The organism is Ancylobacter sp. TW_SC_1 (genome assembly GCF_056836805.1).
The window spans coordinates 4,428,806-4,654,654 of the sequence record NZ_CM166365.1; the positions used below are offsets into that span (position 1 = coordinate 4,428,806).

The 225,849-nt window shown below is 68.4% G+C and carries 201 protein-coding genes, 5 tRNA genes and 4 pseudogenes (2 of these 210 only partly in view); 107 read left to right on the forward strand and 103 right to left on the reverse strand.

Annotation, left to right across the window (positions count from 1 at the left end; translation table 11 throughout):
- From AC1PZ7_RS21035 to AC1PZ7_RS21050, 4 genes and pseudogenes are all read left to right on the forward strand, one after another.
- On the forward strand, window positions 1-595 hold the 3' portion of the coding sequence (locus AC1PZ7_RS21035; protein WP_482357135.1) for a branched-chain amino acid ABC transporter permease. Its footprint begins 428 nt before the window's first position; only the last 595 of its 1,023 coding nucleotides appear in the window; its start codon lies off the left edge, out of view; the stop codon is at window positions 593-595.
- The gene (locus AC1PZ7_RS21040; RefSeq protein ID WP_482357136.1) at window positions 589-1,428 is read left to right on the forward strand and encodes an ABC transporter ATP-binding protein; all 840 of its coding nucleotides are present in this window, start codon (window positions 589-591) and stop codon (window positions 1,426-1,428) included. Before AC1PZ7_RS21035 ends, AC1PZ7_RS21040 begins: the two co-directional genes overlap by 7 nt.
- Entirely contained in the window at window positions 1,400-2,080 is a 681-nt protein-coding gene (locus AC1PZ7_RS21045) for an ABC transporter ATP-binding protein (protein WP_482357137.1), read from the forward strand. Before AC1PZ7_RS21040 ends, AC1PZ7_RS21045 begins: the two co-directional genes overlap by 29 nt.
- 13 nt (window positions 2,081-2,093) lie before the next feature.
- A pseudogene (locus AC1PZ7_RS21050) lies at window positions 2,094-2,864 on the forward strand (SDR family NAD(P)-dependent oxidoreductase).
- A 12-nt stretch (window positions 2,865-2,876) separates the two neighbouring features.
- On the opposite strand, the gene AC1PZ7_RS21055 reads toward AC1PZ7_RS21050, so the two are convergent.
- Complete coding sequence (locus tag AC1PZ7_RS21055; RefSeq protein ID WP_482357138.1) at window positions 2,877-3,545, reverse strand: HAD family hydrolase; 669 nt, start codon at window positions 3,543-3,545, stop codon at window positions 2,877-2,879.
- Window positions 3,546-4,132: 587 nt separating this feature from the next.
- Here AC1PZ7_RS21055 and AC1PZ7_RS21060 point away from each other — a divergent pair.
- Both AC1PZ7_RS21060 and AC1PZ7_RS21065 read left to right on the forward strand, forming a co-directional pair.
- Window positions 4,133-6,310 (forward strand): TonB-dependent hemoglobin/transferrin/lactoferrin family receptor, encoded by a 2,178-nt coding sequence (locus tag AC1PZ7_RS21060; RefSeq protein ID WP_482357139.1) that lies wholly within the window; start codon window positions 4,133-4,135, stop codon window positions 6,308-6,310.
- Between the two features lie 39 nt (window positions 6,311-6,349).
- Complete coding sequence (locus AC1PZ7_RS21065) at window positions 6,350-6,931, forward strand: biliverdin-producing heme oxygenase (RefSeq protein ID WP_482357140.1); 582 nt, start codon at window positions 6,350-6,352, stop codon at window positions 6,929-6,931.
- 31 nt (window positions 6,932-6,962) lie between these two features.
- On the opposite strand, the gene AC1PZ7_RS21070 is transcribed toward AC1PZ7_RS21065, so the two are convergent.
- The 9 genes from AC1PZ7_RS21070 to AC1PZ7_RS21110 form a co-directional block, all read right to left on the reverse strand.
- Complete coding sequence (locus AC1PZ7_RS21070) at window positions 6,963-7,724, reverse strand: heme ABC transporter ATP-binding protein (RefSeq protein WP_482357141.1); 762 nt, start codon at window positions 7,722-7,724, stop codon at window positions 6,963-6,965.
- 3 nt (window positions 7,725-7,727) lie between these two features.
- Complete coding sequence (locus AC1PZ7_RS21075) at window positions 7,728-8,816, reverse strand: FecCD family ABC transporter permease (RefSeq protein ID WP_482357142.1); 1,089 nt, start codon at window positions 8,814-8,816, stop codon at window positions 7,728-7,730.
- Window positions 8,813-9,730, reverse strand: a complete 918-nt coding sequence (locus AC1PZ7_RS21080) for a heme/hemin ABC transporter substrate-binding protein (protein ID WP_482357143.1) — start codon at window positions 9,728-9,730, stop codon at window positions 8,813-8,815. The genes AC1PZ7_RS21075 and AC1PZ7_RS21080 overlap by 4 nt, the downstream gene beginning before the upstream one ends.
- A gap of 442 nt (window positions 9,731-10,172) precedes the next feature.
- A complete protein-coding gene (locus tag AC1PZ7_RS21085) occupies window positions 10,173-11,045 on the reverse strand; it encodes an IclR family transcriptional regulator (RefSeq protein ID WP_482357144.1) in 873 nt (290 codons plus the stop codon).
- A 63-nt stretch (window positions 11,046-11,108) separates the two neighbouring features.
- A complete protein-coding gene (locus tag AC1PZ7_RS21090) occupies window positions 11,109-11,498 on the reverse strand; it encodes a RidA family protein (RefSeq protein WP_482357145.1) in 390 nt (129 codons plus the stop codon).
- A 14-nt stretch (window positions 11,499-11,512) separates the two neighbouring features.
- Window positions 11,513-12,283 carry an amino acid ABC transporter ATP-binding protein gene (locus AC1PZ7_RS21095; protein ID WP_482357146.1) on the reverse strand — a complete coding sequence of 257 codons (771 nt, stop codon included), beginning with the start codon at window positions 12,281-12,283 and terminating at the stop codon, window positions 11,513-11,515.
- Window positions 12,284-12,295: 12 nt separating this feature from the next.
- A complete protein-coding gene (locus AC1PZ7_RS21100; protein ID WP_482357147.1) occupies window positions 12,296-12,961 on the reverse strand; it encodes an amino acid ABC transporter permease in 666 nt (221 codons plus the stop codon).
- Between the two features lie 10 nt (window positions 12,962-12,971).
- Complete coding sequence (locus AC1PZ7_RS21105; protein WP_482357148.1) at window positions 12,972-13,634, reverse strand: amino acid ABC transporter permease; 663 nt, start codon at window positions 13,632-13,634, stop codon at window positions 12,972-12,974.
- A gap of 69 nt (window positions 13,635-13,703) precedes the next feature.
- Window positions 13,704-14,549 (reverse strand): transporter substrate-binding domain-containing protein, encoded by an 846-nt coding sequence (locus AC1PZ7_RS21110; RefSeq protein WP_482357149.1) that lies wholly within the window; start codon window positions 14,547-14,549, stop codon window positions 13,704-13,706.
- A gap of 174 nt (window positions 14,550-14,723) precedes the next feature.
- On the opposite strand from AC1PZ7_RS21110, the gene AC1PZ7_RS21115 reads away from it, so the two are divergent.
- Window positions 14,724-15,809, forward strand: a complete 1,086-nt coding sequence (locus tag AC1PZ7_RS21115; RefSeq protein WP_482357150.1) for a D-TA family PLP-dependent enzyme — start codon at window positions 14,724-14,726, stop codon at window positions 15,807-15,809.
- A 51-nt stretch (window positions 15,810-15,860) separates the two neighbouring features.
- On the opposite strand, the gene AC1PZ7_RS21120 is transcribed toward AC1PZ7_RS21115, so the two are convergent.
- Window positions 15,861-16,763, reverse strand: a complete 903-nt coding sequence (locus tag AC1PZ7_RS21120; protein ID WP_482357151.1) for a proline iminopeptidase-family hydrolase — start codon at window positions 16,761-16,763, stop codon at window positions 15,861-15,863.
- A gap of 129 nt (window positions 16,764-16,892) precedes the next feature.
- A complete protein-coding gene (locus AC1PZ7_RS21125; protein WP_482357152.1) occupies window positions 16,893-17,654 on the reverse strand; it encodes a LuxR family transcriptional regulator in 762 nt (253 codons plus the stop codon).
- 121 nt (window positions 17,655-17,775) lie between these two features.
- Here AC1PZ7_RS21125 and AC1PZ7_RS21130 point away from each other — a divergent pair, with 121 nt between their 5' ends.
- From AC1PZ7_RS21130 to AC1PZ7_RS21150, 5 genes are read left to right on the forward strand one after another with little or no spacing between them, the layout of a single operon-like run.
- Window positions 17,776-18,663 (forward strand): proline iminopeptidase-family hydrolase, encoded by an 888-nt coding sequence (locus tag AC1PZ7_RS21130; RefSeq protein ID WP_482357153.1) that lies wholly within the window; start codon window positions 17,776-17,778, stop codon window positions 18,661-18,663.
- Window positions 18,664-18,665: 2 nt separating this feature from the next.
- Window positions 18,666-19,604: an ABC transporter permease gene (locus AC1PZ7_RS21135; protein WP_482357154.1), complete on the forward strand. Its 939-nt coding sequence runs from the start codon at window positions 18,666-18,668 to the stop codon at window positions 19,602-19,604.
- A 23-nt stretch (window positions 19,605-19,627) separates the two neighbouring features.
- Window positions 19,628-20,425, forward strand: coding sequence for an ABC transporter permease (locus tag AC1PZ7_RS21140; RefSeq protein ID WP_482359691.1), 798 nt, complete (start codon window positions 19,628-19,630; stop codon window positions 20,423-20,425).
- Complete coding sequence (locus AC1PZ7_RS21145) at window positions 20,422-22,101, forward strand: dipeptide ABC transporter ATP-binding protein (RefSeq protein WP_482357155.1); 1,680 nt, start codon at window positions 20,422-20,424, stop codon at window positions 22,099-22,101. The genes AC1PZ7_RS21140 and AC1PZ7_RS21145 overlap by 4 nt, the downstream gene beginning before the upstream one ends.
- A 19-nt stretch (window positions 22,102-22,120) precedes the next feature.
- Window positions 22,121-23,635, forward strand: coding sequence for an ABC transporter substrate-binding protein (locus tag AC1PZ7_RS21150; RefSeq protein WP_482357156.1), 1,515 nt, complete (start codon window positions 22,121-22,123; stop codon window positions 23,633-23,635).
- A gap of 81 nt (window positions 23,636-23,716) precedes the next feature.
- Here the strand turns inward: AC1PZ7_RS21150 and arsH are convergent, their stop codons facing one another.
- The 6 genes from arsH to AC1PZ7_RS21180 form a co-directional block, all read right to left on the reverse strand.
- Window positions 23,717-24,469, reverse strand: coding sequence for an arsenical resistance protein ArsH (gene arsH, locus AC1PZ7_RS21155; protein ID WP_482357157.1), 753 nt, complete (start codon window positions 24,467-24,469; stop codon window positions 23,717-23,719).
- A 17-nt stretch (window positions 24,470-24,486) separates the two neighbouring features.
- Window positions 24,487-25,566: an ACR3 family arsenite efflux transporter gene (gene arsB, locus AC1PZ7_RS21160; RefSeq protein ID WP_482357158.1), complete on the reverse strand. Its 1,080-nt coding sequence runs from the start codon at window positions 25,564-25,566 to the stop codon at window positions 24,487-24,489.
- Between the two features lie 18 nt (window positions 25,567-25,584).
- A complete protein-coding gene (gene arsC / locus AC1PZ7_RS21165) occupies window positions 25,585-26,007 on the reverse strand; it encodes an arsenate reductase (glutaredoxin) (protein WP_482357159.1) in 423 nt (140 codons plus the stop codon).
- A 10-nt stretch (window positions 26,008-26,017) separates the two neighbouring features.
- Window positions 26,018-26,572 carry an arsenate reductase ArsC gene (locus AC1PZ7_RS21170; protein ID WP_482357160.1) on the reverse strand — a complete coding sequence of 185 codons (555 nt, stop codon included), beginning with the start codon at window positions 26,570-26,572 and terminating at the stop codon, window positions 26,018-26,020.
- Window positions 26,565-26,966, reverse strand: a complete 402-nt coding sequence (locus tag AC1PZ7_RS21175; RefSeq protein ID WP_482357161.1) for an ArsR/SmtB family transcription factor — start codon at window positions 26,964-26,966, stop codon at window positions 26,565-26,567. Before AC1PZ7_RS21175 ends, AC1PZ7_RS21170 begins: the two co-directional genes overlap by 8 nt.
- 335 nt (window positions 26,967-27,301) lie before the next feature.
- Complete coding sequence (locus tag AC1PZ7_RS21180; RefSeq protein ID WP_482357162.1) at window positions 27,302-27,928, reverse strand: recombinase family protein; 627 nt, start codon at window positions 27,926-27,928, stop codon at window positions 27,302-27,304.
- A 538-nt stretch (window positions 27,929-28,466) separates the two neighbouring features.
- Here AC1PZ7_RS21180 and AC1PZ7_RS21185 point away from each other — a divergent pair.
- The 5 genes from AC1PZ7_RS21185 (at window position 28,467) to AC1PZ7_RS21205 (ending at window position 39,105) form a co-directional block, all read left to right on the forward strand.
- The gene (locus tag AC1PZ7_RS21185) at window positions 28,467-28,868 is read left to right on the forward strand and encodes a hypothetical protein (protein WP_482357163.1); all 402 of its coding nucleotides are present in this window, start codon (window positions 28,467-28,469) and stop codon (window positions 28,866-28,868) included.
- 22 nt (window positions 28,869-28,890) lie between these two features.
- On the forward strand, window positions 28,891-37,266 hold the full coding sequence (locus tag AC1PZ7_RS21190) for a hypothetical protein (protein WP_482357164.1): 8,376 nt from the start codon (window positions 28,891-28,893) through the stop codon (window positions 37,264-37,266).
- A gap of 7 nt (window positions 37,267-37,273) precedes the next feature.
- The gene (locus tag AC1PZ7_RS21195) at window positions 37,274-37,861 is read left to right on the forward strand and encodes an invasion associated locus B family protein (RefSeq protein ID WP_482357165.1); all 588 of its coding nucleotides are present in this window, start codon (window positions 37,274-37,276) and stop codon (window positions 37,859-37,861) included.
- Window positions 37,862-37,872: 11 nt separating this feature from the next.
- The gene (locus AC1PZ7_RS21200; RefSeq protein ID WP_482357166.1) at window positions 37,873-38,553 is read left to right on the forward strand and encodes a hypothetical protein; all 681 of its coding nucleotides are present in this window, start codon (window positions 37,873-37,875) and stop codon (window positions 38,551-38,553) included.
- Window positions 38,554-38,634: 81 nt separating this feature from the next.
- On the forward strand, window positions 38,635-39,105 hold the full coding sequence (locus AC1PZ7_RS21205) for a DUF4189 domain-containing protein (protein WP_482359692.1): 471 nt from the start codon (window positions 38,635-38,637) through the stop codon (window positions 39,103-39,105).
- A 132-nt stretch (window positions 39,106-39,237) separates the two neighbouring features.
- On the opposite strand, the gene AC1PZ7_RS21210 is transcribed toward AC1PZ7_RS21205, so the two are convergent.
- Window positions 39,238-40,842 (reverse strand): FAD-dependent oxidoreductase, encoded by a 1,605-nt coding sequence (locus tag AC1PZ7_RS21210; protein ID WP_482357167.1) that lies wholly within the window; start codon window positions 40,840-40,842, stop codon window positions 39,238-39,240.
- A 165-nt stretch (window positions 40,843-41,007) separates the two neighbouring features.
- Between AC1PZ7_RS21210 and AC1PZ7_RS21215 the strand changes: the two genes are divergently transcribed.
- The 10 genes from AC1PZ7_RS21215 (at window position 41,008) to AC1PZ7_RS21260 (ending at window position 49,866) form a co-directional block, all read left to right on the forward strand.
- Window positions 41,008-41,541: a cupin domain-containing protein gene (locus AC1PZ7_RS21215; protein ID WP_482357168.1), complete on the forward strand. Its 534-nt coding sequence runs from the start codon at window positions 41,008-41,010 to the stop codon at window positions 41,539-41,541.
- A 16-nt stretch (window positions 41,542-41,557) separates the two neighbouring features.
- A complete protein-coding gene (locus AC1PZ7_RS21220) occupies window positions 41,558-41,731 on the forward strand; it encodes a hypothetical protein (RefSeq protein WP_482357169.1) in 174 nt (57 codons plus the stop codon).
- The gene (locus tag AC1PZ7_RS21225; protein WP_482357170.1) at window positions 41,728-43,458 is read left to right on the forward strand and encodes a cobalamin-dependent protein; all 1,731 of its coding nucleotides are present in this window, start codon (window positions 41,728-41,730) and stop codon (window positions 43,456-43,458) included. The genes AC1PZ7_RS21220 and AC1PZ7_RS21225 overlap by 4 nt, the downstream gene beginning before the upstream one ends.
- A 223-nt stretch (window positions 43,459-43,681) precedes the next feature.
- A complete protein-coding gene (locus tag AC1PZ7_RS21230; protein ID WP_482357171.1) occupies window positions 43,682-44,656 on the forward strand; it encodes a thiamine pyrophosphate-dependent dehydrogenase E1 component subunit alpha in 975 nt (324 codons plus the stop codon).
- A 1-nt stretch (window position 44,657) separates the two neighbouring features.
- On the forward strand, window positions 44,658-45,632 hold the full coding sequence (locus AC1PZ7_RS21235; protein ID WP_482357172.1) for an alpha-ketoacid dehydrogenase subunit beta: 975 nt from the start codon (window positions 44,658-44,660) through the stop codon (window positions 45,630-45,632).
- A gap of 11 nt (window positions 45,633-45,643) precedes the next feature.
- Window positions 45,644-46,921, forward strand: a complete 1,278-nt coding sequence (locus AC1PZ7_RS21240; protein ID WP_482357173.1) for an acetoin dehydrogenase dihydrolipoyllysine-residue acetyltransferase subunit — start codon at window positions 45,644-45,646, stop codon at window positions 46,919-46,921.
- Between the two features lie 50 nt (window positions 46,922-46,971).
- Window positions 46,972-47,295, forward strand: coding sequence for an NIPSNAP family protein (locus AC1PZ7_RS21245; protein WP_482357174.1), 324 nt, complete (start codon window positions 46,972-46,974; stop codon window positions 47,293-47,295).
- A gap of 11 nt (window positions 47,296-47,306) precedes the next feature.
- Complete coding sequence (locus tag AC1PZ7_RS21250; RefSeq protein ID WP_482357175.1) at window positions 47,307-48,164, forward strand: hypothetical protein; 858 nt, start codon at window positions 47,307-47,309, stop codon at window positions 48,162-48,164.
- 8 nt (window positions 48,165-48,172) lie between these two features.
- On the forward strand, window positions 48,173-49,096 hold the full coding sequence (locus AC1PZ7_RS21255) for a 3-hydroxyacyl-CoA dehydrogenase NAD-binding domain-containing protein (RefSeq protein WP_482357176.1): 924 nt from the start codon (window positions 48,173-48,175) through the stop codon (window positions 49,094-49,096).
- Between the two features lie 20 nt (window positions 49,097-49,116).
- Window positions 49,117-49,866, forward strand: a complete 750-nt coding sequence (locus AC1PZ7_RS21260) for an SDR family oxidoreductase (protein WP_482357177.1) — start codon at window positions 49,117-49,119, stop codon at window positions 49,864-49,866.
- Between the two features lie 12 nt (window positions 49,867-49,878).
- Here the strand turns inward: AC1PZ7_RS21260 and AC1PZ7_RS21265 are convergent, their stop codons facing one another.
- Entirely contained in the window at window positions 49,879-50,640 is a 762-nt protein-coding gene (locus AC1PZ7_RS21265) for an NAD(P)-binding domain-containing protein (RefSeq protein WP_482357178.1), read from the reverse strand.
- A 95-nt stretch (window positions 50,641-50,735) separates the two neighbouring features.
- Here AC1PZ7_RS21265 and AC1PZ7_RS21270 point away from each other — a divergent pair, with 95 nt between their 5' ends.
- The 7 genes from AC1PZ7_RS21270 (at window position 50,736) to AC1PZ7_RS21300 (ending at window position 57,662) form a co-directional block, all read left to right on the forward strand.
- Window positions 50,736-51,527, forward strand: coding sequence for a GntR family transcriptional regulator (locus tag AC1PZ7_RS21270; RefSeq protein WP_482357179.1), 792 nt, complete (start codon window positions 50,736-50,738; stop codon window positions 51,525-51,527).
- A gap of 135 nt (window positions 51,528-51,662) precedes the next feature.
- Window positions 51,663-52,772, forward strand: a complete 1,110-nt coding sequence (locus AC1PZ7_RS21275) for a branched-chain amino acid ABC transporter substrate-binding protein (RefSeq protein ID WP_482357180.1) — start codon at window positions 51,663-51,665, stop codon at window positions 52,770-52,772.
- 162 nt (window positions 52,773-52,934) lie between these two features.
- Window positions 52,935-53,885, forward strand: coding sequence for a branched-chain amino acid ABC transporter permease (locus AC1PZ7_RS21280; RefSeq protein WP_482357181.1), 951 nt, complete (start codon window positions 52,935-52,937; stop codon window positions 53,883-53,885).
- Entirely contained in the window at window positions 53,885-54,880 is a 996-nt protein-coding gene (locus tag AC1PZ7_RS21285) for an ABC transporter permease subunit (protein ID WP_482357182.1), read from the forward strand. The genes AC1PZ7_RS21280 and AC1PZ7_RS21285 overlap by 1 nt, the downstream gene beginning before the upstream one ends.
- On the forward strand, window positions 54,877-55,707 hold the full coding sequence (locus tag AC1PZ7_RS21290; RefSeq protein WP_482357183.1) for an ABC transporter ATP-binding protein: 831 nt from the start codon (window positions 54,877-54,879) through the stop codon (window positions 55,705-55,707). The genes AC1PZ7_RS21285 and AC1PZ7_RS21290 overlap by 4 nt, the downstream gene beginning before the upstream one ends.
- Window positions 55,631-56,380: an ABC transporter ATP-binding protein gene (locus tag AC1PZ7_RS21295; RefSeq protein WP_482357184.1), complete on the forward strand. Its 750-nt coding sequence runs from the start codon at window positions 55,631-55,633 to the stop codon at window positions 56,378-56,380. Before AC1PZ7_RS21290 ends, AC1PZ7_RS21295 begins: the two co-directional genes overlap by 77 nt.
- A complete protein-coding gene (locus tag AC1PZ7_RS21300; protein ID WP_482357185.1) occupies window positions 56,373-57,662 on the forward strand; it encodes an NAD(P)/FAD-dependent oxidoreductase in 1,290 nt (429 codons plus the stop codon). Before AC1PZ7_RS21295 ends, AC1PZ7_RS21300 begins: the two co-directional genes overlap by 8 nt.
- A gap of 147 nt (window positions 57,663-57,809) precedes the next feature.
- On the opposite strand, the pseudogene AC1PZ7_RS21305 reads toward AC1PZ7_RS21300, so the two are convergent.
- The 7 genes and pseudogenes from AC1PZ7_RS21305 to AC1PZ7_RS21335 form a co-directional block, all read right to left on the reverse strand.
- A pseudogene (locus tag AC1PZ7_RS21305) lies at window positions 57,810-57,968 on the reverse strand (hypothetical protein); the annotation flags it as partial.
- Window positions 57,969-58,244: 276 nt separating this feature from the next.
- A complete protein-coding gene (locus tag AC1PZ7_RS21310; protein WP_482357186.1) occupies window positions 58,245-59,600 on the reverse strand; it encodes a glycosyltransferase family 4 protein in 1,356 nt (451 codons plus the stop codon).
- Window positions 59,601-59,646: 46 nt separating this feature from the next.
- Complete coding sequence (locus tag AC1PZ7_RS21315; protein ID WP_482357187.1) at window positions 59,647-60,720, reverse strand: polysaccharide pyruvyl transferase family protein; 1,074 nt, start codon at window positions 60,718-60,720, stop codon at window positions 59,647-59,649.
- 23 nt (window positions 60,721-60,743) lie between these two features.
- A complete protein-coding gene (locus AC1PZ7_RS21320) occupies window positions 60,744-62,192 on the reverse strand; it encodes a mannose-1-phosphate guanylyltransferase/mannose-6-phosphate isomerase (RefSeq protein ID WP_482357188.1) in 1,449 nt (482 codons plus the stop codon).
- Window positions 62,193-62,400: 208 nt separating this feature from the next.
- Complete coding sequence (locus AC1PZ7_RS21325) at window positions 62,401-63,234, reverse strand: SDR family NAD(P)-dependent oxidoreductase (RefSeq protein WP_482357189.1); 834 nt, start codon at window positions 63,232-63,234, stop codon at window positions 62,401-62,403.
- Window positions 63,231-64,457 carry a capsule biosynthesis protein gene (locus AC1PZ7_RS21330; RefSeq protein ID WP_482357190.1) on the reverse strand — a complete coding sequence of 409 codons (1,227 nt, stop codon included), beginning with the start codon at window positions 64,455-64,457 and terminating at the stop codon, window positions 63,231-63,233. The genes AC1PZ7_RS21325 and AC1PZ7_RS21330 overlap by 4 nt, the downstream gene beginning before the upstream one ends.
- A 110-nt stretch (window positions 64,458-64,567) precedes the next feature.
- Complete coding sequence (locus AC1PZ7_RS21335; protein ID WP_482357191.1) at window positions 64,568-66,760, reverse strand: polysaccharide pyruvyl transferase family protein; 2,193 nt, start codon at window positions 66,758-66,760, stop codon at window positions 64,568-64,570.
- An 821-nt stretch (window positions 66,761-67,581) separates the two neighbouring features.
- Between AC1PZ7_RS21335 and AC1PZ7_RS21340 the strand changes: the two genes are divergently transcribed.
- From AC1PZ7_RS21340 to AC1PZ7_RS21355, 4 genes are all read left to right on the forward strand, one after another.
- Window positions 67,582-69,954, forward strand: a complete 2,373-nt coding sequence (locus tag AC1PZ7_RS21340; RefSeq protein WP_482357192.1) for a glycosyltransferase — start codon at window positions 67,582-67,584, stop codon at window positions 69,952-69,954.
- Window positions 69,955-70,053: 99 nt separating this feature from the next.
- Window positions 70,054-77,355, forward strand: coding sequence for a type I polyketide synthase (locus tag AC1PZ7_RS21345; protein ID WP_482357193.1), 7,302 nt, complete (start codon window positions 70,054-70,056; stop codon window positions 77,353-77,355).
- Window positions 77,352-78,740 (forward strand): aminotransferase class I/II-fold pyridoxal phosphate-dependent enzyme, encoded by a 1,389-nt coding sequence (locus tag AC1PZ7_RS21350; protein WP_482357194.1) that lies wholly within the window; start codon window positions 77,352-77,354, stop codon window positions 78,738-78,740. Before AC1PZ7_RS21345 ends, AC1PZ7_RS21350 begins: the two co-directional genes overlap by 4 nt.
- Before the next feature lie 2 nt (window positions 78,741-78,742).
- Complete coding sequence (locus AC1PZ7_RS21355; RefSeq protein WP_482357195.1) at window positions 78,743-80,176, forward strand: glycosyltransferase family 4 protein; 1,434 nt, start codon at window positions 78,743-78,745, stop codon at window positions 80,174-80,176.
- Window positions 80,177-80,217: 41 nt separating this feature from the next.
- Here the strand turns inward: AC1PZ7_RS21355 and AC1PZ7_RS21360 are convergent.
- A pseudogene (locus AC1PZ7_RS21360) lies at window positions 80,218-81,582 on the reverse strand (LTA synthase family protein); the annotation flags it as partial.
- 242 nt (window positions 81,583-81,824) lie between these two features.
- Between AC1PZ7_RS21360 and AC1PZ7_RS21365 the strand changes: the two are divergent.
- From AC1PZ7_RS21365 to AC1PZ7_RS21395, 7 genes are all read left to right on the forward strand, one after another.
- Window positions 81,825-83,165, forward strand: a complete 1,341-nt coding sequence (locus tag AC1PZ7_RS21365) for a KpsE/RkpR family capsule polysaccharide export protein (protein WP_482357196.1) — start codon at window positions 81,825-81,827, stop codon at window positions 83,163-83,165.
- A 13-nt stretch (window positions 83,166-83,178) separates the two neighbouring features.
- On the forward strand, window positions 83,179-84,003 hold the full coding sequence (locus AC1PZ7_RS21370; RefSeq protein ID WP_482357197.1) for an ABC transporter permease: 825 nt from the start codon (window positions 83,179-83,181) through the stop codon (window positions 84,001-84,003).
- Window positions 84,000-84,743 carry an ABC transporter ATP-binding protein gene (locus AC1PZ7_RS21375; RefSeq protein ID WP_482357198.1) on the forward strand — a complete coding sequence of 248 codons (744 nt, stop codon included), beginning with the start codon at window positions 84,000-84,002 and terminating at the stop codon, window positions 84,741-84,743. Before AC1PZ7_RS21370 ends, AC1PZ7_RS21375 begins: the two co-directional genes overlap by 4 nt.
- Before the next feature lie 56 nt (window positions 84,744-84,799).
- Window positions 84,800-84,997 (forward strand): hypothetical protein, encoded by a 198-nt coding sequence (locus tag AC1PZ7_RS21380; protein WP_482357199.1) that lies wholly within the window; start codon window positions 84,800-84,802, stop codon window positions 84,995-84,997.
- Between the two features lie 330 nt (window positions 84,998-85,327).
- Window positions 85,328-86,386, forward strand: a complete 1,059-nt coding sequence (locus AC1PZ7_RS21385) for a polysaccharide biosynthesis/export family protein (protein WP_482357200.1) — start codon at window positions 85,328-85,330, stop codon at window positions 86,384-86,386.
- A 78-nt stretch (window positions 86,387-86,464) separates the two neighbouring features.
- Complete coding sequence (locus tag AC1PZ7_RS21390) at window positions 86,465-87,595, forward strand: hypothetical protein (protein WP_482357201.1); 1,131 nt, start codon at window positions 86,465-86,467, stop codon at window positions 87,593-87,595.
- Between the two features lie 50 nt (window positions 87,596-87,645).
- Complete coding sequence (locus AC1PZ7_RS21395; RefSeq protein ID WP_482357202.1) at window positions 87,646-89,145, forward strand: phosphomannomutase/phosphoglucomutase; 1,500 nt, start codon at window positions 87,646-87,648, stop codon at window positions 89,143-89,145.
- 186 nt (window positions 89,146-89,331) lie between these two features.
- On the opposite strand, the pseudogene AC1PZ7_RS21400 reads toward AC1PZ7_RS21395, so the two are convergent.
- From AC1PZ7_RS21400 to AC1PZ7_RS21415, 4 genes and pseudogenes are all read right to left on the reverse strand, one after another.
- Window positions 89,332-89,636: pseudogene (locus AC1PZ7_RS21400) on the reverse strand (integrase core domain-containing protein); the annotation flags it as partial.
- Window positions 89,637-89,798: 162 nt separating this feature from the next.
- Window positions 89,799-89,875 (reverse strand) — tRNA-Arg (locus tag AC1PZ7_RS21405).
- A gap of 150 nt (window positions 89,876-90,025) precedes the next feature.
- Window positions 90,026-91,309 carry a glycoside hydrolase 5 family protein gene (locus AC1PZ7_RS21410; protein WP_482357203.1) on the reverse strand — a complete coding sequence of 428 codons (1,284 nt, stop codon included), beginning with the start codon at window positions 91,307-91,309 and terminating at the stop codon, window positions 90,026-90,028.
- A complete protein-coding gene (locus tag AC1PZ7_RS21415; protein ID WP_482357204.1) occupies window positions 91,302-92,876 on the reverse strand; it encodes an ATP-binding protein in 1,575 nt (524 codons plus the stop codon). The genes AC1PZ7_RS21410 and AC1PZ7_RS21415 overlap by 8 nt, the downstream gene beginning before the upstream one ends.
- A 397-nt stretch (window positions 92,877-93,273) precedes the next feature.
- Here AC1PZ7_RS21415 and rpmH point away from each other — a divergent pair, with 397 nt between their 5' ends.
- The 5 genes from rpmH (at window position 93,274) to AC1PZ7_RS21440 (ending at window position 97,562) form a co-directional block, all read left to right on the forward strand.
- Entirely contained in the window at window positions 93,274-93,408 is a 135-nt protein-coding gene (gene rpmH / locus AC1PZ7_RS21420) for a 50S ribosomal protein L34 (RefSeq protein ID WP_482357205.1), read from the forward strand.
- 65 nt (window positions 93,409-93,473) lie between these two features.
- The gene (rnpA, locus tag AC1PZ7_RS21425; protein ID WP_482357206.1) at window positions 93,474-93,881 is read left to right on the forward strand and encodes a ribonuclease P protein component; all 408 of its coding nucleotides are present in this window, start codon (window positions 93,474-93,476) and stop codon (window positions 93,879-93,881) included.
- Entirely contained in the window at window positions 93,871-95,691 is a 1,821-nt protein-coding gene (yidC, locus tag AC1PZ7_RS21430; protein ID WP_482357207.1) for a membrane protein insertase YidC, read from the forward strand. The genes rnpA and yidC overlap by 11 nt, the downstream gene beginning before the upstream one ends.
- A 3-nt stretch (window positions 95,692-95,694) precedes the next feature.
- Window positions 95,695-96,375: a ribosome biogenesis GTP-binding protein YihA/YsxC gene (gene yihA, locus AC1PZ7_RS21435; RefSeq protein ID WP_482357208.1), complete on the forward strand. Its 681-nt coding sequence runs from the start codon at window positions 95,695-95,697 to the stop codon at window positions 96,373-96,375.
- Between the two features lie 113 nt (window positions 96,376-96,488).
- Window positions 96,489-97,562, forward strand: coding sequence for an NAD(P)-dependent alcohol dehydrogenase (locus tag AC1PZ7_RS21440; RefSeq protein WP_482357209.1), 1,074 nt, complete (start codon window positions 96,489-96,491; stop codon window positions 97,560-97,562).
- Between the two features lie 133 nt (window positions 97,563-97,695).
- On the opposite strand, the gene AC1PZ7_RS21445 is transcribed toward AC1PZ7_RS21440, so the two are convergent.
- The 10 genes from AC1PZ7_RS21445 to AC1PZ7_RS21490 all read right to left on the reverse strand — a co-directional run bounded on the left by AC1PZ7_RS21445 (window position 97,696) and on the right by AC1PZ7_RS21490 (window position 106,341).
- Window positions 97,696-98,022 (reverse strand): helix-turn-helix domain-containing protein, encoded by a 327-nt coding sequence (locus AC1PZ7_RS21445; RefSeq protein WP_482357210.1) that lies wholly within the window; start codon window positions 98,020-98,022, stop codon window positions 97,696-97,698.
- 108 nt (window positions 98,023-98,130) lie between these two features.
- A complete protein-coding gene (gene ptsN / locus AC1PZ7_RS21450) occupies window positions 98,131-98,595 on the reverse strand; it encodes a PTS IIA-like nitrogen regulatory protein PtsN (protein ID WP_482357211.1) in 465 nt (154 codons plus the stop codon).
- Between the two features lie 76 nt (window positions 98,596-98,671).
- On the reverse strand, window positions 98,672-99,265 hold the full coding sequence (hpf, locus tag AC1PZ7_RS21455) for a ribosome hibernation-promoting factor, HPF/YfiA family (RefSeq protein WP_482357212.1): 594 nt from the start codon (window positions 99,263-99,265) through the stop codon (window positions 98,672-98,674).
- 171 nt (window positions 99,266-99,436) lie between these two features.
- Entirely contained in the window at window positions 99,437-101,041 is a 1,605-nt protein-coding gene (rpoN, locus tag AC1PZ7_RS21460) for an RNA polymerase factor sigma-54 (protein ID WP_482357213.1), read from the reverse strand.
- Window positions 101,042-101,158: 117 nt separating this feature from the next.
- Window positions 101,159-102,145 (reverse strand): LPS export ABC transporter ATP-binding protein, encoded by a 987-nt coding sequence (lptB, locus tag AC1PZ7_RS21465; protein ID WP_482357214.1) that lies wholly within the window; start codon window positions 102,143-102,145, stop codon window positions 101,159-101,161.
- 184 nt (window positions 102,146-102,329) lie between these two features.
- Window positions 102,330-102,998 (reverse strand): LptA/OstA family protein, encoded by a 669-nt coding sequence (locus AC1PZ7_RS21470; RefSeq protein ID WP_482357215.1) that lies wholly within the window; start codon window positions 102,996-102,998, stop codon window positions 102,330-102,332.
- Window positions 102,999-103,043: 45 nt separating this feature from the next.
- Complete coding sequence (locus AC1PZ7_RS21475; RefSeq protein ID WP_482357216.1) at window positions 103,044-103,730, reverse strand: hypothetical protein; 687 nt, start codon at window positions 103,728-103,730, stop codon at window positions 103,044-103,046.
- Between the two features lie 295 nt (window positions 103,731-104,025).
- On the reverse strand, window positions 104,026-104,658 hold the full coding sequence (locus tag AC1PZ7_RS21480; RefSeq protein WP_482357217.1) for a ribonuclease D: 633 nt from the start codon (window positions 104,656-104,658) through the stop codon (window positions 104,026-104,028).
- A 66-nt stretch (window positions 104,659-104,724) separates the two neighbouring features.
- Window positions 104,725-105,666 carry a 4-hydroxybenzoate octaprenyltransferase gene (gene ubiA, locus AC1PZ7_RS21485; protein ID WP_482357218.1) on the reverse strand — a complete coding sequence of 314 codons (942 nt, stop codon included), beginning with the start codon at window positions 105,664-105,666 and terminating at the stop codon, window positions 104,725-104,727.
- Window positions 105,667-105,675: 9 nt separating this feature from the next.
- Window positions 105,676-106,341: a hypothetical protein gene (locus AC1PZ7_RS21490; protein WP_482357219.1), complete on the reverse strand. Its 666-nt coding sequence runs from the start codon at window positions 106,339-106,341 to the stop codon at window positions 105,676-105,678.
- A gap of 145 nt (window positions 106,342-106,486) precedes the next feature.
- On the opposite strand from AC1PZ7_RS21490, the gene AC1PZ7_RS21495 reads away from it, so the two are divergent.
- Both AC1PZ7_RS21495 and AC1PZ7_RS21500 read left to right on the forward strand, forming a co-directional pair.
- Window positions 106,487-107,254: a 16S rRNA (uracil(1498)-N(3))-methyltransferase gene (locus tag AC1PZ7_RS21495; RefSeq protein WP_482357220.1), complete on the forward strand. Its 768-nt coding sequence runs from the start codon at window positions 106,487-106,489 to the stop codon at window positions 107,252-107,254.
- Window positions 107,255-107,596: 342 nt separating this feature from the next.
- On the forward strand, window positions 107,597-108,718 hold the full coding sequence (locus AC1PZ7_RS21500; protein WP_482357221.1) for a carboxylate-amine ligase: 1,122 nt from the start codon (window positions 107,597-107,599) through the stop codon (window positions 108,716-108,718).
- Between the two features lie 71 nt (window positions 108,719-108,789).
- Here the strand turns inward: AC1PZ7_RS21500 and AC1PZ7_RS21505 are convergent, their stop codons facing one another.
- On the reverse strand, window positions 108,790-109,704 hold the full coding sequence (locus AC1PZ7_RS21505) for a LysR family transcriptional regulator (protein WP_482357222.1): 915 nt from the start codon (window positions 109,702-109,704) through the stop codon (window positions 108,790-108,792).
- 111 nt (window positions 109,705-109,815) lie between these two features.
- On the opposite strand from AC1PZ7_RS21505, the gene AC1PZ7_RS21510 reads away from it, so the two are divergent.
- On the forward strand, window positions 109,816-110,505 hold the full coding sequence (locus tag AC1PZ7_RS21510; protein WP_482357223.1) for a L,D-transpeptidase: 690 nt from the start codon (window positions 109,816-109,818) through the stop codon (window positions 110,503-110,505).
- A gap of 115 nt (window positions 110,506-110,620) precedes the next feature.
- The gene (locus AC1PZ7_RS21515; RefSeq protein ID WP_482357224.1) at window positions 110,621-111,991 is read left to right on the forward strand and encodes a glutamate--cysteine ligase; all 1,371 of its coding nucleotides are present in this window, start codon (window positions 110,621-110,623) and stop codon (window positions 111,989-111,991) included.
- Here AC1PZ7_RS21515 and AC1PZ7_RS21520 read toward each other — a convergent pair whose 3' ends face one another.
- Window positions 111,992-112,411, reverse strand: a complete 420-nt coding sequence (locus AC1PZ7_RS21520; protein WP_482357225.1) for a VOC family protein — start codon at window positions 112,409-112,411, stop codon at window positions 111,992-111,994.
- Between the two features lie 14 nt (window positions 112,412-112,425).
- Entirely contained in the window at window positions 112,426-113,310 is an 885-nt protein-coding gene (locus tag AC1PZ7_RS21525; RefSeq protein WP_482357226.1) for a LysR substrate-binding domain-containing protein, read from the reverse strand.
- 193 nt (window positions 113,311-113,503) lie between these two features.
- Here AC1PZ7_RS21525 and AC1PZ7_RS21530 point away from each other — a divergent pair, with 193 nt between their 5' ends.
- Together AC1PZ7_RS21530 and AC1PZ7_RS21535 are read left to right on the forward strand one after the other, a co-directional pair.
- The gene (locus AC1PZ7_RS21530) at window positions 113,504-113,875 is read left to right on the forward strand and encodes a DUF1127 domain-containing protein (RefSeq protein WP_482357227.1); all 372 of its coding nucleotides are present in this window, start codon (window positions 113,504-113,506) and stop codon (window positions 113,873-113,875) included.
- Between the two features lie 248 nt (window positions 113,876-114,123).
- Complete coding sequence (locus AC1PZ7_RS21535) at window positions 114,124-115,185, forward strand: LLM class flavin-dependent oxidoreductase (RefSeq protein WP_482357228.1); 1,062 nt, start codon at window positions 114,124-114,126, stop codon at window positions 115,183-115,185.
- Between the two features lie 245 nt (window positions 115,186-115,430).
- Here AC1PZ7_RS21535 and AC1PZ7_RS21540 read toward each other — a convergent pair whose 3' ends face one another.
- Window positions 115,431-116,831, reverse strand: a complete 1,401-nt coding sequence (locus tag AC1PZ7_RS21540) for a glutamine synthetase family protein (protein WP_482357229.1) — start codon at window positions 116,829-116,831, stop codon at window positions 115,431-115,433.
- A 191-nt stretch (window positions 116,832-117,022) separates the two neighbouring features.
- On the opposite strand from AC1PZ7_RS21540, the gene AC1PZ7_RS21545 reads away from it, so the two are divergent.
- The 7 genes from AC1PZ7_RS21545 (at window position 117,023) to AC1PZ7_RS21575 (ending at window position 124,408) form a co-directional block, all read left to right on the forward strand.
- Entirely contained in the window at window positions 117,023-118,198 is a 1,176-nt protein-coding gene (locus tag AC1PZ7_RS21545; protein WP_482357230.1) for an ABC transporter ATP-binding protein, read from the forward strand.
- 10 nt (window positions 118,199-118,208) lie between these two features.
- Entirely contained in the window at window positions 118,209-119,120 is a 912-nt protein-coding gene (locus AC1PZ7_RS21550) for an ABC transporter permease subunit (RefSeq protein WP_482357231.1), read from the forward strand.
- Window positions 119,121-119,939: an ABC transporter permease gene (locus tag AC1PZ7_RS21555; protein WP_482357232.1), complete on the forward strand. Its 819-nt coding sequence runs from the start codon at window positions 119,121-119,123 to the stop codon at window positions 119,937-119,939.
- A 155-nt stretch (window positions 119,940-120,094) separates the two neighbouring features.
- Window positions 120,095-121,960, forward strand: coding sequence for a DNA mismatch repair endonuclease MutL (mutL, locus tag AC1PZ7_RS21560; protein WP_482357233.1), 1,866 nt, complete (start codon window positions 120,095-120,097; stop codon window positions 121,958-121,960).
- Window positions 121,961-121,984: 24 nt separating this feature from the next.
- A complete protein-coding gene (locus AC1PZ7_RS21565) occupies window positions 121,985-123,265 on the forward strand; it encodes an NAD(P)/FAD-dependent oxidoreductase (protein ID WP_482357234.1) in 1,281 nt (426 codons plus the stop codon).
- A gap of 13 nt (window positions 123,266-123,278) precedes the next feature.
- The gene (locus AC1PZ7_RS21570) at window positions 123,279-123,800 is read left to right on the forward strand and encodes a DedA family protein (RefSeq protein WP_482357235.1); all 522 of its coding nucleotides are present in this window, start codon (window positions 123,279-123,281) and stop codon (window positions 123,798-123,800) included.
- Between the two features lie 86 nt (window positions 123,801-123,886).
- On the forward strand, window positions 123,887-124,408 hold the full coding sequence (locus AC1PZ7_RS21575; protein ID WP_482357236.1) for a macro domain-containing protein: 522 nt from the start codon (window positions 123,887-123,889) through the stop codon (window positions 124,406-124,408).
- Window positions 124,409-124,481: 73 nt separating this feature from the next.
- Here the strand turns inward: AC1PZ7_RS21575 and ilvC are convergent, their stop codons facing one another.
- Both ilvC and AC1PZ7_RS21585 read right to left on the reverse strand, forming a co-directional pair.
- Window positions 124,482-125,501 carry a ketol-acid reductoisomerase gene (gene ilvC, locus AC1PZ7_RS21580; protein WP_482357237.1) on the reverse strand — a complete coding sequence of 340 codons (1,020 nt, stop codon included), beginning with the start codon at window positions 125,499-125,501 and terminating at the stop codon, window positions 124,482-124,484.
- 14 nt (window positions 125,502-125,515) lie between these two features.
- Window positions 125,516-126,190, reverse strand: a complete 675-nt coding sequence (locus AC1PZ7_RS21585; RefSeq protein ID WP_482357238.1) for a TetR/AcrR family transcriptional regulator C-terminal domain-containing protein — start codon at window positions 126,188-126,190, stop codon at window positions 125,516-125,518.
- A 189-nt stretch (window positions 126,191-126,379) separates the two neighbouring features.
- On the opposite strand from AC1PZ7_RS21585, the gene AC1PZ7_RS21590 reads away from it, so the two are divergent.
- Entirely contained in the window at window positions 126,380-126,925 is a 546-nt protein-coding gene (locus AC1PZ7_RS21590; RefSeq protein WP_482357239.1) for a DUF924 family protein, read from the forward strand.
- 17 nt (window positions 126,926-126,942) lie between these two features.
- Here the strand turns inward: AC1PZ7_RS21590 and ilvN are convergent, their stop codons facing one another.
- Together ilvN and AC1PZ7_RS21600 are read right to left on the reverse strand one after the other, a co-directional pair.
- Window positions 126,943-127,458 carry an acetolactate synthase small subunit gene (gene ilvN, locus AC1PZ7_RS21595; RefSeq protein ID WP_482357240.1) on the reverse strand — a complete coding sequence of 172 codons (516 nt, stop codon included), beginning with the start codon at window positions 127,456-127,458 and terminating at the stop codon, window positions 126,943-126,945.
- Window positions 127,459-127,622: 164 nt separating this feature from the next.
- On the reverse strand, window positions 127,623-129,383 hold the full coding sequence (locus AC1PZ7_RS21600; RefSeq protein WP_482357241.1) for an acetolactate synthase 3 large subunit: 1,761 nt from the start codon (window positions 129,381-129,383) through the stop codon (window positions 127,623-127,625).
- Between the two features lie 348 nt (window positions 129,384-129,731).
- Here AC1PZ7_RS21600 and dapB point away from each other — a divergent pair, with 348 nt between their 5' ends.
- From dapB to AC1PZ7_RS21615, 3 genes are read left to right on the forward strand one after another with little or no spacing between them, the layout of a single operon-like run.
- Window positions 129,732-130,547 (forward strand): 4-hydroxy-tetrahydrodipicolinate reductase, encoded by an 816-nt coding sequence (gene dapB, locus AC1PZ7_RS21605; RefSeq protein ID WP_482357242.1) that lies wholly within the window; start codon window positions 129,732-129,734, stop codon window positions 130,545-130,547.
- A 20-nt stretch (window positions 130,548-130,567) separates the two neighbouring features.
- On the forward strand, window positions 130,568-131,191 hold the full coding sequence (locus AC1PZ7_RS21610; RefSeq protein WP_482357243.1) for a 2,3-bisphosphoglycerate-dependent phosphoglycerate mutase: 624 nt from the start codon (window positions 130,568-130,570) through the stop codon (window positions 131,189-131,191).
- Between the two features lie 8 nt (window positions 131,192-131,199).
- On the forward strand, window positions 131,200-131,541 hold the full coding sequence (locus tag AC1PZ7_RS21615; protein WP_482357244.1) for an SMR family transporter: 342 nt from the start codon (window positions 131,200-131,202) through the stop codon (window positions 131,539-131,541).
- Window positions 131,542-131,574: 33 nt separating this feature from the next.
- Here AC1PZ7_RS21615 and AC1PZ7_RS21620 read toward each other — a convergent pair whose 3' ends face one another.
- Both AC1PZ7_RS21620 and AC1PZ7_RS21625 read right to left on the reverse strand, forming a co-directional pair.
- Window positions 131,575-132,468, reverse strand: a complete 894-nt coding sequence (locus AC1PZ7_RS21620) for a methylated-DNA--[protein]-cysteine S-methyltransferase (protein ID WP_482357245.1) — start codon at window positions 132,466-132,468, stop codon at window positions 131,575-131,577.
- Between the two features lie 97 nt (window positions 132,469-132,565).
- Entirely contained in the window at window positions 132,566-133,096 is a 531-nt protein-coding gene (locus AC1PZ7_RS21625) for a DUF2244 domain-containing protein (protein WP_482357246.1), read from the reverse strand.
- 22 nt (window positions 133,097-133,118) lie between these two features.
- Between AC1PZ7_RS21625 and nth the strand changes: the two genes are divergently transcribed.
- On the forward strand, window positions 133,119-134,006 hold the full coding sequence (gene nth, locus AC1PZ7_RS21630; protein WP_482357247.1) for an endonuclease III: 888 nt from the start codon (window positions 133,119-133,121) through the stop codon (window positions 134,004-134,006).
- Between the two features lie 3 nt (window positions 134,007-134,009).
- On the opposite strand, the gene AC1PZ7_RS21635 is transcribed toward nth, so the two are convergent.
- Window positions 134,010-134,675: a sulfate transporter family protein gene (locus AC1PZ7_RS21635; RefSeq protein ID WP_482357248.1), complete on the reverse strand. Its 666-nt coding sequence runs from the start codon at window positions 134,673-134,675 to the stop codon at window positions 134,010-134,012.
- Window positions 134,676-134,935: 260 nt separating this feature from the next.
- Here AC1PZ7_RS21635 and AC1PZ7_RS21640 point away from each other — a divergent pair, with 260 nt between their 5' ends.
- Entirely contained in the window at window positions 134,936-136,291 is a 1,356-nt protein-coding gene (locus AC1PZ7_RS21640; RefSeq protein ID WP_482357249.1) for an FAD-dependent oxidoreductase, read from the forward strand.
- 108 nt (window positions 136,292-136,399) lie between these two features.
- Here the strand turns inward: AC1PZ7_RS21640 and pheT are convergent, their stop codons facing one another.
- The 6 genes from pheT to AC1PZ7_RS21670 form a co-directional block, all read right to left on the reverse strand.
- Complete coding sequence (gene pheT / locus AC1PZ7_RS21645) at window positions 136,400-138,805, reverse strand: phenylalanine--tRNA ligase subunit beta (RefSeq protein WP_482357250.1); 2,406 nt, start codon at window positions 138,803-138,805, stop codon at window positions 136,400-136,402.
- A 25-nt stretch (window positions 138,806-138,830) separates the two neighbouring features.
- Window positions 138,831-139,355 carry a hypothetical protein gene (locus AC1PZ7_RS21650; RefSeq protein ID WP_482357251.1) on the reverse strand — a complete coding sequence of 175 codons (525 nt, stop codon included), beginning with the start codon at window positions 139,353-139,355 and terminating at the stop codon, window positions 138,831-138,833.
- Complete coding sequence (gene pheS / locus AC1PZ7_RS21655; protein WP_482357252.1) at window positions 139,352-140,452, reverse strand: phenylalanine--tRNA ligase subunit alpha; 1,101 nt, start codon at window positions 140,450-140,452, stop codon at window positions 139,352-139,354. Before pheS ends, AC1PZ7_RS21650 begins: the two co-directional genes overlap by 4 nt.
- Window positions 140,453-140,743: 291 nt before the next feature.
- Window positions 140,744-141,112: a 50S ribosomal protein L20 gene (gene rplT, locus AC1PZ7_RS21660; RefSeq protein ID WP_013165152.1), complete on the reverse strand. Its 369-nt coding sequence runs from the start codon at window positions 141,110-141,112 to the stop codon at window positions 140,744-140,746.
- Window positions 141,113-141,145: 33 nt separating this feature from the next.
- Window positions 141,146-141,346, reverse strand: coding sequence for a 50S ribosomal protein L35 (rpmI, locus tag AC1PZ7_RS21665; protein ID WP_482357253.1), 201 nt, complete (start codon window positions 141,344-141,346; stop codon window positions 141,146-141,148).
- 201 nt (window positions 141,347-141,547) lie between these two features.
- The gene (locus AC1PZ7_RS21670; protein ID WP_482357254.1) at window positions 141,548-142,534 is read right to left on the reverse strand and encodes an SH3 domain-containing protein; all 987 of its coding nucleotides are present in this window, start codon (window positions 142,532-142,534) and stop codon (window positions 141,548-141,550) included.
- Window positions 142,535-142,769: 235 nt separating this feature from the next.
- On the opposite strand from AC1PZ7_RS21670, the gene AC1PZ7_RS21675 reads away from it, so the two are divergent.
- Window positions 142,770-143,576: an undecaprenyl-diphosphate phosphatase gene (locus AC1PZ7_RS21675; RefSeq protein WP_482357255.1), complete on the forward strand. Its 807-nt coding sequence runs from the start codon at window positions 142,770-142,772 to the stop codon at window positions 143,574-143,576.
- 77 nt (window positions 143,577-143,653) lie between these two features.
- Here AC1PZ7_RS21675 and AC1PZ7_RS21680 read toward each other — a convergent pair whose 3' ends face one another.
- The gene (locus AC1PZ7_RS21680; RefSeq protein WP_482357256.1) at window positions 143,654-144,682 is read right to left on the reverse strand and encodes a complex I NDUFA9 subunit family protein; all 1,029 of its coding nucleotides are present in this window, start codon (window positions 144,680-144,682) and stop codon (window positions 143,654-143,656) included.
- 339 nt (window positions 144,683-145,021) lie between these two features.
- Here AC1PZ7_RS21680 and AC1PZ7_RS21685 point away from each other — a divergent pair.
- Window positions 145,022-145,106: transfer RNA gene (locus AC1PZ7_RS21685), tRNA-Leu, on the forward strand.
- Window positions 145,107-145,423: 317 nt separating this feature from the next.
- Complete coding sequence (locus AC1PZ7_RS21690; RefSeq protein WP_482359693.1) at window positions 145,424-146,092, forward strand: hypothetical protein; 669 nt, start codon at window positions 145,424-145,426, stop codon at window positions 146,090-146,092.
- Between the two features lie 147 nt (window positions 146,093-146,239).
- On the opposite strand, the gene AC1PZ7_RS21695 is transcribed toward AC1PZ7_RS21690, so the two are convergent.
- From AC1PZ7_RS21695 to AC1PZ7_RS21765, 15 genes are all read right to left on the reverse strand, one after another.
- Window positions 146,240-146,746 carry a DUF1993 domain-containing protein gene (locus AC1PZ7_RS21695; protein ID WP_482357257.1) on the reverse strand — a complete coding sequence of 169 codons (507 nt, stop codon included), beginning with the start codon at window positions 146,744-146,746 and terminating at the stop codon, window positions 146,240-146,242.
- 153 nt (window positions 146,747-146,899) lie between these two features.
- Entirely contained in the window at window positions 146,900-147,220 is a 321-nt protein-coding gene (gene trxA, locus AC1PZ7_RS21700) for a thioredoxin (protein ID WP_482357258.1), read from the reverse strand.
- Window positions 147,221-147,301: 81 nt separating this feature from the next.
- Window positions 147,302-150,721: a double-strand break repair helicase AddA gene (addA, locus tag AC1PZ7_RS21705; protein WP_482357259.1), complete on the reverse strand. Its 3,420-nt coding sequence runs from the start codon at window positions 150,719-150,721 to the stop codon at window positions 147,302-147,304.
- The gene (gene addB, locus AC1PZ7_RS21710; RefSeq protein ID WP_482357260.1) at window positions 150,718-153,786 is read right to left on the reverse strand and encodes a double-strand break repair protein AddB; all 3,069 of its coding nucleotides are present in this window, start codon (window positions 153,784-153,786) and stop codon (window positions 150,718-150,720) included. The genes addA and addB overlap by 4 nt, the downstream gene beginning before the upstream one ends.
- A 51-nt stretch (window positions 153,787-153,837) precedes the next feature.
- Window positions 153,838-154,557 carry a nucleotidyltransferase family protein gene (locus AC1PZ7_RS21715; protein ID WP_482357261.1) on the reverse strand — a complete coding sequence of 240 codons (720 nt, stop codon included), beginning with the start codon at window positions 154,555-154,557 and terminating at the stop codon, window positions 153,838-153,840.
- The gene (gene tsaE / locus AC1PZ7_RS21720) at window positions 154,554-156,362 is read right to left on the reverse strand and encodes a tRNA (adenosine(37)-N6)-threonylcarbamoyltransferase complex ATPase subunit type 1 TsaE (RefSeq protein ID WP_482357262.1); all 1,809 of its coding nucleotides are present in this window, start codon (window positions 156,360-156,362) and stop codon (window positions 154,554-154,556) included. The genes AC1PZ7_RS21715 and tsaE overlap by 4 nt, the downstream gene beginning before the upstream one ends.
- A 4-nt stretch (window positions 156,363-156,366) precedes the next feature.
- Window positions 156,367-158,904: a PAS domain-containing sensor histidine kinase gene (locus AC1PZ7_RS21725; RefSeq protein ID WP_482357263.1), complete on the reverse strand. Its 2,538-nt coding sequence runs from the start codon at window positions 158,902-158,904 to the stop codon at window positions 156,367-156,369.
- 182 nt (window positions 158,905-159,086) lie between these two features.
- Window positions 159,087-160,070, reverse strand: coding sequence for a cysteine synthase A (gene cysK / locus AC1PZ7_RS21730; protein WP_482357264.1), 984 nt, complete (start codon window positions 160,068-160,070; stop codon window positions 159,087-159,089).
- A 120-nt stretch (window positions 160,071-160,190) separates the two neighbouring features.
- A complete protein-coding gene (locus AC1PZ7_RS21735; RefSeq protein WP_482357265.1) occupies window positions 160,191-160,634 on the reverse strand; it encodes an RrF2 family transcriptional regulator in 444 nt (147 codons plus the stop codon).
- Window positions 160,635-160,643: 9 nt separating this feature from the next.
- Window positions 160,644-161,117 carry a dUTP diphosphatase gene (gene dut / locus AC1PZ7_RS21740; protein ID WP_482357266.1) on the reverse strand — a complete coding sequence of 158 codons (474 nt, stop codon included), beginning with the start codon at window positions 161,115-161,117 and terminating at the stop codon, window positions 160,644-160,646.
- Entirely contained in the window at window positions 161,114-162,346 is a 1,233-nt protein-coding gene (gene coaBC, locus AC1PZ7_RS21745; RefSeq protein WP_482357267.1) for a bifunctional phosphopantothenoylcysteine decarboxylase/phosphopantothenate--cysteine ligase CoaBC, read from the reverse strand. Before coaBC ends, dut begins: the two co-directional genes overlap by 4 nt.
- A gap of 57 nt (window positions 162,347-162,403) precedes the next feature.
- Window positions 162,404-163,972, reverse strand: a complete 1,569-nt coding sequence (gene ubiB, locus AC1PZ7_RS21750) for a 2-polyprenylphenol 6-hydroxylase (RefSeq protein ID WP_482357268.1) — start codon at window positions 163,970-163,972, stop codon at window positions 162,404-162,406.
- 4 nt (window positions 163,973-163,976) lie between these two features.
- The gene (gene ubiE, locus AC1PZ7_RS21755) at window positions 163,977-164,756 is read right to left on the reverse strand and encodes a bifunctional demethylmenaquinone methyltransferase/2-methoxy-6-polyprenyl-1,4-benzoquinol methylase UbiE (protein WP_482357269.1); all 780 of its coding nucleotides are present in this window, start codon (window positions 164,754-164,756) and stop codon (window positions 163,977-163,979) included.
- Between the two features lie 138 nt (window positions 164,757-164,894).
- Complete coding sequence (locus AC1PZ7_RS21760) at window positions 164,895-165,887, reverse strand: L,D-transpeptidase (protein WP_482357270.1); 993 nt, start codon at window positions 165,885-165,887, stop codon at window positions 164,895-164,897.
- Window positions 165,888-165,986: 99 nt separating this feature from the next.
- Window positions 165,987-166,463 (reverse strand): hypothetical protein, encoded by a 477-nt coding sequence (locus AC1PZ7_RS21765; RefSeq protein WP_482357271.1) that lies wholly within the window; start codon window positions 166,461-166,463, stop codon window positions 165,987-165,989.
- A gap of 203 nt (window positions 166,464-166,666) precedes the next feature.
- On the opposite strand from AC1PZ7_RS21765, the gene AC1PZ7_RS21770 reads away from it, so the two are divergent.
- The 7 genes from AC1PZ7_RS21770 to AC1PZ7_RS21800 all read left to right on the forward strand — a co-directional run bounded on the left by AC1PZ7_RS21770 (window position 166,667) and on the right by AC1PZ7_RS21800 (window position 173,384).
- Window positions 166,667-167,185, forward strand: a complete 519-nt coding sequence (locus AC1PZ7_RS21770) for a GNAT family N-acetyltransferase (RefSeq protein ID WP_482357272.1) — start codon at window positions 166,667-166,669, stop codon at window positions 167,183-167,185.
- 6 nt (window positions 167,186-167,191) lie between these two features.
- Window positions 167,192-168,103, forward strand: a complete 912-nt coding sequence (locus AC1PZ7_RS21775) for a DMT family transporter (RefSeq protein WP_482357273.1) — start codon at window positions 167,192-167,194, stop codon at window positions 168,101-168,103.
- A 104-nt stretch (window positions 168,104-168,207) separates the two neighbouring features.
- Window positions 168,208-169,422 carry an ABC transporter substrate-binding protein gene (locus AC1PZ7_RS21780; protein ID WP_482357274.1) on the forward strand — a complete coding sequence of 405 codons (1,215 nt, stop codon included), beginning with the start codon at window positions 168,208-168,210 and terminating at the stop codon, window positions 169,420-169,422.
- Between the two features lie 30 nt (window positions 169,423-169,452).
- Window positions 169,453-171,339 (forward strand): ABC transporter permease, encoded by a 1,887-nt coding sequence (locus AC1PZ7_RS21785; RefSeq protein WP_482357275.1) that lies wholly within the window; start codon window positions 169,453-169,455, stop codon window positions 171,337-171,339.
- Window positions 171,336-172,115 carry an ABC transporter ATP-binding protein gene (locus AC1PZ7_RS21790; RefSeq protein WP_482357276.1) on the forward strand — a complete coding sequence of 260 codons (780 nt, stop codon included), beginning with the start codon at window positions 171,336-171,338 and terminating at the stop codon, window positions 172,113-172,115. The genes AC1PZ7_RS21785 and AC1PZ7_RS21790 overlap by 4 nt, the downstream gene beginning before the upstream one ends.
- A complete protein-coding gene (locus AC1PZ7_RS21795) occupies window positions 172,112-172,837 on the forward strand; it encodes an ABC transporter ATP-binding protein (RefSeq protein WP_482357277.1) in 726 nt (241 codons plus the stop codon). The genes AC1PZ7_RS21790 and AC1PZ7_RS21795 overlap by 4 nt, the downstream gene beginning before the upstream one ends.
- Before the next feature lie 85 nt (window positions 172,838-172,922).
- A complete protein-coding gene (locus tag AC1PZ7_RS21800; protein WP_482357278.1) occupies window positions 172,923-173,384 on the forward strand; it encodes a MarR family winged helix-turn-helix transcriptional regulator in 462 nt (153 codons plus the stop codon).
- Between the two features lie 88 nt (window positions 173,385-173,472).
- Here AC1PZ7_RS21800 and AC1PZ7_RS21805 read toward each other — a convergent pair whose 3' ends face one another.
- The gene (locus AC1PZ7_RS21805) at window positions 173,473-174,213 is read right to left on the reverse strand and encodes an aspartate/glutamate racemase family protein (RefSeq protein WP_482357279.1); all 741 of its coding nucleotides are present in this window, start codon (window positions 174,211-174,213) and stop codon (window positions 173,473-173,475) included.
- 52 nt (window positions 174,214-174,265) lie between these two features.
- Window positions 174,266-174,340: transfer RNA gene (locus AC1PZ7_RS21810), tRNA-Gln, on the reverse strand.
- Between the two features lie 176 nt (window positions 174,341-174,516).
- Between AC1PZ7_RS21810 and AC1PZ7_RS21815 the strand changes: the two genes are divergently transcribed.
- Window positions 174,517-174,593, forward strand: a tRNA-Pro gene (locus AC1PZ7_RS21815).
- A 270-nt stretch (window positions 174,594-174,863) separates the two neighbouring features.
- Here the strand turns inward: AC1PZ7_RS21815 and AC1PZ7_RS21820 are convergent.
- Window positions 174,864-175,478 carry a carbonic anhydrase gene (locus tag AC1PZ7_RS21820; protein ID WP_482357280.1) on the reverse strand — a complete coding sequence of 205 codons (615 nt, stop codon included), beginning with the start codon at window positions 175,476-175,478 and terminating at the stop codon, window positions 174,864-174,866.
- Between the two features lie 148 nt (window positions 175,479-175,626).
- On the opposite strand from AC1PZ7_RS21820, the gene AC1PZ7_RS21825 reads away from it, so the two are divergent.
- On the forward strand, window positions 175,627-176,538 hold the full coding sequence (locus tag AC1PZ7_RS21825) for an MBL fold metallo-hydrolase (RefSeq protein ID WP_482357281.1): 912 nt from the start codon (window positions 175,627-175,629) through the stop codon (window positions 176,536-176,538).
- 6 nt (window positions 176,539-176,544) lie between these two features.
- Here the strand turns inward: AC1PZ7_RS21825 and AC1PZ7_RS21830 are convergent, their stop codons facing one another.
- Together AC1PZ7_RS21830 and AC1PZ7_RS21835 are read right to left on the reverse strand one after the other, a co-directional pair.
- Window positions 176,545-177,330 (reverse strand): DUF1499 domain-containing protein, encoded by a 786-nt coding sequence (locus tag AC1PZ7_RS21830; RefSeq protein ID WP_482357282.1) that lies wholly within the window; start codon window positions 177,328-177,330, stop codon window positions 176,545-176,547.
- 25 nt (window positions 177,331-177,355) lie between these two features.
- The gene (locus AC1PZ7_RS21835) at window positions 177,356-178,087 is read right to left on the reverse strand and encodes an HAD family hydrolase (RefSeq protein ID WP_482357283.1); all 732 of its coding nucleotides are present in this window, start codon (window positions 178,085-178,087) and stop codon (window positions 177,356-177,358) included.
- 46 nt (window positions 178,088-178,133) lie between these two features.
- On the opposite strand from AC1PZ7_RS21835, the gene AC1PZ7_RS21840 reads away from it, so the two are divergent.
- A complete protein-coding gene (locus tag AC1PZ7_RS21840) occupies window positions 178,134-179,498 on the forward strand; it encodes an extensin-like domain-containing protein (RefSeq protein WP_482357284.1) in 1,365 nt (454 codons plus the stop codon).
- Between the two features lie 91 nt (window positions 179,499-179,589).
- Window positions 179,590-180,972 (forward strand): aminotransferase, encoded by a 1,383-nt coding sequence (locus tag AC1PZ7_RS21845; RefSeq protein WP_482357285.1) that lies wholly within the window; start codon window positions 179,590-179,592, stop codon window positions 180,970-180,972.
- A 270-nt stretch (window positions 180,973-181,242) separates the two neighbouring features.
- On the opposite strand, the gene AC1PZ7_RS21850 is transcribed toward AC1PZ7_RS21845, so the two are convergent.
- On the reverse strand, window positions 181,243-181,845 hold the full coding sequence (locus AC1PZ7_RS21850) for a L,D-transpeptidase (protein WP_482357286.1): 603 nt from the start codon (window positions 181,843-181,845) through the stop codon (window positions 181,243-181,245).
- Between the two features lie 292 nt (window positions 181,846-182,137).
- On the opposite strand from AC1PZ7_RS21850, the gene AC1PZ7_RS21855 reads away from it, so the two are divergent.
- On the forward strand, window positions 182,138-182,368 hold the full coding sequence (locus tag AC1PZ7_RS21855; protein ID WP_482357287.1) for a hypothetical protein: 231 nt from the start codon (window positions 182,138-182,140) through the stop codon (window positions 182,366-182,368).
- A gap of 233 nt (window positions 182,369-182,601) precedes the next feature.
- Window positions 182,602-183,579: a magnesium transporter CorA family protein gene (locus AC1PZ7_RS21860; RefSeq protein WP_482357288.1), complete on the forward strand. Its 978-nt coding sequence runs from the start codon at window positions 182,602-182,604 to the stop codon at window positions 183,577-183,579.
- Window positions 183,580-183,647: 68 nt separating this feature from the next.
- Here AC1PZ7_RS21860 and AC1PZ7_RS21865 read toward each other — a convergent pair whose 3' ends face one another.
- The gene (locus tag AC1PZ7_RS21865) at window positions 183,648-184,391 is read right to left on the reverse strand and encodes an SDR family NAD(P)-dependent oxidoreductase (RefSeq protein ID WP_482357289.1); all 744 of its coding nucleotides are present in this window, start codon (window positions 184,389-184,391) and stop codon (window positions 183,648-183,650) included.
- Window positions 184,392-184,439: 48 nt separating this feature from the next.
- On the reverse strand, window positions 184,440-185,066 hold the full coding sequence (gene pdxH, locus AC1PZ7_RS21870; RefSeq protein WP_482357290.1) for a pyridoxamine 5'-phosphate oxidase: 627 nt from the start codon (window positions 185,064-185,066) through the stop codon (window positions 184,440-184,442).
- Window positions 185,067-185,100: 34 nt separating this feature from the next.
- Here pdxH and AC1PZ7_RS21875 point away from each other — a divergent pair, with 34 nt between their 5' ends.
- The 8 genes from AC1PZ7_RS21875 (at window position 185,101) to AC1PZ7_RS21910 (ending at window position 191,546) form a co-directional block, all read left to right on the forward strand.
- The gene (locus tag AC1PZ7_RS21875; RefSeq protein ID WP_482357291.1) at window positions 185,101-185,601 is read left to right on the forward strand and encodes an RT0821/Lpp0805 family surface protein; all 501 of its coding nucleotides are present in this window, start codon (window positions 185,101-185,103) and stop codon (window positions 185,599-185,601) included.
- A 111-nt stretch (window positions 185,602-185,712) separates the two neighbouring features.
- Window positions 185,713-186,663 (forward strand): DnaJ C-terminal domain-containing protein, encoded by a 951-nt coding sequence (locus AC1PZ7_RS21880; RefSeq protein WP_482357292.1) that lies wholly within the window; start codon window positions 185,713-185,715, stop codon window positions 186,661-186,663.
- A gap of 111 nt (window positions 186,664-186,774) precedes the next feature.
- Entirely contained in the window at window positions 186,775-187,590 is an 816-nt protein-coding gene (gene fabI / locus AC1PZ7_RS21885; RefSeq protein ID WP_482359694.1) for an enoyl-ACP reductase FabI, read from the forward strand.
- 25 nt (window positions 187,591-187,615) lie between these two features.
- On the forward strand, window positions 187,616-188,233 hold the full coding sequence (locus AC1PZ7_RS21890; protein WP_482357293.1) for a hypothetical protein: 618 nt from the start codon (window positions 187,616-187,618) through the stop codon (window positions 188,231-188,233).
- Entirely contained in the window at window positions 188,230-188,817 is a 588-nt protein-coding gene (locus tag AC1PZ7_RS21895; RefSeq protein WP_482357294.1) for a histidine phosphatase family protein, read from the forward strand. Before AC1PZ7_RS21890 ends, AC1PZ7_RS21895 begins: the two co-directional genes overlap by 4 nt.
- Before the next feature lie 20 nt (window positions 188,818-188,837).
- Window positions 188,838-190,217 (forward strand): leucyl aminopeptidase family protein, encoded by a 1,380-nt coding sequence (locus tag AC1PZ7_RS21900; protein WP_482357295.1) that lies wholly within the window; start codon window positions 188,838-188,840, stop codon window positions 190,215-190,217.
- 103 nt (window positions 190,218-190,320) lie between these two features.
- Window positions 190,321-190,671: a MarR family transcriptional regulator gene (locus AC1PZ7_RS21905; RefSeq protein WP_482357296.1), complete on the forward strand. Its 351-nt coding sequence runs from the start codon at window positions 190,321-190,323 to the stop codon at window positions 190,669-190,671.
- On the forward strand, window positions 190,668-191,546 hold the full coding sequence (locus tag AC1PZ7_RS21910; protein WP_482357297.1) for a C40 family peptidase: 879 nt from the start codon (window positions 190,668-190,670) through the stop codon (window positions 191,544-191,546). Before AC1PZ7_RS21905 ends, AC1PZ7_RS21910 begins: the two co-directional genes overlap by 4 nt.
- A gap of 206 nt (window positions 191,547-191,752) precedes the next feature.
- Here the strand turns inward: AC1PZ7_RS21910 and AC1PZ7_RS21915 are convergent, their stop codons facing one another.
- The 8 genes from AC1PZ7_RS21915 to AC1PZ7_RS21950 all read right to left on the reverse strand — a co-directional run bounded on the left by AC1PZ7_RS21915 (window position 191,753) and on the right by AC1PZ7_RS21950 (window position 201,843).
- The gene (locus tag AC1PZ7_RS21915; protein ID WP_482357298.1) at window positions 191,753-192,040 is read right to left on the reverse strand and encodes a hypothetical protein; all 288 of its coding nucleotides are present in this window, start codon (window positions 192,038-192,040) and stop codon (window positions 191,753-191,755) included.
- A gap of 180 nt (window positions 192,041-192,220) precedes the next feature.
- A complete protein-coding gene (locus tag AC1PZ7_RS21920; protein ID WP_482357299.1) occupies window positions 192,221-192,868 on the reverse strand; it encodes an NUDIX domain-containing protein in 648 nt (215 codons plus the stop codon).
- Between the two features lie 49 nt (window positions 192,869-192,917).
- Window positions 192,918-194,552, reverse strand: coding sequence for an ABC transporter ATP-binding protein (locus tag AC1PZ7_RS21925; protein ID WP_482357300.1), 1,635 nt, complete (start codon window positions 194,550-194,552; stop codon window positions 192,918-192,920).
- A complete protein-coding gene (locus AC1PZ7_RS21930) occupies window positions 194,549-195,724 on the reverse strand; it encodes an ABC transporter permease (RefSeq protein WP_482357301.1) in 1,176 nt (391 codons plus the stop codon). Before AC1PZ7_RS21930 ends, AC1PZ7_RS21925 begins: the two co-directional genes overlap by 4 nt.
- A gap of 2 nt (window positions 195,725-195,726) precedes the next feature.
- The gene (locus AC1PZ7_RS21935) at window positions 195,727-196,833 is read right to left on the reverse strand and encodes a microcin C ABC transporter permease YejB (RefSeq protein ID WP_482357302.1); all 1,107 of its coding nucleotides are present in this window, start codon (window positions 196,831-196,833) and stop codon (window positions 195,727-195,729) included.
- A 245-nt stretch (window positions 196,834-197,078) separates the two neighbouring features.
- Window positions 197,079-198,941, reverse strand: a complete 1,863-nt coding sequence (locus AC1PZ7_RS21940; protein ID WP_482359695.1) for an extracellular solute-binding protein — start codon at window positions 198,939-198,941, stop codon at window positions 197,079-197,081.
- 131 nt (window positions 198,942-199,072) lie between these two features.
- A complete protein-coding gene (locus tag AC1PZ7_RS21945) occupies window positions 199,073-200,929 on the reverse strand; it encodes an extracellular solute-binding protein (RefSeq protein WP_482359696.1) in 1,857 nt (618 codons plus the stop codon).
- A gap of 269 nt (window positions 200,930-201,198) precedes the next feature.
- Window positions 201,199-201,843, reverse strand: a complete 645-nt coding sequence (locus AC1PZ7_RS21950; protein ID WP_482357303.1) for a c-type cytochrome — start codon at window positions 201,841-201,843, stop codon at window positions 201,199-201,201.
- Window positions 201,844-202,061: 218 nt separating this feature from the next.
- Here AC1PZ7_RS21950 and AC1PZ7_RS21955 point away from each other — a divergent pair, with 218 nt between their 5' ends.
- Window positions 202,062-202,841, forward strand: a complete 780-nt coding sequence (locus AC1PZ7_RS21955; RefSeq protein ID WP_482357304.1) for a 3-deoxy-manno-octulosonate cytidylyltransferase — start codon at window positions 202,062-202,064, stop codon at window positions 202,839-202,841.
- The gene (locus AC1PZ7_RS21960; RefSeq protein ID WP_482357305.1) at window positions 202,838-203,689 is read left to right on the forward strand and encodes a prephenate dehydratase; all 852 of its coding nucleotides are present in this window, start codon (window positions 202,838-202,840) and stop codon (window positions 203,687-203,689) included. Before AC1PZ7_RS21955 ends, AC1PZ7_RS21960 begins: the two co-directional genes overlap by 4 nt.
- Before the next feature lie 136 nt (window positions 203,690-203,825).
- On the opposite strand, the gene fabI (AC1PZ7_RS21965) is transcribed toward AC1PZ7_RS21960, so the two are convergent.
- From fabI (AC1PZ7_RS21965) to fabA, 3 genes are all read right to left on the reverse strand, one after another.
- Entirely contained in the window at window positions 203,826-204,665 is an 840-nt protein-coding gene (gene fabI / locus AC1PZ7_RS21965; RefSeq protein WP_482357306.1) for an enoyl-ACP reductase FabI, read from the reverse strand.
- A 34-nt stretch (window positions 204,666-204,699) separates the two neighbouring features.
- On the reverse strand, window positions 204,700-205,920 hold the full coding sequence (gene fabB, locus AC1PZ7_RS21970; protein ID WP_482357307.1) for a beta-ketoacyl-ACP synthase I: 1,221 nt from the start codon (window positions 205,918-205,920) through the stop codon (window positions 204,700-204,702).
- A 64-nt stretch (window positions 205,921-205,984) separates the two neighbouring features.
- Window positions 205,985-206,491, reverse strand: coding sequence for a 3-hydroxyacyl-[acyl-carrier-protein] dehydratase FabA (fabA, locus tag AC1PZ7_RS21975; protein WP_482359697.1), 507 nt, complete (start codon window positions 206,489-206,491; stop codon window positions 205,985-205,987).
- 453 nt (window positions 206,492-206,944) lie between these two features.
- Between fabA and irrA the strand changes: the two genes are divergently transcribed.
- On the forward strand, window positions 206,945-207,475 hold the full coding sequence (gene irrA / locus AC1PZ7_RS21980; RefSeq protein WP_482357308.1) for an iron response transcriptional regulator IrrA: 531 nt from the start codon (window positions 206,945-206,947) through the stop codon (window positions 207,473-207,475).
- Window positions 207,476-207,558: 83 nt separating this feature from the next.
- On the opposite strand, the gene AC1PZ7_RS21985 is transcribed toward irrA, so the two are convergent.
- Window positions 207,559-208,404, reverse strand: coding sequence for a LysR family transcriptional regulator (locus tag AC1PZ7_RS21985; RefSeq protein ID WP_482357309.1), 846 nt, complete (start codon window positions 208,402-208,404; stop codon window positions 207,559-207,561).
- A gap of 96 nt (window positions 208,405-208,500) precedes the next feature.
- On the opposite strand from AC1PZ7_RS21985, the gene AC1PZ7_RS21990 reads away from it, so the two are divergent.
- Complete coding sequence (locus AC1PZ7_RS21990) at window positions 208,501-208,935, forward strand: tautomerase family protein (protein WP_482357310.1); 435 nt, start codon at window positions 208,501-208,503, stop codon at window positions 208,933-208,935.
- Here the strand turns inward: AC1PZ7_RS21990 and AC1PZ7_RS21995 are convergent.
- A complete protein-coding gene (locus AC1PZ7_RS21995) occupies window positions 208,911-209,486 on the reverse strand; it encodes an SH3 domain-containing protein (protein ID WP_482357311.1) in 576 nt (191 codons plus the stop codon). The two genes, AC1PZ7_RS21990 and AC1PZ7_RS21995, sit on opposite strands and share 25 nt — an antisense overlap.
- Before the next feature lie 200 nt (window positions 209,487-209,686).
- Here AC1PZ7_RS21995 and AC1PZ7_RS22000 point away from each other — a divergent pair, with 200 nt between their 5' ends.
- Window positions 209,687-210,688 carry a 2-hydroxyacid dehydrogenase gene (locus AC1PZ7_RS22000; RefSeq protein WP_482357312.1) on the forward strand — a complete coding sequence of 334 codons (1,002 nt, stop codon included), beginning with the start codon at window positions 209,687-209,689 and terminating at the stop codon, window positions 210,686-210,688.
- 142 nt (window positions 210,689-210,830) lie between these two features.
- Here AC1PZ7_RS22000 and AC1PZ7_RS22005 read toward each other — a convergent pair whose 3' ends face one another.
- Window positions 210,831-211,679 (reverse strand): HesA/MoeB/ThiF family protein, encoded by an 849-nt coding sequence (locus AC1PZ7_RS22005; protein WP_482357313.1) that lies wholly within the window; start codon window positions 211,677-211,679, stop codon window positions 210,831-210,833.
- A gap of 98 nt (window positions 211,680-211,777) precedes the next feature.
- Here AC1PZ7_RS22005 and AC1PZ7_RS22010 point away from each other — a divergent pair, with 98 nt between their 5' ends.
- The 8 genes from AC1PZ7_RS22010 (at window position 211,778) to AC1PZ7_RS22045 (ending at window position 219,076) form a co-directional block, all read left to right on the forward strand.
- Window positions 211,778-213,010 (forward strand): glycine hydroxymethyltransferase, encoded by a 1,233-nt coding sequence (locus tag AC1PZ7_RS22010; RefSeq protein WP_482357314.1) that lies wholly within the window; start codon window positions 211,778-211,780, stop codon window positions 213,008-213,010.
- 86 nt (window positions 213,011-213,096) lie between these two features.
- Window positions 213,097-213,173, forward strand: a tRNA-Arg gene (locus tag AC1PZ7_RS22015).
- Between the two features lie 671 nt (window positions 213,174-213,844).
- Entirely contained in the window at window positions 213,845-214,717 is an 873-nt protein-coding gene (locus AC1PZ7_RS22020; RefSeq protein WP_482357315.1) for a helix-turn-helix transcriptional regulator, read from the forward strand.
- A 92-nt stretch (window positions 214,718-214,809) separates the two neighbouring features.
- Window positions 214,810-215,595 carry an ABC transporter ATP-binding protein gene (locus AC1PZ7_RS22025; RefSeq protein ID WP_482357316.1) on the forward strand — a complete coding sequence of 262 codons (786 nt, stop codon included), beginning with the start codon at window positions 214,810-214,812 and terminating at the stop codon, window positions 215,593-215,595.
- 8 nt (window positions 215,596-215,603) lie between these two features.
- The gene (locus AC1PZ7_RS22030) at window positions 215,604-216,272 is read left to right on the forward strand and encodes an ABC transporter permease (protein ID WP_482359698.1); all 669 of its coding nucleotides are present in this window, start codon (window positions 215,604-215,606) and stop codon (window positions 216,270-216,272) included.
- A gap of 12 nt (window positions 216,273-216,284) precedes the next feature.
- Window positions 216,285-217,043, forward strand: a complete 759-nt coding sequence (locus AC1PZ7_RS22035) for an ABC transporter permease (protein ID WP_482357317.1) — start codon at window positions 216,285-216,287, stop codon at window positions 217,041-217,043.
- Window positions 217,040-218,206 (forward strand): alanine racemase, encoded by a 1,167-nt coding sequence (gene alr / locus AC1PZ7_RS22040; protein ID WP_482357318.1) that lies wholly within the window; start codon window positions 217,040-217,042, stop codon window positions 218,204-218,206. Before AC1PZ7_RS22035 ends, alr begins: the two co-directional genes overlap by 4 nt.
- A 33-nt stretch (window positions 218,207-218,239) precedes the next feature.
- Window positions 218,240-219,076: a transporter substrate-binding domain-containing protein gene (locus AC1PZ7_RS22045; protein ID WP_482357319.1), complete on the forward strand. Its 837-nt coding sequence runs from the start codon at window positions 218,240-218,242 to the stop codon at window positions 219,074-219,076.
- 91 nt (window positions 219,077-219,167) lie between these two features.
- Here the strand turns inward: AC1PZ7_RS22045 and AC1PZ7_RS22050 are convergent, their stop codons facing one another.
- A complete protein-coding gene (locus AC1PZ7_RS22050; protein ID WP_482357320.1) occupies window positions 219,168-220,226 on the reverse strand; it encodes an ornithine cyclodeaminase in 1,059 nt (352 codons plus the stop codon).
- A 1-nt stretch (window position 220,227) separates the two neighbouring features.
- The gene (gene rocF / locus AC1PZ7_RS22055; RefSeq protein ID WP_482357321.1) at window positions 220,228-221,148 is read right to left on the reverse strand and encodes an arginase; all 921 of its coding nucleotides are present in this window, start codon (window positions 221,146-221,148) and stop codon (window positions 220,228-220,230) included.
- Between the two features lie 128 nt (window positions 221,149-221,276).
- Between rocF and AC1PZ7_RS22060 the strand changes: the two genes are divergently transcribed.
- The gene (locus AC1PZ7_RS22060; protein WP_482357322.1) at window positions 221,277-221,714 is read left to right on the forward strand and encodes an Lrp/AsnC family transcriptional regulator; all 438 of its coding nucleotides are present in this window, start codon (window positions 221,277-221,279) and stop codon (window positions 221,712-221,714) included.
- A gap of 217 nt (window positions 221,715-221,931) precedes the next feature.
- On the opposite strand, the gene AC1PZ7_RS22065 is transcribed toward AC1PZ7_RS22060, so the two are convergent.
- The 4 genes from AC1PZ7_RS22065 to AC1PZ7_RS22080 form a co-directional block, all read right to left on the reverse strand.
- The gene (locus tag AC1PZ7_RS22065) at window positions 221,932-222,492 is read right to left on the reverse strand and encodes a protein-tyrosine phosphatase family protein (RefSeq protein WP_482357323.1); all 561 of its coding nucleotides are present in this window, start codon (window positions 222,490-222,492) and stop codon (window positions 221,932-221,934) included.
- A 64-nt stretch (window positions 222,493-222,556) separates the two neighbouring features.
- Entirely contained in the window at window positions 222,557-223,519 is a 963-nt protein-coding gene (locus AC1PZ7_RS22070; protein ID WP_482357324.1) for a transporter substrate-binding domain-containing protein, read from the reverse strand.
- A gap of 156 nt (window positions 223,520-223,675) precedes the next feature.
- Window positions 223,676-224,761 (reverse strand): amino acid ABC transporter permease, encoded by a 1,086-nt coding sequence (locus tag AC1PZ7_RS22075; protein ID WP_482357325.1) that lies wholly within the window; start codon window positions 224,759-224,761, stop codon window positions 223,676-223,678.
- Window positions 224,758-225,849: the 3' portion of an ABC transporter permease subunit gene (locus AC1PZ7_RS22080; RefSeq protein ID WP_482357326.1), read on the reverse strand. 21 nt of this gene lie beyond the right edge of the window; 1,092 of the gene's 1,113 nt are visible here — the last part of the coding sequence; the start codon falls outside the window, past its right edge; its stop codon occupies window positions 224,758-224,760. Before AC1PZ7_RS22080 ends, AC1PZ7_RS22075 begins: the two co-directional genes overlap by 4 nt.

Genomic DNA, 225,849 nt, shown 5'->3' on the forward strand with positions numbered 1-225,849 from the left:
CATCCGCGTGCTGATGAACAATCTCGACGGCGTGACCAACGGCCCGCAGGGCATCGCCCGCATCGACGAGGCGCACCTGTTCGGCTGGACGCTGAGCACGCCGCACGACTTCCTCTATCTCCTCGTGGCGATGCTGGCCGTGGTCTTCCTCTTCGTCTGGCGCATCCAGGAAAGCGCGCTCGGCACCGCGCTTTCCGCCGTGCGCGAGGACCAGGACGCGGCGCGCGGCTGCGGCATCGACACGACGCGGGTCAAGCTCGTCGCCTTCGCGCTCAGCGCCTTCATCGGCGGCGGCTGCGGCGTGGTCTTCGCCTCCATGCAGCGCTTCGTCAGCCCGGAGAGCTTCACCTTCTGGGAATCGCTCATCATCGTGCTGGTGATCGTCATCGGCGGCCTCGGCAACCCGTTCGGGGCGCTGCTCGGCGCGACGCTGCTGATCCTCATCCCGGAGCTGCTGCGCGCCTATGCCGACTACCGGCTGCTGCTCTACGGGATGGCGCTCGTCATCATCATCCTGGCCCGGCCGCGCGGCATCATCAGCCGTCATTTCGGCCCGAGCTGGCTGATGCGCCGGCTGGGGGGCGGCAAATGCTGAGATTCGACCACGTCACCAAGCAGTTCGGCGCGCTCAAGGCGATTGACGACGTCTCCTTCGAGGTGAAGCCCGGCATCATCACCGCGGTGATCGGGCCGAACGGCGCCGGCAAGTCGACCCTCGTCAACATGGCCGCCGGCTCCTACGGCGTCAGCTCCGGGCGCATCCTGGTCGACGCGGTGGAGCTGCAGAAGCTGCCCAAGCACCGCATCGCCCATGCGGGCCTGGCGCGCACCTACCAGAACATCCGCCTGTTCGACGGCATGAGCGTCGTGAAGAATCTCGAAGTGGCGCTCGTCCCGCCAAAGGTCGGCCGGCTCGTCGCCGACACGTTCGGCCTCACCGGCCGCGCGGCGGCCGAGGAGCGGCGCGCGCGCTGCCACGCGGTGCTCGAGCGCCTCGGCCTCGCCGCCCATGCCGAACGGCAGGCCGGCAGCCTCGCCTATGGCCAGCAGAAGCTGGTCGAACTCGCCCGCGCCATCGTCGGCGGGCCGCGCGTGCTGCTGCTCGACGAGCCGGCCGCCGGCCTCAACCATGGCGAGACCGAGCAGCTCAAGCAGCACATCCTCGCGCTGCGCGCGCCCGACCTCGCCATGGTGCTGATCGAGCACGACATGAAGCTCATCATGTCGATCTCCGACACCATCGTGGTGATGAATCGCGGGCGCGTCCTCGCCCAGGGCACCGCCGCCGAAATCCGGGCCAACATCGAAGTGCAGGAGGCGTATCTTGGCCAGCCAGGAGCCATCAGGGACATCGAAGCCGCTGCTCGCGGTCGACGCAATCGAGTCCGGATACGGGAGGGTGAAGGTCTTACATGGCATCAGCCTTGAGGTGCTGCCCGGCGAGATCGTCTGCATTATCGGCCCCAACGGCGCCGGCAAGACCACGCTGCTGCGCACCATCAGCGGACTGAACCGCGCCACGCGCGGCGCCATCCGCTTCAAGGGCGAGGACGTCGCCGGGCTGAAGCCGCACCAGATGGTCCGGCGCGGCATCGGCCACTGCCCGGAAGGGCGGCGGGTGTTCCAGCTCTCCGTCGAGGAGAACCTCATCACCGGCTACATCGCCGGCCGGGGCAAGAGCTTCGCCGAGCTGCGCGATCAGGTCTACGGGCTGTTCCCGATCCTCGGCGAGCGGCGCCACCAGTCGGCCGGGCGGCTCTCGGGCGGCCAGCAGCAGATGGTGGCGATCGGCCGCGCGCTGATGGGCAGCCCGGAGCTGCTGCTGCTCGACGAGCCCTCGCTCGGCCTCGCGCCGATCATCATCCACCAGATCTTCGAGATCGTGCTGAAGCTCGCCGAGAGCGGGGTGTCGATCATCCTGGTCGAGCAGAACATCGACCTGTCCTTCGAGGTGGCGGATTTCGTCTACGCGCTGGAGCACGGCTCGCTGCAATGCTCGGGCCCCGCCGCCAAGATGGCGGCAGATCCCCGCATCAAGGACATCTACCTGCCGGGCCTCGACGGCCACGGCGCGCATTGAGGCGAGGAGCACCATGTACGCGTTGCACGGGCGCATTGCCCTGATTACCGGAGGAGCGGTCGGCATCGGCCGCAGCATCGCCATCCGCCTCGCGCAGGAAGGCTGCGACGTCGCCATTCTCGACCTCGACCTCGCCGGCGCGCAGGAAACCGCGGCCCTGATTGAGGCCGCCGGCCGCCGGGCGCTGGCGCTGGCCGTCGACGTCTCCGATTGCGAGGCGGTGACGGCGGCGGTCGCACAGGTCAAGGCAGGGCTCGGGCCGGTCGACATTGCCGTGAACAACGCCGCCATCACCGCCGTCGGCAAGGTAGCGGACATCGACGCGGCCGACTGGCGGCGCGTGTTCGCCATCAACACCGACAGCGTGTTCCACGTCGCCAAGGCGGTGCTGCCGGACATGATCGAGCGGCATGCCGGGCGCATCATCAACGTCGCCTCGTGGTTCGGCAAGATCGGCAAGCCGAGCTACGCCGCCTACTCCGCCTCCAAGGCGGCGGTGATCGTGTTCACCCAGTCGCTCGCCGCCTAGGTCGCGCCGCTGGGCATCAACGTCAACGCCGTGTGCCCCGGCTCGATCGTCGGCACGCGGATGCGCGACGACGCCGACCGCCTGTCGCGCGAACAGGGCCTGCCCACGGCGAAGGAGCGCGAGCACCTCATCCCGCTCGGCCGCGTCGGCGAGCCCGACGACATCGCCCGCGTCGTCGCCTTCCTCGCCTCGGATGAATCCGCCTACATGACCGGGCAGGCGCTCAACGTCACCGGCGGTCTGTGGATGAACTGACGCCGGCCGCGCTCAGCCCGGGACGAGGGTGAGAAAGTCGGCAAGGTCTGGCCGGCGCGGCACGTCGGGGGGAAAGAAATCCGGCGCGCCCTCGGCCACGATGGCCAGGAAGGGAATGCCGAGGTCGAGCGCGGCCTCGAACTCGGTGCGGGAATCCCCCACCGCCAGCACCTCGGCCGGCGCATGGCCGCCCGCCGCCAATATGCGCTGGAACGCGCCGTGCTTTTCCTTGGGCGAGCCGGCGACCGAGGCGAACAGGCCGTCGAGGGCACGGCGGGCGAGAACCGCCTTCAGCTCCACCTCGGGCATGCCGGAGACCAGATGGAGCGGCATGCGCCCATATAGGCCCGCGAGCGCACGCTCGGCTCCCGGGATGAAGGGAGCCTCCAGCAGCGCCGCGTCGACGAGGGCGGCGAAGCGCCGGCACAGCGCCTCGATGGACGCCGGATCGGCCGGCCGGCCGAAGATCGCCCGCTCGAAATACTGGAACTTCTCGCGCCGCCCGATGCCGCCGTGCCGCTCCTGATAGGCCACGACGGCGGCGAGGGCGGCCTCGTCCGCTCCGGCGTAGCACTGCGCGAAGGCCTGCGTCTTCAGGCGCGCGGAATCGAGGATGACCCCGTCGAAATCGAAGATGATCGCCTTCGTCCGGGAGAAATCTGTGGAGGAACGCTCAGGCAAGGCCAACCTCGGATAGCGCAGCCGCCCTGATGCAGCGGCAGGATGTTGCAGCTTGAGAATGCAGCACCGCGTGCAGTCCCGCGAGCCCCGTCGGCGATGGGCGCCCTCCCCGGAACGCGCTGCAGGCACGACGCCGGGATGAATAGCCGCTCCGCCGCGCCGGCGCAGCCCCGCCCCCTGGGGCTTTTTAGCGCCTCCCGGCCCCGGCGGCGCGCCGGCGCGCCGGCTCCGTCTTCGTCGCCCACCCGCGGGAGCGAGCCTTATTGGAATTGCTCCACATCAAGACTGCGTCCATTTCTGGAATGTTTAAACGCCATTTCTTTGAACGAATATAAGTTTCGCGTAACATTTTAACTCGTATAAACTCAAACTATACATAATTTGACTCAAGTATTTACTTGATTTAACCATCATCGCCGAAACGAACTTCCGTGCGGAAGGCTCAGCCACCAACCAGCGCCCAGGCGCCTTCAGGGAACGGCACGGTGCCGCCCGGCACCGCTGCCCGGGGATGAATGACGATGCGAATCACAGCTTGCCGGCAGCCGCTGCCCTTCTCCCGGATCGCACGCATTGCAGGTTGCAGCGTGTCGTGGCTCGCGCTCCTGGCCGCCGCCCCCACCGCAGCGCAGCAGGCCGAAGCCCCTGCCGCCGAATCGACCGCCCAGGTCATCGCGACGGATGAATTCGTCGAGCTCGATCCGATCACCGTGGTCGCCACGCGCACGGCGGAGAGCTGGATCGACACGCTCGCGGGCGTCAGCGTGCTGCGCGAAGGCCAGATCGAGATGCTCATGCCCACCCGCACGGCCGACCTGTTTGAGGGCATGCCGGGCACCACCGCGATCCAGAACGGCAACACCACCCAGACCGCCATCAACATTCGCGGCCTGCAGGATTTCGGCCGCGTCGCGGTGATCGTCGACGGCGCCCGGCAGAACTTCACCCAGCTCGGCCATGCCAACGGCGCCGGCACGTTCTTCGTCGAGCCCGGCCTCATCGCCGATGTCGACGTGGTGCGCGGGCCGGTATCGAACATCTACGGCTCGGGCGCCATCGGCGGTGTCGTCACCATGCGCACCAAGGACGCAGACGACATCATCGCCACGGGCAAGACGTGGGGCGTGGAGGCCGATGGCGAGGTCGCCGGCAACGGACCGATGGGTTACGGCTCGCTGCTCGGAGCGGCGCGCGTCGGCGACAATGTCGACCTGTTCGTCGGCGGCACCTACCGCAACCAGGACGCCTACAAGGACGGCAATGGCGACGTCGTGCCCGACACCGGCTACGAGACCTGGACCGGCCTCGCCAAGGCGACGTTCCGCCCGGCCGACTTCCATGAGATCAAGCTGACCGGCCTCAATTACGACAGCCAGTACACCACCAGCAACGACGCGGCGGCGACCGCGACGCAATACGGCACCAGCGTCACCAACCGTTCGGTGACGGCAAGCTGGAACTACGAGAATCCCGACGACAACCTGTTCGACTGGCGCAGCACGGTCTACTGGAACCAGGTCGACCAGGAGCAGGTGAAGCTCTCCGGCACGTCGAACCCGATCACCGGCGCCGTCGGCGATCCGCGCAGCTTCGTGATCGACACGGTCGGCTTCGACGCCAACAACACCAGCCGCTTCAGCGCGGGCAACTGGGACAACGCCATCACCTTCGGTGGCGACTTTTTCCACGACGACGTCGACAATACCGACAATTACGGCTTCGGCGAAGGCTACAATCCCTCGGGCGAGCGCGGCGTCGGTGGCGCCTTCGTGCAGTGGAAGGCCAATTACTCGACCTGGCTGGAGGCGATCGCCGCCCTGCGCTACGACGCCTATTCGCTGGACGCGGAAGGCGGCGGCGGCACCAGCGGCGAGCGGCTGTCACCTAAATTCACCCTCGGCGTCACGCCGTGGTCCTGGCTGACCCTCTACGGCACCTATGCCGAGGGCTACCGCGCGCCCTCCGTCACCGAGGCGCTGGTGAGCGGTCCGCACCCGCTGCCCTTCGATACGCCCGGCACCATGTTCTACTTCCTTCCCAATCCGGGCCTGAAGGCCGAAGTCGGCAAGAACAAGGAAATCGGCATCAACATCAAGAAGGACGACCTGTTCGTTCACGGCGACAAGCTACGCGCGAAGCTCAATTACTACCAGAACGACGTAGAGGACTACATCGAGCTGGTCGAGTTCGGCGATTCGACGTCGACGATCTGCCCCGTCCCCGGGAATCCGACCATGTGCTTCCCGTTCAACATGGGCGTTCCGGGCTATGCGCAGTACCAGAACGTCCAGGAAGCGCGCCTGAAGGGCTTCGAGTTCGAGGGCACCTACGACGCGCGCAAGTGGTTCCTCGGTCTCTCCGGCCAGATATCGGAGGGAGAGGTGACGGCCGGGACGGACGCCGGCCAGCCGCTCTCGACCATCCAGCCCGACCAGATCTCCACCACGCTCGGCTTCCGCTTCCTCGACGAGAAACTGACGGTGGCCGTGCGCTGGACGGCGGTCGCGGCGGTGAAGGCCTCCGACCTGCCGACCAACTCGGTCTATGAGCCGACCGACAGCTTCAATCTGGTCAGCGTCTATGCCGGATATCAGCCCAATGAGAGCACGCTGTGGCGGCTCTCGGTCGAGAACCTGCTCGACGAGCAGTACACGCAGTATGAGAACTTCCTGCCGAGCGCGGGTCTTACGGTAAAGGCCGGCCTCACCGTACGGTTCGGCGGCGGAGAGGTCGCCTCGGCATCCGACGCGATCTACACGAAGTGACGCGTTCCTGCCCCTGCGCAGGATGAGAAGGAGCACCAGATGACGATCGCCGCCGACCTTGAGGCGCCCAACCGCGCCAAGCGCCTGAAGGCGGCCTCCGCCGCCGCGCATGAACGCGTGGATTCGGGCGTGATGCTGGCCGCCCCGTTTGCGGACCGGGTCCATTACGAGCGTTTCCTGCGCTTCCAGTACCGCCTGCACCGCCGGGTCGAGACGCTCTATGCGGACGAGGCGCTGCAGCCGCTGCTGCCGGACCTCGCCGCGCGCTCGCGCCTCGCAGCCCTGGAGCAGGACTTCGCCGATCTCGGCCTGACGCCGCCCGTCGCCGAGGACGGCCCGGCGCTCGACAAGGCCGAGGCGCTCGGCTGGCTCTATGTGGTCGAGGGGTCGAACATGGGCGCCGCCATCCTCGCCAAGGAGGCGGCAAAGATCGGCTTCTCCGCTGAGCATGGCGCCCGCCACCTTTCCGGACATCCCGAAGGCCGGGCGCTGCACTGGCGCCGCTTCACCGCCGCGCTCGACGCGGTCGAGCTGATGCCGGAGGAGGAGACCCGCATCGAGGCGGCGGCCACCGCCGCGTTCAACCATGTCGAGGCGCTGATCGGCGAGGAACTCCGCTGATCGCCCGGATGCTTGCCGGCCCGGCCCCGGCCTAACGCGTCGCCGATTGCGGCAGCAGGAACGGCGTGGACGGCGCCCAGCCGATCCGCGCCGTCACGCCGTAGAGCTCGGCGATGCGCGCATCGGTCAGCACCTCGTCCGGTGTGCCGCGCGCCGCGACGCGCCCGTCCTTCAGCGCGACGATCTCGTCGGCCGCCATGGCCGCGAGGTTGAGGTCGTGCAGCACGGCAAGCACGCCGAGCCCTTCGCCGGCCAGCCTGCGCATCAGTTGCAGGACCAGCAATTGCTGGGCGAGGTCGAGGCTGGCCGTCGGCTCGTCGAGCAGCAGATAGCCCGGCCCCTCGCCGCGCTCCAGCTGCAGCAGCGCGCGGGCAAGCTGCACGCGCTGCTTCTCGCCCCCTGACAATCCGTCATAGGCGCGCCCGGCGAAGGCGGCGAGCTCGACGCGCGCCAGCGCCCGGCGCACCCGCTCGGCGGCGCCGTTCCCGTCGGCCGCGCCGATGGCGACCACTTCGGCGACGGTGAAGGGAAAGGCCACCTGCACGCTTTGCGGCAGCACGGCGCGGCGCCGGGCCAAACGCGCCGGGGTCAGCCGGGAGATGTCGTCGCCGGCGATCGTCACCCGTCCGCGCCGCGGACGCAGTTCTCCCGCCAGCACCTTCAGCAGCGTCGATTTGCCGGCCCCGTTCGGGCCGATCAGAACGCTGACGCGACCTGGCTCGACCGCCGCCGAGGCCCCGTCCAGCAGGACGCGCCTTCCGGCTTCGACATGGATGTCATCCGCGCGATACATGCCTTACCCGAACAGGGCCGCCCGCCGGCGCAGCAGCAGCCAGAGGAAGAAGGGCGCGCCGATGGCGGCGGTGACGACGCCAAGCGGCAGTTCCGCCGGGCTCGCCACAGTGCGCGCGACGACATCGGCGCCGAGCAGGAGCGCGCCGCCGAGCAGGGCCGCGCAGGGCAGCAGCAGCCGGTGGCCGGGACCGAAGGTAATGCGGATGAGATGCGGCACGACGAGGCCGACAAAGCCGATGACGCCGGCCGCCGCCACCGCCCCGCCGACGCCCGCCGCCAGGCCGGCTATGGCCAGCCATTTGGTGCGCTGGACGTCAATGCCGACATGGAAGGCCTCGGCCTCGCCCAGGGCGAGCGCGTCGAGCGCGCGGGCGAGCCGCGTGCAGACGATGGCGAGAAACCCCAGGAACGGCAGCACCGCCCAGATCTTCTGCCAGGTCGCCCCGCCGAGCGAGCCGAAGGACCAGAAGGTGAAGTCCCGCAATTGCTGGTCCGACGCCATGAAGACCATGATCCCGGTGCCGGCCGCCGCGAGCGCGCTGATGGCGATGCCGGCGAACAGCATGGTGACGACCGAGGTCCGGCCCTCGCGGGTCGCTATCGCATAAAGCGTCCCGGTGGCGAGCACCGCGCCCATGAAGGCCATGACCGGCAGGCCGAAATCGGCGAGCGCGGGCGGCAGGAAGCCGGCGAAGTGGACGCCCAGCACGATCCAGACCACGGCGGCGAGCGCGGCGCCGTTGGAAATGCCGATGAGGGCGGGATCGGCCAGCGGATTGCGGAAGACGCCCTGCGTCACCGCCCCGGCCAGGGCGATGCCGCCGCCGACCAGAAGCCCCAGCAGGGTGCGCGGCAGCCTTATGCCGAGAACGATCACGCTCTCGCGCAGCGCCGCTCCGGTCGCCCGCTCGCCCCGGATGGCCTCGCCGAGGATCTCGACGATCCGGCCGGGCGCGATCATCACCGGGCCGATGGCGAGGGAGGCGACGACGGCGGCGAGCAGCAGGACGAGGCAGAGGCCGAGCGCGAGCGCGGGCCGCCGCGGCCGCCCGATGGCGCTTCCGGTCATGGCGAAGGCCGTGGCGCTCATGGCCCGGGATCGGTCCAGGCGCGGGGCGGCAGAGGCGGCAGGTTCAGCTCGGGATAGATCATCGCCGCAAGGTCGCGCGCGGCCTGCGGCGTACGCGGGCCGAAGCCGAGCAGATAGCCGCCATCGATGCGGAAGAGCCGGTCCTGCGCGACGGCCGTGGTGCCGGCAAAGGCGGGCATCGCCTTGAGCGCCGCATCCGACAGGGCGTGATTGCGATCCTTCATGAGGATCAGCGCATAGGGGTCGGCGCCGAGGATGGCCTCGTCCACGGCGGGCTTGTAGCCATGGACGTCGTGCATGGCGTTGGCGACGCCGGCGAGGGCGAACATCGCGTCGGCGCTGGTCCCCGCCCCTCCGACCACCGGCGCTGCGCCGGAGGCCGAGAGCACGAAGGTCACGTCGCGCGGAGCGCCGATGCGGGCACGCAGTTCGGCCAGTGCCGCGAAATCGGCCGCGACCGCCGCCGCGACCTGCTCGCCACGCTCCGGCACGCCGGCGAGCACGGCTATGGCGCGGATATTGGCGATGACCGCCTTCTCATCGCGCGCCTCGGGAAGGGTCTCGAAGGCGATTGCCGCCGATCGCAGCACCTTGACCGCATCCGGCGGCCCGGCGCCCTCAAGCGCGATGATCAGATCCGGCCCGACCGAAAGCACACCTTCCGGCGACAGCGCGCGGATGTAGCCGACATTCGGCTTCTCGGCCAAGGCACGCGGCGGATAGGTGCTCGACGTGTCGACGGCCACCACCCGGTCCTCCAGCCCCAGCGCGAACAGGATTTCCGTCACCGCGCCGCCGACCGCGACGATACGGCTGCCGGCCACCGGTTGAGGCTCGGCGCCATGGGCAAGCGCGCTCGCGCACACAAGCAGCACCGCCGTCGCGATCGCGCGCGGGATTGCGAGGACTGCCATGATCGTCTCCTGCCGCAGGCTCGGTTCGGGAATAGCCGCAAGGGGAGATAGCGAATTCAGCGACAGATGTAAAAAGCAGAATGAGAAATACAAATGATTGGAACTATAATAATTTGATGTTTATTTTCACCAATCAACGTATTCGACTAAGCCAGACGAGAAACACTCGAAAAAAGAGCATCGCGACAGCGCCATAGCCGGCGCGGACCGCCCCGACGTCCAAGGAAAGCGCCGAAACGGACGGCGTCCTACTGACGATCGGCCCGTAGCCATTGCGGACATTTGCGTTGCGGCGGCTGACAAGGCCGAGGATGCCGCTCCCATCGCCGTCTTGGCCGCATCCGAGGCCTGTGGGAGACGGCGCTGCGCTCACGTCCTCGCCACACCAGGAAGCAAAACCGGGAAAATCCCGATGCCGGCGGATGCGAAAACCGGCGCGACCTCAGCGCCCGTCAAGACCGCGCGCCATCGGGCGCAATTTGTCGAAGCGGCCGAGCGGCGCCGGCGCACTGCCGCCGGGCGAGTAGCCGAGCTGCTCGGAGAGTTCGCCGGCGGCGGAGAGCAGGTGCCCCAGATAGGCGTCGCGGTGGCGCAGCCCGTCCTCGCGCGGGGTGACGAGGCACAGCGTGGCGATGCACGCCCCGTCCGCCTGATGCACCGGCACCGCGAAGCAATAGGTGAAGTTCTCCACCGTGCTGTTGAAGGTGAAGAAGCCATCCGTCGTGGCGCGCCGGGCCTCGGCAATGAACTGCGCGGGCTCCAGCAGCCGTCCGTTCGGCAGTGTGAAATCCTCCGGCGGAATGAGCGCGAGAATCTCCTCGTCGCTCATATGGCCGACCAGCAGGCGCCCGGAGGCGGTCCACGGGATCGGCACGATCTCACCGACATCGGAGGAGATGCGGAACGGGCGCAGGCCCTCGCGCATCATGGCGACGGTATATTTGTTGCCGTCGAGCATGCACATCTGCGCCGTCTCGCGCGTCTCCTCGGCGAGGCGCTGCAGAAGCGCCGCGCTCTCGCGCATCAGGTCGAACTGCGCGGAATAGGCCATGCCGAGGAAATAGAGCCGGCGGCCGAGGAACACCCGCCCATCGCCGCCGGAATATTCCAGCATGCCGTGGCGCAGCAGCAGGTTGACGAGTTCATAGACCGAGGAGCGCGGGCCGCCCATCTCGGCGGCGATTTCGTTGGGACGCATGGGCTGGCGGCGGGCGCGCAGGAATTCGAGAATATCGAAGGCGCGGTCGAGCCCGCGGCTGCGCTTGGCGCCTTCCCTGGCCGCACCGTCCTGCGTCACCGGCTCCTCACCCTTCATCGCGACTTCCCCTGCACGCGCCAACGCCGTCGCGCCCGAAGCCGGACGGGACGGCGGCCGGCATCACATCTTGTCGGCGCGGAAGGCGACGCAATCGATTTCCACCTTGCAATCGACCATCATGCTCGACTGGACGCAAGCACGGGCCGGCGGGTTCTCCGAGAAATACTCGGCGTAGACGCCGTTGAAACTCCAGAAGTCGCGCGGGTCATCGAGCCACACGCCGCAGCGCACGACGTCCTCCACGCCGTAGCCGGCTTCGTGGAGGATGGCGATCATATTCTCGATGGCCTTGCGGCTCTCGGCGATGATGCCGCCGCTCACGACCTCGCCCTTCTCCATCGCCACCTGGCCGGAGACATAGAGCCAGCCATTGGCCTGGGTGGCACGGGCGAAGGGCAGCTTCTGGCCGCCTGCGCCGACTTCGCCGGCGCCGTAACGGATGATGGTCATGCGTACCTGCTTTTCTACTGAAAACTCGAGGATCTGAGGAAGTCGGCCAGCCGTTCGGTGGTCGGCCGCACGAACATCTCTTTCGGGTCGCCCTCCTCGGCGATCACCCCCTGGTTCATGAAGATGACGCGGCTGGAGACCTCATAGGCGAAGCGCATCTCGTGGGTGACGAGCAGCATGCTCATGCCCTCGCCCGCGAGCGACTTGATCACCTGCAGCACCTCGCCCACCAGCTCGGGGTCGAGCGCCGAGGTCACCTCGTCGAACAGCATGAGACGGGGGTTCATGGCGATGGCGCGGGCGATGGCGACGCGCTGCTGCTGCCCTCCGGAGAGCTGGCCGGGATAATGGTCGGCCCGCGCGGCGAGCCCGACGCGCCCGAGCCAGGTCTCGGCATGCGCGCGCGCCTCGTCGCGCGCCATCTTCTTCACCTTGACGAGGCCGAGCATGACGTTCTGCGCCGCGCTCATATGCGGGAACAGGTTGAACTGCTGGAAGGCCATGCCGGTGAGCGCGCGCTGGCGGGCGATCGCCTTCTCGCTCTTGCGCCGGCGGCCGGCCGCTGTTTCCTCGTAACCGATGGTCTCGCCGTCGATGAGGATGCGCCCGCCCTGGAACTCCTCCAGCATGTTGATGCAGCGGAGCATGGTGGTCTTGCCGGAGCCGGAGGAGCCGATGATCGAGATCACCTCCCCCTGCTGCATGGTGCAGTCGACACCCTTGAGCACTTCGACCGCGCCATAGTGCTTGCGCAGCCCGTTGATTTCGAGAAGCGGCTTGGTCATGAGCGCGCGCCTTCAGGACGGAACGGCCGTCTTGCGCTCGACATATTTGCCAAGTCGCTCGATGCCGAAATTGATGAGGAAATAGAGGAAGCCCGCGAGGAAATAGAACTCGAGGCTCAGGAAGTTGCGGGAGATGATCTCCTGCGTGCGCAGCAGCAGCTCCGCGACCCCGATGACCGACAGCAGCGTCGAGGCCTTCACCATCTCGGCGGCGGTGTTCACCCAGGTCGGCAGGATCTGCCGCAGCGCCTGCGGCCACAGCACGCAGGTGAAGGTCTGGCCGAAGGTCAGCCCGATGGCCTTCGCCGCTTCGCTCTGGCCCGGCGGAATCGCCTGCAGGGCGCCGCGCACGATCTCGCCGATATGCGAGGAGCAGAACACCGCCAGCGCCAGCACGCCCGCCTGGAACGGGCCGAGATCGAGCCCGACGGTGGAGAAGACGTAGTAGCTCGCCAGCACCAGCACGAGCACCGGCGTGCCGCGCACGATGTCGGTGTAGACGCGCAGAAGCGCCCGGACCAGCCGGTTGCCGTAGACGAGACCGAGTGCCACCAGAACGCCCAGCACCGAACCGGCGACGATGGCGAGCAGCGAGATCGACATCGTCACGCCCAGCCCCTTGAGCAATGCGAGGCGGGCGATCCAGATCTCGTCGAGGAACAGCATCAGGTCGTTCATCGCACCTGCCTCACCGGGGGATCGCCAGACGGCGCTCGATGAGCCGCATCAGTGCCGCGAGCACGGCGCAGGTCGCGACATAGAGCGCGGAGGTCACCATCCACACCTCGATGACCCGGAAGCTCTCCACATTGATCTTGCGCGCCTCGAAGGTGAGTTCCGGCACCGCGATGGCGGCGGCAAGCGACGTGTCCTTGAACAGCGAGATCAGCGTCGAGGAGAGCGAGGGGAGCACGTTGCGCAGCATCAGCGGGATGACGAGCGAGGTGCGGATCTGCATCGGGGTCAGCCCGATGGCGAGCCCCGCCTCCTTCACCCCACGCGGCACCGCGATCAGCCCGGCGCGAAACACCTCGGCGAGATAGGCGCCGGAATAGACCGCCAGCGTCAGCACGAAGCTCTGGATCTTGTCGATGCGCAGGCCGAGCTGGGGCAGCGCGAAATAAGTGAACAGGATCAGCACCAGGATCGGCAGATTGCGGATCACCGTCACGTAGAGCGCCGCCGGACGGCGCAGCCAGCCCGGCCCGCCGGCCAGCGCGAAGGCGACGGCGAGGCCGATGACCGCGCCGATGACGAGCGCCGCCGCCGCCAGTTCGAGGCTGAGCAGCAGCCCGCCGAGCAGCAGGTCGAAGCTGCGCCAGACTGCAGCGAAATTGAGCGTATAGCCCATGACGGATTCCCGGGAGAGGCAGGACGGGCGCGCGGCGGCAGGCCGTGCGCCCGGCTGGTCGAGGTCAGCTTACTTGTACTCGACCGGGAAGCCGATCTGCGGCGGCGGCAGGTCCTTGCCGAACCAGGTCTTGTAGGACTTGGCATAGGTATCGAACTCGACGCCGGTCATCGCCTCGTGCAGGGCCGTATTGACGAAGTTCAGCCAGTCCTGGTCGCCGCGCTTCACCGCGCAGGCATAGGTCTGCGGGCTCCAGCCATAGCCGGCATCGACGTAGCGCCCGGCATTCTGTGTCATGAACCAGGCGATGGAGGACTGGTCGGTCGCCACCGCGTCGGCGCGGCCGGAATTGAGCGCCTGATAGACGAGGTCCTGGCTGTCGTACTGGTCGACCTTGGCCTGCGGCAGCGCGGCGTGGACCATGGCCTCGGCATAGACATTCTGCAGCACCGCGACGGTGACCTTGGAGCCCGCCGCCTTCAGCGCCGCATAGTCCGCATAGGGACCGCCGGCCTTCAGCATCAGGCCGACGCCTTCGCGATAATAGGGAATGGTGAAGGCCGCCTGCTGGGCGCGGGCGCCGGTCACCGTCATGAACTGGCAGGTGATGTCGACCTTGCCGGTGGTGATGTTCGGGATGCGGGCGTCCGAGGACTGGTTGACGTACTCGACCTTGCTCGGGTCGTCGAACAGCGCCTTGGCGATGATGTGCCCCATGTCGACATCGAAGCCCTGCAGCGTGTCGTCGGCGCCCTTGAAGTGCCAGGGGGCATTGGTCGAACCCGTGCCCATGACGAGATGTCCGCGCGCCAGCACCTTGTCGAGAGTGCTGCCGGCGTCCTGCGCGAGGACCGCGCCGGACAGAAGAAAAGACGAAGCCAGCGCCATGACGCCGGCGCGAAGGGTCGCGCTCATGCCAGTTCCCCATGGTTGGTTTTATGCTATCCATTATTTTGGACACAAGTCCAAATTAACAGATTGACCTATTCACCCTCACACCCCATAGCTTGTCAAGATGAAAGACGAGGGTGGCTGGCGTATCGCCTGAATGCGATGCCCCGGCTGGCCCGCAGCCGAACGGGGACCCGCATGAGCACGACGACCGACGCCGTTCCGGCAACCCGGCCCCTGTCCGAGACGCCGGCGGTGCTGGTGGATCTCGCGGTCGTTCGGCGCAACATCACGCGCTTCCAGTCCTACGCCGACGCGCATGGACTGAAGGTCCGCCCGCACATCAAGACCCACAAGCTGCCGGCCGTTGCGCAGATGCAGCTCGCCGCCGGGGCGGTCGGCATCACCTGCCAGAAGGTCTCCGAGGCCGAGGCGATGGTCGCCGGCATGCCGGATCTCCGCGACGTGCTGATCACCTACAACATCGTCGGCGCGGACAAGCTCGCCCGCCTCGCGGCGCTGGCGCGGCGCGTCGACCTGTCGGTGGTGGCGGACAGCGAGGCGGTGGTGGCCGGGCTCTCGGCCGCCTTCACGCGCGAGCCGAGGCCGCTGACCGTTCTCGTCGAGTGCGACACCGGCGCCCGACGCTGCGGCGTCGCCCGGCCGGAGGAGGCCGCCGTCCTCGCCCGGACCATCGCCGCCTCGCCCGGCCTCGTCTTCGGCGGACTTATGACCTATCCGCCGGTCGGCGCCGCCGCCGACGTCGAAACCTTCATGGTGGAAGCGAAGGCGCTGATCGAGGCGAGCGGCATTCCCGTGTCGGTCGTCACGTCCGGCGGCACCCCGTCCATGATGCACGCCGCCGAAGCGCCGGTAACCACCGAGTACCGGCCCGGCACCTATGTCTATAATGACCGCTCGCTGGTGGAGCGTGGCGTCTGCGGCTGGGACGACTGCGCCCTCACCGTGCTCGCCACCGTCGTCTCGGTGCCGGCGCCGGACCGCGCCATCGTCGACGCCGGCTCGAAGACGCTGACCTCCGACCTGCTCGGCCTCGCCGGCTACGGCCATGTACGGGGGCGACCCGACATCGCCATCGACCAGCTCTCCGAGGAGCACGGCCGCCTCGTCAGCACCGGGCCCATCGGCCTTCAGGTCGGCGACACGGTACGCATCGTCCCCAACCATGCCTGCGTCGTCACCAACATGGTCGACGCGGTCTACGCCCTCGACGGCGAACGGCTCGCACGCTGGCCCGTGCCGGCCCGCGGCTGCATCACCTGACCCGACGAGGAGCCGGCGACCGGTACGCCCTTGCCCGCCGGTCGCCGGTTCTCAGTCGTGCTCCGTGAGAAACGCCGACACCGCGCTCAGGCACGCTTCCTTCTCTTCCACATGCGGCATGTGGCTCGAGTCCGGGAACAGCACCCAACGGCAGTCCGGCACTCTTTCGCGATAGGGCCGCACCACTTCCGGGGTCGCCTCGTCATGTGCGCCGGAGATCAGCAGGGTCGGCGCCTCGATGCGGGGAAGGCGGTCCTCGATGGTCCAGTCCTTCATCGTTCCGATGACATGGAATTCCGTCGGGCCGTTCATGTTGCGATAGACGGTGTTGTCCGCGTCCATCGCCGCGAAGGTGCGGGCGACCTCCTCCGGCCATGGCGTGATGCGGCAGACATGACGGTCGTAGAAGGCGCGGGACGCCGCGATGTAGTCCGGGTCCGTCAACGTGCCCGCCGCTTCATGCGTGAGCAGGGTTTCCTGAATTTCGGCGGGAAGGTCGCGGCGCAGCCGGTTCGCCTCGCTGACCCATGTGTGCATGTTGGCCGGCGAATTGGCGATGACGAGCGCCTTCAGACCGGCAGGCTGGCGCACCGCGTGCTCGGCCCCGAGCATGCCGCCCCAGGACTGCCCGAGAAAGGCGTAGCGCTGCGCGATGCCGAGATGGGCGAGCAGCGCGTCGAGTTCGGCGAGGAAAAGCTCGACCGTCCAGAAGTCGGGACCCTTCTCCGGCAGATGGGTCGATTTGCCGTTGCCGAGCTGGTCGTAATGTATGACCGCACGTCCATCGAGCGCGGCGATGCCCTTGAAGGAATCGACATAATCGTGGGTGCAGCCCGGCCCGCCATGCGCCACTACGAGCGGCAGGCGCGCGCTGCCGAGATCGCCCGTCACGCGGTACCAGGTCTCGTAACCACGGAAGGGCATCCGCCCTTCCACGCTCGCCACGGCATTCATGCCGGTTCTCCCTTGCGACCATCATCGGATGGCCAAGGAAAATAGGCAGTCGCGTGTGGGCGCGGCAGCTATCAGAAGTGATAGGCGGGGAGCGGGAGGTTCTGGCCGGGGCGGGGGCGGCCGGGCGTGTCAGTCCAGCAGGCGCAACCGCGCGGCGCGCACCGCCGCCTGGGTGCGGTTCTTCGCCTGCAGCTTGCGCATGGCGGCGTTGAGGTGCATCACCACGGTCGGCACGGAGCGGCCGAGCGCGCGGGAAATCTCCTTGGCCGACAGCCCGTCGGCGGCATAGCGCAGGCACTCCCGCTCGCGCGCAGTGAGGCGCGGCAGGCCGTCCAGCCGGCGGTCCTCGCGCAGCGCATCGCCCGCCGCGTGCTGGAACATGTGCGCGAGCAGGCCGAAATCGCCGAGACAGCCCTGCGCCTCATGCTCGGCAAAACGCCCGTCGCCACAGCGTATGCCGGTAACGGTGGCATAGTCGCCGCCCGGCATGTGCACCGGCACGGTGACGCCGGCGCTCAGGCCGCGCTCGGCGAGGAAGTCGGCCACCGGGGCGCTGTCCTCGTTCATGAAGGCGCGGATCAGGGTTTCCGCCCGTGCATCATAGTTCCACACGAAGGGCCGCGTCGTGCCCAGTGCCACCTTCTGCACCGGGTCGAGCCGGAAGTAGCCGCGATCGAACCAGTAGTCGCGCATCGTCTCGTCGACATTGCGCAGTTCCAGGACGGACGGCAGCATCTGCTCGCCATGGAGATCGTAGCGCGCGGGAGTATAATCGTAGATCAGCGCATCGAAGCCGAAGCCCCGCATCGCCTCGAACAGCAGGTCGACCCGCGCGCCAAGCGTCGACGCGGCGCCCAGTCGCTGCTCAATCGTCCCGATGTCGGCGCCCATGGCCGCGCGTCCCTCTCCGGTCTGCCGAGCCCAAACCTATCACTTCTTATAGCTGGTTTGGACTCCCGATTTCTCTAGGAATTAAGCATGCCTTTTTGTTGAGCAGGGATGAACCAGGGCGATGTGGCGAGAGATCGAGCCGCATGAGCGGCGTGAGGTGGCGGTGGGCGATCATCGCGTCGTCGCCTACATCTTCGGCGCCGGCGAGGAAACCGTACTGCTGCTCAATGGCGGACCCGGCCTTCCCTGCGACTACCTGCGCGAGGCGCATTCCTGCCTGATCGACCATGGCTACCGCGTCGTTGCCTTCGACCAGCTCGGCACCGGCGCCGCCGACCGGCCGACCGATGCCGCGCTCTGGACGATCGAGCGTTATGTCGAGGAGACCGAGACGGTGCGCACCGCGCTCGGGCTCGGCAAGGTGCATCTGCTCGGCCACAGCTGGGGCGGCTGGCTCGCCATCGACTATGCCCTCGCCCATCCGCAGGCGCTGAAGAGCCTGATCCTCGCCGACACGGTGGCGGACATGCCGCATCTGGTGAGCGAGCTGGAGAAGCTGCGCGCCGCGCTCGGGGCTGAAACCGTGGCGATGATGCAGAAGCACGAGGCCGCCGGCAGCTTCGACCATCCGGAATATCAGGCCGCGATCACCCTGCTGAATTACCGCCACGTCTGCCGCCTACCGGAATGGCCGGCGCCGGTGAAACGCTCGCTCGACGACTGGAACATGGGGCCATACGTCACCATGCAGGGCCCGAACGAGTTTCTCTATACCGGCAACCTGAAAGACTGGAACCGCATCCCGGACCTGCCGCGCATCGCCGTGCCGACCTTCATCGTGGTGGGCGAGCGTGACGAACTCACCCCGGCCTGCGCCATGCGGATGAAGAATGCGCTGCCGGATGTGCGCCTCAACGTCGTCGCCAATGCCAGCCACATGCCGTTCTACGAGAATCCGGCGGGCTATTACCCTCCTTTGCTCGACTTCCTCGCCAGCGTGTCGCGCTAGAGATGCACCGCTACTCCTTCATCCTCACGCGCCCGCTGCAATTCGTGCCGGTCGTCTTCGGCGTCAGCCTCATCACCTTCATACTGGTGCGGATGATCCCGGGCGATCCCGCCCGCGTGCTGCTCGGCGCGCGCGCGACCCCCACCGCGATCGCCAATATCCGCGCGCAATACGGGCTCGATGAGCCGCTGTGGCTTCAATACGTCTATTTCCTGCGCAACCTCGCCCATGGCGAGATGGGAACGTCGATCGTCTACAAGATCGACGTACTGCGGTTGATCGGCACTCGCATCGAGCCGACCTTCGCGCTGGTTCTGTGCAGCGTGCTGCTCTCCATCCTCATTGCCGTGCCGCTCGCCGCGCTCGCCGCCCGCAACCAGGGCCGGCCGATCGACCATGCCGTGCGCATCGTCTCGACCTTCGGCATCGGCTTCCCTCCGTTCTGGCTGGGGCTCATGCTGATCATGCTGCTGGCGGTGAAGATCCCGCTGCTCCCGGTCTCCGGCTATGGCGACACGCTGGGCGAAAAGCTCGCCCACCTCGCCTTGCCCGCGCTCACCATCGCGCTGTCGCTCTCCACCGTGCTGCTGCGCTCGCTGCGCGCGGCCATGATCGAGGGGCTGAAGTCCGACGTGGCGACCGCCGCCCGCGCCCGCGGCATGCCGGAGCGCATCGTGTTCTGGCGCCATGTGCTGCCCAACTCCATCGCGCCCTCGATCAATCTCCTCGCGGTGAACATCGGCTGGCTCATCGGCGGCACGGTGGTGATTGAGAGCATCTTCGCCGTGCCGGGCATGGGGCAGTTGCTGGTGCGGGCCATCTTCTCGCGCGACTACATGGTGGTGCAGGGCGTCGCCATGGTGTTCGCCTGCGCGACCGTGCTGGTGAACCTCATCGCCGACATCGCGACGGTCTTCGTCGATCCGCGGGTGAAGCTGTGAGCGCCCACGCCCCCTCCCGCCGGATGAACCGGACCCTCATAACGGGGCTCGCCATTGTCGGCCTGTTCGTCCTGGCGGCACTCGCCGCGCCGCTGATCGCGCCCTATGACCCGATCTATCAGGATGGGGCGGCGCGCCTGCAGGCACCGTCCCTCACCCACCCCTTCGGCACCGACAATTTCGGCCGCGACATCCTCTCGCGCATCATCCATGGCGGGCGCGTCGACCTGCAGATGGCGTTGATCGGGGTATTCTTCCCCCTCGTCATCGGAACGGTCATCGGTGCGCTGGCCGGTTTCTTCGGCGGCCTGGTCGATACGGTGCTGATGCGGCTGATCGACATCATCCTGGCCTTTCCCTTCCTCGTGCTGATGCTCTCGATCATCGCCATCCTCGGACCGGGCCTTTCCAGCTTCTACATCGCCATGGCGCTGGTCGGCTGGGTGTCCTATGCGCGCCTCATCCGGACGCAGATCCTCGTCCTGAAGAACGCCGACTACGCGGTGGCGGCGGTGAGCCTCGGCTTCTCCCGCTCGCGGGTGCTGTTCCGCCATCTCCTGCCCAATTCGGTCGCCGGCTCGCTGGTCTTCTGCATGTCCGATGCCGTGCTGGTGCTGCTGTCGGGCGCGGCGATCTCCTATCTCGGGCTCGGCGTGCAGCCGCCGATGGCCGAGTGGGGCATCATGGTCGCGGAAGGCCAGGCCTTCCTGTCGCAGGCGTGGTGGATCACGCTGTTTCCCGGCCTTTCCATCGTCTTCCTCGCCTTCGGCTTCTCGATGATCGGCGACGCGCTCGGCGAAATCATGGGGGTGCACGAGTGAGCGCCCCCTCCCCCGACGTCCCCTTGCTGTCCGTCCGCGGCCTGACCGTCGTCGCCCGTGGCGAGGAGGGCGAGCGCACTCTGCTGAACCGCGTCACGCTCGATCTGGCAAAGGGCGAGATCCTCGGCCTCGTCGGCGAGAGCGGATCGGGCAAGAGCCTGTTCTGCCGCTCCCTGGTGCAACTCCTCCCCTCCCGCGCGCTTGCCGTCACCGGTGGCACGGCAAGGATGGCGGGGCGCGACCTGCTCTCCCTGACCGAGGAGGAAATGGGCGAGGTGCGCGGTGCCGAGATCGGGATGATCTTCCAGAACCCGTCGAGCCATCTCGATCCGGTCATGCGCGTCGGCGACCAGATCGCCGAGGGACTGATGTTCCACCGCAGGCTCGACCGCGCGACGGCGAAGGCCGAGGCCACCACGATCATGGCGCAGGTCGGCTTCACCGACCCGGCCCGCCAGTTCGCGAACTATCCGCACGAATTCTCCGGCGGCATGCGCCAGCGCGCGATGATCGCGGTGGCGCTGGCCTGCCATCCCGAGATCCTGATCGCCGACGAACCCACCACCGCGCTCGACGTCACCATTCAGGCGCAGATCCTCAGGCTGCTGATGGACCTGCGGGAGACGCGCGGCCTCTCCATCATCCTCATCACCCACGACCTCGGCGTCGTCGCCCAGACCTGCGACCGCATCGCGGTGATGCGGCAGGGGGAATTGGTGGAGGAAGGCCCCAAGCGCGACATCCTCGCCCGGCCCCGGCATCCCTACACACAGGCGCTGATCGCCAGCCATCCGTCGATGGAGGAGGCGCCGGCAGCGGAAAGCCCGGCATGTGCGGCGGAACCGCGCCGTCCCCTGATGGAAATCGACGATCTCCATGTGCGCTATCCCGTGAGCGGCGGGCTGTTCGGCCGACGCCGCAGCTTCAGTGCGGTCGCCGGCGTGTCGCTGCAGATCATGCCGGGCGAGACGGTCGGCATCGTCGGCGAGAGCGGATCGGGCAAATCGACCCTGGCGCGGGCCATGCTGGGCCTGACGCCGGTGTCGGACGGCCATGTCACCTTCGACGGCGACAGCCTGAGGCTGAAGCCCGGCGCCACGCTGCAGCGGCTGCGGCGCGAAGCCGCCATGGTGTTTCAGGACCCGTTCAACTCGCTCAATCCGCGCCGCACCATCGGCGAGACGCTGGCCGAGGTGCTACGGGTGCAGGGCAAGGTCGCGCCGTCCGCCATTCCGGCGCGGGTCGAGGAACTGCTGCGCCTCGTCGAGCTCGATCCGATCCTCGCCGGGCGCCGGCCCCGCCAGCTCAGCGGCGGCCAGTGCCAGCGTGCCGGCATCGCCCGGGCGCTGGCGGTGGAGCCGCGCCTCATCGTCGCCGACGAATGCGTCGCCGCGCTCGACGTCACCATCCAGGCGCAGATCGTCGACCTGTTCCGGCGGCTGGTGAAGACCATGGATCTTACCCTCGTCTTCATCGCCCACGATCTCGCCATCGTGCGCCATCTCTGCGAGCGGGTCGTGGTCATGCACCACGGCCGGATCGTCGAGGAAGGCGCCTGCGCCGAGGTCTTCGACCATCCGCGCGAGGCCTACACCGCCGCCCTCATCGCGGCGATTCCCGACATCGACCCGGACCGGCCGCTTCACGCGCCGTCGGCGAGCGCCACCAACTCCTAACCGCCAGAGGAAGAACGACATGAGAACCGCTTTCAGGAAGTCCCGCCTCGCGGCCTTTGCCGCGCTTCTCTCGCTGTCGACGAGCTATGCCCACGCCGCCGGCGTGCTCACCATCGCGCGCAATGAGGATTCGACCACCTTCGACCCGATCAAGTCGGCGCAGAACGTCGACAACTGGGTGTTCTCGAACGTGTTCGACGTGCTGGTGCGGGTGGACGCCACCGGCACCAAGCTGGTGCCCGGCCTTGCCGAGAGCTGGACCGTCTCCGATGACGGCCTGACTTATACGTTCAAGCTGCGCGACGCCAAGTTCTCCGATGGCGCCCCCGTCACCGCCGAGGACGCCGCCTTCTCGCTGATCCGCATCCGCGACGACAAGGGCTCGCTCTGGTCGGACAGCTTCATGATCATCGACACCGCCACCGCCGCCGATGCGAAGACGCTGGTGGTGAAGCTGAAGGGCAAGTCGGTGCCGTTCCTCTCCATGATGGCGCTGCCCAACGCCTCGGTGCTGCCGAAGAAGCTGGTCGAGGGCGCGAATGCCGACGCCTTCGCCGAGAAGCCGGTCGGCTCGGGCGCGTTCAGCCTGGTCGAGTGGCGCCGCGGCGACCGCATCGTGCTGAAGAAGAACCCGAACTACTGGGATGCCGGCAAGGTGAGCCTCGACGGCGTCGAGTGGATCGTCGTTCCCGACGACAATACCCGCATGCTGAAGATCCAGGCCGGCGAGATCGACGCCGCCATCACCGTGCCGTTCTCGCGCGTCGCCGAGCTGAAGACCAACGCCGACCTGAAGGTCATCAGCGATCCCTCCACCCGCGAGGATCACATGCTCATCAACCATGAGCATGGAGCGCTGGCCAAGAAGGAGGTCCGCGAGGCGCTCGACATGGCCATCGACAAGAAGGCGATCGTCGAGGCCGCCACCTTCGGCCTGGGCGAGGTCGCCTATTCCTATGTGCCCAAGGGCTCGCTCTACCACTACGCCGACAATCTCCAGCGCCCCTACGACCCGGAGAAGGCCAAGAAGCTGCTGGCCGACGCCGGCGCCGCGGGCCTGACGCTCAACTACATCGTCAATGCTGGCAAGGAGACCGACGAGCAGATCGCGGTCCTCGTCCAGCAGCAGCTCTCCAAGGCCGGCGTGACGGTGAACCTGCAGAAGGTCGACCCGAGCCAGAGCTGGGACGTGCTGGTGAACGGCGACTACGACATCTCCGTCATGTACTGGACCAACGACATTCTCGACCCGGACCAGAAGACCACCTTCGTGCTCGGCCACGATACCAACATGAACTACATGACCCGCTACAAGAACGAAGAGGTCAAGGCGCTGGTGGAAGCCGCGCGGCTGGAGACCGATCCGGCCAAGCGCGAGGCCATGTATGTCACGCTGCAGAAGCTGGCGAAGGGCGACGTCAACTGGATCGACCTCTATTACAGCCCCTATATCAACGTCACCCGCAAGAACATCGAGAACTTCCACCAGAACCCGCTGGGACGCTTCTTCCTTGAGGAGACGGTGAAGAACTGACGCGCCCGCGCGTGCGGACCGGGACGAGCCTCCCGGTCCGCACGCATCCTTCGCGGCCGCGGGAGCGCATCGACCGCCGCGTCACCGCGACGGAGACGTCCCGGTCATGGCGATGGTCGAGAGATCGGTCGCCACCGCCGCCGCCTTGAGGGCGGCTTCCCGCCGCTCGCTGTAGCGGCTGGTGAAATAGTCCCGGCGATCGCGGGTCAGCAGGGTGAACTTCATCAGTTCCTCCATCACGTCGACCACGCGGTCGTAGTAGGAGGAAGGCTTCATCCGCCCGTCCGCGTCGAACTCCTCGAAGGCCTTGGCCACCGAGGACTGGTTGGGGATGGTGATCATCCGCATCCAGCGGCCGAGCACGCGCAGCGTGTTCACGGCGTTGAAGGACTGCGACCCGCCCGAGACCTGCATCACCGCCAGCGTGCGCCCCTGCGTGGGACGGATGCCGCGATATTCCAGCGGCAGCCAGTCGATCTGGCTCTTGAACACGCCGGTGATGTTGCCGTGCCGCTCCGGACTGCACCAGACCTGACCCTCCGACCATTCCGACAGCGCCCGCAATTCCCGCACCTTGGGATGATCCGCCGGCACGGCGTCCGGCATGGGCAGATCGCGCGGATCGAAGATGCGCGTTTCCGCTCCCATGGCGGTCAAGAGACGCGCGGCTTCCTCGACCAGCAGCCGGCTGTAGGAGCGCTCGCGCAGCGAGCCATAGAGCAGCAGGATGCGCGGCGGATGGGTCATCGGCGCGGCCGGCGCCAGCTTGGCCATTTCCGGGCGGTCCAGATGGGCCGGGTCGAGGGCATCGGTGAAGTCGTCAGGCGAAGGCATGCGGGGAACCTGTCCGTCTAGCGTGAAGGCGCTGTCGCCGGGAACCAGCGGCTCCCGAGCCGCAGGGCGACGTGCACCAGCAGGATCAGCACCGGCACCTCGACCAGCGGCCCGATGACGGCGGCAAACGCCACCTTCGAGCCGAGGCCGAAGGCGGCGATGGCCACCGCAATGGCCAGCTCGAAATTATTGCCGGCGGCGGTGAAGGCGATCGCCGTGGTGCGCGGATAATCCGCCTCGATCAGCCGGCCCATGGCGAAGCTGATGAGGAACTGGACGATGAAGTAGATGGTCAGCGGTACCGCGATCATCACCGCGTCCATCGGCAGGCGCACGACGTCACCGCCCTTGAGGCTGAACATGGCGACGATGGTGAAGAGCAGCGCGCCGAGCGTGATCGGGCTGATCCTGGGCAGGAACACGTCGGCGTACCAGTCCGCTCCCTTGCGGGCGATCAGGATGCGGCGGGTGAGAAAACCGGCGAGGAAGGGGATGCCGAGATAGATCAGCACCGCTTCGGTGATGGTCCGGAAGCTGACATCGACGACGCTGCCCTCCAGCCCGAACAGCGGCGGCAGCACGGTGAGGAACAGCCAGGCATAGGTGGAGAAGAACAGGATCTGGAAGATCGAGTTGAACGCCACCAGCCCGGCGACATACTGGTTGTCGCCGCGGGCCAACTGGTTCCACACCAGCACCATGGCGATGCAGCGCGCCAGCCCGATCAGGATCAGCCCGGTCATGTATTCCGGGTGGTCGCGCAGGAAGATCACGGCGAGCGCGAACATCAGCGTCGGGCCGATCAGCCAGTTCTGCACCAGCGAGAGCACCAGCACCCGCTTGTCGGCGAACACCCGGTGCAGTTCCTCGTAGCGCACCTTGGCGAGCGGGGGGTACATCATCAGGATCAGCCCGATGGCGATCGGGATGTTGGTGGAGCCGACCGAGAGCGTGTTCAGCGCCTCCGGCAGGCCGGTGAACACCGTGCCGAGCACGACACCGAGCGCCATCGCCGCGAAGATCCACACGGTGAGATAGCGATCGAGGAAGGACAGCCGCGAGGCCGGGCGGGGCGCGATCGCCAGGGTCTGGGACATGGGGGCTCCGGTTCTCGTTCAGGCGGCGCGGTTGCCGTGGGCGTCGACGACCAACTCGCCGTCTTCCTTGCGGAATTCGCCGCGCTGCGGGGCGGGCAGCAGGTCGAGCACGGTCTGCGACGGCCGGCACAGCCGGACGCCGAGCGGGGTGACAACGATCGGCCGGTTGATCAGGATGGGATGCGCCATCATGGCGTCGAGCAGGGCCTCGTCGCTCAGGCCGGCATCGTCCAGCCCCAGCTCGGCATAGGGCCCTTTCTCGCGCAGCACGGCGCGCACCGGCACGCCCATGCGGGCGATCAGCGACACCAGTTCGTCGCGGCGCGGCGGGGTCTTCAGATATTCGATGATGGTCGGCGCGATGCCGGCATTGCGAATGAGGCCGAGCACGTTGCGCGAGGTGCCGCAGGCGGGGTTGTGATAGATGGTGACGTCGCTCATCGCGGGTTCCTCAGGCGACATCGCGCCGGGGCGCGGTGGCGCCCTCACTGCTGCCAATCTCGCGCAGCCTGGCGCCCAGCGTCATGGTGTCGAGGCTGCGGATCGGCAGGGCGGCAAAGGCGGCAATCCGGTTCTTGAGATAGCGGAAGGCGCGCGCGAAGGCGGCCTCCCTCTCGATCTGCGTGCCCTCCACGGCGGCGGGGTCCTCGATGCCCCAATGCGCGGTCATCGGCTGGCCCGGCCAGACCGGGCAGGCCTCGCCCGCCGCGCCGTCGCAGACGGTGAAGACGAAATCCATCACCGGCGCGTCGTCAGCGCCGAACGCGTTCCAGCTCTTCGAGCGCAGGCCCTCGGTGGGATAATCGAGGCTGCGCAGCGTCGCTAGCGTCAGCGGATTGACGGCGCCCCTGGGCTGACTGCCGGCAGAGAAGGCACGGAAGCGTCCGTGACCATCCTTGGTCAGGATCGATTCCGCCATCAGCGAGCGGGCGGAGTTGCCGGTGCAGAGAAACAGCACGTTGTAGATATGGCCGGCGCTCGGGCCGGACGCGATGAGATCAGACATGGCGCGCCTCCTTGGCGGCGTGGGCTCCCGCCGAATGGGTATCTGCCGAATGGGTCTCTGCCGGGCAGCAGGGCTGAAGATCGGCGATCAGCGGCGCGCAGATCTCGGGCTTGCCGCCGCAGCAATCCTTCAGGATGAAGGAAGCGAGGTCGCGCACGGCGCCCAGTTGCGCGCGGTAGATGATGAGGCGGCTCTGGCGCTCGGCCACGATCAATCCGGCCCGGGCGAGGATGCCGAGATGGGTGGAGAGCGTGTTGTGCGGCACGTCGAGCCTTCGCGCGACTTCGCCTGCGGCCAGCCCCTCGGGCTCATGGACGACCAGCAGGCGGAAGACGTCGAGCCGCGTCGACTGCGAGAGCGCCGCGAAGGCGGAAAGAGCGTGATAACTGTCCATATGTCGACGATACCCGACATGTGGATATGGGTCAAGCAGCCGGATGCCCGCGATCTTGCCGTTGGCGTTGCCGAGAGCGGGGAAGGAGAGCGGGCTCAGGGACCCTCAACGGAGCGGATAAGTGGATTTCGGCCCGAACCCGGCATGATGGCCGCGAAAGCAACGGATATGACGAAGCGAGTTCGCCCAGCGGCGGCGCGACGTTCAACGACCAGGCGGACACGAATGACCTGTCGAAATGAACACATCCGCTTTTCGAGGTGATCACGGCTTCGACGACGCGCGTGCGTCAGTGAATCCCCCCGGAGACGACGGCTTTCATGCGAATAGGCGTCTCAAGATCTTGACGTCGCTTTCCCGCAAGGACTTGCCGGGTGCGATACTGCGATACTTGGACGGTGCTGCGCGTGCCGGAGTCTGATCAGCCGCTTGAGGCTGCGTTCCGACACGTCGAATCGCGAGGCGACGTCGTCCAGTGGTTCGTGCAGCAGTTCGACGGCGACGATCGCCCGCTCGAGCTGGTCCGGCGTCAGCGACGGGCGACGCCCGACATGCTTGCCGTTGCGTCGGGCCGCCTCCATTCCTGCCCGGGTCCGTTCACTGATGAGCGAACGTTCGAATTCGGCAAGAGCTGCCATCATGTGAAACACCAACCGGCCACCGGAAGAACTCGTATCGATGTTTTCGGTCAGCGACCGAAAAGATACGTCGCGCTCACCGAGCCCCTCCATCAACTTAACCAGATGCGAAATAGACCGACCGAGCCGGTCCAACCGCCATACAACCAACTGATCGCCGCTCTGCAACCGGGAAAGCGCCATATTGAGACCGTCACGGTCATACGTCTTTCCTGATATTCCATGGTCATTAAATATAATATCGCATCCTGATCTCTCCAAAGCTTGTATTTGCAGGTCTAGACGCTGCTCATCCGTCGATACACGGTCATAACCGATCTTCATCGTTCAAAATCCGATCCAATTTTCAATCTTTGAAATTTATTTCAATTTTATAATTTCAATAGTCAACACATTTTAGACATGGTAATGACCCTCTCTTGACAATAAGGGTTCCCTTTTTACCTCTATGTCAACTCAGAAAATATTCCATTACGGAATGCGGCAAAATCTTCACTTTAGCTGCATCCGCCCTACCTGCTCTTCCTGCATACGACAAGGGAACCCTTTTGGTTGGGCGTCCCATGGCGAGACGTATGCAAAACGCGTGTCGAATTGCAGGATTTTCGTGCCGCGCTGACCGGCACACCCCCTCGCGAGGGGATCGACGCGCGCCCGGGCGGGGATGGGCCGCATCCGTCGGAATGTGCGGCCGGCCGGTACCGCGGGAAGAAATCCCGACGCACGTCGCCGCCGTTCCGTTCGGCGCCTTTTCCTCGACATCGGATTCGCGTGTCATCGCCCCCGATCAGGCCTCGTTGAGAGAGGGCGTTCTTCTCCAATCGCCCGGCAATCCGAATGCGCATTCCGGAGGGGCGAGATAATGCCCGACCTCCCGGAACGGCCGTTCGATCGCGACACCTTCGCGCCCAAGGCGCTTGCCGTCTGGGAGGTGCTGGAAACGCGCTTCGGGCAGCATCTCGCACCGGACGAGATCGACCATCTCTTCGCCCGCTTCGTCTTCGGGTTGACCTCGCCGCTGCACGGCGACGACGACCCTCGAAACCATCTTCACATCTGCCGGGCGGTGCTCGGCCTCAAGCTGTCGCCCGAGCGCACCGAGGGCGCGCTGCACAGCGTGCCGCAGGCGTCGAGCGAGTGGGTCGCTTCCGCTTTCGACACCATAGAGATCCTCGGCCTCAAGGACGGCCACGCCCTGTACGACCTGCTCAACGCCAAGAAACAACGCCGAGAGAACAAGAAAAGCCCGTCGCCTGACCGATAGATCCGCATCTGGGGGACATGACATGACTGTCGACATCCGCGCTTCTGGCACCGACCGCTCCGCAAAGACAGGTCTGTTCGTCGGCAACTGGGTCGCGGGAGCGGGGAATAGCCGTCAGCTGCGCCGTCGCCTGATGGCGGTGTTGCGACTGGCGCACATGGCGCTGGGCATGGGGCGCAAACGGCTCGGTCTCGGATCGCTCGGCATCGGCGGCGCCATCGCGGCAGCCCTCGAAGCGGCGGGCTTCGCCGGCCATCCGACGATGGCGCGTAGCGCCGCGGGCGCCGGCAATGTCCCGCTCCGCCCCGCTTGCGGCCGGCCGATCGCGTTGTTCGCGAAGGATGTGGGGGCGCTTGCGCGGCGCGGCTCTTCGCAGAACCATCGCTATGGCCGAGCCATACTCGCCGCAGCTGCCATCGGCCTGTTGGCCACGGGTGCTCAACCGGCGGCCGCGAACATCATCAACAGCGAGACGCCGGCTGGTAGCACGGCCTGCACAAGCGGCGGCGGGGGCACCGCCATCGGGAGGCTGACTACCGGCCCGAATACGGGTCCGGCGACCGACGGCACCGGCACCTACAGTCTGGTGGCAGGGTGCAATGCGTCAGCGGCCGGCTCAACGGCTGCGACAGCGTACGGCACCTTCAGCACGGTGACTGGCAACGGCGGTTCGGCAGTCGGTTTCAACAGCGCCGCCGCCAAATGGGGCACGGCTCTGGGGCTGGAGAGCAGGGCCACGGGGATGGGCAGCACCGCGCTCGGCTTTGGCAGTCAGGCCACGAACAGCAACAGTGTGGCCATCGGCAGCGCCGGCGGCAACGGAACGACGGCCCTGTCGGAGGCCAATTCGACGATCGCCTCCGGCACGGGATCCATCGCCATCGGTGCCAACGCCACGCGCGGCGCGCAAGCCACCGGCACGGACAGCATTGCCCTTGGCGGAGAGGCCACCGCCAGCAGCCTCGGCGCCACGGCACTCGGGAACAATGCCGCCGCCCTGGGCGCCAGCTCCTTTGCCGGCGGCCGGGACTCAAGCGCGGCTGGCGGCGAGAGCATCGCCATCGGCCTGAACGCGAACGCTTCCGGGTTGCGGGATACGGCCATCGGCAGTGGCGCCGCCGCGAGCGGCGGCGATTCGCTGGCGCTGGGCGAGGCGGCCACGACGAGCGGCCAGTATGCGGCCGCCGTCGGCACTTTCACGCTCGCCAGCGGCAATTTGAGCACAGCCTTTGGCTCCAGTGCCCAGGCCACCTCCAATCTTGCCACCGCGCTCGGACGCAGCGCGCTTGCGAGCGGCACGAGTGCGACCGCGGTCGGCGATTCCGCGCAGGCGGCCGGCACTCGCGCCGTGGCGCTAGGCGTCGTCGCCACGGCAAGCGGCCAGCGCTCGATCGCGATCGGTACGGCCGCCGCGGCGTCGGCCGATTCGGCGCTCGCTCTTGGCACGAGCGCGAGCGCCAGCGGCGTCGAATCCATCGCCATCGGCGCAAACGCCGTCGCCACCGGCTCGGTCGCCCTCGGCGCGGCCGCGCGGGCCGGCAATGGCGGCACCGCGCTCGGCGACGGCGCGATCGCGACCTATCTCGGCGGCACGACCGTCCCCGGTACGGTCGCCGGCACCGCCGTCGGCCAGAATGCCTCCGCCGACATCTCCGGCGGAACCGCGCTCGGCACCGGCGCCACGGTCAATGACGCGGATGCCGTAGCCCTGGGTTCGGGATCGGTAACGGCGGCGGCGGTCGGTACCGCCAGCACCACGATCGGCGGCACCACCTACACTTTCGCCGGCACCGCGCCGGCCAGCACGGTCTCGGTCGGCGACGTGGGCGCCGAGCGCACCATCACAAATGTCGCGGCCGGCCGCATCTCCGACACCTCGACCGACGCCATCAACGGCTCGCAGCTATTCGCCACCAACACCACGATCGACGATCTCGGCCAGACCGTGGAAGCCACGGCGACGCACTATTACAGCGTCAATGACGGCGGAACCGCCGGCGGCAACTACGCCAATGACGGTGCGCTGGCCACGAACTCGCTGGCGGCCGGCGTGGATGCCCGGGTCGCGGCCGGCCGGTCCGGAAGCATCGCCATCGGCCACGGGGCAACGGTTGGCGGCACGGCGACCGCCGGCCTCACCGACACGGTCGGCGTGTCGATCGGCGCCGGAACCCGGACCGATTGGGGCGTGGCGATCGGCGACCAGGCCACGACACAGACCGGTAGCTACGGTGTGTCGATCGGCCGGCGAACCAGCACCGGCCTGCGCAGCGCCGCGATCGGCTTTCAGGCCAATGCAAGCGGCGTGGGGGCCGTCGCCATCGGCGATGCGATCAATTCGGGCGCGACCGCGGCCGGCGACGGCTCCGTCGCGATCAACGGCGTCGCCGTTGCGCAGGACGGTGTCGCACTCGGCTCCGGCGCGTCGGCCTCGCAGATCGGCGCCGTCGCGCTGGGCGCGGATTCTGTGACGGCGGCGGCGGTCGGGACCGCAGGCGCCACGATCAACGGCACCACCTACGCCTTCGCCGGTACCGCGCCGACCAGCACGGTCTCGGTCGGCGCGGTGGGGACGGAGCGCACCATCACCAATGTCGCGGCCGGCCGCATCTCCGCCACCTCGACCGACGCCATCAACGGCTCCCAGCTCTTCGCCACCAATACGGCGATCGACGAGCTCGGCCAGACCGTGGAAGCCACGGCGACGCACTATTACAGCGTCAATGATGGCGGCACCGCCGGTGGCAACTACGCCAATGAAGGCGCGACCGGGCTGAACGCGCTCGCCGCGGGCGTGGGGGCCTCGGCGGCGGGCGAGGAAGCCACGGCGCTCGGCTTCGGCAACGACGCCTCCGGCAACTTCTCCACCGCCATCGGCACGCGCAGCACCGCGAGCGCCGACACCGCCGTGGCCATCGGCAGCGAAAGCGTCGCCGGCGGGGCAGGCTCCATCGCCATCGGCACCGACGCCGAGGCCAGCGGCGAGCGCTCGATCAGCATCGGCACGCGCAACGTGGTCTCGGGCAATGATTCCGGAGCGATCGGCGATCCGACGATGATCACCGGCAGCGGCAGCTACTCGCTCGGCAACAACAACTTCATCGCCGCCAACGAAGCCGGCGCCTTCGGCAACAGCAACCTGCTGGCCGCCAGCGCCGAGGGAGCGCGCATCGTCGGCAACAACAACTCCGTCTCTGCCGCCGGCGCGATGGCCATGGGCAACGGCATCCTGGTCACGTCCGGCGCGACCGACGGCGTGGCGATCGGCACCAACAGCCGCGTGGCGGTCGCCGACGGCGTCGCGCTCGGCGCGGATTCCATCGCGGTGACCGGCGCGGGAGTAGCCGGCTATGATCCCCTGACCGACCTGCCCTCGACCGACGCTACCAGCACATGGCTCAGCACTCGGGCGGCCGTCTCGGTGGGTGATGCCGGCAACGGCATAACGCGCCAGATCAACAGTGTCGCGGCGGGCACGGCGGATACCGACGCGGTGAACGTCGCGCAGCTCAAGGCGCTGAACGACTATGTCTCCGACAGTCAGACACACTATTACAGCGTCAATGACGGCGGCACCGCCGGTGGCAACTACGCCAATGACGGCGCGACGGGCGTGGAAGCGCTGGCGGCGGGTGTCGGCGCTACGGCAAGCGGCAACAACAGCACCGCTGTCGGCAGTTCGAACACCGTCGCCAACACCTCCAGCACGGCGGCGGGCACCGGAAACACCATATCGGGCAACTATTTAGGGCTTGCGTCGTTGACCCGGAGCAACACGGCGGTGGGTGTCGACAATACCATTGCCGGAAGCACCAATACGGCGGTGTTTGGCGGAGGAAACACGATACAGACAAATGCGGCGATGGTTTCCGCGATCGGCTCCAACAACACCGTGTCGTCCAGCACGGCAGTCGGTGTCTACGGGACCCAGAACACGGTCGATACCGCCCTCGGCGTCAGCATCACCGGCGGCCAGAACACGGTCGATGATTCAGCGAACATCTTCGTCGTCGGTGGCAGCAACGCGATTTCCGACAGCGCGGCCGAAGTCGGGATCTTCGGGGCTTCGAACGTGGTTTCCGCTTCTCAGACCGTGTCCGTCATGGGTGATGAAAACACCATCTCCGGAACCGACACAAGCGGTGTGTACGGTTCGAGCAACACCCTCACGGATACGTCCGAAGCGCGTGTCATGGGTGTTGCGAACACGGTCACTGGCGGGTCGCAGAACAGTGTCATCGGCAGCAATAACACACTGACCAACGGCGCAACGAATTCCGTCATCGGCTTCGACAATATCGTGGGCGACGGCGCCGGCTCCAACCAGATCCTTGCAAATAACGGTACCGTCGCTTCGGGCGTCACCAGTGGTGTCCTGATCGGCACGGGCAGCACCCTGGGTGCCGACAACGCCGTGGCCATCGGCTCTGGCGCCAGCGCGACCGTGGCCGGCAGCGTCGCGCTCGGATATCAATCGACGACGGCCGCTGCCGCCGGCACCGCAGGCGCCACGATCAACGGCACCGCCTACACCTTCGCCGGCACCGCGCCGGCCAGCACGGTCTCGGTCGGCGACGTGGGGGCCGAGCGCACCATCACCAATGTCGCGGCAGGCCGCATCTCCGCCACCTCGACCGACGCCATCAACGGCTCCCAGCTCTTCGCCACCAATACGGCGGTCGAGGCGCTGGGCGATGGCTGGACGATCAGCGCCGAGGGCGCCAACGCGTCCAGCGTCGGCCTCGACAGCGCCACCGGCAACACCGTCGACTTCAACAATGCCGACGGCAACATCACTGTGGCGAAGAGCACCGCCAGCAACGACGTCACCTTCGATCTCGCCGACGATCTCCTCATCGGCAACAGCATCACCGTCGGCTCCAGCCTGCTCGACACCACCGGCCTCACCATCGCCGGCGGCCCCAGCGTCACCACGGCGGGTATCGACGCCGGCGGCATGGTCATCACCAATGTCGCCCCGGGCGTGAACCCGACAGACGCGGTCAATGTCAGCCAGCTCGACAGCGCCACCGCGGCGGTGCAGACGCACTATTACAGCGTCAATGATGGCGGCACCGCCGGCGGCAACTACGCCAATGACGGCGCGACCGGGCTGAACGCGCTCGCGGCGGGCGTGGGGGCCTCGGCCTCCGGCGCCGGCGCAACGGCGATCGGCTTCGGCGCGATTGCCGGCGATGACGGCGCCGTCGCACTCGGCTCGGACAGCGTGACGGCCGCTGCCGTCGGCACCGCAGGCGCCACGATCAACGGCACCACCTACGCCTTCGCCGGCACCACGCCGACCAGCACAGTCTCGGTCGGCGACGTGGGGGCGGAGCGCACCATCACCAATGTCGCGGCCGGCCGCATCTCCGCCACCTCGACCGACGCCATCAACGGCTCCCAGCTCTTCGCCACCAATACGGCGATCGACGAGCTCGGCCAGACCGTGGAAGCCACGGCGACGCATTATTACAGCGTCAATGACGGCGGCACCGCCGGCGGCAACTATGCCAATGACGGCGCGACCGGGCTGAACGCGCTCGCCGCGGGCGTGGGGGCCTTGGCCTCCGGCGCCGGCGCAACGGCGATCGGCTTCGGCGCGATGGCCGGCGATGACGGCGCCGTCGCGCTCGGCTCGGACAGCGTGACGGCCGCTGCCGTCGGCACCGCAGGCGCCACGATCAACGGCACGACCTACACCTTCGCCGGCACCACGCCGACCAGCACGGTCTCGGTCGGTGACGTGGGGGCGGAGCGCACCATCACCAATGTCGCGGCAGGCCGCATCTCCGCTACCTCGACCGATGCCATCAACGGCTCCCAGCTCTTCGCCACCAATACGGCGATCGACGAGCTCGGCACGGAGGTCGGCGAGGTCGCCGACCGCGCGGTGAAGTACGACGGCAACATCGGCGACCCGAAGGACACCATCACCCTCGAAGGCACGGCCGGCACCACCATCACCAACCTGGCGGACGGGGATGTCAGTGCGACCTCGACCGACGCGGTGAACGGCTCGCAGCTCTTCGCCACCAACCAGCAGGTCGACCAGAACACCGCCGACATCACCAATCTCGGCGACACCATCACCAACATCGCCGGCGACACCTCAACCAGCTATACGGACGCCAACGGCGTGGGCATCCGCTACGTCCGCACCAACGAGGCCGGCCTGACGCAGACGGACTCCTTCGCGCAGGGCGTCGGGTCCACGGCCGTCGGCTACCAGGCGACGGCGACGGCGGAAAGCGCGCTGGCGCTCGGCCGCGGCACGCAGGCCAGCGTTGTTGGCAGCGTCGCGCTCGGCGCCGGGTCGATCGCCGACCGGGCGATCGCGCCCTCGACGGGAACCATCCCCGCCGGCTCGGCGATCATCACCTACAACACCACCGACAAGACGATGCTCGGCTCGGTCTCGGTCGGCACGGACAGCGCCTATCGCCAGATCACCAATGTCGCCGACGGCACGGACGCGCAGGACGCGGTGACCATCCGCCAGTTGCAGGGGGCCATCGCCTCGGTGGGCGTGACGGCGACACAGTACTTCCATGCCAACTCGTCCGCCCCGGACTCGCTGGCCGTCGGAACGGACTCGATCGCGGTCGGCCCCTCGACGGTGGTGAACGGCGACAACGGAATCGGCATGGGCAATGGTGCCATCGTCGACATGACCGCGCCCGGCGGCACGGCGATCGGCCAGGACGCGCATGTCATGCTCGCCGACGGCATCGCCTTCGGCACCAGCGCGCAGTCGGGCGGCGAACAGGCGGTGGCGATCGGCGCCGGCGCGGTGGCGGACCATTATCTCGGTGTCGCCCTGGGCGCCGGGTCCGAGACCGCCGCCGCCGTCGGCACGACCGACATCGTGATCAACGGCACCACCTACAGCTTCGCCGGCACAACGCCGCAAAGCGTGGTGAGCATCGGCGCGGCCGGCGACGAGCGGCAGCTGATCAACGTCGCCGCCGGCCGGGTCACGGCCGACAGCACCGACGCGATCAACGGCTCGCAGCTCTACGCGACCACCCAGGCGATCGAGGCGGTCGACGACCGCGCGGTGAAGTATGACGGCAATATCGGCGACCCGAAGGACACCATCACGCTCGAGGGGGCGTCCGGCACCACCATCACCAATCTTGCCGCCGGCGACGTGAACGCGACCTCGACCGACGCGGTGAACGGCAGCCAGCCCCACGGGGTGTCCAGCAGCATCGTCACGCATCTGGGTGGCGGCGCCAGCATTAATCCGGACGGCACCATCAACGGGCCGACCTATGTGATGCAGGGTGGCAGCTACACGACCGTCTACGACACCTTCGCGGCGGTCGACGCCAGCCTGACCAACCTCGGCGACACCATCAACAACATCAATAATGGCGGGGGGATCAAGTACTTCCATGCCAACTCGGCGGCGGCCGACAGCCAGGCCATCGGCCTGGAGAGCGTCGCCGTGGGGCCGCGGGCGGTGGCGACGGGTGCCGGCAGCGTGGCGATGGGCAACGGCGCGACCACCGTCACCGGCGCGGCCGGCGCGGTGGCGATCGGCCAGGGCGCGACCGCCAACCACGCCAATGACGTCGCCCTCGGCGCCGGCTCGGTGACGCAGGCGGCCGTCGGCACCACCGGCACCACCATCAACGGTACCGCCTACGCCTTCGCCGGCACCGCACCGGTCGGCACGGTCAGCGTCGGCGACGCCGGCGCCGAGCGCACCGTCACCAATGTCGCCGCCGGCCGGATCTCGGCCGACAGCACCGACGCCATCAACGGCAGCCAGCTCTGGGCCACCAACTCGGCGATCGAGGACCTGACCGACGGCCTCGGCGAACTGGCGGACGGCGCGGTGCTCTACGATAAGAACCCCGACGGCACGCGGGGCAACTCGGTCACGCTCATCGGCGGCGACCCGAGCGCGCCGGTGCTGATCTCCAATGTCGCGACCGGCATCGCCAATACCGACGCGGTGAATGTCGGGCAGCTCAAGGACGGGCTGTCCAACACCCTCGTCGAGGCGAACACCTACACCGACAACCGAGTGTCCTACGCGATCGATACCGCCAACAACTATACGGACCAGGTCGCGGTCTCGACGCTCAACCAGGCGAACGCCTACACCGACTACAAGTTCGCCCAGTTGAACCAGGACATCGGCGAGGTGCGCGACGAGGCGCGCCAGGCGGCCGCGATCGGCCTCGCCGCGGCCTCCCTGCGCTACGACGACCGGCCCGGCAAGATCAGCGCGGCGGTCGGCGGCGGCGTGTGGAGCGGACAGGGGGCGCTGGCCTTCGGTGCGGGCTACACGAGCGAGAACGGCCGCGTCAGGACCAATCTTTCGGCCACCACTGCCGGGGGCAAATGGGGCGCCGGCGCCGGCATCAGCTTCACGCTGAACTGAGGCCATGATGATCCGGCAAGCCGCCCAGGCTCTCCGGCGAGGGCTCCCCCTGGCTTACTCGATCCTGCTCGGCGGCGGTTCCGCCGCCGTCGGGCAGGAGCCTCCTGCGCCGGCCTACCGGATCAAGGCGTCGGATGTCGTCGTTCCGGCGGATGTCCCCCTCGGCCAGTACCGCAGGACCATCCGTCCCTTCGAGAACTGGACCCTGATCTGCGACGAGAACCTGGAGGCGCACCAGAAGGTCTGCAACATCACCCAGATCGTCGAGGATCGGACGGGCAGCACCGTCTTCAGCTGGTCGCTGGCGGCAACCGGGGACGGAAAGCCCTATTTCCTGCTGCGCGCACCGCCGACGACGAGAAGCGACGGCGCGCTGTCGCTGCAGTTCGAGGGCCGCAGGTCCCCGGTCGAAGTGGCGTTGCAGGGCTGCAACGAGGTCGTCTGCATCGGCATGGTGCCCGTCGGGCCGATCCTTCGCGAGCAAATCGGCCGGGAAGCCGATTCCCGCATCTCCTACGTCACCGCCACCGGGGAGACCGTCACCGTAACCGCATCGCTGAAGGGCCTGAGCAAGGCCCTCGCGGCGATCAACTGATCGAGCAACGCATGACACAGCAATCCATCCACGACCGCATCATGTCGCGCGAAGCCCCTCCCCGCAGCGCACCCGGAACGCCGCCCGACCGCCGGCCCGGCGAAGCGCCGCTGCCGTTAAGGCAACTTGTCGCCATCGGCCTGGGCGTCCTCCTCCTTGCCGTGGCGGGCGGGGCCGCGGCCCTGCGGTTCATCGATCTCCCGACCCTCCTCGCCACGCCGGCGGAGGCCACGAAAGGCCCCGCCGCCGCGCTTCCCGACACGCCGTTCCTGGCCCATGCCAAGCAGGCCGGCCTGGCCGCCTGCTCCAATGTGTACCCGGTACTCGGGCAGCTTCTGACCGACGGGGCAGGCTATAATGTCGTGAGCACATGGAACGAGCAGGAGCCCGACAGGCATGCCATCCAGGCGCTGGTCGGGTTGGATTACCAGTCGCCGAGCTATACCGGTTCGGCGGGAGGCGTCGTCGTCGCGTCCCCGAACGGCGCGGCGTGCGAGGGCGCGATGATCCGGGTTGCGCCGCTGTCGGCGGCCTGCCCGAACGTGCCCGCGACGCTGCCGCAGGGCAGCACGCTCACCAATACCCTTGGCAAGGTCCAGGTCTACGCGCTCGCCGGCAATGGCGGGCAGGCGATGCTCGTCCCCTCGGGCGGCGGCTGCGTCGTGGTGTCGATCGCCTGGGCCCGAGGGTGACGGACGCGATCTGAGGAAGAGCCTACCCGGCCGGCCTCTCGCCGCCCGGGATGTGGACGACGATCGAAAGGATCGATGGTGATGAACAGCAGGTTCGGTATCGTTGCCGTCGGGATCCTCCTGGCGTGTGGTCAGCCCGGAATGTCGGCCGATCTTCCCCGCCCTTCGGTCGCCGCGCCGGCGCCCGAGGAGACCGGCATATGGGGCGCCATCGCCTATTCGCCCGTGGACGGCCGCCACGGCTTCTTCTGGGGCGCGGACAAGCGGCGCGAGGCGGAGGAGAACGCGGTGAAGCACTGCGAGAGGGTCGGCGGAGACGGCTGCGCCGTGGTCAGCGTGTTCCGCAATCACCGCCATTGGGACGACGATGACGGCAGCAGCTTCCCCTATGCGCATTGCGCCGCCCTTGCGACGGGAGAGCGGGCCACGGCCGCGTCGACACCCTGGGCCGCCGCCTCCGCCGGAACACGGCAGGAGGCGGAAGACCTGGCGCTGAGCCGATGCGACGCGGGTCTCAAGCCCTGCAAGATCCGAGAATGGGTCTGTACCTGAGTGCGGCGGTTGGAGGCCGGGGTCTGCAGCCTCCCCGCAACTGGCCGCTCCGGGAGGGTCCCGAAGTCACGCTGCGTACGCGCGGCTGAGCGCCGCGCCGCCGCCGGTCCTTCCGGTCAACAGTCCCGCCGGTCAGCGGTTCTGCCGCAGCAGCGCCTCGGCGGCGATGTAGCCCCAGGTCATGTTGGGACCGATGGTGGTGCCCGCACCGACCGCGCGCGTGCCGAAGGGATTGGCCATCGCGAGACCAGCGGCGTAGAGCCCTGCCACCACCGAGCCGTCCGGCCGCAGCACCTGCGCCTTGTCGTTGGTGCGCGCCCCGCCCTTGGTGCCGAGGATCGAGCGGTTGAGCGTCATGCCGATATAGGGCGGCTTGTCGATCGGCTTCAGATGCGCCGGGTCGCTATGCGCCTTGTAGGCTTCCCAACCCGTCTCGCCGCGCCGGAAATCGAGGTCGTGCCCCCCGGCGCAGAAGCGGTTCCAGCGGGCGACGCTCGTCTCCAGCGCCGCGGCGGGAAGGTCAAGCGCCTGCGCGAGGCCGGCGAGGCTGTCGGCCTTCTTCACCCAGCCCGGCTCATAGGAGGCATACCAGCGGAACGCCGGCGAGGTGGACAGGAAGCGGTGATCACCGACGAGGAAGCACGGCAGGTGCAGCGGCGCCCCGTCCGGTCCGCGGGCGTCGAGCGCCTCGCCGATGTTGAAGTCGCTCTCGCTGACAAAGCGCTGGCCGTGGCGGTTGACCACGATGGAATGCGGCTCGGCTTGGAAGGTCATGGGCAGGCCCTGCGGCCGCCCCTCATAGCGGGTCGGCAGACAGGGATAGATGTTGGCCTGATCCATGCGGTCGAGTTGCGCGCCCACGGCGGCGGCGAGCTTCTGGCCGTCGCCCTCGTTGCTGGACGGACTGCCGATCCGGTCCAGCGGCCCGGGGAAATGCCGCTCGCGCATCGCCGGGTCCCATTCGAAGCCGCCCGAGGCGATGACCACGCCGCGCGTCGCCTCGATGACCCGACGCGTGCCGGCCTGCGCGACCTCGACGCCGATGACGCGTGCATCACTGTCCGTCACCAGCCGTACCGCGCGGGTATCGAGCTCGAAGGTGACCCCGGCGTCGAGGCAGCCCCGGACCAGGCCCGTCATCAGCGCCGTGCCCTGCGCGCCGGCATTGGCCAGCCAGCGCCTGAGCAGCTTCGGCCACAGCTTGAGGCCGGCGCGGATCGGGTGATGATAGATGTCGAGATCGACGATCTCCTGATAGGTGAACAGATGCGGAAGGGTCGAGCGGCGCAGCCGGGCAGCGTAGCGCCCGAGCAGGCGGCGGCTGAGCGGCTGCGGCGAGACCATGCGGCCGAATCCCTTGCCGCCCGGCGCCTCGCTGAACGGATCGGGCTCGTTGATCAGCCGGAAATCGAGCGGCGTGTTGTCGGCGAGAAACCGCAGCATGTCGGGCGCCGCGTCGACGAAGGCCCGCCAGCGGGGCCCCTCCGTCTCGGACCAGCCATCGGGCGCCACCGCGCGCAGATAGGCGATCGCCTCCTCCGGGCTGTCGGCTACGCCGGAGGCGGCGGCGACGTGGTTGGCCGGGATCCACACGCCGGAACCCGACATGGCGGAGGTGCCGCCCAGCCAGGCACTCTTCTCGACCACCACCACGCTGAGGCCACCCCTGGCCGCCCGCAGGGCCGCCGCGCAACCGGCAGAACCCGAGCCCAACACCACCACGTCATACGTGCTCATCGTCCGCCCCATCCGTGTTTTGCCGAACTATAGAAAGCCGCACGGATAAATGTCTACTATTGTGTCGACACTTCAGGCGATGATAATTTGAGAGTGTCCGACGGCTCACGCGCCCGCCCCGTCCGGGTGCCCCATTCCAAGGCTTCCTGCTCATCAGAGGTTCCCATGGATACACTCCACCGCCCGACCGCTCCCGCCGGCGTCCACATCTCCGGCCCGGACACCCGCGAAAGCTACTGGCAGCCGGTGCCGGCCAACGGACATATCGACGTCGCGCTCGCCCCGCATATTGTCGGCATGGAACACCCGTTCGGCATGGGCACGCAGTCGGTGGCTCCCGGCGGCTATGTCCGCGAACATACCCATGACCGCAATGAGGAGGCGGTCTACGTCATCGAGGGCCACGGCCGCGCCGTGGTCGAGGGGCAGGAATACCCGATCGGCCCGGACAGCGTGATCTTCCTGCCGAAGAACGTCCGCCACATGTTCATCAATGACGGCGAGACCCGGCTGCGCTGGATATGGCTGATCGTGCCGAACGGGCTTGAGGACTTCTTCCGGCTGATCGGCAAGCCGCGCATGCCCGGCGACCGCGTGCCATCCAATTTTCCCCGGCCGGAAAACGTGCTGGAGATCGAGCGCCAGACGGTGTTCGGTGCCGACCTCACGGACAAGTTCGACCCGGTAAAGAAGGGCTGAGGCCGGTGGAGCGACCATGACCGCCACCCGCGCCGGGTGGCTGGAGGCCGGGAACGCCGACGCGATGCCGGGCGCCGCCTTGCTCACCATGCCGGGCGCGCACTTCCACCGCGCCGCGAATCCGGAGAGGTTCGCCGGCATCGTCCGCCGCCTCGTCATCGCGGCAGCCGATCGAGGAGCCACCCGATGAGCGTCCCTTCCCTCACCGACCCGCGTCTTGCTCCCGGCGCCGAGCTCGTCGCCGACGGCCGGGCGATGGCGCGCGACTGGCGGCTCGGCACCTCCCGCTTCCTGCGCGAGGCCGGCCAGCCCTCGGAAGCCGCCTACAAGCGGCAGGCGGCGGCGGAAGGGCGGATCATGCAGCACGCCCATATCGGCTTCCGCAACATCGAGCGCACGCTGGAGGCGATCCGCGCCGTGCACGGGCGTTGCGCGCAGGCCGGCGTCACCGTCGACCGGTTCGGCATCACCCTCGACTGGTCGATGGGCTATCCGGAAGCCCGGCGAGCCCAGGCCTCGCGCGGCACCGGCATCGTCCTCAACGGGCCGGAGGACTTCGCCCGCGTCACCGAGGCGGCGCCGGCGGCGGCGCATTTCGGCGACTTCATGCTCGGCCTGCCGGCGGCGGTGGAGAATACCCGCGCGGCGATCGCCGCCGGCGCCACGGCGATCGGCAATCTCGGCCAGTATTTCACCTTCCGGCTGCCCTATTGGGACGACGACGTCGCCACCACGCAGGCGACCGTCACCGCGCTCGGCCTGATCGCCGCGCAGGAGGCGGAGATCCTCGTCCATTCCAATCTCGATGACGGTTTTGCCGGACTTTTCCTCGACATGACCTGCGCCCTCGGCATGGTGATCATCGAGAAGCACATCGTCGAAACGCTGATCGGTGCCCGCCTCGCCCATTGCTACGGCCACCATTTCAGCGATCCGCTGTCGCGCATGGCCTTCCACGCCGCGCTGACCCGCGTCACCGACACGCCGGGGACGATGATCTTCGGCAACACCGTCGCCTATCAGTCGAGCCCGGCCGGCAATTACGCCAGTCTCGCGAGCTATCTCACCGCCGACCTGCTGGCGCTGGGCCGCTGGCCTTCCGGCCATGCGGTGAACCCGGTTCCAGTAACCGAGAACCAGCGTATCCCCGACATCGACGAGATCGTCGACGCCCAGACCTTCTGCCATCGTCTGGCCGCCCATGCGCCCTTCTACGATCCGCTGACCGACTGGGCGAAGGTCGAGGCGCTGGCCGGTGACCTCGTCGCCGGCGGCAACCGCTTCGCCGGTACGGTGCTGGAGGGCCTGGCCGCGCGCGGCGTGCCGGTGAACGATCCGGCGGCGCTGATGCTGGCCATTCGCCGGCTGGGACCGAAGCGGATGGAAGCGCTGTTCGGTCCGGGCACCGAGACCTCGCGCGGACGGGCGCCGCTCATCCCGGCCGAATGGGCGCGCGAACTCGACGCCAAGGCGGCGCGCTGGGTGGCGACGCAGACGCCGCTCGCCACGCCGCGCCCGGTCACCGTCTGCATCGGCACCACTGACGTCCATGAGCACGGCAAGCACCTCGTGGAGCAGGCGCTGGACGGGCTCGGCGTGCGCATCGCCGATGCCGGGGTCGCCGTCGACCCGGAAGAGCTGGTGGCCTGCGCGGTCGAGCGCGGCGCCGACGTCCTCGCCATCAGCACCTATAACGGCGTGGCGCTCAGCTATGTACGGGCGGTGAAGGCGGCGATGGCGGCGCGGGCGGTCGCCTTGCCGGTGCTGGTCGGCGGGCGGCTGAACGAGGTGCCGGCGGACTCCAATTCCGGCCTGCCGGTAGACGTCACCGCCGACCTTACCGCCCTCGGCGCTTGCCCCTGCGCCGATCTCGACGCCATGCTCGCCGCGCTGCGCGCCGCGTTCCCGTCCCCCTGAACCGGCGCGAAACTCTGCCGCGCCGGTCTCATGCGCACTGCCGCCGGCCGGGGCGTGAAGCGGCGCGGCGCGCCCTCGTGCCGCCGTGCCGGAACGATCGCCGTCCTGTCCCGCAACCTCACCTGGATACCCTTGTCACACCCTGGTGCATTTCGTCGTGTCAAACGGGTTGCAAAGTGTCGACACCTTTGTATTAAATTCCGACACGCCTCGGGAGGGATCGGTGAAGAACGCACCGTCGGTTGACGAACACCTGGAAATCTACCGTCGGATGCTGCTGGTGCGGCATCTGGAGGAGGGGCTCGGCGCCCTGCACAAGGAAGGCCGGACACGCGGACCGATCCATCGCTGCGATGGGCAGGAGGCCGTCGGCGTCGGCGCCACCGCAGTGCTGGAACCGGACGACAAGGTCACCACCACCCATCGCGGCCACGCCGTCTATATCGGCAAGGGCATGGAGATGCGGCCTGTCATCGCCGAGATCTTCGGCCGCGCCACCGGCGCCTGCGGCGGCCGTGCGGGACACATGCTGATCGCCGATGCCGACAAGGGCGTCATCGGCGGCAATGCGATCGTCGGCGCCAGTATACCGGCGGCCGCCGGCATGGCGCTGTCCATGCAGGTACTCGGCCGCAAGGGCGTAGCGCTGTGCGTGTTCGGCGACGGCGCCGCCCAGACCGGCATCTGCCACGAGGCGATGAACATGGCGGGGCTGTGGAAGCTCCCCGTCGTCTTCGTGCTGGAGCACAACGGCTTTGGCCTCACCGTGCCGTCCGAGGTGCAGTCCCCGGTGCCGGACCTTTCGGTGCGCGCCGCCGGCTACGCCATGCCGGCGGAGATCGTCGACGGTAACGACGCGGTCGCGGTCTACCGGGCGGTCGGGGCGATGGTCGAGCGCGCCCGGCGCGGCGAGGGACCCGGCCTCATCGAGTGCAAGACGTATCGCGTCGAAGGCTTCTCGACTTCCGACATGGGCGGCTACCAGAAGCCCGAGGACATCGCCGCCTGGAAGGCCCGCGATCCGCTGCGGATATCCCGCGCCGCGCTGCATGCTGACGGGGTGAGCGAGGAGAGGCTCACCGCGCTGGAAGCCGCCGCCAAGGAGGAGGTGGACGCCGCCTTCGCCGCGGCGCTGTCCGACCCGTTCCCCGACTTCGCGCCCGATGCGGCCTGCAACCCCTATAGCGAGGCCTACTGACATGGCTCTCATGCGCTATGCCGAAGCCCTGAACGCCGCACTGCGCGAGGAGATGCAGGCCGACCCCTCGGTCTTCCTGTTCGGCGAGGACATTGGCCGCTATGGCGGCGTGTTCAAGGTCAGCAAGGGGCTGATGGAGGAGTTCGGCGAGATCCGGGTGCGCGACACGCCGATCTCCGAGCAGGCGCTCACCGCCATGGCGGTGACGGCGGCGATGACCGGCACCCGTCCGGTGCTGGAAATCATGTATGCCGACTTCGTGCCGCTCGCGCTCGACGCGCTGGCCAATCAGGCGTCGATCTACAACTACATCTGGAACGGCCAGGTGAAGATGCCGCTCGTGCTGCGCACCCAGGGCGGCGGCGGTGCCGGGGCCGGGGCGCAGCATTCCAAGTCGCTCGATTCGATGCTGGCCCACATTCCCGGCATCAAGGTGGTGGCCCCCGCCACCCCCGCCGACGCCAAGGGCATGCTGAAGGCAGCTATCCGCGACGACCAGCCGGTGGTCTTCCTCGAGCACAAGCTGCTCTACAATATGCGCGGCGAGGTGCCGGACGGCGACGTCGTCGTGCCGCTCGGCAAGGCCGCGACGGTGCGCCAAGGCACGGACATCTCGCTGTTCGCGTCCTCCAGGATGGTGGTGGAAGCCACCCGGGCGGCCGAGTTGCTGGCCGCCGACGGCGTCTCGGCCGAAGTCGTCGACCTGCGCTCGCTGCGACCGCTCGACATCGGTGCCATCGTCGCCTCGATCGCCAGGACACATCATGCCGTGGTGGTGAACGAGGGCTGGCGCTTCTGCGGCTATGCCGCCGAACTCTCCGCCAGCATCATGGACCACGCCTTCGACGAGCTCGATGCGCCAGTCGCCCGCGTGACGCTGCCGGACATGCCGATCCCCTATTCCGAGCCGCTGGAGACCGCGATGCTGCCCAACGCGGCAAAGATCCGCGCTGCCGCGCTCGCGACGCTGAAGTGAGGCCAGCGGCGATGACCACCTTTCCGATCCGTCTCGACAGTGCCGGCGGCGAATATATGGAGGACGTGCTGGTGGTCGGCTGGGCAGCCGAGCCCGGCGACGCGGTGAAGGCCGGCCAGCTCCTCGTCACGGTGGAGACCGCCAAGGCGGCGACCGAGATCGAGGCCGAGCGCGACGGCTGGCTGGCGGAGATCTTCTACCCGGCCGGGCAGGAGGCGCCGGTCGGCGTGATACTTGGCACGCTCGCCGACGCGCCACCCGCCAGCGCCGCCACCCCGGTCGACATCCGGTCCCGCGACGTCCCGTCTCCCGAGGCGCCGGCTTCCACTGCCGGGACCTCGGCGACGGCACCCGCCTCGGCCCGCCGCGTGGCGAGCCCGCTCGCACGGCGGGCGGCACAGGCGGCAGGGCTCGATCTCGCCGAGATCAGAGGCACGGGCCCGAATGGCCGCATCAAGCAGCGCGACGTTCTGGCCCGGCTCGCCGCCCGCGATGCGGCTCCCGCATCTGCGGCCACCGTCCCCGTGCCCGGGAGCGCACCGGCGGGCCGCCCCGACCCGGTCGTTCTGCTGCATGGCTTCGGCGCCGACCGGTCGAGCTGGCGCCAGGTGACGCCGCTGCTCGCGGCGGCCCTGCCCGCCGGCACCGAGTTACTGGCGCTCGACCTGCCCGGACATGGCCGCGAGGTCGGGCGCGCCGCCGCCAGCATCGAGGCTATCGCCCTCGACCTGTCGGCCCGGCTCGACTCGGCCGGCATAGAACGCGCCCATCTCGTCGGCCATTCGCTCGGCGGGGCGGCGGCGATCGCCCTGTCCGCCCTCGGCCGCCTCGCCGTGCGCTCGCTGACGCTGATCGCCCCCGGCGGACTCGGGCCGGAGATCAATGCCGGATTCCTCGCCGGGCTCGCCGAGGCCGCGACGCCGGAGGCGCTCGGGCGTTGGCTCGCCGAAATGGTCGGCGACCCGGCCGCCCTGCCCGCTGGCTTCGCCCGCGCCGCCTTCGCCCAGAGGGAGCAGGCCGGCAGCCGCGCCGCCCTCGCCCTGCTGGCCGGGCAATTGTTCGCGGGCGGCACCCAGGGCTTCGACCTCGGCGCCGAACTGGCACGCGTCACCGCCCCGACCCGCCTGATCTGGGGCCGGGCCGACCGCATCCTCCCGGCCGCCCATGCGGCGCGCGCGCCCGGCTTCGCCGCCGTCCATCTCCTCGACGGCATCGGCCACGTGCCGCAGCTGGAGGATCCGGCGCTCACCGCCCGTCTGATCGCCGAAACCGTGCGCAGTGCGGGATAGGCACGTCCGACGCCTTCGCCACCGCCTTTCCCGCCCGACAGGAGCCAGCCATGATCTTCGACCACCGTACCTACACCGCCCGGCCGAACAGGCTGCCGAACTTCCTCAAGCTCTATGAGGAGGTCGGACTGCCCATGCAGCGGCACTATCTCGGCGAGCCCTTCGGCTTTTTCCAGACCCATATCGGCGACCTCTCGCGCACGGTGCACCTGTGGAAATATGACAGCCTCGCCGACCGCGAGGCGCGCCGCGACCGCATGGAGGCCGATCCGGAGTGGCAGGTCTACCGGCTCAAGGTGATCGAGACCGACTACCTCCTCGACATGCGCAACCAGATCCTGAAGCCCGTCTCCTTCTTCGACCCGGGCAAGTGAGAGCAGGGCCGATGGAACTCGTGTTCTCGGCGGAGGGCCGCAGCTGGCCGCTGCGCCTGACCGGCGATGCCGGCCGCACGCAGCGCGCGCTCCTGCGCGCTCTGCCGCTGCCTCTGCAACTGCACACGCCGAAGATCGCCGGCAGCCACATCTACTGGCACGCCCCGTTCGTCGAGGACGTCGAGGGAGCGACCCATGTGCTGGACGCGCCGGCCGGCGCCTTCATCTACTGGCCGGTGCGGCAGTTCCTGGAGATCACCTTCGCGCCGCTGCAGGCCGAGACCGCGCAGGTCACCGTGCTCGGCCATCTCGACGCGCCGGTGGACGGCATCGCGGCGCTGGCCGCGACGCTGAAGCGCGCGCAGGGACGACGGATATTCGCCGGCACCCTCGCCCGCGCCGACGGCGCGCCCGTCGAGCCCGCACTCCCCTCGCCGCTCCCCGGCGATCTCCTCGCCGCCCGCGCGGCGCTGTGGGCGGCCTGCCCGGCCGACATCGCAGGGCTTACCCATTCGCGGGCGATCATGCACCCGGTCGGTCCGGTCTTCGCCGCCGAGGGCGAAGCGCGGGTGCTGCACGAGATGCTGTGGTGGATCCGCGGCGAACGGGAGCGCACCGGCGAGGCCCTGCGCCGCTACGCCGCCGGGCTGGCGCTGAACAAGGCGGCAACCCGGCTGCGCGACTTCTGCCACCTCGACACCACGCCGGCGCTGCTGTTCCGGCTGGAGGCGGCGATGGGCGAGGCGGCCCTGCCCTTCGACGCGCTGCTGGACGAAGCCATCCTCGTCGCCGGCCGGACCAGCGCCTGGATCGACCTGCTCATTCCGTGGAACGACCTCAACGGGTCGTTCCGCGCAGTTCTGGATTGAAGGCCGCCATGGAAAAGCTGACCATCGGCATCGTCGGGCTCGGGGTGATCGGCCAGCGCTGGGCCGCCGCCTTCGCCCATGCCGGCCACGACGTGCGGGGCTACGACGCCGATCCCGCCCGCGCGGCGGCGCTCAAGGAGGCGCTGCCGGCACTGATGGCCGAGCTCGACGCGCTGCATGGCCCTGTCACGGCGCCCGGCACGGTCGCGACCTTCGCCAGCCTCGGCGAGGCGCTCGCCGGCGCCGGCTTCGTGCAGGAGAACGGACCGGAGCAACTCGCGCTCAAGCAGAGCCTGCTGGCGCAGATCGACGGCCTCGTCGGCGAGGAGGTGGTCATCGCCTCGTCCTCCTCGGCACTGCTGGTCTCGCAGATGCAGGCGGGGTGCCGCCATCCCGGCCGCATCGTGCTCGGCCACCCGTTCAACCCGGCGCATCTGATGCCGCTGGTGGAGATCGTCGGCGGCTGCGACACCGATCCCGCTACCCTCGCCCGCGCCCGCGCGGTGTACGAGGCGATCGGCAAGAAGCCGGTGACGCTCAACCGCGAGATTACCGGCCATCTTGCCTTGCGGCTGATGGGCGCGATGTGGCGCGAGGCGATCGCGCTGGTGCGCGAGGGCGTCGCCTCGGTCGAGGACGTGGACCGGGCCTTCATCTATGGCCCCGGCCCGAAATGGACGCTGCAGGGCGCGTTCATCTCCAACGGCCTCAACGCCGCGGGGATGGGGGACTTCCTGGTCAAGTACGGTCCGACCTACCAGGCGATCTGGGACTCGCTGCTCGACGCCAGGCTCGACGACGCCACCATCGCGGCGGTGTCCGCCTCAACCGCCGAGGCGGTGAGCGGCCGCAGCCAGGACACGTTGCGCGCCGCCCGCGACGCCGGGCTCATCGAGGTGCTGAAGACGGTCGCCGCGCACGGCGCGCTGTGACGGCAAGGCTGGAGGACGCCATGGACCACCGCACCGCTCTCGTCACCGGCGCCTCGCGCGGCATCGGCGCGGCGATCGCCACCGCCCTCGTCTCCGAGGGTCTTACCGTGCACGCGCTGGCGCGCGACGCGGCAGCGCTCGGCGCGCTTGCCGAGCGGCTCGGGCCGAGGCTGAAGCCCCTGCCCGGCGACGTGCGCGACCTTGCGGCGATCGCCACCGCGCTCAACGGCACCCCGATCGACGTGCTGGTCAACAATGCCGGCGGCCTCGCCACCGTGCGCCCGCTGCACGCGCAGAGCCCGGCAGAGACGGCGGAGGTGATCGCGCTCAACCTCACCGCGCCGCTCCAGCTCATCCAGCTGCTGCTGCCCGGCATGATCGACCGCCGGCGCGGCCACATCTTCAACCTCACCAGCACCGCGGCCGGCGCGGTATTTCCCGGCACCGCCACCTATGGCGCCGCGAAGGCCGGCCTCTCCCAGGCCGGGCGGATTCTGCGCCACGAGCTGGCCGGCACCGGCGTGCGGCTCACCGAGATCGCCCCCGGCCGGGTGGAGACGGATTTCTATCTCAGGGCCTTCGACAATGACCGCGAGGGCCTGCGCGAGCGCATGTACACGCAGCAGCGCCCGCTCCGCCCGCAGGACATCGCCGAAGTGCTGGTCGGCGCGCTGCGCCTGCCCGACCATGTCGACATCGCCGAGCTGATCGTCTCGCCGAGCGAACAGGCGCCCGGCGGCCACGTCTACCCGCCACCGCCGGAGCGATAGCCGCCGGCCCGGTCAACCGCGCGGGCCGGCAAGGCGCGCCAGCACCGCTTCGCAGGCCGCCTGCCACAGCGCCGGCTGCCCGCCGGCCGCCAGCACGTCGAGCCCGAGCTCGGTGATGCCGCCAGGCGTGACGAGCTCGTCAAGCAGTTGCGTCATCGGCTCGGGTTTCTCGGCGATCAGCCGGCCTGCGGCGACGAAGGTGAGCGCCACCAGCCGGCGCATCGCCTCGGCCTGAGGCCCCTGGTCGGCCGACCATTCGGCCGTGCGGCGGATGAGATCCTGCGCCCAGCCATAGACGGCGGCGTTGACGGTCGCGACCTCGAAATCCGCCTCGCTCGCCAGCGCGACAACTGGACCGAGCCGCTCCAGCACCGCCACCGCGGCCGGCAGCGGCGGGAAACAGGCGGTGGGGCTGGCATTGATCGCGGCGGCAGTCAGCGGCATGGCGCGCACCGCCCGCGCCGGCGCCACGGCGAGGCCGGCGAGCGGCACCCCCGCGCAGGCGGAGATCACCACCTGTCCCTCGCGCCAGGGCAGGCCCGCGACCGCCGCCGCCGCGTCGGCGGGGCGCACCGCGAGCAGCACCACCTCGGCGCCGTCGACGAGGTCGCGGTTGTCCGCCGCGACGACCAGCCCGTGGCGCTCGGCGAGCTCCCTCGCCCGCCCGCGCGGCGACAGCCGAAGCTGCTCCGGTTCCAGCCCGGAGCGCAGGAGCCCGGCGGCCAGCGCCGCCGCCAGATGCCCGACGCCGAGAATGCCCACTCGCATGATCATGTGCCCCGCGTGATGTCGGCCGCTTGCGTTTGGACCGAGATTGGAAAAGGTTGAACCGAACTGTCGACACCCCCAGCCCAGCGCAAGGAAACCTCATGCCGGAGAACTCCGAGATCGCCGACGTCATCGACCCGCCGGCCGAGACCGGCGCCGAGATCGGCACCGAGACGCGCCGCGCGGCGGACAGCAGCGAACGGGCCTATCAGGTGATCCGCAAGATGCTGGTGGAGTTCCGGCTGAGGCCCGAGGAGCGCATCAACGAGGTGCGGCTCTCGCGCAGCCTCGGCGTCTCCCGCACCCCGATCCGCGAGGCGCTGAACCGGCTCGCCTCGGAGGGCTTCGTCTCCCTCACTCCGAATCGCGGCTTCTTCGTGCGCAGCCTGTCGACCGAGGGTCTGCTCGACCTCTACGAGCTGCGCTCGATCATCGAATGCGCCGCCTTCCGACTGATGTGCGAGCGCGCCAGCGACGAGCAGATCGACCAGCTCCGCCACTACTGGGAGGCCATCGTCGAGGGCTACCGCGACCAGCCGCCGGACCTCATCCTCGCCGAGGACGAGGGCTTCCATCTGCTGATCGCCGAACTGTCGGGCAATCCGGAGATCGTCGCCCAGCTCGCCTCGATCAACGCGCGCATCCGCTTCATCCGCCGGATCCAGATCGAGCACCGCACCCATGACCCGGCGCAGGTCGCCGCCCATTCCGCCATCGTCGACGCCGCGGTGCGGCGCGATGTCGAGGGCGGCGTCGATCTGCTGCGCAACCATATCGAGCTCACCATCTCCGCGACGCAGCAGGCCCTGAAAGACGCGCTGCTGAAGGTTTTCAGCTCCAGCGACACACGGCCGCCCCGCCGCCGGACGCCCCTCGCAGCCCCCAAGGATTAGCCAACCCGACAATTGAACGCAACAGTGTCGACACTTTCTTGACGTAACCTCGATTGTCTGTTTCGATGCTCCCCACCGGCATGAAGACCGGGATCACCTTTCAGCCGCAGACCTTCGAGGATAAGGGGAGCCGCAATGAAATCCGTTGCCTTGCTGTGCCTGGGCGTGTCGCTCATCGCCGCGCCGGCCTTCGCCGACGACATCACCATCGGGCTCGCCGGCCCGCTGTCCGGGCCGCAGGCCTATTTCGGCAGCACCTGGCACAATGGCTTCAAGCTCTATGTCGACAAGCTGAACGCCGCGGGCGGCGTCAACGGCACCAAAATCCTGATCAACCAGCAGGACGACAAGGCCGATCCGCGTGAAGGCACGCTGGTCGCGCAGAAATACTGCGACGACGACGAGGTCGTCATCGGGCTCGTCAACTTCAATTCCGGTGTCGCCCAGTCGACCCTGCCGATCTACGAAGACTGCACGTTGCCGACCATGACCTTCGGCTCCAACCCGTCGCTGACGCATCAGGGCTACAAGTTCATGGTGCGCCCAGTCGCCAACGACCTCGCCGGCGCGCTGCTGCCGGCCGAGTATGCGCTGGACAAGCTCGGCGCCAAGACCGCTGTGGTCGTCAACGACAAGCAGGTCTTCGGGCAGGGCATCTCGGAGATCTTTGCCAAGAACTTCGAGAAGGGTGGCGGCAAGGTGCTCGACACGCTGGTGGTCGCGCCGTCCGATGTCGACTTCACCGCCGTGCTGGCGCAGATCAAGGCGAAGAAGCCCGACGTCATCTATCTCGGCGCGGTGATGCCGCAGCTTGCCCTGTTCGCCAAGCAGATGCACCAGCAGGGCGTCAAAGCGACCCTCCTGGTACCGGACGGCGGCTACACGCCGGACCTCATCGCGCAGGCCGGCCAGGACAATGTGCAGGGTACGCTGGTGGCCATCCAGGTACCGCCGATGGATGCCTCGCCGGACATTGCCGCCTTCGCCAAGGCCTACAAGGACAAGTATGGCGAGGAGGCCGGCCCCTACTCGATCTACGGCTATGTCCAGGGCCAGATCCTCGAGCAGGTGCTCAAGGATGCCAAGGGCCACTCGCGCGAGCAGATGAACGACGCCCTGCACCAAGTGAAGGCCAAGACCGCCATCGGCGAGCTCGAATTCGACGACATCGGCGAGCTGAAGGTGAGCCCGTCCTACCTCTACAAGGTCGACGGCAAGGACTTCGTGCTGATCGGCTCGAAGTGAGGCGGCGCCTCCCCCGCTGATGCTTCGCCGGCCACTCCACTTTGGGTGGCCGGCCGCTGGCGGCGGGAACAGTGCGCCCGCCACCCCTGCCGGGCCTCTCCAGCGCGGACGATCGCGCCGTGCCGATCGCCCGCCGCCCCGACGTTCCCGAACAGGACGCCCATGCTCGGAATCCTTTTCCAACAGGCCGTCAACGCCCTGACCATCGGCTCGATCTACGCCCTGATCGCGCTCGGCTACACGATGGTCTACGGCGTGCTGCGGATGATCAATTTCGCTCATGGCGAAATGTTCATGCTCGGCGCCTATGCGGCCTTCCTCGCCCTCGCGCTGATGGCAGGCGACGTGCATTCGGCAGGCGCCCTCACGCTCGCCGCGGCCTTCGTCGTCGCGGTGGTGGCGGTGGGCGGCGCTGGCGTGCTCATCGAGCGGCTCGCCTACAAGCCGCTGCGCAACTCCACCCGGCTGGCGCCGATGCTGTCCTCGCTCGGCGCCTCGCTCGCCCTCGTCGCCGGCATGCAGATCCTCGCCGGCCCGCAGCCGGTGGCGTTTCCGAGCTTCTTTCCGTCGGTCACCTACAACGTGATGGGCGGCACCGTCACCCTTGTGCAGATCGGCATCCTCGTCGCCGCTTTCGTGCTGATGTGCGGCCTGTCGCTGATGGTGAACCGCAGCCGCATCGGCATCATCGTGCGGGCGGTGTCGGAGAGCCGTCAGACCGCGCGTCTGCTCGGCATCAATGTCGACCTCGCGATCTCGATGGTGTTCTTCGCCGGAGCCCTGCTCGGCGCGGCGGGCGGCATCCTCTATGCGAGCTATTACGGCATCATGTCGCCGACCATGGGTGCGGTCGTGGGCCTGAAGGCCTTCACCGCCGCCATACTCGGCGGCATCGGCTCGATCCCCGGCGCCGTGCTCGGTGCCTTCATCCTCGCCTTCGTCGAAGTTGCCGGCACCGCGCTGCTGCCCCTCCTCACCGGTGGGCTGCTCGGCACCGAGTACCGCGACGTGCTCGCCTTCGCCATCCTGATCCTCGTGCTGCTCGTCCGGCCGGCCGGCATCCTCGGCGAGCCGGTGTCCGAGGAGAGCATGGTCTACAAGAGGGAATTCTGATGCCCGCCGACGCGCCTTCCCTGCGCGCCGCCCCGCGCGTCAGCCGCCCGGTCGCCCTGCTGGTGCTGGCGCTGATCGTCGCGTTGGTCGCGGTGACGCCCTTCCTGCCGAACTACTACATTCGTGTCGCCAACAGCCTGCTCATCTACGTGCTGCTGGGCATCGGGCTGAACATCGTCGTCGGCTACGCTGGACTGCTCGATCTCGGCTTCGTCGCCTTCTACGCGGTAGGCGCCTACAGCTATGCGCTGCTGGCGAGCTCGCAGCTCGGCCTGCACCTGCCGCTGCTGGCGATCCTGCCGATCGCGGTGTCGCTCGGGGTGATCGCCGGCGTGCTGCTCGGCATCCCGGTGCTGAAGCTGCGCGGCGACTACCTCGCCATCGTCACGCTGGGCTTCGGCGAGATCATCCGCATCCTCGTCAACAATCTCGACACGGTCACCGGCGGACCGAAGGGCGTGGCGCGGCTCGACAAGGCCTCCGTCGCCGGTCTTGAGGTCGCACGACCGGCGGAGATCTACGTGTTGCTCGTCGTCGTCGTGGCGGTCGCCGGGCTGCTGGTATGGCGCCTGGAGCGCTCCATCCTCGGCAAGGCCTGGGCGGCGATCCGCGAGGACCAGGACGCGGCACGCGGCATCGGCATCAACACCACGAACGCCAAGCTGGCCGCCTTCGCCACCTCGGCGGCGATCGGATCCATCGCCGGAGTGATCTTCGCCGCCTCGCAGCGCTTCGTCAGCCCGGAGAGCTTTTCGCTGCAGGAATCCGTGCTGATCGTGCTGATGATCGTCATCGGCGGCATCGGCAACATCCTCGGCATCGTCGCCGGCGCCGCGATCCTGATCCTGCTGCCGGAGATGCTGCGCGAATTTGCCGAGTGGCGGGTGCTGTTCCTCGGCATACTGATGATCGTGCTGATCATCGCCCGACCCGCCGGGATCGTGCCGCGCTCGATCGGCCCGGAGAAGCTCGTCAGGGGGCTGTTCGGCAGATGACCCTCGCCTTTAACCATGTGCGCAAGCAATATGGCGGGCACGTCGCCATCGACGACGTATCGCTGACCTTCGAGCCGGGTCTGATCTACGGGGTGATCGGCCCCAACGGCGCCGGCAAGTCGACGCTGATCAACATGGCCGCCGGCTCCTATACCGTCACCGCCGGCGAAATCACCCTGGACGGCCGCCGGCTCGACACGCTGAAGAAATACGAGATCGCCCGCGCCGGGGTGGCCCGCACCTACCAGAACATCCGCCTTTTCGACCAGATGACCGCGCTCGAGAACCTCGAAGTGTGCTTCTACCCGGCCGATGTCGGCGGCACCTGGAAAGAGGTGCTGTGGCCGCCCTACAAGCGGACCCGCGAGGCTCGCCGCCAGCAGGCGGCGCGCGACGTGCTGCGCTTCTTCGATCTGCAGGGCTACGCAGAGAGCGACGCCGGCAGCCTGCCCTATGGCCGCCAGCGCATGCTGGAGATCGCCCGCGCCCTCGTCGCCCGGCCGCGCGTGCTACTGCTCGACGAGCCGGCCGCCGGCCTCAACCATCACGAGACCGCCGAACTCACCGCCAAGCTCGCCGAGCTGCGGGTGCCCGACCGCATCATGATCGTCGTCGAGCACGACATGGACCTCGTCATGACGCTCTGCGACCGCATCGTGGTGCTGCATCATGGCCAGAAGCTGTTCGAGGGCACCCCCGCCGAGGTGCAGCACAGCGCCGACGTTCAGCTCGCCTATCTCGGGACCGCCAATGACATCGACGACATCCGAACCGCTGCTCAGGATCGCCGGGCTCAGCTCGGGATACGGGCGCGTCAGCGTTCTTGAAGGCATAGACCTCGAGGTCGACCGGCAGGAGATCGTGGTCATCCTCGGGCCGAACGGCGCGGGCAAGACGACCCTGCTCAACTCGATCTCCGGCGTCGCCCGGCCCACTGCCGGTCGCATCACCTTCAACGGGCGCGACATCACCGGCGCCAAGCCGGAGCAGGTGGTGCGGCTCGGCCTCACCCATTGCCCGGAAGGACGGCAGATCTTCCAGCGGCTCACCGTCGAGGAGAATCTCGTCGCCGCCCATATCGGGCGTGGCGGCAAGAGCTTCGAGACGCTGCGCGCCGAGGTGTTCGAGCTGTTCCCGATCCTGAAGGAGCGGCGCAACGGCATGGCGAGCCGCATGTCCGGCGGCCAACAGCAGATGCTCGCCATCGGCCGGGCGCTGATGGCCGAGCCGGTGCTCCTGATGCTCGACGAGCCCTCGCTCGGCCTCGCGCCGAAGGTCGTGCACCAGATCTTCCGCATCATCCTCGACCTGTCGAAGGCCGGCATCTCGATCCTGCTGGTCGAGCAGAACGTGCAGCTCGCCCTCGAATGCGGCGACTACGCCTATCTGCTCAACACCGGGCGGATACGCCTGCATGGTCCGGCGCAGGAGATCGCCGCCCATTCGGCGCTCGGCGAGGCCTATCTGGGCGGCGCCACCGAGGAGACGCTGCATGTTTGAGGTCGACTGGAAGACCCCTCATCTGTGGCGCAAGACCGCTGTCGCCCGCCGTACGGCGCCGGCGCTGACGGGCGACGACTCCTGCGACGTGCTGGTGGTGGGGGGCGGGTTCACCGGCCTCGCCACGGCGCTCGGGGCGCGCGACAGCGGCGCCGCCGTGATCCTTCTCGAAGGCAACGAGATCGGCTCCGCGGCCTCCGGTCGCAATAACGGGCTGGTCATCTCGCACCATTCCAAGGCCTCGCCGTCGGAGTTCGAGGCGACCTATGGCAGGCTCCATGGCGAGCGCTACAACCGGCTCGTGGCGGACGCCGCCGGCGTCGCCTTCGGGCTGATGCAGCGCTTCGGCATCGACGCCCACCAGGTGCAGGACGGCTGGCTCCAGCCCGCCCACAACGAGGCGACGCTGGCGCGGGCGCGGACGTTCCACGACGAGTGGAAGGCCTTCGGCGCCACCGTCTCCTGGCTCGACCACGACGAGGTGAGCCGGCGCATCGGCAGCCCCTATCTCGGGGGCTGGATGATGCACAATTCCGGTCACATCAATCCCTTCGCTCTGACCGTCGGGCTTGCCGGGGCGCTGGAGCGCGAGGGGGCGCGGATCTTCGAGAACTCCCGCGGTCTGCGGCTGGAGAAGGTCGGCGCCGGGTGGCGGGTCCACACCGCGCAGGGCTCGGTGACCGCGCCGGAGGTGGTGCTCGCCACCAATGCGCTCACCGGCGACATCTGGCCGGGCCTCAAGCGCACGCTGATCCCGCTCAAGGTGTTCCAGGCCGCCACCGATCCGCTGCCGGCGGAGGTGCGGGCGCAGATCCTCGTCGGCAACCCGGCGGTGTCGGACATGCGCGCCGACATGCGCTACTTCCACTATGATCGCGACCACCGGCTGGTGAGCGGCGGCACCCACACCTTCTGGCACGACGAGGCCGAGCGCGGCCGCGCCAAGGTTTCGCGCATGCTGGGCAAGGCCTTCGCGGCGCTGGGTGGTTCGCCGCGCATGAACGAATACTGGAGCGGCACCTTCGCGGTGGTGCCGGACCGTCGGCCGCGGCTGTTCCGCCTGGCCCCCGGCCTCGTCTTCGGCGGCCTGTATTCGGGGCGCGGCGTCGCGCTCGCCCTCGCGCTCGGACAGGAGATCGGCCGCTGGGCAGCCGGGCGGCGGCGCGACGACGAGATGCCGCTGCCGGTCACCGCCATGAAGCCAGTGCCATTCCATCCGATCGCGGTCCAGGTGGCCAACCATATGCATCCCTGGCACCGCTACCAGGACCGGCGCGCCTGATCGGCGCTCCGGTCCGCCGCGTGTCGCCATAGCCGTCGGTGTCGAGGCTGACATAGGCGAGATTGGCGAAGGGCTCGAAGGCGGCGAATGCCGCCAGCCGAGATCGCCGAAAGCCTGGAACAGGCCGGCATTGTAGCCGGCGCTCAGGCTGTCGGCGTAGCCGGGGAACACCTCCGCGCGCGAGGTCGAGACATCCTGCCACCTATAGGCGAGACCGGCGCGCAGGGCGGGCGCGCCCCACTGGTTGCCGCCCTGGGCGCCGATGTGCCAGTTGTCGCTGGCCCGACGAGGCCCGCCCATCGGCATCGAAGGAGGTGTCGCTGTAGCCGCGGGTGGAGCCGGAGAGGCCGGTGGTGTCGCCTGCCTCCGGCATACGCGCCTGCTCGCTCGCCAGTTCCGCGATGCAGGACGTCTGGGGCAGATGACGGATAAGGCGCGGGCGCCATGCCTTTACCGGATCGGCCGGCTGCGGCTCGCCGAGGCGCACGGCGCCCACCCATGTAGCGCTTCAGGCGCCGATGATCTCGCACGTCCTGCCGGGCAGATGGTTGCGCGCCCCCGCGCACCGTGACCATGCCGATATCAGCTCGCCGCCGCAGTCTCGGGCAGCAGTCGGTCGTAAAGGGCGGCCAGCCGGTTGCGGTAGCGTTCTTCGGAGAACAGCGCCGCCTGCGCCCGGCCACGCATGGAGAGCGCGGCGCGCAGCTCGGCATCGACGGCAAGTGTCTTGATGGCGTCGGCGATGGCACGCGGGTCGTAAGGATCGACCAGCAGCGCGGCATCGCCCGCCACTTCCGGGATCGACGCCGTGTTGGCGCTGATCACCGGCGTGCCGAGCGACATCGCTTCCAGTACCGGCAGGCCGAAGCCCTCATAGAGCGAAGGGAACACCAGCGCCTTGGCGCCGCGTATCAGGCTCACCAGCAACGGGAACGGCGCGTAGTCGAAGCGCCGTACCCGGTCGCGCACGAAGGTCAGGTTGTCGAGCTGCTCAAGATAGCGGTTGCTGCCCTCGTTGAGGAAGCGCAGCTCCTCGCCGGCCTTCCACGCCGTCTTGCCGAGCAGCACCAGCGGCTCGGTCACCTGCGCGGCGAGATAGGCCTCGATCAGACGGGCGATGTTCTTCTTCGGCTCTATGGCGCCGAAGAACAGGAAATAGCCCTTGTAGGTGAGCCCGAACCCTCCCTCCACCTCCTCGCGCACAAGCTCGTCCGGCTTGTCGGCATATTTCGCCGGGATTGAGACGGCCTGATAGGTATTCGTCACCTTCTCTTCGGGATAGTCGAACAGGTCGACGATGTCCCTCTTCGAGGCCTCGGAGACGGTGACGATGTGGTCGGCGCGCTTGAGCACGCCCTGGATCATCCGCTTGTAGAACTTCTTGTTGTCGAGCGTGGTGAACGGCAGGCGCAGGGGCACGAGGTCGTGCAGCGTGTAGATGTTGGGCACCCCCGGCAGCCGGATCGGCAGCGGATAGGTCCAGTGCATCAGGTCCGGGCGGGTGACCCCGCCGACCGACATGAAGTGCCGGTAGGCATGGAAGTGCCAGTAGCTGCGCGAGAACAGCTCCGGCGCGTTCCATATCCTGTCGTAATGCGGCAGGCGCGACTGAAAGGTCCGGGTGATCACCCGGCCCGTCAACGGCACCTCCCGCGCCCGCACGCCCAGCGGCGAGGTGCAGAGCTGCTTCAGCCGCCGGGCGATCTCCAGCATCAGCGAGGGCGAGCCGGCATTGGAGTCGAAGAACGATATCTCCCGCAGCAGCCGGTCCGCGCTGGGCGAGGCCCGCGTGCCGTAGAGGATCTCCGTCCGATAGCCGAGATCGCCGCACGCGAAGCTGAGATTGCGGGCATAGGTAGCCACGCCGGTGCCCGCCTCGAGCGCGAGATTGTAGCCGTCGATCATCACGGTCCGGTCGCGTGACGGCCGCGAGGGCATCGACGCAACCGCCGTTCTCCGGAGTGCGGCGCCCGTGCCGCCCGCGTCACCCCGCAACAGCATGGGCCTCCGCAACCTTCGGCCGCGCCGGCACGGGCGCGCCGCCACCATGCGCATAGGGAATGTCGCGGATCAGCGTGTGGTCGAAGACGGTTCCGCCCTTCGGCGCGGTGATCGGCGCGAGATCGATCGGGAAGGCTTCGATGAGCGGATCGATGTCGAAGTCGACCGGCTTCCACGCCGTGTCGATCGACCACATCAGGTGCTCCCAGTCGGTGCGCTTGTTGCGCCGCTGCACATAGACCGGGATGCAGGGGATGCCGAGGCCGAGATAGAGATCGGTGATGCGCAGGTCGTAGCCGTCATCGGGATCCATAGCGCGGCCGATCAACCCTTCCGGCGTGCCGCGCGGAGAGAAATACAGGCAGGGTATGCCGTAACTCTCGGCGAACACCATGCCGTGCAGGCTGGTGGAAACCAGCCGCTTGCACGCGAGAATCTCGTCGAGCTTCTCGCGCATCGATTCCGCGCTGATCGCCGTCAGCGTGTTGATGATGCGAACGCTGCCCTCGAACTCCGCCGGTATGTGATAGCGCTCATACGCCTCGCGCGGCATCGCGTCGAGCGAGCGGCCGTCGAGGTCCGAGAGGTGGACGATGACGCCGACCTCCCACTTCTTCTCGATCTTCGGATTGTAGAAGCGCGGCAGGGCCCAGACGGGATCGCCGAAGACCGGCGCGCCGACGGCGTTTTCCTCTCCCAGAAGCGCGCGGCTCACCGGCCCGCGCGTGGCATACACCCGGTAGCGCGCCGCCGGGTCGGGCAGGAACGGAATACGCTCGCCCTCCTGCCCGGTATTGATGTAGCGCGACGAGCCGGTGCCCCATACCGAGACGTTGCCTCCCTTGAGATTCTGGGCGATGGTACCGACCGCCGCCATGCGCACGCTGCCGGCGTCATGCGCCTGATGGACGATCGGCTTGCCCGACAGCAGGGCCACCATGACCGGGCTGAGGGCGTCGCCGAGGTTGAGATAGTGCTGAACCCGCGTGGCGGCCGCCCAGGTGAGCGGAACGGCGCCCTTGTCGCGGACGATCTTGCGCAAAGTGGCTTCGGTCACGTCGCTTTTCCTTCTGATCCGGTTCAGGAGACGGCGACGGGCGCTGCGGCCTCGACGCGGTTGTAGACATCGTCGAGACGGACGATGTCGTCTTCGCCGAGATAGGAGCCGACCTGAACCTCGATGAGCTCGAGCGGAATGCGGCCCGGATTGGTAAGGCGGTGGACGGCGCCGAGCGGGATGTAGGTCGACTCGTTCTCCTGAACCATGAACACTTTCTCATCCACGGTGACCTCGGCCGTGCCGTGCACGACGATCCAGTGTTCCGAACGGTGATGGTGCCGTTGCAGCGACAGGCGCTCGCCGGGATCGACGATGATCTTCTTCACGCGGAAGCGGCCGCCGAGGTTGATCGTCTCGTAGCTGCCCCAGGGGCGGTGCATCCGGGGATGCTCGGTCGCCTCGTTGCGCCGCTCCGCCTTGAGCGAGGCGACGAGGTGCTTGACCTCCTCGGAGCGCTCCGAGGGCATGATGAGCACCGCATCGCCCGTCGCCACGACCGACAGCCCCTCCACGCCAACAGCCGCGACCAGCGGCCCTTCGGAATGGATGTACGAGTTGGTGGCGTCGACCATGCGCACCGGGCCACGTTTCACATTGCCGCATTCGTCCGGCGCACTGATCTCGCGCAGGGCATTCCAGCTGCCGACATCGGACCAGGGGAAACGGCCCTCGACCACGGCCGCCCGGCTAGTGCGCTCCAGCACGGCGTAGTCGATGGAAAGGCTCGGCGCGGCGTGGAAGTCCGCACCCAGCCGGCAGAATCCAAGATCGCTGGTGGAGCCTGAAACCGCGCGACGCACCGCGTCGACGATCTCAGGCTCGAAGCTTTCCGCCTCTTCCATCATGACATGGGCGGGAAAGAGGAAGTTGCCGGAATTCCAGAGGTAGCCGGCCTCGACGTAATCGCGCGCCGTCTCGGCGTTCGGCTTTTCGGCGAAGGCTTCCACCAGCGCCGCAGCGCCGCCGTTCAGCGCCGCGCCGCGACGAATATAGCCATAGGAGGTGCGTGGCTCGGTCGGCGTGATGCCGAATGTCACGATATGACCGAACCGCGCCGTGGAGAGCGCCTTGCGGCACGCCTCATGAAACTGGTCGATGTCGCCGATGACATGGTCGGCGGCGAGGACGAGCAGGGTCGTCTCCTCGCCATGCATTTTCTGGGCGAGCAGCGTGGCGGCGAGCAGCGCCGGCGCGGAATCGCGACGCACCGGCTCGAGCATGACCGTTGGCTCCACGCCGATCTCACGCGCCTGGCGCTGGGCGAAAAAGCGGAACTCCTCATGCGTGACGATGATCGGCGCGGCGAACAGGTCTCCCTGCGCAACGCGCTGCAACGTGTCCTGAAGCAGCGTGGCGCCGGAGGTCGAGAGCGGCAGGAACTGCTTGGGCAGCGAGTCACGCGAAATCGGCCAAAGGCGGGTGCCAGAGCCTCCAGCGAGAATGACAGGGACGATCTTGGAGTCGGCCATCGGTTTTTCTCCTCACGTTCAGCGTTCTATTTCGGTATTTAATTGCCGAATAGGTACATATATACTATATATATCTAATGATATACGTTATACAAAGCACGTCAATATTAAGTTACGATAAGTATATCGTTTGAATATTGAATGAATTAAATCTAACGACTTGTTTTTACGTTGCTAACGACGACATCGCAGTCGCCCTTTTGCAGCGCTAGAGGTAATTGTCGGCCGGCGCCGCCGCATCGACGGTCGGCGCTGATCCGCCCCTTCGGACGCCGTCGATATGGGCCGCGAAGAATCGCCGCAGCACCGCTTCCCGCAGTACCGCCGGCACGCAGCGCCCCAGCCAGACCAGCATCACCAGCGGCAGGGGGAAGGCGACGCTGCGCGCCCCCCGATCCACCGCCGCGGCAATGGTGGCGGCGGCGCGCTCGGCGCTGCACTGCAGCGGCCGCCATCCGCGATACTCCCCGCTCATGCCGGTCGCGATGAAGCCGGGGCAGGCGACGGTGAGGCGCACCCCGCGCGCCGCCAGCACGGGGCGCAGCGCCTCGCCAAAGGCGATCAGGGCCGCCTTGGTGGCGCTGTAGGTCGGCTGGTCGGGCACCGGCATGCGCCCGGCGAGGGACGAGACGAGCACGACCCGCCCCGCTCCGCGCCCACGCATCGAATCCAGAAGCGGCAGCACCGTCGCGATCGCACCCTCGACATTCGTGCGGATCTGCGCGCGCACCTCCTGCAGCGGCTCCGCCTCTCCCTCGCGGCCGAGGCTCGCCTCGACGCCCGCATTGGCGATCACCGTGTCGATCGGCGTGCGGGCATCCACCTCGGCGACAAAACGGGAAAGCGCCAGGCTGTCCTGCACGTCCTGGATCCTGGTGGTCACCTGCGCGCCGCGCGCGCGGCACTCCTCGGCCACGCCCCCCAGCCGCGCGGCGTTGCGGGCGGTCAGAAGCAATGCGACGCCCGGCTGCGCGTAGTGGCGGGCCAGCGCCGCGCCAAGCCCGTTCGAGGCCCCGGTGATGAGGATGTGCCGCCCGCTCATGCCGGTCGCACCTCCTCGGTCGCCATGCGGGCGAGGAGGCCCTCAACGGCGCGCTCGATGCTCGCCGGGGAGAAGAAGCCGCCGGCGACCTGCGTGCGCGCCAGCACGACGCGCCGGTAGGCCCGCACGAGCACCGGGTCCGGTGGCGCCGCCTCACGCCAGAAAGCGTCGAGTTCTCCCTGATGCGCCAGCCCGGGCATGTCGTAAGTGGCGCGGCCCAGCACCTTCAGTGGCCTCGCATGCTGCAGGGCCGGCAAGGCCGTGGTCGAATTCACCAGCACCACGCCGGCGCTCGAAGCCACCAGGGTGTCGATATCGCCGCGTTCGATGAAGACCACGCGCGCACCGATGCCGTGCTCATCGGCCAGATTCGCCACCATCCGGCGGGTTACCGGCAGACTGGTATCGTAGGGATGCCGCTTGACCACGAGGCGCGCCTCCTCCGGCGCCGTGCGCGCGAAGGAATTGAGCACCAGGCGCACCACCTCCTGCACGGAGCGGAAGCGTGAATGCACCCGCATCTGATAGTCGCCTTCGAGTTGCAGCGGCAGCAGGAAATAGGGCTTCCCGCCGGCGATCGCGGCCTTCGCGACGCGGTCGCGCCGCGCCGCGCGGGCCATTGTCAGCCAACGAATGATCCAGCCGGCATAGTCCACTGCCGGATGCGCCAGCGTGTGGCGCCGGTAATGGGGAAACAGCGGAACCAGCGCGGCGTGGCCAGCATGCCAGGCGACATCCCAGAAAGCCCGGCGGGCAAAAGGCTCGGCAAGCGGCGCCCGCTCCCTCGCCGGCTCAGTATTTCCGCAGGCGGCATCGAGGACAGCGCCAGGGGTGCGCGGGAGATCGGAATGGTCGTTAACGCCGTGCGCTTCGCAGGTGATCCAGCCCGGCCGCACATACCCCTCCTCAAGCAGGTGCAGGCGCAGGCCGCGCGCGCGCCCGATCCGCACCGCCGGCGCGTGGTAGGGCCGGCAGTCGCCGAACAGCACCAGGTCCGTCACCGCTTCCTCGGCCATGAGCCGCTCCACATGGACCGGCCAGTCTTCCGGCCGGCCGCGATAGAGGCGCGCGCGACCGGGCCAGAACACCAGGTCGCCGCCGCACAGATGCACTTTCACGATCCGTGCGCCCCGCCGGCGCAGAGCCCGCGCGAGGCGTATGGCGAAAGGCGAAGCCGGCCCCTGCAGGAACAGGAAGCAGCGACGGCCGAATGCCGCCGCCACGGCGTCTCCGCTGCCGCCCCCCGGCTCCACCCGGCATGGCGCCGGCAACGCCGTTCGCCATATCGGCAGGCCGAAACCAGGGGCTCCGGCGCGGTCCGCACCCGCGCCGCTCAATAGTCGATCCGATCGACGATCTCGGCCGGCAACGGCCAGTTCATCTCCTCCGGCAATACCGCCAGCGGCAGCGGAAAGGCGCGAATAAGAGGCCGGTCATCGTAACTCACCGGCCGCCATTTGCCGTGCACCCAGGCCAGCACCGCGTCCCAGTCCGTCGGCTTGGAACGGTCGAGGCAATAGGAGGACAGCGTCGTCCGCCCGACGCCCGAGTAGAAGTCGCGCATGCGGTGATCGATCTGGTGCTGCGGATTGCCGAGGTCGAGCATCCGGCCCTCGCCCTCGCCATAGGTAGCGAACCAGGCGCAGGGGATGCCATAGGTCTCGGCAATGACGAGGCCGTGCAGGCTGGTGGAGACGATCGCGCGGCAGGAGACGATCTCCGCCACCTTGGCGCGCATGGCCTCGGCGGTGGGCGGGCAATGGGTATTGATGAGCCGGATGCGGTCCTTGAACGCCCCCGGCACCGCGTAGCGCCGCAGCGCCGGCTTGACGCCGGCTTCCGGCGTGCGGTCCTCCAGCTCGGTGATGTGGAGGATGACGCCGAGGTCATGGGTCTTCTCGACCTCCTTCATCGGCCAGAAGCGCGGCAGCATCCACACCGGATCGCCGAAGATGTTTGGGACCTCCATGCCGGCGGCGCGCAGCGTGCGGGCGCTGTTGGGCCCCCGCAGTGCGTGAATGTGGAACTCGGTGTCGGCCGGGCGCACATAGCCGCGCACCAGCGGATCGACCGGGTTGCGCTCGGCGTCGACGCCGGTGCCCCAGAAATGCAGGTTGCCGTTGCGCTGGTTGTGGCCGATCGTGCCCACCGCGACCATGCGCTCGATCGGCTGGTCGAAGCCGGCGCGCCGGACGGTGACGCCCGCCATTCCCGCCACGATCAGCGCGCTCAACGTATCCCCGAGATTGGCATGCGGACTCTCGCGCGTGGTCGCCGCCCAGGAGAGCGGAATGGAGATCCGCTCGGCATTCATCCGCAGGAGAGTGGCGAGGCCCGCCGTCATCGCGGCGGGTGGTGCCTTCTCGGGACCAACGACCTTCGTCACCGCCGACGCCGCGGCGCCTCCCCCGCGCGCCGCCGTCGGCTCCGGTTCCCGCGCCTGCGGCTCGACCTGTCCCACGACGATCGGTTCGGCGTTCTCGGCGTCGCGGTCCTGCTGGCGCAGAAGTGCCACGTCGTGCTGCAAGGTCAGCCCCTTTATGACCGGATGCTCCCAGATGCTCTTGCCCGACGGCGCCTTGAGCGGGGACGGCGTGAACGGGAATGCCTCGATCAGCCGCTCGGCATCGAATTCGGCACCTTCCCAGGCGCGGTCCACCGCATCCATCACGGCCTGCCAGTCGGTGGGCAGGCCGCGATCCTGGAAATAGGCGGGGACGTGGCGCCGGCCGAGACCGAGATAGAGGTCGACGATCCGCAGGTCCGCCGGGCCTTCCGGATCCAGCGCCAGCCGGCCGAGCCCACGCGGCTCGGCGAGCGGCGGGAAATAGAGGCAGGGAATCCCATAGGCCTCGGCAACGATCAGCCCGTGCATGCTCGTCGAGACGATGCGCTCGCAGGCGAGGATCTCGTCGAGCTTGGCCTTCAGCGCCGGCACGCCAAGGGGCGTCACCGTGGTGATGAGGTGGACGTCGTTCTCCAACCCGGCGGGAATGCGGTAGCGCGCGAAGGCCGGCAGGGGCCGCGCCTCATGGGAGCGATCGGCCAGCTCCGAGAGGTGGAGAATCACCCCGAGCTTCCATTTCTTGCGGATGCGTGGGCGATAGAAGCGCGGCAACAGCCAGGCCGGGTCGCCGTAGAGGCCCGGCCGCGGGCCGCCATTGGCCATCAGGCGCTCGGCCACCGGGCCGCTGGTGGCATGCAGCATCATCGCCCCGTGACCGGGCGGGGCGAAGGCGACCCGCCGTTCGACCGGGGCCGACGGGTTCTTCCAGGGTGAGCAACCCGTCCCCCACACATGCACCTGGCCGCCCTCGAAAGTGTGGCCGATAGCGCCGATCGCCGCCATCCGCACCGAGCGCGACTTCGCCGGCACGCGCCGCACCGGCACCCCCCCGACCATGGCGGTCATGACCGGGCTCAGCGCATCCTCGAAGTTCAGATAGTCCATCAGCGTGGTCGAACCCGCCCAACCGAGCCGCACCTCGCCCTCGCTGCGGACCATTGCCTCGAGAGGTGTCTTCATAATACCTCACGCGCTTCAAGCAGATTCGTAATATCCATGCTCACAATCCCGCCTTGTGAATCCATCTTTCCAATATCATTGTTCGATTTACTCCACTTGTCTACTCCGATTGAAATATCCGAAGTCGGGGAACCTAGAGCCGGCGAATGCGTTCTATCGCCCCTCGATGGTCGGATGAGGCGGTTCGCAGGCGCTCCGCAACTCTCACCGAGATGAGGGCTCGCTGGCATACCACGGCAGATTGCAACGCCAGAAATTTACTACCGCAGCGCAGCATGAGAATCTGTCCCACTATCCAGAATTACCTCACATTCAGGCATCGTCACTCGGTAAATTCGCACCATATTCCTTACGTTCACGTTGTCGCCTCAACCTGATGAGTCTAATTACCCGATGAGATTAGCAATTGATTCAACGATACCGACAGAAAAATCATTCGAAAATGTGTCTATTTGCATTGTTGAGTCGATTATTGTCGAATTAGGTTATATTGTACCGCGATTGCTTAATTTATGTGAAATAATACCTCGATCAGTATCTAGACAGGCCGTCATTTTTGATGCTGCAATGCACATGACGCACATCCTCTCTGGACGCCTTGAGGGTGTTCGAAGGGCGATTCTGTTGAAACGCTCGACCAGCAAAACGGGTGGCTCATGAATTTTGAGACCTTCGGGCATCAGGCTGGACGCGATTACGGACCGGAGGGGCTGAGCTCGCCGGTTCAGAATCTGCGCGAAAGGCGGATGGGTGGCGACGACATGAAACCTGAAGAACAACTTCAGGACGCGTGCGAAATTGTCAGATCATGCCACAATTACTTGCGGATCGCGGACGGTGAAGACGTGCTCGGCGGCGTGTTCGTCGAGGATGGCCAGTGTGTCGCCTGGGGCTTCCACCGGGGCGATTTGATGAAGCCGGTCACGCTGCGCCTTGAGGTCGAGGGGAGCCTCGTCTTCGAGCACACGACGTCGCCCGAGGCCTACATTCCCATTCATGCCACCGGCTACCGCCTGTCCGCGCATCGGCAAATGGTGCTGCGCGTCGACGGCGCGCATGCGGCTGGCGGCGCCTTCGCCGCGCCCTCGTTCTGGACCGACCCGGAAACCCGCGAGGAACTCTCCCACTTCGTCACCGGCATCGGGGCCGGCGCCCGCGAGGCGCGCCTGCGCCATCTCGTCTGGCACGAGATTCCCAACGTCACCCGCCGTCTGGAGACGTCCGACGAGCCGCCGGCCCGCTGGCGCGCCTCCGTCTACACCCGCTACATGGCGAACCGCCTGGAGCTGAAAAGCAAGCTGTCAGGCGGGCAGTCGGTGGCGAACTGGATCGTTTCGGAGGTATTCGAGGACTGGTACAAGCGCCACGTCTTCTGCCTCACCGACGAGATCCATGCCCTTCTCAGCGAGCCGGTGATGAACCGGCGGGTGATGAAGCACGAGATCAGCCTCACCCTCTTCGCCTTCTGGCGCCGGCATTATCCGCACATTGACATCTTCACCGAGGAAGGCCTGCGGCTCGTCCAGTACAAGTTCGCCACCGCGCCCTTCATCGCCGACAAGAACAACGTCAAGCTGGTCTCCGACGGCCTGCGACGCTCTCTGTCCGCGCCGGCCGACATGTTCCGCAATCGCGATCTGCCCTGGAGCTGGTACTGGCTGTTCCTGCTGGAAGATCAGGGGCTCGGCAGTCAGCTGCGCGACGAGAACTTCATCCGTCTCACCAGCTTCAAGGAGGTGGCGCTCGACGTCACCCAGCCCGACCGGCTCTCCTTCACCCCGCATGTCTGGCGTGCCTATTGGGGCGCCGGCGGCACCCCGGACTTCACCCGCTTCGACCTCGCATTGATCTCGATCCTTGCCAATACGCCCCATCCGGATGTGGCGGTCGCCGAGCGCGGCACCGACTTCTGGCGCGAGCGGCTGCTTCACGACGTCTATTCCCTCGTCCCCGAACTGTCGGCCCTGTCGGCGATGGGACGGGTCGAGACGCCCCCCGTCGCCGCGCGGGACGAAATGCCCCGACGCGACCTCGTCATCATCGGCCATGCCAATGAGAGCGGCCTCGGGCGCAATCTCAGCATGTTCGTCGAGGCGCTGTCGTCCTTCTCGCCGCTGGTGTTCAACGCGGACGACGGCTCCTGCGTCAATCCCGACAGCAGCTACAACCCGACGGTCGGCGTACGCGCCCGCGTCGTCCTGCTGTGCGTCAATGCCGACCGGGCGCCGGAGATGATCGCGCGCTTTGCCGGCCTCTGCGAGGACGCCCACATCATCGGCTTCTACCTGTGGGAGAGCGACCGTCCGCCGGCGAACCACACCCTCGGCGCGCTCGCCGTCGACGAAATCTGGACGCCCAGCAACTACGTCGCCGAGGCCTATCGCAAGATCACCCCGGTGCCGGTAACCGTCGTCGACAAGGGGCTGCATGCTCCCCTTGCCCACGTCTCCTTCCTCGACCGCTTCCGGCGTGAACCGTCCGAATTCATCTTCCTGACGGCAGCGGAGTTCGGCTCTTCCATCGTACGCAAGAACCCCCTCGACGTGGTGAAGGCGTTCCAGCGTGCGTTCGAGGAGAGCGACCTCAACGTGCGGCTGTTGATCAAGATCCGCGAGGTCAATCCCGGTCACTGGAGCAACATCGACTCCTACTGGGAGGAAATCGAGGAGCGGATCGCCGGAGATGATCGCATCGCGCTCGTCGAGGGCAACCTGACCGCCGAGGAATACTGGACGCTGATGTGGAGCGTCGATGCGATGGTGTCGCTGCATCGCTCGGAGGGCTTCGGCTACTTCATCGCCGATGCCATGCTTGCGGGCAAGGCGGTGGTTGTCTCCGACTATTCCGGCTCGCAGGACTTCTGCGACGCCGAGAGTGCCTTCCTCGTCCCGGTGCAGCAGACGCCGGCGCCGCCGGAATATCTGGCGAGCCGGGGTTATATCGGCCAGTGGGGCATTCCCGATATCGAGGCGGCGGCCCGCGGCATGTACCTGGCGGCGGCAGACACCGATCTGCGTGCCGCCCGTGCCGGGGCGGGCTTCGCCCGGGTTTCCGAGAAATATGACTTCGCCCGATGGACCGATGCGGTTTCGACACGAATCCAGCAGCGCATCGATCGAGCCCGTTGGAAGACGGAAGCGGCACCGGACGATTCGACACCGTTCGGGGTGGTGACCTCCGCATCCGGGGAGTAGGCGCCGCCGGCGTCCCCACCCCGGAACGGACTGCGCCGTGGAGGCCCGGTCCGTCACGGCCGCGCGCCGACACCCGGCAGATTTCAGATGAGGTGCCGATTGGATAGCATCGTTCACGGCGCGGATTCCGCCCATTCTCCCGATTTCCCGCAGCCGCTGCACGCTGCGGCGATCATGGGTTGCGCCTGCCGGCTGCCGGGCGCCGCGGACGAGGGCGCCTTCTGGTCCCTGCTGGCCCGCGGCGCATGTTCGGTCAGCGAGATTCCGGCCACTCGATGGTCACACGAACGCTTCCTGCATCCGGTTCGCGGTACGCCGGGCCGGACCTACAGCTTCGCCGCCGGCGTGCTGGACGACATATTCGGCTTCGACCCCGGCGCGTTCGGCTTGTCGCCGCGCGAGGCGGAGCAGATCGATCCCCAGCAAAGGCTGCTGCTCGAACTGGTGCGCGAGGCATTCGAGGATGCCAACCTCCCGCTGACATCGCGCATGGGCGCGAATGTCGGGGTCTTCGTCGGCGCCTCCTCGCTCGACCACTCCCTCCATTTCATTTCCGACATCGCGGCCGCCGACGCGCATTTCGTGACCGGCAATGCCCTGTCGATCATCGCCAACCGCATCTCGCACGTCTTCGGCTTCACCGGCCCGAGCCTCACCATCGACACGGCCTGCTCCTCCTCCCTGGTGGCCTTCGACCGGGCGGTGAAGGCGATCGAGAGCGGGGAGATCGATACGGCCGTCGTCGCCGGGGTCAACATCCTGGCGAGCCCCTTCAATTTCATCGGCTTCTCGCGCGCCGGGATGCTTTCGCCGACGGGCCGCTGCCGCCCCTTCTCCGGCGCGGCGGACGGCTATGTCCGCGCCGAGGGCGGTGTCGTCACGGTCCTGAGCCGTCTCGGCAGCGGCGGCCGGACGCCGCGCGCCGTTGTGATGGCAAGCGGCACGAATTCCGATGGCCGCACGCTCGGCATCGCCATGCCGGAGAGCCGGGCGCAGCAGCGGCTGCTCGAGGATCTATATGTGCGCCGAGGCATCGACCCGCAGAAGCTCGCCTTCATCGAAGCCCATGGCACCGGCACGCTGGTCGGCGATCCGGCCGAGGCCCGCGCCATCGGCGCGGCGCTCGGCGGCCGGCGCTCCTCCCCGCTGCCCATAGGCTCGGTGAAGTCGAATATCGGCCATCTCGAACCCGCCTCGGGCCTGGCCGGTCTGCTGAAGGCGCTGAACGCGCTGGAGCGGCACGAACTGCCCGCCTCGCTTCACCTCGACACGCTGAACCAGCACATCGATTTCGAGGCGCTGAACCTGCACCCCGCCGCCGAGCCGCTCGCGCTCGACGCCGAGGTGCGTATGGCCGGCATCTCCTCCTTCGGCTTTGGCGGCACAAATGCCCATGCCGTCATCCGCCTGCCGGACGCGCACGAACGGCCGATGGTCGATGCGCGGGCCACCGCCCCCGTGCTGATGATCTCCGCGCCGGATCCGCAGACCCTGTCGGCCCTCGCCGACGCCTATGCCGACAGGTTGGAGAACGAGCCGGCACCCGAACGCCTCGCCCACGCCGCCGCGCATGGCCGCGCAACGCTGCCCTATCGCCTGGCGATAGCGCTGAACGGGCCTGACGTCCCGCAGAAGCTCCGCCGCATCGTCGCCGGGACAGGCGAGGGAACGCTCCTGCGCGGCGCACCACGAGGCTCCGATGCCGCGGTCGCCTTCGTCTTCACTGGCAATGGCGGGCAGTATGCCGGCATGGGTCACGCGGCGTGGCAGGCCAGCCCGGCCTTCCGTCGCGGCGTCGAACAGATCGACGCCGTCTTCAAGCCGCTCGCCGGCTGGTCACTGGCCGAGGCCTTCCGGCAGCCCCCGGACGACGCGGCCCTCGCCTCCACCGAGATGGCCCAGCCGCTCATCTTCGCGCTCGAGGTTGCCCTCGCCCGCGCCCTGATGGCGGCAGGCTGCGTGCCCGCGGCAGTGGTCGGCCACAGCGTCGGCGAGATCGCCGCCGCGCATATCGCTGACGCCCTGAGCCTGCTCGATGCGGTCCGGCTCATCTACTGGCGCAGCCAGTTGCAGGGCCGCACGCGCGGCTCCGGCTCCATGGCCTTCCTGATGGCGAGCCCGGAACAGGCCCGCGAACTGATCGACGCCACCGCCCAGGCGGAGGTCGTCATCGGCGCGGTCAACGCCCCGAAGGGGCTGACTCTGTCCGGCCCCGCGCCAGCCATCGACGCCGTGCTGCGGCGCGCGCGCGGGCTGGGCGTGGTCGGCAAGCGGCTCTCCATCGACTACGCCTTCCATTCGCCTGCGATGGGGCCGCTGCACGAGCCGATCCTCGAAACGCTCTCCATGCTGTCGCCGCGCCCGCCGTCGATCCCGTTCATCTCCGCCGTTACCGGACAGTGCGTGGAGGATTCGTCGCTCGACGCCGGTTACTGGTGGGACAACATCCGCCAGCCGGTGCAGTTCGACGCGGCCGTGCGCACCATGGCCCGCGACAGCTCCATCGGAATCTTTATGGAGATCGGGCCAAAGGCTGTCCTGACCGGCTTCCTCAGGGAGATCCTCGCCGACGAGGGACGGACGGCGACCGTGCTCGCTTCGCTGCAGGAGAAGGACACGGCGGAGGAAGATCCCGTCGAGCGCAGCCTGCTCGCCGCGCTGGTCAACGGCGCGGCGGTGGACGAGGAGAAGCTCTTCGGCGCGCCAGTCGCCCCCGGCCGTGTCGATCTGCCGAAGACCCCCTGGGCGCGACAGCCGATCCGTCCGCCGCGCTCCGCGGAGGCGATCGACCTCATCGGCGGCACCGGCCCCGATCATCCGCTGCTCGGCACGCGACTGCTCGCGGACGGTTGCGAATGGCGGGGCACGCTCGACATCGACACCCACCCCTTCCTTGCCGACCACAAGGTCGGCGGCAATGTCGTGCTGCCGGCCACGGCTCTGGCCGAGATGGCGCTGGCGGCTGGGCGCGAAAGGCTCCGCACCGAGCAACTGCGGGTCGAGGATTTCGTCATCCTCGCTGCCCTTCGCCTGTCGCCCGGCGAGAGCGTCGAAACACGGGTGGCGATCGATTCCACAGGTGGCGTTACCATCTCCTCCCGCATCCGCGGCCTGCAGGACTGGAACCTCCACGCGCGGGGCCGCGTGCTGGCCGACAGCGCCGCGGCACCGCCCCCCGGCCCGCCCGCGCAGCGGGACGGAGCCTCTATCGATGCCGAGGCTCTCTACGCCGCGGCCTCCCGGCTCGGCCTCGACTATGGACCCGCCTTCCGTCTTGTCCGTTCCGCCCGGCGCGTAGGCGCGGAAATCCATCTCGCCCTGAACACGCCCGACACGCCGCAGCACGCCTATGTGCTCGCACCGACGCTGGCGGACGCCGCGCTGCACGGTCTGGTCCTCGCGGCCGAGGGGCTGCCGGTGAAGGCCGGCACCGCTTTCCTGCCGGTTCGTTTCGCCGCGCTCACCGTGCGGAGCTCGGCGCTCCCGGTGCGTGCCTCATTGACGATCCGCCGCGCCAGCGCGCGCGCCTTGGAACTCGACCTCGCCCTGTTCGACGAGTCGGATGCGGCGATCGCGGAGATCGAAGGGGTCGAACTTCGGGCGGCGGCGCTCGCCGCCAGCGATACGCTCGACCGTGACTTTCGCCAGAGCTACGTCCGGCTCGGTCCGGCGGCGACGCAGGCCGCCCGGCGCGTCGAGGCATTCCTCGACGCCGCCGACGATGTCCCGGCCTCCGACGACGCCCTGATCCTGGACGCGCTTGCCTATGCCATTGCCCATCGGGCCGTAATCGACATTGCCGGTGACGCGCTTCTGGCCGACGCACCACTCGACGTGGAGACGCTGGTCGAACAGGGCCGGCTGGCCGCGGAGCGCCGGACGGTCTTCCTGTCCCTGCTCGACCTTCTGGCCGAGGGCGGGCTCGCCCACCACACCGAGGGCGAGGGGTGGCGCGTGCAGCCGCAGAGCGACCTGCCGGCGCCCGAGCCGCTGCTGCACGAGATCGCGGGCCTCGCGCCCGACCGTGCGGCCGAACTCGCCATCGGCGCCCGCCTCGCCACCGACCTCGCGGACCATTTGCGCGGCACGCTCCACATCGTCCACTCCACCGGCCTCATCGACCAGTGGGAAAGCGCATCGCCGGCCGCCAGCGCCCTCGCCGAGCAGGCAGCCGCTCTGGTTGCCGAAGCCGCACGCGATCTCGACGCGCCGCTGTCCGTGATCGCGGTGGAGCGGCATGGCGCCGTGGTCGAGGCTCTCCTTCCCCTTGTCGAGGCGGGCAGCATCACCCTGACCGTCCTGCCGTCCGACCCCACCGCCCGCCCCGCTCTCGCCGATCGCATCCGCCCGTCGGCAGCGATTTGCCTGGGCGATGAGGGCGCGTTGCCGGCGGCGGATCTCGTCCTTCATTTCGACCCTCGTCTGCCTCTCGATCCGGCCGGCGAGACCGCCCGACGGCTCGGTGCGGCGCTGCGGCCGGGTGGCGCGCTTGTCTCCCACAGCTTTGCCAGGGCCGGTTTTGCCCGGTTGATGGCGATCGACGCGGCGGACACCGTGCGGGGCGCCCGGCGATGCCGAAGGGCGCGCGCATCGATGGACATCTCGGTTCTCGCCTCGCCCGCGGCCGAGGCAATGGACGACCAGGTGGCCATGACCGCTCTCATCGCCCTTTTGAGGGAGGGAGCACGTTCCTGCCTGATCTCGGATGCCGGCTTCATCTTGGGCCCCGACCCGTCATCCCCGGTGGTTGCGGCGTCAGGCAGCGTGCTCGTCTGGCGGCTCGCGGGCGGACAGGACGCCGCCGCGCCCGCCAGCCGCCTCGCTGACACGCTTGACGAGGCTCGTACGCTGCTGGAGGCTCTGCGCTCCGGTGCGAGACAGCCGTCCCTGCGACTGCTGGTGGATGGCGATCCATTGGGCGACGCCCCCGCCGCCGCCGCGCTGTGGGCCTTCGGCCGCACGGCGATGAACGAATACCCCGATCTCGACATAAGGCTGATCGCCGTCGACAGGCCCGTCATCGACGAGGCGGCGACAGCCGATCTGGCCCGTGCCGTTGTCGGTCTGCCCGGCGAACGGGAACTGGTGCTTGATCGAGACGGCCTGAAGGCGGTGCGCCTGGCATCGGCGATGCCGCCGCGAGCGGACAGGACCCATACCGTCGCCCGCCTTGCCATGGCGCTGCCGGGCTCGCTTGATCGTCTGACATGGCAGTCCGAGGCGCGCCGCGCGCCCGGCACCGGCGAGGTCGAGATTGCGATCGAATCCACGGCGCTGAATTTCCGTGACGTGATGTTCGCGCAGGGGCTCATCGGCGATGACATGCTGGCCAACGGTTTCGCCGGCCCGACGCTCGGTTTTGAATGCGCAGGCAGCGTCGCCAGGATCGGCGCCGACGTCGCCGATGTCCGGCCGGGCGACGCTGTCGTCGCCTTCGCGCCAGGCGCCTTCGCCACCCACGTCACCGTTCCCGCCGCCGCCGTGCTGCGAGCGCCCGCCGGCATCGGCCCGGACGCGGCGGCCACGCTCCCGGTCGCCTTTCTGACCGCATGGTACGGGCTGGTGCACTGCGCCCGGCTGGAGGCCGGCGAGACGGTGCTGATCCATGGCGCCGCCGGAGGCGTCGGGCTGGCCGCCATGCAGATCGCCCGGATGCGCGGCGCGCGCGTCGTCGCCACGGCGGGCTCACCGGAAAAGCGTGCCCTCATCCGGCTCCTCGGCGCCGATGCGGTGCACGACTCGCGCAGCACCGCGTTCGCCGCGATGCTGCGCGCGCAGGGAGGCTGCGATGTCGTGCTGAACTCGCTCGCGGGGCGGCCGATGGAGTTGTCGCTGCGGACGCTGAAGCCGTTCGGTCGGTTCGTCGAGCTCGGCAAGCGCGATTTCGTCGCGAACACGGCTCTCGGCCTGCGGCCCTTCGCCCGCAACCTGACCTATTTCGGCGTCGATGCCGACCAGCTCATCGCCGCCCGTCCGGCGCTGGTCGCGGACCTGCTCGCCGAGCTCGGGCGCCTTTTCGAGGCTGGCACTCTGCGGCCCTTGCCCTATCGCGCGTTCACCTCCGACGAGGTGCGCGCGGCCTTCCGGCTGATGCAGGGCTCTGGCCATGTCGGCAAGATCCTCATCCGCCCGCCGGCATGCGCGCCGGCTGCCCGGACATCCCTCGGAACCTTCGCCGCCGCCCCGGAGGGCGTGCACCTCGTCGTCGGCGGCAGCGGCGGTTTCGGCCGCGAGACGGCCCGCTGGCTGGCGGCGCGGGGCGCACGCCACATCGTGGTGGCGTCGCGGCGCGGCGTCATCGATCCGCCGCTGGCGGTCGATGGCGCGGAAATCGTCGCCGAGCGGCTCGACGTCCGCGATGCCGACGCCTGCGCCGAACTGATCGGACGGCTTCATGCCCAGCATGGTCGCATCGCAGGCGTGGTTCATACGGCCATGGTGCTGGACGACGCACTGATCCGCGATCTCGACCGCGACCGCTTCGAGAAGGTGCTGGCACCAAAGGTCGACGGTGCCCGCCATCTCGACGCGGCCACCGCCGCGCTGGACCTCGACTATTTCGTCCTGTTCTCCTCCGCCACCACGCTGATCGGCAATCCCGGCCAGGCCGCCTATGTCGCGGCCAACGCCTATCTCGAAGGGCTTGCCCGCCGCCGACGCAGAGAGGGCCGGCCCGCGCTTGCCATCGCCTGGGGCGCGATCTCCGATGCCGGCGTGCTGGCGCGCGACGCGGTGACCTCACAGAAGCTGAGCCGCCGCCTCGGCCTCGGCATGCTCACCGCCGCCGCCGCACTGGACCATCTCGGCGCCTGCCTGGCGGATGTCGGTACGCCGCCCGTCATGGTCCATGCGCCGGTGGACTGGCGGGCGGGGCGCGAACTGGCGGTGATGGACGGGGCCAGCTTCGCCGCGTTGCGCCCCAGCTTCGACGACACCACCGACGCCGGCGGCGAGGCCGATCTTATCGCGCTCATCCGTGAGCAAAGCGACCACGAGGCGCGGGCGACGGTGCTGCGCCTGCTGACCGTCGAACTCGGCCGCATACTGCGCCTGCCGCCGGACACGATCGATCCATCACGTCCACTCGGCGACATCGGCATGGATTCGCTGATGGGGCTGGAGCTCGACATGGAAATGCAGCGCCGCCACAACGTAGCGCTGCCCATGCTGGGACTCGGCGCCGGCGCCACGCTGCAGGACGTCGCCGACAGGATGACCCGCAAGCTGCGCCCCGCCGCCGAGAGCGTGGGCGAGGCACTTCCCGCTCCCACCATCCACATCCCCGAGGAGAGCGCCCGGCTGATCGACCGGCACCTGCGCGTCGAACCGTCCGTGGCGGCGATGGAGGCTCTCAAGGCAAAGGCGACGTCGGACCGCCGCGACGGGAGCCTGCTGCGATGACCCTGCACAGCAACGGCATGCAACTCGATGCCGCCGCCAGAGCCGCGCTGCTCACCCGCATGCGCCAAAGGCCGGTAGAGGTCGCCCCCGCGCCCCAGCTCGCCTATGACACCTCCTTCGAGACGCTGCCCGGCTATGACGAGCTGCTGATGGTCCGCGCCACGGGCGAGGCGCTCGGCATCGCCAATCCGTTCTTTCGCCCGCATGAGGGATGCGCCGGCGCGCTGACCCGGATCGACGGGCGGGAACTGGTGAATTTCGCCTCTTACGACTATCTCGGCCTGAATAGCCATCCGGAGGTCCGGCGGGCGGCGCAGGAGGCGATCGAGCATTACGGCACCAGCGTCTCGGCAAGCCGCCTGGTGGCCGGCGAGCGCCCCATTCACCGTGCACTGGAAGCCCGTCTGGCGAAACTGCACCAGGCGGACGACGCCGTCGCCTTCGTCTCCGGGCACGCCGCCAACGTCACCACCATCGGCACCCTCGTCGGCGCCGAGGACGCGGTGTTCCACGACGCGCTGATCCATAACAGCGTCATCGTCGGTGCCGAGCTCGCCGGAGCCGCGCGCCGGAGCTTTCCGCACAACGACCTCGACGCGTTGGAACGCATGCTGGCCGTCGAACGGCCGCGCCATCGCCGGGCGCTGATCGTCGTCGAGGGGCTCTACTCGATGGACGGCGACGTGCCCGACCTCGCCCGGCTGGTCGCGCTCAAGCAGCTTTTTGGCGCCTGGCTGATGGTGGACGAGGCGCATGGCATCGGCGTGCTCGGCGCCAGCGGGCGGGGCATCGCCGAGCAGGCGGACCTTGACCCCGGGCTGGTCGACATCTGGATGGGCACGCTGTCCAAGTCGCTCGCCTCGTGCGGCGGCTACATCGCCGGGCCGCAGTCGCTGATCGACTACCTCAAGGTCTCGGCGCCGGGCTTCGTCTACAGCGTCGGCCTGCCGCCGGCAGCGGCCGGAGCCGCGCTCGCCGCACTCGACACCATGCAGCGGGAGAGCGAGCGCGTGGCCACGCTGCAGGCCAATGCCCGCCATTTCCTGGAAGCGGCGCAGGAAGCCGGCCTGTCGACCGGAACCGCCGAGGGGCACGCCATCGTGCCCATCATGGTCGGCGATTCCCTCAAGGCGGTGCTGCTGTCGGAAAGGCTGCTGACGCGCGGCGTCAACGTGCTGCCGATCACCCACCCGGCGGTGCCTCACCGCTCGGCGCGGCTGCGCTTCTTCATCACCGCCGACCACCGCGCGGAGCAGATCGACGAGGCCGTGCGCGTGCTCGTCGAGGAGATCTTCGAGAGTTCGCGTTCCCTGGCCGCGCTCGGCTTCGGCGACAGCGAGGACAGTGAAGAGAGAACGGCCCCCGTCCCGCAGTGGAGGAAATGACCATGAAGGTCGTGCTCGACATCACCCGACTGTTGCGGCGTTCCTCTCAGGCGACGCCGACGGGCATTGATCGCGTCGAACTCGCCTATGCCCGCCACCTGCTCGGCAGCCGCCACTATCAGGACCGGACCGCCTTCGTCGCACGGGTGCGCGCCTCGACCTGGTATCTCGATGCCGAAACCATCGCCACCTTCATCGAGGCGCTGGCCCAGCGGTGGAAACAGTCCGAAGGGCGGATCACGCGGCGCGAACTTGGCGATGTCGAACGCTTCCTGCACCTGGCGCCGGGCACGCTGAGCGCACTGGAGCCGCCGCCCTCATCGCGCTCGGCGCTGCCGGACGCCTTGCCGCCGCTCCAGCGCCTGTTTTCCCCGGTAAACCTGCTGCCGCGGCTGCTGCGCCGGCGCAGCGCCCACGGCGCGGTCTATCTCAACGTTTCGCATGAGGGGCTGAACTCCATCGCCGGCGTGCGCTCGATGGTGCGGGGCCACGGCCTCAAGCCGATGTATCTGGTGCATGATCTCATCCCGCTCACCCATCCGGAATATGTCCGGCCGGGCGATGCGGAGAAGCACGAGACGCGGATGCGCACCGTGCTTGCCTCCGCGGAGGCCATCATCTGCAATTCGCAGCACACGCTGAACCAGCTCACCGCCTTCGCCGCGCGAAGCGAGATGGCCGTGCCGCCCAGCGTGGTCAGCCCGCTTGGCGTCGAGGACGAGTTCGGCGCGGAGGAGCCCGCGACGCCGCAGGTGCACCCGTTCTTCCTCACCGTCGGTACCATCGAGCCGCGCAAGAACCATCTCGTGCTTCTGCATGCCTGGCGGGTGCTGGTGGAGAAGCTCGGCGACAGGGCGCCCAAGCTGATCATCGTCGGCCGCCGCGGCTGGGAGAACGAGAACGTCATCGACATCATCGAGCGCTGCCGCAAGCTCGGCGACCACGTTCTGGAGTGCAACCGGCTGCCCGACGCACATCTGCGCCGGCTGATGAAACAGTCGCGCGGCGTGCTGTTCCCCTCCTTCGCCGAGGGCTACGGCCTACCGCTGTTCGAGGCGATGGCGCTGCGCGTGCCGGTGATCTGCTCGGACCTGCAGGCCTTTCGCGACATCGCCGGGAAGGCGCCCCGCTATCTCGACCCGATCGACGGGCTCGGCTGGGCGCAGGCGATCGAGGAATATGCCCGGCCGGACTCGCAGGCCCGCGCCGCCCAGCTGCGACAGCTCGCCGAGGTCAGCATGCCGCGCTGGACGGATCACTTCTCCCGCGTCGACCGCATCATCGACGTCGTCGCCGAGTCGGCCGTCGCGGTGGGACCGTGGCGTCCCGCCGCGAGTTTCGAGCGAAGCAGGGCGTTGATCGCGGCCGGCGAACGCATCGAGGCGGGACGCTCGCTCGCCTTCGGCGCCGCCCAACCGCATTCGAGCACGAGGTAGTCCGTGGCCCGGTCGTCCGCCAATCCCTCATGCCCGGGAAGGATCGGAGCATGATCGCCGTAGAAGACCAGCAGCGAGCGGTCGGTGAGCGCGTCGAGCGCCGTGGCCACCGTGCCCAGCAGAGCGTCGGCATTGGCGGCATGGCGGGCATATTGCTCGATCGGGTCGTCGATGCCGGGCAGCCGGCCGGGCCCGTAGGGATCGTGCGCCTCCATGGTAACCGCCATCAGGAACAGCGGCTCGCCCGCCGTCCCGGCCGCCTCGATCTCCTCCACGATGCGGCGGCCGACCGCCCCGTCGCCGACATAGGGCCCGAAGCGGTCACCCGGCTTGAAGGCACCCTCGTCGAGGAAGCGGCCAAAGCCGAGACGGGGAATGGCCCTGTCGCGGCGGAAGAAGCGCGGATCGTGCGGGTGAAGGAACAGGGTGCGCCAGCCGATGGCCCCCAGCCCCTTCGCCAGCGAGGCGGCCGCGAGCCGTTCCGGGCGCAGATAGGGATCGAACCTGTCCATGCGCTGGCGCGCGAAGGCGATGCCGGTCAGCATTTCCACCTCGGAGCGGTGCGTATAGGCGCCGTAGCAGGACACGGCCAGCCGGCCATGCGCCGATGCCTGGCGGCGCAGGCGGTCGACCTGTGGCAGGTCCAGCGCCACGCCGTTCCGCCGCAGATCAGCGAAGGATTCCGACTGCAGGAGAATGACGGCGCGATAGCCATCCGCCGCGAGCGGCACCCCGGACGGTTCGCGCGGGCCTTCCCGCCGACCGTCTTTCCGCCAGAGCGCGAAGCCCGCGACCAGCGACACAGTGAGCCCCTGCGCGCCGACGAATCCGCAGGCCGGCATCTCGAGCAATTGGCGCGAGAGCGTGGGCAGCAGGTCGGCGATCCGGCCCGCCAGCATCGGCAAAGCGGCGGCGATCAGGATGGCCGCCGCGAGCACGAAGAGTTGCGCGGCTTCGCCCAGTACCCGTGGCTCCATCCGGGTCCAGACGAAGATCGCGCCGGCGAGCAGCAGAACGGCGGCGCCGAGGCCGGCCGCCGTCCAGCGTCCGACATAGAACAGCGCCGGGTGGCGGATCAGCGTCGACAGGAAGCCGAGGTCGCTGAACACGAGGGGTTCGCGCAGATAGGCATATTTGACGCGCGAGATCAGCACGAACACGCCAACCGTTACCAGCGCAGCCACGGTGGCGAAGAACGGGCGCGCCGACAGGCCGAGCCAGAGCATCCAGAGCCAGCCAGCGATCGCGGCGCCCAGCGCCTGGGCCTCGCCGGGCCCGCGCGCCTGACGTATCCGCTCCGCGCCATCGCGGGACGGCACCGCCAGACGGTCCAGCCGGCCGGCGCCCGCGAGGGTGACCGCCAGGGACGCGAGCAAGATGGCCGCCACAGGTCTCATCTCATCCATGAATTTGCAGACAACGAAGCATCGACATGCGTCAAATTAATGCGATTCTTTCGTATATTTCAACACAAAATAACTATTAATGATTTTGAATCTCATAATCGTTTAACTATTACGAGAATAATTGACGAATATATACTTATTTCATATCAACGATACGAATATGCGGGTGACGTTAAGTGAACAAGCTGCACCCTATTCTTGAATTCTCGGCGTCAAAGGCGGAGCCTATGGGAGAAATGCCTGTGAAGGCGAAGGTCGTCCCGCCGGCGAAGACCCAGCCCCTGCGCCCCGTTGCGCGAGAGACGCCGGCCGCGGAGGATGCTCGGCCCCCGGTGGGGCGCGCCAAGCCGATGCGGCCGATCACCAAACGCGACGGCTTTCCGTTGCCGGATCGCGACACGTCCGAACTCGCCGCCAGCCTCCCGCGCAAGGTGCACAAGCCCCGTTCGGTCGGACTGTGGGCGTCGTTCCTGCTGATGGTCGCCGCGCCGACCCTCGCCGCCGCGCTCTATTATGGATTCTTCGTCTCCAACCAATATGTGTCGGAGTTCCGCTTCGCGGTGCGCAGCCAGGATTTCGCGCCGGCCGGCACCACCGCCGCCAGCACCGCGCTCGGTTCCGCGGCACGATCGGGCATTTTCACCGACAATTTCCTGGTCGTCGACTACCTCTCCAGCCGCCAGGCGGTGGAAGACCTGCTCAAGACCGTGGACCTGCGCGAAATGTACTCGCGCGCGGGCGTCGACCGCCTCTCGCGGCTGGGCGGCGAGGACACGATGGAGAGCCTCGTCGCCTACTGGCAGTCAATGATCGACGCGTCCTTCGATCTGGCGACCGGCCTCGCCTTGGTGCGCGTACGCGCCTTCACCCCGGAGGACACCCACAAGATCGCCGCCACGCTGGTCGTCCAAAGCGAAAGGCTGATCAACGACATCTCGGCCCGCGCCCGCCGCGACGCCGTGACCTATGCCGAGGCGGACGTATCCCGCGCCGAGGACCGGCTGCGCGGCGCGCGCCTGGCGCTGCGCCAGTTCCGCGACCTCGAACAGACCCCGGACGCCGCACGCACCGCGGGCGGAACGCTCGACCTCGCCATGAAGCTGCGCGGGGAACTGGCCGGGCTTCAGTCCCAGCTCGCCTCGCTGCGCACCTACATGGATGCGAATGCGCCCACCGTGAAGGTGCTGGAAAGCCGCATTGCCGCCACCGGCAAGCAGATCACCGCCATCGAGCGCGAGATCGGCAAGGGGGGCGACAGCGCCAATGCCGCCGCGCCGGCGGCCGGAACGGCGGCCGCGGGCGTGCCGGTGCTGTCGGACGTGCTGTCGAATTACGAGGATGTCGATCTCAGCCGCCAGTTTGCCGAGAAATACTACGAGACGACGCTTTCGGCACTCGAACTCGCCCGCTCCGAGGCCGCCGCGCAACAGACCTATGTCGCGACCTATGTCCAGCCGGCACTGGCACAGTCCAGCCAATACCCGCACCGCAGCGTCTCCGTCCTGATCATCCTTCTTGCCACCGGCGCGCTCTGGTTCATCGGCGTCATGGTGTTCTTCTCCATCCGCGACCACGTGGCGTGAGCGAGGTGCGGCGATGAGCTTCAACCCGCCGATCGACGCCCCCGACGAGGGGTTCGGCCACCGCCGGATCGCGCAGGGCCTGCGGACGCAGGGCCGCGTGGTCATCGCGCTGATGCTCCGCGAGATGCGGCTGCGCTCGGTGCATTCGCGCCTCAGCTATCTGCTCGCCCTGCTGGAGCCGATCCTGCAGCTCGCCATGATGATGGGCATCTTCAGCATCATCGGCCGGCGCCCCGATTTCGGCACCAGCCTGCTGCTGTTCCTCGGCACCGGCATCCTGCCGTTCTTCCTGTTCACCCATGTGTCCGGGCGCACCACCGGCGCGATCCGCGCCAGCGGGCTGGTGCGCGCGCTCGCGCCCATCCAGCCGCTCGACATCATGCTGGCCCGCGCCCTGCTGGAGACCGCGACCCTGCTGATCGTCGCGGTGCTGCTCTTCACGGCCATCTACGCCATGGGCATCCCGGAAGCGATCCCGATCCGTCCCATGCTGGCGATCGAGGGCTTCGCCGCCACCGCCCTGCTGGCCATCGGCGTCGGCCTCATCAACGGCGTGATCGGCGCCTTCTTCCGCTTGTGGGCGGTGGTCTATGGCGTGCTCTCGCGCTCGCTTATCTTCCTGTCCGGCGTGTTCTTCGTGCCGGACTTCATGCCGCCGGAGATCCGCTACTGGCTGAGCTGGAACCCGCTGCTGCACGGGCTGGAATGGTTCCGCTCCGGCTTCTACCTGACCTACCCCACCCTCACCCTCGACAAGTCCTACCTCGTCGGTTTCGGCCTCGTCGCGCTGCTCATCGGACTGGCGCTCGAACGCGTCTTCCGTGCGAGGCTGATATGATGGCGGTGGAGATGTCGGACATCGCCAAGACCTTCCGGGGCGCGCATGGGGCGCGGCGGGTGTTCGAGCATCTCGACGCCGCCTTCCCGCGCCATGCGTCGGTCGGCATCCTCGGCGCGCGCGGCGCCGGCAAGTCGACACTCATCAGGCTGATCGGCGGCTCGACCCTGCCCGACCGCGGAAAGGTTCGCCGCCGCGGCTCCGTCTCGCCGCCCATCGCCAACACGCAGGCTTACCACGCCGCGCTTACCGGTCGCGAAAACCTGCACTTCGTCGCCCGCGTCAACGGCTTCGACGGCGACGCCGCCACGCGCTTCGTCGCCGACTTCGCGCAGATGAGCGAGGAGATCGACCAGCCGCTGTCGAGCTATACGAGGGAGCGCCGCTCCCGCTTCCTCTTCGCGGCCTCCTATGCACTTCCGTTCGACATCTTTCTCGCCGACGAGGCCCTGTTCGGCGGCAGCGGGGCGTTCCGGGCGCGCTGCGCGGATCTGGTGCAGGCGCGCCGGTCGCATGCCACGCTGATCTTCACTACACGATCCCCCCAGATGCTGCGGCGTTTCGCGGACATCGGCGCCGTCCTGCACGAGGGGCGGCTGCACATGTTCGAGCGGATCGGCGACGCGATACGTCTCTTCCGCACCATCGATGACGGAGCACCGTCCGAAACCGACGATGGCCAGGACGATGACGGCGAGGAGGAGCGCCTCGCCGACGAACCCTTTGGGCCCTCGGCCTGAAGACGCCTTCCCTCACTTTCAGTCGGGAGATCCCGACCCAACCTGAAGGAGCCGACATGAACGATCTTCCCGAAATCAGCCGTCAGCTTGAGCGTTTCGTGGCCCGTCGGCTGGTCGAATTCGACCAGGCGGCATGGAAGGAACTGAGCGTGCAGAAGCGCAAAGAGTGCATCCAGGCCGCACGCCGCGCGCTGAAGGCCGAACGGAACTATTTCGCCCGCCAGGCCAACGCGGCAGCCGTCGCCGCCGAGTGAGGCGGACCACCGGCACCGGCCCCTTGCGGCCGGTGCCGGCTTCACGCTCCCGCGGCCGATGCGGGAAGTCGACGCGACACTCATGCATAGTGGTATTATCGTATATCTCTATATTGATCGCATTACAGAGCCATTAATCACCAGAAAAGCAGATTTTCGACCAATTTTTATATCAGTATAGAATTGGTAAGCTTCATTTGTATTGATAGGACTACTGAGTAAAGGGGATCGGGTGGTTTGATTGTCCGGGGTCCGATGGCCCGTTTGGCGGGGCTTGCCGTGCTGAGTCTTTCGCTCGGCGGATGCGTGTTTTTTCCCGGCTCGGGGCCGATGACCCAGGAGGTCGTACAGCCACGCGAGCCGGTCGACTACGAGATCGTCGACGTCAACGCCGACGTGGTGAAGGCCATGCATCTGTGGCGTTCGTCGAGCCTTGCCAGCAGCTTCGGCGCCCGCAGGCCGGCGCCTGAGACCCGGGTGAATGTCGGCGACGTGGTCCAGGTCTCTATCTGGGAAGCGAGTTCCGGCGGCCTCTTCGGGCGGGGCTCGGTCGACGCGGGCTCGGGCAGCGAGATGCTGCCGCAGCAGACCGTCGATCGCGACGGCCGGATCAAGGTGCCTTATGTCGGCGAGGTGTCGGTCGTCGGCAAACGTCCGAGCGAGATTGCCAAGACGATCGAGCAGGGGCTGACCGGCAAGTCGATCGATCCGCAGGTGCTGATCACGCTGCCGCAGCAGACCTCCGCCTCCGTGGTGGTGGTCGGCGATCTCACCGGCGCCGGCCGGGTGAACCTCAACGTGAAGGGCGACCGGCTTCTGGAGGTCATCGCCCAGGCCGGCGGGATCAAGGCGCCACCGCACGAAACCTTCGTGCGCGTGACCCGCGGCAAGCGCAGCGCGACGATGCAGCTGACCGCCGTACTCGCCAGGCCGGACGAGAACATCTTCATGCAGCCGGGCGACACGGTCTATGTGTTCCGCCGCCCGCAGAGCTTCACCGCGCTCGGTGCGGTCAAGGGAGCGGGCGAGGTGGCGATCGACCGCGAGGACTTCACCGTCGCCGAGGCGGTGGGCTCCTCTGGTGGCCTGATCGACGCCCAGGCCGATCCCAGCGGCGTGTTCATCTTCCGCTACGAACAGGCGGCCGTGGTGCGCGCCATCAATCCGCAATCGCCGTTCCTGTCCGGCAACAGCGCCGTCCCGGTCATCTATCGGCTCAATCTGAAGAATCCCTCCGGCTACTTCATCGCCCGGGCCTTCCCGATCCGTGTCGGCGACATCGTCTATGTCGCGAACTCGCCCGGAGCGGAATTCACCAAGTTCCTGCGCATGGCGCTGATGATCTCCTCGATCATCCGCACCAACGACGTGACATGGGTTGAGGACTGACCGGACGGGACATCGATCCAGGCGGAGCGCCAGCCGATCCGGGCCGCTCCGCCTGTCACCCGAAATGGGAGTGACGTCATGATGAGGAACTGCTTCAGCCTGACGCCGGTCGCCCTGCTGCTCGTCGGCCTTTGCGCGCCCGTGCGGGCCGCCGAGCCGGCGGGAATTGCCGACTACATGATCATGGATGTGTGCGTCGACGCGGCGGACCGCATCCTGCCGGGTCTCGTGCCGGGCGACGTGGACTGCGAGCGCCGGCGCGACATCCGTCCGGGAGAGCCGCCCCCCTATGAGCTGCGCAACTTCCTCAATGCCGGCGGCGACTGTGCTGAGGACGGCGGCACGGTGGCGAAGCTCAACCGGCCGGTCGAGCGCGGCGGGCAGACGCGCATCGTCTCGTCCACCCTGAGCTTGCCGGCGAGCGCCTGCGGCGGCGCACGCGGCCGGCCGGGCAGGCCCGGCGAGGGCGGCGCCTCGATCCAGTGGCATGATGAAGGCTACGGCTTCATCATGGGCAGCTACAGCCCGGTGGCGCTGTCGGTGTATCAGACCCCCCTGTGCCGGAACGACAGCGATTCCTCGCGACGCTTCTTCCGCGGCTGGATCATCGCGCCGGCCGCGGTGCCATCGGTGGGCCAGAGCGGCTATGGCGTGTTCGAGAGCCGCCTTGCCACCGGCGCCGCCTCGGCTCTGCCGCAGGCCTGTCCCACCCGCTATCGCCGGGCGCTGACCACCTGGCTGGTCGCGCCGATGCGCTACACCGCCGGTCGCGAGATGGTGTCGATCGTCTCCAGCCACTTCGCACAGGTCAGCCGCGACGGCCTCTCGCCCGGCGCGACGCTGCAGATGGAGCAGACCTACTGGACACGCGAGTTCGGCCTGTCGCGCTGGGAGAAATGGGCGCGCCGGGACTGGGTTCACCCCCGCAGCCGTCGCTCCGCGGCCGACCTCGCCCGCGAACTGCGCCAGCGCGGGCGCTGCGGCCCGCCGGCGGGCGGCACCTTCGACATCTCGTCGCGCACCCGATTCACTGACGCGCCGGGCCACGAGGATGCCTATGCGCGCGCGATCATCGACCCGAAGACCGGCCGGCGCCAGCTCTGGCTCATGACCCTGTGCGAGGACTACACCAACATCCGCGTGCGGCCCGCCGCCAAGGGGCTCCCGGATGTCTCCGCCATTGCCGATCCGGCCTATTGGAGGCCCTGAGCGCCGTCTTTCGCCACATGTGTCTCACGCAACGAAGAGGTCAAGGTTTCATGTTCCCCATCCCTCAGGCGTCACTCGAGCCCAACACCTACGCTTACGAAACCGAGCCGCTGGTGAAGCCGACGGGGTTTCGCGAATATGACGCGCGCTGGCTGTTTGGCAGCGAGATCAATCTCATGGGCGTGCAGGCGCTTGGCCTGGGGCTCGGCACCCTGATCCATGAACGCGGCGTGCGGCCCGAGATCGTCGTCGGCCACGATTTCCGCGCCTATTCCGCCTCCATCAAGCAGGCCCTCGCCAACGGGCTGATGGCGGCCGGGATCGGCGTGCACGACATCGGCCTCGCCCTGTCGCCCATGGCCTACTTCGCGCAGTTCGCGCTCGACATCCCCTGCGTCGCCATGGTCACCGCCTCGCACAACGACAATGGCTGGACCGGCGTGAAGATGGGCGTCGACCGGCCCATGACCTTCGGCCCGGATGAGATGAGCCGGCTAAAAGAGATCGTTCTCTCCGGCGCCGGCAAGGCGCGCGAGGGCGGTTCCTATCGCTATGTCCGGGACTTCCCAGAGGTTTATATCCGGGACCTGACCGGTCGGGCGAGACTGAAGCATCCGGTCAGGGCGGTGGTGGCCTGCGGCAACGGCACCGCCGGCGCCTTCGCTCCGCGCATCCTGGAGGCGCTGGGCGTCGACGTGGTGCCGCTCGATACCGCGCTCGACCATTCCTTTCCGAAATACAATCCCAACCCCGAAGACCTCGAAATGCTGCACGCCATGCGCGATGCGGTGCTGGCCTCCGGCGCCGATGTCGGCCTCGGCTTCGACGGCGACGGCGACCGCTGCGGCGTGGTGGACGACCTCGGCGAGGAGATTTTCGCCGACAAGACGGGCGTCATGCTGGCGCGGGACCTCTCGGAGCTCTACCCCAAAGCCACCTTCGTGGTCGACGTGAAGTCGACCGGGCTCTTCGCCGCCGACCCGGTGCTGCAGGCCAATGGCGTGACGACGGATTACTGGAAGACCGGCCATTCCTACATGAAACGCCGCGTCAACGAGACGGGCGCGCTGGCCGGCTTCGAGAAGTCCGGCCACTATTTCTTCAACACACCGATCGGCCGCGGCTATGATGACGGCCTGGTCTCGGCCATCGCCATTCTCGACATGCTCGACCGCAATCCCGGCAGGAAGCTCTCCGCCCTGAGGGAAGCGCTGCCCAAGACCTGGTCGTCGCCGACCATGTCGCCGCATTGCGCGGACGAGAAGAAGTACGGCGTGGTCGATGCCGTGGTGAAGCACTTCGAACAGATGGCGGCGGGCGGCGCGACGATCGACGGCCAGCCCATACGCGATATCGTCACCGTCAACGGCATACGGGTGACGGTGGAGGATGGCTCCTGGGGCCTCGTGCGCGCCTCCTCCAACAAGCCGGAGCTGGTCGTCGTGGTGGAGAGCCCGGTCTCCGAGGCTCGCATGCGCGACATGTTTCGCGTGGTCGACGGCGTTCTGCGTACCCACCCCGAGGTCGGCGCCTATAATCAAAGCCTTTAGGTGCGTCGTCGGACGACCGGCGCGCAAGCGCGCCGGCAGGTCCGCCGCATGCATCGCCGTCGGGCATCACTCGCCATGCCCCAGTGACCCGCCACTGGGTTTTCACCCAGCGGCGACTGGAGCCTCGCCCGCCGCAGTTGCGCCCGCTGCAGTTGCACCGTGGGGCGAGGGTCGAGCCACCGGAGAACCGGCTGCGGTGAGGAATTCGGCCAAGGTCGCCGGGGTCTGGTATCCGAGCGAGTGATGCGATCTCGCCATGCTGCAGTCGCTCACCCATACGGCGATTGCGCGGCGGGCATGAGCGAGGCTGAGGAACGGGCTCTCGTTCAACAGCTCGCGCGCATCCGGCCATTGAGGCTCTCGATGTAGCCGTTCTGCATCGGGTTCCCGGGCGCGATGGAATGCCATTCGACGCGGCGATCCATCGGCCGGGCAAGAATGGTGTTCGAGGCGAACTCCGTGCCGCGGCGCCGGATCGACTCGATCGGTTTGCGGGCAAGGTGCCGTTCCGCACGGCTTATCTGCGCGCGCTGATCGATGCCGTCGACGTCGACCAGCACGTCGTGCGCATCCACGGCTCAAAAACGGTTCTGGAGAAGGCCGCACTCGCCGACCAAGCCGCCCATCCGGGCGTTCGCAGTTTTGTACCGAAGTGGCGCGCCCGAAAGGATTCGAACCTCTGACCCCCAGATTCGTAGTCTGGTGCTCTATCCAGCTGAGCTACGGGCGCCCGACGTCTTCCGCACCGCGGAGGAAGTCGTGATCGAAACGGACAACGCCGTTGCGAGGGCCCGTCAGCTACCCCGTTTCGGCGGACATTGCAAGACGTCCCGATGGCGGAAGAAGCTATCCACAGCCCCATGCAACACCGTCGCGCGAGCTAGCGCACCGCGAAGGGCATGTTGGCGGTCGCCGCCGCGCCTTGTCCGTCCAGCACTTCGACGAAGATGCGGTAGCGGCCGGGCTTCAGGCCGGACACCCGCGCGCCGGTCGGCCCGCTCTGGCGCACCGCGTCGGCAAACACCGGCGGCGCCGTCTCCGCGTCGCCGCCAATGCCGTGCGCCGCGCTCTCGCCCATCACGAACCAGCGAACATCCATCAGGTCGCCATCGGGATCGACCGCGTCGAGGGTGAAGGCGCCCTCGCCGTCGGCCGGCCAGGTGGCGAAGGGCGCGCTGGGGTCGGTCGCCACGCGCAGGTAGAAGATGCGCGGCGCATGGTTGCCGCCCGGCGTGCCCCCGCCCCAGGCCCCGGCCATCGCCTCCGACGCCTCGAGCCATGTGCCATCGGCGAGCAGCAGGCTGTGCCAGCTCGGCGTCACCTCCTGCTTCTGGCCCCAGAGGAACAGGATGGCGCCGGCCTCCGCCTCGTCCAGCGCCTTGAGGTAGCGGCGCAGCTGGATCGCCTTCTGCGTCGAGCTCGGCTCGAAGGGCGCGCCCCAGGGCGTGTGCGCGGCCTGCCACTGGCCGAGCGCGCCGAGCTCGGTGACGACGACCGGCCCCTGCCAGCCCTGCGCGCGGGCGCGGGCGGCGGCGGAATAGAGCGCGTCGCCATAGGAATTGAGGCCGAGAACCTGAATGCTGGGCGCCTGCCGGAGCAGCTTCTCCACCTTGTCGGTGCCGGTCTCGGCGAGCACGGCGAGGGTCGGATGCGCCGGATCGGTGCGCCGGACCATCCCGGCCGTCTCCTCGATGATCGGCCAGACCGCCGAATCATCGGCCAGATCCACCTCGACCTCGTTGCCGACGGCCCACATCAGCAGGGCCGGATGGTCGCGGTATTTCCGCACGGTCGCCTCCAGCTCGGCGAGTTGGCGGGAGCGGAAGGCCGAATCGCCGTAGTCTGCGCCCTGCCGGGGCTGGCCGACCCACAGGCCGGCGATCACCATCAGGCCCGCCTTCTGCGCCGCGTCGAGCAGCGGGCCGGGATCGCCGCCATAGCTGCGCACCGTGGTGGCGCCGAGACCGGCCAGCGGAGCGAGCGGCCCGTCGCCGGCGACGCCGCGCACTGCGAAGGACTGCCCGTCCACGAGGATCCGGCGGCCGGAGACGGCGACATCGGCGGCATGGGTCATGCCGGTCTGGGCCGCCAGCAGGAACGAGGCGGCGAGCGCCGCAAAGGCCGCCCGGCCGCCGCGCCGGCCCCTGCCCTCGCGCTCAGCCATGCGACCGCAGGGCCCGGTGGGCGTCGAGGTCGACGGGACGGTCGGGTACCCGCAGCTGGAAGGTGGCGCCGATGGTGCCGGGCACGAGCTGGATGTCGCCGCCATGCGCCTGCATCAGCTCGGCGGCGATGGCGAGGCCGAGCCCGGTGCCGCCGCGCCGCGCCGAGCCCTGGAAGGCCTCGAACAGATGCGCGCGGGCACGCTCGGGCACGCCGGGGCCGGTATCGGCCACCTCGATGACGACGATGGCGCCCTCGCGCCGGCCGGTGATGCGGATCTGGTCGCGCGACAGGTCGTTGGGCGTCCGCGCGGCCAGCGCCTCGACCGCGTTGCGGCAGAGATTGAGCAGCACGCGGAAGAGCTGGTCGGGATCGGCATCGACCTCGAGGTCGCGGTCGATCGATTCGACGAAACCGATGCCGCGCCCCTCCTCGCCCGCGCCGAGGCCGAGCGTGTCGCGCACCTCGGCGACCAGCGGGGCGAGCGCCACCATGCGGCGCTCCGGCGGCGGCTCCTGCGCGCGCCCATAGGCCAGCGTGTGCTCGCAATAGGCGATGGCGCGGTCGAGCGCCGCCTCCAGCTTCGGCGCGAAACGCTGCACCGCCGGGTCGCGAATGTCGGCGAGGCGATCGGAGATGAGTTGCACCGAGGCGAGCAGGTTGCGCAGGTCGTGGTTGATCTTCGAGACGGCGAGGCCGAGAGCGGCGAGCCGGCTCTTCTGCTGCAGCGTCTCGGCGATCTGCCGCTGCATGGCGGTCAGCTCCCGCTCGGCCTGGCCGATCTCGTCGAGCCGCTCGCCCGGCTCCAGCTCCGGCACCGGCAGCGCCGGATTGACGCGAAAGGCGATCATGCGCTGGGTCAGCCGGCGCATCGGCCGCACGAACATCCAGGCGAGGCCGAGATAGACCAGCGCGCCGGTGAGCGCGGCGATCACCAGCGAAACCAGCAGCAGGTTGCCGGTGAAGCGCAGCATCGCCTTGCGCAGCGGCGTCTCGTCAAAGACGATCTCGACGAAGCCGTCGCCGCGCGGCGGCGTACCGACGGCGCGGATCACCCGGCCATTGTCGGCGAGCAGCGTGCCGAAGGCCTCGCGCACCGCCTGCCACGGGCCGACATCGCGCACATCGGCATGGTGGTCCACCTGCGGCGGCATGTCGGTCGAGGCGAGCAGGCGACGCGTGTCGTCGCGCTTGAGCGCCACGGTGATGGCGCCGACGCTGCGCAGCAGTTCCTGGGTAAGCTGGGGAGAGATCATCCCGTCCGGCGCCGCGTCGAGCACCAGCGCGGCGGTCCGCGCAGCAGCGAGGCGGTCGGAAAGCCAGTTGAGCCGGAAGGCGGCGACCGCCGGCACGAGAATCAGCACCTCCGCCAGCAGCACGAAGGCGAGGGTGAAGACCAGCAGCTTGCCGGAAAGGCCGAGATGGCGGCGCGGCTTGGGTGTGACGACACCCGGGGCCTGCGACACCACGGCCGGTGCCGCGTCGGCAGCCGGACGCGCCTCCCCGATGCCCGCCACAGTGGCGGGCACGGCGACGGCTCCCGTCCCGACCTCCGAACGCTTCTTCATCGCACCCCGCGATCGCTCCCGACACGCCCCGAAAAGGACGCCCCGGGGGCCCGTTTTCCTATCCGACGCAACGATTGCGGCGCGCACGCGACGCCACGTCACGTATACGCACCTACCCCTGCGTCGGATGTCGCCCCTCGCCTTCAATGTATGGCAGCTTGGCGCGCTCGCCAGGGGGGAACCGTGCGCGAAGCACGAACAAGTTGATCGTCCGGCGCCACGCGCAAGTTGACTCGGTGAAGCGCCCCCCCTATAAGCCCGCTCCAACCAAGGCTGCCTGCGCGGTCGGGTTGCCCCCCGCATGTCCGCCCTTCGCCACGACAGGTTTCGTGGTCCGCGCCGGATCCGGGGAGCATTCCGGTCCGGTCTGGCGTATCGAACAAGCGGAGAAAGACCCGTGAAGCGCACTTATCAACCGAGCAAGCTCGTGCGCGCCCGCCGGCACGGCTTCCGTGCGCGCATGGCGACCGCCAACGGCCGCAAGATCATCAATGCCCGCCGGGCTCATGGCCGCAAGCGTCTCTCGGCCTGATCCCGCCTTTCGGCCCCATATGGCTGGGGCGCGCCGCCCTGCTGCCTGAGGATCGGCGCCCCGCCATGCACCGGCTCGTCAAGCGCAAGGACTTTCTGGCCGCAGCCTCCGGGCTGCGGGCCAATTCCGGCCCATTGCTGCTGCAGGGCCGTGACCGCGCGGACGACACCCCACCCCGGATCGGGCTCACCGTCACGAAGAAGCACGGCAATGCCGTCGAGCGGAATCGCATCCGCCGCCGGCTGCGTGCGGCTGTCCGCGACGCCCTGCCGCATGCCGGCAAGGCCGGCTTCGATTATGTGATCGTTGCCCGGCGCGCTGCGCTCGGCACGCCTTTTATCGACCTCGTCAAAGACATAGAGCGGGGCATCGCCCGCCTTCATTCAGGAAGCCGGCGCCCGCCGAAGCCTGCGCGCGGTGACGCTGCGCAGCGCCCGCCGCACGCCGACGGAGAACCGCTGCATGACCAGTGAAAACCGCAACATGATCCTCGCCATCGTGATGTCGATGGCGGTGCTGATTGCCTGGCAGTTCTTCTCCGGCGTGCCGCAGATGGAACAGCAGCGGCAGCAACAGGCTGCCCAGCAGGCCGCTCAGCAGGCTCCGCAGGGACAGGCCGGCACCGATGCCGCCGCTCCGGCGCCCGGCACCGCGGCGCCGAGCCCGGCCGCGACTCCTCCCAAGACTCTGACCCGTGCCGAGGCGCTGGCGCGCACGCCGCGCGTCGCCATCGACACGCCGAGCGTCGTCGGCTCCGTCGCCCTCCGCGGTGGGCGCATCGACGATCTGTCGCTCAAGGGCTATCACGAGACCGTCGACGACAGCAGCCCGATCATCGTGCTGCTCTCGCCCTCGGGCGGACCGAACCCCTTCTACGCCGAATTTGGCTGGGTGCCCGGCGCCGGCTCGACCGTCGCGGTACCGGCCGCCGACACGCTGTGGACCGCCCCGGAAGGCGCCCGCCTGACCCCGGAGACCCCGCTCGTCCTCACCTGGGACAATGGCGCCGGCCTCACTTTCCGCCGCACCCTCTCCATCGACGCCAACTACATGTTCCATGTGCTGGACGAGGTGGACAACGCGACCGCCGAGCCGGTGGCGCTGCATCCCTACGCGCTGGTCTCGCGCCACGGCACGCCGCACACGCTGGGCTACTACATCCTGCATGAAGGCCTGATCGGCGTGACGTCGGAAGGCGGGCTGCACGAGATCAAGTACAGCGCCATCGCCGAATCCCGCAGCCAGACCTTCCCCTCGGTCGGCGGCTGGCTCGGCATCACCGACAAGTACTGGGCCGCGACCGTCATCCCCGGCGCGCAGGAAAAGGTGCAGGCGCGCTTCTCCGCCGCGCAGGCCGGCAACGACCTGACCTACCAGACCGACTTCCTCGGCGACGCCGTCACCGTCGCGCCGGGCGCCAAGGCCTCCACTGACGGCCGTCTGTTCGCCGGCGCCAAGGTGGTGCAGCTCGTCGACGGCTATCAGACGCAGTACAATATCGACCGCTTCGACCTGCTGATCGACTGGGGCTGGTTCTATTTCATCACCAAGCCGCTGTTCCTGGTGATCGACTGGATCTACCGCTTCGTCGGCAATTTCGGCGTGGCGATCCTGGTCGTCACGGTGATGCTGAAGGTCGTCTTCTTCCCGCTCGCCAACAAGAGCTACGCCTCGATGGCGAAGATGAAGGCGGTGCAGCCGGAGATTCAGGCCCTGCGCGAGCGCTACGGCGACGACCGGGTGAAGCTCCAGCAGGAGATGATGGGGATCTACAAGAAGGAGAAGATCAATCCGGTCGCCGGCTGCCTGCCGATCCTGATCCAGATTCCGGTCTTCTTCGCCCTCTACAAGGTGCTGTTCGTCACCATCGAGATGCGGCACGCGCCGTTCTTCGGCTGGATTCGCGACCTCTCGGCGCCCGATCCGACGACGATCTTCAACCTGTTCGGCCTCATTCCGTGGGATCCCGGCACCGTGCCGGTGATCGGCCACTTCCTGCTGCTCGGCGTGTGGCCGATCATCATGGGCTGCACCATGTGGGCGCAGATGAAGCTCAATCCAGCCCCGCCGGACCCGACCCAGAAGATGATCTTCGACTGGATGCCGCTCATCTTCACCTTCATGCTCGGCTCCTTCGCCTCGGGTCTGGTGATCTACTGGGCGTGGAACAACACCCTGTCGGTGATCCAGCAGTCGGTCATCATGCGCCGCAACGGCGTGAAGATCGAACTGTGGGACAATCTGACCGGGCTGTTTTCCAAGAAGAAGCCGAAGGCCGGCTGACCCGTGAACAGCCCCCAGGACGAGCATGACGACGGGAAGGACCGCTTCACCGCCGAGGAAATCGAGGCCGGGCGCCGGCTCTTCGCCGGCGAGTGGACCTTCCTCACGGCGGCGCCGACCATCGCCACCCTGCCCGCCATGCGCAGCATCGAGATCGCCCTTGCCGGCCGCTCCAATGTCGGCAAGTCGAGCCTCGTCAACGCGCTGACCGGCCGCAAGGCGCTCGCCCGCACCTCGGTGACGCCCGGGCGCACGCAGGAGCTGATCTTCTTCGGCCTCGGGCCGGAGCTGACCCTCGTCGACATGCCGGGCTATGGCTTCGCCAAGGCTCCCAAGGACAAGGTCGATGCCTGGACCGCGACGGTCCACGCCTATCTGCGCGGGCGCGCCAACCTCGCCCGCGTCTTCGTGCTGATCGATTCGCGGCACGGGCTGAAGCCCATCGACCTCGAAGTGCTCGACGGCCTCGACAAGACCGCGGTGTCCTACGCCATCGTGCTGACCAAGGCCGACCAGCTCAAGCCGGCCGAACTGGCCGAGCGCGTCGCCGCCACCGAGGCGGCGCTGGTCCGCCGCCCGGCGGCCTTCCCGATCGTGTTCCCCACCTCCAGCCGCGAGGGAGCCGGCATTTCCGAGCTGCGCGCGGCGGTGATACGGTTGATGGCCGAGCGCGGGATCGGCTGAAAGTCCTCGCCCGCCTCCCGAACCATCGCCATGGTGGCCGGCTTTTGACCCCTGTCATGGCGCTATGACAGGAGACGGGCATCCTCCCGCGACATTCACCGCAGGAGTTCCCCATGGCCAAGATGAAAGCCGCGATCTTCGTCGAGCCCGGTCGCATCGTCCTCGACGAGAAGCCGATCCCGGACGTCGGTCCGCTCGATGCGCTGATCCGCATCACCACGACGACGATCTGCGGCACTGACGTGCACATCCTCAAGGGCGAATATCCGGTCGCCCGCGGCCTCACCATCGGCCATGAGCCGGTGGGCATCATCGAGAAGCTCGGCTCGCAGGTGACCGGCTATGCCGAGGGCCAGCGGGTGATCGCCGGCGCCATCACCCCCTCAGGCTATTCCTATGCCTGCCTGTGCGGCTGCGCCTCGCAGGATGGCCCGGGCATGAAGCACGGCTTCAAGCCGATGGGCGGCTGGAAGTTCGGCAATACCATCGACGGCGCCCAGGCCGAATATGTGCTGGTGCCCGACGCCCTCGCCAACCTCGCGCCGGTGCCGGAAGGGCTCTCCGACGAGGAGGTGCTGATGTGCCCGGACATCATGTCGACGGGCTTCTCCGGCGCCGAGAGTGGCGCGGTGAAGATCGGCGACCATGTCGCGGTGTTCGCGCTCGGCCCCATCGGCCTGTGCGCGGTGGCCGGTGCCAAGCTCAAGGGCGCCACCCGCATCATCGGCGTCGACACCGTGCCGGCGCGGCTGGAGATCGCCAAGAAGCTCGGCTGCTCGGACGTGGTGGACTTCAAGCAGGGCGACGTGGTCGAACAGATCATGGCGCTCACCGACGGTCGCGGCGTCGACGTCGCCATCGAGGCGCTCGGCACGCAGAACACCTTCGAGAGCGCGCTGAAGGTGCTGCGCCCAGGCGGGACGCTGTCCTCGCTCGGCGTCTACTCCACCGACCTGAAGATCCCGCTCGGCGCCTTCTCCGCGGGCCTGGGCGACAACAAGATCGTCACCACGCTCTGCCCGGGCGGCAAGGAGCGCATGCGCCGGCTGATCGACGTCATCGCCTCCGGCCGCGTCGACCTCAAGCCGCTGGTGACGCACCGCTTCAAGCTGGACGACATCGAGGCGGCCTATGACCTGTTCTCGCACCAGCGCGACGGCGTGCTGAAGGTGGCGATCACGCCCTGAGGTGATCACGCCCCGAGAGCGGGGCCACCGTCATCCCGGCCGCCGCGTGGCGACGAGCCGGGATCGCGCCATGACAGATGCGAACGATCCCGGATCGGTCCTGCGGACCGTCCGGGACGACGCGCGGGCCATGTCACCCGTCATTGGCGGAACTGAGCCGCTCGGCCGGGATGTAGCCGCCCGGCTGCTTGATGCGCAGGCCCGGACCGCCGCCGCTGCTCGGCTCGCCCGGATCGAGAAAATCGACGCCGGCCTTCTCGAACACCCGGCGCACGCGCGCGGCCTCTCCGGGGTCGAGGTCGTCCGTCGCCTCCGTGCCGCGCTCGAACTCGGCGAGCCAGTCCAGCGTCACCCGCGCCCGCTCGGCCAGCTCCTGCGGGAGCCAGCCCAGCAAGGCGCGCGCCGCACGGCACTGTTCGGGAGCGAGGGGAGAATTGGCGGGAAACGGCGCGTCGGCCATGAACGTCTCTCCTGACAGGCGAAGTCTCGCCCCACCGATCCAGGGCGCCCCGCAACGCTTACAGCACGCAGCATCCCTCTCGGCACGACGTCGCCGGCCGGCGACGCCTCACGCCGCGTCGGTGGCCGGCGTCCCGGTCAGAGTGGCGTGGATGGTCGCCGCGTCGCGCGAATTGCGCAGCTTCCGGGCGACCTCGGGATCGCGCAGCAGCCGCGCCACCCGCGCCAGCGCCTTCAGATGGTCCGCTCCCGCCGCCTCGGGCGCCAGCAGCAGGAAGATCAGGTCGACCGGCTCGCCGTCGAGGGCCTCGAAGTCGATCGGCTTTTCCAGCCGCGCGAACATGCCGAACAGCTTGTCCATCTTGGCCAGCTTGCCATGGGGAATGGCGATGCCGTTGCCCACCCCGGTGGAGCCGAGGCGCTCACGCTGGTTGAGTGTCTCGAAGATCTCCCGCTCGTCCCGTTTCAGGATCTCCGCCGCATGGGCCGAGAGTTCCTGCAGGGCCTGCTTCTTGCTGCTGACCCGCAGGGTCGGGAAGATCGCTGACAGCGCCAAGATATCGTTCAGGGCCATGGGACGATCCGCGTCGTGGCGATGCGAAGCGCGCGAACCGACAGTGCGGCCGCGCGCTTCCCGGAGAAGAGGGGGATCAATGGACGTCTTCCGCCATTGCGCTGGCAGGCGGATCGACCCAGCCGACATGGCCGTCCCCGCGCCGGTAGACGACATTGATGCGGCCATGGCTCGCGTGGCGGAACACGAGGGCCGTGACGCCGGTGAAGTCGAGTTCGAGAACCGCGTCGCTGACGGACAGGCGCGGCAGGTTGGCGGTCGCCTCGGCCACGACCGTGGGGCTCCAGCCGTCGGCGGCCTCGGCATCCTCATGATCGGGCGTGGAGAAGACGGTAAGCGGCACGGTCTCGGCCAGCATCTCGGCCTCCCCATTGACCGCGCGGCGCTTGATGCGGCTCTTGTAGCGCCGCAGGCGCGTCTCGATGCGCTCCACGGCGGCATCTGCGCTGGCATAGGGGTCCTGCGCGTCCGCATGGGCCTGCAGCACCGTCCCGCTATCGAGATGCAGCGCGCAGTCCGAGCGATAGCCGGAGCCCTCGCGGGCCACCGTGACATGGCCGGACCAGCCACCGTCGAAGTACTTGTCCATGGCACCGGCGACGCGGTCGGAAACCCGCTGTCTCAGTGCCTCGCCTACGTCGAGATTTTTTCCAGAAACCCGCAGCGGCATCGTGACTAGTCCCTCTGCTGGGGCATGGCGAAAGGCGCTCGCGATCTACGCCCCCTCCGTGCCCGAACCCCCTACATGCCCGGCCGGTGCCATTAAGACGTAGGAGCCGCGAGGGAATGTGTCAACGAGGGGCAGTGGATAGCTCGGCGGGGCGCCTGCGCCGGACGGCGTTCAGCCCGCCGAAAGCGCGGCCTGCTTCTCGCGGCGGCGTTGAACCGACGAGGGAATCCGCATCGCCTCGCGATATTTCGCCACCGTGCGGCGGGCGATGTCGATGCCGGCCTCGCGCAGGCGCTGCACCAGCGTGTCGTCGGAAAGCACATCGTCGGGCGACTCGGCGTCGATCATCTGCTTGATGCGGAAGCGCACCGATTCCGCCGAATGCGCTTCGCCGCCATCGGACGCGGAAATAGAAGACGAGAAGAAATATTTCATCTCGAAGATTCCGCGCGACGTCGCCATGTACTTGTTCGACGTCACGCGGGACACCGTGGACTCATGCATGCCGATCGCATCGGCCACCATGCGCAGGTTCAGCGGCCGCAGATGCTGCACGCCCAGCGTGAGGAAGGCGTCCTGCTGGCGCACGATCTCGGTCGCCACCTTGAGGATGGTGCGGGCCCGCTGGTCGAGCGACCGGGTCAGCCAGGTGGCGGTCTGCATGCAGTCGGACATGAAGGCCTTTTCGCGCTCGTTGCGCGTCGTCTTCTGCACCCGGCTGTAATAGGCCTGGTTCACCAGCACGCGCGGCAGCGTTTCGGAATTGAGCTCCACCAACCAATTGTCCGGCGTGCCGCGCACGAACACGTCCGGCACGATGGGCTGGATCACGCCGGAGCCGAAGGCGAGGCCCGGCTTCGGGTTCAGCCGGCGGATCTCGCCGACCATCTCGGCCAGATCCTCGTCGTCGACGCCGCAGACGCGCTTGAGCGTGTTGAACTCGCGCCGCGCCAGCAGTTCGAGATGACCGAGCAGCGCCGCCATGCAGGGGTCGTAGCGGTTGCGCTCGCGCAGCTGGATGGCGAGGCACTCGGCGAGAGAGCGCGCGCCGATGCCCGGCGGATCGAAGGTCTGGATGATGCCGAGCACCTTCTCCACCGTCGCCTGCGGCGCGCCGAGCCGTTCCGCCACGCCGCCGAGATCGGCCGCCAGGTAGCCCGCCTCGTCGATGAGGTCGATGAGGTTCTGGCCGATGATCCTCTCGACCGGGTCGCTCACGGCAAGCGTCAACTGCCCTTCCAGATGGTCCGACAGCGTGGTCTCCGCCGAGACGAAGGCCTCCAGATTATAGCCGTCGTCGTCGCGGCCGCCGGAGCCGGAGCCCGTCCATTCCGAAAAGGAGGGTCCCTCGCCGCTCGGCGCGGGACCGGTGGGCTCGCGGCCGGCATCGTCGGGAAAGACGTTCTCAAGCCCGGTGTCGAGACGGTCCTCGATGGCGCTGCGGCTGGTGTCGAGCCGCTCCTCCATCCAGTCCGACACCCGCTCCTCGCGCTCGCCGCCGCTCTCCTGCGTCTCCAGGCCCTGGCCGCCGCGCGGGTCGAGATCGGCGTCGCTGGTGCGCTCGCCGCCCTCGCCGCTCGCCCCCTCGCCGTCGCCCGCCCGCTCGCCCTCGGGCTCGGTCTGGCGCTCCAGCAGCGGGTTGCGCTCCAGCTCCGCCTCGACATAGGCCACTAGGTCGAGATTGGAGAGCTGCAGCAGCTTGATGGCCTGCATCAGCTGCGGCGTCATCACCAAAGACTGGGTCTGGCGGAATTCGAGACGCGGACTCAGCGACATGGCACGCACTCTCCACAGGCGGCATCGAGCGGGACGGCATAGAACGTTGCGGCGAAGAACCCGGCGGCGAAAAACCCGGCGGCGTCGGACGGGACCGTCGGCAGCGGGCGTGCCATGCTAGAGACGGAACTCCTCGCCGAGATAGAGCCGGCGCACTTCCTCGCTCGCCACGATTTCCTCGGGCGAGCCCTCCATCAGCACGGTACCGGAATGGATGATGTAGGCGCGGTCGATGAGGCCCAGCGTCTCGCGCACATTGTGGTCGGTGATCAGCACGCCGATGCCGCGCTCGGTCAGCTGGCGCACCAGCGCCTGGATGTCGCCGACCGCGATCGGGTCGATGCCGGCGAAGGGCTCGTCGAGCAGCATGAAGGTCGGGCGCGAGGCCAGCGCGCGGGCGATCTCGACGCGGCGACGCTCGCCGCCCGACAGCGCGATGGAGGGCGACTTGCGCACATGGGTGATGCGGAACTCCTCCAGCAGCGCGTCCAGCCGGCGCTGACGCTCCTTGCGGTTCGGCTCCACCACTTCCAGCACGGCGCGGATATTGTCCTCGACCGACAGGCCGCGGAAAATCGAGGCTTCCTGCGGCAGGTAGCCGACGCCGAGGCGCGCGCGGCGGTACATCGGCAGATGGGTGACGTCGTGGCCGTCCAGCTCGATGCGGCCGGCATCGGCCTTAACGAGGCCGGTGATCATGTAGAAGATGGTGGTCTTGCCGGCGCCGTTCGGGCCGAGCAGGCCGACGGCCTCGCCCCGGCGCACATGCAGGCTCGCGCCGCGCACGACCTGCCGCCCGCCATAGGACTTGGCCAGGCCGACCGCGTTGAGCACGCCATGATCGGTCGCCGGCGAGGGCGCCCGCGAGCCGACCGGAAGCGGCGGAGCGACAGGGGGCGCGGCGGGGGGCGCGGAACCACGGGGCGGGGCCCGCAGCTCGGCCGCAAGCGCCGCCTCGAAATCCGCCTGGAACTGCGCCTCGATCTCGTCTTCGTTGCGTGTGGCCCGGCCGGCTGTGCCAAAGCCGCGCGGGCGCGCGGCATCGGATCGGGAACCTTGCGACGCCGACTTGCCGCGTCCGACGATCGTCGAGAAAAATCCCACGCGCACCCTCCGTGGTGAAGTCACCACCCGGACGGTGATAAACGCTCAAGGCGCCGCTGGCAAATGACTATGCAAAAAGCGGGCCGAAAACCCCGCCACGCCGCGGCACGGACCATCCGGGCAATGTTCGCACGCCAACGAAACAAGCGCCGGGCCGCCCCGCGCAGGCAGCGCGGAAGCGACGTCAGGGGGCCGGCTTGGCCGCTGGCTTGGGCGCCGGCTTCTGGCCCGGCTTGGCGCCGGGGGCCGCCGCATCCATGTTCTTCACACTGTTGGGGACCAGCAGGCTCTCGATGCGTCCGCCGTCGAAGCGCGACAGGCCGCTGGAGAGGTCGACCGTCAGCTTCTTGCCGCGAATGACGTTCGGGCCCGAGGTCAGCACCACCGGACTGCCGACCAGGGTGATGGTGTTCGACGCCGTCTCGAACACCCCATTGTCGCCGGTCGCGGTCTGCTCCTTGGTGGTGACGAGCACCGAGCCGTTGATCTCCAGCCGGCGGACGGCGGAGGAGTTGATCGGGCTTCCGGCCGCCAGGGCCTCGCCGCTCTTCTTGGCGCCGCCGGTCTCCTTGCCGTCGTAGAACACCACCAGTTCCTTGCAGCGCAGCGTGGTGTCGCCCTGCTGCACCACGACATTGCCGGTGAAGACCGCCTGCTTTTCCTGATCGCGCACCTCAAGGCTGTTGGCATTGATGCGGATCGGCTGGTCGCGGTTGGTGGCGAAGCCCTGAAGCGCGTTGGGCACGTTGCGTCCCTGCTGCGCCAGAGCGGGACGCACCAGCGGGCCGACACACGCGGCGGTGATCAGAAGAGCGGCGAGGCCGATGCCGGCGAAGCGGTGCGACATGTTCATGGCTGCATGTCTAGCCGCGCTGCCCCGGCCGTTCAATGACACGTCTCACGGCGTGGCCCCGGCGCTTGCCGTCCCGCGCAGTTTCGGCGCCGACGCGACGCCGGAGGCGGCCTTCTCCGAGGCCTCCTTGTTCGAAGCGTCCTTGCCCGGCTCGTCCTTGTCGTCGGCCGGCGGCATCTTGAAGTCGAGCTGCACGTTGCCGGTCAGCAGCGCGCGTGAATCCTTCTGCGTGACCTCGATGCTGTCCGCCGTCAGCTTGCCGTCGAGATAGGTCAGGATCACCGGACGTTCCGAGACCAGCTTGCCGCCCTTGATGTCGATCGCGGCGTCCTGCAACAGGCCGCCATAACCGGAAGAGGTGTCGAAGCGCACGCCGCCGGCGAGCCGGAGCTGCTCGGTCTTGGTGTCGTAGCGGCCCGTGCTGGCGGTCAGGTTGGCCCATCCGTGCTCGGCGAGTTCGAGCTTAGCCTCGATCGTCTCCAGCGAGATGCTGTTCGGCTTGCTCAGGTCCTGCGAGGCCGAGATGGCCGTGACGCTGTAGCCGCGATTGTCGGCGGTGAAGCCATGCAGGCGGGGAAATTCCATCTTCACCTGCGTACCCGACAGCGACACGCGCCCGAGTTCGAAGGGCAGGTCGACGGCGATGGTGAACGGATCGAGATAGTTGACGGCTACCGTAAGGCCGACGGCCGTCACCACGCCAAGCGGCAGCGCGACACGGAAAAACCGCACGCGCCGGCTGTGACGGCGGGCCGCCTTGAACCGGTCGGAACCCTTCTGGTCAGCCGTCGCCGCACGCCGAGCCGATGGCTCCGTCGCTCTCGCGCCGAGGCGCACGGGAGATTCGACGTGTTTGTTCATGCGTGGCGGCACTTCCCCGACTACGGTCGACCCCCGTTTCAACGACCATTTCTAAAATGGCGGCTTCCGCTCCCAGGCGCAAGCGCGGGGGCAATGCTGTCCCCTCAACTAGCCTTGAGAAGTCGGCGAATGTCGGGCGGGCCTGCGGCAACGCCCGTCCACGGCCTCAGGAATGCGAGAAAATGTCCTCGTCCGGCCATCCCGCGAGGTCGAGCCGGGCGCGGGTGGGCAGGAAGTCGAAACACGCCTGCGCAAGCTCGCCCCGCCCCTCGCGCGCCAGCATGGCCGCCAGCCTGGCCTGCAGCGCGTGCAGATGCAGCACGTCCGAGGCGGCATACTGGAGCTGCGCGTCGGTCAGTTCCTCCGCCGCCCAGTCCGAGCTCTGCTGCTGCTTCGACAGGTCGATGCCGAGCAGCTCGCGCACCAGTTCCTTCAGGCCATGCCGGTCGGTGTAGGTGCGGGTCAGCCGCGAGGCGATCTTGGTGCACCAGACCGGCGACACCGTCAGGCCGAACGCCTTGCCGAGCACCGCGACGTCGAAGCGGGCGAAATGGAACAGCTTCACGCTGCGCGGATCGGTGAGCAACTTTTCGAGGTTCGGCGCGCTGCCGGGGCCGGCGCCGGCCGGGATCTGCACGATGTCGGCGGTGCCGTCGCCGGGCGAGAGCTGCACCACGCACAGGCGATCGCGGTGCGGGTTGAGACCGAGCGTCTCGGTGTCGATGGCGACGAAGGGCGCCTTTTCGGGCGTGTAGCGGGCGAGATCGACCAGATCGCCGCGGTGCAGGCGTATGCTCATGGGAACCGTGCTTTCAAGGGTTTCGGCTGCTTAGCACCGCCGGGGCCGCTCCGGCAACCGCCGGCGTCAGCCGATCAGCGCCTGCACCATCAGGCCGGCGAACAGGATGAGGCCCGCATCGCGGTTCGAGAGGAACACGTCGCGGCAATTGTCCCGGTCGTCGATGTCGAGACGCCAGACCTGCCAGGCCAGATGCGCCGCGAACAAGGCGAGGCCCAGCCAGGCGAGAAGCCCGCCGCCCGTCGCGCCGATGGCGGCCGCCAGCAGCGCGGCGGCAGTGCCGTAGAGGCCGACCAGCCAGAGCTTGGTCGCGCCGGCGAAGAGCCGCGCCGACGACTTCACCCCGGCCTGCTCGTCATCCTCGCGGTCCTGATGGGCGTAGATGGTGTCATAGCCCACCACCCAGAGCACCGAGCCGGCATAGAGCAGGAGAGCGGCCGGCGGCAAAGCCTCGGCCAGCGCGGCGAACCCCATCAGCGCGCCCCAGGAGAAGGCGAGCCCGAGCACGAGCTGCGGAATCCAGATCACCCGCTTCATCAGCGGATAGACCGCCACCAGCCCGAGCGAGGACAGCGCCACGACGATGGCGAAGTTCGGCAGGCACAGCAGCACCACGAGGCCGGCGAGGCACTGCACCGCGAGAAACACGACGGCGCCGGCGAGCGTCACCTGCCCAGCCGGCAGCGGCCGCGAGCGCGTGCGCTCGACCCGGCCGTCAATGTCGCGGTCGAGAATGTCGTTCCAGGTGCAGCCGGCGCCGCGCATGGCGACCGAGCCGATGGCGAAAAGCACCATCAGCGCCAGCGCCCGCAGATAATCCGGGGTGCCGGTCGCCGCCTGCACGCGCAGGGCGAGCGCCACCGACCACAGGCAGGGAATGAGCAGCAGCCAGCTGCCGATCGGCCGGTCGACGCGGGCCAGACGCAGAAAGGGACGCAGAAACGACGGCGCGTGGCGCTCGACCCAGTTTCCGGCGGAATCGGCCGGCGCCGAAGCGGCGGGGATCATCGCGGCGGCTCAGCGCAGCGCGTCGCCGCCGAGCGTGTCGAACACGCCGCCGGGCGGAGCCGCCATGCTCGGCAGGCCGCTCGGCAGGCCGAGGCCGGCCGAGACCGAGCCCTGGGCCGGCGGGCCGCTGGGCCCGGCACCGCCGCCGCTCTCCTGCACCTTGGCCACCTCGCAGACGCGGTTGCGCGTCGACGTGACCGAGGCGACGTTCTCCTTGATCTTCTTCAGCACGTCGTCCGGCACGCCGCACTTGGCCTTGTTGGTGGTGAGGTAGTCGTAGAAACCCTGCTGGGCGTTGGCGAAATTGCGGAACAGCGGGCACAACTCGGAGGGCGGCCGCTTGCCCTTCGCCGCCTTCTGGATGGACGCGCCGCGCGCCTCGAGGTCGCCGCGGAGCTTCTCCACCTGCCGCTGGCAATCGGCCATGTCCGGGTTGGCCTGCTGCGGCATCGGCGTTGCGGGGGCCGGGGTGAACCCGCCGGTACTGAACCCGGGGGTAATGCCGGGCGAGGCCGTCTGCGGCGCCGGCGTAATGGTCACGGTGCCGGAGCTGGCGCCCTCGCCGGAGCCGCCCGGCGCACCGATCCATTGCGCGCCTGCCGGCTGCGAGCCCAGCAGGCCAACGAACAGCATGCCGGCCAGCGCCGGTAGCCGGGCACGGGCGAGTGAGCGCATCTGGCGAACGTCCAAAGTCCAACCTCTCATCAGAATGTCGGTCGGTGCCGTCTCATTGACCAAGCGTGATACAGACGCATTAAAGATTGGGCAACATCACGGCATCCGTCTTCTGCCCGACATAAGCGAGAAAATGGCCCGCATCATGGCCCGTCCCACCGATGATTCGACCGACCAGCCCTATGATTTCCGTGCCCAGCGGCTCTTCGTCGAGGACGATCTGGCCGAAGGGGCCGTGGTCAAGCTCGACCGCGACCGGGCGCATTACGTGTCGGACGTGATCCGTCTCGGCGTCGGCGAACATATCCACCTGTTCAACGGGCGCGATGGGGAATGGCGCGCCGTGCGCGAGCCGGGCGGCAAGCGCGAGGTGCAGCTGGGCTGCGACATCAGGCTGCGGCGTCAGTCGCCGCGGCCCGATCTCGACTACGTCTTCGCCCCGCTCAAGCACGCCCGGCTGGACTACATGGTGCAGAAGGCGGTCGAGATGGGCGCCGGCCGGCTGGTGCCGGTGATGACCCGCCGCACCCAGGCGACGCGGGTGAACACCGAGCGCATGCGCGCAAATGTGATCGAGGCCGCCGAACAGTGCGGCATCCTCGGCCCGCCGGACGTGCTGGAGCCGGTCGCGCTCCCGCGCTGGCTGGCGGACCTGCCGCCGGAGCGCCGCCTGGTGTTCTGCGACGAGGCGGCGCCGGAGACCGATCCGCTCGGCGAACTGCGCGCGGCGATCGGCGGCCCGCTCGCCGTGCTCATCGGCCCGGAAGGCGGCTTCGCCGACGAGGAGCGGCGCCTCATCGCCGCCCGCCCGGGCACCATCGTACTGTCGCTCGGGCCGCGCATATTGCGCGCCGACACCGCCGCCGTCGCGGCGCTGGCGCTGGTCGAGGCGGCGCGGCAAGGCTCGCGCTGACCCGTCCGCGCGCTCGCCCCGCCGAAAACCTGCCCGGAACCGGAGGGCGGAACCGGAGGACGGCGTGCGCGTTGATGGGCGTCGACGTCGACCCTCTCCTTTGGGCGGGGGCGGACGGCGAGTTGAGATGAATTGACTCCGCACGCAGGTAGTGGAGTGCGTTTATTTTTGACAATTATACTAAATATACGCCTTCATTCCGATATCGCCCAAGTCACAATCCGGTCTTACTTTTCCATCATCACACAACCCGCATGAGGTTTGCCGATTCTGCGTCGGCTAAGCTCAGCATGCCTGCGCTCTTGCAGACCAATGCGGGGGAACAACGCGATGACTCAGGCCATGACTGAAGAATACCGTATCGGCATCGAAGAAGAATATTTCATCGTCGAAGGCGAGACCAAGAGCGCCCTGCGGCGCGTGCCGTCCACCTTCATGGACAAGGTGCGCGATTCGCTCGGCGACGCCGCGACCGGCGAGATGCTGCAGTCGCAGATCGAGGTGATGACCCGTCCGCACCACTGCGCCGCCGATGCGCGCCGCCAGCTGCACGGGCTGCGCCGCACGCTTGGCGAGGTGGCGGCGGGCTTCGACCTCGCCTTCATCGCCGCCGGCACCCACCCGACCGCGAGCTGGCAGACCGGCAAGCGTACCCCGACCCGGCGCTATGACGGGCTGATGCACGACCTGCAGATGCTCGGCGAGCGCAACATGCTGTGCGGCATGCATGTGCATGTGGAACTGCCGGACGCCGACCAGCGCATCGACGTGATGCGCCGCATCCTGCCCTATCTGCCGGTCTTCGTGGCGCTGTCGACCTCCTCGCCGTTCTGGGAATCCAAGCGTACCGGCCTGATGGGGTATCGCCTCGCCGCCTATGACGAGCTGCCGCGCACCGGGCTGCCCGAGCTGTTCGAAAGCTCCAAGGACTATCAGGACTATATCGACGCGCTGGTGGCGGCGCGGGCGATCCGCGATTCGAGCTATGTGTGGTGGACCATCCGCCCCTCGGAAAAGCACCCGACGCTGGAGCTGCGCGCGCCCGACAGCTGCACGCGGGTGGAGGACTCGGTCGCCATCGCCGCGCTCTACCAGGCGCTGGTGCGCCATCTGGTGCGCAATCCGACGCTGAATGCCGGCGTCGACGCGGTCGACCGCGCCATCGCGGTGGAGAACAAATGGCGGGCGCAGCGCTATGGCATCCATGGCAGCTTCGTCGACCGCAATATCCGCGAGGCGATTCCCACCGCGCAGGCGGTGGAGACGCTGATCGACCAGTTGCGCGACGATGCGCAGGCGCTGGGCGGGCTCGACGAGCTGGAGCACCTGCGCACCATCCTCAGCGGCGGAACCAGCGCCGACATCCAGATCGCCGTCTATCAGGAGGCCGCGCACCGCACCGGCAACCGCAACGAGGCGCTCAATGCGGTGAAGACCTGGCTCACCCACGCCTCGGCGCAGTAGCACGGCTCAGGCCGGCTTTTTACCTCTCCCCGCCGGGGAGAGGGAGAAGTGCCGTCCCGGACGGCACGCGCTCAGGTGATGCCTTCCGTCGCCCGCAGCGCCGGCACCGCGAAATCGGTGAAGGCCCTCACCACCGGGCGCATGAAGCGCACCGAGGGATAGGCGAGAAAGACCTCCGACGGGCGCACCTCGTATTCCGGCAGCAGCCGCACGAGGCGCCCCGCCGCCAGGTCGCGGGCGGCGAACAACAGCTGCACCGGCCCGGCCGCGTGACCGGCCAGCAGCGTCTGCTCGATCACTTCGGCGGCATTGGTGCGCAGGATCGGGCGCACCGGCACCTCGAACGCCTCGCCGGCGGCGCTCCCGGCACGCTGCAGGCTCAACATGTCGCGCGGCGACACCACGGCGGGCGTGGTGACGAGGTCGATCTCGGACAGGCGCTCCAGCGTATCGACAGGGCCGCAGCGGGCCAGGAAGCTCGGCGCCGCCACCAGCACCCGCCGCACCAGACCCAGCCGCCGGATGATCAGGTCCTGCCCTTCCGGCCGGCCATATTTCACCGCGAGGTCCAGATTTTCGTAGACGAGATCGACGCTGCGGTTCTCCAGGATGAGATCGACGTCCACGCCCGGATGCGCCGCCTGAAACTCCATGACGATGCCGTGCAGCCGCCGCGCGCCGAGGCAGGCGGGCGCGTGGATGCGCAGCGTCCCCTCGATGGCGCCCATGTCGCGCCGCACGCCCTCCAGCGCGGAATCGATGGAAGCGAGCGCCGCGCGGCTCGCCTCGTAGAGCGCCGCGCCCTGCGGCGTGGGGCGCACCAGCCGCGCCGAGCGCTCCACGAGCCGCGCACCGACATGGCGCTCCAGATTGCGCAGATGCTTGGTGACGGCCGGCTGCGACACGGCGAGGTCGCGCGCCGCCGCCGTCACCGAGCCGCGCTCGACGGTGCGCACGAAGGCGCGCAGGGCGGCGGCGAGATCCATCCATGCCTCTTGGTTATGGGAGTGATTACTCCATAACATATGGACGCTTCCGGCGCCATCGCGCACCTAGGCCGCGATCCCAAACGCATTCAACCGGAGGCACAGACGCCCATGGCCATCGACCGACGCGGTTTCCTTCTCAGCGCGCCCCTCCTTCTCACCGGCTGCGCCACGGCGCGCCGGCCGGCGCCGGCGCCGGTCGCCCGCCCCGTTGCCTCCGCGCCGGCCCATGCGGCGTCTGACGAGGCCATTTATGCCGCGGTCGATGGCGAACCCTACCCGGTTCCGGCGATCGACCTGTCGCGGATCGACCCCCGCTTCCTCCGGCGCGAGGTCGCCTATGCCACCCGCGAGGAGCCCGGCACCATCGTCGTCGACGTCGAGGCCCGCCATGCCTATCTGGTCCGGGAAGGCGGACGGGCGCTGCGCTACGGCGTCGGCGTCGGCCGCGAGGAGGGCTTCAACTTCCGCGGCGCCGCGACCATCGCCCGCAAGGCCGAGTGGCCGCGCTGGACGCCGACCCCGGACATGATTCGCCGCGAGCCCGAGCGCTACGCCAAATATGCCGGCGGCCTGCCGGGCGGCACCGGCAACCCGCTCGGCCCGCGCGCGCTCTACCTCTACCGCGACGGGCGCGACACGCTGTACCGGCTGCACGGCACCGTCGAGCCGTGGACCATCGGCACCATGGTCTCCTCCGGCTGCATCCGGCTGCTGAACCAGGACATCATCGACCTCTACCGGCGGGTGCCGGCGGGAAGCCGCGCCGTGGTCCTGACCTCCGCCGGCGCCACGGGCTGAAACGGCCTGGCGCCGGGCGGCATCATTCCCCGATTTTCATCGGTAGTTACGGCGATTTGCGTCGCCGTTCCGCCTGTGTATGGTCTCGCGCCCAGCATGCCGGCCGGAGTTCCCCATGGCGCGAGACCAGATCGATACGCAGCCCATCGAAAGCCGCGACGAACTCGTCGCGTGGTTCGAGGCGGGCTGCAAGGCGCCCTCGAAATTCCGTATCGGCACCGAGCACGAGAAGTTCCCCTTCACGCTCAAAGGCCATGATCCCGTGCCTTATGAGGGCGCGAACGGCATCCGCGCGCTGCTCGAAGGCATGCAGGCGCTGAACTGCTGGGAGCCCATCATGGAGGGCGAGACCATTATCGGCCTTGCCGACAATGTCGGCGGCGGGGCGATCTCGCTGGAGCCGGGCGGGCAGTTCGAGCTGTCCGGCGCACCGCTCATCACCCTTCACGAGACCTGCGCCGAGGTGAACAGCCATCTCGAACAGGTGCGCGAGGTGGCGACGCCGCTGGGCTTCGGCTTCCTCGGCCTCGGCATGAGCCCGAAATGGACGCTGGGTGAGACGCCCGTCATGCCCAAGGGCCGCTACAAGATCATGTCGAACTACATGCCGAAGGTCGGCACGCACGGCCTCGACATGATGTTCCGCACCTGCACCGTGCAGGTGAATCTCGATTTCGGCTCGGAAGCCGACATGGTGAAGAAGCTGCGCGTCGGCCTCGCTTTGCAGCCGGTGGCCACGGCGCTGTTCGCCAATTCGCCCTTCACCGAAGGCAAGCCGAATGGCTTCCTCTCCTATCGCTCGGAGATCTGGCGCGACACCGACAACAACCGCGCCGGCATGCTGCCCTTCGCCTTCGAGGAGGGCATGGGCTTCGAGCGTTACGTCGACTACGCGCTCGACGTGCCGATGTACTTCATCAAGCGCGGCGACACCTATATCGACGTCGCCGGCTCGTCCTTCCGCGACCTGCTGGCCGGACGGCACGCGGCGGTACCGGGCGAGACGGCGACCGTCTCCGATTGGGCCAACCACCTCTCCACCATCTTCCCCGAGGTGCGGCTGAAGCGTTATCTCGAAATGCGCGGCGCCGATGGCGGCCCGTGGCGCAACCTGTGCGCCCTGCCCGCTTTGTGGACCGGCCTCTATTACGACACGCAGAGCCTCGACGCCGCCTGGGACCTCGCCAGGGGCTGGAGCGCCGAAGAGCGCCAAAAGCTGCGCGACGACGTGCCCCGTCTCGGCTTCAAGGCCGAGATCGCCGGCCGCTCGATGCTCGATCTGGCGCGCGAGGTGGTCGAGATCGCCCGCGCCGGCCTCGCCCGCCGCGACTACCGCGACAGCCAGGGCCGCGACGAGACCCGTTTCCTGAAGCCGCTGGACGAGAGCCTCGCTGCCGGCCTCACCCCGGCCGAGATCCTGCTGGCCCGCTACGAGAACGACTGGAACCGCTCGGTCGAGCCGATCTTCGACGAATACGCCTACTGATCATTCCCCGTTATAGGAGCCGGCGCGGTAGGTGCCGACGCTCCACAGATGCCCCTCGGGATCGCGCACGGTGAACTCGCGCGAACCGTAGGAGGTGTCGTAGATCGCCATCACCACCTCGGCCCCCGCCGCCAGCGCGCTCGCCCACAGGGCGTCGGCGTCCGGCACAACGACATAGGTGCCCTGCGTCACGCCGCCGATCTGCGCCGGGGTGCGCATGCCCAGCGCGTCGTCGCGGTAGCCGCCGAGCATGAGCGCGCCGGTGCCGAGCACCAGCTCGGCATGGGCGACACCGCCCTCGCCGTCGTCGACCACCATGATCGGCCGGAAGCCCAGCGCCCGTTCCAGCCAGGCGATGGCGACATGCGGATCGGCATAGCGGATGAAGGGGACCAGATCTCCGGGCACGGGCGAACTCATCGGATCTCTCCTGCTCACTCCGCCGCGATCGCCGCCTCGGAGATGTTGTCGAGACCCTGAACGATATGATCCGCCAGCGCGTCCGCAAGCCCCGATGCCTCGTGCCGGTTGCGCAGGAGGCCGATGCGGCAGGGCGCGAGCGCGGGGAAGCCGTCGGAGGGGCCGAGCACCCGCATGCCGGGGCGCAGCCCCGATTCCGGCAGCACCGAGATGGCGAGGCCCGAGAGCACCGCCGCCGAGACCGCCGTGCTGTTCGACGAGGTGTAGAGAATGCGGAACGGCCGCTCGACCGCCTGCAGCATCGAGATCGCCTCCTGCCGCCAGTTGCAGGTCTGCCGCCCCAGTGCCAGCGGCACCGGGTCCTCGCGATGCACCGAATGGCGGGAGGAGCCGACCCAGAGCAGCTGCTCGCGGCGGATGATCTCCGTCTCGCGGTTCATCGTCTCGCAATCGGTGATGATGGCGAGGTCGAGATCGCCGGTGTCGATGCGGTCGACGAGGTCGGTCGAGGGATCGCACACCACGGTCAGCTCGACATTGGGATGGGTCGCGGAGAATCGCGCCATGATCTCGGGCAGGTAGCGGTCGGCATAATCGTCCGGCACGCCGAGCCGGACCCGGCCGGACAGTTCGGCGCTGGCGAGGCTCGCCACCGCCTCCATGTTCAGCTTGACGATGCGGCGGGCATAATCGAGCAGCCGGTCGCCCTCGTCGGTGAGCCGCGAGCCGCGCCCGTCGCGCGCGAAGATCGGCTTGCCGACCCGCTCCTCCAGCCGCTTCATCTGCATGGACACGGCCGACTGCGTCTTGTGCACCACTTCGGCCGCTTTCGTGAAACTGCCCGTTTCAGCGATAGTGATGAATGTTCTTAATTGATCAATGTCCAACAGCACGGTCATCGGATGCCTCCCGACGGCTTATCATCACTGCAAATGATATCTCGGATCATAAACATTCGCTAGTGTGATTAATCGACCTCCGTCATAACGATCTCGCCGCGAACGGGTGGCGTCGATATCGGGTGGCCGCGAGTGGCTCCCGGGATCAGAAAGCCCAACGTCACTGCCGCGCGGCCGACAGATGGAGGTAACAATGTCGTATCTTGGCGAAGTCCGGAGAACCGCGTTCTCCTCGTTCGGTGCCGCGGCGAGCGGCCTGCTCATCGCCGCGTTCTCGGGTAGCCTTCAGTTCCTCAAGGCCATCGCCAGCCGTCGTCATCTCGCCCAGCTCGGCGAGTTCGACGACCGCATGCTGCGCGATATCGGCCTGACGCGCTCGGACCTGCGCGACGCCTCGGCCGGTCCGCTCTGGCAGGACCCCACCGCCGTGCTCGTGGTGCGCTCGGTGGAACGCCGCGCGGCCCGCCGGCTTTCCGCGCGCGAGGCCCTGCGCGAGACGGCGCGGCATGAAGATGCCCGCCCCAGCGCCAAACCGCGCAATGACGACCTCATTTCCTGCGGCTGACGCATGCCCGGCTCCCACCCCGGACCACGTCCCGCCGCCCGAGCTTACGGCGACATCGACCCCCTCGTGTCGCCGACTTGAAGCCCGCTGGTTCGTCCAGCGGGCTTTTTTTCGTGCTGGCCACGGCCATCCCTCCGCCCGCTTGCAGAAGTGAAAGCCCGTCCTTGCAGGCGCGATGATGCGCCGGCGGGAACTGTGGTCCATATGGGGGTCGGCCGGCACCTCGCCGGCGCGACGTGGGAACCGCCATGGCACAGCCTCTCGAACTCGGCATCGACACTTTCGGCGACGTCACCCATGGCACGGACGGCAGGCCGCTCGCGCATGCGCAGGTGATCCGCGATCTGGTCGAGGAGGCGGTGCTGGCCGACGAGGTCGGCGTCGACTTCATCGGCGTGGGCGAGCATCACCGCGACGATTTCGCCGTCTCGGCGCCGGAAACCGTGCTCGCCGGCATGGCCACCGCTACCCGCCGCATCCGTCTCGGCTCGGCCGTCACCGTGCTCTCCTCCGACGACCCGATCCGCGTGTTCCAGCGCTTCTCGACCGTGGACGCGCTGTCCAACGGGCGCGCGGAGGTGATCCTCGGACGCGGCTCCTTCACCGAGTCCTTCCCCCTCTTCGGCTTCGACCTGAAGGACTATGAGGCGCTGTTCAGCGAGAAGCTCGACCTGTTCGCCGCGCTGCTGCGCGACAACGGTACGCCGGGCGGCGTGAACTGGCAGGGCAGCCTGCGCCCGCCGCTCAAGGGCCAGCACGTCTTCCCGCCGATCGAGACCGGAACCCTCAAGACCTGGATCGGTGTCGGCGGCTCACCGGAATCGGTGGTGCGCGCCGCGCGCTACGGCCTGCCGCTGATGCTCGCCATCATCGGCGGCAATCCGGGACGCTTCGCCCCTTATGTCGACCTCTACCACAAGGCGATCGGCCAGCTCGGCGGCGAGATGCAGCCCATCGGCGTGCATTCGCACGGCTATGTCGCGGAGACCGACGCGCAGGCGCGCGAGGATTTCTACGCCGACTACAAGCGCATGCACGACCGCATCGGCGCCGAGCGCGGCTGGCCGGCCTATGGCCGCGATGCCTTCGAGCGCGAGATCGAGCACGGCTCGCTCTATCTCGGCTCGCCCGAGACCATGGCGCATAAGATCGCGAAGACGGCGAAGACTCTGGGCCTGTCGCGCTTCGACCTCAAATACAGCGCCGGCCCGCTGGCGCATGCGAAGATGATGCGCGCCATCGAGCTCTACGGCACCAAGGTGATCCCGCGCGTGCGGGAGATTCTGGCGCAGGAGACGGTGAAGGCCTAGGCGGCGCGCCGTCATCCCCGGGCACGGCCCGGGGATCCACGCCTTTGGCAAAGGAGATTCGACTGACGAATTTTGCGCCGGGTCCCGGATCGGCGCCGCACGACGTGCAGCTGGTCCGGGAAACGAAGAGTGGCAAGCGTTTCCCGGACAAGCCTAGCCACAGGCGAAGCGTCGATCCGGGACCCGCGCAAGACGCCGCCGAAGGCGCTTCGGGACCCTCCACACAGGCCCCTATGCCTGTGCCCTCACACGTTCAGCAGCAGATATTCCCGCTCCCAGGGCGAGATCACCCGCATGAAGGTGTCGAACTCGGTCTGCTTCACCGCCGTGTAGGTCTTCACGAAGGACGGCCCGAGCACGGTGGAGATCTCCTCGGAATGCTGCAGCGCCGCCACCGCCTCGAGCAGGCCGCGCGGCAGCTCGAAATCGAGGCCCTTGGCGTCGGCCTCCAGCGGCTCGGTCGGGCGCAGGCCCTCCACGAGGCCGAGATAGCCGCAGGCCAGCGAGGCGGCGATGACGAGATAGGGGTTGGCGTCGGAGGACGGCACCCGGTTCTCGACGCGGCGGGCCGCCGGCGAGGAAGGCGGGATGCGCAGCCCGGCCGTGCGGTTGTCATAGCCCCACTGCACGTTGATCGGCGCCATGGAGTCGCGCGTCAGCCGGCGATAGGAGTTCACGTAAGGCGCGAGGATCGACATCACCGCCGGCAGATAGCGCTGCTGGCCGGCGATGAAGGCGAAGAACTCCGGCGTCGGGTCGCCATCGGCGTCCGAGAAGATGTTCTTGCCGGTCTCCGCATCGACGATGGACTGGTGAATGTGCATGGCCGAACCGGGCTCGTCGGCGATCGGCTTGGCCATGAAGGTGGCGTAGATCTTGTGGGCGAGCGCCGCCTCGCGGATCGTGCGCTTGAACAGGAACACCTGGTCGGCGAGCACGATCGGGTCGCCGTGCAGCAGGTTGATCTCCATCTGCGCCGCGCCGTCCTCATGGATCAGCGTGTCGATCTCCAGGCCCTGCGCCTCGGAGTAGTCGTACATGTCCTCGAACAGGGCGTCGAACTCGTTCACCGCCTGGATCGAATAGGACTGGCGGCCGATCTCCGGCCGGCCCGACCGCCCGATCGGCGGCTTGAGCGGATAGTCCGCATCGGTGTTGGGCTCGACGAGATAGAACTCGATCTCCGGCGCCACCACGGCCTTCCAGCCCTTCTTGGCGTAGAGGTCGACGACGTTCTTGAGCACCTGGCGGGGCGCGAGCTCCACCGGCCTTCCGTCGCGATGATAGGCGTCGTGGATGATCTGCGCCGTCGGGTCCTGCGCCCAGGGCACGATCGCCAGCGTCGAGAAATCCGGCTCCATCACCAGATCGCTGTCGACCACGACGGAATCGACGAGGTTGTCATAGGGCGGGTAGTCGCCGGAAATGGTCTGGAAGAACACTGACAGCGGCAGGTTCATCGTCGGACCGGAGAGGAACTTGGATACCGGCATGATCTTGCCGCGCCCGACCCCGGCAAGGTCCGGAACCGCGCACTCGATCTCGGTGATGCCGCGCGCGGCCATCCACGCCTTCGCTTCGGCGAGCGAGGAGACACCGCGGGGATTGTCGACCGCGTCCCTCTCGGAACGCTTCTTCTTGGCCATGATTGCCTTCCTGATGCGCGATCTGCGCCCGCATGAGGCAATCACGGCCCCCTCATGGCCGTCAAGGCGGACAAGCAGTGCCCTTTTCCGGGCATGGTAAAATTGTTCGCATTGTGCCGTTGAGCCGCCACGCGAAGCCGGATAGCGTTTCCCGGCCGACACATCCGGCGGGGAAACGGGAACCAGTCAGCATGAGCACCGGCGTCGCCGAAAAGACGCAGAAGACCATCGGCGGCATCCGCCGCAAGTTCGCTCCCTGGAACGACCCTCAGGCCGTCCCGCTGATCCGCTACAAGAACGTCACCAAGCGCTTCGGCGAGTTCACCGCCGTCGACAATCTCTCCCTCGACATCTACGAGCGCGAATTCTTCGCCCTCCTCGGCCCGTCCGGCTGCGGCAAGACAACGCTCATGCGCATGCTGGCCGGCTTCGAGGACCCGACCGAGGGCCAGATCACCCTCGCCGGCAACGACCTCGTCGGCACGCCGCCCTACAAGCGGCAGACCAACATGATGTTCCAGTCCTACGCGCTGTTCCCGCACATGAGCGTCTGGGACAACATCGCCTTCGGCCTCAAGCAGGACCGCATGGAGAAGGGCGCGGTCGCCGCCCGCGTCGAGGAAATGCTCAAGCTGGTCAAGCTGGAGAAGTTCGCCAAGCGCAAGCCGCACCAGCTCTCCGGCGGCCAGCGCCAGCGCGTGGCGCTCGCCCGTTCGCTGGCCAAGCGGCCAAAGGTGCTGCTGCTCGACGAGCCGCTCGGCGCGCTCGACAAGAAGCTGCGCGAGGAGACCCAGTTCGAGCTCATGGACATCCAGATGGAGCTCGGCATGACCTTCCTGATCGTCACCCACGACCAGGAAGAGGCGATGACGGTGGCCGACCGCATCGCGGTGATGAACCACGGCAAGCTGGTGCAGGTCGACCAGCCGGCGGTGATCTACGAACACCCCAATTCCCGCTATGTGGCCGATTTCGTCGGCGACGTGAACATCCTCGACGCCACGGTCGAGACGGTCGAGCCCGGCATGGTCACGCTCCGGCCGCTGGCCGCGCCGGACCGGCGCTTCCGCATCGCGCAGAACTGCCCGGCCAAGCCCGGCGACACCGTCGCCATCGCCCTGCGCCCGGAGAAGATGCGGGTCGAGCTCGATCCGCCGGTCGATGCGAGCGTCAACTGCCTCCAGGGCGAGATCTGGGACATCGGCTATCTCGGCGACCTGTCGATCTACCATGTCGAACTGCCCGGCGGCTCCCGCGTCAAGGCCGCCAAGCCGAACCTCACCCGCATGGTCGAGCGCCCCATCACCTGGGACGACAAGGTCTATGTCTCCTTCACGCCCGATGCCGGCGTGATCCTGACAAGCTGAGGGGGCGAGCATGGCGAGCAAGGCCAAGGGAAGATGGCTCGTTCTTGCCATCCCCTATTTATGGTTGCTGGCGCTGTTCCTGGTGCCGTTCCTGATCGTCTTCAAGATCAGCCTGTCGCAGGACGCCATCGCGCAGCCGCCCTATGTCCCGACCTTCGATCTGGCGCAGGGCTGGGCCGCGTTCAAGGAGAACTTCGCCGAACTCTCCTTCGAGAATTACGGCTATGTGCTGAGCTGGGACAATGAGTTCATCGAGGCCTATGGCTCCAGCCTGTGGATCGCCGGCATCTCGACCCTGCTGCTGCTGATCGTCGGCTACCCCATCGCCTACGGCATGGCGCGGGCGCCGAAATCCATCCGCCCGACGCTGCTGATGCTGGTCATCCTGCCGTTCTGGACCTCGTTCCTGATCCGCGTCTACGCCTGGATCGGCATCCTCTCGCCGGAAGGGCTGCTGAACCAGCTGCTCTTCGCGCTCGGCATCATCAGCCCGGACGCGCCGCTGCAGATCCTCGCCACCGACACGGCGGTCTATATCGGCATCGTCTATTCCTACCTGCCCTTCATGATCCTGCCGCTCTATGCGGCGCTGGAGAAGATGGACGAGACGCTGCTGGAGGCGGCGGCGGATCTCGGCTGCCCGCCCTTCGCGGCGTTCTGGAAGATCACCTGGCCGCTGTCGCTGCCGGGCGTCTTCGCCGGCTGCCTGCTGTGCTTCATCCCGGCGGTCGGCGAGTTCGTCATCCCCGACCTGCTCGGCGGCTCGGACACGCTGATGATCGGCAAGGTGCTGTGGACCGAGTTCTCGGTGAACCGCTCCTGGACCGTCTCCTCGGCGGTGGCGGTGCTGCTGCTGATGGTGCTGGTGATACCGATCGTCTTCTACCAGAACGTCCAGCAGCGCGAAGTGGAGGGAAGGTAGATGCGCAAGGGACTTTCCTGGTTCAACGTCACCTCGATCGCGCTCGGCTTCGCGTTCCTCTACATCCCGATCGTGCTCCTGGTGATCTACTCCTTCAACGCCTCGCGGCTGGTGACGGTGTGGGCCGGCTTCTCGACCCACTGGTACTGGCAGCTGTTCCAGAACGAGCAGCTGCTGGACGCGGCCTGGGTGACGCTGCGCGTCGCCTTCCTCACCGCCACCGTCGCCACCGTGCTCGGCACCATGGCGGCCATCACCATGACCCGCTATGGCCGCTTCTTCGGCCGCACGCTGTTCTCCGGCATGGTCTATGCCCCGCTGGTCATGCCGGAGGTGATCACCGGCCTGTCGCTGCTGCTGCTGTTCGTCGCCATCGGCCTCGACCGCGGCTTCTGGACCATCACGCTGGCGCACATCACCTTCACCCTGTGCTTCGTCTCGGTGGTGGTGCAGTCGCGCCTCGTGACCTTCGACCGGAGCCTCGAGGAGGCGGCGCTCGATCTCGGCTGCCCGCCCTTCAAGACCTTCTTCGTGATCACCCTGCCGATCATCCTGCCGGCGGTGATCTCCGGCTGGATGCTGGCCTTCACGCTGTCGCTCGACGACCTCGTCATCGCCAGCTTCACCACCGGCCCCGGCGCCACCACCCTGCCGATGCGCATCTACAGCCAGGTGCGCCTCGGCGTGACGCCGGAGATCAACGCCGCCTGCACCATCCTCATCGCCATCGTCACCGTCGTGGTGATCTTCGTCTCGATCATGACCAAGCGGCAGGAGATGGAGCGCGAGAAAGCCGAGCGTCTGGCGGCGGCGGGGTAGGGTTTCCGTCATCGTCATCCCGGATGGCCCGCGGCCGTCCGGGATGACGGCGAGCGGGATGACGGCGAGAAGGGCGACGCCGCCGGGCAGGCGCGGCGACGCCCTGCTATAGTCTGCTCCCGCGCCTCCCCGAATCGGACCCTGCCGGACCCGCCATGCCGCTGCGCCTTCTGCCCTCCACCCTGGTCGACCGCATCGCCGCGGGCGAGGTGGTCGAGCGCCCGGCGGCGGCGCTGAAGGAGATCGTCGAGAACGCGCTCGACGCCGGCGCCGGCCGGATCGAGATCGTCATCGACGGCGGCGGCCGGCGGCTGATGCGCGTCACCGACGATGGCTGCGGCATGGATGCCGACGAGCTGACGCTGGCGGTGGAACGCCACGCCACCTCCAAGCTCGACAGCGAGGACCTTCTGTCGATCGCCACGCTCGGCTTTCGCGGCGAGGCGCTGCCCTCGATCGGCGCGGTGGCGCGGCTCGCCATCACCAGCCGGCCGAAGGGCGCCGAGACCGCGCACGAGATCCGCGTCGAGGGCGGGGTGAAGTCGCAAGTGCGCCCCGCCGCCCTCGGCCTCGGCACGCGGGTGGAGGTGCGCGACCTGTTCTTCGCCACGCCGGCACGGCTCAAATTCCTCAAATCCGAGCGCGCCGAGACGGCGGCGGCGGTCGATGCGGTGAAGCGGCTCGCCCTGGCGCGTCCCGATGTCGGCTTCACCATGGTGGCGGATGATCGCGCGCCGCTCACCTGGCCGGCGCGCTCGCTCGACCCGGCCGGCCGGCGCGCGCGCATCGCCGACGTGCTGGGGCAGGACGTCGGCACCAACGCGCTGGATGTGGAGGGGCTGCGCGAGGGCGCGCGGCTGTCCGGCCTCGCCGGCCTGCCGACCTACGCCAAGGCCAACTCGCTGTCGCAATACCTCTTCGTCAACGGCCGTCCGGTGCGCGACAAGGTGCTGATCGGCGCCATCCGCGCCGCCTATGCCGACCTCTTGCCCTCCGACCGGCACCCGGTGACGGCGCTGTTCCTCGACCTCGACCCGCGCGAGGTGGACGTGAACGTCCATCCCGCCAAGACCGAGGTGCGCTTTCGCGACGCCGGCAATATCCGCGCGCTGATCGTGCGCACGCTGACCGACGCGCTCACCGCCGGCGTGCCGCGCACCGCCTCCACCGCCGCCGACCGGCTGGCGCAGTTCGCCCGGCCGGAATTCTCCGGCTACCGGCCCGAGCCGCGGCCCGGCGCTTACGACTGGACGCGCTCCTGGGCGATGCCCGAGCGCCCGGCGGCCAATGGCGCCCCGCCCGACCGGGGCTTCCATGAGGCGCCGGCCCGTTTCGCCTTCGATGCCCCCGGCTCCGGCAACGGTTTCGATCTCGGCCTCGCCCTCGAACCGGGGGCGGATGCCCGCGCCAACGCCGCCCCGCCGGCGCCAGACCAGATGGAGCGCCCGCTCGGCGCCGCCCGCGCCCAGCTGCACGAGACCTACATCATCGCTCAGACGCGCGACGGCGTGGTCGTCATCGACCAGCACGCCGCGCATGAGCGCATCGTCTACGAGAAGCTGAAGACGGCGATGGAGCGCGACGGCCTCGCCCGGCAGATGCTGCTGGTGCCGCTCGTCGTCGAGCTCGACCCGTCCGAGGCGTCGCGGCTCGCGGAACGCGCCGAGGCGCTGGAAAAGCTCGGCCTCGTCATCGAGCCTTTCGGCCCCGGCGCGCTGCTGGTGCGCGAGGTGCCGGCCCTGCTCGGCGATGCCGACATCACGGCGCTGATGCGCGAACTCGCCGAGCACGCGGCGGAATGGGACGACGCGCTGCCGCTGGAGCGTCGCCTGCTGCACATCGCCGCCACCATGGCCTGCCACGGCTCGGTCCGCGCCGGCCGGCGCCTGCGGGTCGAGGAGATGAACGCGCTGCTGCGCGAGATGGAAGAGACGCCGAACGCCGCCCAATGCAATCATGGCCGGCCGACCTTCGTCACGCTGGCGCTGGCCGATATCGAACGGTTGTTCGCGCGGCGATGAAGGCTCGGCTAAGGTAGTTTCAGCATGGCGTTCGATATCGACCACCCCAAGAGCTGGTACGCCGCGACGGCGAACCGCTTCTCCCCGCTCCCGCCGCTTCAGGGCGGCGCGCGGGCGGATGTCTGCGTCATCGGCGGCGGCTATACCGGCCTGTCGGCCGCGCTGCACATGGCCGAGGCCGGGCTCGACGTCGTGCTGCTGGAGGCCGGGCGTGTCGGCTCCGGCGCCTCGGGCCGCAATGGCGGGCAGATCCACACCGGCCAGCGCCGCGACCAGGACTGGCTGGAGGCGCATGTCGGGCTCGACGACGCCAAGGCGCTGTGGCGCATGGCGGAAGACGCCAAGGCGCTGCTGCACGCCCTCATCGCCCGCCATTCGATCGACTGCGACGTGCGCGCCGGCCTCGTCGTCGCCGATCACAAGCCGGGCTATGTCGCGCACAGCCACGCCTATGCGAAGAAGCTCAACGAGGTCTACGACTATCCCCTCGCCGCGCCGCTGACGCGCGAGGAGCTGCGGGAGATGGTCGGCTCGGACGCCTATCATGGCGGCATGATCGACCATGGCGGCGGCCACCTGCACCCGCTCAACCTGGCGCTCGGCCTCGCCGACGCGGCGCGGCGGGCCGGCGCCCGGCTGTACGAGCAATCCCGCGCGCTGCGCATCGAGGAGGCCGCGAAGGTGCGCGTCATCACCACCGCCGGCACGGTGGAGGCGGACTGGGTGCTGGAATGCGGCGACGGGCTGCAGGACGGGCTCGACCGGCGCGTCGACCATTACGTCATGCCGATCGCCAATTACATCGCCGCCACCGCACCGCTCGGCGCGCGGGCGAAAGAGATCATCTCCAACGGCGCGGCGGTCGCCGACAGCCGCTTCGTGGTGAATTACTACCGCCTGTCGTCGGATGGCCGCCTGCTGTTCGGCGGTGGCGAGAGCTACCGGCGCGGGCTGCGGCCGAACCCCGGCGCCTTCGTGCGCCCCTACATGCTGAAGATCTTCCCGCAGCTCGCCGATGTCGGCATCGATTATGGCTGGGGCGGCATTCTCGGCATCACCATGAACCGCATGCCCTTCGTGCGGAAACTCTCGCCGCGCGTGCTCACCGCCGCCGGCTATTCCGGGCAGGGGGTGATGCTGGCGCCCTATTTCGGCAAGCTGCTGGCGCAAGCGGTGAAGGGGCAGCTCGGCGAGTTCGACCTGCTGGCGCGGCTGCCGGTGCCGGCCTTCCCCGGCGGCCCGCTGATGCGCTGGCCGCTGCTGGTCGCCGGCATGAGCTACTACGCCCTGCGCGACCGGCTGTGAGAACGGCCGGCTGATGGAACTGGAAGCCTATGCCCGCCAGGTGCTGGATTTCGTCGAGACCCATGCGTACTGGGCGCCGTGGATCGCCTTCATCCTCGCCTTCGGCGAATCCCTCGTGGTGGTGTCGCTGTTCTTCCCCGCCACCTTCGTGCTGGTCGGGCTCGGCGCGCTGATCGCGGCGGGCGGGGCGCCCTTCGTGCCGGTCTGGGCGGCGGCGACCCTCGGCGCCGCGCTCGGCGATGCCGTGTCCTACTGGCTCGGCCACCACTTCAAGGACCGCGCGCCCGGGATCTGGCCGCTGCGCAATTTTCCCGGCCTGATGACGCGCGGCGAGCGGTTCTTCTTCCGCTTCGGCACGGCAAGCGTGTTCATCGGGCGCTTCTTCGGCCCGATGCGCGCGGTCATCCCGCTCATCGCCGGCATGTTCGGCATGCCGCATTTCCTGTTCCAGATGGCCAACATCGCCTCCGCCATGGCCTGGGCCTTCCTGCTCCTCGCCCCCGGCACGGCGGCGATGAAGGCGCTGGGCTACTGAGGCGGCTTGCGTTTCCTCAACGACGCCGTCCGCTCCTTCCCCGAAACAGGACGCAATGAAAGCCCACGAGAAGGAAGGACGCCCCGATGGCCAAGATTTATGAAGTGGAAGGCGACATCCTGCTGAGCGCCGCCGCGGTGATCGCCCATGGCGTCGCGCCGAATGATCATTTCGACACCGGTCTGGCGCTGGCGCTGCGCGAGCGCTGGCCCTCTCTGGCCAAGGATTTCCGCCATTATTGCCGTATCGAGAACCCCAAGGCCGGCGGCCTGTGGGTGTGGGGAGGCGTCGCGGAGAACGGCGGCGCGGCGCGCATCGCCAACCTGCTCACGCAGGAGCCGGCGGAGAACGCCCTCGGCCGGCCCGGCAAGGCGACGACCGAGAATGTCGGCCATGCCCTCAAGGCGCTGGCCCGCCATGTCGCGGCGGAAGGCATCGCCAGCCTCGCCCTGCCGCGCCTCGCCACCGGCGTCGGCGGTCTCGACTGGGCCGAGGTGAAGCCGCTGATCGAGCATCATCTCGGCGAACTCGACATCCCGGTCTATGTCTATGTCGTCTACCACAAGGGCCAGAAGGCCCGGGAACCGGGCCTCACCGCAGCGGTGTGAGGCGCGCGCCCGCGCCCCAAAAAACAAGGGCGGCCAAGAGGCCGCCCTTTTCATTCGGATTTCTTGACGAAGCTCAGTTCTTCGACTTGTCGACGAGCTGGTTCTTGGCGATCCAGGGCATCATGCCGCGCAGCTTGGCGCCGACTTCCTCGATCTGGTGGGCGTCGTTGATGCGGCGGATGCCCTTGAAGCGCGAGGCGCCGGCGCGGTATTCCTGCATCCAGTCGGAGGTGAACTTGCCGGTCTGAATGTCGGTGAGCACGCGCTTCATCTCGGCCTTGGTCTCGGCGGTGATGATGCGCGGGCCGGAAACGTACTCGCCCCACTCGGCGGTGTTGGAGATCGAGTAGTTCATGTTGGCGATGCCGCCCTCATAGATGAGGTCGACGATCAGCTTCACTTCGTGCAGGCACTCGAAATAGGCCATTTCCGGGGCGTAGCCGGCTTCCACCAGCGTCTCGAAGCCGGCGCGGATCAGCTCCACCAGGCCGCCGCACAGGACGACCTGCTCGCCGAACAGGTCGGTCTCGCATTCTTCCTTGAAGGTGGTCTCGATGATGCCCGAACGGCCGCCGCCGACGCCGCAGGCATAGGACAAGGCGAGGTCGAGCGCGTTGCCCGAGGCGTCATGGTGCACGGCCACGAGGCAGGGCACGCCGCCGCCCTTCTGGTATTCGCCGCGCACGGTATGGCCGGGGCCCTTTGGGGCGATCATCACCACGTCGACGGTCGACTTCGGCTCGATCAGGCCGAAATGCACGTTGAGGCCGTGGGCGAAGGCGATGGCGGCGCCGTCGCGAATGTTCGGGGCGATCTCGTCGCGGTAGATGTCGGCCTGCAGCTCATCCGGGGTGGCCATCATCATCAGGTCGGCCCATTTGGCGGCCTCGGCGACGGTCATCACCTTGAGGCCGTCGGCCTCGACCTTCTTGGCGGTCGCGGAACCCGGCTTCAGGCCGATGGCGATTTCCTTGGCGCCGGAATCCTTGAGGTTCAGCGCATGGGCGCGGCCCTGCGAGCCGTAGCCGATGATGGCGACCTTCTTGCCCTTGATGAGGTTAACGTCGGCGTCGCGATCGTAATAAACGCGCATGGGTGTCTCCTGTGTCACGCGTTGGCTTTGTGCCGGTCCGGCGCGGTGTTCGCCGTGCCGTAGAGGGTGAGGAACTGGTCGGTGGCGCGGGCCGCGTCGCGCTCGATCTCCGCCGCCGCCAGCGCGAGCGTGTCGCCGAGCAGCAGCCGGATCTGTACGTCGCGGCCGACGAGGCCGAGGAAGCTGCGGAAGGCGGTCTCGGTGTCGTCGAAATCGATGAGCCCGGCCTCGCGGCCGGCATCGAGCACCGGCTTGAGCCGGCCGCCAATGGCGAAGCGGCCATTGGCCAGCATGATGGCGCCCAGGGTGCCGCCGCGCGCGCCGGCGCGAACGCCAGCCTGGGCGATGGCGAAGCGGTTCAGCGCGATGGAGGTCGGGCTGGAAATCACCCCGAGCCAGTTCGCCGCGAAGCGGATCAGGCTGTCGCGCAGAGCGAGGGCGTCGAGCTTTGTCCGATCATAATTGCCGGCGCGGACCTTGGAGGCCTGCCAGCGCACGGTCGCGGTCAGCAGCCCGTCGCGATCGCCGAACCATTTGTACAGGCTTTCCTTGGAACAGCTCGCCTTGCGCGCCACGGCGGTCATCGTCAGCTCGCCGCCCTGCTCGACCATCAGCGCGAGCACGGCGTCCAGAACCGCCTGCTGGCGTTCCGTCAGCGTCTCGTCGGGCTGGTCGGGGGGCATCGTCATGCGCGGAAAGGTCCGTACCGTACGTTACGGTTCGTCCTACAGGAGGTGCCCCCCGGGCGCAAGCGCAACCCGCTCGCGGTTGCCTCCGTTCCGGCGCCGCGCGGTTCCCGCGGCCACGCGCCGGACTCGACATTCGCCCGGACGCCGCTATGTCGGGGGAGCTGACGCGACCGACAAGGGAACACGCCCATGCCCCAGCCGAGCGCCGCCGAGATCCTCGCCTTCTGGCGCGAGGCCGGGCCGGAAAAATGGTTCGAGAAGGACGAGGCCTTCGACGCCGCCATCCGCGCGCGCTTCCTGCCCGCCTATGAGGCGGCCGCCGCGGGCGGGCTGGCGACCTGGGAGGACACCGCCGAGGGCAGCTACGCGCTGATCCTGCTGCTCGACCAGTTCCCGCGCAACCTGTTCCGCGGCTCGCCCCGGGCCTTCGCCACCGACGCGCGGGCCCGCGACGTGGCCGATGGCGCGATCGCGCGCGGCTTCGACCGCGCCTTCGACCTGCCGGAACGGCGCTTCTTCTATGTGCCGTTCATGCATTCGGAGGATCTGGCGGACCAGCAGCGCTGCCTCGCCCTGTGCCAAGCGGCGGGCGACGAGGACGGCGTGCACCACGCCCTCGTCCACCGCGACATCATCCGCGATTTCGGCCGCTTCCCGCACCGCAACCCGGTGCTGGGGCGCGACACGTCGGCGGAAGAGCACGCCTTCCTGAGGGCCGGCGGCTTCGCCGGCTGAGGGTCACCCTCTCAGGCTCACATGCCTTCCGGGCCGCGTCCGATGGCGGCGACGCCGGTGCGCGAGACCTCGACGAGGCCGAGCGGCTCCAGCAGCGAGACGAACTGGTCGATCTTCTCCGGCTTGCCGGTGATCTCGAACACGAAGCTCTCCAGCGTCGTGTCGACGGTGCGGGCACGGAAGCTGTCGGCGATCAGCAGCGCCTCCTGCCGCATTTCGCCCTTGCCGCGCACCTTGATCAGCGCCAGCTCGCGTTCCACCGCCTTGCCGACCACGGTGAGGTCGACGACGCGATGCACCGGCACCAGCCGGTCGAGCTGGCTCTTGATCTGCTCGATGATCATCGGCGCGCCGGTGGTGACGACGGTGATGCGCGACAGGTGCGAGGCATGGCTGACCTCGGAGACGGTCAGGCTGTCGATGTTGTAGCCGCGCCCGGAGAACAGGCCGACGATGCGGGCGAGCACGCCCGGCTCGTTGTCGACCAGCATGGAGAGCGTGTGGCGTTCGGCGGGATCGTTGACGGGAGGCATGGGACACTCTGAAGCGGGAGGCGTCGGGACACTCTGCACCCTCTCCCCGACGGGGAGAGGGATGGGGTGAGGGGCTTCTCGCGGTTCGCCCCCTCACCCGACCGCTACGCGGTCGACCTCTCCCCGGCGGGGAGAGGTTGAAGGGGCACCGCTGGTGCGAGATGTCACACCAGCATCTTGCCTTCCTCGCTGATCGCGTCGTCCAGCGCCTCGGGATGGTCGGGCATGATCATCTCGTTGTGCGGCTTGCCCGAGGGGATCATCGGCAGGACGTTCTCCATCTTGTCGACGAGGCAGTCGAACAGCACCGGCCGGTCGATCTTGATCATCTCCTGGATGGCGCCGTCGAGATCGGCCGGGTTCGAGCAGCGGATGCCGACGCCGCCATAGGCCTCGGCCAGCTTCACGAAGTCCGGCAGCGATTCCGAATAGGAGTGCGAGTAGCGCCCGCCATGCAGCAGGTCCTGCCACTGCCGGACCATGCCCATATATTCGTTGTTCAGCACGAAGACCTTGACCGGCAGGTTGAACTGCAGCGCGGTCGACAGCTCCTGCAGGCACATCTGGATCGAGGCCTCGCCGGCAATGTCGATAACGAGGCTGTCGGGATGGGCGACCTGCGCGCCGATGGCGGCCGGCAGGCCGTAGCCCATGGTGCCGAGGCCGCCGGAGGTCATCCAGCGGTTCGGCTGCTCGAAATGGAAGTGCTGCGCCGCCCACATCTGGTGCTGGCCGACTTCCGTGGTGATGTAGACGTCCTTGTCCTTCACCGCGTTGTACAGCGCCTTGACGGCCTGCTGCGGCTTGATGATGCGGTCGGACGGCTGGAAGGCCAGCGACTTGCGGGCGCGCCAGCGGTCGATCTGCCCCCACCAGGAGGCGATCGCCTGCCGGTCGGGCTCGGCCTTCATGCCGCGCCAGACGGTCAGCATGTCCTCGAGGACGTGCTTCACGTCGCCGATGATCGGCAGGTCGACCTTGACGTTCTTGTTGATCGAGGACGGATCGATGTCGATGTGGATCTTCTTCGAGCCGGGCGAGAAGGCGTCGAGGCGGCCGGTGATGCGGTCGTCGAAGCGCGCGCCGATGCACAGCATGACGTCGCAGTCATGCATCGCCATGTTGGCCTCGTAGGTGCCGTGCATGCCGAGCATGCCCAGCCACTGCTTGTCGGAGGCCGGGAAGGCGCCGAGGCCCATCAGCGTCGAGGTGACGGGATAGCCGGACAGCCGCGCGAACTCGCGCAGCAGGCGGCTCGCCTCGGGACCGGAATTGATGACGCCGCCGCCGGTGTAGAGGACCGGGCGCTTGGCCTTGGCCAGCATCTCGACGGCCGCCCGGACCTTCTCCGGGTCGCCCTTCAGGCGCGGCTGGTAGGTGCGGTGCTGGATGTTCTCGGGGCCGACATACATGCCCTTGGCGAACTGCACGTCCTTCGGGATGTCGATGACGACGGGTCCCGGGCGCCCGTTCTGCGCCACGTAGAACGCCTCGTGCATGACGCGGGCGAGGTCGTTCACGTCGCGGACGAGGTAATTGTGCTTGGTGCAGGGGCGGGTGATGCCGACCGTGTCGCACTCCTGGAAGGCGTCCGAGCCGATGAGGTGGGTCGGCACCTGGCCGGTGATGCAGACGAGCGGGATCGAGTCGAGCAGCGCGTCGGTCAGGCCGGTCACGGCATTGGTGGCGCCGGGGCCGGAGGTGACCAGCACCACGCCGACCTTGCCGGAGGAGCGGGCATAGCCCTCGGCCATGTGCACCGCACCCTGCTCGTGCCGCACGAGGATGTGCTGCACCTGGTTCTGGTGGAACATGGCGTCGTAGATCGGCAGCACCGCGCCGCCGGGATAGCCGAACATGTGCTCGACGCCCTGGTCGATCAGGGCCTGCATCACCATTTCGGCGCCGGTCATCTCGCGCATCATGGTCTTGTTCCTTTTACGCTCGTCGGTCTCTTGCGTCGTTTGCTTGCAGAGGCGGTCGAAGGGGGCCAGAAAATCAAAAGGCCCCGTCAGGGGCCATTTTCCGCGCGTCACCGTTGGGCGGGGCTGCCGTCAGGCAAGCTCCGCGGCGACGCGCCGTCCTACGATAAGGATAATATTCTTGCGCATGGCGGCGCCGCTCCTTCGTAAAGTTGCGCGAGCTGTACAACCGTGCCGCCCATGCGTCAAGCAGGGCGACAGGGCAATGCGAAGAATGTACGACGATCGCGCACTTTTCGTGGCAGGCGAAGGCCGCTATACCGCGCCGGAGACAAGGGAGTTACCCCCCACATGACGCAGATGCGGCTCGTCGTCGTCGGCGCCTCAGGACGCATGGGCCGCGTGCTGGTGCGAGCCATCAGCGAGGCTCCCGACCTTCTCCTCGTCGGCGCCGTGGATCAGCCCGGCAGCGAATTCCTCGGCCGCGACGCCGGCGAACTCGCCGGCCTGCCGCCGCTCGGCATCAAGGTGTCGGACGATGCGCTCACCCTGTTCGCCGCCGCCGACGGGGTGATCGACTTCACTATTCCCGCCGCCAGCGTCGCCTATGCCGCCTTCGCGGCGCAGGCGCGGATCGTGCATGTCATCGGCACCACCGGCTTCTCGCCCGAGGATGACGTGAAGATCGCCGCCGCCGCGCGCCATGCCGCCATCGTCAGGTCGGGCAATATGAGCCTCGGCGTGAACCTTCTGTCCGCGCTGGTGCGCCGCGTGGCGCGCACGCTCGACGAGAGCTTCGACATCGAGATCGTCGAGATGCACCACAACCGCAAGATCGACGCCCCCTCCGGCACCGCCTTGCTGCTCGGCGAGGCGGCGGCGCAGGGGCGCGGCGTGACGCTGGAGGAGAACGGCGTCTTCACCCGTCACGGCATCACCGGTCCGCGCAAGGCGGGCGACATCGGCTTCGCCACGCTGCGCGGCGGCACGGTGGTGGGCGAACACAACGTGATCTTCGCCGGCGCCGGCGAGCGGGTCGAGCTGGCGCACCGCGCCGAGGATCGCGGCATCTTCGCCCGCGGCGCGCTGGCCGCCGCCCGCTGGGCGCGCGGGCGCAAGCCGGACCTCTATTCCATGACCGACGTCCTCGGCCTGACCGACTTCTGACCCGCACGGAGCACGCCACGATGTCCGAACGCCTTCTCGTCCTCGTCCGCCACGGCCAGAGCGAGTGGAACCTGAAGAACCTGTTCACCGGCTGGCGCGACCCGGACCTCACGGCGCTCGGCGTCGAGGAGGCCAAGAAGGCCGGCGCGCGGCTGAAGGCGGAGGGCTACCAGTTCGACATCGCCTTCACCTCGCAGCTCTCGCGCGCGCAGAAGACACTCGATCTGGCGCTCGTCGAGCTCGGCCAGAGCGACCTGCCGGTGGTGAAGGACCTGGCGCTGAACGAGCGCGACTATGGCGACCTCTCCGGCCTCAACAAGGACGACGCCCGGGTCAAATGGGGCGAGGAGCAGGTGCATCTCTGGCGCCGTTCCTACGACGTGCCCCCGCCCGGCGGCGAGAGCCTGAAGGACACGGTGGCGCGCACCCTGCCCTATTACGTCACCGAGATCCTGCCCAAGGTATTGCAGGGCAACCGGGTGCTGGTCGCCGCGCACGGCAATTCGCTGCGCGCGCTGATCATGGTGCTGGAGAAGCATACGCCGGAGAGCATCACGAAGCGCGAACTCGCCACAGGCGCGCCGGTGATCTACCGGCTGAAGGCGGATTCGACGGTGGACAGCATCACCGACCTCGCCGGCTGACGCGGCCCATGCCCTCGCCCGCCACCTATGCGCTGCTGCTGGTCGCGATCACCGCCGAGGTCGTCGCGACCACGGCGCTGGCGCGTTCGGACGGCTTGACCCGTCTGGTGCCGAACCTGATCACGGTGGTCGGCTACGTCCTGGCCATCTGGTGCCTCGGCATCGTGCTGCGCACCATGCCCACGGGCATCGCCTATGCCATCTGGTCGGGCTTCGGCATCGTCCTGATCACGGCGGTGGCGTGGATCTATTACGGCCAGAGGCTCGACGCGCCAGCCGTGATCGGCCTTGGCCTGATCATCGCCGGCGTGCTCGTCGTCAACCTGTTCTCCAAATCCATCACCCACTGAGCCCGCGCACCCTCCGGTGCGCGGTGGCGCGCGTCAGGCGCCGCCCCACTCCTTGCAGAGCTGGCCGGCCTCCCAGCCGAGGATCGCCCGCTTGCGGGTGAGCCCCCAGTGGTAGCCGGTGAGATCGCCGTTCTTGCCGAGAACGCGATGGCACGGCACGACGAAGGACATCGGGTTCTTGCCCACCGCCGCGCCGATGGCCCGTGCCGCCTTGGGGCGCTCCACGCAACTGGCGATGCTGGAATAGGTGGTGGCCTTGCCGAGCGGGATGCGCATCAGCGTCTCCCACACCTGCACCTCGAAATCGGTACCGATGAAGACGATGCGCAGCGGATCGTCCGGACGCCATGTGCCGCGGTCGAAGATGCGCGCCGCATAGGGCGCGGTGGCCAGCGGGTCCTCGATATAGATCGCGTTCGGCCAGCGCCGGCGCATGTCGATCAGCGCCGCGTCCTCCTCGCCCTCGTCGGCGAAGGCGAGGCCGCACAGGCCACGCGGCGTCACCATGGCGAGCGCGGAACCGAAGGGCGAGGCGTGGAAGCCATAGCGCACCACGAGGCCGGCGCCGCCGGTCTTCCACTCGCCGGGCGACATGGATTCGTGCACCACGAACAGGTCGTGCAGCCGCCCCGGGCCGGACAGGCCGAGCTCATAGGCGGCATCGAGCACATTGTCGGATTCCGTGAGCACGCGCCGCGCCGCGTCGATCGTCACCGCCTGCAGGAAATCCTTCGGCGTCAGCCCGCACCAGCGGCGGAACAGGTCGGTCAGTGCGCGGGGATGAACACCGGAGGCGCGGGCGATCTCCTCCACCTCCGGCTGGTCGCGGAAGCGAAGATTCACATATTCGACCGCACGGCGCACGATCTCGTAATCGGCGGCGGCGATCTCCAGCGGATGGGCGGCGTCGAGATTGGGCGCTAGCACGGGCGTTCTCCTCCTGCTGGACCGATCCGAACACGCCTTTCAAACGGGGGCCACCCGATTTCGACATGCAGGCCGAATAACGTCTCAGGACGACGTTCTAGAACGCCGAGCGCACCACGCCGCGCTTGGCCTCGCCCAGCGCCAGGGCAAGGCTGTCCGCCAGTTCCTCGCGCTGCGCCGTGTGAAGGAAGCTGCCGATCACATAGGGCCGCCCGCGCATCTCCAGCGTCAGCCGCTGCAAGCCGTAATCCTCGTGCGATTCGCGGTGCAGCCGGGTCCAGAGCGGATTGAGCTGCTCCTCATAGGTCGTGCCGTCGGGCGTGACGTGGCGCAGCGTGATCAGGCTCGGCGTGACCGTGATTTCCTCGCAGGTCCGCGCCGAGCGGAAATTCATGCGGAACGCCCACCAGATGGCCAGCACGTCGAGGCCGAACAGGCCGAACACCGGCCATGCCCCCATGAGGAGAAAGGCCGTTCCGCACACGAAGCTGATGCCCGCGACGATGATCATCACGATCAGGAAGCCGCGCTGGTCGAGCGAGCGGTAGGGCGTCAGCCGCGCCGCGAACAGCGTCGGCTCGGCATGGCCGTCATCATCGAAATGAGGGGCGGTACTGGCAGCGCTCATGGACTCGCATTATAGGTCGAAAATGGCTGATGGGGACAAGGATTCGACGCGCCGGCCGGCAGGCGCCGGCACCCGGGGCAAGCGCGTGCCGGCGCGCCCGTCTCTTACCGCCGCGACGCGCACCGGCGCCACGGACAAATCGTCCAAGCCGGCGAAGGCCGCGCGGGCGGGCGCCAAGGCTGCCTCGGCGACCACCGCCGCCGCCGCCCGCCCGGCGCGCCGCCGCGCCGTGGCCAATGCCGCCGCCGCGGCGATCGGCGGTGCCTTCGCGCCCTGGACGGTCGAGGAGGTCACAGCCGCCTTCTCCCGCTTCGAGGCGGCCAACCCGCACCCGGAAGGCGAGCTGGAGTATCACGACCCCTACACCCTGCTGGTCGCCGTCGTGCTCTCCGCGCAGGCCACCGATACCGGCGTGAACAAGGCCACGCGCGGCCTGTTCAAGGCCGCGCCGACGCCGCAGGCGATGGTGGCGCTGGGCGAGGAGGGCGTCGCCGGGCACATCCGCACCCTCGGCCTCTATCGCGGCAAGGCCAAGAACGTCGTCGAACTCTCGCGCCGGCTGATCGCCGCGCATGGCGGCGAAGTGCCGCCCGACCGCGCCGCGCTGGAGACGCTGCCGGGCGTCGGCCGCAAGACCGCCAATGTCGTGCTCAACATCGCGTTCCAGATTCCGACCATCGCCGTCGACACGCATCTGTTCCGCGTCGCCAACCGCACCGGCCTCGCGCCGGGCAAGACGCCGCTGGAGGTCGAGCTGGGGCTTGAGCGGGTCATTCCCGACCGCTTCAAGCTGCACGCCCATCACTGGCTGATCCTGCACGGGCGCTATGTCTGCAAGGCGATCAAGCCGGATTGCCCGCGCTGCCTGATCGCCGACCTGTGCCGCTGGCCGTCCAAGACGCCGGCCTGACGCTCAGTAGTCCGCCCGCGACAGGCGCTTGTGCAGCCGCACCATGAAGATGGTGGCGAAGACCGGGGTGACGAGGTTGAGGATTGGCACCGACACCACGGCGGCGATGATCAGCCCGGCCAGGAACACCGCGCCCCCATGATGCCGGCGCAGCAGCGCGACCTCGTCCTCGCTGCGGTAGCGCATCGCCGCGAGCTGGAAATATTCGCGCCCGAGCAGATAGCCATTGGCGACGTAGAACACGACGAGATTGACGCCCGGCACCAGAAGCAGCAGCAGCGCGACGAGGTTCACCGCCAGCATCACGCCGAAGAACTTGAACGTCAGCACCAGCGAACGGCCGATCGGCAGCGCCTCGCCCTTCGGCTCGCCGGGGAAATCGGTGCTCTCCACCTGTGCCGCCACGTCGTCGAGAAACAGGCCGGCGACGAGCGATGTCACCGGCGGCACCAGGAAGATGGCGCCGATGAAGATGCCGAAGGCGGCGAGGATATCGACCGTGATCTGCGCCCAGCGCAGATCGAGCGCCACGAAATAGGTCAGCGCGTAATGCGCCCCCACGCCGAGCGCCACCAGCAGGCCGACGGCGAGGCCGATCGAGCGCAGCAGGATGCGGCGATAGTCCGGAGAAAAGGTCTGGGCGAAGGCCGTGAACGCGTCCCGCAGCATGATGCTCCCCGATGGCGACCGCCTCTAGGTAAGACGCCTGCCCCCGCCTCTCAAGCGAGCCGGATGCGAGGATCTGGGAAAGCCGCGCGATTCCGGGCTTGCAATCGCCGCGCCCGCCCAAGAGTCCCGATTCGTTCCCGCGTGAACAAATCATGATTCGCGCCGGCATCGAGCCGGATCGTCGACGCGCGGCGCCGGCCCGGCTTCGCCGTCCCGCGCCGCCGTGCTAGCGTGACGCCGATCCCCTCCGAGTTCGCTGCATGACCCGACCGCCGTCCTTGCCCGGCACGTTGACCCGCCGGCGCTTCCTCGCCACAGCCTCCCTCGCGCTGCTGCCGGCGCCCGCCTTCGCGCAGGCGAAGGGTCCGGCGGATGTCGACGTCGCCATCATCGGCGGCGGCGCGGCGGGCATCGCGGCGGCGCGCATGATGGCGGATTCGAAGCGCTCCTACGTGCTGCTGGAAGCCGGCCCGAAGCTCGGCGGCCGCGCGCGGACGCAGGACGCCTTCGGCCAGAGCGTCGATCTCGGCGTCGGCGGCTTCGCCCATAGCGACGGAACGCTGGCCGCCAGCGCCTACGCCGCCGGACAGGACCTCATTCCGCTCCCTTCCGGGCGCCGGCTGTTCGTGCAGGGCCGGGAGGCGCGCGAGAGCGCCTATGATGCCTTCACCGCCGCGCTCGGCACGGCGCGGCGCGACATTCTCGCCGCGGCCGACGGCGGCAAGGATGTCGCCGCCGCCTCCGTCCTGCCGCCCGCCGGCACGGCCTGGTCGGCCACGGTGGCGCAGCTTCTCGGCCCGCTGAGCTGCGGCCGGGCGCTCGCCACCCTCTCGACGCTCGACCTCTCCCAGCGCAACGCGCCGGCCGACGACACCACGAGCCCGCGCGGCGTCGGCCAGCTGATGGAGGCGCTCGGCGCCTGGCTGAACGTGCAGACCAACGCCCCGGTGACGCTGATCACCAATGCCGGCCGCTACCATTCGGTCACGGTGCGCGGCCAGCGCACGCCGATCCGCGCCCGGGCCATCGTGCTCGCCATCCCCGCGCCGGCGATCGCGGCGGGCGCGATACGGTTCAACCCGGTGCTGCCGGCCCGGCTGCTCAACGCCTTCCGCGCCATACCGGCCGGAAATCTGGAACAGGTGGCTTTCCGGCTGCCGGGCAATCCGCTCGGCCTGGAGCCGAATGAAAGCGTGCTCGCCAGGGCCGACAACGCTCCCCCTGCCCTGCTGCGCGGCCGGGTGAATGGTGGCGACCTGCATGTGCTGACCTTCGGCGGCGCACCCGCACGCGAGATCGCCGAGAAGGGCGAGGCCGCCGCGCTGACCCTGACGCGGCACTGGCTCAGTGCCGCTTTCGGCAGCGCGGGCAACGAGGTGCGCGAGGTCGTCTGTTCGCGCTGGGGCGCCGATCCGCTGATCCGCGGCGCCCTGTCGGCGGCGACGCCCGGCCAGGGCGGGCAGCGCCGCTTCTTCGCCGATCCGGTGCAGAACCGCATCTTCCTCGCCGGCGACTATGTGCCGACCAGCGGCTGGGGCACGCTCACCGGCGCCTGGAATGCCGGCGAGGCGGCCGCCGCGCGGGCGCTGCGGCTGGTGGGCGACGGCCCGGCATAAGGCAGCGCCTGCCGCCATCCCGGCCGCGGGCGCAGCCGGAGAGCCGGGATGGCGTGCCGAATGTCCGGCGCTCCCGGATCGGCCTTGTGGCCGTCCGGTAAGACGGCGTCACGAGCGCAGCGTGGCGCCGGTCTTCTTGGCCACTTCCGCGACGATCCGGCCCGCCACCGCCTCGATCTCGGCGTCGGTCAGCGTCTTCTCGCGCGGCTGCAGCGTGACCGAGAGCGCCACCGACTTCGCGTCGGCGTCAATTCCCGGACCTTCGTAAAGGTCGAATACGTTCACCGCGGTGATCAGCTTGCGGTCGACGCCCGCTGCCGCCTTCACCATGTCGCCCGCCGCCACGCTGCGCGGCACGCCGAAGGCGAAGTCGCGCTCCACCGGCTGGAACGATGAGAGCTCCAGCAGCGGCTTGACGCGGGTCGCCTTGGCCTTGGGCTCGGGGATGCGGTCGAGCAGCACCTCGAAGCCAACCAGCGGGCCCGCGGCGTCGAGCGCCTCCAGCACCGAGGGGTGCAGCTCGCCGAAATGGCCGATCACATTGGGGCCGAGGCGGAAGGTGCCGGAGCGGCCGGGATGGAACCATGCCGGCGCGTCGGTCGAGATCTGCAGGTTCGCCACCGGCGCGCCGCAGGCCGCGAGCACCGCCAGCGCATCGGCCTTGGCGTCGAAAGCGTCGACCATCTGCGCCTTGCCCGACCAGTGACGACCGGCGCCCGCCGGCTTCGCCGTGGCGCGGCGGATGCCGGTGGCGGCGATGAACTGGTCCTGCGGGCGGTCGCCCCGGAACACCTGCCCGACCTCGAACAGCGCCGCGTCGCCATAGCCGCGATCGGCGTTCGACTGGCTCGAGCGGACAAGGCCCGGCAGCAGGCTCGGGCGCATGTCGGAAAGGTCGGAGGCGATGGGGTTGGCGAGCGCCAGCTCCGGCGCGCCGCCGCCGAAGGCTTCCGCTTGCGCCTTCGACACGAAGGACCAGGTGACGGCCTCCACCAGCCCGCGCGCGGCGAGCGCCCGCTTGGCCTTGCGGGTGCGCAGCTGCAGCGTGGTGAGCACCGGCTTGCGCGCGGTCTCGTCGCGCGGGAAGGGCGTGGAGGGCACGCGGTCGAGGCCGACGATGCGGATGACCTCCTCCACGAGGTCGGCCTTGCCCTCGATGTCGCCGCGCCAGCTCGGCGGGGTAACGCGCACCGTGCCGGAATCACCCTCGACCTTGAAGCCGAGCGTGCCGAGCGTCTCGACCTGCTCGGCATCGCTGGCCACCAGCCCGGTCAGCTTCTCGGTCAGTGCGAGTGGGAACTCGATCACCCGCGTGGTGTCGGGAATGGCGCCGGCCAGCACGACCTCGGACGGCTCGCCGCCGCAGAAATCGAGGATCAGCTTGGTCGCCAGCTCGATGCCGGGAACGGTGAAGGCCGGGTCGATGCCGCGCTCGAAGCGGAAGCGCGCGTCGGAGTTCAGCCCCAGCTTGCGGCCGGTCTGGGCGATGTTGATCGGCTCCCACAGCGCGGATTCGAGCAGCACGTCGACGGTTGCGGCATCGCAGCCGGATTCCTCGCCGCCCATCACGCCGGCCAGCGATTCCACGCTCTTGTCGTCGGCGATGACGCAGATCGATTCATCCAGCGCATAGGTCTTGCCGTCGAGCGCCTTGAGGCTCTCGCCCTCCGTCGCCCGGCGCACGACGAGGTTGCCGTGCACCTTGGCGGCGTCGAAGACGTGCAGCGGGCGGTTCTGGTCGAAGGTCAGGAGGTTGGTGACGTCCACCAGCGCGTTGATGGGGCGCAGCCCGATGGCGCGCAGCTTGGCCTGCACCCAGTCCGGCGAGGGGCCGTTCTTCACGCCGCGAATGAGCCGCAGGCCGAAGGCCGGGCACGGCGCGCCGGCCTCGATGGTGACGGAGACCGGGCACGGGAAGACGCCCGGCACGGGAGCGATCTCGTCCTCCACCAGCGCGCCGAGGCCGGCCGCCGCGAGGTCGCGGGCGATGCCGTGCACGCCGAGCGCGTCGGCGCGGTTCGGCGTCACCGCGATCTCGATCACCGGATCGTTGATGCCGACCCAGTCGACATAGGTCGCGCCGACGGGAGCGTCCTCCGGCAGGTCGATGATGCCGTCATGGTCCTCGGAGAGCTCAAGCTCGGCCGCCGAGCACAGCATGCCCCGGCTCTCGACGCCGCGGATCGAGCCGATTCCGAGCGTGATGTCCTTGCCGGGAATATAGGTGCCGGGCGGGGAGAACACGCTCTTCATGCCGGTGCGGGCGTTGGGCGCGCCGCACACCACCTGCACCGGCTCGCCGGCCCCGGTGTCGACCATGCACACGCGCAGCTTGTCGGCGTTGGGGTGCTGAACGGCGGAGACGACATAGGCGATGGTGAAGCCCTTGAGCTTGGCCGCCTTGTCCTCGACGCCCTCGACTTCCAGCCCGATGCGGTTCAGCGCGCCGAGCACGTCGTCGAGCGTGTAGTCGCCGGAAAGGTGCTCGCGCAGCCAGGAGAGGGTGAATTTCATGGGAGAGCCCTACCGTTCCGCTCGTTCATTTGCTCTGGGCATGGCTTGCCCATTTGTAGCCCTTCTCGCCCGTCCCATCCCCGGACCAGGCGAGGGCCACGTCGTCCGCGGCCACGAGAAACTCGATTCCGATATTCCGCTTCTTCGCCGCGTCGCCATCCGACTTGCGATAGTCGAGAATCTTGCCCTGGCGATAGGACATCTCGGCGCGCGAACTGTGCAGCGCCAGTTTCGCGCCGGCCTGGATGCCCTTGATGACGTCGTCTTCGGGGACGATCCACGAGCCCGTCCAGAAGAAGCCCTCGCCGTCGCCGGTGACGCCGCGGTCGTTCTCGCAGACGAAATGGAACTCGCAGACGAAGTCCCGCGACGGGCGCTTGGCCGGCGACGAAGACGGCTTCTTCACCGGGCCGCGCTCGGAAAGAACTTCCTCGCACAGCGACGCAAGCTCAGACGCGCCGCGCGCCTGCGCATTGGCGAGAAGCTGGCGGAGCTGCGGCGTCTCCATCGCGTTGAGCCGCTCGATGGACCAGTTGGGTGCCTTGATCACGCGCTCAGCCCTCCCGCCAGCGTCGGGAAGTCAAGCGGGCGGAAGCCGTAATGGGCGAGCCAGCGCACATCGGCCTCGAAGAAGGCGCGTAGGTCCGGCATGCCGTATTTCAGCATGGCGATGCGGTCGATGCCCATGCCCCAGGCGAAGCCCTGATACTCGTCCGGGTCGAGCCCGCAATTCCTCAGCACGTTCGGGTGCACCATGCCGCAGCCGAGGATCTCCAGCCAGTCCGAGCCCTCGCCGAAGCGGATCTCGCCGGGGCGCGAGCGGTCGCACTGGATGTCGACCTCCATGGACGGCTCGGTGAAGGGGAAGAAGGACGGCCGGAACCGCATCTTCACATTGTCGACCTCGAAGAACGCCTTGCAGAACTCCTCGAGGATCCACTTCAGGTGACCGAGATTGGAGCCCTTGTCGATGACGAGGCCCTCCACCTGATGGAACATCGGCGTGTGGGTCTGGTCCGAATCCGAGCGATAGGTGCGGCCGGGGCAGATGACGCGGATCGGCGGCTTCTTCGAGAGCATGGTGCGCACCTGCACCGGCGAGGTGTGGGTGCGCAGCACCAGGCGCGAACCGTCCTCCTTGGTGGGCAGGTAGAAGGTGTCGTGCATCTCGCGCGCCGGATGCCCCTCGGGGAAGTTCAGCGCGGTGAAATTGTGGAAGTCGTCCTCGATGTCGGGCCCTTCCGCCACCGAGAAACCCATGTCGGCGAAGATCGCAGTGAGTTCGTCGATGACCTGGCTGATCGGGTGGACGCGCCCGAGCTCGGCCGGCGCCTCGCGCACCGGCAGCGTGACATCGACCCGCTCGGTCTCCAGGCGCTTGGCCAGCGCGGCGGCCTTCAGCTCGGTGCGGCGGGCGGCGAGCGCCTCGTTGAGGCGATCGCGCAGGCCGTTGATGGCCGGGCCGGCGGCCTTGCGCTCCTCCGGGCTCATGCCGCCCAGGCTCTTGAGCAGCTCGGAGACCGAGCCCTTCTTGCCGAGCGCGGCGACGCGGATCGCCTCCAGCGCCGCCTCGTCGGCAGCGGCAGCGATGCCGGAAATCAGCTCGCGCTCCAGCGCGTCGAGATCAGGAAGGGCGGCGACGGACATGAATCAACCTCGACGGCAAGGCAGTGTGGACAGAAGGGAAAGGCAGAGCGGAAGCAAAAACCTCCACCCGCCTGTCGTCATCCTGAGGTGCGAACGCAGTGAGCCTCGAAGGATGTTCATCTGGGACGGCATCCTTCGAGGCCCCGCTTGAGCAGGGCACCTCAGGATGACGGCGCGAGAGGATGACAGCACCTGAAGCGTCGTCTCTTAGCCGAGCCGCGCCAACGCGAAAAGCCCCAACGCTTGCGCGCGGGGCTCCTCGCATTTCGGTCCCGGCATGCGGGAGGGAGATCAGGCGGCCTGCTTTTCCAGCGCGGCTTTGGCCTGCTCGACCAGCGCCGCGAAGGCGGCGGGCTCATGGATGGCGATATCCGAGAGCACCTTGCGGTCGACCTCGATCCCGGCCTTGCCGAGACCGTCGATAAATCGGCCATAGGTGAAGCCGAGCTCGCGGGTGGCCGCGTTGATGCGCTGGATCCAGAGCGCGCGGAAATTGCGCTTCTTCACCTTGCGGTCGCGATAGGCGTACTGCTGCGCCTTCTCGACGGCCTGCTTCGCGACGCGAATGGTATTCTTGCGGCGGCCGAAATAGCCCTTCGCCGCCTTGAGCACTTTCTTGTGCTTGGCGTGGGAAGTTACGCCGCGCTTGACACGTGCCATGGGAGTCTCTCCTGGAACTGGCTAAGGGTGGCGTCAGCCGTTGGGCAGATAGAACTTGCGAACGTTGTCGGCATCACGCTCGGACATGACCGTGGTGCCACGCTGGTCGCGGATCTGCTTGTTGGTGCGCTTGATCATGCCGTGGCGCTTGTTCGCCTGGGCCATGATCACCTTGCCGGTGCCGGAAAGCTTGAAGCGCTTCTTCGCTCCGGACTTGGTCTTCATCTTGGGCATTTGGCTCGATCTCCACGGCCGGCGGCGCTCCCGCGAGGGATGTCCCGGCCCAATCTAGTGTGAGCATTCGAACCGCCACGGCAGCCCTATTGGCCGGGCGGTTCTTGAAGGCCGCACCCTCTACAGGAGCGGCCGGATTATTTCAAGTGCGCGACACGGCGGCGACCGCAGATAGGCTCCCGGACGCCGCCGTTCCGCCGCCTATTGCGGCCGGCACCCCATCATGTTGGGCAGGCAGCCCGGAATGGGGGGCTTCTGTCCCTGCTGCGGCTTGCCCTGAGGTGGCTTGCCCTGAGGTGGCTTGCCCTGCGGTGGCTTGCCCTGGGGCGGCTTCTGCCCCTGCTGCGGCCAGCCCTGAGGCGGTTTGCCCTGCGGAGGCTTCTGTCCCTGCTGCGGCCAGCCCTGAGGCGGTTTGCCCTGGGGAGGCTTCTGCCCCTGCTGCGGCCAACCCTGCGGCGGCTTGCCCTGCGGAGGCTTCTGCCCCTGCTGCGGCCAGCCCTGCGGAGGCTTGCCCTGCGGCGGCTTGCCGTGAGGTGGCTTGCCCTCGGGCGGGCGGCCATCCCAGCCCTGCGGCGGGCGCCCGTTCCAGTTGTTCTGCGGCGGACGACCATTATTGCCCCAGCCGCCCTGCGGCGGGCGGCCGTCATTGCCCCAGTTGTTCTGGGGCGGACGACCATTATTGTCCCAGCCGCCCGGCGGCGGGCGCCCGTTATTGCCCCAGTTGTTCTGCGGAGGATGGCCGTTGTTCCAACCCGGGCCGCCCCAGCCGGGACCGGGGCCGGGCGGCGGCGGACGGCGCGGCGGCCCCCAGCGGTCATAGGTCGAATACCACGGCCGGCCGCGGTAATAGCGGCCCCAGTAGTCGTTGAAGCTGAAGGCGATGATCGGCACGCCGATCGTCGGCGCATAGTCGTAGAACTCGACGCGCCGGCCGCGATATTCCGATTCGATGTACTGCGCCGAGACCCAGCCGCGATAATCGTCCGCGGCCACGTCGCACCAGCTGTAATCGTCGAGGCACCCGAAAATGGCGAGCGGCGTCCCCTCGCCCAGCACCAGCACCGCCGGATAGGCGGTGCCGGGCCCGGCACGCAGATTGACGTCCGTCGTCACGAAACCGCGGTCCTGCGCCAGGGCGGAACCGCCGAGCGCCAGCAGCAGCATGGCGCCCGCGAACAGACTTCTCATCGAAAACTCCCAAAACGTTGTCGTTTCCGAACAACGCCGACCGAGCGGAAATGGAGCCGGCATGTTAGGCGGATTCATGTTGTCGGCGTGTCGCGAAGACGCCCGCGACGAAAAATCATAGGAAGAATCCGACACCGGCTGACACTGCGTCACGTTGATCGCGCGGCGCGAAGCGGACAGGATGCGCCGCCCGGGCTCTCGCCGCCTGCCCTCTCTTCCCATGGACTCCCCGCTCATGTCGTTCGGCACCTTGCTCGAAGCCTTCTTCCTCGGCCTGCTGGAGGGCTTCACCGAGTTCCTGCCGGTCTCCTCGACCGGCCACATCCTGCTCGCCGGGCATTTCCTCGGCTTCGAGAGCGAGGGCAAGGTGTTCGAGGTGGTCATCCAGCTCGGCGCCATCCTCGCCATCCTCGTCGTCTATTTCCAGCGTTTCCTGCAGATCCTGCTGACCCTGCCGAGCAGCCCGCGCTCGCGCAATTTCGTCATCGGCATCCTCATCGCCTTCCTTCCGGCGGCGGTGATCGGGGCCCTGGCGCACGGCTTCATCAAGAGCGTGCTGTTCGAGACGCCGTCGCTGATCTGCGTGATGCTGATCCTCGGCGGCATCGTGCTCCTGTGGGTCGACACGCTGAAGATCCGCCCGGTCCATACCGACGCCATGGCCTTCCCGCGGCTTCTGGCGCTGAAGATCGGCTTCATCCAGTGCCTCGCGATGATTCCCGGCGTGTCGCGCTCGGGCTCCACCATCGTCGGCGGCCTGCTGCTCGGCGCCAGCAAGCCGGCGGCGGCCGAGTTCTCCTTCTTCCTCGCCCTGCCGACCATGACCGGGGCCTTCGCCTACGACCTCTACAAGAATCACGACGCGCTCAGCTCCGACGACGCCATCATCATCGCCGTGGGCTTCGTGGCGGCCTTCCTCGCCGCCATCGCGGTGGTGCGCGGCCTCATCGCCTTCGTCTCCCGCCACGGCTACGCGCCGTTCGGCTGGTGGCGCATCGGCGTGGGCGGTGCCGGTCTCGTGGCGCTGGCGCTGTTCGGCTGACAGCCTTGGCGACCCGCACGAAAAAGCCGCCGGCGCGTGCGCGTCCGGCGGCTTTTGTTTGCGACGGCAAAGCCTGATCAGGCGGCTTCCGGCCGGGTGAACTGGCCGGCCTTGCGGTAGCGCCAGAGATAGCCGGGCAGGATGGCACCGAGCGCCGTCGGCGCGATGCCCAGCCCCTCCAGCGTGCGCCCCTCCCCCTTGGCCGCCTCCGAGACGACATTGTCGTAGCCGAGCTGGCGGACCTGGTCGCGGGTCAGCAGCGGGTTGGGCAGCATTTCGAGGAACCGCGCCTGGAACGCGGCAAGTCCCGCCGGCAGCGACACCAGCAGCCGCTTGCGGTCGATCTCGACCAGCATGATCTCCATGAGCTGCTTGAAGGTCAGCACTTCCGGGCCGCCGAGCTCGTAGGTCGTGCCCGCCCGCGCGAGGCCGTCCACCGCCCTGGCGAAGGCGTCGGCGACGTCGCCGACGAAGACCGGCTGGAGGCGCGTGGTGCCGCCGCCGATCAGCGGCAGCGCCGGCGACAGCCGCGCCATGGCGGCGAAGCGGTTGAAGAAGCTGTCCTCCGGCCCGAACACGATGGAGGGGCGGAAGATGATGGCGCCGGGCACCGTCTCCAGCACCGCCGCCTCGCCGGCGGCCTTGCTCCTAGCATAGACCGATTCGGAATTCGCATCCGCGCCGATGGCCGAACCGTGGATCAGCCGCGCGCCGACCTCTCGGGCCGCCAGCGCCACCTGCCGCGCGCCGAAGCCGTGCACCGCCTCGAAGCTCTGGCGGCCGCCCTCATACAGGACGCCGACGAGGTTGATGACGACCTCCGCCCCTTCCGCCGCGCGCAGCACGGAGGCCGGGTAGCGCAGGTTCGCCTGGACGGGGGTGATCTGCCCGACCGCGCCGAGCGGCTGCAGATGGCCGGCGAGATCGGGCCGGCGCACGGCGACGCGGACGCGCCAGCCCCGCCGCGCCAGCGCGCGCACCACATGACGGCCGATGAAGCCGGAGCCGCCATAGATGGTCACGAGACGCTCCATCGGCGCGGCGCGCCTTACGAGTTCGCCCTCGCTTTCCAGCGGCAGTTCGTTAGACGTGGCGGCGTCGACCATGTGACTTCTCCCGGCCCGGCATTCGCATGCCACGACGATTAGCGCGCCGCCGCGGCAGCGTCCAGCGTTGCCGCGCGCGTGCGACAAGGGCCCGCGCGCCGGGCCTGAACGCGGGGCGCCCGCTCCCGCCCCGCTTGAGGCCGCCGGGCAAGGTCGGGGCCGACGGCGATGGCGCGAGGCCGCAGCGCGCAGTCGGAGACGGCAGCTTGAGGTGGCAGCAGCGCGCAGTCGGCCGCGCGCGGAGATTTCCACCGCTTGGTGGCCTCCGGCGCGAAAGGCGCGTTGACAAGAGGGAGCCCACCCGACTATGTCTCGCCGCCGTGCCCGCAAGGTGCACATGCCCAGGTGGCGGAATTGGTAGACGCGCACGGTTCAGGTCCGTGTGGGTAACACCGTGGAGGTTCGAGTCCTCTCCTGGGCACCATCCGGCCTTTTTACAAGGTCCGAAGACTTCCGAAAATCGTTGAAAATGCTGGATTTCCCGGGCCGAGAGGTTCCGGGAAGGTCCGGCTTTTTCCGTTGGGCGGATCGCCGCCGCCTCGCCTGCGGCGGGCCGTGAATCGTTGCACCCGTCCTTCGCCGAAGGGGACAGCAGGCGCCCGCGCCGGCCATGCCCTGCCAGCGCCCCTCGACAAGCCGGCGTTTCTTCGCCATCTCGCCTGCAGGAACGGGTGGCGACGGGCGGGCGGCACAATGATGAGACCGAGGGTTGACGAGACGGCGCGCCCGAGGCCTCGCACGATAAGGTCCGTGCTCACCCTCGCGGTGGTCGGCCTCTGGCTCGCGGGCACGCCCGCACGCGCCTACGAACCCCCGCCCTGGCCGGACGATTTTCTCACGCGCGTCGAGGCGCTGGCGCTGATCCAGACGCTCAACGCCGATCTCCTCGCCAATGCCAGCGCCACGCTGACACTCGACCGCTGGTGCGCCGCGCTCCGGCTGGCGACGCCGCCCACCATCGTCGCCGACCGCGTGAGCGGGCAGGACAAGGCGGCGACGGCGGAGATCCGCGACCTGCTCGAGGTCGACGCCGCCGAGCCCGTGCGCTACCGGCGGGTGCGCCTGCGCTGCGGCGCGCATGTGCTGTCCGAGGCCGACAACTGGTACGTCCCGGCCCGGCTGACGCCCGACATGAACCGCACGCTCGACACCACCGACACCTCGTTCGGCCGCGTGGTGCGCCCGCTCGACTTCCGGCGCCGCACGCTCGCGGCGCGGTTGCTGTGGCAGCCCCTGCCCGAAGGCTGGGAGACCGGCGCGCCGCTGCCGCCCGCCACCGGCGGTCCGCTCGACATGCCCGCCTTCCTGCTGGAGCACCGGGCGGTGCTGACATTGCCCGACGGCACGCCGTTCAGCGCGCTGGTCGAAAGCTATACGCGGCAGGTTCTCGCCTTCCCGCCGCGCCGCTGAGCTTCAGGGCCGCCCGCGACCAGCGCGACATCGTCGTTTCCTCGCCACTGCGAACCAGCCCGGGACGGAGCCCCTCGATGAATGGAGGACGACCGCCACCCGGCAGATTCCGCGCCTGGCGAAGGAAACGACGACGGGCCGGCGTGCTCAGAAACTGCCGAGATAGTCCGACTTGCCGACCGGCACGCCCTTGTGGCGCAGGATGTCGTAGGCGGTGGCGACGTGGAAGAAGAAGTTCGGCAGGGCGAAGGTCAGCAGATAGCTCGTGCCGATGAAATGGCGCTCGCCGCGCCGCGACTTCTGCACCACAGCGCGCGTCTCGCTGCCCTCGAAGCCGGCGGGGTCGACACTGGCGAGATAGTCCAGCGTCCTGGCGATGCGCTGGTGCAACTCGTCGAAGGTGGTCTCGTCGTCGGCGAAACTCGGGGCGACCGTGCCGGTCAGGCGGGCGGCGCAGAACTTGGCGGAATCGCTCGCGCTCTGGATCTGACCGGTGAGCGGGAACATGTCCGGCGCGAGGCGCGCGGCGGCGAGATCGGCGAGGTCGAGCCCCTGTGCGGCGGCATGTTCCTCGCCCTTGCGCAACAGGGCGCCGAGATTGCCGAGCCCGCGCTGGAAGACGGGAACCGAGGCGGCATACATGGAAAGCGACATGGAGGTCTCCGGGTAGATACATCGAGAGGGATTAAGTCGCGCACGTTATATCTCGCCCACCCGACCCCCGGAAGACACCGGACGGCCGACGACAAAAGAAAAACCCCGGCGCGCGGAGCGGCCGGGGTTTTGTCGTCGGCAGACGGAGCGCGATCAGATCGCGCCGTTGATCCACTGCAGCATCTTGGCCTTCGGCGCCGCGCCGACCTGGCGCGAGGCGAGCTGGCCGTCCTTGAACAGAAGCAGGGTCGGGATCGACATGATGCCGTATTTGGAAGCGGTCGCCGGGTTCTCGTCGACGTTGAGCTTGACGATCTTCAGCTTGTCGCCGAGTTCGCCCGCCACCTCGTCGAGAACCGGGGCGACCATGCGGCAGGGACCGCACCATTCCGCCCAGAAATCGACGAGCACCGGACCCGAGGACTTGATCACGTCGGACTCGAAGCTCTGGTCCGACACCTTTTCGACGCCCATTGGACACCTCTGAGAATCTTGAGAAATCAGGGAAAGTTGCAGGCAAGGTAGGTATCCGCACCCCGCCCCGTCAAGGCAGCGTCACAGCGAAGTGACGCTTTCCACCGCCCGCTCCAGCCCCTGCGTATCGAGCGTGTGCACCAGTGGTCCGGCACTATAGACCAACAGGGCGCGGATTTCCTTGGCAGGAAACAGCTTGCGCAGCAGTCGGGCATAGAGCGCGACCTGCCGGACATGCGCGGGAGGTATGGCAGATGCGCCGCGCGGCACATGCCGGTCGGTCTTGAAGTCGGCGATCAGGATGGCGTCGGGCAGCACCGCCAGCCGGTCGATCCGGCCCGACACCGGCGTTCCGTCGTCGAGTTCGCCGGCCAGCGGCACCTCGCCTAGGCTGCCCGGCGCGAACAGGCCGGCAAGCTCCGGCAAGGCGAGCACGCCGAGCGCCTCGGCGAGCAGTTCCTCGCGCGGCTCGATCGGCCAGTCGGACGCGACCGCGAGCAGCCGGCGGCCAGGCTCGGCGCGCTCCTGCGGCGGCAATGCGGCGAGCGCCGCCATCAGCCGGTGCAGCAGGTCGCCGCGCTCCAGCGCACGCGCCGCCGCCGCGTCCGGCACCGGGGCGAGCAGATCGGATGCCGAAGGGCGCACGCTGCGCCGCGCGGCAGGCTCGACGACGGGACGCGCGAGAACCCGCGCGAGCACCCGCTCGGCTTCATCCGGTGCCGGCGCGGCGAGAGCGGGCTGCGGCGCCACTGCCGCCGCCTCCGCCCGGCCGGCGCGCCAGCGCCAGACGGACCCGGCGAAGCCGGTGGCAGGGTGCTCGGCGGCTTCCGGCTCCAGCGCGTCGCGCACCAGATCGTACCAGCAGTCGGCCGGGCGCTTGCGCGCCCCGTCCGCGCCGCAGAGCACCAGAGCGGTCTCAGCGCGGGTGAGCGCGACATAGAGCAGGCGGCGATATTCGTCCTGCTGGGCGGCGTCGCCGCGCTGGCGCGCCGCCGCCATGGCCGGCGTGTCGGCCTTCTTCGCCGGGGCGTGCAGCGTCACCCGCCGCCCCTCCGGCAGCTCGACGCGCAGCAGCCCGGCGCCGCGGCGGGTCATCGGCCCCGAGGTGGTGTCGGCAAGGATCACATAGGGTGCCTCCAGCCCCTTGGCGCCGTGCACGGTCATCACCCGCACCTCGTCGCGTCCCGCCTCCATGTCGCGCTTGGCCTCGGCCCCGCCGCGCCGCAGGAAGGCCAGGAATCCCGCGAGCGAGGGCGCCTCGACGTTCTCATAGGAGCGCGCCAGCGCCAGCATCTCGTCGAGCGCGTCGGCCGCCTCCGGGCCGAGGCGGGCGAGCATGGCGGCGCGGCCGCGCTCGCGCCCGAGCACGCGGGCGTAGAAATCGAACGGTCGCAGCCGCCGCGCCTCCTCCCGCAGCCGCGCCAGCCGGCCGGCCGCGTCGCGCCATTTCGGCTTCTCCCCGGCACGGGCGACCAGTGCATCCTCGAGCAGGCCGCCGCGCGCCGGAGCCAGTTGCATCAGGTCGGCATCGTCGAAGCCGAAGAGCGGGCTCTTGAGCACGCACGCAAGCGCCAGCTCGTCGTCACGCGACAGCAACGCGTCGCCCAGCGCCATCAGGTCCATGACCGCGATATGCTCGGCGACGGTCAGGCGGTCGGCGCCGGCCACAGCCACGCGGGCGTCCTTCAATTCGCGGATGATCGCCTCGAACAGCGAATCGCGCCGCCGAACGAGAATGAGGAAATCGCCCGGCCGCGCCGGCCGCGTGCCGTGCCGGCCGGTAACGGGAAAGCCCTCATTGATGCGCGCGGCGATGTGGCCGGCGATCTTGCGGGCCAGCCGCCCCTTGGGATCGTCGGCGGCCGGCGCGTCGAGCGGGCGCTGCCAGGCGTCGACATCGACCTTCTCGCTCGGCGCCTCCGGCTCCCACATCTCGACCAGCGCCGGCAGCGCCGCATGGATCGCCTCATGCACCGGCGCCACGCCCTCGGCCGAGAGGCCGTGATGGGCGGTCTCGGCGTGGAACACCGTGTCCACCGCCTCCAGGATGCCGGGCGCCGAGCGAAAGGAGTGGCGCAGCTCGATATGGGCGAAGCGTTCGCCGGCCGCCGCCTCGAACTCCCGCCGCACCGTGTCGAAGCGGCGCGGATCGGCGCCCTGGAAGGAGAAGATCGACTGCTTCTCGTCACCCACCACGAACAGCGTGCGCGGCAGGCCGCTCGCGCCCGAACGTACGCCTTCGCCGGCGAAGAACTCGGCGACCAGCGGGCGGATCACCTCCCACTGCTCGGGACTGGTGTCCTGCGCCTCGTCGAGCAGCACATGGTCGATGCCCTGGTCGAGCTTGTAGTGCACCCAGGCCGAGGCACCCGACGCCAGCAGCCGACGCGCCGCGTCCACGAGATCGGCGAAGTCCAGCACGCCGCGCGCCGCCTTGGCGCGCTCATAGCGCCGCGCCGCCTCGCGTCCCAGCGCCAGTACCGCGCGGCTGCGCTCGAAGGCGCGAGCGGCGGCGAGCGCGCGCGCCAGCGGAGCGATGCGATCGCGTTCGGCCAGAAGCTGGGGATATTTTCCCCGCACCGGCGCGGCACCGAACTGGGCGTCGCCGTAGGGCTCGCCGTCCTCCTTGAGGAACACGCCGGCATAGGCGTCGGCGATGCTGTCCTCAGGCGCGGCGGCGGCGTCCAGCAGCGCACGGCCGCGCCGGGCGGCGTTGCCGCCCTCGACGACCAGCGCCTCGCCCAGACCGAGCCACGCGCCGCGCGGAATGAGAGCGTCGTCGACGATGCGCCGCTCGATCTCGGCCGAGGCGACCGGCGCGTCGAGCCCGACGGCCCGCGCCAGATCGTCGTCGCTCGCCTCCAGCGCCGGCCCGTCGGCGACGAGCTGGGCGATCAACTGGTCGATGCCGTCATCCGACGTCGTGGCGACGATGAGGGCGAAGGCCCGGCCAAGCTCGCTGTCCGGCGCGCCGGCGGCCTTCAGCACCACCTCCGCCCGCACGCGGGCCAGCAGTTCCAGCCGCGCGGCCTCCTCCAGCTCGCCGAAGCCGGCCGGCACCCCGGCCTCGAAGGGGAAGGCGTGCAGCAGCGCGCCGCAGAAGGCATGGATGGTCTGGATCTTCAGCCCGCCCGGCGTCTCCAGCGCCTGCGCGAACAGCCGCCGCGCCTGCGCCCGCCGCACTGGATCCGGCACCCCGCCATCGGTCCTGACGATTTCGGCGTCGAGCGCGGCATCGTCCAGCGTCGCCCAGCGGCGCAGCTCGTCCAGCACGCGGTTGGCCATGTTGGCCGCCGCCGCCTTGGTGTAGGTGAGGCAGAGGATGCGCCCGGGCGGCACGCCGCGCATCAGAAGGCGGATCACCCGCCGCGCCAGGACATGGGTCTTGCCCGAGCCGGCATTGGCCGACACCCAGGCCGAGAGCAGCGGGTCGGAGGCGGTCGTCTGCAGCGCCGTGGCGGCGCGCAGGGGTCCGGGCGCCAGCTCGCTCGGATCGCTCATTCCTCGCCCTCCCCGCCGGTCGACCATTCCTTCACCCGGGCGAGATGGTCGTAGTCGCCGAAGCGCCCGCCGAACATCGGCCGGGCCAGCGAGGCGTAGCCGCGCGAGGGGTTCTCGAAGGCCGCGACGAGCCCCTCCAGCCGCTCCAGCGTCGAGGTCGCGAGGCCGGCCGCGGTCTCGTCCCTGTCCACCGCGCTGACCTGCCTCAGCGCGGCACCGCTCAGGCCGACATAGGCCAGCTCCGCCGCCGCCTCGCCGGGAATGTCGTCGAAGCTGCCGGCAGCGGCCATGGCGGCCTCCAGCGGTAATTGCGGGGAATAGCCGGTCTTCACCTGCTTGGCCGTCGGCACCGCGCCGGTCTTGAAGTCGACGATGGCCAGCCCGCCCGCGCGCAACTGCTCGATGCGGTCGGCCCGCCCGGTCAGGGTGAATCGCCCGCCGGGCAGCGCCAGGCGCCCATACTGCTCCGCGAAGACGCGCCGGATCGTCGCGCGGCGGGCGCGCTCCCAGCCGATATAGCGCGGAACGAGGCGCTCGAAGCGCGCCCACCACAGCGCGTGTTCGGCGGGAAAGGCCTCCAGCGGCGCGAAGGCCTGCCGGCCGCAGGCCAGAAGCGACGCCTCGGCATTTTCCGGCAGCGCCTCGGGGAATGCCTCGGCGAAAGCGCCGAGCGCCTCATGTATGGCGCTGCCGCGCTCGCCGGCGCCGGGCGCTTCGTCCAGCAGGTCGAGCGGGCGCAGCTTCAGCACATGGCGGGCATAGATGGTGTAGGGATCGCGCAGCCAGGTCTCGATCTCGGTAACGCTGAGCCGGGTCGGCCGCAGCGTCACCGGCGGCGCCGGCTCGGGCCGCGCGATGCGTGCGCTGGCGACCTGCTCCTCGATCAACGCGGCGAGGCGGCGGAAACGGTCGCCGCGCGCGATGGCCGCGCGCCAGCGCGCCTCCCCGCTCACCGCCGCGAGGCGCTGGAGGAAGCGTGAGGGCACGGTCGGCGCACCGCCGAGCTTGCGCGGATGCGACAGGATCAGCTCCGGCGCGCCGCAGCCCTGCACGAAGTCATGGGCGGAAAGGCCGGTGCGCCGCTCCGGCGCTTCCAGCCCCAGCGCCGCGCGCATCGGCCGGCTCAGCCACGGATCGGTGCGCACCGCCGCCGGCCAGGTCTGCTCGACGAGGCCGGCGAGCACCACGCGGTCGACACCGACCAGACGCGCTTCGAGCGGGCCGAGGATGCGCAGCCGCGCCCCCGCCACCAGCGGCGGGCGCACGGGCCGGTCGGCCAGCAGCAGCGGCAGCGCGGCGGCGTAATCGGCGAGCGTCATGGCCGGCGCCAGCGCGGCCCCCTCGGCCATGGCATCGAAGGCCCGGGCGAGCTCGCCGAGCGCCGTCTCGTCCTCCATGGCACCGGCATCGGGCCCGCTCCAGGCGGCCTGCACCGCCGCCCGGTGAGCCTCGAGCAGCGCCCCGAAGGAATGCTCGCCCTTCCCCAGCGCCAGCAGCGGCGCCAGCGCCTCGGCGATTCTTCCCGCGAGTTCGGCGGCGCGCGCATGGCGATCCGGATCGATGGCCGCGCGCGGGTCGCTCGGGTGGAAATCGTCGGGGCGGAAACTCGCCACCGCCTCGACCAGGCCGCGCGCGCCCGCCGCCGGGCGCGGGCCGCGCAGCACCGTCATTTCCAGCGCGTCGGCACCGGCATCGAGCGCGGCACGCTCCGACCCGAAGCGCGCCAGCGTCTGGCGCAGAAGCGCCGACAGCGGCACCGGGGCCAGTTCCTCATGGCAGACATCGGCGACCAGCCGGGCGAAGCGGCCCGGCACGCTCTCCGACAGCGGCTCGCCGGCGGAATCGTCGATGGCCACGTCGAAGCGCAGCAGCTCGGCGGTGACGCGGCGGGCGAGGTCGCGGTCCGGCGTGATCAGCGCGGCGCTGCGCCCCGGCACTTCCAGCACCTCGCGCAGGGCGACGGCGATGGCCAGCGCCTCCTCGCGCGCATCATCCGCCTCGATCACGCTCACCTGTTCCAGCGCCGCGTCGATCGCCGTGCCGCCGAGCCGTTCGGCGAGGCTCGCCCAGGCCTCGGTGGAGGCGACGGGCCGCAGCGCCTCGGAGAGCAGCCGCTCGCGCCCGTGCGCGGCCGGCGGCGCCAGCTCCCGCACGACATCGCGGCCGGCCCCCATATAGCGCTTCAGCAGCAAGGCGAGGCCGTATTGCGGGTGGCTCGGCGCCGGCGCCTCCTCATCCGTCAGCGCCGCCCAGGAGCGCGCATCGGCATGCAGATCGAGCCCCGGCAGCACGACGCAGCCCCTCGGCAAATGCGCGACGGCGGCGAGCAGCCGTGCCGTCGCCGGCATGGAGCCGGTCGAGCCCGCCGCGATCACCGGGGCGCCCCCGGGGAGGCTCGCCAGCCGTTCGGCCTCGGCGGCGATCAGCCGGTCGCGCCGCACGCTGGCGTCCACCGCCCCCAGTTCGGCCAGCAATGCCGGCCAGAAGTCGCGGGCGATCTTGAGGAAGTCGAGCGCCATGTCCCAGTAGCGGTCGTGCTGGCCCGGCACCAGCGTGTCGAGCCGCTCCCACAGCACTTCCTGCGCCGCCATTTCATCGATCAGATGCGCCAACGCGTCGGCGAGGGCGAATTCGGCGCCCGGCCCGGCCGCCACTGCCACGCGGCCATCATCGCCCGCCAGCAACCGGCGCCAGCGCCGGATGAGGCTGGCCAGCGCCAGGCGGCGCGTGGTCGGCGGCACGGCGCGCGGCGGATCGGTGAAGCTCTCGGCGAAGGCCAGCGCGTCCTCGTCGACATCGCCCAGCGGCACGATGCGCGGCAGCAGCGTCACTCTCGACGCCATGCGTTCGCGCAGCGCCTCGGCGAGCAGGCGCCCGGCGCGGCGGGTCGGCAGGAACACCGTGGCGGTGGCAAGCGCCAGCGGATCGCCACGTGGCGCGAAGCCCTCGACCAGCCGCCCGTCGAGCAGGGCGTCGGCGAGCGTGGCGAGGAAAGGCGCGGAGGGAGGAATCGTGAAGAGGTTCGGCGCGCGCCGACCCGCGTCGCCGCCCGTATCACGGCTCATGTGCGGCCCCTGCGCAGCGAAACGACAAGGCCGGCGGGCGCAGCCACCGGCTCAGTCCTTCGAACGATCGATGGCCTCCTCGGCCTCGGCGATGGCTTCCGGCGTGCCGACATGCATCCACACCCCTTCCATGCGCTGGCCGAACAGCCGTCCCGCCTCGGCGGCGCGGAAGAACAGACGGTTCAGCGAGAACGCCCCCTCGGGGGCCGCCGCGAAGATGGCCGGCGAAACCACCGCGGCACCAGCATAGACGAAAGGCACGGTGGAACGCTCAGCCCGCGGCGTCAGGCGGCCATCGCCATCCATCATGAAGTCGCCGCGCCCCTCATAGCCGATGGAGGTCGCGGCCGGAGCCAGCAACAGGCAGATATCCATGAGGCGCGGATCGAACCTGCCGGCAAGCGTCGTGAGGTTGGGGCGGATGCCCTCGATCCAGATCGTGTCGGCATTCATCACGAAGAACGGGTCCGGTCCGAGCAGCGGCAACGCCTTGCGGATGCCGCCGCCGGTCTCCAGAAGGTCGTCGCGCTCATCGGAGAACACGATCCTGGGATGCCGGCGCCCGGCGAGGTGGCGCTCCAGCACGTCCGCCTGCCAGTGCAGGTTCACCACCGCGGTCTCGACACCGGCGGCGTCCAGCCGGTCGAGCGTATGGTCGATCAGCGGCCGGCCGCCGACCTCGACCATCGGCTTGGGGATGCGGTCGGTCAGAGGGCGCATGCGCTTGCCGAGGCCGGCAGCGAGCACCATCGCGGTCTTGATCGAGGTCATGTGGCGCTGGATTCGTTCGGCGTTTCGGGCGTGGCGGGCGATGCGACGGTGGCGGGCGGCTCTTCCGGAGCCACGTCGGCAACGGACGGCTCCGACGCCGCCTCCGACGCGGGGGCAGGCTCCGGCGGAGACGCCTGTGCGGCCTCAGGCGCCGCCTCGGGCATCGGAACCGGAGCCGGCACAGGTACAGGCTCAGGCATGGGGGCGTCGGGCTGCGGCACAGGGGCGGGCGGGTCCGTCCGCCGGCGCTCGCCCGGCCCCGGCACATGGTCCTTGTACCAGCTCGCCAGCCCCTCCAGATCGGTGAAGGCAAGGCAGCGCTGGAGATAGTTCCAGATGCGCGGCATGTGCCTGAGATAGGCCGGCTTGCGGTCGCGATGGTTGAGGCGCGCGAAGATGCCGAGGATCTTGGTGGCGCGCTGCGCGCCCATCACCGCATAGGACGCGGCGAAGCTCTTCATGTCGAAGCCGGGATCGGCCAGCCGCCGTGCCTTCACATAACGGCCGAGCAACGCGAGTTCGAGCGATTCGGGCACGTCGATGCGAGCGTCCTGCGTGAGCGAGACGAGGTCGTAGGCCGGCGGCCCCATCACCGCATCCTGGAAGTCGAGCAGCCCGATCCGCGCGAGTCCGGAGCGCTGCGGCAGCCACATCAGGTTCGGCGAATGGTAGTCGCGCAGCACCCATACCGGCTTCTGCGCCAGGGAAGGCGCGAGGATCGCCGCCCAGAGTTGGCGGAACGAACGGCGGGCATCGGCCTCCACCCTCGCCCCGCGATGCGGCAGATACCAGTCCAGCAGCAGATCGATCTCGATGAGCATGGCGTCGAGGTCATAGGGCGGCAGATGGTGATCGATCCCGTTGGCGACCGGGATCGTCGCGGGCAACTCCTGCGCGTGCAGCGCCGCCAGCACGTCGACCGCGACCTCGTAGCGCTCCGGCACCGGTGCCGGCGGGGTGCCGGCAATCACGCCCTCGTCGCCGAGATCCTCGATCACCAGCAGGCCGGCATCGAGGTCGCCGCCATAGATGGCGGGAGCGGAGAATCCGTGCGTACGCAGCGCCCGCGCCATGGCCACGAAGGGTTTCACGTCCTCCGCCAGATGGGCGATGGCGCTGTAGGACTTGCCACCGCGCACCGGCGGACCGTCGGGCCGGCGTGGCGCGTTCATCAGCACGGCGTTGCGCTTGGGACCGATCAGCCGCTCATAGGCGCGGGTCGAGGCGTCGCCCTGCAGATGGCGGCGCTGCGCCGGCCCGAAGCCGGTCGTGTCCAACAGCGCGCGGATCGCCTTCATGCGGAACAGCGAACCCGCCAGCCGACCGAAGCCGAAGAGCCGGAGGCGACGCGCCGTCTCGGCCCCCTCCAGCGGAAGGGTGATGTGAACCTCCAGCCGATCCGGCTGCAGCACCGCGCCCTCGGCGCGTTCGGGCCATTCGACCAGCGTCACCGCGCCGTCGGTCTGCTCCTGCCAGCCAAGCTCGTCGAGCTCGGAAGGGTCGCCCAGCCGGTAGAGGTCGGCATGCACCACGCGGTGGCGCGGCAGGTCGTAGGTCTGGATCAGCGTGAAGGTGGGACTGGGCACCTCCAGCGCGGGATCCCCGGCCAGTTCGCGGATCAGCGCTCGCGCGAGTGTGGTCTTGCCAGCGCCGAGATCGCCGCCCAGCGTCACCAGATCACCGGGCCGCAGCGTGGCGGCAAGGTCCATGGCCAGCCGGCCGGTAGCGGTCTCGTCGGGGAGCACGACGTCCCAATGCGCCACCGGGGTGGTCGGGGCAGAGCCGGTCTTGCGGTTGTCGATCATGGGACTACTCCGCCGCGTCGCGGCTCGCGCCGGCTTCCAGCGGGAAGGTGCAGGTGACGAGCGTTCCCCCGCCCTGTGCCGCGCTGATGGCGACGGTGCCGCCATGCAGCGCCACCAGCGAGCGGACGATGGAAAGCCCGAGGCCGACGCCACGATGGCGCGAGCCGACGGTATGGCTCTCAAAACGGTCGAACACGCGCGCACCGATCTCCGGCGGAATGCCCGGCCCCAGGTCGCGCACGCGGAAGACCACCTTGTCGTCGCGGCGCTCGACGGACAGCGTCACGGTCGATCCCTCCGGCGCGAAGCCCACGGCGTTGGACAGCAGGTTGTAGAGGATCTGACGCACCCGCTTGGCGTCGGCGTGGAAGGTGCCGGCGGCGTTCTGCAGCTCGATCGACAGGCGGATGCCGCCCTCGGCAAGGCGGTCGCGCACGCCTTCCGCCGCCGCCTCCATGGCGGCGCGCACGTCGACCTCGGCGAGTTCCAGCGTCATGGCGCCGGCGTCGATGGTGGCAAGGTCGAGAATGTCGTTGATGATCGCCAGCAGCGCCGCGCTGCTCTCGGTGATGTGGTTCACATAGGCGTGCTGCTTGGCGTTGAGCGGGCCGATGCCGGTGTCGTCGAGAAGCTGGGCGAAGCCGATGATCGTGGTCAGCGGCGAGCGCAGCTCATACGAGACATGGCTGACGAAGGTGCTCTTGAGGTGGTCGGCGGCGATCAGCGCCTCGTTGCGCTCGACCAGCGCGCGCTCGACATGCACGCTGTCGGTGACGTCGCGCAGCGTCACCAGCGTGCCGCCATCGGGCAACGGCTGGGTGGAGCCATCGAGGATGGTGCCGTCGCTGCGTTCCATGCGGAACTCGGTCGGCACGCGCGTCTCGATGCCGGTGACGGCGGCGCGCAGCCGCGTCCACACCGACGCGTCGGCGGTAAGCAGCCGGCAGGCCTCCGCCACCGCGTCGATGTGCGGATGGGAGGCGAGCGTCGCCCCATCCAGATGCCAAAGCCGGCCGAAGGCGGAATTGGACAGGCCGAGCCGCCCATCGCTGCCGAACACCGCCACCGCCTCGGCCAGTGCGTCCAGCGTCTCGCTCTGGATGCGGGTGAGCGAGTTGTAGCGGCTCTCCAGCGCGAGGCGCTCGGTCACCTCGTCGAACAGGTAGGTGACGCCGCCTTCCGGGTTGGGGGCGGTGACGACGCGCAGCGTGCGCCCGCCCGGCAGGTGCCACCAGTGCTCGCGCGGCTCGATCGCACGGTAGGCCGAGTGCAGGTCCTGCCGCCAGACACGGAAATCCGCCTGCTCGGGCAGGCGGCGGGCGGCGCGCAGCCGGTCGAGCACCCCGCCATCGGTCGGGCGGTCCTCGAGGAAGGCCGGATCGAGCTCGAACAGGCTGGCATAGGCGGCATTGTGGAACACGAGCCGCTGGTCGGCGCCGAAGATCGCCACGGCGGTGGCGAGCTGGTCGAGCGTGCGCCGATGCGCGCCGACGACCTGGGCCAGCTCGGCCCGCACCGTCTCGGCTTCCGTGGCGTCGAAGGCGATTCCGGCCGCGCCGCCGCCGGTCGGCACCTCCAGCACGTCGAGCACGTGCCGCGTGCCGGCCACCACGACCGGTAGGCGGGCCTTGAAAGGCAGGCTGGCGGCGTGCGCCTTCCGCGCCGTGTCGCGGCTCTGCTGGTCGAGTAGCGAGAGGTCGCGGGCCGCCGCGTCCGCCCCGTCGCGCGCTTCCACCGCATGGGCGTAGGCGGCGTTGCTCCAGCGCAGCCGGCCGTCCTCGCCGCCGACCCAGGCCGGAGCGGGCAGCGCCTCCAGCAGGGTGCGCAGCGCCGCGCTCTCGTCGGAGAGCGCCCGATAGGCTTCCTGCAGCCGCGCCTGGTCGAGCCGCACGCCGGTGATGTCGCGCAGGCGCAGCACGACGGCCGCGCCGACCGGCCTTCCATCGGCCTCGATGTACCGCCCGTCCTGGGTGGCCAGCGCCGCGGCGAGCGGCGTGCCGCGCGAGCGCAGGCGATCCACCGCCGCCTCGATCTCCCGCGCCGCCGCCGGCGTCAGCCAGGCGCCGAAGGCGAGGATGCGGGCCGGCGCGGCGACGCCGGTGAAGGCGGGCGTGTTGCCGATGATCTCGGGATCGGCCGCCGGATCGCGCCAGACGACGACGATCTGCGGCTCGGCCATCAGCAGCGCGCGCGCCTCGTCGATCTGCGCCTCGAGCCGCGCGATCTCGCCGTACGCCTCCGCCTCGCGCTTCATCGACTGCCGGCGGAAGCGCAGATGGACGATGGCGGTGGTGGCGGCGAAGACGATGAGGCCGACGACCAGCGCCAGTCCGATCAGCGCGCTCGGATCCTGCTCGGCCAGAACCGCGAAGATCTCGTCGGACACGGGCTGCGCCTGTGCAGGGGCGACGACCGCCGTCAGGAGGGCGAAAGCCACGGGAAGGCGTCCGGCGAAAAGGTGAGGAAGGCGCCGGGCAAGCCGGATGTCCGCCGCGCGACACCCCTCGCCTTCAACGCCGCCCATGACGGCCGGATGCGCCATCCGCGCCCGCCTCCCCCTCTGCCGACCCCTTTGCCGGCATTTAGCCGACCCTTGGCCGACCCATGGTCGACCGCCGTCCCCGGCCGGTATCGCGCCCCGAAGGGCACGCACCGAATCACCGAGACTTTACCGAAGCGGGAGTCGCACTAGAAGGCCTGCCGACACGGCATGGCAATCGGCGATCAGAGGCCCTCGAACAACGCGGTAGAAAGGTAACGCTCGGCGAAGGAGGGGATGATGACGACGATGGTCTTGCCCTCGTTCTCCGGCCGCGCGCCGATCTCCAGCGCCGCCGCCAGGGCCGCGCCCGAGGAGATGCCGACCGGAATGCCTTCCAGCCGGGCGACGGCGCGCGCGGTCTCGAAGGCGGTCTGGTTGCCCACCGTCACCACCTCGTCGATCACCGAGCGGTCGAGCACTTCCGGCACGAAGCCGGCGCCGATGCCCTGGATCTTGTGCGGGCCGGGCTGGCCGCCGGAGAGCACCGGGCTGTCCTCCGGCTCGACGGCGACCATGCGCAGCCCCGGCTTGCGCGGCTTGAGCACCTGGCCGATGCCGGTGATGGTGCCACCGGTGCCGACGCCGGAGACGACGAAATCGACCGCGCCATCGGTGTCGTTCCAGATCTCCTCCGCCGTGGTGCGGCGGTGGATGGCCGGATTGGCGGGATTGCGGAACTGCTGCGGGATGATGGCGTCGGGAAGCTCCTTCACCAGTTCCTCGGCGCGGGCAACGGCGCCGCGCATGCCCTGCGCCGCCGGGGTAAGCACCAGCTCGGCGCCGAGCAGGGCCAGCATCTTGCGGCGCTCGACCGACATCGATTCCGGCATCACCAGGATGAGGCGGTAGCCATGCGCCGCCGCGACGAAGGCGAGCGCGATGCCGGTATTGCCGGAAGTCGGCTCGACCAGCACGGTACCCGGCTTGATGAGGCCCGCCTCTTCCAGCGACTGGATCATCGAGACGCCGATGCGGTCCTTCACGCTGCCGATCGGATTGAAGAATTCCAGCTTGGCGAGAATGCGCGCCTTCACCCCGCGCTCGGCCGGCAGCCGGTTGAGCTGCACCAGCGGCGTATCACCGATGGTTTCCGTGATGGAGTCGTAAACGCGGCCACGGCCGGGCTTGGCGGCGGGCGCGGTGGTCTTGGGAGCGGTCTCGGCCATGGGTGACTCCAGCAGCGCGGGGCCGGGGTCGGGGCCCTAGCCCGTTATTGGCGAACAATTTTCGCCGGCAAGGCTAGCATATTCACGACATCAAGTCGAGAAAACAAAATTTAAACAAAATTAAATTGTGAAATCTATGCCTTCCGGCAATCCCTTGCGCAGCGTCTCCTGCGCCGCCGAACGGCAGAGGTCTTCCACCGTCACGCCATCCAGCGCCGCTTCGAAGGCGCGTTCCGCCTCGGCGACAGCGGGCTGCACGATATCGCGGACGATCGGCGGGAAGGCGTCGAGCGCTTCGTCGCTCTCGGCTTCGACGACGCGGACCACCTCGGCCACCGTGATGCGCCGCCGCTCGCGGGCCAGTTCATAGCCGCCGCGCGGGCCGCGAACCCCCTTGAGCACGCCGGCATGCACCAGCGCCTGCAGGACGGGCTCGAGATGACGGGGTGGCAGGTCGTGCCGGGCGGCGAGCGCCTTGGCCGCGACCGGCATGCCGCGGGCGTGCAGCGCGACGTCAACGACGGCGGCAATGGCGAGGAGGCTTTTGTCGGACAGACGCGGCATGTCCCTTGGCTAGCGCGATAATTGCCGTCCGTCGAGCCCCGTCGAACCAAATCCACCACTGCCGCGCGTTGTTTCGTTCAAATTACCGGTTTCGATCAGCTGAATCCGGGTGACGGACGCCACCACCATCTGCGCGATGCGCTGGCCGCGCTCCAGCACGACCGGCTCCGCGCCGAGATTGACCAGCAGCACCTTCACCTCGCCGCGATAGTCGGAATCGACCGTTCCCGGCGCGTTGAGCACCGTCAGTCCCTGCTTCAGCGCGAGGCCCGAGCGCGGACGGACCTGCGCCTCGAACCCCTCCGGCAGGGCGAGGCAGATCCCGGTCGGCACCGCCGCGCGGGCGAGCGGAGCGAGGGTCAGCGTCTCGCCCTCGGGCAGCGCCGCCATCAGGTCGAGCCCGGCCGAGCCGGCGGTCGCATAGGCAGGAAGCGGCAGGCCCTCGCCATGCGGCAGGAACTGGACGGGAACGTCGATACTCACGATGCGGTCTCCAGGGCACGGGCGACGCGGGCCACCAGGCGCTCGGCCACCTCGGTCTTCGAGGCTTCGGGCCAATGCTCGACACCCTCGCCGGTGATGAGATGCACGGCGTTGCTGTCGCCGCCCATCACCCCGCCGGCGATGCCGCTGCGCTGCGACACGTCATTGGCGACGATCCAGTCGCAGCCCTTGCGGGCGAGCTTGGCCTGCGCATGGGCGACGACGTTCTCGGTCTCCGCCGCGAAGCCGACCACCAGGCGCGGACGGCGGTTCGAGAGATGGGACACCGTGGCGAGGATGTCGGGATTCTCGGCGAGCGCCAGCGGCGGCAGCGACTTGCCGTCCTTCTTCATCTTCTCCGCCGCCTCGCTCGCGGCACGCCAGTCGGCCACCGCGGCGGCGAAGATGGCGGCATCGGCCGGCAGCGCGGCCTCGACCGCCGCCAGCATGTCGCGCGCGCTCTCGACATGGCGCACCGACACGCCCACCGGGTCCGGCAGGTTCACCGGCCCGGAGACCAGCGTCACCTGCGCCCCGGCGCGGGCGGCGGCGGCGGCGATGGCGTGGCCCTGCTTGCCGGAGGAGCGGTTGGCGATGTAGCGCACCGGGTCGATCGGCTCGTGCGTCGGGCCGGAGGTGACCAGCACGTGCCGTCCCTTGAGCGGACCATCGGCAGCGAGAAGCGTTTCGGCCGCCGCGACGATCTCCAGCGGTTCGGCCATGCGGCCCGGCCCATCCTCGCCGCGCTCGGCCATGGCGCCGGCATTCGGCCCGACAAAGGCGACGCCGTCGGCGAGGAGTTGCGTCACGTTGCGGCGGGTGGCGGGGTGAGCCCACATCAGCGGGTTCATCGCCGGCGCGACGAGGATCTTCTTGTCGCTCGCCAGCAGCACGGCGGTGGCGAGGTCGTCGGCGAGGCCATGCGCCATCTTCGCCATCAGGTCGGCGGTGGCGGGGGCGATGAGGATGAGGTCGGCCTCGCGCGAGAGCCGGATATGGCCGATGTCGTGCTCGGCCTCGCGGTCGAACAGCTCGGTGAAGACGCGATCATGGCTGAGCGCGCCGGCGGCAAGCGGGGTGACGAAATGCTGCGCGGCTGCGGTCATGACGACGCGCACCGACGCGCCGCGCTCGCGCAGGCGGCGGATGAGGTCGAGGCTCTTATAGGCGGCGATGCCGCCGCCGATGATGAGCAAGATGCGCTTCGATGCGAGGCTGGCCTCGGGCATGGTTTCTCCCGCCTGTCGCCGGAAGTAGTAAACGGGACGCGCCGGGGCGCAACGGCCTCAGTGGATTATGCTGAACGCCAGCAGGCCCGCGATCACCCACAGCGCCACCGCCACCCAGCGATTGCCGCGCCCCTCGGCCCGGCCGATGGCCTCGGTGGTCCGCGGCGACAGCGCCAGCCCGTCGCGCGTGGCGACGTCGAGCTGGTCGGCGATGCGCTGGCCCTGCGCGATCAGTTCCGGCAGCGATTGCAGCGAGCGCCCCAGAGCGCCGAAGCCGCCCGCCACCTCCTCGATCCGGCCGACCGGGCCGAGATTGCGCTCGATCCAGGCCCGCACCACCGGCTCGGAGGTCTTCCACATGTCGAGCTGCGGATCGAGATTGCGGGCGACGCCCTCGACCACGACCATGGTCTTCTGCAGCAGCAGCAGCTCGGGGCGCGTCTGCATGTCGAACAGCGCCGTCACCTCGAACAGCAAAGTGAGCAGCTTGGCCATGGAGATCTGGTCGGCGCGGCGCGAGTAGATCGGCTCGCCGATGGCACGGATCGCCTGCGCGAAATCCTCCACCGAATGGTGCGGCGGCACATAGCCAGCCTCGAAATGCACCTGCGCCGTGCGCAGCCAGTCGCGGGTGATGAAGCCGAACAGGATTTCGGCGAGGAAGCGCCGCTCCTTCTGCCCGAGCCGCCCCATGATGCCGCAATCGACCGCCACGAGCTTGCCCTCGGCGTCGATGAAGAGATTGCCCGGGTGCATGTCGGCGTGGAAAAAGCCGTCGCGCAGCGCGTGGCGCAGGAAGGACTGCATCACCACCTGCCCGAGCCGCGGCAGATCGTGGCCGGCGGCGCGTAGCGCGTCGAGATCGTTGAGCTTGATGCCGTCGATCCACTCGGTGGTCAGCACCTCGCGGCCGGTACGGTCCCAGTCGACCGCCGGCACACGGAAATCGGCGTCCTCGCGCGTGTTCTGGGCCAGCTCGGAGAGCGCGGCGGCCTCCAGCCGCAGATCCATCTCCATCGTCACCGAGCGGGCGAGGGTGTCGACCACGGCGACGAGGCGCAGGCGCCGGCCCTCGGGCGAGGAATGCTCGCCGAGCCGGGCAGCGCGGTAGAAGGAGGACAGGTCGATGCGGAAGCGGCGCTGCACGTCGGGACGCAGCACCTTCACCGCGACGCGGTGGGCGGTGCCGTCCGAATCGACCACCTCGGCCTGATGCACCTGTGCGATGGAAGCGGCGGCGAGCGCCGGGCCGAACGTCTCGTAGACCTCGAGCGCCTGCCGGTCGAAGGTGCGGGCGATGGTCGCCTCCGCCACCTCCTGCGGGAAGGCCGGCATGCGGTCCTGCAGCAGTTCGAGGTCGTGCGCGAGCTGCGGGCCGACCACGTCCGGCCGCGTCGCCAGGAACTGGCCCAGCTTCACATAGGAGGGGCCGAGCCGCGACAGCGCGGCGCCGAGCCGGGCCGCGCTCGATGCCGGGCCCCGCCGCTCGATGAGCCGGGCAAGGGTGAAGAGCGGCTCGGAGCCGGGCGGGCGCATCGCCGGGTCGATACGCGAGGCCACGCCCTCGCGGGCCAGCACGAAGGCCGCACGGGCCAGACGCAGATAATCGCCGAGGGGAGTGGCCACGCCGCTAGATCCGCACGCCGGAGTGCAGCGCGACGATGCCGCCGGTGAGCGGCGTCCAGTCGACGCGCTTGAACCCCGCGCCGCGCATCAGCTCGGCGAAGGCCTCCGGCCGGGGAAACTTGCGGATCGATTCGACCAGGTACTGGTAGGAATCGGCATCGCCGGTGACCAGCCTGCCCATGCCGGGGATCAGCTTGAACGAGTAGGTGTCGTAGATGGCGTCGAGCCCCGGCACGTCGACATGCGAGAATTCCAGCACGAAGCAGCGCCCGCCGGGCTTGAGCACGCGGCGCATCTCGGACAGCGCCTTATCCATGCGCGGCACGTTGCGGATGCCGAAGGCGACGGTGGCGGCGTCGAAGCTCTTGTCGGCGAAGGGCAGGTCCTCGGCATTCGCCTCGACGAACTCCACCCGGTCGGCAAGCCCGAGCGCGACGGCGCGCTCGCGGCCGACCCCGAGCATGCCGCCATTGATGTCGGCGACAGTGGCGCTTGTGCCCGGCCCGCCGGCCTCGACGGTGCGGAAGGAGACGTCGCCCGTGCCGCCGGCGACGTCGAGCAGCCGGAATGCCCGCGCGCTCTTGGGCGGGCGCAGGCGCGAGACCAGAAGGTCCTTCCACACCCGATGCAGGCCGAGCGACATGAGGTCGTTCATCAGGTCGTAGCGGCGCGCGACCGAGTGGAAGACCTCGTCGACCATGCGCTGCTTCTCGCCCAGCGGCACGGTCCGGAAGCCGAAATGAGTGTCGGCAGCGCCGCCTTCGGCCAGTGTGTCCGCAGCCATCTGCTCGCGGCTCCCGCGTTCGATCCCAAATTCGCGGCGGACCATAGCGGAGAGGCCGCGCGCATCCAAGCCGCCGGCCGGGACGTGGTTACGCCCCAGCCATGCAGCCGGCGCGGGCGGGAGGAAGCAAGGCGAGGCTCAGATCACCCGCACCAGGGTGCCGACATCGACCTGGTTGTAGAGATCGATGACGTCCTCGTTGCGCATGCGGATGCAGCCAGAGGAGACGGCCTGACCGATCGTGTCCGGCTCGTTCGAGCCGTGGATGCGATAGAGCGTCTTGCCGAGATAGAGGGCGCGGGCGCCGAGCGGATTGTTCTCGCCGCCGGGCATGACGCGCGGCAGGTCGGGTCGGCGGTCGATCATCTCCGAGGGCGGGCGCCATTCCGGCCACTCCGCCTTGCGGCTGATCCGCTCGCTGCCCGACCACTGGAAGCCTTCCTTGCCGACGCCGATGCCGTAGCGCACGGCCGTGCCGTCGCCCTGGATCAGGTAGAGATAGCGCGCGCCGGTATCGATGATGACCGTGCCGGCGGGATCGGCGCTGGTATAGCGCACCACATGCCGGTCGAACTTGCGGTCGACGCCCTTGGCGCCCTTGGAGCCGCGATGCAGCGGCATCGGCGGCGCGTCGTCGTCGTAATAGTCGGGCTCTGGCTCGGCGTAGCTGGTCGGCAGCGCGGCCTGCCGGGTGGCGGTGCCGCGCGCGACGGTGCCGGTCGGCCGCGGCACGGTCCGGCCCGCCCCGGCGGCCGCCGCCGCGGCCTCGAAACCACCACTACCGCCGGACGGCGCGGCGTAGCCCCTCGCCCCGGCGCGCGGCTCGGCATAGCCGTAGACGCCGCCGGAGCCGACATCGACGCTGGGACGCGGGGGTTGGTAGGCGTTGCCGGAGGGGTAGACCGGCGCGTTGCCCGGGCGCCAGGCCGAGCCGCGCGCCGCCGCCGCCCGCGAATAGAGCTGATAGGAGGACTGGTAGCCGTAGACGCCGCTCTGGGCCAACGCCGGCGCGAAGCCGCCGCCGATCGTCATCGCCGCCAGACAGATGGCGAGGCCCGCCGCCAATGACGGGCCGGAGCCCGGCACCACCGCATACAGACGTGACGGAACGAAGCTCGAATCACCGCGCATGACTGACGCCCCCGAGGAAAATTAACCACAGGTTCGTTCCGTATGGTTAACGAAACCTGAAGCTCCCGGAGGACGCGTCAGCCGGGCGTACGCTGCCGCCTAGGGGCAGCGTACATAGACCATGGTACCGTAGCGGCCGGCGACTTCCGGATCCATCCACTTGAGAACCATGATCTGGCCGTCGAAGCGCAGCACCTCACGATCCGACTGCGAGCCGGCCGGCTCGTTCGGCAGGCCGATATAGATCGGGCCGCTGCCGACCTGCTTCGACACCACCTCGGACGGCTGCGCGTCGTCGGCGAGGTACATCATGAAGCCGCCGGACGGGCCGGCATTGATGACATAGGGCTGGCGGCAGCCCTGCCGTGCCTGCGCCTCGGTACGCGCCGCGTCTTCCGGACGGTGATAGGCGGCCAGCCCCCACTTTCCGACCACCTGCTGAGGCGTGATCGGCGAGGTGAAATGCGGCGCGGCCGGCTCGCTGCGCTGCGGAGCCTGCGTGGTGGCGCAGCCGGCGACGACAGCGGCAAGGGCGGCAATGAAAGCCAGACGGACGACACGGTTGAACGCGTTCATTGAGCACTCCGGTACGGATGGCTGCCGGACGGACAAGCACAGAGCAGGCAGAAACCTGCCACTTCAGATTCCATACATCAGCATAATGATTGAGCTTTACGCCAGAAGGCCAGCCGAACATAGTCCGCCCGCGCCCCGACGTCGAACCCCTCCCGGCCCTCTTGCCGGAGAAAATAGCCGACGGCCGGGCCGGAGTGGCCGACGTGAACGATTTCCTGATCCGACCGGCGCGCGACGCCGACGGCGATGCCATCGCCGCGCTGATCGCCGCCGCCTTCGCCGAATATGAGGGCTGCGTGTTCGACCGCGCCGCCGAATTTCCCGAACTCGATTCGATCGCCAGCCATTTCGCCGCGCGAAGGGGCACGATCTGGGTCGCCGAGGCCGGCGAGGGTGTCATCGGCTCGATGGCGCTGGCCCCTACCCGCGATGCAGACGCCCCGCCGAACGGGCTGGAGATCTTCAAGGTCTACGTCGCCCGTGCCGCCCGCCGGCGCGGCGTCGCCCGCGCGCTGTTCGCGCGGGCGCTGGCGACGGCCGAAGCCGCCGGCGCGCCGGAAATCCGCTTGTGGACGGATACGCGCTTCACCGACGCGCACCGCTTCTACGAGCGTTGCGGCTTCGAGCGCCACGGTAGCGCGCGCGAATGCCACGACCTTTCCGCCACCTGGGAATATTCCTACCGATTGCCCCTCGGGGCTACCCGCCACCCGGAAGGTTGAGCCGACATGCTCCGACCTTTCATGCGAGGCCGCCGCCTCGCCGGGCCCGCGCTCGTGACCATCACCGCCATCGGCCTGCTGTCGATCATGGACGGGATGATCAAATACGTCACCGCCGAGCACGCCGCCGGACAGATCGCGGTGTTGCGCTACGCGATGGGCTCGCTGGTGGCGGGTGCGGTTTTCTTCGCCACCCGCACGCCCCTGCCCGCCCCTGCGACGCTGCGCCCGCACTTGTGGCGCTCGGTGCTGGTGTCGCTGACCGCCGTCACCTTCTTCTATTCGCTCGCGGTTCTACAGCTCGCCGTGGCGCTGGCGCTGTCCTTCACCTCGCCGCTTTTCATCGCGCTGTTCGCCGCGCTGTTTCTCGGCGAGCGGCCCGGCCGGTCCATCTTCCTCGCGCTGGCGCTCGGCTTCGCCGGGGTGCTGGTGGTGCTGTGGAACGAACTGGGCGGGGGCGGGGATGCGACCAACGGTCTGGGCATCCTGGCCGCGCTCGTCGCCGCGGTGACCTATGCGCTGGCCATGGTGACGCTGAAGAGCCGGGCCGCGCGCGATCCCGCACCGACCATCGTTTTGCTCCAGAACGTGTTCTCCTTTCTGCTGCTGGCGCCGCTGGGCGCCTTGCAATGGACCCCGCCGACGGGGGCGGAGCTTTTCCTGTTCTTCGGCATCGGCCTGCTCGGCACGGCGGGGCACCTGTGCATGGCGTGGGCCTATGCGAGGGCGGATGCGAGCCGGCTCGGCGTGTTCGAGTACACCGCCTTCATCTGGGCGCTCGCCATCGGGCTGGTGGTGTTCAACGAGATGCCGGCACCCAGCACGCTCCTGGGCGCGGCCCTCATTGCCGGCGGCGCGCTCATCGCCTCGCGCCGCGCGCCCGTCGCGGCGGAGCCCGAGGTCGAGATCGGTCCGTGAATGCGCCCCCGCGACGCAGCCGCGGGGCTGGACCACGCGCGGCAAGACGATAGGCTATGCGGCAACCGGCTCCCCCCGCCGGCGGCCCGGACCGGAGTGCACCGATGCGCCATTCGAGCTTCCTGCGCGCCATGCTGTTGAGCGCGGCGGCCGCGATGGCCTGCGCCATGCTGCCGGCGAGTGCCGCCGAGCCGATCCGCATCGGCGAACTCAACAGCTACAAGGCCCAGCCCGCCTTCCTCGACCCCTATCGCAAGGGGATGGAACTGGCGCTGAAGGAGATCAACGCTGCTGGCGGCGTGATCGGGCGCCCGCTCGAACTCATCTCGCGCGACGATGGCGGCAATCCCGGCGATGCCATCCGCGTCGCCACCGAACTGGTGATCCGCGACAAGGTGGACCTGCTCACCGGCACCTTCCTTTCCCATGTCGGGCTCGCGGTCTCGGAATTCGCCAACCGGCACAAGGTGTTCTTCCTCGCCGCCGAACCGCTGACCGACAAGCTGACCTGGACGTCCGGCAACCGCTACACGTTCCGCCTGCGCCCCTCCACCTACATGCAGGTGGCGATGCTGATGCCCGAGGCCGTCAAGGCGAAGCGCCAGCGCTGGGCGATCGTCTACCCGAACTACGAATATGGCCAGTCCGCCGCCGAGACCTTCAAGAAGCTGCTCATGGCGGCCCAGCCGGGCGTCGAGATCGTTGCCGAACAGGCCACCCCGCTCGGCAAGATCGACGCCGGCCCGGTGGCGCAGGCCATCGCCGATGCCAAGCCTGACGGCGTGTTCAACGTGCTGTTCGGGCCGGATCTCGCCAAATTCGTGCGCGAGGCGAACACGCGCGGCGCGCTCGACGGCGCCTTCGTCGTCAGCCTGCTGTCGGGCGAGCCGGAATATCTCGATCCGCTCAAGGACGAGGCGCCTGTGGGATGGGTCGTCACCGGCTATCCCTGGTACGCGATCGAGATTCCCGCGCACAAGGCGTTCCTCGACGCCTACCGCAAGGCGTATGACGATTACCCCCGGCTCGGCTCGATCGTCGGCTACACCACCATCAAATCCATCGCCGCCGGCATCGCCAGGGCCGAAAGCACCGATACCGAGAAGCTGGTCGACGCCTTTTCCGGCCTCACGGTCGAGGGACCGTTCGGGCCGTTCACCTACCGCGCCAGCGACCACCAGGCGACGCTGGGCGCCTTTGTCGGCACCCTCGCGGTGAAGCACGGGCGCGGCCTCATGGTCGCCCCCGTCTATGTCGACGGCGCCACGGTGCTGCCATCCGACGCCGAGGTGGAAAAGCTGCGCCCGGCGGCCAACTGAGCACGGGGCGCCGCGAGGCGGGAAGACGCGATGTCGCTCGACTCCCTTCTGTTCCAGGCGGTCAACGGCTTCGCCTCGGCCTCGGGTCTGTTCCTCGTCGCCGCCGGGCTGTCGATCATCTTCGGCGTCACCCGCATCGTGAACATGGCGCACGGCTCCTTCTACATGCTGGGGCTCTACATCGCCGTCACGCTGGCGCCGTGGCTGGGCGAGGCGTTCGGCGGCGCGGTCGGCTTCTGGGGCGGGATCGTCGGCGCCACCCTCGCCGTGGCGCTCATCGGCGCGCTGGTCGAGGTCGTGCTGCTGCGGCGCATCTATGCGGCGCCGGAGCTCTACCAGCTGCTCGCCACCTTCGCGCTGCTGCTGGTGATCAACGACGCCGCGCTGTTCGTATGGGGGCCGGAGGACATTCTCGGGCCGCGCGCCCCGGGGCTGTCGGGCTCGGTCGAGCTGCTCGGCCGGCGGCTGCCGCAATACGACGTCTTCCTCGCGCTGATCGGCCCCGCCGTGCTGGTCGGACTGCACCTGCTGCTGCGGAAGACCCGCTTCGGCCGGCTGATCCGCGCCGCCACGCAGGACCGCGAGATGGTCGCCGCGCTCGGCATCAACGAGGCGCTGCTGTTCACCGCCGTCTTCGCGCTCGGCACCGGCATTGCCGGCTTCGGCGGTGCGCTGCAGATGGCACGCGAGCCGGCGAGCCTTTCCATCGACCTTTCCGTGCTGGGCGACGCGTTCGTCGTCGTCGTGGTCGGCGGCATGGGCTCCATACGGGGGGCCTATCTCGCCGCCCTGCTGGTGGCGGAGGTGAAGGCGCTGTGCACCGCGCTCGGCGTCGTCGAGATCGCCGGCCACGCCTTCAACATGTCGCGCCTGACCCTGGTGGCGGAGTTCCTGGTCATGGCGGTGGTTCTCGTCCTGCGTCCGCACGGCCTGTTCGGCCGACCCCAGCCGGCGGCGCAGCGGCGCGGCGAGATCGAGCCGCCGCTCGTCCCGCTCGGCCGGCAGGGGCGTGCCCTTGCGCTGGTGGTCCTCGCCCTGTTCGCCGCGGTGCCGCTGGTCGGCCAGTTCGTCAGCTACGCGCCGGTTCTGGCGCTGGACATGGTGATCGCCGCGCTGTTTGCCGCTTCGCTGCATTTCATCACGGGACCCGGCGGGCTGGCCTCGTTCGGCCACGCCGCCTATTTCGGGCTCGGTGCCTACGGCACCGCCTTCGCCGCCACCCGGCTCGGCCTGCCGACGCCGCTCGCCTTCGCCGCTGGCATCGCCATAGCGGCCCTCGGAGCGGCGCTGTTCGGCTGGTTCTGCGTCCGGCTGGAGGGCGTGTACTTCGCCATGCTTACCCTCGCCTTCGCGCAGATCGTGTGGTCCATCGTCCATCAGTGGGAGGACGTCACCGGCGGCTCCAACGGCCTGTTCGGCGCGTGGCCCGACGCGCCGTTCGACAGCCCGGCAGGCCTCTATCTCGCCGCCCTGACGGTAACGCTCGGCGGGCTGGTCCTGATCCGCCGTCTCGTCTTTGCCCCCCTCGGCCTCGCCCTGCGCGCCGGGCGCGATTCGCGCCTGCGGGCGGAAGCCAGCGGCATTCCGGTGGCGCGGGTGCGCTGGCTCGCCTTCGCCGTATCCGGCATGCTGTGCGGCGCGGCGGGCGGACTGTTCACCTTCGCCAAGGGGTCGATCTCGCCGGAGGCGATCTCGGTCGGGCGCTCGATCGACGGGCTCGTCATGGTGCTGCTCGGCGGCGTGCAGAGCCTGATGGGTCCTCTCGTCGGCGCCGGCACCTTCACCCTGCTGCAGGACATGGTGATGCGCGAGAGCGACTATTGGCGGGCGCTGCTCGGCCTGCTCATCCTCGCCGTGGTGCTGCTGTTTCCCTTCGGCATCGCCGGCGGCCTGCGCCGCCTCCGGAGCGCCCGATGAACGCCGCCGCCGTACCCGTGCTGGAGGTCCGGGGACTGACCAAGCACTATGGCGGCGTGCGCGCGCTCGACGCGGTGAGCTTTGCCATCGCACCAGGCGAATTGCTGGCGCTGATCGGCCCCAACGGCGCCGGCAAGTCGACCTGCTTCAACATCGTCAACGGCCAGCTCCGGCCGGACGCCGGAACGGTAGACCTGCTCGGCCGCGACATTACCGGACGCCCGCCGCGCGCCATCTCGCGGCTCGGTGTCGGGCGCACCTTCCAGGTCGCCGCCGTGTTCGGCTCGATGACTGCGGTGGAGAACGTGCAGATGGCGCTGATCGCTGCCCGCGATGGTGTCTTCGGCTTCTGGAAGCCGGCGCGGAGCATCGCCCGCGACGAGGCGCTCGACCTGCTCGAGCAGACCGGCATGAGCGCGCACGCCGAACGTCCCGCCGCCGCGCTCGCCTATGGCGACGTGAAGCGGCTTGAACTCGCCATGGCGCTCGCCGGCGCGCCGCGGCTGCTGCTCATGGACGAGCCCACCGCCGGCATGTCGGCAACCGAGCGGCACGACATGATCGCGCTGGTACGGCGCCTGACGCTCGCCCACGGGCTCGCCGTGCTGTTCACCGAGCATTCGATGGATGTGGTGTTCGGCCATGCCGACCGCGTCGTGGTGCTGGCGGGCGGTCGCCTGATCGCCGATGGCGACGTCGAGACAGTCCGCAACGACCCCTTGGTGCGCGAGGTCTATCTCGGCGGCACCCGGCCGGTGCGGGAGGCCACGCCATGACCGCGCCCATGCTGGAGATCGATGGGCTCGACGCCTGGTACGGCGCGGCGCAGATCCTGTTCGGCCTGTCGCTGAAGGTCGAGGCGGGCGAGGCGGTCGCGCTGGTCGGACGCAACGGCGCGGGCAAGTCGACCACGATGAAGGCGATCCTCGGGCTCGTGCGCCGCCGGGCGCGGCTCATCGCTTTCCGGGGGCGCGATATTTCCACTCTGCCAACCTATCTGATCGCCCGAAGCGGAGTTGGCTACGTACCCGAGGACCGTCGCATCTTCGCCGAGCTGACGGTGTCGGAGAACCTCGATCTGGGATACCGCGCCGGTGATGCGCGCGGGAATGTGCCGATCTGGTCGCGCGAGGCGGTCTTCGAGCTGTTTCCCCATCTGGCCGGACTGCGGAACCGTCCCGGCGGGCAGATGTCCGGCGGCGAGCAGCAGATGCTGGCGGTCGCCCGGGCGCTTGTGGGCAACCCCTCCCTGCTGCTGCTGGACGAACCTTCCGAGGGTGTCGCCCCAATTATTGTTGAACAAATGATCGATGCCCTGGCGCATCTCAAGGCGAACGGCCTGTCGCTTTTGATTTCCGAGCAGAACTCCAGCCTGTGCAAGGCGATATGCAGTCGTGCCTATGTCATGGAGCAAGGTGAAGTGCATTGGCAGGGCGCCATGAAGGCGCTGCCGGAGACTGCAGGACCGACGCCAATCTTTGATACCGGCGCGGCATAATAAGAAATGCCTGACTATTACATTTGCGAGCCGGCTCAATTGTGCTCTGATAGAGTGACGGTAATATGTGGGGGAAGTGAGGCCAATGGGTGCGGGCGGCCCTGACGAGACTGCCAACATCATGACTCCGCAGGAGCACTCCTACCGGCTCGACGAGCAGGTCGGTTTTCTCATGCGCATTGCGAGCCAGCGCCATACGGCCTTGTTCGCCGCACGCATGATCGAGGGACTGACGCCCCCGCAATTCGCCACGCTCGCGAAACTGCGGGAGATGGGCCCCTGCTCGCAGAACCGCCTGGGACGGCTGGTCTATCTCGACGCCGCCACCATCAAGGGGGTGGTCGACCGGCTGCGTGCGCGCGGCTTCGTGCTGACCGCCGATGACCCGCTCGACCGCCGGCGGCGTGCAGTCGGCCTTTCCGACCGCGGCCGCGCCGTCGCCGATGCCGCCGTCGTCGTGGCGCAGGAAATAAGCGAGGCCACCCTTGAGCCCCTCACGCCGGCCGAGCGCGAGCAGATGGTCCAGCTGCTCCGCAAGCTCGGCTGACCGGCCAGGGCCCGTTGACCGGCTAAAGCCCGTTGAATCGCGAGCACTTTCCTACCGCGCCGGTGATTCCACCTGATCGGGAAGGGCTCTAGCCGCCGCGCGGCGCAAAATCGGCCAGCCGGCCGACATAGGGCTTGGCGCGCGGCGCCGCATAGGCCCCCGCCTTCGACGTCGCCAGCCCGGCCCGCACGAGCCCCTCGGCCAGCACGACGGCGCTCGCCACGCCATCGATCACCGGCACGCCATGCGCCTCGCCCAGCGCGCGGGCGAGGTCCGCCATGCCGGCACAGCCCAGCACGATGGCCTCCGCCCGGTCCTCACGGACGGCGCGGCCGATTTCGGCGGAGATTCGCGCCCGGGCGTCCGAAGCGGGATCCTCCAGTTCGAGCACCGCCACCTCCGAGGCCCGCACGGCGACGCACCGCCGATCGAGGCCCGAGCGCATCAGATTGGCCTCGATGACCGGAATCGAGCGCGACAGCGTCGTCACCACGGAGAATCGGTGAGCGATGAGGGTCGCCAGGTGAAATCCGGCCTCGCCGATGCCGACCACCGGCGCCGCGGCCAGGCTGCGCGCCGCATCGAGGCCGGTATCGTCGAAGCAGGCGATGATATGTGCGTCGACCCGGGCGGTCTCCGCCTCGGCGATGGCCGCCAGCAGCCCGGGCAGCGCCAGCGCGTCGTCATAGTGCCCCTCGATCGAGGCCGGCCCCATGCTGGAGGTCGCGTCCACTATCTGCGTGCCCGGCGCCGCCACCGCCCGCGCGGCTGCCGCGATCTTGTCGGTCATGGAGCGGGTGGTGTTGGGATTGACGAGATGAATGCGCAAGGAAGGCACCGCCGCGTAACGACCTGGGGACAAATCAACCTAGCACGCGGCCTGGCTGGGGCGGGAGGATTCGAACCTCCGCATGGGGGAATCAAAATCCCCTGCCTTACCGCTTGGCGACGCCCCAACAGGCCGGGAACCCTGATCGGGTGCGGCCATGGGCGCGGACATAGCCACAGCTCGGCTCCGCTTTCAACCATGCGCAGCCCCGGAACGGAGTCCGTCATCCACAATCATCCACCGGCAAGCGGCACTCGCCCCTTGCGGCCCTCCGCATCTGCATGCTAGAGGCTCGCGCCGCGGCGGAGTGTAGCGCAGCCTGGTAGCGCACCTCGTTCGGGACGAGGGGGTCGCAGGTTCAAATCCTGCCACTCCGACCACTATTTCCCGAGACTATCCAATCCTGCCGAGCGACCGGATCACGATCCGGACCCGCCCCGGCGGGGCGGCGTCGCCAGCGGGCGGCAGCCGGCCATCGCCCTAAGCGCATCGTCCAGGCCATCCGCAAGGCCCGGCCGGTCACGTTGAGGCTACCTACACATCCCGGTGACGACAGCGGCCGAAAGCCGGCGACGGCTCCCGCCACCGGCCCATTCGTCGGCTATGGATCGTGGAGAGACGCAGAACCGCACCGGATGCCGGCAGAAGGCTCACGCCGGCGCGAACGTACCGTCGGCGCGCAGCCGCTCCAACACGCCCGTCGCCACCGCAAAATAGGCGCCCTGCAGCGCAAGCCGTCCCTCTTCCATCCGTTCGCGGATCCACGGGAAGGTCTCGAGGTTGCGCAGCGAGAGCTTGACGCACTGATATTCAAGAATGACCCGGCGCTCGGCGGGATCCTCGCTGAGGTTCAGCGCGATGTCGCGCGCCGGCTGGGCGATGCGGATCCAGTCGGGCAGGAAGTCCTGCGCCTGCGCCGGCGCCCCGTCGAGCAGCGCGCCGGCACCGCCGCACAAGGCGTGGCCGAGCACGACGATCTCCTTGACCTCCAGCACCCGCACGGCGAACTCGATCGCCGCGCTGGTGCCGTGGTGGTCGTGGTCGGGCGTCGTGTAGGGCGGCACCAGATTGGCGACATTGCGCACCACGAAGAGCTCTCCGGGGCCGGCATCGAAGATCATGCTGGGATCGACGCGGCTGTCCGAGCAGGCGATGATCAAGGTCTGCGGCCGCTGTCCGCGCGCCGCGAGCCGTTCGAACAGCGCCTTGCGTTCCGGCCACGCGGTCGCACGAAATCGACGATAGCCATCGAGCAGTTTGTCCATCCGTCACCCTTGCGATAGGCAGGCCGCGCAGTAGCTGAATAGCTGTGCTGGCGTCGGCACGCAAACAGGTCGTGCCCGACCGAGCCGCGCGCGACCACGCGCGGTGCTGCGGGCGGCCCGGCAGGCGACTTTTGGTGAGGAGGCGGAGATGGCAGAGGACATTCCCTTCGAGCGACGCTTCGAGGCGGTGCCGGGCGTGGCGGAAGAGGTTGCGTCCGGCGTGCGGCGCGTGCTCGCGCCCAATCCCGGCCCCTTCACCTTCACCGGCACCTGCAGCTACATCGTCGGCGAGGGCGAGGTGGCGATCATCGACCCCGGCCCGGACGACCCCGCCCATCTCGCCGCGCTGCTCGACGCGGTGCGCGGCGAGCGGGTGACGCACATCTTCCTCACCCACACCCATCGCGACCACAGCGGCGCGCTGGCGGCGCTGAAGGCGGCGACCGGCGCCCCGACCCATGCGGAAGGGCCGCACCGCGCCGCGCGTCCTCTGCATGCACAGGAGAGCAACACGCTGGACGCCGCCGGCGACCGTTCCTTCCTGCCCGACGTCGCCCTCGCCGACGGCGCGCGGGTGGAGGGCGCCGGCTGGGCACTGACCGCGCTGGCGACACCCGGCCACACCGCCAACCACATGGCCTTCATCCTCGAACAGGAAGGGGCGATCTTCGTCGGCGACCATGTGATGGGCTGGTCCACCTCCATCGTCGCCCCGCCGGACGGCTCGATGAACGCCTACATGGAATCGCTGCGCCGGCTCGGTGAGCGGCCGGAGACCTTCTACCTGCCCGGCCATGGCGGGGTGGTGCGGCAGGGGCCCGCCTTCGTCGCCCGCTTCCTGCGCCACCGGCAGGCGCGCGAGACGGCGATCCTGCGCGCGCTGGAACGCGGGCCGCGCGAAATTCCGGACATCGTGCGGGCGATCTATTTCGGCCTCGATCCACGCCTTGCGGGTGCGGCCGGCCTTTCCACGCTGGCGCATCTGGAAGACCTCGTCGAGCGCGGCGACGTGCTCACCGAGGGGCCGGCCATGCTCGGCGGCCTCTACCGCCTGCCCTGAGCCGCGCTACTGGCGCAGCGGGCGGCCCTGCTGGTCGGCAAGCTCGGCGAAGAGCTGCGCGATGCGTCGCGCATTGGAGCCGAAGTCGCGGTCGCCGCTGCGCGCCGTCGAGCGCATGTCGACCCGCGTGCCGGTCGCCGTGCGCCGTACCCGGATCACCAGATCGTCGCGCAACCCGAAGGGCAGGCCGCGCGCGACCGCCTCGATCCGCCCGTCGCGGTCGCCGCGCGGCGGCACGGCATCGACGACCAGCCATTTGTGGCGCGTCACCAGCGACATCAGCACGCGGTAGATCTCGTCGGGCGGCGCGTCGAACGTGATCGGCTTGATGCCGGGATAGAGGTCGAGCTGCTCGGCCGCCAGCTTCTCGCCGGGATAGTCCAGGCTGTTGGCGGCGCGCGAGCGCACGGCGCTGAGCGTGACGAAGGCCGGCGGCTCGCTGGTGTCGGTGGTCACGTCCGGCAGGTTGCGCACCCCGACGCTGAGCGCCGCGACGGTCGCCGTCGGCAGGACCAGCACCAACGCCAGCGCCGCGGCGCCGATCACCCGGCCGAGGCCCTTCAGCCCCTCGTTCCAGATCACCACGAAGCCGGCGAAGGCCAGCAGCAGCGCCAGCACCGCCACCGCCACGCCCGCCAGAACGGTAAAGAGCGCGCTGCGGAAATCGAGCGTCTCGGTCACGTAGAGCATCGCGCCGATGAACGTGACCGGAAAGGCGAAGATGGCGGTGCGCAGGCTCCAGACGGCGAGCCGCGACATGCGCTCCTCGATGTAAAGCCGCCGGCGGATCATCAATGCGCGTTCCTCCGCTGCCCGGTCATGCCGCCGTCCCGGTCGCCAGCCCGGCGCCGCCGAGGATCATCTCGGCCAGCTCCTCCACCGTGTCAACGACGAGGTCGGCCTCATGGGCGAAGGCGTCCACCGAGCCCGGCCCGCAGCGCACGAGAACCGCCATGGCGCCGCCGGCGCGGGCGGTATCGAGATCGTGGCGGGTATCGCCCACCAGCGCAATGGCATGCGCCGGCAGGCCGGTCAGCGCACTGAAGGCCGCCACCATGCCCGGCGCCGGCTTCGAGCCATAGCCGGAATCATGGCCGTAGATCGCGCTCATATAGCGAGCGAAGCCGAGCCGGTCGGCCTGCAGGCGGGCACTTGGCTCGGCATCGTTGGTGGCGATGCCGAGCGGCAGGCCGCGTGCGTGCAGCCGCGCCAGCGTCTCTGCCGGACGACCGATCGGGGTGAGGAAGCGCTCGCCCTCCTCGCAGAACAGCATGTCGACTTCGTGGTAGAAGTCCGAATCCGCCGGACGGTCGAGAATCTCGGCCCAGAGCGGACCGTATTGACGCGAGGAACCGGCGATCAGCGGCGAGGTCTGCAGGAAGCGGTTCTCGTGGGGGAGATAATGGCTGATCTGATGGAGGCGCTCCAGCGCCGCGCCATCGCCCCTGGCGAGCCGGCGCATGACGGCCCCGGCGGCAGGGCCCCAGGTGCGGTCGAAATCGACAAGGGTGCCGTCCTTGTCGAACAGAATGGCGCTTGGGGCGTTCACGATAGGTCGCAATCCGGTTCGTGTCGGCAAGTAGAGGCCTGATAGCATGGAATTTCACCGCCTCCCATCGCGTCCCGGCCTCATCGGCCTTGCCGCGCTGGCGCTGCTCCTGGCCGCTCCCGCGCCTCTCGCCGCGGAGCCGGCGCAGGAGCTCAGGCAGTCCATCGACCAGGCCGGCACCGCCATCAACCGCCAGCTCGGCGGCTGGCTCGGCGTGGCACCCGAAAAGCCGGCCAAGCGCACGGCGAAAACCACGGCGCCCCGTCCGAAGGCGGCCGCCATTCCCCTGCCGACGCCGCGCCCGGCCGACCTCGACGGACAGGCCGCGGAAGCGACGCCTCGCACCGACGGCACGCCGGTTGCCGTCGAAGCCCGGATCACGGCGCCGGCGGTGTCCGCGCCCTTGACCCTTGCACCGCCATCGTCGGCCGTCGCGCCGCTCCAGCCCCGCCCGAGCCGGCGCCCCGATCCGGTCTCGCCGGCGCGGACGACGCTGCCGGAGCCGGAGGAGGAGGCCGATGCCACGTCGCCCGCCGCGGCGAATCTGGCCGGCGCGCCGACGGCCGGCGCTTCCGTGCCCCTGCCTCCCCCCGCCCCGGAACGGCAGATCGCGGCGCTGCCGCCGCCGAAGGAGGAACCTTCGGCGGAACCGGAATCACCTCCCGCCGCCGCGCCGATGGCGTCCGAGACGCTGCCCACCATCTGTCCGGAACTCTCCGGCGAGGATATCGGGGTGTTCACGCCCATCGTCGTCACCGCGACCAAGGCCGCGTGCACGGTCGATCGCGGGGTGAGCCTGTCGGCCGTGCGGATGAAGGATGGCCGGCTCGTCACGCTGGAGCCGGCGGCGGTGCTGCGCTGCGAAATGGCCGCCGCCGTCGCCCGCTGGCTGCGCGAGGGCGTCGAGCCGGCGGTCGCCAGCCTCGGTGCGCCGCTGGACAAGGTGCTGGTCGCCGCCTCGCAGCAATGCCGCCCGCGCAACCGCGTCGCCGGCGCCAAGGTGAGCGAGCACGGACGGGGCAATGCCATCGACACGCGCGGCTATGTGCTCAAGGACGGCCGCCGCTTCGTCATCGGCACGCCGGCCAAGGGCAGCGCCGAACTGCCGATGCCCGTCGCCTTCCAGGAGAGACTGAAGGACAGCGCCTGCGCCGACTTCACCACCATCCTCGGCCCCGGTTCGGACGGCTATCACGAGCTGCACCTGCATGTGGACCGGGCCGAACGGCGCTCGGGCATGGTGCTGTGCCGCTGGGCGGTCGCCGACCAGACGAAGCCCGTGCCCCGGCCGCCGGCCAGGGAGGAGGCAAAGATTCCGAACGCGGATGCCCCGAAAGATGCCGAGGCGACGGGCGATAGCCCGGCGCCGGAAGGCTCGGCCGAGTCGAAAGCGGGTGAAACACGTCAATAGGGGTGTGCTCAGACCAAGGGCGCGCTTTCGGCCGGCCGTCCGGCGATCTAGGGTGGGCGCCTGTTCCACCTCGGCCGCCGGAGTTGCTGCCATGCTCACCAATCTTCAGGCTCGCGATGTCGAGACGCTGATCCACCCCTACACCAACCTCGTCGCGGTGCGCGAGACGGGACCGCTGATCCTCGAGCGCGGCAAGGGCGTCTGGGTGTACGACGTCGACGGCAAGCCTTATCTCGAAGGCATGGCCGGCCTCTGGTGCACGGCGCTCGGCTACGGCAACGAGGAACTCGTCGAGGCGGCGGCGACGCAGATGCGCAAGCTGCCCTTCACCCACATCTTCGGCGGCAAGAGCCACGACCCCGCGATCGAGCTCGCGGAAAAGCTCAAGGAGATGGCCCCCGTGCCGATCTCCAAGGTGTTCTTCACCTGCTCCGGCTCGGAAGCCAACGACACCCAGATGAAGCTCGTCTGGTACATGAACAACGCGCTCGGCCGGCCGAAGAAGAAGAAGATCATCTCCCGCATGCGGGCCTATCACGGCGTCACCATCGCCTCGGCCTCGCTGACCGGCCTCGCCGGCAACCACAATGATTTCGACCTGCCGATCGCCGGCGTGCGGCACACCACCTGCCCGCATTATTACCGGCTCGCGGAAGAGGGCGAGAGCGAGGAGGATTTCGCCACCCGCCTCGCCGCCGACCTCGAGGCGCTGATCATCGCCGAGGGCCCCGAGACGGTCGCTGCCTTCATCGCCGAGCCGGTGCTGGGCGCCGGCGGCGTCATCGTGCCGCCGAAGACCTACTACCCGAAGATCCAGGAAGTGCTGAAGAAGTACGACGTCTTCTTCATCGCCGACGAGGTCATCACCGGCTTCGGCCGCCTCGGCACTGCCTTTGGCAGCGAGGCGATGGAGATGAAGCCCGACTCGATCTCGATCGCCAAGGCGCTGTCCTCGGCCTACCAGCCGATCGGCGGCGTGATGATTCCCGAGGACATGTATCAGGCCATGCTGCAGGAGAGCACCAAGCTCGGCAGCTTCGGCCACGGCTACACCTATTCGGGCCATCCGGTGGCGGCCGCCGTGGCGGTGAAGACGCTGGAGATCTATGAGCGCGAGAGCATCTTCGAGCGGGTGCGGGCGAAGATCCCGCAGTTCAGCGCCCGCCGCGCCGCGCTGGAAGACCATCCGCTGGTCGGCGAGGCGCGCGGGGCCGGCCTCGTCGCCGCGGTCGAGCTGGTGGCCGACAAGAAGTCCAAGCGACAGTTCGACCCCAAGCTGGGCATTGCCGCCAAATGCGTCGGCTTCTGCCAGCAGGAAGGGCTGATCCTGCGCAACGTGTTCGGCGACGCCGTCACCATCTGCCCGCCGCTTGTCATTTCGCCGGCCGAGATCGACGACCTGTTCGACCGCATCACCCGCGCACTCGACAAGACGCTCGACTACGTCGTGCGCGAGAACCTGCTGGCGGCGTGAGCCGACGGGGCGGGCGACGGCCCCCGCGGGTATCGCCCCCCGCGCCCCGATGAAGCCGTCATCCCGGCCCCGCAGCGCGGCGGAGAGCCGGGATCGCGTGAAGGAAAAAGAGCGGCCGGGGGTCCCGGATCGGCCTTTGGCCATCCGGGATGACGTCACAAAGGCATTCGTAACCAGGGCATCCGTAGCCAAGGCATCCGTCGGGTGGCGGAGACAAAAAAAGGGCGCTGCCGGCGGCAGCGCCCTTTTCGTTGATCGTTCGCGTCAGCGTCAGAGCACGACGACGTTCGTACCCTGCGGCACGCGGGTGTAGAGGTCGATCACGTCCTCGTTCAGCATGCGGATGCAGCCGGAGGAGATCGCCTGGCCGATATATTCCGGCTGGTTGGTGCCGTGGATGCGGAACAGCGTGTCCTTGTTGCCCTGGTAGAGGTAGAGGGCGCGCGCACCCATCGGGTTGTGCGGGCCGGGGCCGACGAAGCTCGGCACGCCGGCGATGCGCTCCTTGATCTCGGGGGTCGGCGTCCAGGTCGGCCATTCGACCTTGCGGCCAACCTTGGCGTCGCCCTTGAAGGCGAGGCCTTCCTCACCGACGGTCACGCCGTAGCGGATCGCCTTGCCGCCGTTCTCGACGAAATAGAGATACTTGCGGTCGGTATCGACGACGATCGTGCCGGGCTTCTCCGTGCCGGCATAGTCGACGATCGCGCGCTGGTACATCTCCGGCGGCAACACTTTCTGATACGGCGTGTTGGCCAGGAGCTTCTTGTCCCGCGGCGTCAACGACGCTTCCGGCGCCGGCTGGCGCTGCGAATTGCTGCACGCGCCCAAGAGAACCGCCAACAGGACAACTACCGCCCCGCGCAAAACCATGATCAATGCTCCGAATCCCGCCACGCGACACGCGTGCCCACCATCTCGTACACGTCGATTAGCCCATGTAAGACCTGCCTTGAAGGGGCCACATCGCGGCCACCGCTTCGTCGCCGGAAATTGTTGCGAAAAAACCTCAGTTCCGTTGGAAGAGGTCGAAAAAGCCCGCCAAAACCCGGCTACGTAACGAGAGGCCTTACCTCCGACCTCGACTCTGCATATTTTTGACGCAGTCGGCGCCCACTTCGTCGGCAGTCGCACGAAAAACGGCGACGAACACTTGGAGAAAGACATGTCTACCGAAGAAAGCCCGGCCCAGGAAAGCCGGCCGAGCGAGCGTTGGGAACGTTCGCAACAGAGCGCTCATTGGCGCGAGATCGGCATTTCCGCGGTTGCCGCCGCCGCCCGCTACGCCACCGACAAGAAGACGGTATCCGATGCCCCCGTTCCGGGCGCGGCGCGGACCGAAAATTCGGAAGCCAAAGTCGTCACGCTTCGCGACGTAGAATATTTCGCGGCCTGACGCCGCCGGCCGCAGGGCCGTGCCGCCAGACGCCGCCTCATCTCCCAGAGCCGATGGAAGACGCAACGCTCCCGACCGGACGCCGCCTCATGGCGCGTCGGCGGCGGAAGGGTTTCGCCGGCTGAGCCGGCCGGGATGAAACGTACGAAACCGGCCCGCTGCCGACGGCGGAGGGCCGGCTAGCAACTGGCTTTGTTCCATTGCATGGTCGGCACCGTAACGTCGGAGAGGCCATGATCACCGCCTATTGCGTGCGCGACGGCGTACTCGCTTCCGTTCCCGTCCCGCCGGGCGGGCAGATTCCGCCCGATGCCGTCTGGGTCGACCTGTTCCGGCCGAGCGAAGGCGAGGACCGCGTGATCGAGGCCGCGCTCGGCATCTCGGTGCCCACGCGCGAGGAAATGGTCGAGATCGAGCCATCGAGCCGCCTGCGGGTGGAGGACGGCGCGCGCTACATGACCGGCTCCATCGTCTGCAACAGCGAGGGCGAGCGCCCGGCGCTGGCCGAAATCTCCTTCATCCTGGGCGGCAACCGGCTGACCACCGTGCGCTATGACGAGCCCAAGCCCTTCCGCCTCGTCGTCGCCAAGCTCGACCGGGCCTGTCCCGGCGGGATGAGGGGCGACCGGCTGCTGCTCATCCTGCTCGACACCATCATCGACCGCGCCGCCGACATCATCGAGCGATTGTCGGGAGACATTGACGGCATTTCGCGCCAGATCTTCGAGCGCGAATCCTCGCGCGCCGGTGACAGCCAGCGTTTCCGTGTCATCCTCAAGCTGCTCGGGCGGCGCGGCGACCTCGCCTCCAAGGTGCGCGAGAGCCTCGTCTCCATGGGGCGCGTCGTCACCTTCCTCGCCACCGAGGGCGAGGGGCAGCGCTTCGACAAGGAGCAGCGGGCGATGCTGAAGAGCATGCAGCGCGACGTCGCCTCGCTGAGCGACCATCTCAGCTATCTCGGCAACAAGATCACCTTCCTGCTCGACGCGACGCTCGGCATGGTGAGCATCGAGCAGAACAACATCATCAAGATCTTCGCGGTGCTCTCGGTGGTGCTGATGCCGCCGACCCTGATCGCCTCGGTCTACGGCATGAACTTCCAGCACATGCCGGAACTGGACGAGCGCTGGGGCTACCCGCTCGCGCTCATCGCCATGCTCGCGGCGGCCGTGGTGCCTTATCTGTTCTTCAAATGGAAGCGGTGGCTTTGAGGCGACGACCAGTCATCCCGGACGGCCGCAGGCCGATCCGGAATGACTGCGGGACGTTAAGAGCTGCCTCAGACGTGCTGGCCGCCATTGATGTGGATTTCCGCCCCGTTCAGATAGGACGAGGTCTCCGTGCACAGCACGTAGATGATCTTCGCCACTTCGTCCGGCGTGCCGAGGCGCTGCATCGGAATCTGCTCGACGATCTTCTCGGTGCCCGGCGAGAGGATCGAGGTGTCGATCTCGCCCGGTGCGATGGCGTTCACCCGCACGCCGAGCGGGCCGAAATCGGCGGCCATCTCGCGCGTCAGCCCGGCCAGTGCCGCCTTGGAGGTCCCGTAGGCCGCCCCGGCGAAGGGATGGACCCGCGAGCCGGCGATGGAGGTGACGTTCACCACCGCGCCATGCGTGCGCTTGAGCTCCTCCAGCAGGCCGCGCGCCAGCAGGATCGGCGCGAAGAAGTTCACCTGGAACACCCGGCGCCAGTCTTCCTCCGGCGTGTTGAGCGTGCCCAGCCGCGACCCGCCAGGCCCCTTGGGCGAAATGGCGGCGTTGTTGACCAGCGCGTGCAGCTCGCCGCTCGGCAGGCGGCTGCGGATCTCCTCGACCGCACGCAACGTGTCCTGCGCATCGGAGAGGTCGACCTGGATGTGGTCCTCCGGCCCCATCTCCCACGGACAGTTTTCCGGGAAGGGATGGCGCGAGCAGGTGATCACGCGCCATCCGGCGGCCGAGAACCGCTTGACGGTCGCATGGCCGATCCCGCGCGAGGCGCCGGTGAGCAGGAGAGTACGGCGAGGCTGATTGGAGGTCATGATGGTTGTCTTAGCTCAGCGACGGGGCCATGTCAGGAACAAAGCCGCTCAGGGGAAAAGTCGGGTCCTGGTCCAGCCGGCCGCGTCGGGCGCGTCGCGACGGAAGACGATGCGGTCGTGCAGCCGGAACGGGCGGTCGTGCCAGAACTCGATCTGGACCGGACGGATGCGGAAGCCCGTCCAATGCGGCGGGCGCGGAACGGCACCCAGCGCGTACTGCGCCGTGTAGCGGGCGACCGCCGCCTCGAGCGCGAAGCGCCCTTCCAGCGGGCGGGACTGCTGGCTCGCCCAGGCACCGATCTGCGACAGGCGCGGCCGGCTGGCGAAATAGGCGTCGGCCTCGGCATCGCTCACCGTCTCGACCGGGCCGCGCAGCCGGATCTGCCGGCGCAGCGACTTCCAGTGGAACACCGCCGCCGCCTTGGCGACCGCCGCCAGCTCGCGGCCCTTGGCACTGCCCGTATTGGTGAAGAACACGAAGCCGCGTTCATCGCGCTGGTTCAGCAGCACCATCCGCACGTCCGGCAGCCCGTCGGCGTCGACCGTGGCCAGCGCCATGGCGTTCGGATCGTTCGGCTCCTTCTCCTTCGCCTCGGCAAACCATTCCTCGAAAAGCCGAAACGGCTCCGTCGAGGTCGTGAAATCACCGGATGTTAACTCTTCGGAGGCTTCCATAACGGCATCTTCGGGCAGTTGGACCACAGGACCCATGGGCACGTTCCACAGGTGGCGGACGCGAGCGGCGCAGGATGCGACGCGGGCCGGCTCCTCATATAAGCGCCCCGCGCGCTTCCGCACAGCACCATCGCGCGCGGGCCTGGTCGGCGCCGCGCTCCTGCTTGCCGGCTGCGCCGGCACGCCGCCCGTCGACACGATGACGACCGGCTCGATCCCGGCCCGCACCCTGGCGCGCGAGCCGGTGCCCAAGCAGATCGCCGATGACGACTGGGCCGCCGCCCGCACGGCGCTCGCCGAGGCGCTGAGCGAGAAGGCCAAGGCCCCGAGCGTGCCATGGGAAAACTATGCCAGCGCCACGCGCGGCACGGTCACGCCGCTCGGCGAGACCGCGTCCGAAGGCCGCGGCAAATGCCGCGAGTTCCTGATGAGCTTCGTGCGCGAGGCAAATGAGGAATGGCTTCAGGGCGAAGCCTGCAAGGCGGGCAAGGGCGGCTGGAAGGTGGACCAGGCCCGCCTTCTGGAGCGGGGGTGAGGCGAGCGCCGGGCGCGACAGGCCACATCGCGCCATCGTCACCGTTGCATGCCGGCAACACTGTGCCTACATGCACAGGAGAGCCGGAACCGCCGGACGAGATCATCATCCATGCGCGATCCCTATGACATCCTCGGCGTCGCCCGTAACGCCGACCAGAACGAGATAAAGCGCGCCTTTCGGCGCCACGCCAAGAAGCTGCATCCGGACGCCAACAAGGACGATCCGAAGGCACAGGAGAAGTTCGCCGAACTGAACTCGGCGCACGAGATCCTGTCGGATGTCGAGAAGCGCGGCCAGTACGACCGCGGCGAGATCGACGCCGAAGGCAAGCCGCGCGGCTTCGAGGGCTTCCCCGGCGGCGCGGGCGGGCCTCATCGCGGCTTCCGTCGCGGCCCGCAGGGCGAGTCCGTCTATGAGAGCTTCTCCTTCGGCCCGGACGGCATGCGCCAGTCGGGGCACGGCCCGCACGACGCCGGCGGCTTCGACGACGTGATCGCCGACATTCTCGGCAGGCGTGGCCGCGGCCGGGGAGCCGGCGGCGGCGAGATGCCGCGTGGCGGCGACGTCGAGATCACCGTGCCGGTGTCTCTGGAGCGCGTGGTCGAGGGTGGCGCGGTCAAGGTCCACCTGCCGAACGGCCGGACGGTCGAGGTGAAGATTCCCGCCGGCGTGATGGAAGGCCATCGCATGCGGCTGAAGGGACAGGGCGAGCCCAGCCCCTTCGGCGGCGCGCCGGGCGATGCCTATGTCGTGGTCTCCTACGCCCCGCACCGCCATTTCCGCGTCGAGGGCTCGGATCTGCGCGCCGATGTCTCCCTGCCGCTGGCCGATGCCGTGCTCGGCGGCAAGGTGCGGGTGCCCACGCTCGGCGGCGACGTCGAGCTGTCCGTGCCGGCCCGGACCAATTCCGGCCGCACCTTCCGCCTGCGCGGCAAGGGACTGCCCAAGGGCGACGGCGCCGCCGGCGACCTGCTCGCGACCATGCGAATCATGCTGCCCGAGGCGCCGGACACCGAGCTGGAGGAGCTGATGCGCCGCCGCCGCGACGGCACAGGCTGAGCCGCGCCGGACAGCCATGTCCACCGCTCGCTTGAGCGGGTCTTGCTGCTGTGCGATAGGAACCTCGCCATCGTAAGGTGGATAACGGCTACGGAGCATGGCGTGACCAGCATGGCATCTGGCGGATTGATGAGCGGCAAGCGCGGCCTGGTGATGGGAGTGGCGAACAACCGCTCCATCGCCTGGGGCATAGCCAAGGCAGCCCACGCACAGGGAGCCAAGCTCGCCTTGACCTATCAGGGCGAACCGCTGAGGAAGCGCGTCGAGCCGCTGGCCGCCGAACTCGATGCCGCCATCGTCGGCCATTGCGACGTCACCGACCCGGCGACCATCGACGCGGTGTTCGCGGAAACCGAGCGCCAGCTCGGCGGGCTGGACTTCCTCGTCCACGCCATCGCCTTCTCCGACAAGAACGAGCTCGACGGCCGCTATGTCGACACCACGGCGGAGAATTTCAGCAAGACCATGCTGATCTCCTGCTACAGTTTCACGGCCGTCGCCCAGCGCGCCGAGAAGCTGATGACCAATGGCGGCTCGATGCTGACGCTCACCTATTACGGCGCCGAGAAGTGGATGCCGCACTATAACGTCATGGGCGTCGCCAAGGCGGCGCTGGAGGCGAGCGTGCGCTACCTCGCTGCCGATCTCGGCCCGAAGAACATACGCGTCAACGCCATCTCCGCCGGCCCGATCAAGACGCTGGCGGCGTCCGGCATCGGCGATTTCCGCTACATCCTCAAGTGGAACGAGCTCAACGCGCCGCTGCGGCGCACCGTCACCATCGACGAGGTCGGCGACACCGGCATGTATCTCCTTTCCGATCTCGGCCGCGCCGTGACCGGAGAAATTCATCATGTCGACGCCGGCTACCACATCGTCGGCATGAAGAATCCCGACGCGCCCGATCTCACCCTCGAGCGCGACTGAGCCGATCCACCCGCGGAGCACGCGCATGACCAAGGCTGCCCTTTCCCAGCTCTCCCGTTCCCTGCTGACGGCAGCCGCGCTCGCGGTCGGCGCGCTGGCCGGCGCTCCGGCGCCCGCCGCGGCGCAGACCGACCCCATCATCATAGGGCCTCCGCCGGGCTCGGGCCTCTCCGGCCTGCCCTATGTGCCGCCACCGGATGCGCAGGACAGCGGCGTGCCGCCGAACTTCCAGCAATACCCGCTCATGAACCGCATCTTCGGCTTCGGCGGCGCGATCTTCCCCGGCTATGTGAGCCCCAGCGGCGGGCGCAACGATTTCGACCGGCGCGGCTATCTGACCGGCGGCGGCAACGGCCCCGTCATCTTCGCCGCCGGCTCCGCCGATTCGCTGTGCCAGATGACGCAGGCGCCGCAGGTGAAGGCACTCTCCGTGCCGCCGGGGGTGAAGCTGAATTTCAGCATCGGCAAGTTCACCGCGACGGGCGTCGACGGCGGCGCGCATGGCTGCCTCGGAAAGACGGTCGGCGGCGTGCTGGTCACCTACAAGGGCCGCGCCCCGGCGGGTGCCACGGCGACGCTGCGCGTCTCCTACCCCTTCAAGCGGATCAGCTACACTCATGTCGTGAGCTTTCCGCAGAAATGACCCGACGCATCTTCCTCGTCCGCCACGGCGAGACCGACTGGAACCTCGCCGGCCGCCTGCAAGGCTCGCATGATATCCCGCTCAACGATCTCGGCCGCGAGCAGGCGGCCGATACCGCGCGGGTGGTCGACCGCCTGAGCGGGGGGGCCGCCAGCCTCGACTTCGTGGCGAGCCCGCTCAGCCGTGCCTCGCAGACCATGGCCATCCTGCGCGCCGAGCTCGGCCTGCAGCCGGACGGCTTCCGCCGCGACCCGCGCCTGCGCGAGATCGGTTTCGGCCGCTGGGAAGGCTCGACCTGGCCGGAGCTGCGCCGGCGCGACCCGGTCAGCCTGGCCGCGCGCGACGCCGACCCCTGGAACTACGCGCCGCCGGGCGGCGAGAGCTATGCCGCGCTTTCCGCGCGCGTGCTGGCGGCCATCGGCGAGCTCGCCGGCGACAGCGTGGTGGTGACGCATGGCGGCGTGGTGCGCGCCATGCTGCACGCCTTCGCCGGCATGCCGGCGGCCGATGCGGTGGAGCTGCCGGTACGCCAGGGCGCCGTCTATCTGATCGAGAATGGCGGGTTCGAGCTGGCCGTCGCCTGACGACCGAGAGAGACGAGGTGATGGGCGTGCAATTGATCCAGGCCGACGAGGCCGCAACTCCCCGCCCGATCTGGTGCGTCACCCCGCAGAACTGGCGCGAGGTCGCCGGCGACATCCCCGCTCCGGCCGCAGCCTTCGCCGAGGCGAACGGCTTCAAGGCGGATGCCGGCGCGCTGCTCGTCCTGCCGGCGGCGGACGGCGCGATCGCCGGCGTCCTGTTCGGCTGCGGGGAGGCCCCGCACGACCCGCTCGCCTTCGGCAAGCTGGCCACGGCGCTGCCGGCCGGGGACTATGTCCTCGCACGGTCGCCCGCCGATCCGCGCCTCGCGGTGCTGGGCGTGCTGCTCGGCGGCTATCGCTTCACCCGCTACGGCAAGGCGGCCGGCGCCGACATCCGCCTCGTCGCGCCCGAAGACGTCGACGTGGATTATCTCACCCGTACCGCCGAGGCGGTGGCGCTGACGCGCGACCTCGTCAACACGCCGGCCAATGATCTCGGCCCGGCCGAGATCGAGGCGGCGGTGCGTGCGCTCGCCGCCCGCTTCGGCGCCGATGTGAACGTCACCGTCGGCGACGACCTGCTGGCCGCCAACTTCCCGCTGATCCACGCCGTCGGCCGTGCCAGCCCACGTGCGCCCCGCCTCATCGACCTGAGCTGGGGCGAGGCGAACGCCCCCAAGGTGACGCTGGTCGGCAAGGGCGTCGCCTTCGACACCGGCGGCCTCGACATCAAGCCGTCGAGCGGCATGCTGCTGATGAAGAAGGACATGGGCGGCGCGGCCAACGCGATCGGCCTGGCCCTGATGATCATGGCGCGCGGGTTGCCGGTGCGGCTGCGCCTGATCATCGCCGCGGTGGAAAACGCCATCGACGGCTCGGCCTTCCGCCCCGGCGACGTCTTCCCCTCGCGCAAGGGCCTCACCGTCGAGATCGGCAACACCGATGCCGAGGGCCGGCTGATCCTCGCCGATGCGCTCAGCCTCGCGGATGAGGAAGCGCCGGAACTGCTGATCGACTTCGCCACGCTGACCGGCGCCGCCCGCGTCGCGCTCGGCCCGCAATTGCCGCCGGCCTATACCGATGACGAGGCGCTGGCCGCCGACCTCGCCCGCCACGGTGCCGCGGAGGCCGACCCGTCCTGGCGCATGCCGCTCTGGCGGCCCTATGCCTTGATGCTCGACAGCAAGATCGCCGACCTGAACAACGCGCCGGGCAGCGGCTTCGCCGGCTCGATCACCGCCGCGCTGTTCCTCCAGCGTTTCGTCGCGCGGGCCGGGGCCTGGCTGCATCTCGACATCTATGCCTGGAACCCCTCCTCGCGGCCCGGCCGGCCCGAGGGCGGCGAGGCGCAGACGATCCGGGCGCTCGACGCGCTGATCGCCGAGCGCTTCGGCGCCTGACGCAGCGGTAGAATCGCGCGCCCGTTAACAATTTCTTCGTCGCGACGTCGCCATAGTCCGGGAACAATCCGCAGCCGTAACGACTGCGGACCGGGGAAGGACCATGGCGGTCGAGTTGCGCCCATCGCAGGCGTTGCGCCTCCTGCACGAGCTTTCGCTCGCGCAGGTCCGCGACGACGCGCCGGACCTCAGCCCGCGCCAGCTCGCCATCCTGCTCAGCGTCTATCTCGAAGCCCCGCCGCATACGGTGCGCGGCCTCGCCGCGCGGCTCGGCGTCACCAAGCCGGTCATCACCCGCGCGCTCGACACCATGGGCCAGCTCGGTCTGGTCTCGCGCCGGCGCGACGAGGCGGATCGACGGAACGTCATCATCCAGCGTACGGTGGAGGGTGCGCTCCATGTGGAGCGGCTCGGCGATCTCGTGGTCGCCACCGCGCGCTCCCTGCCAAGATGACATCGACCTTGACCACCGACCTGCCGCCTGACCTAGACCCTCGCCTGACGCCCGCCCGGCCCGACCTCGCCGCCCTCCATCTCGAGGGCCGCGTGACGGCGGCGCGCTTCGTGGCGGGCGAACCGTTCCATGTCGCCCGCCCCGGCGTGCCGGTCCGCAGGGAGCCGGACCCGATGGCCCCGCTGGTGACGGAGGCGCTGTCCGGCGAGACGGTCACGGTCTACGAGACGACGACGGAAGGCTGGGCCTGGGGCCAGCTCGACGCCGATCGCTATGTCGGCTGGCTGCCTGCCGAGGCGCTCGCTCCCGCGGGCGTGCCGGCGACGCACAAGGTCGTGGCGCTGCGCACGCCGGTCTTTCCCGGCCCCAGCATCAAGCTGCCGCCGGGCGATCTTCTCTCCCTCGGCAGCCGGCTGACGATCACCGGCACGCGTGAGCGCTTTGCGGTGACCACCTCCGGCGGCTTCGTCTTCGCCGGCCACCTCGCCCCGCTCGATACGAATGAGCGCGACTTCGTCGACGTCGCCGCCCGTTTCCTCGGCGCCGCCTATCTCTGGGGTGGGCGCTCCAGCCTCGGGCTCGACTGCTCGGGTCTCGTGCAGGTCGCGCTGAATGCCTGCGGCATCGCCTGCCCGCGCGACACCGACATGCAGGAAAACGCGGTCGGAACGCCCGTGGCCTTCTCCGGCGAGCCCGGGGAACTGCGTCGCGGCGACCTGCTCTACTGGCCCGGCCATGTCGGCATCGTGGAAGACGACGAAACGCTGCTGCACGCCACGGCCTATTTCATGTCCGTGGTACGCGAGCCCCTCAGTGCCGCCCTGTCCCGCATCGAGGCTGGCGGCACCCCGCTGCGCAGCGTGAAGCGGCTTTAGACGTTTTCCTGTCGATCAAGTATTTCCGCCTGATCGGAAAAACGCTCTCCCAGGACGTTAGCGGCGCGTGTGCCGTAGCGGGGGCGATATACCTGAAATCATAAGGACGGCAGAAGGTGTTTCCTGTTCAGGCACCCGCCACCACACTCCGCGCCCCGCAGCAGAGCAGGCGAGGCGCATGGCGATTGAACTTCCACTGAACTTGTTCAGGCCAAAGCGCTGAGACGCTCCAAGATGGCGCGCGCCAAATAGTGCGAACCATTGCGCTCATAAGTCTCCGCCATTCTCAGAAGCCCCTCTTCCGCCTCGATTGAATGAGACGCGGTCGGATGCTCTTTCGACAGCTCCCAGTATAGATCCGCAGCCTGACACATCTGACCTTCGCTATGATAGCGCTGCGCCATGGTTAGAAGGTCATCCAAACTCCGGCGGGCCACGTCCCACCTGCGTTCTTGCCAAGGAACATCACGCGACACCGACTGTTCAGTTTGCATAGCACTCCCCTTCGTCAGATACGCGAAGAATGACGCAAGACAACTCTTACGATATCTTAAACCGCCGTTCATGCCTAGCGGGAACGTCTTCGAGCGAAGCGGATTCCGTGTCGCATCAGGAACGCGCGTAAAATCAATGAGATGGAGAAGTTCCGTGAACGGGAGTTCGCTGGAGAAATTCTAGTGATGCGCGGCGACGAAGGCGTCGACGCGCGCCCGGTTCAGCGCGAACCATTGCAGGGCGATCAGTACGAAAGCATTGGTGACGGGCCCCGGAAACGGCGCGTCGAGGCACGCCAGCGCCTCGTCCACCGGCACCAGGAAGGGATGCGTCAGCTCGGTCTCGCCCGGCTCGCCCGCCTCAGCCGGCACCTGCGTGGAATCGACCAGTCCCAGATAGAGCGTGGCGAATTCGTCGGTCACGCCCGGCGTCGGCATGAACCGCGTCGCCGGCAGCAGCGCGCGCGGCGCGACGCCGATCTCCTCGACGCATTCGCGGCGCGCGGCGGTCTCGGCCGCCTCGCCGGGATCGACGAGCCCGGCGGCCACCTCGACCAGCTCGCCGACCCCGGTCGCGAGCTCCGCGCCGAGGCGGAACTGCCGGATCATCACGAAGCAGGCCGCCTGCGGGTCATAGGCAAGCACCGCGACCACCGGCCCGACCCGCAATATGTCGCGTTGCTGGCGCAGCCGCGCCCCGCCGGATCCGTCGAAGGTCGCGACGAAACGGTGATAGGGCCGAAAGCCGCTGCCGACCGAGGTCGGCCCGGTCAGATCGAGGTCGATGGAACGATCGGCCAGCGTGCCGATCTTCGCCCGTTCGTTCATGCGATGGAATCCGTGTCAGAAATGCGTGCCGGGTGCCGGCGCGAGCGCTTCAGGCGCCCGTCTCGGTCTCGATGTTGAAGGCCGCCGCGAACAGGGCGCGCGTATAGTCGGTCTTCGGCGCGGCGAACAGCTCGGCGGCCGGCCCCTGCTCCACCACCACGCCCCCCTTCATCACCATCACCCGCGAGGCAAGCGCGGCGACCACGCGCAGATCGTGGCTGATGAAGAGATAGGTCAGGCTGCGCTTGTGCTGCAGATCGCGCAGCAGATCGACGATCTGCGCCTGCACGATCATGTCCAGCGCGCTGGTCGGCTCGTCGAGCACGATGAAGGAGGGCTCCAGCACGATGGCGCGCGCGATGGCGACGCGCTGGCGCTGGCCGCCGGAGAATTCGTGCGGGTAGCGATGGCGGCTTTCCGCCTCGAGACCGACGTCCTGCAGCGCCGCGATCACGCGGGCGTCGCGCTCCTCGGCGGTAAGCCTTGGCTGATGCACCCGCAGCCCCTCGCCGATGATGTCGGCGATCGACATGCGCGGGCTCAGCGAGCCGAACGGGTCCTGGAAGACCACCTGCATCTCGCGCCGCCGCGCGCGCATCTGCCGGTAGCCGAGCGTGTCGATCGATTGGCCCATGAAGACGATGGGGCCGACGCTGGAGATCAGCCGCAGCAAGGCGAGGCCGAGCGTGGTCTTGCCGGAGCCGCTCTCGCCCACCACGCCCAGCGTCTCGCCGCGCCGGATCTCGACCGAGATGCCATCCACCGCCTTGATGTGGCCGACGGTCTTGCGCATCACCCCGGCCTTGATCGGGAACCAGACCTTGAGATCCTTCGCCTCCAGCACCACCGGCGCCTCCGGATGCGGCGAGGCCGGATTGCCGCGCGGCTGGGCGGCGATGAGCGCGCGGGTATAGGGATGCTTCGGATCGGCGAAGAGCTCCGCCACCGGCGCCGCCTCGACGATGCGGCCATGGTTCATCACGCAGACATGGTCGGCGATCCTGCGCACGATGCCGAGGTCATGGGTGATGAACAGCATCGCCATGCCGAGCCGGCGCTGGAGATCCTTCAGCAGCTTGAGGATCTGCGCCTGCACGGTGACGTCGAGCGCGGTGGTCGGCTCGTCGGCGATGAGCAGCTGCGGCTCGTTGGCGAGCGCCATGGCGATCATCACGCGCTGGCGCTGGCCGCCGGAGAGCTGGTGCGGGTAGGAGCCGAGCCGCGTCTCCGGCTCGGGAATGCCGACCTCGGTGAGCAGCTCGATCACCCGCGCCCGCGCCGCCGGCCCGCGCATGCCACGATGCAGGAACAGGATCTCGGCGATCTGCTGCTCCACCGTGTGCAGCGGATTGAGCGAGGTCATCGGCTCCTGGAACACCATGGTGATGTCGTTGCCGCGCACCCGGCGGATGTCGGGCTCGGCCATCGCCAGCAGGTCCTCGCCGTGGAACAGCACCTGGCCCGAGGGGTGACTTGCAGCAGGGTATTGCAGCAGCTTCAGCACCGAGAGCGCCGTCACCGACTTGCCGGAACCGCTCTCGCCCACCAGCGCGACCGTCTCCCCGCGTCGGAGGTCGAAGGACACATGGTCGACCGCGAGCGTGGTCCGTCCGCCCTGCGCGAAGGCGACGGACAGGTCGCGGATGGAGAGAAGGGGGGCGTCGGTCAACGGGGCCTCGCTCACTGGAAGGTCTTCCTCGGATCGAAGGCGTCGCGCACGGCTTCACCGATGAAGATGAGCAGACTCAACATCATCGCCACGGTGAAGAAGCCGGTCAGGCCGAGCCAGGGCGCCTGGACGTTGGACTTGCCCTGCGCCAGCAATTCGCCGAGCGAGGGCGAGCCGGGCGGCAGGCCGAAGCCGAGGAAGTCGAGCGCGGTCAGCGTCATCACCGAGGACGAGACGATGAAGGGCAGCATGGTCAGCGTCGCCACCATCGCATTGGGCAGCATATGCCGCCACATGATGATGCCATTCGACACCCCCAGCGCCCGCGCCGCCTGCACATACTCGAAGTTGCGCGCACGAAGGAACTCCGCCCGCACCAGCCCGACCAGCGACACCCAGGAGAACAGCAGCAGGATTCCCAGCAGCACCCAGAAGCCCGGCGCGAGGATCGAGGAGATGATCAGCAGCAAATAAAGCGCGGGAATCGAGGTCCAGATCTCGATGAAGCGCTGGAAGATCAGGTCGGTCCAGCCGCCGAAATAGCCCTGCACCGCGCCGGCGGCGACGCCGATGACGGAGGAGATGATGGTGAGGATCAGGCCGAACAGCACGGAGAGGCGGAAGCCGTAGATCAGCCGCGCCAGCACGTCGCGCCCCTGGTCGTCGGTGCCGAGCCAGTTCCATTCGAGCGCGTCACAGCCACCCTTGAGCCCGAGCCGCTCCACCACCGGCTGGCATTGCGCGTCGGTCAGCATCCAGGTCGGCGGCGAGGGGGCCGGCGTCGGCAGGTCGAGATTATGCGTGGAATAGCTGTAGCGGATCGGCGGCCAGACGATCCAGCCGCCCTTCTCCGCGATCAGTTTCTGCAGATAGGGGTCGCGGTAATCGGCTTCGGTCTCGAAGTCGCCGCCGAAGGCGGTCTCGGGGTAGGCCTTGAATGCCGGGAAATAGTAGCCACCGTCGAACTCGACGAGGAACGGCTTGTCATTGGCGATGAACTCCGCGCCGAGGCTCAGCACGAACAGCACGGAGAAGATCCAGAAGCTCCACAGGCCGCGCCGGTTCCGGCGGAAATTGGCTAGGCGCCGCGCATTGATCGGCGACAGGCGCGAGCGGCGCGGCTCTTCCGGCGCCGGCGGGGTGGACGGGGCGGCGCCCGGCGGCAGGACGGTGTTGGCGGCGTCCATGCTCAGACGTCCCGCGTATCGAAGTCGATGCGCGGATCGACCCAGGTATAGGTGAGATCGGAGATGAGGTTCACCACGAGGCCGACCAGCGAGAAGATGTAGAGATTGGCGAAGACCACGGGATAGTCGCGGTTGAGCACGCTCTCGAAGCCGAGCAGGCCGAGGCCGTCGAGCGAGAAGATGGTCTCGATCAGCAGCGAGCCGGAGAAGAAGGCAGCCACGAACGCGCCGGGAAAGCCGGCGATGATGATCAGCATGGCGTTGCGGAACACATGGCGATAGAGCACCGCGCGCTCGGACAGGCCCTTCATCCGCGCGGTAACGACGTATTGCTTGCGGATCTCGTCGAGGAACGAGTTCTTGGTCAGCAGCGCCATGGTGGCGAAGGCGCCCAGCACCATCGAGGTGATCGGCAGAGCCAGATGCCAGAAATAGTCGAGGATCTTCGCCCCGAGCGAGAGCTGGTCCCAATTGTCCGAGGTCAGTCCTCGCAACGGGAACCAGGAGAAGAAGGAGCCGCCGGCGAACAGGATGATCAGCAGGATGGCGAACAGGAAGCTCGGTATGGCGTAGCCGACGATGATCACCGCCGAGGTCCACACATCGAAGCGCGAGCCGTCGCGCACCGCCTTGGCGATGCCGAGCGGTATCGAGATGGCGTAGGTGATCAGCGTCATCCACAGGCCGAGCGAGATGGAGACCGCCATCTTCTCGCCGATCAGGTCGATGACCGAGATGTCGCGGAAATAGGAGCGCCCGAAGTCGAAGCGGGCATAGTTCCACATCATCAGGGCGAAGCGCTCATAGGCTGGCTTGTCGAAGCCGAACTGCTTCTCCAGCTCCTTGATGAAGGCGGGGTCGAGCCCCTGCGCGCCGCGATATTTCGACGACACCGGATCGCCCGTCGCGCCACCCTGCTGCATGCCGCCGAAATCGCCGCCGCCACCGGAGATGCGCGCCGTGGCGGAGGTGCCCTCCCCGGTCAATTCGGCGATCACGCGCTCGACCGGACCGCCGGGCGCGAACTGCACCACCGCGAAGGAGATCAGCATGATGCCGATGACGGTCGGCACCATCAGAGCGAGGCGTCGGACGATATAGGCAAGCATGCGTTCGGGTTTCCTCCGCCGGACCTTTCGATCCCGGCGCACAAGGTGGAGGTCGGGCGCTACCGCGTCAACTTAACGTCCGTTCATGCGGAGGCGTTGCCTGTTGTCTGGCCTTACGCATCGACGTCATCCTGAGGTGCCGTCGCAGGCGGCCTCGAAGGATGGAAGTCTCGGGCACGCTGAAGTGAACATCCTTCGAGGCGCGCTGCGCGCGCACCTCAGGATGACGGTGCTTCGTGAACCATTCACCCCGCCGACCTCTGGCGCGCCGCCCAGATTTCCGGGATCGCGCGGGCATAGGTCGGACGCTGCGTCGAGGGCCAGGCGAACTCGTCCCAGAAGGCGATGCGGAACTCAGCCGAATACCATTGCGGCACCCAGTAACGACCCGCCCGCAGGCGGCGGTCGAGCACACGGCAGGCGGTGCGCAGCTCGCCGCGCGTGGGCGCGGCGATGACCTCCTCGATCAGCAGATCGACCACCGGGTCGTCGATGCCGGACAGGTTGTTGGAGCCCGACGTCTTCGCCGCGCTCGAGCCGAAATAGTTGCGCAGCGACTCCCCCGGCACCGTCGAGACGGAGAAACGCCGCACCGTAGCGTCGAAGTCGAAATCATTGAGCCGTCGCTGGTACTGCGGCGAGTCGATGAGGCGGAAATGGGCCTCGATGCCGAGCAGCCTGAGATTCTTGACGAAGGGGGCGGTATGGCGCTCCAGCCCGTTCTCGTCGTCGAGAAACTCGATGGTGAGCGGCTTGCCCTGGGGGTCGACCAGCCGGCCATCGCGGATCGTCCAGCCCGCCTCGCGCAGCAATGTCGTGCCCTTGCGCAGCAGCGCCCGGTCCTGTCCCGAGCCGTCCGACACCGGCGGGCTCCAGGGCGGCGCCTTCAGGACGGCGACTTCCTCAGGGGCGAGCCGGTCACTGATGCGCGCGATCAACGCGACCTCGTCCGGCCCGGCCGGGCCTTCCGCCTTCAGGTCGGAATTCTCGAAGAACGACGTTGTGCGGTGATAGGCGCCGTACATAAGGTTCTTGTTGGTCCACTCGAAGTCGAAGGCGTAGGACAGCGCCTCGCGTACGCGCGGATCGGCGAATTGCGGCCGGCGCAGGTTGAGGAACCAGCCCTGCGCGCCCGAGGGCGTGCGGTCAGGCAGGATCTCCTGCTTCACCTTGCCCTCTCGTAGCGCCGGGAAATCGTAGCCGGTCGCCCAGGTACGGGAGGTGAATTCCTGGCGGAAGAGATAGGCCCGCGCCTTGAACGCCTCGAAGCCGACCTCGCGGTCGCGGAAATACTCGTAGCGCACCACGTCGAAATTGTTCACCCCGGCGCTGACCGGCAGGTCCTTGCCCCAGTAGTCCGCGACACGCTGGTACTCGATGTAGCGCCCGGGCTCGAAGCGCCCGACCTTGTAGGCGCCCGAACCGAGCGGCGGCTCCAGCGTGCTCTCCTCGAAGGATTTCACGCTGTAATAGGCCTTGGAGAAGATCGGTAGCGAGGCAACGAAGAGCGGCACGTCGCGCGCCCGCTTCGGCGCGAAGCGCACCGCCAGCACCTCCTCGCCCTCGGCCTCGGCGCCCTCCATGTCGCGCAGATTCTGCGCGATGATGGGATGCCCCTTGGCCTTGAGCAGGTTGAGCGAGAAAGCGACATCCTCGGCGGTGAGCCTCGACCCGTCGTGGAAGCGGGCTTCCGGCCGCAGGCGGAAGCGGTAGAGCGTGCCGTCCGGCGAGATGGCGACGCTCCTGGCCACCAGCCCGTAAATGGCGTCCGGCTCGTCGAAGGCGCGCACCATCAGCGTGTCGAAGGTGAGGTCGATGCCCTGGGCGCCATCGCCCCTGAGGATATAGCCGTTCAGCGAATTGAAGGTCTGGAAGGACTGGTTGAACGCCGCCGTCGGCCCGACCTGCGAGAAGGTGCCGCCTTGGGGCGCCTCCGGGTCGACATAGTCGAAATGGGCGAAGTCGGCAGGATATTTCAGATCGCCGAAGACCGAGAGGCCGTGGCGCTCGGGGCCGAATTCCGGTGCCGTCTGCGCGAAGCCGCGGCGCGGCAGGGCGAAGACCGCCCCGGCGCCGGCGGCGAGGGCGAGGATGGATCGGCGGGACAGGGTGAACCCGTCATCCCGGACGGCCGAAACGGCCGATCCGGGATCGCGTGCCGAGGACGAGCGAACTGGATAACGATCCCGGCTCTCCGGCTCCGCCGCCAGCCGGGATGACGACGGAAAGGTAAGACCCTTCACTGCGTGCCTCCGGTCTCGGCAGCCTTCTGCGCGTCCCACCACCAGATGTCGGGGAAGCCGAAGGAATATTTCGGCAGCTCCGCCGGGCGGCCGAAGCGGTTCCAGCGCGCGGTGCGGGTATTGGGATAGTTCCAGCTCGGGATCACATAGTCATGCGCCAGCAGCACGCGGTCGAGCGCCCGCGTGGCGGCGACCAGTTCATCGCGGTCCTTGGCGTAGATCACCTTCTCGATCAGCGCGTCGACGCCGGGATCCTTGATGCCGGCATAATTGCCCGAACCCTCGCGATCGGCGGCGGCCGAGCCCCAGAAGTCGCGCTGCTCGTTGCCCGGCGAGAGCGACTGGCCCCAGCCTGCGATGATCATGTCGTAGTCGCGGGCGCGCAGCCGGTTGATATATTGCGAGAGATCGACCTGCCGGACATTCACGGTGATGCCGAGCCGCTCCAAGCTGGGCTTGTAGAACAGCGCGACACGCTCGAAAGCTGGGTTCGACAGCAGGATCTCCATCGTGAAGGGCTCGCCCTTCGCATTCACCAGCTTGCCGCCCTTCACCTCGTAGCCGGCCTGGCGCAGCAGATTTGCCGCCTCGCGCAGATTGCCGCGCCGCAGGCCCTCGCTCCAGCCTTCCGGGTTGCTGTAGGGCGTGGTGAAGACGCTCGCCGGCACTTTGTCCTTCACGCCTTCCAGAATCTCCAGTTCCAGCCCCTGCGGCAGGCCGGAGGAAGCGAGTTCGGTGTTCTGGAAATAGCTCGATGTGCGCTTGTACTGGCCGAAGAACAGCGTGCGGTTCATGCCGTCGAAATCGAGCGCCAGGTTGAGCGCGCGGCGCACCCGCTGGTCCTGGAACTTCTCGCGCCGCAGGTTCGGGATGAAGGCCTGCATGGAGCCGGAGGCGCGGTCGGGAAACTCCTCGAGGATGACCTTGCCTTCCTTCACCGCCGGGAAGTTGTAGGCGGTGGCCCAGTCCTTGGCCGACGTCTCGACGCGGAAATCATACTGGTCGCCCTTGAAGGCCTCCAGCTCCACCGTCGAATCGCGGAAATACTCGTAGCGTTGTTCGGCGAAATTGTTGGTACCGATGTTCACCGGCAGGTCCTTCGCCCAATAGTCCGGCACCCGCTCGAAGGAGATGGAGCGGCCGGGGAGGACCTGCTTGACCTTGTAGGGGCCGGAGCCGAGCGGCACTTCCAGCGTGCCCTGGCTGATGTCGCGCGGCTTGCCGTTCGCGTCCGTGCTGGTCCACCAGTGCTTGGGCATGACACGGATCTGGCCGACGATCTGCGGCAGTTCGCGGTTGCCCGCCTGATCGAAGGTGAAGGTCACCTCGCGCTCACCGGTTTTCGCGGCCGATTTGACATGGCTGTAATAGTAGGCCTGCCGGGGACTGTTCTTGGTGAGCTGTTCGAAGGACCAGACGACGTCGTCCGCCGTGATCGGCTGACCGTCATGCCACTTCGCCTGCGGGCGCAGCCGGTAGGTGACGGAGGAGAAATCCGCCGGATAGCTCACGGCCTCTGCCAGCAGGCCGTATTCCGTCGCCACTTCATCAAGGGCAGGCGTCATCAGCGTGTCGTAGATGAGCTGAAGCCCGGCTGCCGGCGTGCCGCGCGGGACGATGTCATTGAGCGAATCGAAAGTTCCGTCGACCGACATGCGCAGCAGCCCGGCTTTCGGCGCGTCCGGTTTCACATAGTCGAAATGCTTGAAGTCGGCGGGATATCTCGGCTGGCCCATCAGCGACAGGCCGTGCCGCCACTGCGTCGCGGCGGGCGCGCTCGCTTCCGGGGCGGCCGGCGGCGCCGGCTCCTGTGCCGCGGCGGGGGCGAGGGCCAGGCTCAGTCCAAGCAGCATCTGGCCGAACAGGGCCGCGCCGAGCGCCGGAAGGCGCCGGGCGCCGGGCACGGGAGTGACGGAGCTTCCGAACCGGATCTGCATGCAGGTATCCCTTTCGCACGTCGATGGCGGGACTGCCGTGCCACATTACCGGACACGCCGCCATGACGACTATGAACATTGGCGGCGATTATGAAGGGGTAGGTTCCGAAAAGAATAAGGCCGACGACGCAATGCGCCGCCGGCCTGACGTGATCGTGAATATGCGCGCACCGCGCGCCGACGCCTCAAGGGGCGGCAGGAGCCGCCGGGGCAGCTTCGGCGGGAGCCGCAGGGGTCTCGGCCGGAGCAGGCGCTGCAGCCGGCGCGGCATCGGCGGGCTTGGCGGCCTCGCCCGGCTTGGGCAGCGGCAGTGGGCTGTGCGACAGCGTGTTCAGATAGACCAGAAGGTCGGCGCGCTCGCTTTCCTTGGCGAGGCCGGCGAAGCCCATGGCCGTGCCGGGAATGTCCGCCTTCGGATTCTTGATGAAGTCGCTCAGCGCCTCGAAGGTCCAGTCGCCGCCATGCGCCTTCAACGCCGCGGAATAGGCAAAGCCCGCCGCGCTCGCAACCGGGCGGCCGACGATGCCGTAGAGATCCGGACCAACCTTGGCGCCCGCGCCTTCCTGGAAATTGTGGCAGGCGGCGCACTTCTTGGCGACGGCGGCGCCCTTCTCGGCGCTCGCGGTGCCAAGCAGATCGGCAATCGGCACTTCAGCCGGAGCAGCCGCCTGAGCCGCGCCGGTGGAACCCTCCTGGACGGCGATCTCGAAACCCGGCTTCTCCGGCGCATGGCTGGAGAACAGGATATCGGCGAACACGTTCAGACCGAGCGTAAATGTCAGCACGCCCAGGATCGCACCAGCAATCTTGTTCAGCTCGAAGCTGTCCATCGAAATATTAGCTCCCTCACCCGACGCAGCGGCCATCCGGCTGGCCCGCAAACGCCCCACGCGCAATGTAACAGCCGCCATAGTCGACCGCCAATGGCGCGCGGAACTAATCATTTTGACGGTGGCCGCGCAACCCGTATAAGCGCGCCGCGGTGCTACGTTTCGCCACCCTTGGAGCGGGCGTCGCCCACCGCACGAAACGATGACAAGGCCCTGAAATGTCCGCTCAGGACACGCTTATACTCATTCCAGCCCGCATGGCTTCGACGCGGCTGCCGGGAAAGCCGCTCGCCGACGTCGGCGGGCGTCCGATGATCGTCGAGGTGGCGCGGCGTTCCGCCGCGGCGGATATCGGCCGCGTGGTGGTCGCCACCGACGATGAGGACGTGCGGGCGGCGGTGGAAAACGCCGGATTCGACGTCGTCATGACCCGCTCCGACCATGCGTCCGGCTCCGACCGAATCTTCGAGGCGCTGGGCCGGGTCGATCCCGGGCGCCGCGCCAGCCGCATCGTGAACGTGCAGGGCGACCTGCCGACCATCGACCCCGCGCTCATCCGCGCCGCCATCGACCTGCTGGACGAGCCGGCCGTCGATATCGGCACGCTGGCGGCGCAGATCACGCTCGAGGCCGAACGGGTCAACCCCAATGTGGTGAAGGCGGTCGGCAGCCCGCTCGCCGGCGACCCCGCCGCGCGCCGGCTGCGCGCGCTCTATTTCACCCGCGCCAGCGCACCCCATGGCGAGGGGCCGCTGTTCCATCACATCGGCCTCTACGCCTACCGGCGCGCGGCGCTGGAGCGCTTCGTCGCGCTGCCGCCCTCACTGCTCGAGCAACGCGAGAAGCTGGAGCAGCTGCGGGCGCTGGAGGCGGGCATGCGCATCGACGTCGCCATCGTCGATACCGTGCCGCTCGGCGTCGACACGCCGGAAGATCTGGAGCGGGCGCGCGAGCTGCTCGCGCGCGAAGCCGAGCAAGCCGTGAGGAAACCGTCATGACCACCCGCCGCACCATCGTCTTCCAGGGCGAGCCGGGCGCGAACTCCCACATCGCCTGCCGCGAGGTGTTTCCCGACCATGAGGCCGTGCCCTGCCCGACCTTCGAGGACGCCTTCGCCGCCCTGCAGAACGGCGAGGCCGACCTTGGCATGATCCCGATCGAGAACTCGGTCGCCGGGCGCGTGGCGGACATCCATCACCTGATGCCGACCTCCGGCCTCACCATCGTCGGCGAGTTCTTCCTGCCGCTCTCGCACCAGCTCATGGCGGTTCCGGGCGCGACGCTCGCCACGGTGAAGAGCGTGCAGAGCCATGTCATGGCGCTCGGCCAGTGCCGCAACATCATCCGCAAGCTCGGGCTGAAGGCGGTCGTCGGCGCCGACACCGCCGGCGCGGCGCGGCTGATCGCCGAGGCCGGCGACCCGACGCAGGCCGCCATCGCCTCGCGCCTCGCCGCGGAGATCTATGGCCTCGACATCATCGCCGAGAACATCGAGGACGAGGCGCACAACACCACCCGCTTCATCATCCTGGCGAAGGATGGGGAATGGGCGCCCTCGGGCAACGGGCCGACCGTCACCACCTTCGTTTTCCGAGTCCGCAACGTGCCGGCGGCGCTCTACAAGGCGCTCGGCGGCTTCGCCACCAACGGCGTGAACATGGCGAAGCTGGAATCCTACCAGCTCGACGGCGAGTTCTTCGCCACGCAGTTCTACGCCGATGTCGACGGCCACCCCGACGATCCCGGGCTCAAGCTGGCGCTGGAGGAACTGGCGTTCTTCTCCAAGGAGCTGCGCATCCTCGGCGTCTACCCCGCGCACCCGTATCGGATCGCGCTGAGGGCATGACGGCGGCCGATGGAGCGCCGTCATGGCCGGGCTTGGCCCGGTCATCCAACGCCTGACCGGTGCCCGATAACCCAAATACCCGGCACGAGGCCGGGCACTCACGTGCCGGGACCGAAGCCGACGGCGGTTGCCGCGCCTACTGCGCCGCGACGTCGCCGCCGGCGGCGCGCTCCTCGGCGTCCTCGATGGTCTTCAGCGCGTCCGGATGCGGCATCGAGATGATGTTGTAACCGGAATCGACAAAGTGGACCTCGCCGGTCACGCCCGAGGAGAGATCCGAGAGCAGGTAGAGCGCCGAGCCGCCGACCTCTTCGATGGAGACGGTGCGGCGCAGCGGGGCGTGGCGCTTCTGATAATTGAACATCAGCCGCGCATCGGCGATGCCGGCACCCGCCAGCGTGCGGATCGGGCCGGCGGAGATGGCGTTCACCCGGATGCCCTGCGGGCCGTAATCGGCGGCGAGGTAGCGCACGCTCGCCTCCAGCGCCGCCTTGGCGACGCCCATCACGTTGTAGTTCGGCATCACCCGGGTGGAGCCGCCATAGGTCAGCGTGATGAGTGAGCCACCATTCGTCATCAGCGGCGCCGCGCGCTTGGCGAGCTCGGTGAAGGAGAAGCACGAGATCACCATGGTGCGCGTGAAATTGGCGCGCGTGGTGTCGGCGTAACGGCCCTTCAGCTCGTTCTTGTCGGAGAAGCCGACGGCGTGGACGAGAAAATCGAGCGTGCCCCACTTCTCCTTCAGCGCCGCGAACACCGCGTCGACCGAATCGAGATCTTCGACATCGCAGGCCAGCAGCGTATCGCTGCCCAGGCTCTCCGCCAGCGGCTTGACGCGGCGCCCGAGCGCTTCGCCCTGATAGGTGAAGGCGAGGTCGGCGCCCTGCGCCGCCAACGTCTTGGCGATGCCCCAGGCGATCGAATGGTCGTTCGCGACACCCATGATCAGGCCGCGTTTGCCCTGCATCAGGCTCATGCCGTATTTTCCTTCCGCCGCCCCGCCGCCGCGATCACGCATCGGGGTGCTGGAAGACCAGCACCGCATTCGCCCCGCCGAAGCCGAAGCCGTTGGAGAGCACGCGCTCAAGCCGGGCATTGTCGACGCGCTCGCGCACGATCGGCATGTCGGCGAAAGCCGGGTCAATTTCGTCGATATGGGCGCTCGCCGAGATGAAGCCGTTCTGCATCATCAGGATCGAGTAGATCGCCTCATGAACGCCGGTCGCGCCCTGCGAATGGCCGGTGAGCGACTTGGTGGCCGAGATCGGCGGCGCCTTGTCGCCGAACACGGCGCGAATCGCCTCGATCTCCTTGAGATCGCCGATCGGCGTCGAAGTGGCGTGCGGGTTGATGTAATCGATGCCGCCCTTCACGCCCTTCAGCGCGAGCTGCATGGCGCGTGCTGCGCCCTCGCCGGAGGGGGCGACCATGTCGGCGCCGTCCGAGGTCGCGCCATAGCCGATGATCTCGGCATAGATGCGCGCACCGCGCGCCTTGGCGTGCTCCAGCTCCTCCAGGACGAGGACGCCGGCGCCGCCGGAGATGACGAAGCCGTCGCGGTTCTTGTCATAGGGCCGCGAGGCCACCGCCGGGCGGTCATTATAGTCGGACGACATCGCGCCCATGGCGTCGAACAGGCAGGACAGCGTCCAGTCGAGATCCTCGCAGCCGCCCGCGAACATGATGTCCTGCTTGCCGTACTGGATCATCTCGGCGGCGTTGCCGATGCAGATATTGGTGGTCGCGCAGGCTGCCGAGATCGAATAGCTCAGCCCCTTGATCTTGAACCAGGTGGAAAGCGTGGCGGAAGCCGTGGAGCCCATCGCCTTGGGCACCGCGAACGGGCCGACGCGCTTGGGACTGGAATTCTTGCGGGTGATGTCCGCCGCCTCGACGATGGTGCGGGTGGAGGAGCCGCCCGAGCCCATGATGAGGCCGGTGCGCTCGTTGGAGATTTCGTGCTCCTCCAGCCCGGAGTCGCGGATCGCCTGATCCATCGCTACGTGGTTCCAGGCAGTACCACCGCCATGGAAGCGCATGGCGCGACGGTCGACGAGCTCGCTGGCGTCGAGCTGGGGTGCGCCCTGCACCTGGCTGCGGAATCCGAGCTCGACGTATTTCTCGGCGCGGCTGATCCCGCTCTTGCCTTCGCGCAGCGAGGCCAGCACCTCCTGCGTGGAGTTACCGATGGACGAGACGATGCCCATTCCGGTTACGACAACGCGGCGCATAGGCTTCCTTTCCTTCAAAGCAGGCGAGATGGCGGCGCGCACGGCGCCGCGCAAGGCCCGGCGTTCACGTCTGGAACAGACCCACCTTCAGGTCGCCCGCCCGGTAGATCACTTCGCCGTCCGCTTCCACCCAGCCATCGGCGATGCCGAGCACCAGCTTGGAGCGCATCACGCGCTTGAAGTCGATGCCGTAGACCACCTTCGTAACGGTGGGCAGGACCTGACCGGTGAACTTGATCTCGCCGGCACCCAACGCGCGCCCACGCCCGGGAGAGCCGAGCCAGCCGAGGTGGAAGCCGACGAGCTGCCAGAGCGCGTCGAGGCCGAGGCAGCCGGGCATCACCGGATCGCCGATGAAGTGGCAGCCGAAGAACCAGAGGTCCGGCTTGATGTCGAGTTCGGCGCGCACATGGCCCTTGCCATTGGGGCCGCCATTCTCGGAAATTTCGGTGATGCGATCGAACATCAGCATCGGCGGGGCGGGAAGCTGCGCGTTGCCCGGGCCGAAGAGTTCTCCGCGCCCGCACGCCAGCAGTTCCTCATAGGTGAAGCTCGTCTGCCGCTCGACCATCGTATCGGTATTACCCACGCTTGCCACTTTCTTTGCTTTGAGCGGCTCCGCCGCCGATATTCGCGACGCTGGTTCGGGCTCGCCCCTACCGGCCGCGGATCGCTCGGCGCTTCCTATCACAGCGCCCGGCGCACTCAAAGCCACCGCCCCTGCCCCGGCGACACTCAAAATGTCACGGGCGTGACAGCGCCCCGGCACCGTCGCGGCGCCCGGCCACCCGCCCTCTGCCGCAGCGGATTCGGCGTCACAGATTGGAACAATTACGAATATCGGCCGCGATATTGCCCCGGCGCGCGGCGTGCAGATATAATGCCAATCGAAAAACGCAGCGTAGGCACGGCTTCCCGATTTCTCGGAAGCGGGAGTTGCCACGGTGCATAACCTACTGCGGATCGACGGCGCTGAGGCTCGCATGGCCTTGGGGTCTCGATTTTTGATGGTGCGGATTACGAGATGAGCGAAGGCTTTCGCCCCCATAACGTCGCCATTTCCCGCGTCGTGATCGACGACGAGGAAGCCGTGCTGCCGGTTGCCCGGCTGCGCGACAGCGCCGGTACGAGCCGTACCGGCTGCCCGTTCCACGACGTGCGCCACATGTTGCGCGATGTCGGCCTGCGTCCCACCCGCCAGCGCCTCGCGCTCGGCTGGCTGCTCTTCGCCAAGGGCGACCGTCACGTCTCGGCGGAAATCCTGCACGAGGAAGCCATCAAGGCGCGCTTCCCGGTGTCGCTGGCGACTGTCTACAACACGCTGCACCAGTTCACCGAGGTGGGCCTGCTGCGTGAACTGGCGGTGGACGGCTCCAAGACCTATTTCGACACCAATCCCTCCGATCACCACCACTTCTTCCTCGAAGGCGAGAACAATCTCGTCGACATTCCGAGCACCTCGGTCGAGGTCGAGCGCATTCCCGAGCCGCCGGAAGGCTATGAGGTGGCGCGTGTCGACGTGGTGGTGCGCCTGCGCCCCAAGTGCCGCTCCTAGAATCTTCCGCCGCCTCCGGGCGCACTTTGATGCGAGAATGCGAAGGCCGGTCGGATGACCGGCCTTTTTCGTTGCGTGCCCCCTCAGCCAGCCCGCAGGAAGGCGGCGAGTTCGCGCAGCGCGGCCTTGGCCGGCGCGTCCCCGGCGCGGGCGATGAGCATCACGCTCGCCGCCGGCAGGGCGGGCAGGTTCAGCGCCGGGCCGACATCGACACTGCCGGCGGGAGCGAGATGCGCCGCCAGCGGTGCCACCGCCAGACCTGCCGCCACCGCCGCGCCGACCGATGAAACGCTGCCGCCGGTGAAGGCCTCGTGCCAGGCGATGCCAGCCGAATCCAGCGCTGCGATGGCCACCGCGCGCACCCCGCACGGTGCCGCCAGCAGCGCCAGCGGCAGCGCGTCGGCGGGCTCTCGCCAGCCGCCAGCGGCGAACCAGCCAAAGCGGTCCTGCCGTAGAAGCTCGCCGACGCGCCGGTCGGCCTCGCGCCGCACCACCACGGCGTCGAGCGCGCCCGAATCGAAGGCGTCGAGCAGGGAACGCGAAAATCCCATGCGGATGTCGAACACGATGTCGGGACTGACCGCCGCCAGCCGGCGCAGCAGGCCAGGAAGCGTGTCGCCGGTGGTGTGATCGCTGATGCCGAGCCGCAGGCGCCGGGCGGGACGGGCGTCCCACAGGCGCGCCTCGCGGTCGGCCGCCAGCAGCCGGCGGGCACGCTCCAGAAACAGGGCGCCATCGGCGGTGAGGCGTACCAGACGTGGCGTGCGCTCCAGCAGCGTGCGACCCAGCCGCTCCTCCAGCTTGCGCAGCTTCAGGCTCACCCCGGCCTGCGTGCCGCCCAGCGATTCGGCCGCGCGGGTGAAGCTGGAAAGCTCCGCCACATGGACGAAGGCGCGGACGAGATCGAGATCGAGAGGTCGCTCATTCATAATGATACGCTATCATTGATAGTTTTAACGATAGCATTTTATCATGTTCGTGCACGAGCTACGACTCCCCTCACACACCGCGAAGGGAGACACGCCATGCCGATGATCCAGATAAGGTTCGCCACGCCGTCGGGCGCCACCGGGCTGGAGACCGCCCTCGCCCACCGCGCCGCTCAACTCGCGCAGGAATGGCTCGGCAAGGACCCCGCCGTCACCGCCGTTCTGGTCGAACCGGCGGACCCGGCGCACTGGTTCTGCGCCGGGCGCAGCCTCAAAGAGGCGGGGCTCGCCGCCTTCTGGCTCGATATCCGCGTCACCGAAGGCACCAACAGCAAGGACGAGAAGGCCACCTTCATTGCCGCCACCTTCGCGGCGATGGCCGCGTTGCTAGGCCCGCTCCATCCCGAGAGCTATGTCCATGTCGTGGAGGCGCGCGCAGATGCCTATGGCTATGGCGGGCTCACACAGGAGCGCCGATACATCGTCGGCCGCCCGGCGCCGGTGGCTCACTCCAGCTTCTCGCCGGGATAGACGCCCCAGAGCCGAACCTGCTCGACGAACCCGTCGAAATCCTTGTCGAAGAAGCGGCACCATTTGCCGTCGCAATGCTCGACCTTGCCGAGAACGCCGGGCTCGAGCTGCGCCTTGATGCCGGACGAGGTCGATGCCTCGGCATAGAGCGGTGTCGCCTCGTCGCCCTTCCATGGACTCACCACCGCCGTACGCCGGCCCGACAGCATCGAATGATAGACCCACCCCTCGGCGCCGTCCGCGTCGCGGATGCGTCGCCAGGTCTCGAATTCGGCGGTGATCTCCACCGGCAGCCCGGCGCGGGTGAATACCCACGCGACGGCATGGTCGCGCGTGGGGCCGGAGCGCACATTCACCTTGTCAGCCTTCAGGCTGACGAAGCGCGGCACCGGAAGCCCGCTGGTGCGGCCCACGGGACCGCTCTCGACTGGCGGTTCCTGCTGCGCGCGCGCCGCCGAACCCGGAAGCAGCCCCGCCGCCAACAAGCCGAAAGCCAGAATGAAAACCGTTTCCCGCAGCTTCGCCTTGCCCCGAAGCCAGTCTTTACGCATCGTCTGAATCACCCTTCGCCCGCCGGTGGCGGCGCCATATATACGGCGCGATCTGAGAAACACGCGTGCACTGCGAATGGGTGCATTTTTGTGTTTCCCCGACCCGTCTGCTAATGAACGCGTCGCCCGGATGGCACGAGTGTGGGACCCCTAGCGTTAACGTGAGCTTGATCGCGACGGGGATTTGTACGGGGAGCAACATGGCCCGCAAGAAGCCGCTGGTCGTCGTGACGCGCAAGCTGCCCGACAAGATCGAAACCCGCATGCGCGAATTGTTCGATGCGCGGCTGAACGTCGACGACGTTCCCATGAGCCAGGCCGATCTCATCGAGGCCGCCGCAACCGCCGACGTGCTGGTTCCCGCCATCTGCGACCGCATCGACACGAAGGTGATCGAGGCCGCCGGGCCCAATCTCAAGCTCATCGCCAATTTCGGCAACGGCGTCGATCATATCGACGTCATCGCCGCCACCGAGCGCGGCATCACCATCACCAACACGCCCGGCGTCCTCACCGAAGACACCGCGGACATGACCATGGCGCTGATTCTCGCCGTGCCGCGCCGGCTGACGGAGGGCGCCGCCCTCATCACCACGGACGAAGGAAGCTGGCCCGGCTGGTCGCCGACCTGGATGCTCGGCCACCGCATCTGGGGCAAGCGGCTCGGCATCATCGGCATGGGCCGCATTGGCCAGGCGGTCGCCCGCCGCGCCCGCGCCTTCGGCCTGCAGATCCACTATCACAACCGCCGCCCCCTCCCCGCCCAGATTGAGGAAGATCTCGAGGCGACCTACTGGGACAGCCTCGACCAGATGCTGGCGCGGATGGATATCCTGTCCGTCAACTGCCCGCACACGCCGGCGACCTTCCACCTGCTCTCCGCGCGCCGGCTCAAGCTGGTCCGCCCCGACGCCTACATCGTCAACACCGCGCGCGGCGAGGTCATCGACGAGCACGCTCTGATCCGCATGATCGAGAATGGCGAACTGGCCGGCGCCGGGCTCGACGTGTTCGAGCGCGAGCCGGCGGTGAGCCCAAAGCTGCTGAAGCTCGCCCGCTCCGGCAAGGTGGTGCTGCTGCCGCACATGGGTTCAGCCACCGTCGAGGCGCGCGTCGACACCGGCGAGAAGGTCATCGTGAACATCAAGGCGTTCATGGACGGCCATCGCCCGCCGGACCGCGTACTGCCGGCGATGCTGTGATAAGGGCTGCGCGGCCCGGCTCGTCATCCCGGACGGCCGAAGGCCTATCCGGGATCGCGCGCAAATGAGGCACCGATCCCGGCCCTCGCTAAAGCTCGACCCGGATGACGGTTCGATGGGGTGGCAGAGCCCCGCCTAGCCCTCAGCGTGCGTGCCCCGACAGATCCCGGATCCTCGGGTGCGTCCCGGTCAGCGGGTTTTCCGGATCCCAGCCATAGTTCAGCGTCTCGAAGCGCATCGACTTGGTGTCGATCATCAGCAGCCGCCCGACCAGGCTCTCGCCGAAGCCGACCACGGCGCGGATCGCCTCCAGCGCCACCAGCGAGCCGGCGACTCCCGCCACAGCGCCCAGGATTCCCGCCTCCGCGCAGCTCGGCACCGTGCCGGCCGGCGGCGGCTCGGGGAAGAGGCAGCGATAGGTCGGGTTCGGGGTTCCGTCCGGTGCCTTCTCGTGCGGGCGCAGCGTCGTCACCGTCGCGTCGAAACGCCCGAGCGCCGCCGTCACCAGCGGCCTGCCCGCGAGCGCGCAGGCGTCCGACGCCAGATAGCGGGTGGAGAAATTGTCCGAGCCGTCGATCACCACATCGACGCCCGAAACCAGTTTCAGCGCGTTGTCGGCGGTGAGCCGCGCGTCGATGCCCTCGAAGGCGACATGCGGGTTGAGCGCGGCAATGAAGGCGCCAGCGCTTTCGGTCTTGCGCCGGCCGATCGTCGCGGTCGTGTGGATCACCTGCCGCTGCAGGTTCGACAGCGACACCTCGTCGTCGTCGATCACGGTGAGGCGGCCAACACCGGCGGCGGCGAGATAGAGCAGCGCCGGCGCGCCGAGCCCGCCTGCGCCCACCACCAGCATGCTCGCCCTCTTCAGCTTCTGCTGTCCCGGACCGCCGATCTCGCTGAGCACGAGATGGCGCGCATAGCGCTCCACCTCCTCGGAAGAGAACACGGGGGTGCGCGCGGCAGCGGGGGCGTCGGTCGAGGGATCTGTCATGGTAGGGGCTATATAGCAACGAACGCCCCGCCCGTCACAGGCGCGCAGCGTGCGCGATCCGCATTGGCCGCACAGCGAATCGCCGCTATCTCCGTTCCATGAGCTCCGATCACGAACCGCTTTTCGATGCCGCCCGTCTCCACGCCGGGACGCTCGCGCGCCACCGTCTCGTGCTCTATGCCGGCGCCAACCTGCCCTCTTCCGAGGTGCTCGGCGCCTATGCGCCCGGCCTCGGCGCCATGCCCTCCATGGGCCCGAGCTTCGACAAGGAGCAGCCGGGTACCGAGCTGGTGTCGCGGTTCGAGGTCGCGGCGCGGGAGGAAGCCTGCGCGCTTTTCGGCGCCGCCTGGGCCGAGCCGCGCCTGCCTAGCGCGACACTGTGCAATCTGGCGGTGTTCCACGCCTTCGCCCGCCCCGGCGACCTCATGCTCGCGCCCGACAAGGCGCATGGCGGGCATCTGAGCCAGCGGCGCGGCGGCACGCCGGCACTCGCCGGCCTGTCCTGCGAGGAACTGCCCTTCGACGCGGAAAGCCTCGGCCTCGACGCGGCGGGAGCGGCCCGGATGGTGGAGGCGCGCCGCCCGCGCCTCGTCATGCTTGGGCGCAGCGTGATGCTGCGGCCGGACGACATTATCGCTGTCATTGCGGCCGCGCGGTCGGTCGGTGCGACGACCGTGTTCGATGCCTCGCACGTCGCCGGCCTGATCGCCGGCGGCACCTATCCGAACCCGCTGGCGGCGGGCGTCGATGTCATGGTGACGTCGACCTACAAGACCATTCCCGGCATTCCGCACGGATTGATCCTCGGCCGCGATCCCACGCAGGGCGAGGCGCTGGCGCGGCTCCTCGACGCCCGCTTCCTCGCCAATTACAACCCCGCTTTGCTGCCTCCGCTGCTGCGGGTGCTGCAGGAGGTGCGTATGTCCGGCGTCGCCTACGCGCAGGGCATTGTCGCCAACACCGCCGCTCTCGCCGCCGCCTGCCGGGACCGCGGCCTGCCGGTGATCGCGCCGGAAAATGGCTTCACGCACCAGATTCTGATCCCCATCGCCACGGACGACCACCCACGCGCCCTCATCGCGGCGCTCGCGGAACGCGGCATCATCGTCGGACTGTGTCCCGACGTCACGCGCGAGGGTCGCACGGCGCTGCGCGTCGGCACGCAGTTCATCACCACGCTTGGCCTCGGCGCCTCGCATATGCAGGAGATCGCAAGCATTATTGCCAGCGTGCTCGCCGGCCGGGACGGCGTCTCGTTGCGGCCGACGACACAGAACTGCACCGCCCTCGCCCGCATCGAGACCCTGCTGGCCGGCGCCGCCGGGCACTGATCGGTGAACACGCCGACACGCCGGTTGCCGGGACCCGGCCGTTCGATTATGAAGGCGCAGCATCCGGCGCATATCCTGCGCCGCGGGCACCCGTAGCTCAGCTGGATAGAGCGCTGCCCTCCGAAGGCAGAGGTCGCACGTTCGAATCGTGCCGGGTGCGCCATTTTATAGCGCAAAATCAGAGACTTATCAGCCTCCCCTCTTCGGGCTGTCCGCGTCTGACTCGCTGCGGAAGCACCATGGAAGCAGATTACGGCGTGGGGCAGCGTGCCATCGCGTCGCTTGGGCGGCGAAGAGATTCGCGCGTCGCGGCTCTGCCCTTAGGCCGCTTCCCACACCTTGTTGAGGATCTGCGCTGCCAGAGCAGCCTTGTCCTGGGGCAGGAAGCGCCCGTAACCGGCGCAACGTTACGCGTCTCGATCGCAAGGGGAGCTTGGCGAAGCGAGTACGCCGTGTCGGGCCAGCAACCAACGCGACGATGTGACGAGACCGGACAGAAGAGGACGGCCGCCGATCCGGCCTGGCATCTGACGTCGCCTGATTTCCGCGAGGTCCGGCCACTTTCTGCGGGAAGACGGCCCGATCGACGGCCGTGCCCGTAGCTGTTGAATCCTTCATGAGCTTGCGTGCCGGCAGGGCTTGCGGGCATATTATAAGGGATCTCGCAACGATGGCCTGACGGGTGCCGACGGAACGTCAGCAATCAAGCCGCGTCCATTCAGGATCCCGATCCGGTCCAGCGGTCAGGCTCGGGGTGATCGGCGGGCGTTGATAGCTGACCATGGCCATTTCCCACCTTCGGACTGCCTCATGAGCCTCACGACACCGAGTCCCATGTTCAAGAAGGGCAATTGCCGGACGGTCATCCACCAGCAAAGGTCATGGGGCGATGTCCGGGCCGATCTGGTGAAACGCACCGGCTTGAAGAAGGAGGAGACCGTGCTCGCGGCCGATAGCCATCTCATTCTCCTCAACCTCCAGGGCAACGCCGAGCGTGGCGAGTATTTTCTCGATGGACGACGCGCCGGCTTCGCAAAGCGCATGCCTGGAGCCGTTCTTTTCGTTCCCTCCGGCTGCAATTGGTCGGGTTGGGAGGAAGGTGCATCAACGGCCGCCTATCTTTCCATATCAATCTCTGGCCAGTTCGTGGATTCGCTAGGCCGGGGAATCTTCCCCGGGCCTGGACCGCGCCTTTCACCGGATCTTGGATTTCTCGACCCGATCATCATGCAGGCGGCGCGCGGGATCGGGGCGGAAATCGGCGAGAAAACCCCGTACGGTTCTCTCCTGGCCGAAAGCTACGCCGCGACAATCGTTGCGCAGTTGTTCCGGCGAATGAACTATATGCCGCGCCCGATCAGAGGCGGACTTTCGCCGATGGTCATGAACCGTCTCACCGAGACTATCGACGCCGATCTTGCTTCGGACATGTCACTGTCGTTTCTCGCCGGGCTTGCCGGTGTAAGCGTTCCTCATTTCTGTCGCGCGTTCAGACAATCAGCCGGAATGCCGCCACATGCCTTTATTCACCGGCGGCGGCTCGAACGGGCCAGCGAACAACTCCGTCACACCACGAAGTCGATGACGGAAATCGCCCTCGCATGCGGCTTCTCCAGTTCCAGTCACCTATCCAATGCGTTTCGCAAGGCATTCGGAATGACACCGGGGAGCTATCGGATGTCCTGGCCCATCAGGGCGGACGATTGATTTTGCGATAGCCGCTTGCAACTGCATCAATCCGCTGCAAGCGCGTCCCCATCGGATCGGGACACCCTCGAAGCGGAATGATCGAGGGTTGCATGGTCGACATCGGAGCCGGTGCGAACGTCGTCGAGGCGTTGCGTCTTCACAATCTCAGGAAGCGCTTCGGGCAGGTCGAGGTCCTCAAGGGCGTGTCGCTTGCCGCGCGCCGCGGGGATGTCATCGCCATCCTCGGCAGCAGCGGCTCCGGCAAGAGCACGCTCCTGCGCTGCCTGAACTTTCTGGAGGAGCCCGACGAAGGGGAAATCTGGATCGGCGGCGAGTACCTGGAACTCCGCCGCGGCCTGACGGGTCAGCGGAAGATCAACGCGCTACGCGCCAAGCTCGGCATGGTTTTCCAGAGCTTCAATCTCTGGTCACACAAGACGGTCCTCGAAAACATGATCGAGGCTCCCATCCATGTGTTGGGATTGGGGAGGAGCGACGCCGTGGCGCGCGCGGAAGTTCTCCTGTCGCGCGTGGGGCTCGCCGAAAAACGCGACAGCTATCCAGCGCATCTTTCGGGAGGACAGCAGCAACGCATCGCGATCGCGCGGGCGCTCGCCATGGAGCCGGAAATCCTTCTGTTCGACGAGCCGACATCCGCCCTCGACCCGGAACTGGTCGGCGAGGTTCTGAAGGTCATCCGCGCGCTGGCCGATGAGGGCCGCACCATGCTGATCGTTACCCACGAACTCGGCTTCGCGCGCCAAGTCTCGACGCGCGTGATCTTTCTCCACAACGGCGAGATCGAGGTGGAGGGCCCGTCCGACCAGGTGTTCGCCACTCCACGTTCCTCGCGGTTCCAACAGTTCATGACGTCGAGCCGTCAGGAGACGGCCTGATGTTCGATTTGCAGGGTTTTGGCGCTCAGATCCTTGGGGGTGCCGTCACCACGCTGCAGGTGGCCGGCCTGAGCCTTGTGTTCGGCACCAGCCTGGGTCTTGTGGCTGCCATCGGCAGGCTGGCCCCCGTGAGACTCATTGGTGGCATCGTTGACGTCTATACCACGCTCATCCGGGGCATTCCTGAACTCCTGATCATCCTTATCCTGTATTTCGGCGGCACGGTTGCTCTCACCGCGCTTTCTGAGCGGTACATTGAAGTCAATGCCTTTGCTGCAGGCGTATTCGCGCTGACCGTCGTCTTTGGCGCCTATGCGTCGGAGGTGTTCCGAGGCGCCATCGTCGCCGTGCCGCAAGGTCAGGTCGAAGCGGCCAGCGCCCTCGGCCTTTCGAGGCTCCATATCTGGCGCTTCGTCGTCCTGCCCCAGATGTGGCGCTTCGCCCTTCCGGGCCTGGGCAACCTCTGGCTGGTGCTGTTGAAGGACACCGCCCTCATCTCCGTCGTGGGGCTGGACGACCTGATGCGCAAGGCCGGTCTGGCGGCAGGATCGACGCATGAGCCGCTGGTGTTCTACAGCGCCGCGGCCGCGCTTTACCTGCTGTTCACCTCGGTCTCCCTGCTGGCTCTCACCCTACTCGAACGTCGTGCCAGCCGTGGCATCCGCTTCGCGCATTGATCGGAGGCGTCCATGAACTGGTCACTGATTGCGGAGGCGTTTCCGCGGCTTCTGGAAGGCGCCGGCCTCACTTTGCAACTGACCCTGTCGGCGCTGATCGCCGGTTTCGTCCTGGCTCTGCCGCTGTCGTTGCCGCGCGCTTCGGCTTCGCCGCTGCTCTCCTGGCCGGTGCAGGCCTACACCTTCATCTTCCGGGGAACGCCGCTGCTCGTGCAGCTCTTCCTGATCTATTACGGCGCAGGGCAGATCAGCTGGATCAGGACAAGCCCGGCTTGGCTGCTTCTGCGCGATCCCTACTGGTGCGCCCTGGTGGCTTTTGCCCTCAACAACGCTGCGTACACGGTCGAGATTCTGCGGGGAGGCATCCAGGCGGTGCCGGCCGGGGAGGTCGAGGCGGCCAAGGCGCTCGGGATGTCCTACGGGCTGCGGACGCGGCGGATCGTGCTGCCGGCGGCGTTTCGCATCGCCATGCCCGCTTACGCCAACGAAGTCGTCCTCATGCTCAAGGCGAGTTCGCTGGCGAGCACCATCACGTTGATGGAGATTACCGGAACCGCGCGCAAGATCGTCGCGGAAACCTTTGCTCCCTACGAAATATTCATCTCCGCTGCCTTGATCTACCTGGCACTGACCTTCGTGATCGTGCGCCTGTTTCGCCACCTGGAGTACCGGAACAGCGCCCATCTTCGGCGCCCCTCCGCTGAAACGTCACCACCACCACCGCCGGTCGGCAAGGCCCGGCGCGTCTTCGCAGCCGTGCAGGTTTCATGATGCAGTCCCGCACCTCTCTCATCCCCTGTGCCGCGCCCTCCCCCGTCCTGGGGTCGACCGGGCCGGTCCGCGACACATGGTATGAAATCGACCTGCAGGCGACACGGCACAATTACAGGCAGTTGCGCGCGCAATTGCCGGCCCGGGTGAAGATATTCGCCTGCCTGAAGCGTAATGCTTACGGCTGCGGCGCCGGTTACGTGGCCGAGGCGCTCGCGGCAGAAGGCGCTTACGGGTTCGCCGTCGCCTCGCTGGCTGATGCCATCGCCATCCGCGAGCGGGGCGTGCTCCAGCCGGTCCTGCTCTACCCCGGCCCTCTGCCCACATCGGCCCCGGCTATCGAGGCCCTGGGTCTCACCGTGACCGTTTCCAGCCCCGCCGAGCTGGAACTGTGGCGCGCCGCCTTGCCCGCCCCGCGCATATTCGTGAAGTGCGACCTCGGATTCTTCCGGGCGGGCGCGACTCCATGGGAAGCCGGACGGCTGCTCGCCATGGCGCAGGCATCGGCGAATGTGGAGGTTCAGGGTCTCTATGCTCACCTGAGCGAACTGCCAGGATCGACACCCGCCAACGCCTTCATGCAGTTCGCACGTCTCAAGCGGATCGTCCTTGATGCCAAGGCTGCGGGCACGCTTCCGCCGATCGTGATGCTGTCGAGCACGGAAGGCGTGCTGCGTCATCCCGAGATGGATTTCGATGCCGTCGATCCGGGAGCCCTCTTCATCGGAATGCCGGAAACGGACAAGCCCGTCAGACAGGTCTCGCTCCGGCCGGCGCTCAAGGCGATATCGACCTGCCTTGTTGCCATCAAGCGCACCGACGAGTCGCTCGCCCCCATGCCTGACCTGCCCGGTTTCAAATCTGGAATGACCATTGGCGTGCTCGGAATGGGCTGGGGCGATGGCTACCCCCGACAGGTGCCGCCCAATGCCGAAGTGCTCGTGCGAAACTGCCGGGCTCGCATCCTCCCCCCCGCCCACCTCGAACATCTTCGTGTCGATCTGACCCATGTGCCCGATGCACGTTTCGGCGATCGGGCTTTGCTGCTCGGCCGGCAGGGGGATGAGGTGATCACCCACGAAGACCTCGTCGCGCAGTGGGGAACGGACATCGTGGGACTTCACGCAAATCTTCGCGACCATATTCCACGCGTCTACGTTTGAACCTTCCAGAAAACGAAAAATGGGAAATTAGACATGCGCACCTTCAGAACACTGTTTCCGATACTTGTTGCAGCGGCCGTGTGCGGGCCGGCTCTGGCAAATGAGACGAAGGTGAGGATTGCCACGGAAGGCGCCTTTCCTCCCTGGAACGCCATCGACAGCTCGGGAAAGGCCATAGGATTCGATATTGATGTCGGGATGGCGCTTTGCGCACGGGCAAAGCTCTCCTGCGAGTTCGTCACCCAGGATTGGGACGGCATCATTCCAGCCCTCAATGTCGGCAAGTACGCGGCCATCATGGCCGGCATGTCGATCACGGAGAAGCGCAAGCAAGTCATCGCCTTCTCCGAGCCCTACGCTGTCACGTCGAACTATTTCGTCATGAGCAAGTCGCTCAACTTGCCGGCCACCGACGCCAACGCAAGGATCGATCTTGGAAAGGATGACGCAGCAAGCCAGGCGATGCTTGCCGACCTGAAGGCGAAATTGCAGGGCCGGACGATCGGCGTGCAGCGCTCGACCAATGCGGAAGCATTCGTGCGCCAGTACTTCGGCGACAGCGTGGATGTCCGAAGCTACGACACGCAGGACAACCTGAACCTCGACCTCGTGGCGGGGCGGATAGACGGCGGCCTGGCGGACTACTCGGTCTGGAAGGCATTTCTGGAATCGAAGGATGGCGGGAGTGCGGCCCTGTTCGGCCCCAGGATTTCCGGCGGCCTGTTCGGGCCCGGCATCGGGGTCGGTCTGCGCAAGGACGATCCCGAGCTGGCGGCGAAATTCAACCACGCCATCGAAGCGGCCCGCGCCGATGGCACGCTCTCGAAGCTCAGCCTGAAATGGTTCGGGGCCGATCTGTCGTCAAAGTAGCTGTCGAACGGAGCCCGGCTGGCCGGCGATATCTGCGCGCCAGCCGGGCTTTGACCTCCTTCTGCGTTCATCCGGCTCGCGAGCTCATCCGCTACGCCGCCGATCGCTTGGCGGCGTGCCTCAGCAACATGCCGAACAGGTCGCGCGGCTCGTCCGGGTCGGCCAGGAGATCGAGCTTGTCGTAGAGCCCGGTCGAGCTCAGCTTGTCCCGCACATAGCGCAGGGCCGAGAAATCCTCGATCGCAAAGCCGACGGAATCGAACACGGTGATCTGCCGCCCGTCCCGGCGTCCTGCGGCCCTGCCGGAAATGACCTGCCACAGTTCCGTGACCGGATGGTCGAGCGGCAGTTGCTGGATCTCGCCCTCGATACGTGTTTGCGGCGGATACTCCACGAAAATCTCGGAGCGCATGAGGATATCGTGGTGCAGTTCCGTCTTGCCGGGACAGTCGCCGCCGACGGCGTTGATGTGGACGCCGGTTCCGACCATGTTGTCGGTCAGGATCGTGGCATGCTGCTTGTCGGCCGTGATCGTGGTTATCACCTCGGCCGTCTCGACGGCCTCCTGGGCCGAGCGGCAGATCGTGACATCGAAATCCTTGCCGCCGAGGTTGGTCGCGCATCGGCGCGACGCCGCCGCGTCTATGTCGAACAGTCTGAGCTTCCTGATGCCGAGCAGGGCCTTGAACGCCATCGCCTGGAATTCTGACTGCGCGCCATTGCCTATGATCGCCATGCAGGCGGCCCCCGCGGGCGCCAGATGCCTTGCGGCAACCGCCGACATCGCCGCGGTGCGCAGGGCCGTCAGGATGGTCATTTCCGAGAGCAGCATCGGGTAGCCGCTGCCCACATCGGCAAGCACGCCGAAGGCGGTCACCGTCTGGCGGCCGCCACGCGTATTGCCGGGATGGCCGTTGACATATTTGAAGCCGTAGAGCTCGCCGTCACTGGTCGGCATCAGCTCGATCACGCCGTTGCTGCTGTGCGAGGCGATACGCGGCGTCTTCTCGAAGACCGGCCAGCGGCGGAAATCCTCTTCGATGTAATCCGCGAGCTCGACCAGGAAGCGCTCCATGCCAACCTGCAGCACCAACGTCATCATGTGGTCGACGCTGACGAAGGGAACGACGTTCAAGGCGGGGTTCTTCATCTCAATAGCTCCGCGTCGGCCGATCCATGATGCGACGGCCCATCAGGCTCGCGGCGAGATCGACCATGAGGGTTGCGGTACGGCCGCGTTCGTCGAGAAAGGGATTGAGCTCGACCAGGTCGAGACTGGCGACACGGCCGCTGTCGTGCAGCATCTCCATGACCAGGTGCGCTTCACGGAAGGTCGCGCCGCCGGGGACGGTGGTGCCGACCGCCGGGGCGATCGAGGGATCGAGAAAATCGACGTCGAGGCTGACATGCAGCCGGCCATCCTCGGAGGAAACCCGCTCCAGGAAGGCACGCAGCAGTGGCCCGATGCCATGCTCGTCTATGGCGCGCATGTCGTACATGGTCACGCCGGCCCTATCGAGGGCGATCCGCTCGGCCGAGTCGACGCTGCGAACGCCCAATGCGCAGGTGCGGGCCGGCTCCACTCTGGCGGAGAGCGGCGGAAAATAGCCCTCGAAGCCCGGCTGGCCGGTCGCATACGCCAGCGGCACGCCGTGAAGGTTGCCGCTCACCGAGCTGTCGAGCGTGTGGAAGTCGGTATGCGCGTCCAGCCAGAGCACATAGAGCGGCCGGCTGCATTCTGCCGCCCGCCGCGCCATGCCGGCAAGCGTGCCTGCCGATATGCTGTGATCTCCGCCCAGGAAGATCGGGACGGCGTCGTCGCTCGCGTGATAGGCCGCCTCGGCAATCGCGGCCGTCCATCCCGCTATTTCCGGCAGGGCTTTCAGGCTGGGATTGGGATGGGCGATCGGTACGGATGGCGCCGCCCCCAGCGTGCCAAGGTCGTCGACGGTATGACCAAGCTCCCGCAGCGCCTCCGCCAGACCCGCGACGCGCAGCGCGCTCGGCCCCATCTCGCATCCCAAGCGCCCCGCCCCGTCCTGAACAGGCGCTCCCAGAATCCTGCAGTGCATTCGACCCCTCCGAACCAACCAGGTCGATAAGAGCCCAGAGCGGCGGCATTTCCCATCCACTGAATTGGCAAGTCGGGTGCTTGGATTTATCATTTCGCTATGCATGAGTTAGCGAATTGGAAAAAATGTTGGACGAACTGGACGAACGATTGATCACTCTGCTCCGCCACGATGCGAGGCGGAGCATTTCGGATCTCGCCGGGGATCTCCGCGTGTCCCGTGCAACGGTACGCGTCCGCCTCGACCGGTTGGAGCGCAGCGGCCAGATCGTCGGCTACACGGTCGTCCTGCGTGCGGATGCGGTCGACCAGCCTGTCCGCGGCATCATGATGATAGGGGTCGAAGGGCGCGTGACCGACCAGGTGATCCGGGTTCTCGGAGGCTTGCCTGAAGTTTCGGCGATCCACACGACCAACGGGCGTTGGGACCTGATCGTCGAGCTGGGCACCGCGACGTTGACGGACCTTGATGCGGTGCTGCGCCGAATTCGCCTGATCAGCGGAGTTAACAACAGCGAGACGAGCCTTCTCCTGGCGACACCGCGCAGCGCAAGGGCCAGGCTCTGAAGCTCACAAGGACCCGCGACACGGAGACGATTTTCTCGCCGTTGAATCGGCTGTCGTCCTGCCCGGATGCGCGGCACTCTGAGGCCACGGTTCCCGATGAGGACAAGATTGAGGGCCTGCTGGCGATGCCAGACTGGAAGCGTGAACGCTCGATCGCTCGTCGCAGCGCCACCGCGCACGCACGTCGATTGATGAAGGCACAGACCCGCGACAAGTCTCAAACGGACGCCGACAACTCCGGATATCGTTCAAGCCATTGATATTGCAATTTATTTTCCACCGTTTCGGAAAACTGGGCGCGCAATGCGGCGACGGCGACCGCGGGTTGAACGCCCGCCTCGATCAGATGCATCGCCGCCACCACCCCGCTGCGACCGGCACCATGGTGGCAGCATACGCCCACGGCCTGTCCATCGACGAAGATCCTCTGGCGAAGCGGCTCCAGCCGGTGCCAGGCGCGCAGGAAGGATGCGCCGGGAACGGAGTAATCCTCGATCGGCAAAGCGATGGCACGCGCCCCCCGAGTGCGCGAGGCCTGACGCAGATACGGAATGGCTCCGTCCGGCAACTCGTCCGCCTGCGCGAGTATGAGGAGAAGGCGCAGCCCCGCTGCCGCAGCCGTCTCCAGCGTCGCGTCAAGCCGCTCGGGATTGATCCAGGCGTGCCCGCGCGGATCGGTATCGAGGCCGGGAAAGCCCATGGTGATGACGCGCCCGCCACCGGGGCGGGCGCAGATCGCGCGGACGGATCCTGTCGCGCTTTCGTCGGTAAATCCCATTGGGAAGCAGTCCTGCAGCGGCGTTGCGCGCCCAGTCGGTCGAAGGGGCGCGCAAGGATTGCGATCAGCGGATCGGATACGGGTACATCAGGCCGCCATTCGCCGCCTGGGCGTTGGGCGTCTGCTTGCGGTCGAGCCCGAACGGCGTGTTGACGCCGAGGTGACGGTCGAACACCTCGCCATAGGACCCGACCTGCTTGACGACCTGATACGCCCAATCCTTCGGCAACCCGAGCTTGGCGGCCATGTCCGTCGTGGCGGAGTCGGCGCCGAACATGCGCTTCACGGCCGGGGGCTGCTGATCGATCTTCGCCAGGATCTCGTCGATATTGGCCGAGGTGATGCCGTTGCTGTCCGCATTCAGCATGACCTGGAAGCTCCAGAAGAGCGCCGCTTCAAATGCTTGATCGGGGCGCGCCACGAGCGTCAGCGGCTCATTGGAGATCACTTCGGGCAGGATGATGTAATCCGCCGGGTTGGGCGCCAATTGGCGATCGGCGGTGAGCGCGGTCACATCCGACGCATAGACATCGCATTTGCCCGAGAAGAACGCTTGGAGGCGGGCCGTCTTGTCGGCGATGTTCTCGACGCGATAGCTCATGCCCTGCGCGCCGAACCAGTCGGCGAGATTGAGAAGCGTGGTCGAGCCGTCCTCGGCGCAGACGCTGGCCCCGTTCAGTTCGCGGGCGCTGGTGACACCCAGTTTCTTCGGCACCATGAAGCCCTGACCATCAAAGAAGGTGGTCACGACGAAGGCCATGCCCTCGTCGGCGTCGCGAGTGCCGGTACGGGTGATCGAGCGCGAGGCCATATGCGCTCCGCCGGCGACGATGGTCTTCATCGAGTCGGAAAATCCGACGCCCCGGATGTCGGCCTTGCTGGCATCGCCAAGGATAGCGGCAGCGGCCACGCGGCAGAAGTCGGCATTGAAACCCTGAAAGACGCCCTTGCTGTCCGGCACGGAAAAACCCGGTGCGCTTGGGCTGACAAGACAGACGACGCCGTTCGTGGCCTTGATGTCGTCCATGACCGGCCCTGCGGCGGCAGGCACCGCAGCAAGGACAAGCAGGGCCGGAAGGAGGGACATAACGGGCTTGCAAAGGGACATGGGATTCTCCTGCAGGGGCTGAAAGCTGAAGTCACATCATGTATACAGGTATACTTCTTCGGATTTGTGACAATTTCAACCGCCTTGCGTGCATTGCCTGCGATGCAATTCGCGCCCGACCCAGGACAGGAAGGCGCAGGACAGCAGGAACCAGACCCCGACAAAGGCATAGGCCTCGAGCGAAAAGGCTCCCCAGCCCGGCTCGCTGAAGGCCATTCGCGCCGTCGACGTCAGGTCGTGAATGCCCAGCACGACGACAAGCGACGTGTCCTTGTAGGCTCCGATCACCGAATTGACTAAGGCCGGCAGGCTGCGCGACAGGGCCTGCGGCAGAAGCACGAGACGCATCATCTGCCCCCAGGACAGACCAAGCGAGCGCGCCGCCTCGGCCTGGCTGTCAGGCAGGGATTGCAATCCGCCGCGCACATCTTCGGCGAAGTAAGAGGCGTGGAAGAAGATAAGCGCGATCAGTGTCGCCAACACCGGGCTGATGGCTGTGCCGGGCGGAAGGGTCAAGGGCAAGACAAAGACCCCTACGAACAGCACCGTTACCATCGGTACGCCGCGCATTGTCTCGATATAAGCGATGGCGGCCCTGCGCAGCACCGGCCAGCGGCTTTGATACCGTAGAACCGCCAATGTTACGCCCAGCGGAAGGGACAGCGCTATGGCGATGACCGACAGGATCAGCAGCACCGGCATGCCGTTCCAGCGCGACATGTCCACCGGCGCCAGGCCTGCCCAGCCGCCGCCCATCAGCGCAAGAACCAGTGGGATCATCACGATCCAGACGGCGATCAGCAACCGCGGGCGAATGAACCGGAGCCGCCCGGTGATGCGCAAACCCACCAGTCCCGACAGCGCCAGCAGCAGAAGCGAGACAAGTGCCGGGCGCCAGTGTTCGGCATAAGGGTAGGTGCCAAAGAGCATGAACCGGCCCTTTTCCACATAGAACCGCCAGCATGCCCCATCGGTATCGGCGCAGACCGCCATTGGGCGCAGCGGTGAGGCGGCCGAAAGCACGGCCCAATCGAGCACCAGCCACAACACCCAAAGCCCCAGCACCGCGCTGAAGGCCGACACGAGGGCGGTGACCGGCGTACCGGCCCATTTCCGCAGCAGCGCTCGACGCTGTTTGGGAGGCGCGGCGGCGGGGATCATGGCGCAGTTCGCAGGGTGCGGGCCTGAAGAGTGTCGTTCAGACGATTCATCAGCGACGATGCCAAAAGGCACAGGCCAAGATAAAGACCCATGGTGATCAGCATCATTTCCAGCGGACGAAATGTCTGGTTGATTATCGTGCCGCTTACCGACATCAGGTCTGAATAACCTACCGCAATGGCGATCGACGTGTTCTTGATCAGATTGACATATTGATTGATCATGGGCGGGATGACGGTCCGAAATACGAGTGGCAACACGACAAGGCGCGTCACTTGGCCGGGCGTCAGTCCCAGAGCGCGAGCAGCCTCGACTTGCCCTGGTGGCACGGCGAGAATCCCGCCGCGCACGACTTCGGAGATCTGTGCGCCGTGGTAGAGCCCCAACGTCAGTAGCACGACGACGAACTGCACCGAGAGCCGTGCGCCGCCCGCATAGTCAAAGCGTTCAAACCTTGGCAGGCTGAGCGTTAGCGGCACATGGGCGAGAAACGCAAAGCCCAGCGGTCCGCCAATCATCAAGGCCAGCACCACCGGTACGACCGGCCATTCCCGACCGGTATCGCGCTTGATCCGAGCGACCTTGCGCGCCCACCAAAGCGCCGCCAGCATTGAGGCGGCCACCGGCAGGATCAACCACATCTGGCCCGGATCGGGCAGAAAGGTGGGTAGATAGATCGAGCGGTTCGACAGATGCACCGGCCCGAAGGACAATGCTGCGCGCACCGGCGGCAAGCCACCCACCGCGACCACGTAGAGTACCAGCAACACCAGGATCTTGGGCAGGTTTCGGAACAGTTCCACGTATAACAGGGCGACCGCGCGACCCGGCGGGCTGGGCGTCACACTGACCAAGCCCATCAATACCCCGAGCAGGGTGGCCAGGATCAGCGCCGCGAGCGCAAGAAAGACTGTATTGAGAAGCCCCGCGAAGATCACACGTGCGTAAGTGTCGCCCGCATCATACGGGATCAGACTTTCGCTGAGATCGAAACCGGCCGTTTGCGCCATGAAGCCATAGCCTGGCGTCATTCCGGCGGCCTGCATATTGAGGATGATATTGAAGCCAAGCACCCCAAGCCCGGCAAG

Coding starts and splice junctions, on each gene's coding strand:
- AC1PZ7_RS21040 (WP_482357136.1), top strand. CDS start 589: ATGCTGAGATTCGACCACGTCACCAAGCAGTTCGGCGCGCTCAAGGCG.
- AC1PZ7_RS21065 (WP_482357140.1), top strand. CDS start 6,350: ATGACGATCGCCGCCGACCTTGAGGCGCCCAACCGCGCCAAGCGCCTG.
- AC1PZ7_RS21070 (WP_482357141.1), bottom strand. CDS start 7,724: ATGTATCGCGCGGATGACATCCATGTCGAAGCCGGAAGGCGCGTCCTG.
- AC1PZ7_RS21075 (WP_482357142.1), bottom strand. CDS start 8,816: ATGAGCGCCACGGCCTTCGCCATGACCGGAAGCGCCATCGGGCGGCCG.
- AC1PZ7_RS21080 (WP_482357143.1), bottom strand. CDS start 9,730: ATGGCAGTCCTCGCAATCCCGCGCGCGATCGCGACGGCGGTGCTGCTT.
- AC1PZ7_RS21085 (WP_482357144.1), bottom strand. CDS start 11,045: ATGAAGGGTGAGGAGCCGGTGACGCAGGACGGTGCGGCCAGGGAAGGC.
- AC1PZ7_RS21090 (WP_482357145.1), bottom strand. CDS start 11,498: ATGACCATCATCCGTTACGGCGCCGGCGAAGTCGGCGCAGGCGGCCAG.
- AC1PZ7_RS21095 (WP_482357146.1), bottom strand. CDS start 12,283: ATGACCAAGCCGCTTCTCGAAATCAACGGGCTGCGCAAGCACTATGGC.
- AC1PZ7_RS21100 (WP_482357147.1), bottom strand. CDS start 12,961: ATGAACGACCTGATGCTGTTCCTCGACGAGATCTGGATCGCCCGCCTC.
- AC1PZ7_RS21105 (WP_482357148.1), bottom strand. CDS start 13,634: ATGGGCTATACGCTCAATTTCGCTGCAGTCTGGCGCAGCTTCGACCTG.
- AC1PZ7_RS21110 (WP_482357149.1), bottom strand. CDS start 14,549: ATGAGCGCGACCCTTCGCGCCGGCGTCATGGCGCTGGCTTCGTCTTTT.
- AC1PZ7_RS21115 (WP_482357150.1), top strand. CDS start 14,724: ATGAGCACGACGACCGACGCCGTTCCGGCAACCCGGCCCCTGTCCGAG.
- AC1PZ7_RS21120 (WP_482357151.1), bottom strand. CDS start 16,763: ATGAATGCCGTGGCGAGCGTGGAAGGGCGGATGCCCTTCCGTGGTTAC.
- AC1PZ7_RS21125 (WP_482357152.1), bottom strand. CDS start 17,654: ATGGGCGCCGACATCGGGACGATTGAGCAGCGACTGGGCGCCGCGTCG.
- AC1PZ7_RS21130 (WP_482357153.1), top strand. CDS start 17,776: ATGTGGCGAGAGATCGAGCCGCATGAGCGGCGTGAGGTGGCGGTGGGC.
- AC1PZ7_RS21135 (WP_482357154.1), top strand. CDS start 18,666: ATGCACCGCTACTCCTTCATCCTCACGCGCCCGCTGCAATTCGTGCCG.
- AC1PZ7_RS21140 (WP_482359691.1), top strand. CDS start 19,628: ATGAACCGGACCCTCATAACGGGGCTCGCCATTGTCGGCCTGTTCGTC.
- AC1PZ7_RS21150 (WP_482357156.1), top strand. CDS start 22,121: ATGAGAACCGCTTTCAGGAAGTCCCGCCTCGCGGCCTTTGCCGCGCTT.
- arsH (WP_482357157.1), bottom strand. CDS start 24,469: ATGCCTTCGCCTGACGACTTCACCGATGCCCTCGACCCGGCCCATCTG.
- arsB (WP_482357158.1), bottom strand. CDS start 25,566: ATGTCCCAGACCCTGGCGATCGCGCCCCGCCCGGCCTCGCGGCTGTCC.
- arsC (WP_482357159.1), bottom strand. CDS start 26,007: ATGAGCGACGTCACCATCTATCACAACCCCGCCTGCGGCACCTCGCGC.
- AC1PZ7_RS21170 (WP_482357160.1), bottom strand. CDS start 26,572: ATGTCTGATCTCATCGCGTCCGGCCCGAGCGCCGGCCATATCTACAAC.
- AC1PZ7_RS21175 (WP_482357161.1), bottom strand. CDS start 26,966: ATGGACAGTTATCACGCTCTTTCCGCCTTCGCGGCGCTCTCGCAGTCG.
- AC1PZ7_RS21180 (WP_482357162.1), bottom strand. CDS start 27,928: ATGAAGATCGGTTATGACCGTGTATCGACGGATGAGCAGCGTCTAGAC.
- AC1PZ7_RS21185 (WP_482357163.1), top strand. CDS start 28,467: ATGCCCGACCTCCCGGAACGGCCGTTCGATCGCGACACCTTCGCGCCC.
- AC1PZ7_RS21190 (WP_482357164.1), top strand. CDS start 28,891: ATGACTGTCGACATCCGCGCTTCTGGCACCGACCGCTCCGCAAAGACA.
- AC1PZ7_RS21195 (WP_482357165.1), top strand. CDS start 37,274: ATGATCCGGCAAGCCGCCCAGGCTCTCCGGCGAGGGCTCCCCCTGGCT.
- AC1PZ7_RS21200 (WP_482357166.1), top strand. CDS start 37,873: ATGACACAGCAATCCATCCACGACCGCATCATGTCGCGCGAAGCCCCT.
- AC1PZ7_RS21205 (WP_482359692.1), top strand. CDS start 38,635: ATGAACAGCAGGTTCGGTATCGTTGCCGTCGGGATCCTCCTGGCGTGT.
- AC1PZ7_RS21210 (WP_482357167.1), bottom strand. CDS start 40,842: ATGAGCACGTATGACGTGGTGGTGTTGGGCTCGGGTTCTGCCGGTTGC.
- AC1PZ7_RS21215 (WP_482357168.1), top strand. CDS start 41,008: ATGGATACACTCCACCGCCCGACCGCTCCCGCCGGCGTCCACATCTCC.
- AC1PZ7_RS21220 (WP_482357169.1), top strand. CDS start 41,558: ATGACCGCCACCCGCGCCGGGTGGCTGGAGGCCGGGAACGCCGACGCG.
- AC1PZ7_RS21225 (WP_482357170.1), top strand. CDS start 41,728: ATGAGCGTCCCTTCCCTCACCGACCCGCGTCTTGCTCCCGGCGCCGAG.
- AC1PZ7_RS21235 (WP_482357172.1), top strand. CDS start 44,658: ATGGCTCTCATGCGCTATGCCGAAGCCCTGAACGCCGCACTGCGCGAG.
- AC1PZ7_RS21240 (WP_482357173.1), top strand. CDS start 45,644: ATGACCACCTTTCCGATCCGTCTCGACAGTGCCGGCGGCGAATATATG.
- AC1PZ7_RS21245 (WP_482357174.1), top strand. CDS start 46,972: ATGATCTTCGACCACCGTACCTACACCGCCCGGCCGAACAGGCTGCCG.
- AC1PZ7_RS21250 (WP_482357175.1), top strand. CDS start 47,307: ATGGAACTCGTGTTCTCGGCGGAGGGCCGCAGCTGGCCGCTGCGCCTG.
- AC1PZ7_RS21255 (WP_482357176.1), top strand. CDS start 48,173: ATGGAAAAGCTGACCATCGGCATCGTCGGGCTCGGGGTGATCGGCCAG.
- AC1PZ7_RS21260 (WP_482357177.1), top strand. CDS start 49,117: ATGGACCACCGCACCGCTCTCGTCACCGGCGCCTCGCGCGGCATCGGC.
- AC1PZ7_RS21265 (WP_482357178.1), bottom strand. CDS start 50,640: ATGATCATGCGAGTGGGCATTCTCGGCGTCGGGCATCTGGCGGCGGCG.
- AC1PZ7_RS21270 (WP_482357179.1), top strand. CDS start 50,736: ATGCCGGAGAACTCCGAGATCGCCGACGTCATCGACCCGCCGGCCGAG.
- AC1PZ7_RS21275 (WP_482357180.1), top strand. CDS start 51,663: ATGAAATCCGTTGCCTTGCTGTGCCTGGGCGTGTCGCTCATCGCCGCG.
- AC1PZ7_RS21280 (WP_482357181.1), top strand. CDS start 52,935: ATGCTCGGAATCCTTTTCCAACAGGCCGTCAACGCCCTGACCATCGGC.
- AC1PZ7_RS21285 (WP_482357182.1), top strand. CDS start 53,885: ATGCCCGCCGACGCGCCTTCCCTGCGCGCCGCCCCGCGCGTCAGCCGC.
- AC1PZ7_RS21290 (WP_482357183.1), top strand. CDS start 54,877: ATGACCCTCGCCTTTAACCATGTGCGCAAGCAATATGGCGGGCACGTC.
- AC1PZ7_RS21295 (WP_482357184.1), top strand. CDS start 55,631: ATGACATCGACGACATCCGAACCGCTGCTCAGGATCGCCGGGCTCAGC.
- AC1PZ7_RS21300 (WP_482357185.1), top strand. CDS start 56,373: ATGTTTGAGGTCGACTGGAAGACCCCTCATCTGTGGCGCAAGACCGCT.
- AC1PZ7_RS21310 (WP_482357186.1), bottom strand. CDS start 59,600: ATGCCCTCGCGGCCGTCACGCGACCGGACCGTGATGATCGACGGCTAC.
- AC1PZ7_RS21320 (WP_482357188.1), bottom strand. CDS start 62,192: ATGGCCGACTCCAAGATCGTCCCTGTCATTCTCGCTGGAGGCTCTGGC.
- AC1PZ7_RS21325 (WP_482357189.1), bottom strand. CDS start 63,234: ATGAGCGGGCGGCACATCCTCATCACCGGGGCCTCGAACGGGCTTGGC.
- AC1PZ7_RS21335 (WP_482357191.1), bottom strand. CDS start 66,760: ATGAAGACACCTCTCGAGGCAATGGTCCGCAGCGAGGGCGAGGTGCGG.
- AC1PZ7_RS21350 (WP_482357194.1), top strand. CDS start 77,352: ATGACCCTGCACAGCAACGGCATGCAACTCGATGCCGCCGCCAGAGCC.
- AC1PZ7_RS21355 (WP_482357195.1), top strand. CDS start 78,743: ATGAAGGTCGTGCTCGACATCACCCGACTGTTGCGGCGTTCCTCTCAG.
- AC1PZ7_RS21370 (WP_482357197.1), top strand. CDS start 83,179: ATGAGCTTCAACCCGCCGATCGACGCCCCCGACGAGGGGTTCGGCCAC.
- AC1PZ7_RS21375 (WP_482357198.1), top strand. CDS start 84,000: ATGATGGCGGTGGAGATGTCGGACATCGCCAAGACCTTCCGGGGCGCG.
- AC1PZ7_RS21380 (WP_482357199.1), top strand. CDS start 84,800: ATGAACGATCTTCCCGAAATCAGCCGTCAGCTTGAGCGTTTCGTGGCC.
- AC1PZ7_RS21385 (WP_482357200.1), top strand. CDS start 85,328: ATGACCCAGGAGGTCGTACAGCCACGCGAGCCGGTCGACTACGAGATC.
- AC1PZ7_RS21390 (WP_482357201.1), top strand. CDS start 86,465: ATGATGAGGAACTGCTTCAGCCTGACGCCGGTCGCCCTGCTGCTCGTC.
- AC1PZ7_RS21395 (WP_482357202.1), top strand. CDS start 87,646: ATGTTCCCCATCCCTCAGGCGTCACTCGAGCCCAACACCTACGCTTAC.
- AC1PZ7_RS21410 (WP_482357203.1), bottom strand. CDS start 91,309: ATGGCTGAGCGCGAGGGCAGGGGCCGGCGCGGCGGCCGGGCGGCCTTT.
- AC1PZ7_RS21415 (WP_482357204.1), bottom strand. CDS start 92,876: ATGAAGAAGCGTTCGGAGGTCGGGACGGGAGCCGTCGCCGTGCCCGCC.
- rnpA (WP_482357206.1), top strand. CDS start 93,474: ATGCACCGGCTCGTCAAGCGCAAGGACTTTCTGGCCGCAGCCTCCGGG.
- yidC (WP_482357207.1), top strand. CDS start 93,871: ATGACCAGTGAAAACCGCAACATGATCCTCGCCATCGTGATGTCGATG.
- AC1PZ7_RS21440 (WP_482357209.1), top strand. CDS start 96,489: ATGGCCAAGATGAAAGCCGCGATCTTCGTCGAGCCCGGTCGCATCGTC.
- AC1PZ7_RS21445 (WP_482357210.1), bottom strand. CDS start 98,022: ATGGCCGACGCGCCGTTTCCCGCCAATTCTCCCCTCGCTCCCGAACAG.
- ptsN (WP_482357211.1), bottom strand. CDS start 98,595: ATGGCCCTGAACGATATCTTGGCGCTGTCAGCGATCTTCCCGACCCTG.
- hpf (WP_482357212.1), bottom strand. CDS start 99,265: ATGCCGCTGCGGGTTTCTGGAAAAAATCTCGACGTAGGCGAGGCACTG.
- rpoN (WP_482357213.1), bottom strand. CDS start 101,041: ATGTCGCTGAGTCCGCGTCTCGAATTCCGCCAGACCCAGTCTTTGGTG.
- AC1PZ7_RS21470 (WP_482357215.1), bottom strand. CDS start 102,998: ATGAACATGTCGCACCGCTTCGCCGGCATCGGCCTCGCCGCTCTTCTG.
- AC1PZ7_RS21480 (WP_482357217.1), bottom strand. CDS start 104,658: ATGAGCATACGCCTGCACCGCGGCGATCTGGTCGATCTCGCCCGCTAC.
- ubiA (WP_482357218.1), bottom strand. CDS start 105,666: ATGATCCCCGCCGCTTCGGCGCCGGCCGATTCCGCCGGAAACTGGGTC.
- AC1PZ7_RS21490 (WP_482357219.1), bottom strand. CDS start 106,341: ATGCGCTCACTCGCCCGTGCCCGGCTACCGGCGCTGGCCGGCATGCTG.
- AC1PZ7_RS21495 (WP_482357220.1), top strand. CDS start 106,487: ATGGCCCGTCCCACCGATGATTCGACCGACCAGCCCTATGATTTCCGT.
- AC1PZ7_RS21500 (WP_482357221.1), top strand. CDS start 107,597: ATGACTGAAGAATACCGTATCGGCATCGAAGAAGAATATTTCATCGTC.
- AC1PZ7_RS21505 (WP_482357222.1), bottom strand. CDS start 109,704: ATGGATCTCGCCGCCGCCCTGCGCGCCTTCGTGCGCACCGTCGAGCGC.
- AC1PZ7_RS21510 (WP_482357223.1), top strand. CDS start 109,816: ATGGCCATCGACCGACGCGGTTTCCTTCTCAGCGCGCCCCTCCTTCTC.
- AC1PZ7_RS21515 (WP_482357224.1), top strand. CDS start 110,621: ATGGCGCGAGACCAGATCGATACGCAGCCCATCGAAAGCCGCGACGAA.
- AC1PZ7_RS21520 (WP_482357225.1), bottom strand. CDS start 112,411: ATGAGTTCGCCCGTGCCCGGAGATCTGGTCCCCTTCATCCGCTATGCC.
- AC1PZ7_RS21525 (WP_482357226.1), bottom strand. CDS start 113,310: ATGACCGTGCTGTTGGACATTGATCAATTAAGAACATTCATCACTATC.
- AC1PZ7_RS21530 (WP_482357227.1), top strand. CDS start 113,504: ATGTCGTATCTTGGCGAAGTCCGGAGAACCGCGTTCTCCTCGTTCGGT.
- AC1PZ7_RS21535 (WP_482357228.1), top strand. CDS start 114,124: ATGGCACAGCCTCTCGAACTCGGCATCGACACTTTCGGCGACGTCACC.
- AC1PZ7_RS21540 (WP_482357229.1), bottom strand. CDS start 116,831: ATGGCCAAGAAGAAGCGTTCCGAGAGGGACGCGGTCGACAATCCCCGC.
- AC1PZ7_RS21545 (WP_482357230.1), top strand. CDS start 117,023: ATGAGCACCGGCGTCGCCGAAAAGACGCAGAAGACCATCGGCGGCATC.
- AC1PZ7_RS21550 (WP_482357231.1), top strand. CDS start 118,209: ATGGCGAGCAAGGCCAAGGGAAGATGGCTCGTTCTTGCCATCCCCTAT.
- AC1PZ7_RS21555 (WP_482357232.1), top strand. CDS start 119,121: ATGCGCAAGGGACTTTCCTGGTTCAACGTCACCTCGATCGCGCTCGGC.
- mutL (WP_482357233.1), top strand. CDS start 120,095: ATGCCGCTGCGCCTTCTGCCCTCCACCCTGGTCGACCGCATCGCCGCG.
- AC1PZ7_RS21565 (WP_482357234.1), top strand. CDS start 121,985: ATGGCGTTCGATATCGACCACCCCAAGAGCTGGTACGCCGCGACGGCG.
- AC1PZ7_RS21570 (WP_482357235.1), top strand. CDS start 123,279: ATGGAACTGGAAGCCTATGCCCGCCAGGTGCTGGATTTCGTCGAGACC.
- AC1PZ7_RS21575 (WP_482357236.1), top strand. CDS start 123,887: ATGGCCAAGATTTATGAAGTGGAAGGCGACATCCTGCTGAGCGCCGCC.
- ilvC (WP_482357237.1), bottom strand. CDS start 125,501: ATGCGCGTTTATTACGATCGCGACGCCGACGTTAACCTCATCAAGGGC.
- AC1PZ7_RS21585 (WP_482357238.1), bottom strand. CDS start 126,190: ATGACGATGCCCCCCGACCAGCCCGACGAGACGCTGACGGAACGCCAG.
- AC1PZ7_RS21590 (WP_482357239.1), top strand. CDS start 126,380: ATGCCCCAGCCGAGCGCCGCCGAGATCCTCGCCTTCTGGCGCGAGGCC.
- ilvN (WP_482357240.1), bottom strand. CDS start 127,458: ATGCCTCCCGTCAACGATCCCGCCGAACGCCACACGCTCTCCATGCTG.
- AC1PZ7_RS21600 (WP_482357241.1), bottom strand. CDS start 129,383: ATGATGCGCGAGATGACCGGCGCCGAAATGGTGATGCAGGCCCTGATC.
- dapB (WP_482357242.1), top strand. CDS start 129,732: ATGACGCAGATGCGGCTCGTCGTCGTCGGCGCCTCAGGACGCATGGGC.
- AC1PZ7_RS21610 (WP_482357243.1), top strand. CDS start 130,568: ATGTCCGAACGCCTTCTCGTCCTCGTCCGCCACGGCCAGAGCGAGTGG.
- AC1PZ7_RS21615 (WP_482357244.1), top strand. CDS start 131,200: ATGCCCTCGCCCGCCACCTATGCGCTGCTGCTGGTCGCGATCACCGCC.
- AC1PZ7_RS21625 (WP_482357246.1), bottom strand. CDS start 133,096: ATGAGCGCTGCCAGTACCGCCCCTCATTTCGATGATGACGGCCATGCC.
- nth (WP_482357247.1), top strand. CDS start 133,119: ATGGCTGATGGGGACAAGGATTCGACGCGCCGGCCGGCAGGCGCCGGC.
- AC1PZ7_RS21635 (WP_482357248.1), bottom strand. CDS start 134,675: ATGCTGCGGGACGCGTTCACGGCCTTCGCCCAGACCTTTTCTCCGGAC.
- AC1PZ7_RS21640 (WP_482357249.1), top strand. CDS start 134,936: ATGACCCGACCGCCGTCCTTGCCCGGCACGTTGACCCGCCGGCGCTTC.
- pheT (WP_482357250.1), bottom strand. CDS start 138,805: ATGAAATTCACCCTCTCCTGGCTGCGCGAGCACCTTTCCGGCGACTAC.
- pheS (WP_482357252.1), bottom strand. CDS start 140,452: ATGTCCGTCGCCGCCCTTCCTGATCTCGACGCGCTGGAGCGCGAGCTG.
- rplT (WP_013165152.1), bottom strand. CDS start 141,112: ATGGCACGTGTCAAGCGCGGCGTAACTTCCCACGCCAAGCACAAGAAA.
- rpmI (WP_482357253.1), bottom strand. CDS start 141,346: ATGCCCAAGATGAAGACCAAGTCCGGAGCGAAGAAGCGCTTCAAGCTT.
- AC1PZ7_RS21670 (WP_482357254.1), bottom strand. CDS start 142,534: ATGAGAAGTCTGTTCGCGGGCGCCATGCTGCTGCTGGCGCTCGGCGGT.
- AC1PZ7_RS21675 (WP_482357255.1), top strand. CDS start 142,770: ATGTCGTTCGGCACCTTGCTCGAAGCCTTCTTCCTCGGCCTGCTGGAG.
- AC1PZ7_RS21680 (WP_482357256.1), bottom strand. CDS start 144,682: ATGGTCGACGCCGCCACGTCTAACGAACTGCCGCTGGAAAGCGAGGGC.
- AC1PZ7_RS21695 (WP_482357257.1), bottom strand. CDS start 146,746: ATGTCGCTTTCCATGTATGCCGCCTCGGTTCCCGTCTTCCAGCGCGGG.
- trxA (WP_482357258.1), bottom strand. CDS start 147,220: ATGGGCGTCGAAAAGGTGTCGGACCAGAGCTTCGAGTCCGACGTGATC.
- addA (WP_482357259.1), bottom strand. CDS start 150,721: ATGAGCGATCCGAGCGAGCTGGCGCCCGGACCCCTGCGCGCCGCCACG.
- addB (WP_482357260.1), bottom strand. CDS start 153,786: ATGAGCCGTGATACGGGCGGCGACGCGGGTCGGCGCGCGCCGAACCTC.
- AC1PZ7_RS21715 (WP_482357261.1), bottom strand. CDS start 154,557: ATGACCTCGATCAAGACCGCGATGGTGCTCGCTGCCGGCCTCGGCAAG.
- tsaE (WP_482357262.1), bottom strand. CDS start 156,362: ATGATCGACAACCGCAAGACCGGCTCTGCCCCGACCACCCCGGTGGCG.
- AC1PZ7_RS21725 (WP_482357263.1), bottom strand. CDS start 158,904: ATGGCGCATCCGGCCGTCATGGGCGGCGTTGAAGGCGAGGGGTGTCGC.
- cysK (WP_482357264.1), bottom strand. CDS start 160,070: ATGGCCGAGACCGCTCCCAAGACCACCGCGCCCGCCGCCAAGCCCGGC.
- AC1PZ7_RS21735 (WP_482357265.1), bottom strand. CDS start 160,634: ATGCCGCGTCTGTCCGACAAAAGCCTCCTCGCCATTGCCGCCGTCGTT.
- coaBC (WP_482357267.1), bottom strand. CDS start 162,346: ATGCCCGAGGCCAGCCTCGCATCGAAGCGCATCTTGCTCATCATCGGC.
- ubiE (WP_482357269.1), bottom strand. CDS start 164,756: ATGGCTGCGGACACACTGGCCGAAGGCGGCGCTGCCGACACTCATTTC.
- AC1PZ7_RS21760 (WP_482357270.1), bottom strand. CDS start 165,887: ATGCGCGGTGATTCGAGCTTCGTTCCGTCACGTCTGTATGCGGTGGTG.
- AC1PZ7_RS21765 (WP_482357271.1), bottom strand. CDS start 166,463: ATGAACGCGTTCAACCGTGTCGTCCGTCTGGCTTTCATTGCCGCCCTT.
- AC1PZ7_RS21775 (WP_482357273.1), top strand. CDS start 167,192: ATGCTCCGACCTTTCATGCGAGGCCGCCGCCTCGCCGGGCCCGCGCTC.
- AC1PZ7_RS21780 (WP_482357274.1), top strand. CDS start 168,208: ATGCGCCATTCGAGCTTCCTGCGCGCCATGCTGTTGAGCGCGGCGGCC.
- AC1PZ7_RS21785 (WP_482357275.1), top strand. CDS start 169,453: ATGTCGCTCGACTCCCTTCTGTTCCAGGCGGTCAACGGCTTCGCCTCG.
- AC1PZ7_RS21790 (WP_482357276.1), top strand. CDS start 171,336: ATGAACGCCGCCGCCGTACCCGTGCTGGAGGTCCGGGGACTGACCAAG.
- AC1PZ7_RS21795 (WP_482357277.1), top strand. CDS start 172,112: ATGACCGCGCCCATGCTGGAGATCGATGGGCTCGACGCCTGGTACGGC.
- AC1PZ7_RS21800 (WP_482357278.1), top strand. CDS start 172,923: ATGGGTGCGGGCGGCCCTGACGAGACTGCCAACATCATGACTCCGCAG.
- AC1PZ7_RS21820 (WP_482357280.1), bottom strand. CDS start 175,478: ATGGACAAACTGCTCGATGGCTATCGTCGATTTCGTGCGACCGCGTGG.
- AC1PZ7_RS21825 (WP_482357281.1), top strand. CDS start 175,627: ATGGCAGAGGACATTCCCTTCGAGCGACGCTTCGAGGCGGTGCCGGGC.
- AC1PZ7_RS21830 (WP_482357282.1), bottom strand. CDS start 177,330: ATGATCCGCCGGCGGCTTTACATCGAGGAGCGCATGTCGCGGCTCGCC.
- AC1PZ7_RS21840 (WP_482357284.1), top strand. CDS start 178,134: ATGGAATTTCACCGCCTCCCATCGCGTCCCGGCCTCATCGGCCTTGCC.
- AC1PZ7_RS21845 (WP_482357285.1), top strand. CDS start 179,590: ATGCTCACCAATCTTCAGGCTCGCGATGTCGAGACGCTGATCCACCCC.
- AC1PZ7_RS21850 (WP_482357286.1), bottom strand. CDS start 181,845: ATGGTTTTGCGCGGGGCGGTAGTTGTCCTGTTGGCGGTTCTCTTGGGC.
- AC1PZ7_RS21855 (WP_482357287.1), top strand. CDS start 182,138: ATGTCTACCGAAGAAAGCCCGGCCCAGGAAAGCCGGCCGAGCGAGCGT.
- AC1PZ7_RS21860 (WP_482357288.1), top strand. CDS start 182,602: ATGATCACCGCCTATTGCGTGCGCGACGGCGTACTCGCTTCCGTTCCC.
- AC1PZ7_RS21865 (WP_482357289.1), bottom strand. CDS start 184,391: ATGACCTCCAATCAGCCTCGCCGTACTCTCCTGCTCACCGGCGCCTCG.
- pdxH (WP_482357290.1), bottom strand. CDS start 185,066: ATGGAAGCCTCCGAAGAGTTAACATCCGGTGATTTCACGACCTCGACG.
- AC1PZ7_RS21875 (WP_482357291.1), top strand. CDS start 185,101: ATGGGCACGTTCCACAGGTGGCGGACGCGAGCGGCGCAGGATGCGACG.
- AC1PZ7_RS21880 (WP_482357292.1), top strand. CDS start 185,713: ATGCGCGATCCCTATGACATCCTCGGCGTCGCCCGTAACGCCGACCAG.
- fabI (WP_482359694.1), top strand. CDS start 186,775: ATGGCATCTGGCGGATTGATGAGCGGCAAGCGCGGCCTGGTGATGGGA.
- AC1PZ7_RS21890 (WP_482357293.1), top strand. CDS start 187,616: ATGACCAAGGCTGCCCTTTCCCAGCTCTCCCGTTCCCTGCTGACGGCA.
- AC1PZ7_RS21895 (WP_482357294.1), top strand. CDS start 188,230: ATGACCCGACGCATCTTCCTCGTCCGCCACGGCGAGACCGACTGGAAC.
- AC1PZ7_RS21900 (WP_482357295.1), top strand. CDS start 188,838: ATGGGCGTGCAATTGATCCAGGCCGACGAGGCCGCAACTCCCCGCCCG.
- AC1PZ7_RS21905 (WP_482357296.1), top strand. CDS start 190,321: ATGGCGGTCGAGTTGCGCCCATCGCAGGCGTTGCGCCTCCTGCACGAG.
- AC1PZ7_RS21910 (WP_482357297.1), top strand. CDS start 190,668: ATGACATCGACCTTGACCACCGACCTGCCGCCTGACCTAGACCCTCGC.
- AC1PZ7_RS21915 (WP_482357298.1), bottom strand. CDS start 192,040: ATGCAAACTGAACAGTCGGTGTCGCGTGATGTTCCTTGGCAAGAACGC.
- AC1PZ7_RS21920 (WP_482357299.1), bottom strand. CDS start 192,868: ATGAACGAACGGGCGAAGATCGGCACGCTGGCCGATCGTTCCATCGAC.
- AC1PZ7_RS21930 (WP_482357301.1), bottom strand. CDS start 195,724: ATGGACGCCGCCAACACCGTCCTGCCGCCGGGCGCCGCCCCGTCCACC.
- AC1PZ7_RS21935 (WP_482357302.1), bottom strand. CDS start 196,833: ATGCTTGCCTATATCGTCCGACGCCTCGCTCTGATGGTGCCGACCGTC.
- AC1PZ7_RS21945 (WP_482359696.1), bottom strand. CDS start 200,929: ATGCTGCTTGGACTGAGCCTGGCCCTCGCCCCCGCCGCGGCACAGGAG.
- AC1PZ7_RS21950 (WP_482357303.1), bottom strand. CDS start 201,843: ATGGACAGCTTCGAGCTGAACAAGATTGCTGGTGCGATCCTGGGCGTG.
- AC1PZ7_RS21955 (WP_482357304.1), top strand. CDS start 202,062: ATGTCCGCTCAGGACACGCTTATACTCATTCCAGCCCGCATGGCTTCG.
- AC1PZ7_RS21960 (WP_482357305.1), top strand. CDS start 202,838: ATGACCACCCGCCGCACCATCGTCTTCCAGGGCGAGCCGGGCGCGAAC.
- fabI (WP_482357306.1), bottom strand. CDS start 204,665: ATGAGCCTGATGCAGGGCAAACGCGGCCTGATCATGGGTGTCGCGAAC.
- fabB (WP_482357307.1), bottom strand. CDS start 205,920: ATGCGCCGCGTTGTCGTAACCGGAATGGGCATCGTCTCGTCCATCGGT.
- fabA (WP_482359697.1), bottom strand. CDS start 206,491: ATGGTCGAGCGGCAGACGAGCTTCACCTATGAGGAACTGCTGGCGTGC.
- irrA (WP_482357308.1), top strand. CDS start 206,945: ATGAGCGAAGGCTTTCGCCCCCATAACGTCGCCATTTCCCGCGTCGTG.
- AC1PZ7_RS21985 (WP_482357309.1), bottom strand. CDS start 208,404: ATGAATGAGCGACCTCTCGATCTCGATCTCGTCCGCGCCTTCGTCCAT.
- AC1PZ7_RS21990 (WP_482357310.1), top strand. CDS start 208,501: ATGCCGATGATCCAGATAAGGTTCGCCACGCCGTCGGGCGCCACCGGG.
- AC1PZ7_RS21995 (WP_482357311.1), bottom strand. CDS start 209,486: ATGCGTAAAGACTGGCTTCGGGGCAAGGCGAAGCTGCGGGAAACGGTT.
- AC1PZ7_RS22000 (WP_482357312.1), top strand. CDS start 209,687: ATGGCCCGCAAGAAGCCGCTGGTCGTCGTGACGCGCAAGCTGCCCGAC.
- AC1PZ7_RS22005 (WP_482357313.1), bottom strand. CDS start 211,679: ATGACAGATCCCTCGACCGACGCCCCCGCTGCCGCGCGCACCCCCGTG.
- AC1PZ7_RS22010 (WP_482357314.1), top strand. CDS start 211,778: ATGAGCTCCGATCACGAACCGCTTTTCGATGCCGCCCGTCTCCACGCC.
- AC1PZ7_RS22020 (WP_482357315.1), top strand. CDS start 213,845: ATGTTCAAGAAGGGCAATTGCCGGACGGTCATCCACCAGCAAAGGTCA.
- AC1PZ7_RS22025 (WP_482357316.1), top strand. CDS start 214,810: ATGGTCGACATCGGAGCCGGTGCGAACGTCGTCGAGGCGTTGCGTCTT.
- AC1PZ7_RS22035 (WP_482357317.1), top strand. CDS start 216,285: ATGAACTGGTCACTGATTGCGGAGGCGTTTCCGCGGCTTCTGGAAGGC.
- alr (WP_482357318.1), top strand. CDS start 217,040: ATGATGCAGTCCCGCACCTCTCTCATCCCCTGTGCCGCGCCCTCCCCC.
- AC1PZ7_RS22045 (WP_482357319.1), top strand. CDS start 218,240: ATGCGCACCTTCAGAACACTGTTTCCGATACTTGTTGCAGCGGCCGTG.
- AC1PZ7_RS22050 (WP_482357320.1), bottom strand. CDS start 220,226: ATGAAGAACCCCGCCTTGAACGTCGTTCCCTTCGTCAGCGTCGACCAC.
- rocF (WP_482357321.1), bottom strand. CDS start 221,148: ATGCACTGCAGGATTCTGGGAGCGCCTGTTCAGGACGGGGCGGGGCGC.
- AC1PZ7_RS22065 (WP_482357323.1), bottom strand. CDS start 222,492: ATGGGATTTACCGACGAAAGCGCGACAGGATCCGTCCGCGCGATCTGC.
- AC1PZ7_RS22070 (WP_482357324.1), bottom strand. CDS start 223,519: ATGGACGACATCAAGGCCACGAACGGCGTCGTCTGTCTTGTCAGCCCA.
- AC1PZ7_RS22075 (WP_482357325.1), bottom strand. CDS start 224,761: ATGATCCCCGCCGCCGCGCCTCCCAAACAGCGTCGAGCGCTGCTGCGG.